The following is a 222,140-nucleotide window of genomic DNA, read 5'->3' as shown; positions in this document are numbered from 1 at the left end:
TTTGGCGGGGCTGATGAAGCCGCAAGCGGGGCACTCGACACGATCTCAGATGTCCCGATACTCGGGGACATCGCGAAGGAGGCACAAGAGCAGGGGTTATCCATTCCGCTGATCATCGTGGCCGTTCTGGCAATTGTGGCTGGAGTCTACTACTTCTTCGTCTACCGGAAAGGCAGCGGAAAAACAACGAAAAAATCCAGTGAAGGAGCGAAGGCATGAGCGGACAGGCAGCGCTTCTGAAGAGGATTGCATCCATAGCAGGGGATGCGACACTTTCGGAGGCAAAGAAACTGAAAGAGATCGCAGACGTCGCGAAGATCGAATCGGCAGTAGTTGATACCGGGGTGAACACCCGGGCGGCGATACTCAACATCGGTAAGTGGGGAGCGATCCCGGCAGTGGCAGGGGTCGGCGGTGCGGTCGGCCTGGCGGCTATGGGTGCCAGCGTTGATTCCGCAATGGGAACCACCGAGAAAAACGCTTCGAAGATCGGCGGCTGGCTCCTGCTCCTCGGGATAGTGGCAGTTGTGGTGATCGCGTTCCTCCCGCGGATCAAGGACTTCATGAGGTGAAAAGGGATGTACGAACTTTTAGGAATCTACATTGCCCTTTTTGCCGGGTTTACGGCGAACTTCGCGCTGCTCTGGCAGATGAAAACGGAGATCTCGCAGATCAAAATGGAGTTTGCACGATGCCCGGTTCATCAGAAGAGCGTGGAACCCGGAGGTCTGTAAGATGGTCGATTTCTCGGGATGTCTGGAATGTGAAAGTATCCTGAACGGTGAAGGCGGCATAAAGTGCATGCTGTACCGGTACCGAAAGTACCTGATCGGTATCCTGGTGGGTGCCGTCGTCTGCTACGTTCTGATGAGGAGGGGGAGATGATGGAACCGTATACGTTCTGTGCGGAAATGAAGGAAGTGAAAGCACTTCTGACGTATATCCTTTCAGCCCTGGGGAAAGGTAGCACGGAAGATAGAATCCTCCAGTACCCGCCTTCGACGGATGAAATCACACTGGAGGCCGGCGCGACCTACGAAAAAACGGTGACGATCAACCGGAGGTTACGCTACCTCTGTGTGTCGGTGCCGGCAGATTGTTTCCTGGAGATCCGGAACGATAACACCACCGTCATGTGGTTCACCGACGAAGCGGGAACGATCGAACTGCCGACCGGGTACACGATCAACACCATCACCCTGAAAGTCCAGAATGTCGGGTCGGCACCGTGCAGGTGGTCCTGCCGGATGGTTTTCGCGTGAGTGGTATGGCCAACCTATTGCAGTTCAATTTAGACCCCTACAGCCCTACAAGTAGCGTCAAGGCCACGCGTGCCGGGTACGTCCAACAGCCCGAACAGGAAGATATCGAGATGACCTGTGGGTATGCGTTAGCCGACCCGAACAGCGGCCAAATCCGGGACGCCCCCGCCGCAGACCTCGCCGACTGGATACCGATCCCATGCTGGATGACCCAGGGACTACCCCTTAACGAGGAGGAGAAATTTACCTACGAGGTCACGGCGACGAACTCCCAACCCTCGACCCCCGCCGATATCCTGATCGCCTGGAAACCGAGCACCGAATATCCCAACCCGAACCACATTCAATCCACCTGGCGGCTCTACCTGGATGATGAGATCGCCCTGGACCTCTCCCAGGCCCGCACGGGATCGGCTCTCCCCCACCCGGCCTATCCCCTCAACGCGGACGGCCTGATCGAACTGAAAAATCGGACGTTTACGACCCTGAAGTTAGAGGTCGCATTCTGGTATCCGCCCGGTGGGAGCACCCGGACCACGTCCCAGATCGGCGGGATCTTCGCGTCGCCTGGCACGGCCCCAACCCCCGCACCGGTCGCAAACTTCACCGCCAACCCGACAAGCGGAAAAGCCCCGCTTACTGTAACACTAACGAACAAAAGCACTGGAGAAATTTATTGAATTGATATAAGGTGAAAGAAAATGACGAATTACGCGTATACGTGGGACTTCGGCGATGGTTCGGCCGTAAGTCATGATGAGAATCCGACTCACATTTTTGAGACCCCCGGCACCTATACGGTCACCCTGACCGCCGCCGGTCCCGGAGGAAGCACCGAAAAGACGACCACGATCACCGCCACATGGCCCGCGCCGGTCGCCGGGTTCACGCCCGACAAGACAAGCGGAAACTACCCGCTGACCGTCACGTTCGCCGACGCCTCGACCGGAAACATCACGTCCCGGTCATGGGCATTTGGCGACGGCGAGACCTCGACCGAGACCAGTCCCGCGCACACCTACGCCGCCGCAGGGAACTATACCGCGAAACTGACCGTTACCGGCCCCGGCGGAAGCAACAGCAAAGAGGTAGCGATCACCGTTGGCCACCCCGCGCCGGTCGCTGGATTCACCGCAGACAAGACAAGCGGCATAGCCCCGCTCACGGTCACGTTCACCAACAACAGTACCGGCGACCTCTGGCCTTCTGCCTAAACAGGGACGGCGATAGGGCATGGCTGAGGAGCACCCATTTACGTGGAATTTCGGCGATGGAAGCCCAATTAGTCATGACAAGAACCCCGCCCACATATTCGAGAAGCCGGGAACCTATACAGTCACTCTGACTGTTTCAGGCCCCGGTGGATCAAACTCTAGTACCTCCAACATCTCCGTACGTGAACGTGCGGCACCTCCGGGAGCCGAAACAGTAGCAGAGAAGATCCGGCGATATTTCCCCTGGCGAGGGGATGGGATAGGCCTAAATTGTTTTTCCTGTTGTACCAAAGAGGGCCATCCTGAACGAGTCGGCTATATCGGGAATTTCCTAATGCTGTATCCATGCTGTAATGGCTCCGAGGATCGTATATACCCGCCCGATCACATCATCTACGGGTATCCGGTCGGGTTTTGTTATCCTCTCCTCGCCTTTTTCGGAGGGGCCACCCTCGAAACCGCAGAATACCCGGAGGTATGGACCGGGACGCTCAATATCTGTGGAGAACGGTTCAATTTGGACGATCCGAAAGAATTTTTCGTCAACAAAAACGGAGTCGGGATCGTCCCTCCACAGCAGTATGGGTGGAGAGACGAGGAAACCGGCAGATATTGGTCTCTCGCCCGGATCGCTACCAAACCGGATCGGCCAGTTGAACACCTCCCGGATGTGGTGATCTATCCTAACCGGCAGGCCGGACAGATCTCCGTACGGCACGAATCGTTCTCAGACTCGTTCACAGACCCGGGGCTATTCGCCGTCACGACAAACGGCGGCCCCGAGGGGAGCATTATTAACGCTGAAACGTGCTCCAATTATGGCATTACTCCCGAAGAACTCGCAGATCCTGAAACGATGCTTTCTCGGTGTTTTTGCTGTGGGCTGGGCTTCCCGCTTGCCTGGCTGAACGCGTCTGATGAATTCACATCGTCATCGTGGGAATTCAAGGGCGTTTTTCCGAATGCAAAACCGACGATGTTCTATGGCATCAGAGGAGTAAAGATATTCTAGAGAAGATACTATGGCAAAGATTGAGATAAAACGAGACGTGGAGAGGTATCTTGAAAAGAACCTCTCCATTGAGGAGAGTATTATTGATAAAATCAAAAAATGTCTTGGCGAATATCTGTTAGTGAATATAAATTCCTGCAATAAACACGAGTTAAAAGGAAATTGTAAGGGATTCTGGCGTTTGCATGTTCCTCATGACCATGTTGTGATTTATGTTATTGAAGGGACTGGGCCGAATCAGTACGCAGCAGTTCTAAAGATTATGACTGAAAAAAAGTATCACAATTGGCTTAAATCGTGTTAACTTCCAATCTTTTAGAAGCCAATCTTTTTTCAACAACCGATATATCAGATCCCGGCTGTCTCCTTAACCTCTCCAACTCGGCAGTTCTCGCACATTTTTTGACAGGTTTTAATTCACGTTCAAGAGTCTTACTGAGAGATTCCTTCCCTATTCTGCGCGAGACGATTTCATTATAAATCGTGTTGGACACTTCTATCGTCTGCATGTACATGGAGTCTACCCTTCGAAGGGATATACTTTTTGAAGCAGGTACAAAACCCATTTCTGAGGGAATCGGCCGGGAAACGCCCATGAGGATTGTGTATGCCGGCCGATCTCCCCGGGGTTGGGGTAATCCATCCTGGGAAAAAAAGAAGAGAGTTATTTTCTCTTCAGTTCGGGGTGTTCTTTGACATATGCTGCTATCTTCGTCTTGTTCGCTCCTGGCAACTGCTTGATGATCTCCGCATGGGACATTCCAGACCGAAGCATCCGATCCAGTTCTTTCTCATCCATCTCCTTCTTGTTCTTCCCAGCGATCAGGTTCTCCCGTCCGCCTTTCGACTTCGGTTTCCCCGCTCTTGCAGGAGCATAATCCGTCATCCAGTCAGGCACAGGTAGATCCTGCAGGAGTTTCGGCACAATCGCATTGTAACCCTCGGCGGCGATCTTATCGAGGTCGGCATAGTGTCGATCTCCTACGCTCTTGGGGCTTCTCCCCTGGATATGATCGGCGGCGGTTGCATCGATGACAGGGTCCCCGGTCCGCATCAGGTTGTAATTCCACTTCCTCAGGCTGGCAACATTCACCGGCCGGCCTTCGGTCCCGCTCGCAGCGATCAGTTTCTGGAGGTGGCTCCCGCTGTGCGAGTGTGAGTACTGAGATAGCGCCTTCTCCATCTCCGCAGGGAAGTAGAAGTAAGCCTCATTTTTGGTCCCTCCGGAAAGATCCTTGACATCGATCCGAATGGCGTTTCCCACACGTTCAATGGACCGGCTCTGCTCCAGTGCTTTGTAGAGGTGGCTGTGCCGGGCACCGGAGTACGCGAGCAGTGAGTAGTAGACCTGCACCGGTTCCGGCAAACCCTCCCGGGCTGCCTGCACTTCAGCAGAGGTGAGATCCTTCAACCTGCTGCTCATGTTGGCCTCTCCCTTTTCTGCAATCTTCAGATTCCCCCAGAACAGTGAAAGATCGTAGCCGTTCCATTCGGTTCTCAGTTCCTTGTCCCGGAGGAAATTAAAGAACTTCTGCAAACCTTTTCTCTGAGGGTCCGTTATGTTCGTCCCGTACATCTCCTTGTAATCTGACAGGTCCGTGGGGATTTTGATGGGCTGCAGAGATCTCAGGCCATTGAGATATCCCCTGCGCGTTTTGTCGTCCTTAGTGCGGGTCTTTGCGGCGTATTCCAGGAACCGTTTGCCCACATCGGCATCGGCCATGTATTCAGAGATGATTAACCCATCTTCGTTACCATTACGTGGTGTGCGCGAGGGGGTCGAAAAATTCTTCGACCCTGATTTATCGCCAGATTTGAAAAAGGGGCTGGCTATGACGTCGCCTTCACACGGCGGAGATCGGGCGTTCGAATCGCCCCGGGCCCATCTTCTTTTATTTTCGCTGCATTTTCCGGGAAATATCCACCAATACATGAAGACTGATTTTGAGATCTATCTATTCTCATCAGGAGAACCTCCCTATATTCCCCACGTTTTATAAATACTTCCGGTCCAAACTACTTCTAACTGACAATGGAACCCCGGAAGGTGACTCTTTTCAGAAGACCTGACACGGATTCCCAGGGAAGTGGAAAAGTCATATGGAAGACGCAAAAATCCATGTAGAGTCCGAATACGGAAAACTTCAGGAAGTTATCGTCGGATTATCTACCGGAATGACACCCGACCTTAAGGCACCATGGTTTGAAAACGCTCTCCGGATTCTGCCGGAGGATGAAGCCGCCTATGCCAGGGAAACGGCCGGAATGAACTTTGCAGATATGATCCACCCGGATACGGGGAAAAGCGAATCCGAAATGCTTGAAGGAGAAACTCAGGCCTTTATCACTGTTCTGAAAAAACTCGGAGTAAAGGTTCTTCGCCCAAAAGAGATAACTCAGGAATTCATCCGGGGGAACTATGGCGAAAAGATCCTGATAAACGGATACTCTCAGGATTTTCCCCGCGACAATCTGGTGATCATCGGAAATACCGTTATCGAATGCAATCTGAGAACTCCTATCAGAAAAACAGACATCTCAGGTTTCAGTGAAATTTTACGGGAAAAATGCGTTGACGGCGTCAGGTGGGTTGCCATGCCGCATACAGAACCGCTGGCAATTCCAGGTGACGAAACACCGTTGCTGGAAGGCGGCGATGTCATTGTTCTTGGCACCACGATCCTGGTGGGAAACTCGATGAATCCCGCCGTGGGTTCGAATGAAGCCGGATATCGCTGGCTGAAAAATTTCCTGGGTGACGCCTTCAATGTAATGCGTGTGCCATTGGTGCCTGAGATCCTCCATCTTGACTGTGTGCTTTCGGTTCCCAGAAGAGGTCTTGCAATTCTCTGTCCTGAAGCGTTTGCAGAAGGTATCCCGAAAGTGCTTGAAGACTTTGATACAATAACGGTTTCTCTGGAAGATGCCTCACGGCTGGCTGTCAATGGTCTGCCGGTCGATGAAAGTCATTACATCATGTCCTGGAACGATCACAACGACAATACGTTCATCAGGGAAGAACTGGAAAAACGTGGAATTTCTGTTTATCCGGTCTATTTCGGGGTTCATAACGGACAGGGCGGAAGTCTGCGGTGTGCGACTCAGGCTCTGATTCGCAGGTGCGAACAATAATCGGTGATGAGGGAAGTCTTCGCACGGCAAAGAACAGGATCCCGAAGCCATGACCGAAACCCGCTCCTCCGTGGTCTAGGAAAATTGTGCGGATCCTCGTCTCATTACCTGCTGGACGTCTTCGGTCGACCTACGACTCAATACACGATACAGGACCTCGAACCGGGGTTGTGGGAATAGGGGGTCCCGCCATCACACCACTTCGAGCACTTTCCCGACTACGGACTCGAGATCCTCACCCGAAGACGCAACGGTGAGATCGGCATACCTCTCGTAGAGCGGGACCCGCCAGTCGTACATCTCGCGGAGACTCTGGCCCGTGAGGAGGAGTATCCCCCGGGTCGTGATGTTCTTGAGCCTCTTTGCCATCTCGTCATACGAGATCTCGAGGTACACGACCACCCCTCCGGCCTTCAGGTGCGCCATCGCATCTTCGCTGCACACCACGCTGCCGCCCGTCGCGATCACCGCATGGCCGGGGTGCAGGGAGAGGACCGTCTCCTCCTCGATCTGCCCGAACATATCCGGCCCGTCCTCGTCGAGGATCTCCTGCAGCATCCTTCCGGTCCGCTCCTGGATCAGGATATCGGTATCGATGAACTGCACGCCGAGGGATTTTGCAAGGATGACGCCCACGGTGCTCTTCCCCGCACCGGGCATGCCGATGAGGACGATGTTTTTGTGGTAATGCATACGGCTCTCCCGGGACCCGGTGGACTCAAGGCCCCTCTAGTGGTACCCGGGATGGGATCCTGGGGGGGATGAAGGTTTTGTCCCGGGAACTGAGTGCGTCCTGCAGGAAAACCTGTACAGGGGGTCAGAAGAGGGAGACGGCTCTCCGTCGTGTATCACATGCAGGGGAGGGGGCGACCGGTCCCGTTTTTGCACATCTCTGGTGCATGGTCGGTGCTCGGGGATGCAGATCCGCCATCGTCGTCGGGCGGGTCGGTGGGGGTATGCCCCCGGGTATCGGGAAGAAGAACATCTATGTATGAGACATCCCTCTCCTCCTCCATGGAAAACCGGCCCCTCAAGGTCCTGGTCATCATGGGCAGCCCCCGCAGGGCAAACACCTACCACGCAGCCGAACGGATCCGCGAGATCCTCCAGGAGAACGCACCGGTGGACTGGGAGTACGTCACGCTGCAGGACGTCAACCTGGAGCAGTGCCGCGGGTGCTACACCTGCTTCGAGCGGGGAGAGGAGCACTGCCCCATCAAGGACGACTCAGCCCTTCTCGAAGAGAAGATGCATGACGCCGACGGGGTGATCTTCGCCACCCCGGTCTACGGCTTCCAGGTCTCAGGATTGATGAAGGTGTTCATCGACCGCCATTCCTATATCTTCCACCGCCCCCGCTTTTTCCGGCAGAAGGCACTCCTCCTCACCAGCGCCGGCGTGATGGGGAACAAAGACGTGCTGGAGTACCTCGACGCGGTGGCCCGCATATGGGGCTTCGAGGACGCCGCCCGGGCGGGGATCACCTCCCACGCCACCATGGGTCCTCTCCCTGCCTACCGGGTGCGGGAGAACGAAGAGAAGTTGCAGGCGGTGGCAGGGGCCTTTCTCGCCGCACTCCGGATGGGGACGCGCTCAAAACCAGGATTTTTTGACGTGATGGCGTTCCATATCGGGAGGGCCCCCTGCGATGAGTTGGGCGAACGGTCTCCTGCGGATCACGCCTACTGGACCGAGCAGGGGTGGCTCCAGAAGGGAAGACGCTACTTTGTGGATGTGCCGGTCAATCCGGTCTACCATGCCCTGGGCACGCTGGCGGAGTGGTACATGCGGCGGCAGATTCGAAAGGACCTGCGGGAGATCGGGGGATCCGATGCAGAAAGATGAGAAGGACTTGCTCTGATCACTATGGAATGAGGCGTGGTATGAGTCATGGAACTCCTCGAAGAGGCAGGTGCTGCTCCGTCGCGGACGTCAATTCGTACCGAGAGTCAAATCGGCAGTAAGACTAATTCAAAGAGCAAACCCAACAGGAATTATGGAAAAAAATACTTTCAAATTCAGGGGATCCCGGCAATTCTCTGGGGTTCCCGCTCAAATAAATTATATCTCTACATACATGGACAGGCCGGGCGTAAAGAAGAAGCAGAAGCGTTTGCTCAGATAGCGTGTCATTATGCGTGGCAAGTTTTGAGTATCGACCTGCCCGAACATGGAGAACGCAAAAGAGAAACAGATTCATTTGACCCGTGGCACGTCGTGCCAGAACTCTTGTCTGTTATGGACTATATCAAAGGCCAGTGGACACACATTTCTCTGTTTGCGAACAGCATCGGCGCATGGTTCAGTATATTGAGTTTTGAAAACGAACATCTGGAAAAAAGCCTTTTTGTTTCCCCGATTCTTGATATGAACCAGCTTATTTCCACTATGATGCTCCGGGCAAATGTATCGGAAACACAGCTTGAGCGTCAACGTAGTATCCCCACTTCCTCTGGACAAACTTTTTCGTGGGAATATTTCCTCTATGCTCAAAATCACCCTATTACACAATGGAAGGTTCCAACAGCAATACTGTATGGCGAGCACGACAAACTGACAGATCGCACTGTTGTAGAAAAATTTGTGCAGCGTTTTCATTGCAATCTAACGATTATGAAAAACGGGGAACACTGGTTTCATACCCCCGAACAATTAGGGATCTTAAATAATTGGATCAAAACGTGCCTTCGAGAGTGAACGATCAAAACCCCTCCCCCTTCTTCAATGTGACCGAGACCCCCTGCACAACGATCCTGCCCATCATCTCCTCCCGCAACCGCTCAGGGAGCCTCCCCGACTGCCACTCCCGTTCCCCGGCAACGTCGCCCCCGGCTGCCGCGACGGCTTTCAGGGCATAGTACGCCGCCCCGTAGGCGTGCTGCGGGACATGAGCAGTCGCCACCGCCTGGCCCGCGGCACGTGCGGCAAAACAGGCTGCGTCATTTTCTTTCGCTTCGCGGGCGGCGGCATGAGCGGCAAGAGAAGCGCCGCGGATCTCGGCCATCCTGAACACACCCGTACTGGCCCATCGCCGGCACGTTTCGATGGCATTGCGCGGGCGGTCGTCCTCCGGATACGCCTCCTCAAAAAACGGAAGCACCCTTTCAGCGCAGTCCGCAGCCCAGGTCGCCATCGAGATCTGATCTTCCCTGCGGTATTTTTTCACGAACAATTCTTAGGCTTTGTAAATCATTTATGGTTCTCTTCGACGGGGGGAAGACGCCCGTCCGGATCGACGACGACGGACCTGGCCCTTACACCCTCGCGCCCGGTTCGCGCCAGGGTGGTGGCAACGTGGCGACCGAGAAAAAGAGATGATCCTTACCTGGATCTGTGTACAGAGTACAGAGAGAGAAGTGTGTACAGTTACCCCTGATAATGTGCACACGATCCGGAGAACACCCGGCACCGGTGATCGTGAGGCAGGTCTCTCCGGCCGTGATCCCGGCGCGAGTGTAAACGACCGGGATCAGCCGGATGCATGTTCCGAACATCGATCGAAGGCTGCTGGCAAGATATCGCCCGGTGCAAACCAGGCGCGAAGAAAAAAAATGACTCTCCGACCCTGGAGAATTCTCCATGAACCCGAAGTTCATGCCCAATTCTCCAGAGCCAGATCGTGGTTGAAACCGGGATTGGCCCTGAAGCCTCCCGATCCCCTTCCCGTCCTACCCTGCCGGCTCGAACTTTATGGCCCTGTCGTACACGATCTCGTTGTAGGACGGGGCTGTTTTCGTAGCACTCTCCAGGTAGCTCCTCCAGAGAATGAAGATCGGCTGGTCGGGCTCGATGCCGTAACTTCCTATACCAGAGGGAAGCTCGAAGCAGTGCGGGTCACCCTCGCAGTCCCTCGCGATCTTGTAGACATACAGGTATTTCGCGTTGGGATTGTCAGGGAGATACTCCTCGGCAGTTCCGCTGAAGTCCGCGTCGGTGATCGATCCGACACCATTCCACACATCCGCTCCATTGAGAGTGAAGCTCGAGTACGTCGCCTTGCCCGTGGCTACGTGGTTGACCCCGTAGACAATGATGAATTCATTCGTATCGTTCCCGAGAGTGAGCGGCGGGTTTCGCAGGAAGTCATAGTACTGCGTGGTGTCGAAGAAGGGCGGCGTCGGCGAATTGACAGCCTGGTTTGCGCTCCATAAATATGTTGCATCGTTGCTCGGGCCTACGGCATCGATCCCCCGCTGGATAGCGTCAATCCCTTGCGGGAACCCCGGAGCCGTCGGAAGCTCCGTGGCGCTCAGGTTGCTGTACTTCTCGAGAATCGCGTTCCTGAGGTCGTTGAGATCGTCCGTAAGGTCAAGCTCCGTCTTCCCGGTTCCCTTGACCCGCATATCCGGAGACTCATACGGGTCGAGTTGGGTCGTGTTTTTCGGCGTCACGCGGAGGATGGTCGCAGACGTGTTGTCGATGTACTCGTCGCCTACCTGCTTGTCGGTGAAGAGGGACGGGCGGATAAATATGGCGAACGTATCGGAGGTGTTGTCGAGGCCCATATTCAGGATGGACGACGGAAACACCTGGGTGTTCATCATGTCGTCCGAATATCCCGCCGAACGTGCGGCAGCACGGATGCGCTCGTCGATGCCCCTGTCGGCCGTGGCGACGACTATCGTCGTCTGGTTGAACGGGTCTCCAGGCGACCCCTTCGTCTTGATGATCTGGTTGTTCAGCGAATCGCCCATGTTGGCAAAGATCCACCTGGTCTCGTTGCCATATGTCCTGCTCATGAGATAATTATCGTACCCGAAGTACCTGCACTCCGGCGGCGTTTGTCCTACGAAGATAACAGCTTCGTCGGGACCGAGATTCCAGAATGCAGATGTGTTCCCGCTCATTCCAAGCGTTTTCGTTATCTCTGCTATCTGTTCGTCGATCGTACCGCCGGGTGCCGGCGGAACGAAGTATGCCAGATACTTTGTCGCGGGATTGTTTCCATATGCAGAAGGCAACGCTCCCGCGTCATACAATTTGATGAGATCGAAATGCCCGATCCCGCCTTCCTGCACGCTGAAGTTGTCCTGTTCCAGTATCTGCCGGAAAGCATCCACGTCACCTGTTTCTCCTGTCTGCGCAAGGCCGTGCCCGGCCAGCATGAGACAGAGACATGCGAATAGAATATACCGTCTCACAGATTTCCCCCCTTTTGCGGTTGGAATACCATCCAGGTGAGAAATAGTTTTGGTTGCTTCCCTGCCCGACCGCTCGACCCCGGCAGTTTTGGCGACCGGAATGTTCATGGGCCGTCAAGCACTTTCTCTATCCGGGTGTCGTTTCAATGGACGAATTCATGCAGGCCGCCATCGAAGAGGCCAGACAGGGACGTGCCGAGGGCGGGATCCCCATCGGCTCGGTGCTGGTGATCGACGGCACAATCGTCGGCCGGGGACACAACCGCAGGGTGCAGAAGGACAGCGCCATTTTACACGCCGAGATGGACTGCCTGGAGAACGCGGGCCGGCTCAAGCCGGAGGATTACCGCCGGACGGTGCTGTACTCGACTCTTTCCCCCTGCGACATGTGCAGCGGGACGGTCCTCCTCTACAAAATACCCAGGGTCGTGATCGGCGAAAACCGGACCTTCCAGGGACCGGAGGAGTATCTCCGAACCCGGGGCGTCGACGTGGTCGTCCTGGACGACGAGGAGTGCGTGAGCCTGATGTCCGATTTCATCGCCGCGAATCCTGATCTGTGGAACGAGGATATCGGGGAGGAGTAGGGGGGTCATATCAAGAGAGAGAATGGGGGGCGTCGTCATCTCCGATAGCACCAGGTAATAGGCCACTGACGATGCGTGTCTGTAGATCATCAACAATTGGATCAGGATCTGTGCAGGGGTTCAATACACCCTAGAAGAGAATATAAAGGAAATTTTCTCCGGCGCAGTTTATAATTCACATTGCCTTAACTTCGCAATTTTTGTAGGACATCCTCTCCGGTTCAAGCAGTTAACCATCTTTTCATGCATTTTAAAACCGAAGGAGGAAGGGTACGCGTTCTAGACACTCACGATATTAGCACAAAAAATGCACTCATTTGAGTATGGCAAGAACTCGACAACTCTATTCATATGATGAGACAAAAGAGCGGCATGAAATTTAATTCGATGATATTATCTTGGCCGAAGAAATACATCGTTCTTGAAGGGGACTTTCAGTGGATTATGCAATATGGAAGAGGCATTCTGGACATGAAGAGTTAGTCTACGCCAAAAATTTTGTAAATAACCACCATTTATCCAATAGCAGGCTTTTATTTTGCCCTGCGTGTGGAGAACCAGTAATATTAGCAAGTGGAGAGGAAAGAACCTATTTTAGACACTGCCCCAATAATCCAAAAAATTACACCTGCCCCAACTATTCAGATAGCGTATATGCGGTTCAATATCAGAGGCAACAAGAGGAACGCAAATTAAGGCAACGTCCAAAACGGATCTATATTTTGAAGATGGGTGGAAACTTCGGGCTTTTTCTTGGTTTTCCTCCATTGGAAGAGAAGACTGTTTTAGCTGCCAGAAATGAAAAACTCATAGTACGAATCATTAATCCTAATAATGCAGAACTTAAAGAGAACAGAATCCTCTCTAATCAATTAATTCCAGGAGAAACAACTTACCTCCAGTTAAAGTGGATATATGATTATTACTCTCTCGAATACAGCGAATCACCAGTCGGTCACGACATAATTAAAATGTGGGGGGAGGATCTATCAGGACTTCCAGAAGAGGGGGCACTGTTTAGATACAGTAAAAATTATGCTCGTTGTATATCAAACAACGGAGAGATAAACACAGACAAATATTACTATTTTGCAACAGCCTTTGGAATACCAGATGACACTGAAGACTTTCTCGAATACGAGCCAGTAGGGGAATTAGAAGGAGATTCATATGGCTTCGAATCAAAATGGATGGTCTACCGAGTGCAGTTTACCAAAGTTACCGAAGAGGCCATAGAATTTGCAGACAACTTAGGAGTCACGCTTGTCGAGTGGCATCCCCCCCTAATCCCCCTCTGGCCTCCTCATGTGCAGGTTGGAAAGAGGCAAATTTACAGTAAACCAGCGACCGTCCTCAACCAGGCACAAACAGACACATTCTATTATCAGGATACGGATGGACAATCTCGCAGACTTAAAAAAATACCAACTAAAGCAGCAGGATTGTTGTTATGCCACTCTGTCAGGGGTCCAACACACGTCAAATCCTCTGATGGATCATATGAGGCTCACCTCACATGCGAATATCCGGAAGAAATATTTCAGTACTTCTTTCCAAAAATAACACTTGATTACGCAAAAAAAACACTTGAAAATGGAGACTCCTTCTCCCTCAAGGGTAGAGCAAACTTATCCTTCAAGTCAGACTGTAAATGTGACATTTATCATTACTCAGAAAAACAACTAAAAAGTGTTTACTGGAATGAACAGACTATTCTTGCATTTCCAAACCTCTCCGAAGGAGATAATATTTGCGTACTTCATGGACTTGACGCGATACATCAGGTAAGCATTCCCAAACACATCCAGCCAAAGGGAAGATACGCGGTAAAGAAAGACGAAGAAACGTATCAGGAACTCATTCTAATGAGAGGTACGTTTATATCGACCCCCGTGAAAGTGAAATATATTCTGGACCATCTTGAAAAGTATCCTAAAGTCAGTAGTTATCTCAGCCAGACATTACGATCTGGTAAAATACCACAGAAGGCGTACGACCATCTTATTTCTGAATTCTATCAGGAGATTGAAAAGTAATGGCAAATCCAAAAAAAGATTTCAAATTACGTTGCTGTATCGGGATTTCGGTGACATTTGACGACCATAATTTCAAAATCTTGAGGATAGCAGACATTTCCACAAATGAGTGGGGTAAAAAAGGTCGAGTAAATACCATAGGTACGATCTACACCAATCCAGACAACGGGCACATGCTCATACCGATTAAGTTAGAGGAAAATTCTAATCAATGGGGGCATGACAATGTAGGCATCTGGATGTGGAAAGAAAATGCCAACTCTGAGTTTTATGACGCAGCCCCCTATTCACATCATCCTAAACCCCCTTGCAAATATAATTATTACGAGTTAATCTTCTTGCAGAATCCTGAAACTTCGCCAGGATCCCTACGACATAGGAGACTGGTGATGGATTCTGAGGATGCACTCGCACAGATGTTGGAGAATGGTATTGTTGTCCCGGATACATTTTCAGAAAACCTCCTCGTAGTCTATGACTGCGATGAAGAACATTACTTCTGTGTTGAAATAACGAGAGCAACATCCTGTCTACGGTATAATGAGTTGCTATTTGTAACCGACAGAAGGTCATTGGATCGATATAGAATCATAAGAGCAGACGTTATTGATTCTTTTGATCCAGTATACACAAATTCAATCCCAGATAACAGTTCAGACCTGACTCGAAGGTTCATCTACAAAAAAATGAAATTCGGTCAGCAGGATAAGTTAGATCCTCTTATCCTCCATAATGATTCAACTCGTTTTGCAGGATATTTTTACCGCATCGCATCTCGCTTGAATTACTCAGAGGGTGAGAAGAAACTCGTGAACAAAATTGTCACCGAGGCCCTATCAAATCCAGAATTACAGCCACAATTTATACTGTCTCCAGAAGTAAAGCAAAGGTTAGAGTTACAAACTGACATAATAAATGCATATCTCAATACTGACGATAAAGTTGAGGAGTTTGTAAGAGGGGTTATTGAAAACGTCCCGAAGATCAACGAAGAATACGTTGATAAAATACAACGTATCGCAAATCAAGAATTATTTGAGCAGAAAGAGGCTTTAGAGAGAGAAGTTAGCGACCTAAAGAACATAATCGATGAAATCAATAGTGAAATACTTGTAATAAATGCGGAAAAAACAGCTGAAACGGATGCATTAAAATCACTCAAGAAAACAGTTGAATCAGAAGGGGAAAGACTCAGATCAGAGCAAGAATGCCACATAAAACAGGAACTCCACAGGTACAAAGAAGATCTAAAAAAGATTGCCGATGAGGGAATTGTTGCATTTAAAAAAGAACAAATGCAGGCGATCGCCAAAGAGGGCGAACAGTTTAGAGCGGATCAACAGAACACTATCCAGAAAGATCTTGAGTCACTCCGTGAGGAAACTCGCAAAATCCAGAAGGACATAGACTCATTAGAAGTATCAAAGAAACAACTTGAGAAAGATATTTCAGAAAAAAAACAGATTCAAGAAAAATTCTCGCAACTGGAACAAAAGAAGCAAGATTTAGAAAAAATAAATGACCAGTTAAAAACCTATTGTGAGCAGAAACTTAGGAGCATCCAGCATAATCCAGGGAACTTCCTCGGCGATTTGGCGCTGTTTAAAGGGGTAATTCCATCAGAGGATTACGAAAAAATAAGTGTTGCCTCCTCGCCAAATTCAGATCTTTTAGTGCAGCCGGCAAAAGATTGTCACGGATCAGAACCGATCGAGAGTGAGAATATAAAAGATCTAATCGATGATCTGAAGAACAATCTTCAGAACATTGGAACTGACAATAAATATGCTGAGATCTTAGCTAAGCTCATTGCTGGAGCATATGTGACAAGAACTCCTCTCCTCCTTACAGGATGTAAGGCAAATCTCATGGCTAATGCCATTTCAGTTACACTCCACTCACAAACACCTGAGGTTATTTCTGTTCCAACTGGTTACAACAACTATTCTTCACTGTTAAACACTGTGAAAAAGAGTAGAGGAAATATTGTTCTTCTTCAAAATGTCATCGGTTCCATTGACGAATATTGTTATACGCATCTCGCAAAGGACATTCTTGATGAAAACCCCGAAAAATACATCCTGTTTTCACTTGATTTCTCAGAAAACATGCGAATACTTCCGCCAAGTGCCCTAGGATATATGGTCCTCATCAATTCAGAAGATATGATAACCTCCATTGCAGCCAATGCCTTGTATCCTGGGATTTGTACAGTAACTATCGAAAGAAGTTCAAAGGGATTTCAGGATTTGTATCAGAGAGCAGTTAAGATTTCAAAAGGACTGAATACAACAAATGGGTACAATCTGACTAGAACTGCAATACTCTCTGATTTTATCGAAACAGATGACGAAAAAGATGAAGAAAACGTGGAGGGGGTACTTCTTCTGGAGCTTGCATCATATTGCAAATTGTTAGGGACTACAAAAGAACTAAACCAAAGACTAGAGAATCTTAGCAGAAAAGACCTCAAAGAGATCATAGTGGGACTCCTTGGAGGAGAATAACTCTATGATCCAATATCCCCATGAGATTATAGCACAGGGACTGGGGATATCTCGCTTTTCCTGTGAAGACAAAAACGCCTATATTGCCCGGGTGCTTTATTCCGCCATTTCAGAATGGATAAAAACAGCAGTTTTAGACAGATGTATTGAGGACAGAGAGGAATATCAGGACACAAAAGACACACTGTACACAAAACATCATGTGACCAGAAAATGCAATATCATCCTTTCTGCCTATTTAGATCTCTATCCAGACGTGAAGAAATGGTTTTATCCTGAGGATAAACCGGATTTTCAGCCAGCAAAAAAGATCCAAGAGAGACTGGAATACGCTGGATTTCTTGTATCTGGACCGGACAACACAATTCAATTACCCCCAGATAAATTCGCAAGAATTGCCGATGATTTGTTTTTACTCCGCGGAACATCATTCGGAAAAGATGGAGAGATACATGGGCTTGGATGGTATGTTAATAGGATTTCCGAAAAAAATGCGTACTCGCTTGAAGAACTTTTTTTGATACCACAAATTGATGCAAAAGACACCGTTCTTGAGTACAGTAGATATGCTAATGGGAAATATACACTAAACCCCATCATATCTGATGTTCGAAAATATTTTGACCCGCTTTCAAAACTAATCTTCTCTGATTCCTGGAAACAATCACTGGATCATCCGTGGGAACTAACGGTGTATCGAAATAACCTTGCTGACTATGGAATTGCTAAAAACGAAAATGACAAGATATATACCCTGGCATTTCCGGATTATATCATAAAAACACACGAAGTTCGTAGATTCATGTATGGTCTTCGACATTTGAATGATAATCAGGTACAGGCCACAATAACGACCTACAAAGACGCAATCAAAATCAAGCTGCACTCTACTCTTCCCGGGAGAGAGGAAATGTTGCTCTACATGATAGCTTGGCCGGTTCGAAACATTCTGGACAGAACAGAATTTATTACATCGCCTGTATTCCTTCCAATCGTCACAAAACTTCTGGAGAATCTAAACATTCGGGTGATACAGAATGGCTGAATATAGTGCTCAACATATACACCATGAACTTGTTGCAAAATTGAAGGACTACATCGGGGCACAATACTTTGGTGAGAACGATCTTCTTTTGAGCGCATCAAAAGATCTTTTAGATGAAAAAGACTCAATTTACAAAGATCCCTACATAGAATCAAATCAAACATACCAGATATCAAAAGATGGATTGATTAATGTCGATATCCCTCAAAATATCAAGGATTTCCTTTTTCAAATGAGTACCAAAAATTTAGGGGTTTTCAAAGATCCTTATAGTCACCAGGTTAAGGCGCTTGAAGAGTTTTACCAAGGGAGCGACATTCTGGTGACAACAGGCACAGGTTCTGGAAAGACCGAGTGTTTCATGTGGCCTCTTGTCGCAAATCTTGCGAATGAAGCAAAAACATGTCCAGATTCGTGGAATAAAAGAGGCATTAGGGCGTTGCTGCTCTACCCAATGAATGCACTGGTCGCAGATCAGATTGGTCGTTTGCGGAAAATGATCGGGGACTACGGTGGAGAATATTACACACTTTTTACGGAGTATACTGGTGGCGCACATACTCGTATTCCTCAATTCGGAATGTACACGGGTAGGACACCATATCCCGGTGAACCTGTAAAAGAAAAGAATACAGAACTGGCAAAAACACTGGAACGCGACCTGATCGACCGTAGTCCCGAGTTGATCGCGGAGCTCAAATCGCTGGGGAAGTATCCCTCAAAATATGATCTGAAAACCTATACTGCAAATCTAAAAAAGGGGATTCATCAACCTGCTCTGCGGGATGCGGAATTAATCACCCGTAAGGAAATGCAGGATTATTGCCCAGATATTCTCGTCACAAATTACTCAATGCTCCAATACATGCTGATTCGGCAGATCGAACAGCCATTCTGGTCAAACACAAAGGACTGGTTAAACGAATCTCCGGAGAACAAACTCCTGATAGTCATCGATGAAGCACATATGTACCGTGGATCGGCGGGAGGAGAGGTGGCCCTCCTCATTCGCCGGCTAATGTACAAGTTAGGAATTACGCGCGATAAAGTACGGTTTATTCTCACCAGCGCAAGTATTCCTGTTGATACCGAGGAAAAGAAAATCGAACTAAAAAAATATCTAAGGGAGATCACTTCATCGGAGAAGGATACATTCTCGATAATAATTGGAACAAATAAAAAGATCGATCTCCTAAATCCCGTTGATTTCTCTGCAAATAAGATAAGTAATTTCCCTCTAGATGATTTCCAGCTTGATGATACAACAAAAGTACTAGCAATCCACAGATTTTTCCAAGAAATTGATGGGACAAGGCCCCCATATGATACTATCAAGGAACTAGAAGTATGGTTATTTGAAACATTGCCAAAATACAGTCCCATACAACGGATAATAAATCAAACAGCAGGAAACGCTACCGGGATCACCGAACTTGCAGAGATTGCGTTCCCACATGATGATACCAAAACTGCACTTTCGGCAACACAAGTTCTTCTATCACTACTACCACTTGCTAAAAAAGACAGGCAGGTTCTCTTTCCTGCAAGACTTCACATGTTTTTTCGTGGCCTACAGGGATTGTACGCATGTACAAATCCGAACTGCCCAGAAAAGCATGCTGGCGACGGTATCACTCTCGGTAAGATTTACTCAGACAGTGAGTGGGACACCTGCCCTCACTGCGGTGGAAAAATCTATGAGTTAGTCAATGATAGAAGATGTGGAGCCCTATTCCTCAAAGGATACTTGCTCAATGGGGGGGATTCCAAGAAAAAGAACTATCTCTGGCGTACTCACGGAGAAATATTTGGGAAAGAGTTGAAGGAAGTACATCTCTACATCATCCCGCAGAATTATCATAGAAAAAAGGGAGATATCCGTTACGGGTGGCTTGATGCAAAGACTGGTTTCATCCATTTTAACAACATTCATGCCGAAGAAGATGGATTCTTAGAGGTTTGCTACTCTCTTAAGCCAGTAAAAGGAAAGCCAGAACAACTGACATTTTACTCCTGTCCCAAGTGTGAAAAACAATTGAGGAATTACGCACTTTCCGATTTTTCTACGAAGGGAAATGAACCTTTTTACAACATTGTTTCATCACAACTGTCGGTTCAACCGCCTGCACTATTTAACGAAGAAAAACTTAAACAACAACCAAATGCCGGGAGGAAAGTCCTTGTCTTCTCAGACAGTAGACAAAGAGCGGCGGTACTTGCCAAAGATATGACCCGGACAGCAGATGATCAGGCTGCAAGAGCTGTTTTAGTTCTGGCGGCCACTCGATTGCAGGAGTGGGCCAAGGATAATGATAATGTTGTCACACTTGATATGCTCTATCCCGCATTTTTGGAAATATCATACCAAAATCATTTACGTCTATTCTATGGAGGGGACAAGACCCTCTTTAACAAAGATCTAGAAAAGATCAAACGTACTATTGAAAGAGCAGAAAGACAGAAAAAACCGATAATATATGATAGAATCACTAATGATTACAGGAACAAGCCAGGACTGTTTTCTGAACAACTCCTGAAAAATCTCTGTTCACCTTTCAGGTCTTTGACAGATCTTGGATTGGGTTGGATGGAACCCAGTTACGAGGATGATATTACAGGCTGTCTTGAATCATTCAAGGAACATGACATCCAGATGTCTGAAGAGGAATTTATTGCCCTTTTTGCTGCTTGGGCCCACTATCATTGTACAAACTCATTTGCTATCGGAAACCAGATTTCAGATCAAATACGGTACAATATCTCCCTTCGTAAATATGGCAGCAGGTTTGGTGTAAAGGAAAAAGACCTAAAAAAAGTACCATCCAGATTCAAGAAAATATTGGCAAATAAATATACTTATTATCAGATTGATTGGATTGTGTCTATACTTTCCAACACCTTCCTTGATCGCGGAAGTGGAGAGGAGGAAGGCAGATATTTCCTGATTTTGGAAAAAATTGCGTTAAAATTCAAGGACACACATAAGTGGTACCGCTGCAGAACCTGTTCCAATATTTTCCCATACACTCTGTTCGGGAAATGTGCACATTGTGGTTCACCTGATATCTATGAGATGAGTGATCAGGATCTTGAACGATACAAGTTCTGGAGAGACCCTGTTCTTGATGCAATCGCTGAAGGTTCTGGGAAATTGATTCATACCATCAATACGGAAGAACATACGGCACAACTATCCTACAAAGATCAGCGGGATGACATATGGTCTACGACAGAAAATTACGAGATGCGGTTCCAGAACCTTGTCTTGGACGATGAGTTTCCAATTGATGTTCTGAGTTGTACAACAACGATGGAAGTAGGTATTGACATCGGGTCTCTGACAGCGATCAGTCTTCGGAATGTTCCACCAATGCGAGAGAACTACCAGCAGAGAGCAGGACGTGCAGGAAGACGCGGAACGTCAATATCAACAATTGTCACCTATGCTCAAAATGGCCCCCATGACGGTTGGTACTTCAATCATCCCGAGAAAATAATTTCAGGAGATGTCAGCAGCCCATGGATTGATGTAGACAATAATACACTCCTTCAGCGTCATGTGAATCTGCTTATCCTATGTGAATTTTTGAATGAAAAAGGGACGGATTTGTACGAATATCCAGTATTATCATTCTTCGATAACTACTACAATGAGTTTATAGAGTTTCTGAAAACATTCTGGTTTAAACCAGAACTAGAGGAAACAATTCTATCTATCCAAAAAACAGATGAAAGTTCTCATCAGAAATTTATATCAGAACTCATAAGAGAATTAGAGAGAATCCGAGATGATGTGTTCAAAAACCGCGACCTTTACGAGGGCAAAGCGGAAAAAGAACAAAAAACCAGTCTTCTGGATCACTTGAGTTTTGAGGGGATCTTACCAACCTACTCATTCCCCCAAAACGTTGTAGGTTTCTACATTGAAAACGGATCTGGGAATAAGATAATCCAGAGACCAGACCGTTCACTTGACATTGCAATTAGTGAATATGCCCCAGGAAAAGTAATCGTTGTAAACAAAGAAACCTACAAAGTCGGCGGCATATACAGTTTCCACTCAAAGTTCAGAAAAGGCAATAGGCGTGAAAATCAAGCACGACCGTACTTTGACGATCCTAATTATCTGTCCGATTTGTATCTATGTCCAAACCCAGAATGTGGCTGGACTGATACAAAATATCCAATAGGGGGAGTGTGCCCATTCTGTGGAGAACCAATTTCAGAAGAGAAGAAACGGAAGATGCTTCGACCATGGGGTTTTGCTCCCATAGACGGAAAGCCAATCCCAGAAGCACACGCAGAAATTGAACAGTCATATGCAGAGGAGCCATGCTATTTTGCAACACCTGACCGCAATGACATGAAAGACATTGGGTGTCAGCACATAATGGCCGCAGTCCGATCTGATAAGATCAGAATCATCAACAAGGGCGTGAAAGGACACGGATTTAATGTATGCCAGAAGTGCGGTGCTGCAGAGGTTGCAGAACAAAGTGATGAGGATCCCGAATCAAAAGTATTGAAGAATATTGGCCGACCATACTCTATCCAAGGTGCAAGGTGCATTCATGATCCGGTAAATGTGTATCTTGGTCACACATTTGCAACAGATATGATTGTCTTTGAGTTTGAACTGGATAAGTCCCTAATAAACACCGAATACTCCGGAATGTGGATATCAAGCGCTGCAACAACACTCACCGAGGCTTTCTTACTTGCTGCAAGCCGGACTCTGGATGTTGATTTCAAAGACATTAAAGGTGGTCACAGAGTTCACGAAACGGAAGATAAAACGTTTGTTGATATTTACATCTATGACAGTCTATCAAGTGGAGCGGGATACGCCACTGGCCTTTGGAGCATGATTGATCCACTACTCCAGAGTATTCAGAATGTCTTGAACTGCGACAAAAGGTGTGCTACAGCATGTCACTCTTGTCTCAAACATTACTGGAACCAGAGAGTGCATGAAAAATTGGATCGTCTTGCAGCCCTTGATCTCCTGAGCTGGGGTAGATATGGCAACCTCCCAAAACCCTTGAGCATCGATGAGCAACATGAAATTATCATCCCACTCAAACATTTGCTTGCTGATGCTCATCCTGAGATTCAATTACCCCCCGAGAAAGGGAGCATGTCAGTTATTTTACCGAACAAATCAATCCAATTCGTGGTGTATCCTGCTATGTGGCTCCTATCAGAGAAGAAAGATAGCACCATATATTTGTCAGATAAGGTAGTAAAAAATGCACTCCCAAAAGCCTTTGAAGAGGTAGATAAGATTATAAAACACTTCCTGCGAGATTAGAATCCTCCAAAAATTAATTTTCCTGCTCTGCAGGAACTATCCCTAACAATTTCTACATAGTGTGTCACTCCCAGTTCTGGATCCTATCAGAGGATTTTCAAGAAGGATAAGGCTTCATGTTAGTCCCCAGCAGACGATACATGGGGGCAGAAAACCTGCGATCCTGCGCGGGATCAGAGGGGACCTCAACAAGAGCAAGGAATTTTCTTTAGGGTCTTACCATCCTGAATCCGGGAGATGAAACCTGATCACACCACACTCTAAACGCGGTTCCAACAAGAAGCAATCCCGTTCTCCATCGACTCGCCCGAAACCTTCAACGCCGCCATCGGCACGCTCATCGCCTCCCTCGATCCGTCGGTCGAACTGCTCAGCTTCGGAGAGGCGCTCCACGGCGGCGAGGAGAGCCTCCTGCTCCGCAACAAACTCTTCCAGCGCCTGGTGGAGAGGCACGGCTACACTGCCATCGCTATCGAGAGCAGTTTCCCCTGAGGCCGCTTCATGAACGACACGTGGCCGGCCGTGGGCCACACCTCACCAAGATCTTCGGCCCGCGCTATGCCGTCATCGGCTCGGCAGTGGGTGTCTCGGAGGCTAACGGCATTGGCCAGGACACAGCGACATACGCCCGCGGCGGGCCGCCTCTGCAAGAGCAGGACGCCAGCACCGGGTAGGAGGCCAAAAGAACCGTAGCTATGCAGAAGCGACGGCAATGTGCACGCCCTGCTCAGCGTGGACGACGTATTTTTTCCGAGAAAAAGAGAGCCTCCACCCACCCCGAAAAAAGATTGTATCGGGAGGAGTATTCTGAGATCTTATGCGACGTGGATGTACGTCTCGACGAGCTCGCGGATCGCTTCCGTGTTGCCGTAGAGCTTCTCGCTGAGGCCCTTGTCGTTGAAGGCCTTCAGGGTCTGGATCCTGTTGTCGATCATGCCTGCCGGGAAGATGCCATTCTCCTCGAAGATCGCACGCCTGGCGGCGAGGACGTCGGCCGACTCAAAGCACGATGCCGGGAGCTGCCTGAAGGTGTCGAGACGATCCTTGAACTCGGGCCTGAAGATGTTGCCGATGACATAGAGATCCTCGGCCTGCTTGAGGGCGTCGGGCATATTGATGCCGTGGAGGGAGGCGATGATCAGGGAGGCGACGGTGAGATAGGGATCGCAGGAGCCATCCGCGACACGGTACTCGATCGTCTGCTTGGACGGCCTCGCGGCGGCGCAGTGGTAGCCGCAGGGGTTGGCGTCGCGGGTCATATCTGAGCCGCAGGTCCAGCCCAGGGGCACGCGGACCACGACAGAGCGGTTGCGGTCGCCCCAGCATATGTAGGTCGGGGCTTCCTGGTGGGGAACCAGGCGGAGGTACGAGGTCGGGATGCAGTTGCCGAAGGCCGTGATCGCGTCCGCGGCGTCGAGGATGCCGGCGATCATCTTCCTGGCCATGGAGCTGAGTTTGCCGTCCTCGACCATCAGGTTCCTGCCGTCCTTCTCGACGAGCATGTGGAAGTGCATGCCGCTCCCTGCCTTGCCGACAGTGATCTTCGGGGCATAGCTGATGTCGACGCCGTAGCGGTAGCCGAGCATGCGCAGGATCCACTTCGCCAGGATGATCTGCTCGACCGCCTGCTCCACCGGCACCGGGAGGAACTCGATCTCGTGCTGCTCGTAGTAAGTGTCCTCGTTGCAGAAACAGCCGACCTCGGAGTGGCCGTACTTGATCTTGCCGCCGGCGCGGGCGATCAACTTCATCGCCTCGTTCCGCAGGTCTTCGAACTTCGCGAAGGGCTCGGCCGTGTGGTAGCCCTTCTGGTCGCGGCCGGGGTAGAGGTCCTCGCGCGGGCTGATTACATAATACTCGAGTTCGCCGAGGGTCTTGAAGACGGCACCGGTCTGGCGGGTGAACTCCTCGTTCGCCTTGCGGAGCACGTACTCGGGGGAGCTCTCCAGGGGCTTGCCCTCGTTGTCATAGAAGGAGCAGAGGATCTCCAGCGTGGGCACCTCGGTGAAGGGGTTCATGAACGCGGTGCGGTAGCGGGGGATCGCATACAGGTCGCTGCTCCCGGCCTCGATGAAGGAGAAGAGGTTGCTGCCGTCGACACGCTCGCCGTCGGAGAGGATGGTGTCGAGGTGTTCCTTCGAGGAGATAATGAAGTTGAGGGTCTTGAGCTGGCCGTCCTCCGCGGCGTACCGGAAGTTCACCATCTCGATCGCATTTTCCTCGCAGAAGTGGATGATGTCTTCCTTGGTAAACTCCGCCGGATCCTTCTTGAGAAAACGAACCAGATCGTTGGGATTCATCAAGATCTCAGAGTCTTTCATAATTTCCTAACGTTGGTTCTGGCCGGATAAAAACATAATCCTCATTTAAACAGATTTGCGAGGGAATAAAAAGATTTAAACGTCATAGAAGGCAGGGACTTTCCATCGGTGAGACGCATCATAGCAGCAGGATCATGCCCAGCGCCGCATAGTCGTCGGGCCCTCTCCGGGACACCCGACAGCTGCACGCCGTGCAGAGAGGCACACCGTTCCGCCGGGGACCGTCCCCCCCGGGGAAGGAGGGCGCCCTGCTCTGCCCGGGCTCCCAGGCCCACTTGGAGTCAGGCAGGGCATTCCGGTAGATCGTCTTCCCGCAGACCGCACACCTCCCCTTTCCCGCATCCCCGAATTTTTTATTCCAGCATTCCTGACGCCCAATTGTGCCGCCTGACACCACAACCACCCTGCCCGCGAGAATATATTCTTGTGCGACACTAGAATTCACCACGATATAAAAATTCCGGAATATTTTTTTGATAATATCATCGAATGAGAAAAACAAGAAAGTATAGAGAAAGAAATCTCTTAAAAAAACGATGCCGGCGCTATGCAATGGATGAGCGAGCCAGGAGTGAAGGGGGGAGGAGCCGGGCATGCCCCCTCGCTCCGGACGTAAAAAAGAATTATTCTATACAATCCCCGATCTCGGCCATGCCCGACGGGCCGACCACCACTTCGAGGACACCATGTTTGAAGGACATCCGCGCCACCGCGAGGGCCGGGGAGGGGAGGGCGACCGTGGTGTAGTACCGCCGTTCGCCGTCCTCCGCGGCGATGTGGAGGGAGGCGTCCTCCTGCCAGACCCTGACGCCGTCGGCAGTCACGCCAGGAAGCGCTGCGGTCACGACAGTCTCGCTGCCGACCTGGTGGACCTCCACCACAGGTTCGTTCGCCCCGGCCCCCTCACCGTCGGTCAGCGCCTTCATCGGGGACCACGTGGGCGGGAGGACATGGCAGTGGCCGTCCCGGATCAGCATATAAATTCCGAACGCGACGGGCTTGTTCTCGTATTCGTCCTGTGCGCGGTTCACCATCTGCCTGATGTAATCGCTCAGTTCACTGAAGTCTTCCTCTGGTATATCCTGGCTCATGCTGATTCCTCACGTAGGGTAGCCGGTCTCCGACTGTCCCCGAAGTACATTTTTCTGACCTACAGGTATAAATTTTTTGATCCTGTCATCTTCAAGGAAAAGAGAAATCAGAGCAAAGTGTCAAATTGAGAGCGACGGTCAGGTTTTAAGGGCATTGAGATGAAAAAAGAAGTATATAACGGGACATATGCCACCCGGCCCATCGGGGAGAGAGGAACCGCGAGGAGGATCACTTGTGGTACGGTTCGCCTCGCACGATCCTGAAGGCCCGGTAGATCTGTTCGAGGAGGATCACCCTGACCATGGTGTGGAGGAAGGTCATCCGCGAGAGAGAGAGGCGGAGATCGGCACGGTTCAGCACCGCCTGCGAAAGACCGAGAGGCCCGCCGATCACAAAACACACCTCCCGCGTTCCGGAGATCTCCCAGGTACGCAGGCGGGCCGCAAGGTCCTCGCTCGACCACATCTCGCCGGCACTGTCGAGGGCGACGAGGAGGGCGCCACCACGGACCGCCGCAAGGATCCGCTCCCCTTCCTCTTCCTTCACCTTCGCCTCCTCTGCCGGCGAGGCGTTCTTCGGCACCCGCTCGTCCTTCACCTCGACGATCTCGCAGTTCGCATAGGGGCGGAGGCGTTTCTCATATTCTGCAATCCCCTCTTCGATATACCGCTCTTTCGCCTTTCCAACAGCAACGACACTCACCTGCATCTTCAGGGCCCCTGTACCCTTCGTGCCCCCTTCCAGATATATATGGTGACATTACAGGCGACCGGCCGTACACCAGATCCAGCCATCCTCGTCAGACCGGAAAAAATGGTTCTCGCCGCAACGGAGGCGCTCCATCGCGGCCATCGAGTAATGTGCCTCGACTTGCCCACCTGCGTCCCGGATCACCGACCCGATCATGCCCGGCGTGTACAGGGAGATGGCGGGCAGGCCCGACCTCTCCTTGAGGCAGGAGAGAACGGCCCGCGGGACCGCCCGCCTGCGCAGGGCGACCATCTGGCAGGGAGCGAAGTACTCCGCGATCACGTGGTTCTTCCCTGTTCCAGAGCAGAATGAACCGAGGATGCCGGCGAGGGTGGCCCGGTCAGGATAATAACTCGCCCCTTCGAGGACAAGGACCGTCGGTTCCCCGACCGCAAAGGGAAAAGAAAGCACAGAGGGGATATCAGCCTGAACACAGGAGATCCGGGCGGCGAGGTCAGGGGCGACCCTCGCGTAGAGGGCGCGTTTCTCCTCCATCCCGGCACGACCAACCTCCACGACCGAGGAGACCCGGTCGGGGTAGCGCTCCAGCACCTCGAAGGCCAGGGGGTTCATCCCTGCCGCCGGGACCACGACTCTGCAGGGTTCGCCTGCCCTCTCCAGCGCCTGCCCAAGAAGGCAGGCGATCATGTGCCGCCCGTTCAGGACGACCTCGCCGTACCACGGGCAGACCTCCTCGCACTTCTTCAGGAGGCCATAGGCGGGCGAGAGATCAAGGGCGTCGAGGAACTCTCGCACAGGCCCGCCGTCGTACAGCGCGGCCGACCAGGCCATCGCCAGCGCTGCCGCGGCGTCGAGACCCATCTAGAGCCCTCCGATATCCCGGTGCCAGGGGTCAGGGTGCCCCGCGATGAAGGGGGCGAGCATCTCCGTGCATGCAGGCAGGTCGAGGTCGGTCACCCTGCCGCAGGCGAAGAATAGCAATGGGGGCGGCCGAAGGGCAGAAAAACATAACAAAAATACCTGCCGACCGACCTCCTCCATCGTCTCCATGTATCCTGCCTCGCACACACAGGGATATATATCCTCTCAATTGCGTGTGCACGCATCAGATCGAAAGAATTCTTAAGAGTCAATGCTTTTGCATAAACATGGACAGAACGCAGATCCTGATTCTGGGCATCGCCCTTCTCGTCTGCAGCGTCCCTGCCGCCGTCAGTGCCGCGGCAGAGACGATCGGCGGCGACCAGGGATATTATGCCGTTCACTGCAACGTCGACGGCGCAAAAGTCTACTTCGACAACGACCTCAAGGGCGAGATCACGAGCGGCCGCCTCCTGGTGCCGGTCTACGTGACAGGCACGCCGTACAAGACCATCAGCATCGAGGCAGACGGCTATGAGACCTACACCACCTCGATCGTCGAGTATCCGGCCAAGGGCGAGACCGTCGACATCAACGCCAACCTCCAGCAGGCACCGATCGGCGGCGACATGGGCGCGTACCTCGTGAAGTGCAATGTCGAGGGGGCAAAGGTCTACTTCGACAACGACCTCAAGGGCGAGATCGCAAACGGCGAACTCGTCGTCCCGGTCTATGTGACCGGCACGCCGTACAAGACCATCAGCGTCGAGGCCAACGGATACGAGACCTACACCGCACCGGTCACCGACGTCCCGGCAAAGAGCGAGACCGTCACCATCACGGCGACCCTCCAGCAGGCGCCGATCGGCGGCGACATGGGCGCATTTCTCGTGAAGTCCAATGTCGAGGGGGCAAAGGTCGCCTTTGACGGCGAGGTCAAGGGCGAGATCAAAAATGGCCAGCTCCTCGTCCCGGTCTACGTGACAGGCACGCCGTACAAGACTGTCACCGTCAGCGCCGAGGGCTACGCGCCGCAGTCCGTCGGGATCAGCCAGTACCCGGCAAAAGGAGAGACTGTCGAGATCGACACCACCCTCATACCGGTGACCCCCACACAGTCCCCGCTCTCACCCTTCGCGGTGCTCGGGGCGCTCTGCATCTGCGGGGCTTTCCTCCTGCTGCGGCGGGAAAATTAAATCTTTTTTCCAGAGAGCCTTTGAAGAAGCGGGCGCTTGAGGAGCGCCACTTCATAATCGAAATACTCGACCCATTCCGAGATGAGGGAGGTCGTCCTCTTCTCGGCCGCAAGCGCCTCCTCAAGAGCGGCGATCCTGGCCTCAAGGACCTGCCTCTGGTCCTCCATCCCGGAACGGAGGGCGGCGATCTCGGCATCCTGCCGTGCCACCACGTCCTTGAGGTCACGGGCCTCGGCATAGGCCTGCACCACCGGCGAGGGCACGGGCTCCGGCCCCTCGTCGTCGACAGGTTCGACCGCCTCTTCCGGGCTCTTTCCTTCCTTCTCCGCCCGGGCAAGTTTTTTCACCGTCTCGACGGCCGCCGCAGTGTACAGGCGCACCGGCCCGATGCTCCGGGAGTGAAAGAGGTCGGGGTGAGCGGCCAGGTACTCCCGCACCTCGGCCTCGGGGAGGCCGGCGAGGTCGGCAATCTCTGCCGGCTTGAAGTATTGCATTCCCATCGTCATGGCGTCGTCCAGCAGATGATCCTTTCTTCCTCCAGCGGAAAAATGCTCCCATTTCTCACGGTACGCGCCCTCCCTCGACGAACCAGTTCATAAAATACCGGAAGGACCGGTTCCGCCGCTTCGCAAGCCCGACATCGAAACCGTCAAGGACTGCCTGCATGAACGCAATGCGAGAGACACCCCGGGGGATGAGGGCGTTGAAGGCCTCCTTCGTGATCCGCTCGGTCCTGAAGGGGAGGGCGGGGAGGCCGAGCGCGGCCGCCTCTTCCTTCCCCACGCCGGCGAGGTACCAGCTCTCGATCTCGGCGATGACGATGACGACCATCTCGGCCTCCATCGCGTGGCCGAAAGAGTACAGCGTCTCCTGCACCCGGCGACCGGCATAGGGAGTATTGTCGATGTCCCTGACAAAGACATAGGAAAAACCAGCCTTTCTCAGCGCTCTGACGAGGTTCATCGTCCGCAGCCTCTTCTCGCAGGCGTACTTCCAGACCTTCGTCTCATAGCCTCGTGCTGCAAAGAGGGGGGCGACGACGCGGTCGAAGAAACGCTCATCGTCCGGCCCTTCGAGAAAAAAATAGAGGGGTTTTTCCGCCATCGGCCCGCCTCAGAGGAGGTTCTGGACATAGAGTTCGTCGATCCCCATGCTCTCCAGGAAGACTTCGAGATCTATCCGTTCCGAGGGGCGGGAGATGGCCGAGTAACCTTCCCTGTCCCTCCTGAGGAGGAGGATGTTCTCCCTGCCGCCGTACTTCACAACCTCGGGGTGGTGAGTGGTGACGATCACCTGCCGCCCCAGGTGACAGGCGACGTCCTGCATCATCGTGACGAGTTTCGCGATCAGGTGGGGGTGGATGTTCCTCTCAGGTTCTTCGATGATGACCACCGGTTTCTCCTCGAAATAGAGGATGACAACAAGAGCGGTGAGGTTGATCGTCCCGTCCGAAAGGAGGAAAGAGGGGACTGCGGCGCCGGCGGTGTACTCCTCCTTCACCGTGGCGATGAGAGAGCGGTCGGCGATGACATCGACCCTGATCTCCTCGATGAAGGGGAGGAGGTCGCGGACGAATGACCAGGCGCGGCGTTTCTTCTCCGGGTCCGCCAGGATCGCCCTGAGCACCAGGGCGAGGTTGCGTCCGTCCTGCTCGAGTTCGGCACGGCCCGGGATCTCGGCGGCCCTCTTTGCCAGGCGGGGGTCGAGGTCATAGTGGCCGATCTCGCGGAAGAAACCTCCGACACGGGAGACCAGGGGCGAGAAGGTCGGGTAGATCGCAGGGCTCTCCAGGATCGACTCGTCTGGGGCAAGCTTCGCAGGCATCAGGGGGGTGCACTCGGGTTCAGGCGCGAGGCCTGGCGGTATCACCGTGCAGCCGACCGCACCGTCGGCCGACCTGACGAGAGTGATCTCTCCCTCGCCCGGAGACGAGGGCCGGCCGTTGCCGTCCACGACAGTATAGGTGCACGACGCCGTGATCCGCTCCTCGGCCACCGTGCAACCGCCTCCGGCGCAGGCGAGTGTGATCTCATAGGTGCCCCGCAGGGCCGACGCCTCGATCACCCGGCCCCCGTCCCGGAAAAAGCGCACCTTCGCCGGGTCTGCGGCGGCGTCGAGGGAGACCGAGATCCCGGTCGTTTCACCGGGAGGAGCGCGGAGGTTCCGGATATACTCCCCGCCCCCCTGGAGGGATACGGCATTGGCAAAGCCCTCGCGTGCGCAGTCAGAAAGGAAGGTGAAGGCGTCGACAAAGTTCGACTTGCCGGCGGCATTCGGGCCGATGATCACGGAGAAGGGGCCGAAGACGGCCGATGCGGCCCGGAAACTCTTGAAGTTCCTGAGAGAAATTCCTGAAATCTTCATCGTGCATCTCAGGATCGGGTATTGCCTCGAGGGAAATAAAGCGCTTCTCTTTTTTGAATCTGTATATTTATATACAATGGCGAGTATGCACAACTATGGGTTTCTACGGAGAAGTGCTCGACAAAATCTCCGACCTGATTACGGCCGCGTTCGGGTTGGTCGCCGCGCTGGCGTGGAATGGCGCGATCCAGGCGCTCTTCGTCGAGGTCTTCGGGACGACGGAGAGCCTCGCGGCACAGTTCAGTTATGCGATCGTTGTCACGATCCTGGCCGTGCTTGCCACGATCTGGATCGCACGGATGGCCGCACGGGCGGGAACAGAGAAAAAAGAGTGAGAACGTGATCCAGGAGAATTCCTTTTATGGAGTTCCTGCTCCGGGGGACTACGCCCCCGGTCACTTGAAAACCTTCGGTTTTCTCGAACTCGCTGCCGCTCGTTCCCCGCTCAGGATAGGGGTGGGATTGCAACCTTCCTCCTCAGGAAATCCTGTTCGCTCCCGGGGGCAGCGAGCGCCAGCGAGCTTGAGAGCCCCCGGCGAACTGTAGGGGGAAGGCGGTTGATCCGCGCATTCCCTCAAAAGGATCCGGGGGGATATATCGACCTGAGCCCGAGGGACGACCATGGAAATGATCCAGAAGATCCGTTTTCCGGGTTTGCATGAGGTTTTGACTCTCAATGAGCACCCCATGGTGGAGATGGAGAGGACAAAACCACCTTCAGAACGATCCGCCCTCTGCATTCTCGGTCCTATCGCAATCCCGGGGGCCCGGGGGAACGACCAGAGGGAGCGTGAGAAGATCTTTGATCTTCGATAGCGCCCCCGGCGCGAGCGTGCGGGAAGGCACGTCGACCAGACGAACTCCTCAGAACAATTTTCATGCGAGATGCTTGAGTCTCCCTCAGGGACTCATGCCAGATTTCACAAGACCGAGAGGACTTACTTCCAGATCCAGCCGATAACCCCGCTGTCCGCGGTCTCGTTCTCGGCGAGGGCCCGGAGGCGCTCCTGCTCCTCCTCCATCACCCTCAACTGGTCCTGGAGAAGGGTGCGGGTCTCATTGTCGCAGGTGCAGTTCTCCACCAGGCGCTGCATCTCCCGGATCTGGTCTCGGCTCTGGTTCAGGTTCTGGAAGAGGGTTTCGGCCGCGGCTTCGTCGCCGCCGGCAAGGAAACGCATCCAGCCCGGCCGCGCCTGGATCTGCTCCTCGGCCCGGACGCGGGTCTGGATCGAGTTGTTGAAGGTACGGGCGATCGCCGAGACGTTCTTCCCGATGCCGCCGTCCATCTCGCCGAGGGCGAGGAAGGTGTGGACGGCAAGGCGGACCTCGTTCTGGTTCTTCCAGACCTTCTGCTTCTCAGGGGGGAGAGTGCCGGTCTCGTTCTCCAGGTCGTCCGCGGTCTGGTTGACCCGTTCCCTCAGGCGTTCGTGGAGGGTGGCGTTCTTCTTCACCTGTCCGGGAGCGGCGCTCACCTTCGCAACGATGTGTTTGCCATTCCCCGGCGCCTTCGTCGGTTCAGGTGTCGCATTGACTGTTTGGTCCGGCTCGTCACCTGCATCCTCCTCCTGGAGGACAGGGACACCGTTTCCTGCTTTCGCCTGACCGTTCCCGTTCCCGTTGCCGGGGACCGCAAGGGCCGGCGTAACGAGGAGGAGACAGAGAATGAGCACGGCTGCTTTTCTCATCATCTGATAATCACCAGGAATGCCTCTGTCAGGGTCGGATAAGAATATGTTGAACCCGGAAGTTCAGCCTTCGCAATCGAGAGAGGAGGCATACCTCTTCCAGAGGAACCAGAGTCCCACGATCAGCAGGGCGATCAGGCCGAGAGCGCCGAGGCCGAGGGTCGGGTCCTCCCTGAAGAGACCGATGACGGCGTCTGCCCCAAGGGCGATGGCGTAACTGCTGACAAAGCTCCCGATGAGAACGCACCCGACTGCACGCTGCGCGGTGAAGCCCATGATCCTCCCGAGTATCGTGGCGTTCATCCCCCCGGACCCCTGGAAGGGAACGATCACGAAGACGACCAAACCTGCGGTTGAGAGGCGCTCAAGCCAGGGGCGGGCATCGAGAAATGCCCTACCGCCGGCCATGAACTTCCCGAGGAATGGGCCGAGCACCGGGATCTTCAGGGTGAGGTCGAGGTTGAGGGCGACGAAGAGGGAACAGCAGAGGTCCACCGTCACCGTGCAGGCGGCTATGAGCCACCAGGGTTCGCCAAGGCCGATCCCGACCGGGATCACCGTCTCCTTCCCGGCCGGGGGCACAAGGTACACGAAGAGCAACCCGGCAAGGGTCAGGAACTCCTGATAGGACCTCGTGAGGTAGAGCACAAGGAGGAGGAGGGCGCCGAGCCCGAAGGGAAGGGCGAGTTTGATCGCCCTGTCGGCCAACGGATTCGCATGAAAGGTGACATCCCTGAGGGAGAGGATCCCGGTCATCTGTCACGAGAGATTGGCGGCCCACCCATATGAAGGAGCGCCACACGACACAGGACAAGAACAGAAGCACCGGCGAGGACGAGCGCGACGACCACCGTACCCGCAGCGCAATACTCCCTGAGGAGAGACGCGGCGGCACCGGCACCGAGAGCGAGGAGAGTAGACCCGACGACCGAGCCGGCCGAGACGCAGACGACCACCGCACGCCTGCTCATCCCGAGCACTTGGCCGGCAAACGCCCCGCCGACACCGCCCGAGCCCGCAAAGGGGAGGACGGTAAAGAGGACGAGTCCCGGATAGGAGAGGCGGCGCAACGCGGGGTGGCGTTCAAAGAAGGTACCGGCGACACCGGCAGTGCGGGAGAGGGCAGGGCCGACGTACGGGAGGGCCATAAGGAGGTCGGCGTTCAGGACGATGAAGAGGCAGCCGGCGATGTCCACCCAGGCAAAGGAAGCAGCGGTGAGCCACCAGGGGTAGCCAAGGGCCGCCGCAACCGGGATGAGGGCCTCGCCCCCGACAGGTGGGACGATATATGCGACAACAAGGGCAAGGTAGACCGGGGCCAGGGCAGGGAAGGCAAGGGCGAGGGCCAGGACGTACAGGGGGTACATCAGGAGAGGGATGCCGAGCCTGAGGGCGCGGTCGAGTGCCGGATCCTCCACAAACAGCGTACCTCCTTTCAGGTCCATCGGAGAGGGGGTCGGCGGCCGGGGATAAAAGAGTGGCGGGTCAGGGATGGCCCCGCTCGGCAAGGATGCGCCCGACGATCTGGGACGAGGAGGAGAGAGGCCCCTCGTATCGGCCTATCCGCACCACGCGGGCCCGCAGGCCGTGCTCCCGCAGGGCCCGCTCAAGATCGTCCTCCTTGAAGAACTGGTTGAAGCCGAGGGTGATCACGTCGGGGTCGATCTCCCTGATAGGGGCGAACATATCGGCCTGGTCGCCGAGGCGGGCATGGTCGACCGGCTTCAGGGCCGCCACCATCGCGAGGCGCTGCTCCTCCGGGATGATGGGCTTTGGCTTGTGGCGGACATTGACGTCCCGCGCCACGATCACGTGGAGGTCGTCGCCGAGTTTCTTCGACTCCTCCAGGTAGAAGAGGTGTCCGGGGTGGAGGATGTCGAAGGTGCCGGTGGCGACGATCCGCTTCATTCCACCACCTCGAGGTCATAGGGTTGACCGTCCGCGGTGAAGCAGGCCCAGTCATCGGGGCCGTACGGCCAGCCGATGATCAGGTTGCAACGGCCTGTCCTCGGGAAGAAGGAGAGGTCGGCGTCCGAAGGATAGAGGACGCCGTTCGGGTGGGAGTGGGCGCTTCCCGTGTTGTGGGTGCCGAGGGGGAGCATGTCCAGGAAGACGCTCGCGCTCTCCTCGTTGCTTGTCGTGCCCGGCACGAGGTCGAGTTCGGTGATGATGCCGTTCTCTTCCCTGAGGATGGCGGCGAACTCGTTCGGGTGATGCTCGGCCCCCAGCCTGAGGAGGAGGTCGAGGAGGTCGGCGGAGATACCCCTGATCTTCATAGGTCTATGGAACTTGGGCGGCATGGCCAATCAATGATTGCATCGGAGGATCAGAGGGGACCGTCCTGCACATAGCTCCTGCCGAACTGAACGGCGATCTCGGCCCGCGCCAGTTCCCGGCCGAGATAGGCGGCGTGGTCGAGGCGGGTGACGCGTCCCCCCTCCAGCAGGGCGGCGGCGAGGTCGGCGGCCGTCCTGCCACGGTAGACCGTGCCCAGGTGCTCGGCAAGGATCCAGCCGTCTTCGACGACGATCCTGATATTTCCGGCGGGGTCAGGGGTGAACGCAGCAGGGGCGGGAGGGACGTCCTGAGGTTCGCCGGCAGGAAGGGGCTCGTGCCGCCGTCTCTTCTCCTTGAGGACCAGGAGGTCGATGCCAAGGTCCTTCGGGTACGGGTGGTCGCCCATCACTGCCATCATCTCGGTCGCCAGGCGCATCTCCGCGACCGATCCCCTCGTTTTGTCAGAGTGCTCTGAGGTGAAGACGACAGAGGCCCCGACCTCGAAGGCGCAGGCCGCAAGCAGGGCGTTCACGCCGACCGAGTCGGCGTCGATGAGTTCGGTGACGTTGCCGGCGCCGAAGAAGAGGGGCACGCCAAGATCGGAAAAGCCGCAGAGCGAGGTGACAAATCCTGAGCCCGCAGGCTGGAGGAGAGGGTCGGCGATGAGGGCGAAGATGCCGGCGTCCTGTGCGGCGCGGAGGTTCGCCGCAAGGCTGGCCGCGCCCGGCACGACGACCACGGCGGCACCGGCCACTGCCACCTCCTCCCCGACGAGGGGGATGTTCCCCTCGTGGAGGGAGAGGACCAGATCGGCACGGCAGAGCGCCGCCCTGATCAGGGTCGGGTCCTGTGTGTCCGCGGCAAGAGGCCCCTCGATCCCATCGAGGGCCGCAAAGCACCTCTCCACGTCGGCGGGCGTCGCGTCGAAGCCGAAGCCGAGGTCGACGATGTCGGCACCCCTCGCAAAGAAATCCTCGACGGCGTATCTCAAGGAGGGGTGGCGGTGGGCGTCCATGATCTCGGCAAGGACCTTCATCCGCGACCCGCCGCCGATCTTCGTTCCCCGCAGGACGATCTCAGGCTCCGCGGCATCTTCGAGAACGGAAAGGCGGCGGTACGCCGCGTCCCGTCTCTCCGCGGCAAAGAGTTCGTCGGCAGGGACATCCCTGGAGAGGGCGACCTTCCCGAGGAGGGGGAGAACCATGGCGAGGTCCGTGGCATGACGCGGACCGCGATAGACAGGCACGCCGGTTTCCTCCTCGACAGAGGCAAAGGAGGCCGTCGACATCCCGGAGACCAGGACGAGATCATAGTCTCCGGCTTTGACGAGATCCCGAAGACGTTCCGGGGTCAGGAACGCGGCGATCTCGCCGGTGACGATGACGTCGGCGTCAAAGCCCTCCGCGGCCTTCCGGACGACTCCGGCGGTCGCCTCGCCTGTGGGAAGGAGGATCCGCATACCATTCCTTAAGAGGGCGGAGACCTAAAATGATCTGATCCCATGCTGAGATGTGATCTGCACATCCATACCAGATATTCCCGTGACGGCGAGAGCAGCGTCGAGGATATACTGAGACAGGCCGAGGCCGTCGGGCTCGACGCGGTTGCGATCACCGACCACGACACCGTGGAGGGGGCTCTCCATGCCCTCCAGTGTCGGACGTCCGTGATCGTCATACCCGGGACGGAGATCTCGACAAAACAGGGGCACCTCCTTGCCCTCGGCGTCACAAAAGCCTTTCCGAAGGGCATGGACTTTTTTGAGGCCGTACACCGCGCCCGTGAGGCGGGCGCTGTCCTCATCCTCCCCCACCCCTACCATATGTGGCGCCACGGCGTCGGCCTGAAACTCAGGGCCGGCCCGGCCCTCGTCGACGCCATCGAGGTCTTCAACAGCAGGTACATCATGGGGACCGCGAACAGAAAGGCGGCAATGGTCGCCCGGAACCTCGGAAAACCCGCGGTCGGAGGGAGCGACGCACACCAGGCCCGCTTTGTCGGCTACGGCTACACCCTCGTCAATGCCGACCGCAACCCCGACGCCATCCTGGAGGCGATCCGCACCGGAAAAACCGCGGCAGGCGGGAAGATGACCCCGCTCCGCTCATATACCACCCAGTCCCTGAAGAGTTCCTGGAAGAAGATTCAGGCCAGGATCCCGAAATGAGGCTTGCGTTCAGGATCGGCTACTGGGGGGACGACTTCTACGGTTCCCAGGTCCAGCCCAACGTGCGCACTGTGGAGGGCGACGTGATCGCGGCGTGTAAAGAGATCGGCCTGTTCGCGAACCCGAAGGAGGCAAGGTTCGCCTTCGCCGGCAGGACCGACCGCGGCGTCCATGCCGCAGGGCAGGTCTGCGCCTTCACAACCGCCGAGCCGGAGAGGGCGGTGGCGGCCCTGCGTTTCGAACTCCCGGCCGACATCTGGACGACAGGGTGGGCAGAGGTGCATGACCATTTCAGCCCGAGAAAGGAAGCCGCCGCACGGACGTACCGCTACTATTTTGTCGAGCACCCAGGCGACACGGCTGCGATGGACGACGCGGCGCAGGAGTTCGTGGGCGAACACGACTTCTCCCTCTTCTCCCGGCAGAGCGAGCGCACCCCTGTCCGCCGCATCATGGCGGCCCATGTCGCGGATGAAGACGGCTTCTGCGTCTTTACGGTGACGGCCGAGAGTTTTCTCTGGAACATGGTGCGGTGCATGGCCTTCGCCCTCGCCGCGGTCGGCAGAGGGGAGATAGATGCCGGCGGGATCAGGGCCCTGCTGGCAGGAGAGGGAGCGGCGCGTGTGCCGGCAGCACCACCCGGCGGTCTGATCCTCATCGACGTCGCGTATCCTTTCTCCTTCACTCCCCTCCCCCCCTCGCCAAAGGCTGAGAGGGCACATGTCGAGCGGGAACAGGACTTCAGGTTAAAAAAGAGGGTGACTGCAGCCCTACGCGGGCTGAGCCTGGATCTCCTTCGGGAGGAGCAGGCCGACGACAAACTCAGGGACCTGCCGTGAGGTCTTGACAGAGAGGAAGAAGTTCTCCTTTCCCTCGACAAGCCCCCTGTACTTCATGAGCATCTTGAAGTCTGTGGACAGGAGGGTGACGCCAAAGACCTTCATGCTGGCATGGTGCTCTGCCACTTCCTTCTCGTCGCCGACGACGAGTTTCTCCCTGTTGCCATTGGCGTCGAGAATGAGTTCATTGTCATAGCTGAGGACCATCATCCTGACATTCCCGATCGTGACAGGTTCGCCGTCAGGGAACCAGGCATTGTAGGTCGTCATGTACGGGTAGGTGGCTCCCGGCGTCGGGTCCCCGATCTCGACGTCCAGGGTGAATGCCGCCGCAGCGACGAGGATCACCAGAAGTCCCAGGACGCCGAGAACGACCCTCTTCCTCCCGCCCTTTTTCACGGGTTCAGGGGCCGGGGGAGGCGCCGTCGGTTGCTCGACCGGGACTGACTGTGATGGCTGAGGGAGGTCTGCCGGAGGGACGGTGCCGTCCGCCGCGTCATCGTGGACATGTTCTTCGGTCATAATTTCCCGGGGAGAGTGCGTGTCTTCAGCATTTATGGCTGATGGATTTCGCCGGGAGATCTGGCGATCCGAACCAACAAGCCCAAGTCAGCGCGCACCCAAATTATGTACGTCCATAATAGCAACCTACAAGAGTCCCCCGACAAATGTAATGATCGATAATGAGCAACTATCACTGGTGAGGAGTTGAGCACTATTTCTGAGATTCCGAAAGAGGAGTACATCAAGACCTGCACAGCCGCATGTGCAGGGTGCAGTTCCTCCCTCTGTCTTCGCTATGTCCTGAAGGCCGCGGGGCCCGACACGGTCCTTGTCATCCCGGCCTGCTGTACATCGGTGATCCAGGGGGTGTACCCGAACACGTCCTTCAATGTCCCGGTGTACAACATCGCCTTCGCAGCGGCGGCGGCCTGCGCCTCGGGCATGAGCAAGGCGTTCAGGAGCGCGGGGAAGAAGACAAACGTCATCGCCTATGCAGGCGACGGAGGGACGGTGGACATCGGCATCCAGGCGCTGTCCGGCGCATTCGAGCGCGGCACCGACTTTCTGTACATCTGCTACGACAACGAGGCCTACGGGAACACCGGCATGCAGCGGTCGGGCGCCACCCCCCTCGGCGCCCTGACGACGACGACGCCGGGCGGCAAGGGTGAGTTCAAGAAGGACCTCGACAGGATCGTCGCCGCCCACAATCCACCCTACATGGCGACGGCGTGCAGTTCCTACCCCCTCGACCTGTACAAGAAGGTCAAGAAGGCGCTCTCCATTGAAGGGCCGAAGTTCATCCACATCCTTGCGCCCTGCCCGCCGGGCTGGCGCTACGAGTCTGACCGCACGATCGAGATGGGCAAACTCGCGGTGAAGACCGGTTCGTGGGTGCTCTGGGAACGCGAGTACGGGAAGCTGACTGTCTCCGGGCCCTCGAAGGCCGCGATGAAGAACCCGCTGCCCCTCGAAGAATACCTGAAGGGCCAGGGCCGTTTCAAGAAGGCGACCCCCGAGATCATCGCCAAACTCCAGCAGGCCCTGAACAAGAACCTGGAGAGGATCAGGAAAGAGGAGGAAGGAATATGCTGATCATCTCAACAGGGAACAAGGCCGTCGCCGCGGCGGTGAAACAGGCGCACCCGTCTGTCGTCGCCGCCTATCCGATCACGCCGCAGACCGAGATCATCGAACAGATCGCAAACTACGTCGCCAACAAGGAGATCGAGACCGAGTACATCCCGGTGGAGAGCGAGCACTCGGCGATGGCCGCGTGTATCGGCGCATCGGTGACAGGGGTGCGGACCTTTACAGCGACGAGTTCCCACGGCCTGCTGTACATGCACGAGATGCTCCACTGGGCCGCGGGGGCCCGCCTGCCCATCGTGATGGCGAACGTGAACCGCGCCCTCGGGCCTGGCTGGAACACCTGGGCCGAGCACACGGATGCCTTCTCTCAGCGCGACACAGGCTGGCTGCAGGTCTTTGTCGGGACTGTCCAGGAGGCCTACGACGCCACCCTGATGGCCTTCCGTATCGCCGAGGACGAGCGCGTCCTCCTGCCGGTAATGGTTAACCTCGACGGCTTCTCCCTCTCCCATATCATGCAGTCCCTGGACACCGTGGAACTGGGAGACTTCATCCCACCGATGAAGTTGCCCCATGCGATCGACGTGAACAACCCGATGGGCTATGGGCCGATGACCGGGCCTGCCGACTACTTCACGTTCAGGTGGGACATCGAGCGCTCGATGCGGGACGCACGGGACGTGATCCGCGAGACGGAGGAGGAGTTCGCACGTCGGTTCGGACGGAAATACGGCCCGACAGAGGACTACCTCTGCGAGGACGCGGATGTGGTGGTCGTCTCGATGGGCACCCTCGGCAAGGAGGCCGAGGTGGCCGTCGACATCCTCCGCAAGGAGGGTATCAAGGCCGGTTCGATGCGCCTGCGCTGGTTCAGGCCCTTCCCCGACCTCGACCTGAAGGGGAAGGAGGTCGTGGTCATCGACCGCGACTACTCCTTCGGCTTCGGCGGCGTGGTGGCGGCCTCGATCCGGGCGAAGACCGGCGTCGAGTGCTACAACGTGATCGCCGGCCTCGGCGGTCAGGAGGTCACCTACGACGATATCGCGGGCTTCGTGCGGGACCGGAAGATCGGTGAAGAGATGTGGTTCGGGGTGAGCGAGTAATGTACGAGATCAGGATCCATTCCCGCGGCGGGCAGGGCGGCGTGACTGCGGCCCGTCTCCTCGCCCTTGCGGCGTTCAGGGACGGGAAGCACGCCACCGCATGTCCCTTCTACGGGGCAGAGCGCCGGGGCGCACCTGTCGTCTCCTTCGTGCGGATCGACGACGCCCCGATCAAGATCTATTCCCAGATCAGGAACCCTGACATGGTCGTCGTCCTCGACGCCTCGGTGATGGAGACGGTGGACGTCCTCCAGGGACTCAAGGAGGGTGGAAGCGTGCTCGTCAACTCAGAGCACCCCCACGAGTTTCCGGGATTTGCCTCGTGCCACGTCGACCTCACCGGCATCGCCCTCTCAAAGAACCTGGCGATCGCGGGGACGCCGATCGTGAACACTCCCTTCCTGGGGGCGGCGGCAAGGCTCGGCATCGTCTCCTTCGCGTCGGCAAAACAGGCGATCAGGGAGATGTTCTCCGACGAGAGGAACGTGCAGGTGGCCGAGGCCGCCTACGAGGAGATGGTCATATGAGAGAGCGGCTTGCACTGAGCAGACCGAAGGCCGGGGCCTGCGGGCTTACCGGGTCGTGGCGGGTCTTCCGCCCGGTGGTGGACAGGGAGAAGTGCAACCAGTGCGGGATCTGCGCTATCCACTGCCCTGACGGCGTGATCGACGAGGAACTGAATATCGACCTCGATTTCTGCAAGGGCTGCGGCGTCTGCGCCAATGTCTGCCCGAAGAAAGCGATCACGATGGTCCGTGAAGAGCGGTGAAGAGTCTCGGGAAGACCGTCAACTATTCTGGGGGGAGGAGTGACATCCTCCTCCAAATCTAAGGTTGGGGATAAGGACAACATCTCGTAAGAGCGAACAGTCTCATCCTGAGGAGGGAGATTGCCATCCACCGGTTCAATCTTGAGCGGGGGGCCGGGGGCGTAGTCCCCCGGACAGGATGCTGATCCACTGCCTTCCCCTTACTGCCCGCCGGGGGACTGCCTCGAAGACTTCGTCTTCTCGTTGCCCCCGGACCCCCGACCTATGATAGGGCCAGGGAAGTGCGAACACGGGTTTCGAAGAGTGAGATGGCTATTATCCCCACCTATCATGAGCGGGGTGCGAGCGGAGCGAGCTTGAGAAAGCCAGAGGCTTTCGAGGGCGGGGGCGATAGTCCCCCGGCGCGGGACATCGAACAAACAGACTCCAGAACCACCTCTGTTCTCTAAAGTGCGCGTGGCAAAAAGTTTCCCCCCAAACCCCCACCCCGCTCGATGGAGATCCTTTTTTTCCGGCCAGAACAAAGAGTTGGTACGATGACGCCAGCAGATCCCCCGACAAAAGATGTCGCTCTCGTTCACTGCCGGACGTACGACGAAGAACAGGTCTATGCCGCGGTGGAAAGGGCGGTCGGCCTCCTCGGCGGGGTCGGGGCCTTCGTACCGCGGGGGAGTCGGGTGCTCCTCAAGCCCAACCTCCTGATGGGCGCGGAGCCCAGGCAGGCGGTCACCACCCACCCTGCGGTCGTGAAGGCGGTCGCACGCCTGCTTGCAGACCACGGCTGCACGGTCGTCATCGCCGACTCGCCAGGGGCGGGGACCCGCTATACCTCGCGGAACCTTGAAAAGGCATATGAAAGATCCGGCTTTACCGGGGCGGCCGAAATCCCGGGGGTCTCCCTCTCCACCGCGACCTCGTCGAAGGCCGTCCCCTTCCCGGAGGGGGAGGTGATGAAGCGCTTCTCCATCATTGACGCAGCACGCGATGCCGACGCGATCGTCGTCGTCTCGAAGGCGAAGACCCACCTCTTCACCGGCTACTCCGGCGCCGTCAAGAACCTCTTCGGCGTGATCCCCGGTCTTGAAAAACCGGTCTTCCACGCGAGGTTCAGGGACCCGCAGGAATTTGCGGGGATGCTCCTCGACCTCAACACCCTGGTGCGCCCGGCCCTCCAGATCATGGACGCGGTCGTCGGGATGGAGGGGGACGGCCCGATGTCGGGATCGCCGCGGCCTATCGGGGCGCTCCTCGCCGGTGCGGACGCGACGGCGGTCGACATCGTCACCGCCAGGTTGATGGGACTGGACCCGGCCGACATCTGTACGATCAGGGGTGCCGAGGAGCGCGGATGGGTCAGGAAGGACTTCAGGGAGGTCGGGGTGATCGGCGACGACCCGGCGGCAGTGACGGTCTCCGACTTCAGGAAGGCGTCCACCCACCCCGCGGCCCCGGCCATCCCCTTCCTCAACAGGCAGATCCTCTCCTTCTTTCGACGGCAGGGGACGGAGATCAGGCCGACGCCGGTGCCAGATCCCGAAAAGTGCACGGGTTGCGGGAGGTGCGTCCGCGCCTGCCCGGTCGCGGTGATCAGCATCGAGGAGGGGAGGGCCGTGATCGACGAATCCGCCTGCATCCGCTGCTACTGCTGCCACGAGATGTGTGAAAACAGGGCTATCGCGCTGCGACAGGGATTCGCGGGAAAACTCCTCTCGTCCCTCCTCAGGTGAGGCCGGCAGAATCTGCCATATATTGCCACTTTTTTGACGAAATAAACCCAAATGACATCTTTAAAAAGAAATAGAGATGTTAAAACACGTTAAAATTCTTATCTTTTTCAAAAAAGGCGTAGAAAAGACATCGGGGCACGGATATCCCCAATATACGCATTCAAAAAGATACAGAGTACGAAATAATCGAGCAGATAAAATGCGATCTATTAAATATCATACTTGGTAGATGATCAGATATCCCGGAGCGCCCCGGCCCATGCGGCCGGAGCCCGATGTCTGACCCCACGCACACACGGCACCCTCCGGTGATGGGAAGCTGAAAACGGCGACAATCGCCCTCCAGAGCAAAAATCAGACAGGAGATCATCATGCCAGAGAAAGAACCCACCATCGAAGATTGTCAGAAAAAGATCACCAGACTGGAGAAGGAGATCAGGAGAAACGAGAACCTGGCCGCGGGCATGGACCAGATCCCCCTCCCGGCCCACATCATAGACACTGACTTCAACGTCCTCTACATCAACAGGGCGGCCGCGGACCTCCTCGGGAAAAGGCAGGAGGACTGCATCGGCAAACCTTGCTATGACCTCTACAGGACAGGCCTCTGCAACTCGAAGGAATGCCCCTGTCATGTCGCGATGAAGGAGGGGCAGGTCAACACCATCACCAACGACCTCGGGGACGGACGGGTGATCAAGTGCACCGGCGTCCCGTACAGGGACGGCAGCGGCACGACCATCGGGGCCGTCGAATACTTCCCCGACGTCACCGGCGAAGTCAGAATGATCAAAGACCTCCTCGGCGTGGCCGACGGGATCAGAAACGGAAACCTCTCTGTCAGGGCGAAACTTGACGGCGAGGGCGAACTCCTCCAGATCGCGAAGGGCGTCAACGAGATCATCGATGCGGTCACCGAACCCCTTCCGCCGACCATCGCCGTGATCGACCAGATCGGGCGGGGCGAGACCCCCGAGAAGATCACGGCCGATTACAGGGGCGACTTCAAGAAGCTCAAGGAGAGCATCAACCGGTGCGTCGACGGCCTCGAGTCCCTCGGGGAATGCGATGCCGTCCTCCAGAGGATCGCCGCGAACGACTACACGAAAAAGGTCGAAGGGCAGTATACCGGTGTATATGCCGACATCGCCGACGCAGTGAACACTGTCCGCGAGCGCCTTCTCGTCGTTGTCAGGGTCGCCACCAACATCTCTCAGGGTGACCTCTCCGACCGCGATGAACTCAAGAAGGTCGGGAAGCGTTCAGAGAACGACAGGATGCTCCCTGCACTGATCGGGATGGGCGAGGGGCTTGCAGCCCTGGTCAGGGATGTCGAGATGCTCGCAAAAGCGGGCCAGGAAGGGAAACTCTCTGTCAGGGCCGACGTCTCCCGCCACCAGGGCTCCTTCGCCGAGGTGGTCTCCGGTGTCAACGGCCTCCTCGACGCCATTCATGAGCCCCTGGACGAGGGGATGCGGGTCTCGGCGGCCATCGCCGACGGCGACTACACGAAGACGTTCTCCGACGACATCGAGGTTTCCGGAGAATTCAAGCGCTTCAGGGATTCCCTGAACCAGATATCAGTCAATGGCAGCGGCGCGTTCAGGCAGGTCAAGCAGGCAGCCGAACAGGTCCAGCTCGGTACTCTCGAAGCGAGCAAGGGCGGGGACCAGATCGCCAAGGCAGCGGAGCAGGTGGCCCTCACCAGTCAGCGGTGCGCCGACCTCGGCAAGAAGACCCTCACCAAGATGGAGGAGATCACCCAGAAGTTCAGCGACCTCTCGGCCTCGAACGAGGAGGTCGCGAGCACCTCGCAGGAAGTCCTTGAGAGGGCCCAGAATGTCGCCGAAATGGGCAGGGACGCGGAGAAGCTCGGCAATGACGCCAACACGAAGATCACGGTCGTCGAAAAGATCGCCAGCGAGAGCGTGGTCAACATAACCCAGCTCAACCAGGAGATCCACGAGATCGACAAGATCGTGAAGCTCATCACCGACATCTCCAACCAGACTAACCTCCTCGCCCTCAATGCCGCGATCGAGGCGGCACGGGCGGGCGAGCACGGCCGCGGCTTCGCTGTCGTCGCGGGTGAAGTGAGGAACCTCGCGGGAGAGTCGAAGAAGGCCACAAACGACATCGAGAACCTCATCGCCTCCATTCAGTCAAAGAGCGAGAAGACGGCCACAGCGATCAACTCGGCAAACACCGAGATCGCCTCCAGTGTCGAGAGCGTGAACAAGGCGATCGTCGCCCTGAACAGGATCGTCGAGGGCGCGGTCTCGGTAACCCACGACATGGGCGAGATCGCGAAGGCCATCGAGGACCAGGCGAACACGAGCAATGCCGTCGTTCAGATCGTCGAAGACGGCAACAACCTGACGAGGTCGAGCCTCGAACAGATCGAAGATCTGGCAGCCCTTGCGGAGGAGACGAGCGCCTCCACCCAGGAGATCAACAGCGCCACCCACGAACTCCATGACCTGGCGGCCGATCTCGAAAAGCAGATGGACAGGTTCAAAGTCTGAAGGCGGGGATAGACCGTGGTAAAGACCATCGACGTCGTGGAATTCGAGATCGGGGGCACCAGATATGCCCTCGACATTCTCCTGGCACGGGAGATCGTGGAGATGATCCCGATCACCCCCGTGCCGCGGGCACCGCCCCATATTGCCGGGATCATCAACCTGAGGGGCGAGATCACGAATATCATCAACCTCACCACTCTCCTCCAGCTCCCTGACAGAGGGGACGTGATGAACAGGAAGATCATCGTCCTCGTCCCTGAGGTCGCGAGCGGGTCCAACCTCGGGATCATCGTCGACGACGTCCATTCGGTGATGCAGATTGCCGAGGATGACGTGGAGACAATGGACGCGTCGCTCTGCCATGAGGCATTCGTGAAGGGGATCATCAAGATCGGCGGGGATGACATCAAGGAAAAGGGCCTCGTGATCTGGATCGACATGACAAAGGTCCTCGGGGGCCTCGCAACCGCAGGCTGAGAGGGGATAGGATCATCCACCTTTGCCAAACCCAGATCGCAAAATAGTCATATATAGTACTTAAAAACATAAAAAACGTACAGAATGAAAAATTTAAAAAATAGGAATTAATAAATATCATCGCCGGATAGAGATATATTATCCGGAAAAAGGTGCACATCGTGCACAACGCCACCATGCCAGGAACTCGCCGTCATTCGAAACAGAGTGAGCACGAGACAAGACATAAAACAAAGATAGAGGGTAAAAATGATTGATGTCAACGAAATCGCACACATACTGGAATCCGCAGCTGCAGGGGACTTCTCCCGGCAGATCGGCGAAGAGGACATAGACCCTGCCCTGCGGCCGGTCCTGTCTCCCCTCAGGGAATGCCTGGAGAGGATGCAGAAACACGAACAACAGATCAGCGAAGCGCGGGAGCAGGCAGAATGGTACGAGGCCATCCTGGACAGGATACCCTTCCCCATCACCGTCACTGACATGAACATGAACTGGACCTTCATAAACAAGGGTTTTGAAGACCAGTGGGGCAGGGACCGCGTGAGAGACCGCGGCATCTCCTGCATGGCAACGAAGGGACCGCTCTGCAACGAGGGGGAGTGCGGCATCATCAAACTCCGCCGGAGCGGAAAGGACGAGATCACAACCCTCTTCGAGAAGGACGGCGCAAGCTTCCAGCTCGACGTCGCATACCTGAAGAACAAAGAGGGCGAGAAGATCGGCCACATCGAGATCGTCCAGGACATCACCGCCCTCAAACAGACGGAGAAGGAGGCCCAGGAAAAGGCAGAATGGTACGAGGCCATCATCGACCGACTACCCCTCCCCATCAGCGTCACCGACATGAACATGAACTGGACCTTCATAAACAAGTTCTGGGAAGACCAGTGGGGCAGGGACCGCGTGAGAGACTGCGGCACCTGCTGCATGGCAACGAAGGGACCACTCTGCAACGAGGAGGAGTGCGGTGTCATCAAACTCCGCCGGAGCGGAAAGGACGAGATCAAGACCCTCTTCGAGAAGGACGGCGCAAGCTTCCAGCTCGACGTCGCATATCTGAAGAACGAAGAGGGGGAGAAGATCGGCCATATCGAGATCATCCAGGACATCACCGCCCTCAAACAGGCAGAGAAAGAGGCACAGGAACAGGCCCGCCTCCTTGCGGAGAGCGCTGAGGAGATGCGGAAGGCGATGGACACCATGGCCGCCGGCGACCTCACCGCCCTCGTCAAGATCGAGGACGGCGACCCCCTCAAGCAACTCAAACTGAACTACCGGCAGGCCCGCGAGTCCCTGAAGGAGACACTGACAGAGATCGCCACGGTCGCCAGTCAGGTCGACGACGGGACGAAAGAGACGAGCCGGAGCGCCGAGGACATCGCGAAGGCGATCGAGCAGGTCGCAACGACAAGCCAGAAGTCCGCGGAAGGGGCGAGGAAGAGCCTGGAGAACATCGAGGAGATTGCACGGACGATGGCCGACCTCTCCGCCTCCGTGGAGGAGATCGCGAGCACCTCTCAGGACGTCCTCCAGAAGACCGGCGAAGCTGCCGAACTCGGCGACCAGGCAGAGATTCTCGGCAAGGAAGCCTCCGGGAAGATGCGGGGCGTCGAGGGGATCGCACGGAAGAGCGTCGAGGAGATCACCCGGCTCAACGACCAGATGCAGGAGATCAGCAAGATCGTGAAGCTCATCAACGACATCTCCAACCAGACCAACCTCCTCGCCCTCAATGCCGCGATCGAGGCGGCACGGGCGGGCGAGCACGGCCGGGGCTTTGCCGTCGTCGCAGGCGAGGTCAGAAACCTTGCAGGCGAATCGAAGAAGGCGACAAACGATATCGAGAACCTCATCTCCACTATCCAGACCACCACTGACAAGACCGCAGAGAACATGGAGTCGGCCTACAGTGAGATCAATTCCGGGATCTCGAGCGTGGAGAAGGCCATCGAGGCGCTGAACACCATCGCAAAGGCATCGAAAGAGGCGAACCAGAACATCGGCGAGATCGCGAAGGCCACCGAGGACCAGGCCAGCGCCACCAACCGTGCGATGGAGGCGATGGAGCGGACGAGAACAGAGGTCCAGCAGAACATCAAGGGCATCGAGAACATGGCCGCCCTCACCGAGGAGGTCAGTGCTTCGGCCCAGGAGGTCGGCGGCGGCGCCCAGGAAATGGCCGGCCTCGCCGAAAACCTGAAGAAGAGACTCGACAAATTCACCCTCTGAGGGTCAGAACATGGCAGAAACAGTAGACGTGGTGAAATTCGAACTCGGCGGCGAGTATTATGCCCTCGATATCCACCTGGCACGGGAGATCGTGGAGATGATCCCGATCACTCCCGTGCCCAGGGCGCCCTCCCACATCGCCGGCGTCATCAATCTGAGGGGCGAGATCACGAACATCATCGACCTCGCCACCCTCCTCAACGTCCAGACCAGATCCGAGACAGAGAACAGGAAGATCATCGTCCTCGTCTCGGAAGCGACCGGCGGTTCAAACCTCGGGATCATCGTCGACGACGTCAGCGCCGTGATGCAGGTCACTGAGGCCGACGTGGAGAAGATGGACGCAGGCCTCTGCCGCGAGGCCTATGTGAAAGGGATCATCAAGACACGGGAGAATAAGAGCGACGAGACCGATGCGACCGGCCTTGTGATCTGGATCGACGTGGCAAAGGTCCTTGAAGACCTCACCGGTCTGCACGGGGCCTGAAGGCGCGCGGGCAACTTCCTCCTTTTTTCCAGAGACATCTTTTTATAGCGTGTGTATCCCCTCTTGGCGGGGAAGACACGATGGACACCTTTGAGGAGAAAGTCCAGGCAATGAAAAATATGGCGCCTGAAGACGTTCAGGCGGCAGTTGAGAAGTTGAAATCGATGTGCATCTGCCCGACATGCCCGGTTGCACGGGATATGGGGCTGAAGTACACCTTCTTCTGTACTCGGGGGGCGGAAAAGGCGCAACGGTACGAACACACGGTCTGGGGGACGAAGATGGTCTGAAGGGCCATCTCTGATCCAGACCATTCAAACTATTTTCATGCGCCGTGCCGCCGGTCCGGTTCCTCTTTGCCGGAGTGACAGATCGAGGGGCAGTGCGCACACTCTGCCGGGCAGGGTTCGACCCGGATCGAGACATTAGCCCGGGGAAACTCAAGCCCGATGTCGGACTCGATATGTTTCACCAGGTCATAGGCTGTCTGAAGACTATCAGCCCGAGAGACGACGAGGTGGAGGTCGATGAAGCGCTCCGAACCGGCCCGCCTTGTCCTGAGAGCGTGGAAGTCCACCACATCCGAAGAATGGTCACAGATGATCTGCCGGATCCGCTCCTCCTCCTCGGGCGGGAGGGCATGGTCGGTGAGGTCGGAGAAGGCCCGCCGCGTCAGGTCAAAGGCCGCCTTCATGATGATCACCGCGACGCCGAGGGCGAAGACGGCGTCGAGGACGACAAGGCCGGTAAGCCTGATGGCGACAAGCCCGGCAAGCATCGCAAGGGAGGTGTACACGTCGGTCCGCAGGTGCCATGCGTCGCTTTCAAGGGCGATCGACTCGGTCTCCTTCGCCGCCCGCATCAGGCGGGCCGAGACATACCAGTTCACGCCGGCCGAGAGGAGCATCACGGCCATGCCGAATCCGAGGGCATCCATGGCAAGGCCGTGGCTTCCCGTAAGGAGGGTTCCGAGCGCTTCCCTGATGATGAGAGCGGCCGCCACGAAGATGAGGATTGCCTCGATGAGGCCGGAAAAGTCCTCGAACTTCCCGTGGCCGAAACGATGGCAGGCGTCAGCGGGCTCTGACGCCTTTCTTATGGACAGGAAGGCAATACCCGCGGCCACAAGGTCGATCCCGGAATGGATCGCCTCGGAGATAATACCGACCGATCCGATCGCACACCCTACGGCGAGTTTCGTCACCACAAGGAGTGTGTTCGAAACGACCGAGAGACGTGCGGTCTTCTGCTTCACGACATCCGCAGATTCAGGTTCTCTCCGAATGATATCACCAACAGCATGAGGGCGGATATGCCGCCCGTCGATAACTTTTACGATTTGCGCTCAATCGGGATAGGGTTTGTGATCCGTTAGCGCGGAGGGCAGGTCACCGTTTCCGGCAGAGATACTTGTAGACTTCCATAACAAAGACCAGAGAGAGGGCGATTGTAAGCAGGGAGAGCCAGAGGGGGAGAGAGACGGGGGCGACACCAAGGACGCCCTGCATCACCGGAACCTGCATCGCAATGATATGGATGCCCTGCGCCGCCATCACGCCGACGATAAGAAACGGATTCCGGCCGACAGGGATCCGAAAAATAGACCCGCACTCAGAACGGCAGTTGAAGGCATGGACGTTCTCCATCAGGACCATGAAGAGGAGGAGGACGTTTCGCGCCGCTTCCTCACCCCAACCACCCCCGATCAGCCACACCCAGAGGAGGAAGGCGGTGACGCCGATGTACGAGCCCGAGACAAGGGTTTCTTCGACCATCAGGCGGTTGAAGATCCCTTCCCTGGGGGACCGCGGCCTCCGCCCCATCACGTCGGGTTCGCCACCCTCAAAGGCGAGGGCGACGTCCTGGATGCCATTGGTCACCAGGTTCAGCCAGAGGAGTTGTACGGCAAGGAGGGGGAGGGGCAGCCCCGCAAGGAGGGCGAGGGTGAAAAGGAGGACTTCAGCGGCCCCGGTGGATATGAGGAGATAGGTGACCTTCCTGATGTTGTCATAGGTCGCCCGGCCACCCTCGATCCCGGAGACGATCGAGGAGAAGGCGTCGTCGGTGATGATGATCGAGGCAGTGTCCTTCGCGAGGTCTGTCCCTGAACCCATGGCAACACCGATGTTCGCCCGCCTGAGGGCCGGGGCGTCGTTCACCCCGTCACCGGTCACGGCGACATAGTGCCCTTCCCCCTGAAGCCCCTCCACGATCGCGGACTTCTGGAGGGGGGCGACGCGGGAGAAGACCTGCGCCTTCGCGACCAGGTCACGGAATGCAGGACTGTCCGGCGACCCGGCCCCTGCCAGGTCCTCCCCGGTGACGATGTCGCCTTCAGACGAGGCAATGCCAAGGTCACGCGCGATCGCCAGCGCCGTCGCCGGGTGGTCGCCGGTGACCATCACCACCCTGATCCCGGCCTGCCTGCAGGTCTCCACCGCTGTCGCCGCATCGTGCCTGAGGGGATCGATGAAGCAGGCGAGGCCAAGGAAAAAAAGAGGCGGGATGTCCCCCTCGTCGAAGGGGAGGTCAACGCCGCCCGCAACCTCACCGGAAGCCACGGCAATGACCCTGAAACCTCGGGCCGCAAGGAGGGCGGCCTCCTCCCCGGCACCAGGCGGGGCGGTCGGGCAGCGGGGGATCACCACCTCAGGAGCGCCTTTCATGGCGACGAGGATCCTCCCGTCCTCCCGGTAGAACGCGGCCGCATATCTCCGCTCGGGCTCGAAAGGGATGTCGGCGAGGATGGCTTCCTCCTCCCGCACTGTCTCCGGGAAAAGGCCCAGTTTGTAGGCGGCAGCAAGGAATGCCACGTCGATGGCGTCGCCATAGTGCTCCCAATCCCCGTCCCGCCGCACGAGCACCGCCTCGTTGCAGAGGACGGACGCCCGGATCATCCCCTGCAGCCTGAGATAATCCGCCTCTGCAGGAGATGAACCGTCCGCCGCAACGATCCGGCCTTCGCCGCGATAGCCCTCGCCGAGCACCGTATAGCGCCGTCTGTCAGGGAGGACGATCTGCGTCAGGGTCTGCTCGTTGACCGTGAGCGTCCCGGTCTTGTCGCTGGCGATGCAGGTGCAACTCCCCAGGCCCTCGACCGCCGCCAGGTTCCTGACGACGACGTTGCGCGTCGCAATCCTGCTGACGCCAAGAGAAAGAGCGACGGTGATCGCCACAGGCAGGCCCTCGGGGATCGCGGAGACCGCAAGGGCAACGGCCAGGAAGAAGACCTCGACGGGCTCGATGCCCCGGAGAAGAGCGGCCACGCCGAGAACCGCACTCGCCCCGACGACGAGTATCCCCACCCAGCGAGAGAACTGCTCCATCCTGATGAGGAGGGGAGGTTTCATCGTCTCCATCGCGGAGAGAGTCGTCGCGATCTTCCCGACCTCGGTCCCTGTGCCTGTGGCGACGACGACCCCGCTCCCCCGCCCGGATACGACGGTGGACCCGGCATAGGCCATGTTCGCCCGCCCCATCAGGGGGGCGTCAGGGAGCAGGGGATCCGCGACCTTGCCGGCAGGCACCGACTCACCGGTGAGGAGGGACTCGTCGACAGAGAGGACGTTCTCTCTGAGAATCCTGAGGTCGGCAGGGACACGGCTGCCCGGTTCGAGGAGGACAATATCGCCGGGCACGATCTCCTCCGCGGGGACACCGCTCTCTCTCCCCTCCCTCCGCACCCGACCCGTGATCCTGAGGAGGACCCGGAGGGCCGCCGCACTCTGTTCGGCCTTCCACTCCTGGACGACGCCGAGGGCGGCGTTGATCAGGATGACCGCAAAGATGAAGAGGGCGTCCGTATGGTCGCCAAGCAGGAATGAAACGGTTCCGGCGATGATGAGAATGAAGATGAGAGGGCTTTTGAACTGGCGGAGGAAGACAGTGAGAAAGGAGGGAGGTGCCCTCTCGGGGAGGGCGTTTCTCCCGTACAGGGCGAGACGTCTGGCCGCCTCTCCGCGGGAGAGACCCTCCGGTGACGAACCCGCTTTCAGGAGTGACTCAGACTCAGACAGGGCGTGCCAGAGGGTTTCACTCTCCGGGATATCAACCACGCGTGATCAGCTCGCACCCGATATCGACCGGGCGGTATATTCCTCTTGTGGGGGCACGAACATGGCCGCACGAAAATATGTGCAGAAATTTTCATAAAAAATGAAAAATGTTTCAGAAAAAAGCCCGTCGTCCGAACAAAGACGAAGGGCTTATGGTATCCTCTCCACCAATACGGATCGATGCTCGATCGATTCAGGGGATGCATGCTGGGGGCGGCCGTGGGGGACGCCCTCGGCATGCCTGGCGAGAGTTCGCCGATGAACCTCTCGCACCTGTACAGGGGGTACAGGAAGGCATGGCGGTGGCACCCGAATGCTCGCCTCGAACCCGGCCAGTACACCGACGACACCCAGATCATGCTCCTCGTCGCCTCCCTCCTTGCCGCGGGAGAGTACTCCGAGGAGAGGTACGCCCGCGACCTCGCCCGCCTCTGTTCGGAGAGCGACCTTCGCTTCCCCGACGGGTCGGTGATGGCCGCCTGTGAGCGTCTTGTCACACAGGGACCGGGTCAGACAGGCGTCAACTCCGACACCGCGGGCTGCATCCCCCTTGCCGTCCCCTTCGCCCTGCGGTACGATGACCCGGTCGAGCGTTCCGGCCGCCTTGCGAAGGCCTGTGCCGTCACCCACACCCATCCTGCCGCCCTTGCCGGGGCGGTCACCATCGCCTGCCTCCTCTCCGCCACCGTGTACGGCGCCCCCGACCCCGTCTCCCTCGCCCTGAAGACGGCGGCGGCCGAGGACACGGAACTCGGCATCCGTATCAAGCGAGCGGTCTCCCTCCAGGAGGAGGGGATCAGCCTTGAAGCGGCACTGCCCGTCATCGGCAGCGACGTCTCGATCTACCAGACCGTCCCGATCGCCTTCTTCCTGATGGGCCGATACGACGCCCCGGAAAACCTCCTCTATGTCGCCGCCAATGTCGGCGGGAACACCGACACCATCGCCTTCATCTGCGGGGCGTACGCGGGGGCGAGGTACGGGGCCGCCGCACTGCCCGCCGACCTCCTCGCCGGTCTGGAGAACAGAGATCTGATCGACGATCTTGCGAAGGCGCTCTTCGACGCCACGGCACACACATGATCCGTCCGTAACGGCGTTTCCTCCCCATCCCCGGAGGGGCGCGGCCCGACAATTCCAAACCATTAAGTTTTTTCTCCGGTATAATCTCCTGTATGGATGTCGCTATCGTTGGGGCGTCAGGCTACGCCGGCGGAGAACTTATCCGCCTTCTCCAGAGCCATTCTTCTGCCCGGGTGACAGTCGCCACCTCGAGGGCGCTGGAAGGGCGACCGGTCGCGGACCAGCACCCGCACCTGCGGGGCTACACCGACCTCACCTTCACCAACCCGAAGGCCGGGGATATTGATGCCGATTTTGTCTTTCTTGCCGTGCCGCACACCGCGGCGATGAACTTCGCGGGAACACTCCTTGAGCGTGGGATCAGGACAGTCGACCTCTCGGCGGACTACAGGCTGCCGAAGGACGTCTACGAGAAGGTCTACGGGGTCACTCACACCGCCTATTTCAAGGCGCCGTACGGTATCCCGGAACTCCACAGGGACGAGGTGAAAGGGGCACAGTTCGTCTCGAACCCGGGGTGCTTCCCGACGGGTGCGACCCTTGCGGCGGCGCCCCTGGCGAAATACGCAAAATACGTCATCTACGACTCGAAGACCGGCGTCTCGGGCGCCGGCGACAACCCCTCGGCGACGACCCACTACCCGAATGTGGCCGACGGCGTGAACGCGTACAAGTGGACGAGCCACCGCCACCTCGCCGAGATGAAGCAGGAACTGTCCAGACTCGGGTCGCCTGCCCACTGCTTCTTCACCCCGCACCTGGTGCCGGTGAACCGCGGGATCCTGACGACAGCGCATATCATCCTGGACGAGCCGATGGCCCAGGACGAGGTGGAGGCCCTGTACAGAAAGTTCTACGCGGGCGAGCACTTCGTCCGCCTCCAGAAGCCGACCCTGCCGGCCGTGCGCGGCAGCAACTTCTGCGACATCGGGATGGAGAGCGAGGGCGAACGCGTCGTCGTCGTCTCCGCGATCGACAACCTGGTCAAGGGTGCGGCCGGCCAGGCGATCCAGAACATGAACATCATGTGCGGCTATGTCGAGGACGACGGCCTGAAGGCTCCGGCGTGCCTGCCCTGACGGAGGAAAGAAACATGAAAGTACGCGAGATCATGACGCCCGACCCGGTGACGATCCAGGTCGGAGACACGGTCAGGCACGCCTCCTCCCTCCTGCGGAGGCACGACATCAGCGGCCTGCCTGTGCTGGACGGGAACGAACTGGTCGGGATGGTCACGGAGGCCGACATCCTCTCCCTCCTGAAGACCGGCGGGGTCTCCGAAGACCTCTGGCTCCCGTCGCCCTTCGAGTTCATCGAAGTGCCGATCAGGGAAATGATAAACATGGAAAAGACGAAGGCGGCCCTCTCGGACGTCGGGAAGACGCAGGTCCGCCAGGTGATGTCAATGCCCGCGATCGCCATCGCCCCTGAGGACGACATCGAGAAGGCGGCGGCCGTGATGCTGAAGGAGGGCATCTCCCGCCTGCCTGTCGTGGAGAAGAAGAGGCTGGTCGGGATTGTCGCACGCCGCGACATCGTGCAGGGGCTTGGCGCCTCATACGAGATGAAGGAGGAATAAGAAGCATGAAGAGTATCTGTGCGGTCCAGGGCGTGGAAGCCTGGGGGATCAAGGAGGGGAAGTACGGGCTTGCGGTGATCCGGGCGAGCGGCACCGCGGCGGCGACGTTCACCTCCAACCGGGTGTGTGCGGCCCCGGTCCAGTTAATGCGGGAGAGGGTCGCGGCCGGGAAACTCGACGCGATCGTCGTCAATTCAGGATGTGCGAATGCCTACACCGGGAAGAGGGGGTATGAGGACGCCGTGAAGATGGCCGGGACCGCGGCAGCGGCCCTCGGCCTCCCGGAGGACAGGGTCGGCGTGGCCAGCACCGGCGTGATCGGGCGTTATCTCGACCTCGAACGGATAGACAGACAGTGCCGGGAGGTCGCCCCGCATCTCGTCTCGTCGGCAGAGGCCGAAGTGGCGGCGGCGCGGGCGATCATGACGACGGACCTGGTCGAGAAGCACGCTCTCGTCGAAGGCGACGGCTTTACCGTCGCGGGCATCTGCAAGGGAAGCGGGATGATCGCCCCGAACATGGGGACGATGCTCGCCTTCATCTACACCGACGCGAAGATCGGAGCGGCAGAGTTGCAGGAGTCCCTCCGCTCCGCGGTGCGCCGGAGTTTCAACCGCGTCGTCGTGGACGGGGACGAGAGCACAAACGACTGCGCCTTCGTGACCGCAACCGGCCGTGCCGGCCCCGTGGACAGGAAGACATTCGATGCGGCTCTGGAGGCCTGCTGTGTCTCCCTCGCGAAGCAGATCGCCGCGGACGGCGAAGGGGCGACGAAGATGCTCGAAGTGCGGGTCACCGGCGCCCCTGACGAGGCGGCGGCCGAACAGGTGGCGCGGACCGTCGTCGCCTCTCCCCTCGTCAAGACCGCGGTCTACGGCGAGGACCCGAACTGGGGCCGCGTCGTCGCCGCGGCCGGCAGGGCCGGTGTCGTCTTCGACCCCGACGCCATCTCCCTCACCATAGGTGAGGGCGCGGAGGAGACACCCCTCGTGAAGGGCGGGGTGATCGTCTCCGATCTGGTCAGGGCAAAGGCGGCGATGCACGGGAAGACCGTCGTCTTCTCCCTGGACCTTGCCGCGGGCGCGGGTGCGGCCGCCGCATGGGGCTGCGACCTCACCGAGAAATACGTCGAGATCAACGGGAAGTATACGACATGAGGCGCGAAGAAGTCTTGATGGAGGCGCTGCCCTATATCCAGCACTTCCACGGCAAGACGATCGTGATCAAACTCGGCGGCCATGCGATGGTCGATCAGGAGATGCTCGAAAACGCGATCAGGGACATCGTCCTCCTCCACTATGTGGGCATGCGGGTCGTCGTCGTCCATGGCGGCGGCCCCGAGATCACCGAGAAGATGAAGGCCCTCGGCAAGGAGCCGCAGTTTGTCGGCGGCCTGCGGATCACCGACGCCGAGACCCTGGAGATCGCGCAGATGGTGCTGGTCGGCAAGATCAACGATGGCATCGTCTCGGTCCTGGCGCGGTGCGGCGCACAGGGGGTCGGCATCTCGGGGAACGACGGCAATGTCATCATCGCGAAGAAGATCGCCAACCAGAAGGTGAAGGTGGGCGAGGAGGAGCAGGAGGTCGACCTCGGATACGTGGGCGAGATCGAGAAGATCAACCCCGAACTGATCACCACCCTGCTCGCGAACGGCTATATCACGGTCATCGCCCCGATCGCGATCGACAGGGCGGGCCGGAGCCTGAACATCAACGCGGACACGGCGGCCGGCGAGATCGCCATCGCCCTCAACGCGTTCAAGCTCATCAACCTCACTGACGTCGACGGCGTGATGGACAGGGAGAGGACGCAGGTCTACCGCCATCTCAGGGCGATCGAGACCGAAGACCTGATGACAGACGGCACGATCGCGGGCGGCATGATCCCGAAGATCGACTCCTGCGTCAGGGCGGTGAAAGGGGGCGTGCCCTTCGCGCATGTGGTGAACGGCAACAAGCCCCACACCATCCTCCTCGAACTCTTCACCGATGCCGGCGTCGGCACGATGATCACCGAGTGAGAGGGGAGATACTCCTTTTTTTGAGGGGGGCCGAAGCGCTCCCTGCCTCGAAATGAGAAGAGAACCGGGGAAGATTGATCAGAGAATCATGAGGAGGGAGATTGCCGTATCCCTGCCTATCCTAACGCGGGGGGACCGGGGGGCAACAGCCCCCCGGAGGAGTGTAACCGATCCACCGCCTTCCCCATACTGCTCACCGGGGGACTACTCGAAAGCCTGATGGCTTTCTCGTTGCCCCCGGACCCCCGATCTTAGGATAGAACCGGGGAAGAAAGAATAGAGATCCTGAGAAGGGAGATTGCCATCCCATCCATATTCTAATGGCAGGGTGCGAACTTTAGCGACCTTGAGAAAATTTCTGATTCTCGAGTGGCGACCGTGGGGAGTCAAGAAGACTATCGGTCTTCACCGAAACCCCCCGGACAGGTCGCCGATCTCCTGCCTCTCCCACAGAGGTACCGGGGCTTCGTCCCCGGCACCGCCACTTCAGAACAGGAAAATCCCCCCTGAGCCAAAACAGAGACAGACCTGATCCTCACTCCCGCCCCTTCACCGCGGCCATGAAGCGGCCCCTGATCTCCGCGGGGGAGAGAGGGATATTGGGCACGTCCGCGTTGCCCGGCCTGATCAGCACCCTGACAAAGGCGGGGCCGGGGGAGGGGTCGTCCAGGGCCGCCACGATTGCCCCCTCGTCGGCGACGGTGCAGGTCCGGCGAAAGCCTGCGGCGATCGCCGCGACTTCGAGGTCGGCACCGGTGCAGGCACAGGTGGGCTGGTTGCCCGTCGAGCCGAAGGTGCCGTTGTCCAGGCAGACGACGGTGAGGTTTTTCGGGGCGCTCGCCGCGATGACCGGGAGGATGGCGCTCCCGAGGAGGCTGCCGTCGCCGTCGATGACGACGACCCGCCTGTCTGTCGAGAGAGCGAGGCCGAGGCCGATAGCCGAGGCCTGGGTGTAGGAGCCGAGCATGTAGAAGGTGAGCGGGCGGTCGCCCGCGGCGTAGAGCTCCTTGCTCGGCACCCCGATGTTGCAGACGACGGCGGCGTCTCCGAGGTGGGGGACGATCGCCCTGATCGCCCCGAACCTCTCGGTCACCGGCGAGGGGACCGGGCGCTCTCCGACGATGCAGGGACGGCAGGGCCGCGGCGGCAGGTCGCGGCAGACCTCGCACTTCCCCCCCTCCCAGACCTTCGGCGAGATGAGGGCGACATGGGGGCGGGAATGGAGGAAAGCGTCGTCGATCACCTCGCCGATCTTCCGGATCTCGCCGGCGTCCTGGACGACGGTATACGGGATGCCCGCCGCTTCGAGGATCGCGGGGAGGCGGGTGTTGAAGGGGATCTGGGCCGGGATCTTCTCCTTGTACACCCCCCGCCAGCTCGCCAGTATCGGGAGGGGCAGGGCGAAGGTGACGGTGAGAGAGAGGACCGCGTTGAGCATGTTCCCGAGACCCGAACTCTGGATGACGACCACAGGCCTCTTCCCGGCGAGCACCGCCCCGGCAGAGACGCCGACGCCGTCCTCCTCCCGCATCAGCCCGACGGTCGGGAAGCGCTCCGAGAGGAGGAAGCAGAGGTCGCCGGCGCGGTCGCAGGGGAGGGAGGCGACAAGGTCGATCCCCTTTTCGGCGAGGAGGTCGGCGACGAGGTCTTCATGCACGGTTTCTCACCTGCCCGAGCACCCTCGCCCCGAGGACGGCCGCGTCCACGTCTGGAGCGACCCTGAACGCGGGCTCGATCCTGTAGCGCTCATGCTCCTCGGCCACGCGCCGGTAGCCGCCGCCGGTGATGTTGAGGAGGACGGCATCGTTGCGCCCGATCTTCCCCGACTCCACCGCCTGCCTGAGGGCGGCCACCGCCACCGCGGCCGCCGGGTCGAGGTCGATCCCCTCGGCCTCGGCGAAGTGCCGTCCCGCATCCTCAGCCTCTCTGTTCTCCACCGAATACATCGATCCTCCTGTCGCCGTGAGGGCGTCAAAGACGCCGCCGCCGACACCATAAGGCGGACTTCTATTCGTCAGGACATCAGAATAAACCGCCGCGATCGACGCCCGTGCATCGGGCATATCCTCTTCAGGGATGATCTCGCGCCTGCCTGCCTGCCATGCCCTGACCATCGGGACAAAGGGGGCGTTCTGCGCGAGGTGCAGGCGCGGCAGACGGTCCCCGAACCTGCCGTCGCCGAGAAGCCTCATCGAAGCCTCCCAGGCAGCGATGCCCCCGGTCCCGCTCCCGACGGCCTGGACATAGTGGTCGGGGATCCGGCCCAGGGTGACAGCGGCGTCGAGCATCACCGTGCCCATGCCGTCCCTCCGGGCGACATTCTTCGCCCCGCCCTCCGGGATCAAACCCTGGACAGAGCAGAGGCCGTTCGCCACCGCGATGGCGTCGGCATAGTCGCCGTCCACCGTGACCAGGCAGACTCTGTCGGTCTCCACCGTCGTCCAGAGGCGGGCGACGGCATTCTCCGGCACGACGACGACGACCGGCATCCCGGTCAGGGCCGCGGTCTGGCAGAAGGCGCGGCCTGTGTTCCCGGCGGAGGCGACGACGAGGGTTCGGCCGCGGGCCGTCTCCCGCACCCGCACCATCGTCGGGAGGGCTTCGAGTTCCTTGAAGGAACAGGTGAGAACCCTCCCCCCCTTCTCGGGCCAGTAGCCGGAAAAGCCTATCCAGAGATTCCTGAGGCCAATATCTCGGGCAAGAGCGGTGGAGCGGAAGGTGACCGGCCCTGCTGCGGACTTGATCGTCCCCTCGACAGGGAGCCAGTCGGAGAACCTGAAGACACCGGGTTCGTCCCTGATATCAAGGGTCTTTTTTCGGTAGACGGTGCGGACGAGGGCCCTACACCCGGAGGGGCAGGAGAGGGTGTAGTGGTCCTCGACAGTTTCCCCGCAGTCGGGGCAGAGGAGGGTGTACGGTCGCATCATTGTCACCTCACCGGGAACCCCAGGTCAAGGATCCTCTGGCGCAGGTCCTCGCAGAGTGCCTCGGCACGGTTCCTGTCGGACTGGCGGAGGGTGATCGACACCCGCCTGTCGCAGACGGTAATGGTCCCGAGGGTGGCGGAGACAGCGCCGCCGCGACACGATGCCGCACACGCCCCGCAGGAGACGCAGAGGGCCGTGTCGATCCCCTTCCCGGTCGCAAAGGCGCCGGTCGGGCAGATACCCCCGGCAACGCAGGGCTCGCAGAAGAGGCAGGAAGCCGGGTCGTAGGTGACACGCCGGTCGGTGCCCTGCCAGACGTCCCCGTAGGTCGCCGCCGCAAAGGGGCGGCGGTCGCTGATGTCGGCCACGGGCAGTGCGATCGCCTCGTCGAGAACGGAGAGGGCAAAGAGCCCGGCCTCGTCCAGGACGGGGATCGCCGCGGCGATGCTCGTGATGCACTCAGGCCCTGCCGATGTGACGAAGCCGCCGCAGTAGCGGGGGTTCATCTCCCTGATGTCGGCGAAGACCATGATGTTCGGCTTTTCCGGCGTGCTCCGCGTCCCCTCACCCATCACGAAACCGGGCGCCCCGTTCACGAGCACCCGCCCACCCGCCCTGATGAACCTGAGGGAAGGGTCGTTCTCGATCGGGTTGATCTCGCCGCAGCCGCTGACCGAGGCCTCGGCACACGGCCCCCGCATACCCGCGGCCGAGAAGATCGTCCTGACCTCAGAGGGCTCGCGGTTCACGTAGGCGGTATAGTTCCTGAAGGCGCTCCTGGTCGTGACCAGGCGGGCGACGGTGCAGTCCTCGATCGTGACCGTGCGCGAGATCTCCCGTCCCCCCGCCGTGACCAGGACATCGACGTCCTTTCCTGCCGCCAGGTCGGCGATGAGGTGGCCGCCGCCGTACCTCTGCCCGCTGTGAGAGGTGCCGTAGACGACCATGTCCACCAGGCCGAGGCGCTCGTTCGGGCAGGGGCCCGGGAAGGCCGGGACACCGTTCAGGCTGACGGTGTCGGCCCGGAAGAAAGTGCCCGGTTGGGCCACCGGCATGGAGAGGACCGCCGTCGTCCCTGACATCACACCGCAGGTCCCACAGGTGACGACGTCGACGTCTTCAGGCGTCAGCCTCTCCCCTTCCCGGATCCGTTTCTTCAGTTCAACTGCGGTCAGGACAACAGCGCTGCCGTCCCGGATCCGTTCCTCGATTCCCGCGATGGTCTTCATATGATGACGTCCTCCACCCGTACGTGCAGCCCCTCTGGGCGCTCCACAATCATATTGATAACCCCGGTGTGGGCGAGGGCCATCATGCAGAAGCCCGGGAGGAAACGCTGGCGTTTCCCGAAGACCGGAGGGTGGGCGACAGGGCGGGCGAGGCCCTCGAAGCCGATCATGTGGTAGGCCCGCACGTCATGGTACTCCCGACCGCGGGAGAACTCAGGGCCGACGACATGGCCGGTGATGAGGCCGGTGATGGGGTCGGCCTCGACCACCCGGATCACGTGCTGGACCGGGCACCCCGCGCCCATCGGGCGGCCGACGACGATCTCGCCCTCCGCGATCCCCCACCTCTCCACGAGGTCGGGCCTGAAGGGGAGGACGATCTTCCGGGCCGTGGGTTCGCCGGGCAGGGGGTCGAGGACGAAGTCGTAGGCATTGCCGACGATGTCCCGCCCCGTGTAGACGGTGTCAGGCGCGGCGACGCAGGCCTCGCCCTCGGAGAAGGGGCAGTCGGAGACGGAACGCTCCCCTGCGGCAACCATCTCCATGAACGCATCGCAGGTTCGCGCCCCGCAGAGGCCGCAGTTCTTTCCGGGAGGCTGCCAGACCATCTACTCACCCCGGAAGAGCGTGCCGGCGTCCCCGAGTCTCCGGACGACGCCGAAATGGTGCTGCCACCCGATCTCTTTCTTGCCGACGCAGACAGTGCAGACACCGAGGGGCGGGACGCCGCGGAGTTCGATGGTGCCGGCGTCCGTCACCTCGTCGGCCTCTTTGATCCTCCTGAGCAGGTAGCGCATGCCCGTCCCCTGCACCGCGTTCGTCTCGACGATCTCGATCTCGGGGGCCACCTCCCTGATCCCCTCCCTGAAGACCTCCTTCTCGGCCTGGGAGACCAGGTCAATCCTGGTGACGACCGCCACGTCGGCGAGGCCGATCATCGGACCCATCTTCAGGGGGGCGTGGATACCGGAGACGGCACTGAGGACGACGACACCGAGGGCCTGGGTGACGTACGGTGAGCAGCGGAGGCAGAGACCTGCGGACTCCACGATGAGGAGAGAAGCTTTCTCGGCCTCGGCCCAGCGGAGGGCGTCGGCCATCACCATGATCCCGGCATGGTCGGGACAGAGGTCGCCCGAGTAGACCTTCCGTGCCGGGATGCCGAACTCGGCCGCGAGTTCCTCGTCCTCGAAGGCCCTGACGACGTCGATCTTGAGGTAGGCCGCCTTCTCCTCAGGCCCGAGGCTCCTGAGGACCTGGCGGACGACCGCGGTCTTGCCCGCAGACGGTGGTCCTGCAATGACAAGGAGTTTCATAGGGCATGCACCGAGTCCGAGGTGAGAGCCGCGTGCACCTCTTCGGAGGTGAAAGCGGCAGGCAGGCCGCCGACGATCGCCTCGCCGGCGCGGATCCGTTCCCTGAGGCGGCAGAGGATGTCGTCCATCGCCTTCACCGCGGAGAGGGCCTCGTCCTCGCGGCCTGTCCGCTCTATGACCCTGACGACCGTCCCGTTCCGCATCACGATCCGCCGGTCGCACATCAGGGCGACGAGGGGGTCGTGGGTGACGAAGACCACGGCTTTCCGGTAGGTGCGGAGGACCTCGATCACCCTGTCCTTGAAGATCCCGGCGTTCTCGACCTCGTCCAGGATGATCACGGGCGTGCTCCCGATGAGGATCGCGTCAGCCACCATGAGGGACCTGGTCTGCCCGCCGGAGAGAGAGGTCATCCCTGTCCCGTGCGCGATTTTCTCGCCGGTGAACTCGTTTGCAAGGGCGATCGTCTCTTCCACGACCTTTTCGTCCCCGATGCCGCGGGCCGAGAGGTGCATCCCGAGGAACTCCGCAACCCCGAGGTCGGCGAGGCAGCGGGTGTTCTGGGTGATGAGGGCGACCGGTTTTTTCGCCGGGTCACGCACATAGTCGTCGGGCGGCGCCTCCCCGTTGACCAGGACGGTCCGTCCGGTGACCGTGTCGTTCCTCGCAAAGACCTCGATGTCGTTGATGAAGGCGCTCTTTCCTGACCCGGTCGGGCCGACGATGGCGAGTGTCTCGCCCGGCCTGATGACGATCCGGTCGAAGTGCTCGGTCTCGCCGTTCTTGTCCCGTCCCGGGAGGACGGTGATCTCGGTGACCTGAGGGTCCATGCAGGGCGTCATGCAGGAGATCAGATAATGCTATCCATAGGGTACAAATTTTCTTGACAGAAGTGCAAAAAAACACAAAAAAAAGACAGGACGCGAGCAAAAGTGTGCGGACATAGAGCACGGGCCTGAAAGAGGAGGGACACAAGGAGAGAGACGACCGGGATCGGTGGACAGGTGTCGAGGGTACGGTCACTCCTCCGCCGGCCTGATGAGGGGCATCAGCCTCGCGATATGGTAGCCGCAGATGACGGATATTCTCTCTCCGAAGGCGGCGTCGAGGGCCGGGTCGCCGGTGTCGACGAAGAGGGTCGGCGTTGCGGCGAGTTTGCCGGGCGTGGCGACGACGACGAGGTTCTCGGGCCCCGCGGCCCTGAGCACCGCGGGGGTGATCGGCCCGGTGCCCCTCCCGAGGACAGCACCCTGCGCCCCGATCGGGCTGACGATGATCCGGCACCGGTCGGCACGCCCGACATGCGCGAGGAGGGTCGACTCGTCGACGTCTGAGGCGACACATGTTCCGTCCACGACCACGTCCACGCCGAGGAGGGTCGACTCGATCCCGGCCTCTCTGGCGATCGCGGCGGTGGTCCCCCCGGCCCCGAGGACCACGCACCCACCGGCCCGGATCAGGTCGGCCATGAAGCGGGCGATGCCGTCTCGGGCGGCGGCCTCGTCCCCGAAGGAGACCTCCTTTCCGCACTGCACCCGGCCGGGGAGGAAGGGCACCCTGACCGTCGCGTAGAGGCGGGCCCGGAGGTCGCCCCGCCGGTACGCCTCCTCGTCGATGTCCATCACCTCGGCCTCGCGGAGGGCGTAGTCCCCGGCAAGGACCTCGCCCACTGCAGAGGGACGGACGGCAAAGACGCCCGAGTACATCTTCACGCCCGCGGGGATGCCGAGAATGGGGGTCTTCCCCGCGGCCGCCGCGACGTCCCGCGCCGTGCCGTCACCGCCGCAGAAGAGGAGGAGGTCGGCGCCGGCATCGATACAGGCTCTGACCGCGGTGCGGGTGTCGTCGGCCGTCGTCTCCCTGCCTGTGGCACTATGGACGACCTCGTACTCCCTGATGCCCGCGGCATCCAGGGCGTCGGCGCCCATCGCACCGGCAGAGGCGAGGACGCGGAGGGGGAGGCCCCGGAGAGAGAGGAGGGCCTCGACGGCACGCTCATGCGCCCGCGGCACAGCACCCCGCCACCGTGCCTCGTCCGCCGTCCCGTCCGTCCCCTTCAGGCCGACCGTTCCACCGAGGCCGGCGAGTGGGTTGATCACAAGGCCGATCGTCGTCATGTTCCTCTTCAGGCCCCGTCCCTGACAGCCCCGCAGAGGCCGGCGACGAACTCTTTCAGTTCGGCGCACATCGCCTCTCTGTCTCCAAGATGCTTCTCGACGATTGCCACGATCGCGCTGCCGACGATCACGCCGTCGGCACCCGCGGCCGCGATCGCCCGCACCTGCTCGGGGCCCGAGATGCCGAAGCCCACGGCGATGGGGAGAGCGGTACGCGACCGCAACGCGGCGATCCTCTCCTCGATGCCGTGCGGGAGGCCGGACCTCGCACCGGTGACCCCCTGCACGGAGACGAGATAGAGGAACCCGCCTGCATGCTCCAGGATCAGGTCAAGGCGCTCTTCAGGGGTGTTCGGGGCCACGAGAAAGATCTGGTCGAGGCCGTACAGCCCGGCCGCGGCGACGGCGTCCCCAGACTCCTCCGGGGGCATGTCTGGGATGATCACCCCATCGGTTCCTGCTTCCGCCGCCTCCCGGTAGAAGCGGTCGACGCCGCGGACATAGACGATGGTGTACGCCGTCATCAGGACGATCGGGACGGAAGTCCCCGCCCTGACGGCCCGCACCAGCTCGAAGATCCGGTCCGGCGTCGTCCCGGCCGCAAGGGCACGGTTGTCCGCCCGCCTGATCGTCGGACCGTCGGCGATGGGGTCGGTGAAAGGCACGCCGATCTCGATGATGTCCGCGCCGGCGTCGACGACCGCCCGCACCGCCGCAAGGGAGGTCTCCGGGTCAGGGTCGCCGCCCGCCAGATAGGCGATGCAGGCCGGTCTTTCCAGGCCTGAGAAGAGGGCGTCGATCCTGCTCATATCGTCACCCCCATCCTCGCCGCCACCTCGACCACGTCCTTGTCCCCCCGCCCGGAGAGGGTGACGACGATGATGTCGTCCTCGTCCAGATCCTTCGCCATCTTCACGGCGTACGCCACCGCATGGGACGACTCCAGTGCCGGGATGATCCCCTCCCGCCGCGAGAGCAGGGAGAAGGCGGCGAGAGCCTCGTCGTCGGTGACCGCGACGTACTCGGCCCGCCCGATGTCCTTCAGCATGCTGTGTTCAGGCCCGACGCCGGGATAGTCGAGGCCGGCAGAGACCGAATGGGTATCAAGGATCTGTCCGTCCCGGTCCTGGAGGAGGTACGAGAGAGAGCCCTGGAGCACCCCCTTCGTCCCGGCGCAGAGGGTGGCCCCGTGCTTCCCGGTCGAGAGGCCCTCGCCTCCGGCTTCCACGCCGACAAGGCGCACATCGTCGTCGCCGAGAAGGGGATAGAAGGTTCCGATCGCATTCGACCCGCCGCCGACGCAGGCGACGACCGCCGTGGGCAGACGCCCCTCGACCTTCAGGACCTGCTCCCGCATCTCCTGTCCGATGACGCACTGGAAGTCCCTGACCATCGTCGGGTACGGGTGCGGCCCCACCGCGGAGCCGAGGAGATAGTAGGTCTCTGCGGGCCTCACGATCCAGTCGCGCAGGGCCTCGCTGACCGCGTCCTTCAGGGTGCGGCTGCCTGTCCGCACCGGGTGGACCGTCGCCCCCAGGAGTTCCATCCTGAAGACGTTCAGCCTCTGCCTGGCCATGTCCACCTCCCCCATATAGACCTCGACCGGGAGACCGAGGGCCGCACCCGCGATCGCCGTCGCCACCCCGTGCTGGCCGGCGCCGGTCTCGGCGATGATCCTGCTCTTCCCCATGTGCCGCGCCAGCAGGGCCTGGCCGAGGGTGTTGTTGATCTTGTGGGCGCCGCCGTGGAGGAGGTCCTCCCTCTTCAGATAGATCCGGCAGCCGAGGTCGCAGGAGAGGTTCCGGCAGTAGGTGAGCGGGGTCTCACGCCCGGCAAAGGTCGAGAGGTAGCCCTCAAGTTCGGCCTGGAAGGCCGGGTCGTTCTTCGCGCGTTCATAGGCGGTCTCCAGCGCCCCGAGCTCCCCCATCAGGGTCTCGGGGACGAACTGTCCGCCGAATTCACCGAAATATCCCTTTTTCATGGGGATATGCTCCTGCATGCCATGATAAACTCAGTCATTTTCTTTCTGTTCTTGATGCCCGGCCGGTCTTCGACGCCCGACGAGACGTCCACGGCGTACGGGCGCACGTCTCTCGCCGCCTCGCCGACGTTTTCCGGCGTAAGCCCGCCAGAGAGGACGACCGGGACGGGCGACCGCAGGACGAGAGACCTGGCCTCATTCAGATCGTATTGCCTCCCTGTGCCCTCGCTCCGGTCGAGGAGGACGGCGTCGCACCTGCCGGCAGGGAGTCTCCCGTCGGCGGTCGCCCTGACCGCCCGCACGCCGGGCGGCACCGAAAGGTCGTGATAAATTTGCACCGCCGTCGGGCCGAGGGCGAGGATCGCGGCGAGTTCTGCCGGGTCGGCCGTCCGAGAGACGCAGACCCTGGCCGTGAAGGGGCCGAGCGCGGCGAAGATCTCTGCCGCCTTCTCAGGGGAGATCGAGCGCGGCGAGTCTGAGAAGAGGACGACGCCGATCGCGTCGGCCCCGGCCTCTTCGGCGGCGACGGCGTCCGCGACCCGCGTGACCCCGCAGATCTTCACGCGCATACGAGCCTCTCCAGCCTCTTTCCCGGATGCGCCGAGGACATGAGGGCCGAACCGACAAGAAAGGCGTCGCAGTACGGCCGCAGGGCCCTGACATCGCAGGGCCAGACGACGCCGCTCTCAGAGACGACGAGACGACCGTCGCCGCCGACGAGAGGGGCGAGCCTCTGTGTGGTGTGCAGGTCGACGGTCATCGTGGTGAGGTCGCGGTTGTTGATCCCGACCAGTTCGGCCCCGGCGGCGCGGGCACGTCCGGCATCCTCCCTGTTCCGCACCTCCACCAGGGGCTCAAGGCCGAGGGAGAGGGCGAGGTCCACGAACCGTCCGAGGTCGCGGCCGAGCACGCCGGCGATGAGGAGGACGGCGTCGGCACCCATCGTCGCCGTCTCCCTGAGCTGGAGTTCGTCGACGATGAAGTCCTTCCGCAGGATCGGGACGGGCGCGACCTCACGGACATGCCTGAGGTTCTCGGTGCTCCCCCCGAAGAAGAAGGGCTCGGTCAGCACCGAGAGCCCGGCGCAGCCGCCGGCGACAAGGTCTGCCGCCAGCGCCTCCGGGGAGCCTGACATGCGGATGGTGCCGCGCGAGGGCGAGGCGTACTTCACCTCGGCGATGACCGCGTTCCTCCGGTCGGAGGAGCGGATCGCCTTCGTCAGGCTGAACCGCCCTGATGCCCGGCGGTCGGGGATGTGGCCGTCGGCCTCCAGTCCGGCCACGCGCTCGCGGGTGCGGGCGAGGATATCGTCCAGGATCATCGGGCGCTCCCCGTCGCCCCGACAAGGGCGTCGAGTTTCTCCCGCGCCTTTCCCGAATCGATCGACGCTTCCGCTAGGCGAAGGCCCTCAGCCAGGTCTCCGGCCCTTCCCCCGAGATAGATCCCTGCGGCGGCGTTGAGGAGGACGATGTCGCGGGCGGGCCCGTGTTCGCCGTCGAGCACACCCTCAAGGATCCGTGCGTTCTCCGCGGCGTCGCCGCCGGCAAGGTCGGAGAGGGATGCGGGGGGGATCCCGTAGTCCTCGCAGAGGAGAGTGTAGCTGCGAACCTCACCCTCGCGGAGTTCCGAGACCCTGGTCGGCCCGGCGGTGCTGATCTCGTCGATCCCGCTGCCGTTGACCACCATCGCCCGCCTGACGCCGAGGCTCTTCAGCACGCCGGCGACCGTTTCGGTGAGGGCAGGGCTGTAGACCCCGACGAGTTGCGCTTCAGCCCCGGCCGGATTTGCAAGGGGGCCGAGGAGGTTGAAGACCGTCCTGATACCAAGTTCTGATCTCGGCCCGGCCACCCGGCCGAGGGCCGGGTGGTATGCCGGTGCATAGAGGAAGACAATCCCGATCTCCTCGACGATCGTGCGGGCGCGTTCTGGTTCTATATCCCGGCACACACCGAGCGCGGCAAGGACGTCGGCCGAACCGCACCTGCTCGTCGCGCTCCGGTTGCCGTGCTTCACGACAGGCACGCCGGCGCCGGCAACGACGAAAGCCGCCGCGGTGCTGATGTTGAAAGTGCCGGCGCCGTCCCCGCCGGTGCCGCAGGTGTCGACAAGGACGCCGGTGACCTTCGGCCTGATCCTGACAGACGCCCCGCGCATCGCCCGCGCAAAGCCGGCGATCTCCGGCACAGATTCCCCTTTCATCCTGAGCGCCGTAAGGAAAGCGCCCATCTGTGCCTGGGTCGCCCCGCCGCCGAGGATCTCCTCCATGACCGCACCGGCCTCCTGGTCGGTGAGGTCGCGGCCCGTGGTCACGGTCCCGATCGCCTCCCTGATCATGCCGGCACCCCCTTTCCGGCGAGGAAGTTCTCGATGATCCGGTCCCCCTCGGGGGAGAGGATGCTCTCGGGATGGAACTGGATGCCCTCGATGGGATAATCGCGGTGCCGGACGCCCATCACATAGCCGTCGTCCAGACTCGTCGCCGTGACTTCGAGTCCAGGGGGAAGGCTGGCGCGGTCCGCAACCAGCGAGTGGTACCTGGTGGCCGAGAACGGGTCGGGGACCCCGTCGAAGATCCCGGTGCCGTCGTGGGTGATCCGGGAAGTCTTGCCGTGCATCAGGCGCCCTGCCCGGGTCACCCGCCCGCCGAAAGCGGTGCAGATCGCCTGGTGGCCGAGGCAGACCCCGAGAGTCGGGATGTCGCAGCAGATGGTCCTGAGGGCGTCGAGGCAGAGGCCCGAGTCCTCGGGCGTTCCCGGTCCGGGCGAGAGGATGATCCGGTCGCAGTCGACGTCCCTGAGCACCGAAGGTGGGGCGTCGTTCTTAACGACGACCGGTTCCCCGCCGAGTTTTCCTACCTGCTGGTAGAGGTTGTAGGTGAAGCTGTCATAGCAGTCGATGATGAGCACTCTCATAGGTCTCTCCTCCCGTATGCAATGGCGCGGAGCATGGCCGCAGCCTTGTTCTTCGTCTCCTCCCATTCGTTCTCAGGGACGGAGTCGGCGACGATGCCGGCACCGGCCTGGACCGACGCCGTCCCGTTCTCGACGACCACGGTCCTGATCGCGATGGCGACGTCCATGTCCCCGTCGAAGCCGACATGCCCGACCGCACCGGCATAGATGCCGCGGGGGCAGGGCTCCAGGTCGTCGATGATCTGCATCGCCCTGATCTTCGGTGCGCCTGAGACGGTGCCGGCCGGGAAACACGACGCGAAGGCATCGAAACAGTCGTAGCGGTCGTCGAGCGACCCCTCAACCGTGGAGACGATATGCTGGACATGGGAGAACTTCTCGACGTCCATGAACGCGGACAGGCGGACCGACCCGTAGGTGCAGACCCTGCCGAGATCGTTTCTGGCGAGGTCGACGAGCATGGTGTGCTCGGCCCGTTCTTTCTCGTCGGCGAGGAGGTCTGCTTCGAGGCGGTCGTCCTCTTCGGATGTCGCGCCCCTCGGCCGCGTCCCGGCTATCGGGACGGTCGTGACCGTCCCCTTCTCCACGCGGACGAGCATCTCGGGACTTGCGCCGGCGACCTGCTGGTTCCCGAAGTCCAGGAAGTACATGTATGGGCCCGGGTTGATCGCCCTGAGCGCCTCATAGATAGCGAAGGGGTCGCCCGGATAGTCGCAGTCGATCCGCCTGGACAGGACGCCCTGGAAGATGTCGCCTGCCACGATGTGCTCCTTCATCTTCAGGACGGCGGCCTCGAAGGCCTCCTTCGAGAAGGTCGAACGGCAGGGGAGGTCAATCCCTGCGGCTTCTGGTCGGGGTTTCCGTTCCTCCGGTTCGAGGATCCGGATCTGTGTAACCAGCGCCCTGATCCTCGCCCGGCTCTTCTTGTACGCCCTGTGAGGGTCTGTGTCTTCGGTCAGCAGGGGGCTGGAGAAGACGTACATCCTGCCAGCGAGGTGGTCGAAGACGATGCAGTCCTGTGCAAGGAGAAGTCTGGCCAGGGGCGTGTCAGGGCCGGCATGGCGGCCAGGCCCGACCTTAGGATGGAAACGGTGGACAAGGTCGTACGCGAAGTAGCCGACAAAACCCCCGAAATACCGCGGGGCGCCGACATCGGCGACGGTAAACCGGCCAAGGACCGACCTGACCATCTCGACAGGATCGGCCCCATCAGGAGAGGCGGCGATCCGGACGAAAGGGTCGACGCCGGCGATCTCCGCTGTCTCCCTGAGGGAGAGACTGAGCACGGGGTCGACCCCGATCACTGAGTAGCGGGCACTCCGGTCACTTCCCTCCATCGACTCCAGGAGGAAACCGGCGCCTGTGCAGAGCGCAGCGTAGACCTCCGGCGGCGTCGCCGGGGGGAGAGGGAGTTCCTGGCAGAGGGGGATGATGAGGGGCCGGGACCCCCCCTCCGCGGCGGCAAGGAATTCCTGATAGCCCGGCCTGAAGATCTCTGTTACGCCGTTTACGGCAGGATCCATTCCACCGGCATCACCCCACCTTCGGCAGGTGCGCAAGAGATTCGCGGATCAACTCGGCCGGGTATTCGTAGTCGGGGAGGCCGCCCGCAAGATAGGCATCGTAACTTGCGAAGTCGAAGTTGCCGTGGCCCGAGTTGTTGAAGAGGATCACCTTCTCCTCCCCGGTCTTCCGGCAGGCGAGGGCGGCGTCGATCGCCGCCTTCACGGCATGGGCTGCCTCGGGGGCGACGACGATCCCCTCCGTCCTCGCGAAGGTGATGGCCGCCTCGAAGACCTCGTTCTGGTGGTAGGCGACGGCCCGCATTGCCCCGCCTTTGGCGAGGTGGGCTACGAGGGGTGAGACGCCGTGATACCGCAGCCCGCCCGCGTGGATCGCTGGCGGTACGAAGTCGTGGCCCAGGGTGAACATCTTCAGGAGAGGTGTGAGACCCGCGATGTCGCCATAGTCATAGGCATAGAGCCCCTTCGTGAGCGTGGGGCAGGCGGCGGGTTCGACGCCGACGATGTCGGTCTCCGGGTGTTTACCGCGGAGTTTGTCCCCGGCAAAGGGGAAGGAGAGGCCAGCGAAGTTCGAACCGCCGCCGACACAACCGATGACCATGTCCGGATAGGCGTCGGCCATCGCGAGTTGCTCCCGCGCCTCGAGACCGATAACCGTCTGATGGAGGCAGACATGGTTCAGAACCGAACCGAGGGCGTAGTTCGTGTTCGCGTGGTTCACCGCGTCCTCCACCGCCTCGGAGATCGCGATGCCGAGGCTCCCCGGGGTGTCCGGGTGGTCGGAAAGAACCTTTTTGCCCGCGTCCGTCTTTTCGCTCGGGGACGGGATGCACTCGGCCCCGTAGACATGCATCATGCTCTTCCGGTATGGTTTCTGGTCATAGGACGACCTGACCATGTACACGGTGCAGTCCATCCCGAAGAGGGCGGTCGCGAAGGCGAGGGACGAACCCCACTGCCCTGCCCCGGTCTCGGTGGAGAGACGCTCGATTCCCTCTTTCATATTGTAGTAGGCCTGGGGCACCGCCGTATTCGGCTTGTGGCTGCCCGGCGGGCTGACCCCCTCCCACTTGTAGTAGATCCTCGCCGGCGTTTTCAGGTGCTGTTCGAGGCGCCGCGCCCTGTACAGGGGGCTCGGCCTCCAGAGCCTCAGGATGTCCCGCACCTCGTCGGGGATGGGGACAGAGCGCTCGGTCGTCATCTCCTGCCTGATCAGCTCGCGGGGAAAGATGGCGGCAAGGTCGTCGGGCGTCACCGGCTTTCCTGTGCCCGGGTGAAGGGGCGGGGCAAGAGGTGTCGGCAGGTCGGCCTGGATGTTATACCAGGCTTTCGGCATGGCGTCCTCGTCCAGGAGGATCTTCGTCTGCATGAGAGAGAGTACGTTATGACCATAGATATACATTGTGGAACAAAAAGATACATTACAAGGTACGGTGAGAGTTCATAGAGCAGGATGACCCATGATAATGGAGATGGACAGTATTGCAGGGGCCCTGGCCATTGGCCTCGTTATCGGTCTTTCAGGCGCCCTCGCCCCGGGACCGACGCTGGTGGCGACGATCAGGGGCGCGCTCGCGGAGGGGTGGACGGCTGGACCGAAGGTTGCGGCAGGGCACGCCGTACTGGAAGTGATGGTGTTCCTTGCCGTCGTTGCAGGCCTCGGCGTCGCCGCCGGCTCGGTCGGTCCCGCGGTCGCCCTTGTCGGCGGGGCGGCCCTGATCGTCTTCGGGGCGATGACGATCAGGGAGAGCAGGACCGCGGTGCTGGAGGCCGACCCCGGAGAGACGGCCGGGAACCCGTACGTCGCCGGGGCCATAACGAGCGCCGCAAACCCCTATTTCTGGATCTGGTGGCTCACCGTCGGCGCCGGCCTCCTCATCGACGGTCTTGCCGGGGGCCTGGCCGTAGCCGTCGCCTTCATACTTGGCCACTGGGCCGCAGACTTCGGGTGGTTCGGGCTCGTCGCCGCCGCCACGGCAGGGGGACGGAGGGTCATGAGCGTGAGGCAGTACCGCCTCGTCCTCGGCGCATGCGGTCTCTTCCTCGTCCTCTTCGGGGCGTCGTACCTCTGGAAGGCATTTTTCTGAAGAGATCATCCCAAAACCGATCATACCCTCTGTCCCGCCGATGGAATGATAGGTATTTGGTTCTGAAAAAAATCCTGATCTTGTGTCTGTTCCGGGGGGTTTCACCCCCCGGTCCCCCCACCATTACGATAGGGAGCGGATGGCAGTCTACTTCAATATGCAGGGTTTATCCTTCCCCGGTCCTATCCTATTTTCGGGGGTCCGGGGGCAACGAGAAGGTCGAAGACCTTCGAGGCAGTCCCCTGGTTCAGATTGCGGGAAAGGCGGGGATCCGCACCGCTCGTCATGGAATCTAGAGAGTCATCGACTCGAACATGAGATACATTCTCCAGAGCCCAGCATCCCGGGAAAGGGGAACGAATGAGAGTTTTGGGATATGCTCGAGGGCTACCGCTCGGCCGCGGACCGCGCCGCGGCATCGTCGTACACCCTGGCCTTCCCCCGCACCTCGCCCTTCTTTGCCCGCGGGCTGAGACGTTCGAGCACGACAGAAGACGGGTCGGCCCCTGAGACGAGGGCGAGGGCGTCGACGATCTCGGCCCGCGACGGGATGGGGCCGGTAAACCGCGCCGTAAAATCGATCTCTGTTCGCCGCCTCTCTTCGTCCCTCTCGTACCGCGAAAAGTCGATGTCCATGCATCACCATGCAGGGGAAAAAGGGTTGAAGGTTTGGGGAGGGATAGTGCCAGACCGACGCTTTCGATCACTCCGCAAGATTCTTTCCTGCCGCAAAGGCCCGTCTCATCAACTCTTCACTCTCCTGCGCCTCGCCGGCCGCGAGCAGACCAGGGGCGATGATGATCTCCGTCACCTCAATGCCGAAGAAGGTCATCGTCACCTCAAAGTGCGTCGCCATCCCCTCGTACATCGACGGGTTGGCGTCGCCCTGCGGGAAGATGAGGACGACCTTCTTCCCCGGCGGCAGCCGCGAGGTGAAGTCAGGGTTCACGAGAGCATACCAGCGGTCAATGAAACTCTTGGTGTTCCCTGTCATCTGCCCGAAATAGACCGGGCTCCCGATCACAAGTCCGTCGGCCGAGATCAGGTCCTCATAGACAGGATACATATCGTCCTTCAACCGGCAGACATTCGTCCCCTTGCAGTAGCCGCAGCCCTGACAGTCCTGGAAGACCATGTCGTTCAGGTAGATGACGGCGGCCTCTGCCCCGGCCGCATGGGCGCCGGTGAGCGCCTGCTTGACCAGGATGTCGGTGTTGCCCCCTTTGCGGGGGCTTCCCACAATACCGATGACTTTCATGCCCCTTCGATCCCCCATCAGGGGGCAGGGATATATAACGTGATCCCCGGCATCAGGGCCTGAGCAGGCGGGCGGCACGGGCAACCCCCTTCAGCCCGCACTGGAGGAAGACAATGCCGAGAACCGCCTCGACGAGGGTTCCCTTCACATGCCCGACATCCCCCTTCGGCACAGGCGGGTCGAGGTGGATGCGGTGCTCGTACAGCCCCCGACGATCTTCCCGAGGACATTCTCGATCGAGGAGAGCCAGAGCTCCATCATCCTGATCTCGTGGGTGTTCTCCGGCGGGAGACGGGCACGCCTGATGACGATACCGTCGCGCAGGGCCCGGAGGTTTGTCTCTATCCCGACTTCGCGCCAGCGGAGTGTGCGGTGCATTTCCCCTCCCGCAAAACAAAGTATCAAAAATATTATATATTATATATCGTATGGGTGTGTGCCTCAGGGGGGACGGGACGGCCTGCCGGGGTGCGGTGAGTCCACCAGCTGAAACGGCTGAAAGCTGGAGGGGCGATAGAGACACCACATCCGGGGGTCGAACAGATGCCATCGGAAGATAAGAACCAGGACGGTCATTCGCCGGCCTGTACGGCAACACGACCGGCGGGTACAGAAAGGCCGCCACTGGCGCCGGCTTATCTTCAGGGCACGATGCCGTGAAGGCCCGGTTCTGCACTCGAAACGGCTGAAGATGCAGGACAGAAAGGTGATACACGGGGCCGAACAGGGTCCTGCATATACCCTCCGGGGCACGTTTTTCAGGATATCCCATCCTTTTTCTGTCACGCACGAGGGGGAGAGACTATTTCTCTCTCCTGTCGTCGCAGCGGGAGATCTTCTCCCCTACAAAGCCATTTCTGCTGTGCCTCCGGCGGTACAGGATGAGGAGGGCGTCGGTCGCCGCTTCCTCCAGGCCCCACGGTATCCGACCCCTCTCCCCTGCCTGCCGCAGGAGTTCGGCGCGGAGCGCCGGTTCGTCCGTGATGCCGAGGGCCGCAACGCCGTCCAGCATCCCTTCGAGACCGAAGATGATGACCCGCCTGCTTCCCACCTTCACCTCGGAGATCAGCGAGGGGTCGGCGGTGCTGCAGGCAACTGGCCAGGTATCTTTTCCCGTCACAGCCCGAGTCCTCTTCTCTTCTCCTCGATATGGCCGAGGACACCGTCCGCAGCCGCCGTTGCGTCCTGTTCAAGCCTGAGGACGCCGCCAGTGATCCCCTGCAGGTCCGCGGTGAGGAGTTTCACCAGGCGCGGGGCGCCGGTCACCGTCGGCACAGGATTCACATAGGTGTACAGCCCGAAGGCGAGAGCAAAGATCGCGTCGATCGTCGCCTTCTGCTCCATGTACTCGGGGGCGACAGCCGCGACAGGGAGGTCGGCGACGGGCACGCCGCCGAGGGCTGCACCGACGGCGGCGACGAGATCGGCGAGGCGGCCGGTGTCGGTGCAGGTCCCGAAAGAGAGGACGGGCGGGACGCCAAGGGAGGTGCAGACCTTCTTGAGGCCGGGCCCGGCCTTCGCCGCGGCCTCCGGAGTGCAGAGGCCGGCGACCTGCATCGCCGCGTTCCCGCAGCCCATCGAGAGCACCAGGATGTCGCGCCTGATCAGTTCCTCCGCGACGGCGACCGAGTGGACGTCCTGGCCCGAGTCCCGCAGGGTCGTGCAGGAGACGAGACCCGCGATACCGCGGATCGACCCGTCCCTGATCGCGTCGAGGAGGGGGACGAGACTCCCGCCGAGGGCCTTCGTGATGCTCTCCGGCGAGAAGCCGACGACCGCCTGACTGACAGGGAGGCCGCGGACGGGTTCGACCTTCCCGTGCCTCTGCCGAAAGTTCTCGATCCCCATCTCAAGGAGGGCCGCCGCCTGCGCCCGCGCCTGTGCCGGGTCATAATTCACGCGGTCAGCGACGCCCTCGAAGGCGACGAGTTCCGAGACCGGGACAAGTTTGAAGCGGAACTTCTCCGCATAGACGGGATCGAGGGGCAGCGAGCAGTTCATGTCGGCCACAAAGACGTCCACCGCCCCCGTGGCAAGCACCGCCTCCTGCATGATCCAGTTCCCTGTATAGCCCCAGAAGACATCGTCCATCGGGAGGCGCTGGACCATCTCCTGCCCGGTCTCGATATTCGCGATCACCCGTATCCCCTTCGCCCCGGCCTCGTGCGCCCGCTCCTGCCAGGCGGGGTCGCGGGCGAGGTCCACCAGCGCAAAGCCCAGGAAGGGTTCGTGGCCGTTCGGGAGAATATTGACGTAGTCGGGGTCGAGGACGCCGAGGTCCACCCGCATACCGTGGGGAGTCGGCGTCCCGAAGAGTGCGTCCTGGAGGTACTCGAGGACGATCTGGCTCTGGTAGGCCATCGCCACGGAAAGACGCATCGCCTTCTTCGCAAGGCTCACATAGTCGCCGTCCACGTTCGTGAGGGAGGAACTCGTCGCGACCATCATCTCACCGTAGATCCCGCCGGGGAAGATCCCGGTCTCCTGCCAGACCCGGATGCGGTCGGCCGGTGCAAGGAGTCCGACGATCTGACTTTGTTCGTCGGATCTGCGGTGGAAGTCGTTCTCGACAAAAGTACAGAGGGCAAGGGCCAGTCTGTCGGTCGGCATGCGTGTGTCAAGGTCGAGCCGAGCCGCAAAGGCCTTCAATTTTTCCGGGTCCTTCACCGTAAAGGGAGTCGTGCCGCGGACGGTCTCCCGCAGGGTCCTCACTGTCTGCTCGCAGTGGTAGTGGTACGTCGAGGCCCCCATCACATTGCGCAGGAGCATCATGCGCATCGCCATGCCGTCCGCGGAGATCCCGCAGACGCCGCGTTTGTCCGCGGCGGCGTCGGCCCGACAGGGCCCGCTCGAGCAGAAATCACAGCGTACGCCGCCCATGCAGAAGCGGCACCTGTTGTCCGGGTCGCCCCCGATCCCCTGCGCCTCGTAGCGGTCCCAGACATTGGAAAGCCCCATATCATGGAGTTTTGTATAGACCGTCCTCACTGACGGGTGGTACGAGATTCTCTTTTCATCCAATTGCGTCCCCTCCGGAGGCGGCCGAGTCTGCCGCCGCCACCCCCCCATCTCAAGGAGAGGGAATAAACCTGTCGTCGTCGCGCCGGGTCGAGAACCTCTTCATCCGCCTGATGATCGCAGGGGGAGGGGGCGACCCAAAGGTATTCATCGAGGGAGACGGAGTATCCCCAAGGTGAAGACATTGATTGCACGAACGGTCATGGAGACCCCGGTCGAGAAGAACCCGCACGGCGTGGACGCACGAAAGATCTACGACACCGAACACGCCACCATGGTCCACATCACCCTGCAACCCGGTGAAAGCCTGAAAAAGCACATCACTCCCGTGGACGTCGCTTTCTATGTCCTGGAAGGGACCGGCGTCGTCGAGATCGGCGAGGAGAGGCAGGAGTGCGGCCCTGACACCCTGGTCCAGAGCCCGGCACGGATCCCGCACCGCTGGATCAACGAGGGCGAGCGGCCTTTCCGCGTCCTCGTCGTCAAGGTGCCTCGGCCGACCGATTCGACGCGGCTGCTGTGACGGACCCGTCGGTCGCCTCCCCCCATACCTTTATGTGGGGTTCTCTCCTCTCTGAGTGTGATAGACATGACAGGCGATGAGATGATCAGGGTAACGGCGGAGGAACTTCGTAACTTCGTAACGGCAAAGGCGATCATTGGCGATCCGCTCGATCTCGGGGACAAGGTCGTCTTCGCGATCGCCGGCTTCGGCTTCGGCTTCGGCGCCGCTGCAGGGAGGGGCAATGGTCCGGGCGGTGAGGGCGGTGGCGGCGAAGGCGGCGGGGCAGGTGCCGGTGTCGAACCGATCGCCCTCCTCGTCGTCCACAAGGACGTGAAGGGTCCTGAAGGGGTGCAGATCTACTCTCTCAAGAAGAAGGGACCGATCGCCGAGATCATCGAGAGTGTCGGGGAAGTCATCCCCTCGATGGTCGAGCGTGTCGCCGCCAAAGTCGGCAAACCGGAAAAGGGCGAGGAAAAGGAGAAGAAAACCGAACAGGGAACCGAGTAGACAGGTCGAGCATGGCCGGCGGCGACATCCTCATTCTCCTTGCATATTATGCCGGCATCGGTGTCATCCTCCTATCCGTCTTTCTCCTCCCCCTGCGAGTCGGGGCCGCGGGGGCCTACGAGGGAGGTGCGGGGACCCTTTCCCTCTCCCTCGGGTGGGCGGCCTTCGGCGTGAGCGTGAAGAAAGAGGCGGTCTGGCATGCCGACTTTCTGGTCGGCGGGACCACCCTCTTCTCGTGGGATATCCCTGAAACAGAACCTGAAGAGGGCGAGGAGAAAGAGGAAGAGAGAGAAGAGGGAGAAGAAAAAAGGGAAGAAAAAGGGCTTCCCTCGACTCTTCTGAACAGGGAGACTCTCCGTACACTTTTCCCGCACGTCACCCACCTTCTCGGCAGGGTCGTCGCCCACACCAGCCTGGAACGCCTTGCCCTCTGGATCAGGGCCGATTGCGGCGGTCCCATCGCGACAGGGAAGGCCTTTGGGGCGGTGCAGGCAGTTCGAGGCATCCTGGGGCCGACACCTGTCGATGTCGATATGGAACCGCTCTTTTCCGGCGGGGATCCGGCGGGCCGGGGCGAGGTACGACTCAGGGTCGACGGACCGATCGCCCTCCTCGGCGCCGCGGTCGGGTTCGCCCTTGCACCGCCGGTGCGCCGGATCTTCCTTGAGGGGGGAGAGGAGAAATGAAGGAAGATGTTACTATCGGCGAGGTGCGCATGGCCGGGGGACGCGCTGTCGTGCCGATCGTGCGGAGCGTGCTCTGCTCGTGGGATGGAGGGGCGTACATCGCCGCAGAACCGGTCGCGATCGTCGTCGCTGGCCCTGGCGGTGCCCTCCTCATCGGCTCCGCAGAGGGGGATATCCCCGGCGGCAGGGTCCGTGAGGCTGTGGAGCGGGCCTATGCCGCCCTCCGTGCAGGGACAGAATAACACCCCGCAGATCACTTTTCTCACCCTGTAGCAAACCTGAATTAATTTATAGCACGAATGCCGATGATCTCTCATGCACAGACATAACGGCTGCCAGTACCTCAATCTCGAAAAGAACTTCACCGTCACGGACCTCGCCGCATTCCACGGCCATCTCGGCCCATATATCGTTATCGGATACAGGATCGGAAAGTACGCGCGCGAACACATCTGCAACAACCCCTTCGAACTTCGGGCGCGGGTCTACTGCGCCGGCACGCCCCCGGAGTCCTGCCTCGCCGACGGGGTCCAGGTCGGCAGCGGGTGCACCCTCGGCAAACGGAACATCGAGATCATCGAGAGTGACCAGATCGCCGTTGAGTTCGAGACCGATGGCAGGACGGTCAGGGTCGTCCCCCGGCCCTTCGGCCTCCCGGAAGGCGACGGGGATGACTACGAAGCCCTGATCGAAGCCTTTGCCGAAGAGATGTACTATCTCGACGACGCCGAACTCTTCACGGCCGGCGAGCACTGACGATGCCCGGCGGCACTATCGACCTTGCGGGGGTCTTCACAGCCTACGAAGGGTCTGACCGACCGGTGATCAGGGGCCTCACCTTCACCGTCACCCCCGGAGAGTTTGTCGTTGTCGGCGGACCGAACGGCGCCGGAAAGACGACCCTCCTTGAGACAGTCAACGGGATGCTCCCGATCACCCGGGGGCGGGCAACGGTCTGCGATCTCGACGTCGCCTCCCGGGGCTACGAAGTCCGCAGGCGGGTCGGCTACGTCATCCAGAACTTCGCCTTCGACCCCCTCGCTCCCTTCACCGTCAAGGACGTCGTGATGATGGGGCGCTACGGCCTGCTCGGCTATGGCCGGCGGCCGGGCGAGGCGGACAGAAGGATCGCAAGGGATGTGATGGACCTCCTCGGCATCGACGACCTCGCGGCGAGGCCGATCGGCAAACTTTCCGGCGGGCAGCAGCAGAAAGTGCTCATCGCCCAGAGCCTCGTCAAAAAACCCGATATCCTCCTCCTCGACGAACCCTTCTCCAACCTCGACCTCGGCACCCGTGACTTTATCTGCGGGGTACTCGCAAGCATCGCAGACCAGGGCTGCACCGTCATGATGGTCTCTCATGCCTTCGACGCACTCCCCGAGAGGGAAGTGCGGGTGCTTGTGATGAATGACGGACAGCTCATCTTCAACAGGCCCTGCCCGGCAGATGAGGTCGAAGATCATGTCCGCACCCTCTCGGGAGGCCCGCATGCTTGAGTTCCTCATTCCGAACAACATCGTCTGCCATGCCGTCGAGGCGATGCTCTTCGCCTCGATCGCCTGCAGCGTGCTCGGCGTGATCATCACGCAGATGAACATCTCCTCCATCGGCTTTACGATGACACATGCCGCCTTTGCCGGTGCTGCCGTCGGGATCTTCTTCGGCATCGACGGGACCGTTGCGGCAGTCCTCGCAAGCCTGACGATCGCCGTCATCCTTGGCCCCCTCTCGGAGAAGGCGAGGATGCCCACAGACACGATCCTCGGGATCCTCTTCGGGATGATGATGGCCATTGCCATATTCTTCATCTCGTACATGCAGTACCTCGGGACAGGCGTCAACACGAGCGCACTTCTTTTCGGGAACGTCGTCTCCCTGTACCGTGAGGAGATCTATGCCCTCGCCCTCATCTCCATCGTCGCCGTCCTCTTTGTCCTGATCTTTTTCAAGGAGATCACGGCGGTCATCTTCAACAAAAAGATTGCCGAAGCGGCCGGGATAAGGGTGCGCCCCATCTTTTATGCCCTCCTCTTCATGATCGCCATCTCGGTCTCCCTCTCCCTCAACATCATCGGGGGCCTCCTCCTCTATGTCTGGCTCGTCACCCCGGCGGCGATCGCCTACCAGTTCTGCTCCACGGTCAGGGGCCTCTTCCTTGTCGCCCCTCTTGTCGCTGCAACGGTCAGCGTCACCGGGGCATGGGTCGGGCTCCAGCACTCCCTCCCGGTCGGCCCCCTCGTCGCCGTCGCCTTCAGCGCCCTTTTCCTCCTGGCAGTGCTCATATCCCCGAAGCGCCGGGTTCCGAAGGGGGACTGAACCTCTTCCTCCATTTTAGCAAAATATATAATATAATTAACACATTGTTAAACATATGATGATTAAAAGTAGCATTGAGAGAATACTCATTATATTATTTGTGATATGCACTCTCGGCGTGCCTGCCGTCGCGGCGATGGATATCGTCGCCACGACGAGTGTCATCGCTGATCCCGTGCAGGCGATCGGCGGCGACCATGTGAACGTGATCGCAGTCGCCGACCCGACCATCTGCCCGCATATGCAGGGCGACATCATCGATAGCCGCATCCAGATGCAGAAGGACTTTATCGCATCGGCAGACCTCTTCATGGCCCACGACTCAAGCATGGACAAACCCGTTGTCATGCCGGCAGTCGAGAAGTTCATGAAGAGCAATTACGGGAAAAACGTGACCTGGACCGTCGTCGGCGCACAGGACTGGAGCACCCCCGAGAAGGCGAAGGTCTTTGCAGAGGATGTGAAGGACATCCTCATTGCCGCAGACGGGGCGAACGCCACCGCATATGAGGCGAACTGTGAGGCGTACTGCGACGCGATCGACGCCGCCGACCTCACGGACGAGGAAAAGATCCGGGTCAAGGGGCAGGACGTCATCGTGATGGTCTGGCAGAGGGAAGCGGCGGAGAGCTGGCTCGACCTCAACGTCGTCGCCGTCTTCGGGCCCGACTTCTACATGGGCGGGCAGTTCACCCCGGCAAAGGTCGTCGACGACATCGCCTCGAACCCGGAGAAATACCGGAATGTGAAGTACGTCATCGAGAACATGCAGTCAGGGGAGATGGCGAAGGGGATCGAGGAGGCCCTCCATGACAGGGGGATCGGGGCAGACCGCGTCATCTTCACCAACTTCCCGAAGTCCCTCGCGGGCGTCGAGTCCATCCCCGACGTCCTCGTCCACAACAAAGAGACCGTGATGGCAAGCCCGGTCACGCCTGCAGCAGGCGACAGCGGTTCTGGCGGATGGGATACGGCCCTCGCCACCGGCATCGCAGCGGGTGAGACGTCGGAATTCTGTTTCCAGGGCTGCGCCGTCATGAAAGTTGTCATCGTGCCTGAAGAGGAGATGAGTTCCCTCACGATGACCGCCCGGGAACTCTCCTCTGTTCCTGCAGGTGTCGGCGAGATAGAAAACGCCACCTACCAGTACCTTGAAGTCGGGCCGGGTTTCGGGAACCTGGAAAACTGCAACGCCACCTTCGAGTTCGCCGTGGACGAGGCATGGATCGTGGGGCAGGGGATCAACACCACAGACATCGCCCTCCAGCGGTACCATGATGGGGCATGGCAGACCCTCAGGACCGAATATCTCGGCACCGAAGGAGGAGTGGCGAAGTATCGGGCATATTGCACCGGGTTCTCGTACTTTGCGATTACCGTCGTACAGGGCGGGGCTGTTGCGGCCGTGGCGGAGGAGATCCCGGCAGAGACGACGGTGACGACGGCGACCACGATCGCTCAGACAACATCTTCGGAGACGACGAAGGCCACGGCCACAGTCGGCACAACGGCGACGACCGTTCCCCCGACGACAGCGCAACAGTCGCCCCTCTCCCCCGTCTCCCTCCTGACTGCTGCCGCGCTCGCCGTCTTCCTGCTGCGCAGGACTTAATCTTCCTCTTTTTTCCACGAGATATGCGCGTACCGTGACGTCTCCCGCAGGACATAGGCCCCGCCTTCGGGGACGAGCCAGCCTGACAGGGCGCGGCGGAGGACCTCTTCCTGCTTCTTCCCGCTCACCCCGAACTTCGGCGCGCAGGTCACCAGCGCCTCGTCAAGGTCGACGAAACGCACCTCCCTCCGCATCATGCCGATATGGAGGTCAGGGTAGATTCCCATCTGCCAGAGGAGGTTGCAGACGACGTCGGCCTTCGGAGCAGGACGGTAGGCGGCGCCGTGGAGAGACGGCCAGACCTGGAGATAGCGGCGCTCCCAGGCAGGAAGGTCGGCGAACCAGAAGAGGTGCACCGACCCGGCGGTGACGTCGTCCATCTTCTGGAGGGCGGCCCTCAGGTCCTCCATACCGAGGGAGAAGGACGCGACGACGATGTCGTACGGCGGCCGCAGGTCTGCGGATGGGTCAACGTCCTCCCAGCGCTTCCTGACGACGCTGATGTTCCCGATCCCCTCCTCGTCCATATGGTCTTCAAGCACGTCGGCCATCCCGGAGGCAGGTTCCACGGCGGTGACCGTCCGCACGCGGCGGGCAAGGGGGAGGGCGAGGGTGCCGGGGCCGGCACCGATGTCGAGGGCCCGCGCCGCCCGCACGAGAGGGAGAGCGGAGAGAGTCTCCTCCACCCGGCGGCCCGAGACCTGCGTGTCATACCGGACGGCACGACCCCTGTCACCCCAGAGGGCAGGGCCGGTCCTGAAACCGACTACAGAATGGTTTTGCCGCACCTCTTCGGCCCATACCGCATTCCAGTCTATCGCCCCAATATCCATGAAGAAGGGATCGCTGCCCGGAGTCAAAAACCTTCCACAGGGGATCGATGGCGAGGGAAAACCCTCATATGCCGGATAGAACAATCATTCACTGGGAAGTGATTCCATGGACAAAACAGGTGTTGCATTGCTCGTTGTAGGGCTTATCCTCGCCGGTGCGGGCGTCTATGGCATGACGCAACTCGCACCCGAGGTGATCGCTTTCCTCATCGGTATCGTCGAACTGGTCGTCGCCGTCATCGGCCTCGGGTTCATCGTGATCGGGGCGATCATGGCAAAGGACTGAGGGAAAAAAGAAAAAACAGCAGGACAGAAGCGCCCTGCTTCAGATCTCTTTTCGGGATCGCATGATCGATTGTTCACCGGTTCACTTCAAGGAGGGCGACCCTCTCCAGGACGAGAGGGCGGATCCTCCCGCCGGCCGCATCGATCTCCTCGGGCGTGATGTCGTAACGTTCCATCAGGCGACGCTGCTTCTCTTCGTCGATCTCCTCCCAGTCCTCCTCCGTCCAGGCGAGGACTTTGCCGAGCGCGGTCGCCGCCGCCTCAGACGGCGGACAGAGGCAGACATAGCAGTGGTTCGTCCCCGCGTGGAGGCCGATGCCTGTCGCCACCCGGCACTGACGTGTCCCTGCCGCATAGAGGAGGGCCTCCATCTCCAGGGTGTTTGCGATCGCACGGCCTTCCTGCCAGGCGCGGAGGGCGTGGCGCACCGCCTTAGTGACATGGGCCCTGCCGGCGAGTTCGTCGGCGTCGAAGCAGATAATGTGCGTCCCGGCCGACTCCGAGATCCCTTTGATCGTCTCCAGAAATGCGGGAAGCGTGGGGATCTCGATGACCGCCTCCCTGATATCGCAGTTACTCTCCATCATGTCCCTCGAAATGCAGAGAGCGTGGTCTGCCGCCGCTCTCTTTTCACCTCGATCTCCTCTTCGACGGCCGGGGCATCGTCTCCGGCCTCCTTCCCCTCGATCTGGGCGAGGACCTTCGCCGCTGTCTTCTCACCGAGGATGGGAGCGATCTTCCCGATCCCGGCCGCCCTCATCTCTTGTGGCGTCGTCATGCCCAGGTCGAAGAGGCGCCGGGAGAGCACCCGACCGATGCCGCGCAGGGCGATGAGAGGCAGAAGTTCCTTCTTGATACCGTACTTCACCCGTGTCCCGAGGTCGGCGATCGGTTTTGCGAGGGGGCGGTTGAAGAGGTATGCAAGGCGCGAGGCGGCGTGGATGAGCCAGACAGCGGTCTCGACCTTGTTGTGGATGTCGCCAGGTCCCACATTGAAGTGCTCGGAGATCATCGCCTCTGTCACCTCGTCAGACCACTCGGAAAGGAGCATTGCGGTCTTCACCGAAGCGTAGAACGCCTCCATCTCGTCTGAGCCGTACGGGACGCCAGTCCAGAGTTCGGCCTCGTGGTCCTGGAGGAAGAGAGGGAGGATCTCGGCGTCGTCCTTACGCAAAAAGAGCGTGAGCATGTCGGGCGTCTCGCAGATGAGTTCGAGAAGACCGATGTCGGTATAGGTCGGGGCCCCTCTGAGGGCGGCAACGACCTTCTCCGCACTCCTCGGGTCGATGTAGAGGCGGGAGACGAGGTCGCCGTACTCTGTCGCTTCGAGGCGATCCCCGAACTCCGTCACCATCTCGGCGTCGACGAGCCAGTCGATCACACGGTCGATGGTCTCATGGATGGTGGACTGCAGCCCCTGGTGCTCGTAGGCATAGTAGGTCTCCCCCATGAAGGAGAGCACCTCGCCACGGCTCTGCACGAAGCGGGTGGCGATAAGGGAGAGGACATGGGTGCGCAGGGCATTCTCCGAGTTGCACTGGGAGGAGACTTCCTCGGGGGGTGCGTCGATGTACGCCTCGAAGAGGTCCTGGCAGCCATCCTCACTCTTTGCAATGAGGACCGCCTCGCCGTACGGGTCGAGGTGCGGCCTGCCGGCACGCCCGGCCATCTGCTTGTACTCACCCACCGGGATCGGTGCCATGCCGCCGTCGCCGAAACGGAGGTAGTCGCGGATCACCACCCGCCGCGCCGGGAGGTTGAGGCCCGCGGCAAGGGTGGGCGTCGACGAAATCACCCGGATCGCCCCTGTCCTGAAGGTGTCCTCGACGATCTTCCTCTCCGCCGATGAGAGGCCGGCGTGGTGGAAGGCCGCACCCTTCCTGACACAGAGAGCAAGTGTCTTCCCGAGGTCGGTCGCCGCTTCACGTTCGATCGCGTCGGCCGCGTCGTCGAGAGTCGTCTCAGAGAGTTTCAGCCCGCCGGCCGCCCTCTTTGCAAAGGCTTCCGCATTCCGCCTCGACGAGACAAAGACAAGGCACTGCCCGCCCTCCGCGACCGTGTCCAGGCAGAGGTTCAGGTCGTCGTTCTTCGACTTTGACGGCACCTGCCTCTCATGGTCCGCGAAGTGGATCGTGCCATTGCAGAAGACCCCTTCCCGCAGGTCGACTGGCCGCCACTCGCTTGTCACGAGTTCGGCGTCGAGCCAGCCAGCAAGGGCGCCGGGGTTGCCCACAGTCGCCGAGAGGGCGATCACCTGCATCCCCGGGTTCCTGTGCCTGAGTTTCGCGATCACCATCTCAAGGGTCGCACCCCGGTCAGGGGAGGCGATGAGGTGACACTCGTCCACGACAAGGAGGGTGATTCTGGAGAGCCAGGGTGCGGCATTCCGCAGGAGAGAATCTACCTTCTCCGACGTGGCGACGATAATATCGTTTTTGCCAAGATAGGTGTCTTTCCGGTCGAGGTCGCCAGTCGCCACCCCGACCCTGACGCCCTTGCCCGAGAAGTCCTCATACTTCTCAGTGGCGAGGGCCTTGAGGGGGACGATGTACAGGCACGTGCCGCCGTCGGCGATATGGCGGTGCATCACCATCTCGGCAACGATGGTCTTGCCGCTCGCCGTTGGGATGGCGCACAGGAGGTTTTTCCCCTCGAAGATCCCGGTCCTGACACAGGCCTCCTGGGGAGGGTAGAGCGCCTCGATCCCGCGTGCACGGTACTGCGACCTGAGGGCGTCGGGAAGAGGCAGGTCAGCAACCTTCATATGGACCCCTTTGTTTCCACTCGAAATTCAAGACCATGTCCACAGATTGTAGAAAATATAGTTGTTGGATGTATATATCTCTCCATCGGAAATAACGCCGGGCGCGCGGGGATCAGTAGTAGTAGTCCAGGATATTTTCCTTCTCCTCGCGCCGCTTCTTCTCCAGGAAGGAGTAGACGGTCTCATGGGGCACGCCGTTGATGAGCATCTCAAGGGCCGTTCGGGCATTCTTGAGGTGGTCGGGCGTCCCGATCAGGGTGACGGTCTTGCCCTGCACCGAGATGCCGACATAGGCCATGTCCTCGATTTGTTCCCGCGCCTTTCCGGCCTTGCCGATGATCCTGCCGCGGAGCCGTTCCTGCTGGCGCGGGGAGGGTTCCACCACAGAAAGATCGATGACGTCGATGGTGAGGTCCTCGTCCTCGAGGAGCCTGAAAGCCCGCTCAGGAGAGAAACCCCGGGCGATCGCAGTGACGACATCGGTCGCCCTGAGCACGCCGGCGGCGTCCTCCCCCTCGATCCGCACCTCGCCCTCGTCGCTGTCGATCTGGATCGCGGCCCCTGTCTTCTCCTCCAGCGCCTTCTTGACGGCGCCGTCCTTTCCAATGAGGGCACCAATCCTGTTTGCACCAATCCTGATTTCCTGTACTGTCATATGATTCACTGCTCCTTTTCTGGCTGCAGGGGGCGGAATGTCCCGCCCGTCACCTCGCGCACCAGCACGTCCTCGTCCTCCACCGGGCAGAAAGAGGAGAAAAACCGGTTGATATTCCTGATATCCCGGATCAGAAAAGTTCCGGCATTCGGGTGCTCGCGAGTAACCGCCTGGCCCATGTCGATGATATAGGGTTTTTCCCGCCAGAGTATATTGAATTCGCTCAGGTCGCCGTGGACAAGTCTGGCCTCCTGGAAGAGCGTCTTGATCTCTCCTACGACCGCCCTGTACACTCCTTCAGGGTCTTCAAGTTCCACGTTCCTGATCTGGGGGGCCGCCGTATCGTCTTCCCCGATGAACTCCATGATCAGGATGTTCCTGTCGAAGGCGTACGGCTCCGGCACCGGGAGGCCTGCCTCACGGGCGCGTTTGAGGTTTGCGAACTCCTTCTTTGTCCAGGTGAAGACGATGTCCTTGCGCGTCCGCCGCATTCCGGCAAAGCGGGGGTCGCCAATGATGTATTCGGCCATCGCCTTGAAGTTCGCCGTCCTCATCCGGTAGATCTTGATGGCGACCGTTTTTCCTTCCCTCTCGCCAAGGAAGACGTTCGCCTCCTTCCCGGTGGAGATGGAGCCGCCGATAGCCGAGAGTTTCTTCTTGTGGACAAGGTGGTACAGGGCAAGGAGAGTGTTCTCATCGAAGACCTCGCCCCTCACCTTCCTGGAGTCCGCGTCCTTGATCCGGATGCCCATCTCCTCGAGCTTTCGGTCGAAGTCCTTTCCTTCCCTGTCCCCACCCATAGTATTACACCACAGCATCGTGCACGCCGGCGAGCACCTCGGCGAGGTAGTCGGCGGTCATCGTCTTCAGGTCGAGGGGGTGGACCTGGCCCGCACCATAGGCGGCCTCCACCGCGGCATACGAGGAGAACTCAAGGTCGCCGCCGAACTTCGCCGGCCTGTGCATCACGACCGTCTCGAAACGGGGGAAAATGTGATGCTGGAGCACCTGGAGCACCGGGTTCTCCTCGATGCCAGGCGGGCAGAAGGCCTTCTTCATCTTCGCCCTGATATCGTCCTCGCTGTCCGCGACCGATATGAGGTTTCCGGCAGACGAGGACATCTTCTTGCCGTCCAGACCATTGATGATGGGGGTGTGGATGCAGACCGGTGCGGCGTAGCCCATGCCCGGCAGGTACTCGCGGGCAAGCATGTGGATCTTCCTCTGGTCGATCCCGCCGACCGCGGCATCGACGCCGAGGAGCGCGATGTCGGCCATCTGCATGATCGGGTAGACCATCTGGGAGACGGCCGGGTGGTCCATGCCGCGGCCGACCTCGTCCATCGAGCGGTGCGCCCGGTTGACCGTGACCTCCTGGGAGAGCTGGAGGACGAGGAGTTCGTATTCGGAGTTGAGCTGAAGGTCGGTGCCCATGACGAACTTCGCGTCTTTCAGGCCGAGGGCCTCGAAACACCGGCGGTTGTACTCGGCGGTCTCCCTGACCTCGTCGAGCGTGCCCTTGTGGTTGAGGAAGGCATGGAGGTCGGCGAGGAGGACGGTCACCTCGAACCCGGCCTTCTGAAGGTCCATCAGCTTGTTGATGGTCACCAGGTGGCCGAGGTGGATCTCGCCCGAGGGCTCGTACCCGGCGTAGACCCGCCGAACGGGCTTCTGGAGGAGGGCCCGCAGCTCCTCGTCGGTGACGATCTCCACGGTATTACGCGTGACAAGAGAGTATGGATCCATAAAAGAATATGGGATGTCCGGGGGATTAATCCTTCTTCAAATGGCAGTGAAGCCAAGTGCCCGGTTGGTCATCGCGATGGAGGTGGTGGCGTCGTCAGCCCCGTTCATCATGGCGCGGATGGCATCGACGTTCTCAACGACGACGTCGGCCTCCTGGTGGATCGCCTGGAAGAGGAAGAGTTCGCGGCCGACGAATCCGATGGACTCTGCAAAAATGCAGTTCTCGTAGAGGTCGGCGCGCCTCCTGCCCATGTCCTGCGCGAACTCCTTCAGTTCCGCGGTGCTCGTGATCCCGGTGCCCTTGCGCACAAGGCCCAGCCGCGGGTGTTTCTCGATGATCTCCAGAACCTCCTCGCGGGTCGCATCGCTCCTGAGGTCCATCTGGACGGCGTGCATGTGCATGAAGGTCGTCGGCACGATCATAGCCATCGTGGTGATGTCGATATGCGGGAGGACGGTCTGGACGTCGGGGCCGTGGTGACTCGGGATCTCGACGGGGTTGAGGACGATCGCGTCGACAGGCCCTTTCTTCACCTCGCCGGGGTCGGAACCGCGGCGGACCATCGTCGCCCGCACTCTCTCCACCCCGAACTTTTCGTCCATGGCCTGGATGATCCGGCAGAGGCCGGTGGTGTTGCAGGAGACGACCCGCACAAACTGGCGGTTCTTCGCCTCAGTATAGTTGCAGCTGGAGCAAAAGGAGAAGCCCGCGACCTCGTGGTCCTCGCCGCCCTGCCAGAGTGCCTTGACACCGTAGAGTTCGTAGAGTTTCTTGTTCTTCACGCCGACGCCGCCGGGTGTGGCGTCCACGACGATGTCCGCGTGCTTGATCATCTCGGTGACGTCGCCTGCGACCTCAATGCCAGCGTCTTCGAAGGCTTTGCGCTTGTTGATCTCCGCGATGTACAGGGGGTAGCCGCGCTGGTTCGCGATGTAGGCCTCGGCGCTGGGCCGGGTCTTGGAGACTCCCACGACCTCCATATCTGGCTGAGCGGCGACCGCATCGGCGACTCTCTTGCCGATAGTGCCGAATCCGTTGATTGCGACCTTGATCATGTAAAGCTTCAGTAAGAGCAGAAGCACATAAATGTTCCCTTCTTCCGGGCCAGGGATCAGGGGCCAGGAATGCTCGTCGTCGCATTCGCGCCTGCGCCGGTCGTTCTATACGCAGGTCTATATACGCGCCTGCCCTTTCCCATGGTGTGGAGACCTCCCGCCGGCATGCAAACAACTTCGACTTTCTCCGTCTCTCCGCGGCCCTGGTCATCATCGTCTCCCATGCCTATGCCCTCCAGATCGGATATGGGGCGATACCGGGCAACTCCCCGGCGGTGCTGGTGGGGCAGGCCGCCCTCGCGAGTCTTTTCGTGACCAGCGGGTATCTTATCCCGCAGAGCTGGATGGCACAGCCCGACGTGAAGCGGTTCTTCTGGAAGAGGTCCCTCCGGGTCTTTCCCGCGCTGGTACCGGCCCTGATCTTCACGTTTCTTCTCATCGGTCCGGTCGCAACGACCCTCCCTCTCACCGACTATGTCATGACGCTCCTCTCCCCTTTCACTCTCGCGTCTTTCGGTTCGGTCTGGAACGGATCGGCCCTCGGGCTCTTCCAGTCAAACCCTGTCACCTTCGTAAACGCATCCCTCTGGACGATCCCGGTGGAGTTCGTGATGTACATCCTCGTCGCACTCCTCGGTGTCGCCGGCCTCCTGCGGCGAAAAGATGTCCTTCTTGCCCTGATAGCCATCGACTTTGCGATCTGGATGGTGGTGTCCGGGGACCCCGGCCTTGCGAAGGTGCGGTTCACTCTCTACTTCCTCATCGGTGCTTACCTCGCTGTCCACCATCCTGACCATCGTTACGACCCCAGAACCGCCGCCGTCCTCGCTGTCGTCCTTGTCGCGGCATCGCAGACGCCCTACGTTCTTTTTCTTGCCTTCGTCGCCGTACCGTACATCGTCCTCGCTGTCGCTCATCTGGGTGTTCCGGCCATGAACCGTTTCGGGAATCGCGGCGACTTCAGTTACGGCATCTATATCTATGCCTACCCGATCCAGCAGATGATCGTCCTCTATCTCGGGACGTCAATGCCTCTCTGGCTCTTCTCGGGCCTCTCGGTCCTGCTGACCTTCCCCCTGGCCTACGCGTCCTGGCACCTCGTCGAGAAGAAGGCGCTGGCCTTAAAACAGATAGGGTTCGGGGAGGGAACTTCCCCCTTCACGACCGGGCAGAACCCCTGAGCATGCCGGCCCTCTCACTCCCACGTGTCGACGATCTCATCGAGGACGGCGACAAGGTCGTCCACCCTGAAGGGCTTGGGGAGAGCGGCGGCAAAACCGTATTCTGAGTACGACGCCATCACCGGGTCGTCCGAGTATCCGCTCGACGCGATCGCCTTCACACCGGGATCGATAGCGAGCAGGCGCTCGACCGTCTCCTTCCCCCCCATCCCGCCGGGGACTGTCAGGTCCAGGACAACGGCGTCGAAAGGTTCCCCCCGTGTCCGCGCCTCTTCGTAGCGCTCGAACGCCGCGGCGCCGTCGGCCGCGGTCTCGACGACAAAGCCCTTCCGCGCGAGCATCAGGGCCATCACCTCCCTGATCCCCTCCTCGTCGTCCATGATCAGCACCCTCCTCCGGGGCCCACCGTTTTCACGCGCCTGAGACGCCTCCTTCCTCTCCTCGCGCGGCGCGCTCTCGCTCGCCGGGAGGTAGACCGTGAAGGTCGCCCCCTCGCCGGGCGTCGAGGAGACGTCGATGGTGCCCTCGTGCCTGCGGACGATAGAGAGAGAACTCGGGAGGCCGAGGCCCCGACCGTGTACCTTCGTCGTGAAATAGGGGTCGAAGATCTGTCCCAGGTGTGCAGGGTCGATCCCCTCCCCGGTGTCGGCCACCTCGATCCTGACATACCTGCCGGGCCTGAGAGAGGGGCGGGCGTCGGTTATCTCCGTGTTTTTCGCCCGGATCGTAACCGTGCCCCCATCCGGCATCTCCTGTGTGGCATTCAGGACGAGGTTCCCGATCACCTGGGAGATCTGCCCGATATCCACGTCCACTGGCCAGAGACCGTCTTCTATCTCGAAGACAGGCCGCACCGCCGATCCCCGCAGGGTGAAGGCCGTGGTCTCCGTGATCATCGCGGTGAGGTGACGGGCCTCCCGCACCGGCGCACCGCCGCGGGCGAAGGTGAGGAGTTGCGCCGTCAGGTCACGCGCCCTGAAGAGGGCAGCCTCCGCGTCTTTGAGGTATGCGCACCGTTCGTCATCCGCGGCGAGGCCGTCCCCGGCGAACTGGATGTTCGCCAGGATCGCCATCAGGAAGTTGTTGAAGTCATGGGCGATCCCGCCGGCAAGGAGACCGACGGACTCGAGTTTCTGGGCCCGGACCAGCTCCTCCTCGGCACGCCTCTCGGCAGTGACATCGCGGACGACGATCACGGAGCCGGTGACCCGCTGCTCAGGGTCACGGATCGGGGCGGTGGAGCTCGATATGAGTCTTTCCTCCCCATCCTTTCTGAGGAGAACAGCGTCGCCCCCGGTGCCATGAACCGGGCCGGCAATCGCCTGCCTGATCTCTGGATCGATCACCCGCAGGACAACGGCGAGGTCCTTCCTTTCGGCCTCTTCCTGTGACCACCCGGTGAGGGCCTCCGCGGCGCGGTTCATCAGGACGATCCTGCCGTCGGTGCCGGTGGCGATGACGCCGTCGGCGATCGAGCGGAGGGTGACGGCAAGCCGTTCCTTCTCGGTGGCAAGGTTCGCCTCGACGGTCTTGCGTTCCTCGATCTCCGCCTTCAACTGTTCGACGGCATGGTCCAGGTCGGCGGTCCGCGCCGCCACCAGGTCGGCAAGGTGCCGTCTGTGGAGGGCGAGTTCGTCGTCGGCCATCCTGCGGGCGGTGACATCAGTGTTCAGACCGGTCATCCTGAAGGACATGCCGTCCTTCCACTCGACGACCCGGCCGCGACCGAGGATCCATTTCCACCCGCCGTCTTTTGTCTTCAGCCTGAACTCGGCCTTGAAGATCTCATTCTCACCTCGGCTGGCGGCGAGAAGCGCGGCGACCGCCATTTCCCGTTCTTCAGGATGGATAAGCCCCTCCCATGTGGAAAAGGACGGCACGAACTCGTCGGGTTCATAGCCGAGCATGCGGTACCACCCCGGACTGAAATAGGCGGTGCCTTCCGGGATGTACCAGTCCCACAGGCCGTCGTTTGTCGCCTCAAGCGCGGTGGAAAGGCGCTCTTCGCTCTTTCGCAACCGCTCCTCCGTCGTCCTCAACCGGCGGTTCGTGACCGTGAGAGTGACGAGGAGGAGGAGGAGGAGGAAACCGGCGACGGCGGCGGTCCAGAGAGTCCCGGTCTCCACCTCGACCGTGCCGGACGGGCGGTTGATCACCGTGCTCCCTGCCGGCAGGGCCGAGTCGGGGATGCCGAACCTCTGGAGTTCATTATAGTCGAACATTGCCGACTCCGGCCGCACCACCACTGGCGGGATCTCTTCGACGGGTTTCCCGTCAAGGATAGCCAACGCCATCTCCGCGGCCGTTTCCCCCTGCACAAAGCCCCGGGTCATGTAGCCGCCGACGATCCCTTTCCCGAGATAGAAGTCCCAGACGCCGTAGATTGGGACGTCTGTCGCCGCCCGCACCCTCGCCGTGATCTCGTCATAGGTGTAGCCACGGCCGGTGGCGTCGGTGTTGTAGGTGAGCAGAAGGACGACGCTTTCCGGGGGAAGGGTCTGCAGGGCCGCCTCGACGTCGGTGAAGGGGAGGCCTTCGAGGACGGTCACGTTCACCCGGTCCTCATAGGCAGGGGTGATCTCCCGGAGAAGAAGTGCGTTCTCCTTCCCTGCGGTCGAGATGTTATCGTTGACGATGACGAGGGTCTCCGTCTTCGGGTGGAGAGAGAGGGCGAGGTCGATCGTGCGCGAGATCTCGTAGTCCTCCATCACGCCGGTGACGTCAGGGCGCTCGGGTGCGGGACGGTCGGGTCGCCAGTTCAGGCCGGTAACGACAACAGGCGTCCCGGGGAAGAGGCCATCTTTGTACTCCCTGAGGAACTGGTAGGCGTCCTCCTCAGAGGCGATGATGACGTCAGGAGGGCTGTCCCGATATTTTTCCCGGTAGATGGCCGCAAGGTCGTCATAATATGCCTCGCCGGCAGCGTGCTTCGTGTCCATGTACTCGATACGCAGATCTGTCCGGGCATCGGGCGGGAGGACAGAGACGACACCGGCGACGACGTCGTCGGTCCAGGTAAAACCCTGGTTGTAGGAGAGGAGGAGCATCACAGTCCGTGTCTCGCCGGCATCCCCACCGGCGCCCGGCGTGATCAGGACAAGAAATATCAGGAGGGTGCAGATCAGCACCCGCGGCAGCGTAGGGGAGGGTCTCTCCGTGCCGGTCACCGGAGATACATCGAGGAACCATGAAATAAACATTGCGTTTCATGCAGTCCTGGGTTTTCATCCTTTGCATCATTTTATTTTAAAATAACCGTGGATAAAGCCCGTTTTCCCGGAAAAAACGAGATAATTTCTGGGTTTAAATACATATTTCGAACTGGCAGGTCTGGAGATCCCTCAGAGACGCTTCAGCGCCTCCCGCCCGCTCATGCCCTCCGCGATCCCGAGGGCCCGGGCCGGACCGTTCGCCGCAGCGATTGTCCCGGCAAGGATGTCGTCGACAGTCCTGATCGACGGCCCCGATGCCGGCCGCACCTTCGCCGCCGGATAGCCGAACGTCTCCAGGGCCTGCACGTCGACGGCTCCACAACCCACGAGGCCCTTCTCCGTCTTCACGAAGACAAGGTTTGCCGGGCCAAGGGGGATCACAAAGCCCTCGGCCTTTTTCCCACCGATGGTGAGAGGTATGCTGTCCATACATCCGATGGCACCTTCGAGGATATGAACCGCGTGGGATAATGTTTCCCTTCACAGGATCAACCACGGAAAAACAGAGAGACCGGAAGAGAGAGGGCGAACCGCAAAAAAAGAGATATGATCTCGAAAAAGCCTACTCCTTCGGGGTCTCGTCCAGCAGATCTCGCACCATCTTGATCGCGCAGAGGTCGCCGCACATCGAGCAGGTGTCGAGGTCGCCGTCCCTCTCGTGCATCTTCCGGGCGTGGTCGCCGTACATCGCCGCCTTGAACTGATCGTCCCAGTTGAGGCGCCTGCGGGCCTGGGCCATCTTCAGGTCGGCCTTGGCATGGGCACCCTCGCCGAGGCGCACGACGTCGCCGACATGCGCGGCGATCTTCGCGACCCGCGTCCCCTCGACGATGTCGTCGAGGTCAGGGAGGGCGAGGTGCTCCGCGGGCGAGACCATGCAGAGGAAGTCGAGGCCGTACATTGCCGCCACCGCCCCGCCGATCGCCCCGACCACGTGGTCGTAGCCTGTGCCGATGTCGGTCACCAGGGGGCCGAGGAGGTACAGCGGCGCCCCGTCGGTGAGTTCCTTCATCATCTGCACGTTGTAGCCGATCTGGTCGATGGGCATGTGGCCGGGCCCCTCGATAAAGCGCTGGACGCCGCGGGAGAGGGCCTGCTTTGCGAGGCGGGCCAGGGTGACGTACTCCGTCGCCTTCGCAAGTCTTTCCGCATCGTACAGGCAGCCCGGCCGCATGCCGTCGCCCAGAGAGATGACGACGTCGTTCTCCTCCAGGATCTCAAGGAGATAGCCGTATTCCTTATAGAGCGGGTTTTCCTCGCCGGTGGCCGCCATCATCGCCACATGGAAGGCACCGCCCCGCGAGACCACCCCCATGATCCTGGGGTCGGCCTTCAGGGCGGCAAGGGCGTCCTGATTCACCCCGCAGTGGAGGGTGAGGAAGTCCACGCCCTGCTTGCAGTGGTCCCTGATGACATTGAAGAGGATGTCCGAGGTGACGTCCGCGGCCGATCCGGCACGCCTGACCGCCTCGTAGATCGGGACCGTACCGACAGGAGCGTCGAGGGCGAGGATCCGTTTTCTCATTGCCGGAAGGTCGCCGCCGGTCGAGAGGTCCATCAGGGCGTCGGCACCGTTTGCGAGGGCCGCCTCGGCCTTCCTGATCTCAAGGTCAGGGTCGCACCTCTGCACCGAGGTACCCACGTTGACATTCACCTTGATCCGGCACCCTTCCCCGATGGCGACGAGGCGGTGCGGGCGGCGGGGGTTGGCGGCGACGGTGATCCGTCCCCTCGTCACCGCACGGGCGGCCTGCCGTGGTGAAAGCCCCTCGTCCCTCGCGATCGCCTCGATTTCGGGCGGAACGCCTTTGAGGGACTCCTTGATCAGGGTTTGCATAACACACATCTGTCACCGATCCTTATTATTCTGCATGCCAGTCACATGGTTGCCCGGAGAGGGGTTCTTCGCGAACAGCTATCTCTTCGGCGATATCCTCATCGACGCCGGGGTCTACCCGATGGCCGTCGCCCCGCATACGGACAGGATCAGGACGATCGTCATCACCCATACGCACTACGACCATATCGCCCACCTGAAAGAGATCACGGCGATGACCGGGGCCGAGGTCTGCGTCCATGCCCTCGACGTCCCCGGCCTCACCAATGATACGCCGAGTCTTGCACCGATGTTCTGCGAGCACCCCCCGATGGTCATCCCCGACCGCGTCCTTGCGGACGGAGAGAGGGTCGGCGGCCTTCTCGTCATCCACACGCCGGGCCACACGCCCGGCGGCATCTCGCTGTACAGCGAGGAGGAGCGTGCCCTCTTCTGCGGCGACACCGTCTTTACGGGCGGGTCCTTCGGGCGGTACGACTTTCCCGGCGGGGACGGCCGCGCCCTTGCTGCCTCAATAGAACGCCTCTGTGCCCTCGACGTCGAGGGGCTGTACCCCGGCCACGGCGAACCGGTGAAGAGCGGGGGCAGCAGGCATGTCAGGGCGGCGTCCCTCGCCCTGAAGGGCACGCGGTGATGCGGTGATGAAGGGCGTCTACTGCCTCGTCCTCCAGACACCGGCCTGCGAGGTCGAGGTCGGCCGTCTCGGAACGATCCACTTCAGGACCGGGTATCACATCTATGTCGGTTCGGCACGCGGGTCCGGCGGACTCGAGGCGCGGGTCGGCCGGCATGTCAGACTCGCGGCGACGCGGGAGGGGCGGCCGCACTGGCACATCGACCGCCTCCTCCTCGCCCCCGGCATCACTCTCGTGGGTGCGGTTCTCGGGACGACGGAGGAAGACTTCGAGTGCCGGATCGCCGCTGCGATCGGCGGTGAGGCGGTGCCGGGCTTCGGGTGCACGGACTGTTCCTGCCCCTCGCACCTCTTTTTCCGGCCGGAAGAGCCTTTTGCGGAGATCGAAGAGGCGTTCAGGAAGGTCGGCCTCGTCCCGCAGATCAGAAAGAGCAATATGGGTGAAGTCCATCTCACTGTATGAAGGTCCTCGGCATATCAGGGAGCATGAGAAAGGATGGCAACACCGCTCAGATGGTCAGGTACATCCTTGCGAAGGTGCAGACGTCAGGGATAGAGACCGAGTTCGTCTCCCTTGCCGGCCGGATCGTCCACCCCTGCACCGGGTGCGAGCGGTGCAAGGAGACGAAGTGGTGCGTCATCGAGGGGGACGGTTGGAGCGACATCGCCCAGCGGATGCTCGAGGCCGAGGTGGTCGTCATCGGGTCGCCGACCTATTACTATGACGTCAACGGGCAGATGAAGAACCTCATCGACAGAACCTACTCCCTGTACCACGACCGGAAACTCGCGGGCAGGAGCGCCGTGGCGGTGACCGTCTGCGCCGACCGCGGCTGCGAGCGCTCCCTGGAGACGATCGAGGGCTTCCTGAACACCCACCAGTTCTCGTACCTCGGCCATGTCTGCGGGAAGGCCTACCTCCCGGGCGAGATCATGACAGACGCCCGGGCGGTGAAGAAGGCCGACGAGGTCGCAAAAAAGATCGTCAACCTCCTCCAGCCGAAAGACTGAAACCTTTTTTCGGCTCCGGGAAAATCCTGTTCTATAGAAGGGAGAGGAGGACTTCATATTTCGCAGAGAACAGATGGAAGATTTACCATGAAGTCATCCCAAAACTCTCGTTCATTCCTCCTATCACTGCATGCGGGGTTCTGAAGAATATCTCCTGCTGGGGTCGATGTCTCCCCTGAATTCCATGACGAGCGGTGCGAACTCCTCGCCTTCCCCACGCTCTCCACCGGGTGACGACCTCGAAGACCTAACGGTCTTCTCGACTCCCTCCGGTCGTTCCTCCGACCCCCGATCCAGGAGAGGGCCGGGGAAGGATAGACCTTGCACTCTGAAGGGGGCTGCCACCCCCTCCCTATCATAATGGTGGGGAAACGACCGAAGGGAGTTTGAGGAGTCATGTCATTAACGTGACCGAGAGTTCTGATCTGTTTGGGGATGACATCCATGAAAACTATCAGACGCGGTTTTCAAAGAACCGCCTGAAACTCTGTTTCATGGGCTCTGTAGAAACCCCCACCTTTTCCGTGTATGAACGTGACCCAACCGCCTTCCTCCATCTTCGCACCGGGGGACTTTTGCCCCCGGACAGCGAAGACCTAACGTTCTTCTCGAACTCGCTGAAGCTCGTTCCCCGCGCGAGGATTGGACCTCAAAAGGGCAAACGTGCATCTTGAAGAGGGGACTGCCCTCCACCCCCCTATCCTCATGGCGGGGGGATCGGGGGGTGGCAGCCCCCCGGACGAGACACCCCAGAATAGGATTTCTACAGAGCCGTTTCATGAGCGATTCTCCAGAGCCTATTTTTTCTGCATGACGGATCAGAGGTCCGCCGTCTCCAGATATCTCCGGGGCCCGGTGTTCCCGGGCACCCGCGGCTCTTTTCCCTCTTCATCCCGGGAGGGGCGAAGATCCTCCTCCACCATCCCGTACTTGAGCACGTCCTCGAAGCGTCCTCTGTGAAAGAGGTGCCCCCGCCGGCATCCCTCAAGACGCAGCCCGGCCTTTTCGAGCACCCGCGCGGAGGCCGGGTTCCGCCGCAGGCATGAGGCATGGACCCGGTGGAGGCGAAGTGTCCCGAAGGCAAAGGCGACGGCCGCCACCGCCACCTCGGTCGCATAGCCCCGCCCCCACGCGTCGGTCCTGATCCAGTACCCAAGTTCGGCGTTCCTGTTCGCGGGGTCGATGGTCAGGGCGACCGACCCGATGAGGACGCCGTCGCCTGCCCGCACCACCTTCCAGACAGCGCACCGGCCGTTCGCCCACCCCGCGATGCTTGCCGCGATCCAGGCCGTGGCCATTCCCTGCGGGTACGGGTAGGGCATCCGCACCGCCGTATCTGCGATCGCGGGGTCGTCGGCAAGGTGTGCGATCTCCGGAGCGTCTGAGAATCGGAACGGCGCAAGAAGGAGATGCGCGGTCCTGAGGGTCGGCTGGACAGGCATCGTCCGGATCAGGCCACCCCGAGGATCCGCGCCGCCAGGTGTGCGGCATTTTCCCCGCCGTCGACCGCAACGCATGCGACAGGCACGCCCTTCGGCATCTGCACGACCGAGAGGAGCGCATCGAGGCCGCCGAGGAGTATTCCTGAGACCGGGACACCGATCACCGGTTTCTTCGTCTTCGAGGCGACGACACCGGGCAGGGCCGCCGACATCCCGGCGATGCAGATGAAGACCTTCGCGTCCGACGCCTGCACGTATCCGTCCAGGCGCTCCGGGTCGCGGTGGGCCGAGATCACCTGGAGGTCGTACGTGATCCCGTACTCGTCGAGCACTTTTGCGGCCTTCTCGGCGATGGCGCTGTCCGAGGCCGACCCTGTAATTACGGCAACATCAGGCATGATATCTCTCTATTCTTCTCAGAATAGTATAGCCTGAAAGGTGGTTATCCTTTGTCCTGCACGGCCGCGGGGGTAACCTACATTTCCCCCTAGCGTGCACCAGTATATACTGATCTCTTATGGAAAACGAAAGACTCCTGATGCTGCCAGGCCCGGTACCGGTGCCGGAACGGGTGCGGCAGGCAATGATGCGGCAGGCAATCAACCACCGCGGCCCCGAGTTCGGCGCCGCCTACGCCGAGAGCGTTGACGTCCTCAAGGACTGCTTCGGGACCAAGAACGAGGTGTACATCATCAGCGGTTCCGGCACCGCCGGCATGGAGGCGGCGATCGCCAACTTCGGGCAGGGCAAAAAGATCGCATCCCTTGTCAACGGTAAATTCGGCGAGCGCCTCTGGAAGATCGGGCAGCGCTGCGGCGAAGCAACCGCCATCAACTCCGAGTGGGGCACGCCCGTCGACCTCGACGCCCTTGCCGAGGCCCTCGAGAACGGCGCCGAGATGGTGACGATGATCCACAACGAGACCTCCGCCGGCATCCTCAACCCGGCGAAGGACGTCGGGAAACTCGCCCGCAAGCACGACGCCCTCTTCGTGATGGACGGCGTCACCTCCGTCGGCGGCGACGACGTCCGCATGGACGAGTGGAATGTGGACGTCGCGATCGTCGGGTCCCAGAAGTGCCTTGCCGCCCCGGCAGGCCTCGCAGCCGTCGCGGTCTCTGACCGCGCCTGGGAGAGGATCGCTGAGAAGAGGCCTTTCTACCTCGACCTTGCGGCCTATCGGAAGAACGGCAAGAACACCCCGATGGAGACCCCGTACACCCCTGCCGTCCCCCTGTTCCTCGCCCTTGCCGAGGCCCTCGCCATCATCAAGGAAGAAGGCATGCAGGCCCGCATCGCCCGGCACCACAGGATGTCGGCCTCGGTTCGCGCTGCAGTCGCCGCCTGGGGCCTTGAGATGTTCCCGACCCTCGACGCCGTCTCCGCCTACTCAAACACCGTCACGGCAGCGAAGATGCCCGAAGGCGTCACAGACAACGCTCTCCGCGGCACCGTGAAGAAGATGGGCATCGAGATCGCCGGCGGCCAGGACCACCTCAAGGGCAAGATCTTCAGGATCGGGTCGATGGGTGCGGTCAGCGCCCCCGAGATCCTCGCCACCCTCGCCACCGTCCAGTACGCGCTTCGCAAGGCAGGAGTTGCCGGCGTGGGCGACGGTGTCGAGGCCGCGGCAGAGGTGCTCGACGCATGAAGGTCGGCGTCGCTGACACCACCTTCGCACGCGTCGACATGGGCGCGATCGCCATCGACGAGCTCCGCAAACACGCGAGCGTCGGTATCGAGCGCTACACCGTCCCGGGGTTCAAGGATCTCCCGGTCGCCTGCAAGAAACTCATCGAGGAGCGGGGATGCGACATCGTCATCGCCCTCGGCATGCCGGGCGGCAAGGAAAAGGACAGGATGTGCGCCCATGAGGCCTCCCAGGGCCTCATGCTCGCCCAGCTCATGACCAACCACCACATCATCGAGGTCTTCGTCCACGAGGACGAGGCTGAAACCGACAGAGAACTTGCCTGGCTCGCGGAACAGCGGACGAGGGAGCACGCCGTCAATGCCGTGAACCTCGTTCTCAGACCGCAGGTCCTCACCAGGCAGGCCGGCACAGGCCAGAGGCAGGGCTTCGAGGACGTCGGCCCCGCACGGCAGTGAACCGGCAGAATAAAAAGAATATACAGACAGGATCGATCGAGGAGAAGATTATGACAATCAAGCTTGGCTTTGTGGTCGCGGAGTTCAACCGCGACATCACCTATATGATGGAGATCGAGGGGCGGGAGCACGCGAAGTTCCTCGGCGCAGAGGTCACCGAGTGCTTCTATGTGCCCGGCGCCTACGACATGCCTCTTGCGATCAAGAAACTCCTCTCCGAGGGAAAGGTCGACGCCGTCGTCACCATCGGCTGCGTCATCGAGGGCGCGACCCAGCACGACGAGATCGTCGTCCAGCACGCCGCCCGGAAGATCATCGATCTCTCCCTCGAGTACAACAAGCCGGTCGCCCTCGGCATCTCCGGGCCCGGCATGACCCGCATGGAAGCCAACGAGCGGATCGACTACGCGAAGCGCGCCGTTGAATCCGCCGTCAAGATGGTCCAGAGATTAGGATGAAAGCCCTCTCGGAAAAGATCGGCGCTGTCGCCCCGTCGGCGACGATCGAGATCACCGACGCCGCGAAAAAGATGAAGAGAGAGGGGATCGATGTGATCAGCCTCTCCATCGGCGAACCCGACTTCGCCACGCCTGAGCATATCGTGCAGGCCTGCTCCGACGCCCTGGCGCGCGGCGAGACCCACTACGCCCCCTCTGCAGGCATCCCCGAACTCCTCCATGCCGTGGCGGCGAAGTGCCGGACGGAGAACAGCATTCCCTGCGGTCCGGAGAATGTCATCGTCACCTGCGGCGCGAAGGACGCCATCTACGAGGCGATGCAGGCATGCCTCAACCCAGGGGACGAGGTGGTCCTCCCCGACCCGTCCTGGGTCAGTTACGAACCCTGCGTCCAGATGGCGGGCGGACGGGTCGTCCACCTCCCCCTGAAGGAACCCTCCTTCCAGATCGACGACGCCATCCTGGAAAAGGTCGGGCAGAAGACGAAGATGGTCATCGTCAACACCCCCTCGAACCCGACAGGCACGGTGCTCTCGAAGGCCTCCCTGAAACTCGTCGCGGACCTCTGCGAGGACTACGACCTCCTCGCCATCTCCGACGAGATCTACGAAAAACTCATCTACGGTAAGGAGCACATATCCCTCGCGGCCCTCGGCGACATGGCCGAGAGGACGATCACCATCAACGGTTTCTCCAAGGCATATGCCATGACCGGGTGGCGCCTCGGCTATGCCGTGGCACCCCTGCCGGTACTGCGGCAGATGATGAAGGTCCAGCAGCACTCGATCTCCTCCCCGACAACCTTCGTCATGTGGGGCGGCGTCGCGGCCCTGCAGGGCGACCAGACCTGTGTCGAGGCGATGCGGAAGGAGTTCGAGGCGCGGCGGATGTACATGCTCGACGAGTTCGCCTCGATGGGCTACACGGTCGCCCCGCCCGACGGCGCCTTCTACGCATTCGTGAAGATGGAGGGCGACGACATGGCGATCGCCCGGTCCTGGCTGAACGACGCGCATGTCGCGGCTACGCCGGGCACGGCCTTCAATGCGCCGGGCTGGATACGCGTCTCCTATGCCGCCTCCATCCCCACCCTGAAAGAGGCGACGAGGCGGATACGGGCCTGGAAGAACAGATAGTAACCACCAGAGACTGCACATGGCATGAGTGCTTCAGGACGCTGCGGGGACAGATCGCCCCCACTGCTCTTCCTTGCCATCATATTTTTCCTGATACTCCTGCTGCCGACCGCCTCTGTCGCGTCTCCCGCGGAAAAAAACGTCCTTCTTTTTCATTCCTACCACGAGGGCCTCTCCTGGACTGACGGGATCACCGAGGGTGTATGTTCCGCGCTTGAGGAGGGAAACACCGACGTCAATCTCTATATAGAGTACATGGACACGCCGCGGATCCCGAGTCCCCGCTACTCCGCAGAGATGGCCAGGATGTACAGGCTCAAGTATGCGGATGTCAGGCTTGACGCTATCATCTGCGTCGACGAATACGCCTTTCATTTCCTCCGAGAACATCATGACGACCTTTTCCCCGGCACACCTGTCATCTTCTGCGGCGTGAACTATTTTGAGGACGAGTATCTTGCCGGGTGGGAGGACTGCACCGGCATCGTCGAGGCAACCGATGTCGAAGGGACGATCGGGGCCGCACTCAGTCTCGATCCTGATGTCAGGAAGGTCTATGTTATCGACGACAACACGCTGACCGGCATCGCCAACAGAAAGGTCGTCGAAAAGGCTGCACAGGCCTTTGATGATCGTCTCGTCTTCACAATTCCTGAGAACCTGACCCTTGATGAGATAAAGGATGACGTCGGGGGCCTCCCCCCCGATACGGTCGTCCTCCTCATGACCCTCACCAGGGACGGAAACGGCACGTATTACGAGTACGAGGATGCCATCACGGAGATCTCCCGCGCCTCCAGCGTCCCGGTGTACAGTCTCACCGACCCGTATATAGGGTACGGTTTGACAGGCGGGAGACTCCTTTCCCCGAAAGAGCATGGGAGAGAGGCAGGGTTGATGGCCCTCGGGATTCTCAACGGAGAACCGGCGTCCTCCATACCGGTGAAAAAAGAACTTCAGGGGAGGTATATCTTCGACTACAATGAACTCAAGCGGTTCGGCCTCGAAAATGCCCCTCTTCCGGCCGGGAGCACGGTGATCAACGGTCCGCAGCCACCGGTCCTGATCGACAGGAGCGTGGCGGTGGCGGGCGCCTTCGCCATCGCCACTCTCGCTCTCGCCGTCCTCTTCCTGGGGTACACCATCAGGACCAGGAGGCGGTCGGAGAGCGCCCTCAGGGAAAGCGAGGAGAAGTTCCGCGCCCTTGCCGAGCGGAGTTTCGACCTGATCTTCGCCACAGATGCAGAGGGCCTTTTCACCTATGTCTCTCCTGCGGTCAGTCGCATCAGCGGATACGATCCCGCGGAGTTCACGGGCAAAAATTTCATGTTCAACAAGGAAGATGCCGATCTCTCCAGATTTGAATCCTTCTTTGCAGACCTTCGAGAGGGGAAGGCAATCGAGGGTCTGGCGATCCGTATCCGCGCGAAGGACGGGTCGACACGGTACCTCGAGATCAATGCTGCTCCGATCATGAACGAAGGTGTGGTGGTCGGCGTCCAGGGTGTGGCGCGGGATGTCACCGAGAGGATGGAGATGGAGAGGATCCGGACCGAGGCCTATGCCCGGATCGAGCAGAACATCGAGCAGTTCGCCATACTCGGCGACGAGATCAGGAACCCTCTCGCCGTGATCGTCGGCATCGCTGACCTCCACTGTGAGGAGCGCCATGCCCGGCAGATCCTGGAGCAGGCGGCGATCATCGACGGCATCATCACCGCGCTGGACCGCGGCTGGATCGAGTCGGAGAAGGTGCGGGAGTACCTCAGGAAACACTGAGGTTTTTATGGGCAGGGGACGATCCTCTTCATCCATGATCCTGGCGGTAGGGGGGAGCCTGCAGTGAGGGAGAGGTTCGTCGTCCTCTGGCGGCGGCGGACAGGCGCGACATGCCCGTACAGGACGGCCGATACAGGCCTGACTCTATCCGAACTCCTCCAGGAACTCGTCCCGGTGCTGGAGGAGAACGGCGTCACGGTGGAGGTGCACGTCGAAGAGACTGAGGGGGAGGGGGACGTCCTCTTCAACAGCGTCCCTCTCGACGACCTCCTTGCAGAGGCGGTGGGGGCCGAACGCTACTGCGCGGGCCCCTCGCGGATGGAGGAACTCGGCAACCCGGCCCTTGCTTTCGATCCGAACGCTCCTGTCGGACGGGTGCTCCCGGAGATCGTCTTCAGGAAGGCCGTGCTCCTCGCCCTGGAGGAGTGAGACCCCATCCTTAAATCGATCGGCGTACACTCTTTTTGTATGAGTCATTGGATTTTTGATGTCCTGTTGAACCCGGACGCGTTCTTCAGGGAGAGGGCGGAGAAAGCGCCGGCCCTGATGGTACCCTTCATCCTCGTGCTGATCACCGGGATCATCGGTGCCGTAACAATCTATCTCTCCATGACCGCCATGCTCCCTGTTCTCCCCGCCGATATGCAGGGACTTGTCAGCATCATCGGCATCGCCACGGCGGTCGTTACGGTGATCAGTGCCCCGATCATCTGGGCCCTCCAGGCCCTCGTCTTCTATGCCCTCTCCTCCTTCTACAACGGTTCCGGTGACCTGAAGAAGAGCCTCGAAGCGGTGGGGTACGGCTACGTCCCTCTCATCGTCTCGGCCCTGATCGCTCTCGCCCTGACGTACTCCTTCCTCTCCTCCTTCTCTTTCCCGTCGATCGACTTTACCGACCCGGCGGCCACGGCGGCCTTCCAGGAGATGATCCAGACGTCCCCGCTGATCCAGGCGGGCCAGATCCTCGGCGTCATCTTCCTTGTCTGGGCGGCTAACATCTGGATCTTCGGGATGAAGTACGCCCGCGGTCTCACCACCAGGGACGCCGCGGTTGTCGTCGGCGTGCCGGTGGTCTTATATATCGTCTCTCAGATCATCATGCTCGGTGTGCTGTAGATGAGAGAGGTGGTCTTCACCGGTGCGTTTCTCCTCCTTCTCCTCCTTCTTTGCGGGGCGGCAGACGCGGCGACGCCCGAAGAGGACGCTGCACAGGTGATGGTCACCGGCGCGGTGATCGACCCGGCGGTCCTGATGCCCGGCGATGTGGCGACGGTCACGGTCACGGTGAAGAACACGGCACAGGTGAGCGTGCCTGTCAGGAGTGCGAAGATGTACACGGAGGGGAACATCCTCGTCCTGGACAACCCCTACCAGACCTTCGGTGCGATCGGGGCGGGGAACGAGGTCTCTTTCACCTTTACTGTTCAGGCGGACGCCGGTTCAGGGACATATTACCCGCGTCTTGTCCTCGACTTCACGAATGCCGGGTCATTGCGCTACGCGGTGCCGGTGAGGATCGAGGTGGTCGAACCGCGGATCTCTGTCGCCGACGTCCCCGACGCCTTCACCGCGGGAAAGAAGGAGATTGTACGGGTGACGGTGAGCAACCCCCGCTCGGGCGAGGTCAACGGCGTCTCGGTGGTCCCGTCGGGCGAGGGAATAGTGAGCGTCCCGACAAGCACCTTCATCGGTGCGCTTGCGCCTGACGGTTCTGCAGAGGCGACATTCAACATCACGCCCGACCGTGAAACCACTCTCACGATGACGGTGACGTACAGGAACGGGAGGAACCAGAGGACGACGGAGGCATCGATACCGATCACCTTCTCCGAGGACAAGAAGGGTGCACGGATCGTCGTCTCCGGCGTGGAGGTGACCCCGGAGAACGGATCGTACCGGGTCAGCGGGGACGTGACCAATGCCGGACTTGAGGTGGCAAAGGCTGTCGTCGTCACCGTGGGGTCCCCCGGAGTCCCTGTTGACCCGGATCGCGTCTACCCGGTCGCTTCCCTGGACCCGGACGATCTCTCGAACTTCGAACTGACCTTCAGGGCCGAGAACGTCACTGAGGTTCCGCTCGTCATCGAGTACAGGGATACTGACGGGAACCTCTACACGACGAGGACGAACATCTCGGTCGAAGGGACCGTGCTGCCCGGACAGGGGGAAGAGGGCGGGCCCGTCCCCTTGACGATCGCCCTTCTCATCGTCGCTGTCGTGGCGGTCGTCGGGGTGGTGGTCTTCTTCTCCTGGAAGAAGGCGAAGGGAGGATAGCGCCGGGCATACCTCGCCTACGTCTCACCGCGTCCCGGCACACCCGGGAGGGGCACCTGCCCCTTCGTGTTTGCACGTGTGCGCAGGATTACACTGACCTGCACTCTGGCATTGTCAATAAACAGGGGATATTTTGAATCGGAATCGAACATCCCGGCCCGTTCACCCCCATCTCCATCCCCATGTGCATTCCGGCACAGATCACACACACAGTCACCCGGAGACCCTGACGGATCAGGTGGTGTGTGTGCCTCCCTTTTCGTGCAATATAGTATTATGAGAGAGAGAGATCTCTCTTCTCTCTCTAGAATATTCAATCTGGCTCCGATCCTCAGTCTTCGTTTGTGTACTTTTCCCACGCAACTTCGGTGTACACGGGGTGCAAAAGTGCCATCGTCGGGCAGGGACTCTTGCAGCAGACCCTTATTTTTTGCAGTCATTTGCAGCAGTTTGCGGAAGGCGCTGCCATTCAACAGGCGAAGAAATGCCACTTGATCGCGATTATCTCCACGAATCGGCGAGATCTCGGGATCGTTTGCAGCAGTCCGATTATCACACACGCACACACACCCGAACAGGGGGAGAGGTGTCACCGTGTGGGTGGGTGTTTTGCTGTAAGATAGTACTGAGAGAGAGACGCGTCTCTCTATATGTACAGGTACAGTCAGATTCTGGACCATTCCTCATCTTTTCTCTCTCGCGGCGGGTGCCGTAAATCTGCTGTAAACGTGCTGTAATGCTGTAAGAGTCACGGACAGAAAAAGAAGGATTTCATCCCCGCGAGTGGGAGATGATGTGCCTGAGTTCGGGGACGATGATCTTGCCGGTGGCGAGGGTCACGGCCCCGGTCGAACCAGGGAGGCAGAAGACCGCCCTCCCGCCGACGATGCCGGCGGTCGCCCGCGAGAGGAGGGCCGAGGTCCCGATCTCGTCGAAGGAGAGCATCCTGAAGAGTTCGCCGAAGCCCTCCATCCTCTTCTCGAAGAAGGGTTCGACGGCCTCGATGGTGCAGTCGTCAGGGGTGAGGCCGGTACCGCCGTTGAGGACCACGGCGTCGGCCTTCCCGAGCGCGGTGACAAGGGCGGCCCGGATCGCCTGCCTGTCGTCCTTCACGATCACCGAGAAGACGACCCTGTATCCCCCGGCGGTGAGGAGGTCGCGGATCGCCTTTCCACTGGTATCGTTCTCCTCGGTACGGGTCGAAGAGACAGTGATCACCACCGCAGTAATCTCGATCGGCTTGATGTGCTCGGTTTTCATGAGATGCCTCACCAATATGTTGATCGCTCCCTCTGATACTTCTTGTGATAGAAGGGCCGCAAACCCCGACCCCTTTGTTTCCACTGGAAGAATGGAGAGATAGGAGGGGAGAAGATATCGCGAAAAAGGTTGAAAAGAGCCTGAATTTACCTGTACTCCACTATTCTGATCATTATATCGCGCGGATCCGCCGATCAGACCCCGGGATCCGAGGAGATCACCGAAGATCATGGAAGATCATGAGACGATCCCGGGAAGATCCCCTGATCTGATCGCAAGATCGCGGGATCCCGACCCTGATCCGGGATCAGGATCGCCGGATCTGAGATCAGGATCCACAGATCAGGGATCAGATCAGGGATCAGATCAGGGATCAGATCAGGAAAAACGATCAGGAGATCAGGAGAGGTGATCTGAGATCGAGATCCTGGATCAAAGATATCGATCCAGGGATTGGAGATCTGGATCTGACCGGGAGATCTGGATCTGACCGGGAGATCTGGATCACACCCTCCAGATCGTGATCCAGATCGACAATTTTTGATCCTGGATGGGGGATCCTGATCCATGGATTGCCGGAGATCGGGATCTGTTGCCGCGCTGATCCGGGATCCGGGATCGGGATCTCTCCTGATCTCTCTGATCCTCCTTTTTGTGATCAGAAGATCCTGTTCTGAGATCAGAGATCATTTATAGTACAAGTCGCGAAGCTTACAACAAGCTGTTTTTCTCAATATAAAAGAAAACAGATACTCTGTTTTCTTGGTGTTCCAGTCGAAACAAAGGGGTGGGGGATCAGATTCTTGATCTCGATGGATTCGACGGCGATCTCCCTGACCGGTATTTTGTTTATATACTGTCTCCAATGGAAACAAAGGGGTTATATCTCCACGGCCCCCACCATCTGATGTTTTCCCCAGTACCCGCGGCTGATATCATGTCTGAAAACGATCATCAATCCTTTGGACTCTTTCAAAAGTTCCTGAGTAATAATCGGATCTTCAAAAACCGGGAGGTCCTCCGTCACTCGTACCGCCCCCAGATACTCCCGCACCGGCGCCCCCAGATTGATGCCGTCGCCTCCATCCTCGCTCCTGCCCTCAAGAACGAGACCCCTTCGAACATCCTCATCTACGGAAAGACCGGGACAGGGAAGACGGCCTGTGTCAGGTACGTCGGGGCCGAACTCGAAAAGGTCGCCGCGGGAGCCGGTACCAGGTGCCGGGTGGTCCACCTCAACTGCGAGGTGATCGACACCCAGTACCGGGTCCTCGCCCAGATCGCGAAGGGCCTTGAGGACCTCGACGCCACCCCGAGCGACAAGTCCCGCGCCCACATCCCGATGACCGGGTGGCCGACCGACCAGGTCTATGCCGAACTGAAAAACCAGCTCGAAACGACCGGCGGCGTGCTCGTCATCGTCCTGGACGAGATCGACAAACTGGTCAAGAAGAGCGGTGACGAGACCCTGTACAACCTGACCCGGATCAACTCCGACCTGCGAGGTGCGAAGGTCTCGATGATCGGGATCTCCAATGACCTGCGGTTCACCGACTTCCTCGACCCCCGTGTCCTCTCCTCACTTTCGGAGGAGGAGATCGTCTTCCCCCCGTACAATGCCCCGCAACTCTGCGACATCCTCAGCCAGCGCGCCCAGATGGCCTTTGTCGAGAAGAGCCTCGACGAGGGGGTCATCCCCCTCTGCGCCGCCTTCGCCGCCCAGGAGCATGGCGACGCTCGTCGTGCCCTCGACCTCCTGCGGGTCTCCGGCGAACTCGCGGATAGGGAGAATGCGGAGAAGGTGGGGGAGAGACATGTGCGGATGGCCCTGGAGAAGATCGAGACCGACTCGATGATCGAGTGCATCTCGACCCTGCCGACCCAGAGCAAGGTCGTCCTGTACTCGATGCTCCTCCTTGACCAGATGGACAAGAAGATCTTCACCTCAGGTGAGGTGACGCGGGTGTACCGCGAGGTCTCCCGCACCGTCAACATCGACCCCCTCACCCACCGGCGGATCACCGACCTCATCTCAGAACTGAGCATGCTCGGCGTGATCAACAGCAGGGTCGTATCGAAAGGACGATACGGAAGGACAAAAGAGATGTGGTTTGACACCAACACGAAAAAGATACAGGAAGTATTAGCGAAAGATCCCAGGCTATCCGAGGAAAGGCTTGTGCAGGTCGACCTCAACCGCCTGAAGGCATCATTCCGGTGATTGATATGGACGGAAAGGATTTACTCATCCTCCACCTCCTGGAGGAGAACAGCCGGATCCCGATCGAGGAACTGGCGACTATGGTTGAACTCCCGATCGAAGAGGCGAAACGCCGGATCAGGGCACTTGAAGAGGCCCGGATCATCAGAAAGTACGCCGCAGTCGTCGACTGGGAGAAGGCCGGCAACGAAGAGGTCACCTCGATCATCGCCCTCAAGGTCTCGCCTGAGCGCGACTTCGGCTACGACAGGATTGCGGGGCGTATCGCCCGCTTCAGGGAGGTCAAGGCCGTCCGTCTCGTCTCCGGGCGCTATGACCTGATCCTCCTTGTGAGGGGCCGGACGATGCAGGACGTCGCCCGCTTCGTCTCCGAGCACATCGCCACGATGGACCAGATCAGGGAGACAGCAACACAGTTCGTTATGAAGACATACAAGGAGAACGGAACCCCGTACGACGAGCGCGAGGCGAGCGAGCGCCTGCCGTACTCCTTCTAGGTGGCATCATGAGGGACTTTGTATCTGAAAAGGCTCGCATCATCCCCCACTCCGGGATAAGGAAGTTTTTCGACCTCTGCATGGGTATGCAGGACGTGATATCCCTTGGCGTTGGCGAACCAGACTTCTCGACCCCCTGGAACATCTGCGAGGCGAGCATCTACTCCATCGAGCAGGGCGTCACGACGTACACCTCCAACCGCGGCTACCCGCCTCTGCGCGAGGCCCTTGCCGCGGACCTTGCCCGGCGCTACGATCTCAGTTACTCCCCTGAGTCCGAGATCATCATTACGACTGGTGTCTCTGAGGCCGCCGACATCGCGATCAGGGCGGTCGTCGACCCCGGAGACGAGGTGATCGTCCAGGACCCCGCCTATGTCAGTTATGCACCCTGCGTCACCCTGACCGGCGGGAAACCGGTTCCTCTTCCCTGTCGTGAGAAGGACCTCTTCAAGGTCACTCCCGATGCCCTCATGGAGAGGATCACCGGGAAGACGAAGGCAGTCCTCCTGAACTTCCCGAGCAACCCGACGGGCGGTGTGATGACCCGCGACGACTACCGGGCGATCGCCGACATCCTCGTTGACCGCGACCTCCTCCTCATCTCCGACGAGGTCTATTCGGAACTCACCTACGAAGGCGCCCACTGTTCCCCGGCCTCCATCCCTGAACTCCGCGAGAGGACGATCACCCTCAACGGTTTCTCGAAGGCCTACGCGATGACCGGGTGGCGGGTCGGCTACCTCTGCGCCCCGCCCGCGATCTCCGACGCCGCCCTGAAGATCCACCAGTATGTGATGCTCTGCGCCCCGGTGATGGGCCAGATCGCCGCGTACGCCGCACTGCGGCAGGCCGAGCAGGACAAGAACGAGATGGTCAGGGAGTATCGCCTCCGCAGGAACCTCTTTGTCGAGGGCCTCAACAGGATCGGCCTCCGCTGCCACATGCCGGAGGGCGCTTTCTATGCCTTCCCCTCCATCGAGGCCACCGGCCTCACCGACGAGGAGTTTGCCGAGCGTCTCCTGAAGGAGCAGAAAGTCGCGGTCGTACCCGGCAGTGCCTTTGGCGAGTCGGGCCGCGGCCATATCAGGTGTTCCTATGCAACAAGCCGGGAAAACCTCTCTCTGGCTGTCGAAAGGATGGGCACCTTTGTCTCGGGTCTGATCTGATTATATTATCCTATTTTTATCTCTCAAATCTTCGAAATCGTCCGGATCCCTTCGGCAGAGGGTATGACCTTTGTCTGACAAATGGCGGGTGCAGGACCCCTTTGTTTCCACTGGAGATCCTGTGCTTTTTCAAATAATACAATCTGCCGGGATGATTTGAATCCGAGGCCGTGGCAGGCTTATCCCCAGATCCTTTCCTGTTTCCTGAGGAACACCGGACCCGGTCATCAGAGTGCGCTCTGACAGAATGGTCAGGTTTTTATAGGGCTGCCTGTATCTTCTTTTTATGCGAAAACGACAGATAAACGCAATAATTGACCTTGCATTGCTCGTATCTTTCCTTGTCGTGGGGCTCTCGTCACTAGTGCTCTTTTTCTCCCTTCCATCTGGGAGCGGGGGGTTAGGTTTTGTCCATGCCGGCACCGGAGCGACAAACCTCAGGGTATTTCTCGGGGTTACCCGCGGTGACTGGGTGGACCTCCACAACATCACCGGTCTCCTCTTCATGGTCCTGATGGCCGTCCATATCGTCCTGCACATCCCCTATTACCGGAACATCAGATCCTGCCTCTCTTCGGGCGAAAAAGAGACGTGTGACCGGGAGTGAGGGGGCGGTCGGGGCTGATGATATACTTTTATCATCATGTATCACCCCAAATTACATGATATAGCAATGTCGTGTACGATTATTGTCGGCGGATTTTTCGGGGATGAAGGAAAGGGCAAAATAGTGGCGCATATTGCCCATCAAGACCATCCCTCCATTATTTCCCGGGGCGGGGTCGGCCCCAATGCAGGCCACACCGTCACAGTCGGGGACCAGAACTACGGCGTGCGGATGATCCCGTCGGGTTTCGTCTACCCGGACGCGAAACTCTGCATCGGGAGCGGCGTCCTCGTCGATCCCCGTGTCTTCCTCCATGAGGTGGAGCTCCTTAACGTCGCGGACAGGACCTTTGTTGACGGCCGCTGTGGTATCATCGAGGAGGAGCACATCGCCAGGGACAGGGGGAGCGCCCATCTCTCGAAGAAGATCGGTTCGACTGGCACCGGCTGCGGGCCGGCAAACTCGGACCGCGTCCTGCGCATCTCCAGGCAGGCAAAGGACGTGCCCGAACTCGCTCCCTATATCATCGATGTTGCCGGGGCTGTCAACGGCGCCATCGACGCGGGCGAGAATGTCCTCCTTGAAGGGACACAGGGCTTTGGCATCTCCCTGTACTACGGGACCTATCCCTTTGTGACGAGCAAGGACACCTCGGCCTCCCAGATCGCCGCCGACAACGGTGTCGGCCCGACCAGGATCGACGATGTCATCGCCGTCTTCAAGGCCTACCCGACCCGTGTCGGTGAGGGACCCTTCCAGACCGAGATGACCGCGGAGCAGTCGAACACCCTCGGTTTCCAGGAGTTCGGCACCGTCACCCACCGTCTCCGCAGGATCGGCGGCTGGGACGGCAAGATGGCCCGGTACTCGGCGATGATCAATGGTTGCACCATCGCCGCGATCACCGGCATCGACCATGTGGACGCGGCCTGTTTCGGCGCGACCTCGTACGATCAGCTCACCGAGAAGGCGATCGCCTTCCTCGAACAGGCTGAGAAGGACATCGGCGCACCGATCGGACTCATCTCGACCGGCCCCGAGCTCTCGCAGATCGTCGACGTGAGGGATGAACTGTGAAGCGGTCCCTCCTCCCGATCCTCTGTTGCCCGGTCTGCAAGGGCGACCTCGAGCTCCGCGTGGTCGAGGAGAAGGACGACGACGTTATTGAAGGCTCCCTTGTCTGCGGGGCTTGCGGGGTCGAGTACCCCATCAGGGAGAGCATCCCCAACCTCCTCCCGAAGGTCGATCAGGACTGAATATGGACTTTTCCTGTGAGATCAGGCTCAATAACCGTGGCATAAACTCGATAGACCTCCCCGAACCCGTCCGCGCAGCGCCAGGCGATACGGTGTTTCTCAGGCTCGTGAACGAGGGTTCTCCCCTCCACCTCACCCTCTCCGCGGCCGATGCCGGGAGGTTCACCGACTTCTGCCACGAGAACCTCTTTGTCGATACGACAGCGGAGGTGCCGATCTTTATCAGGAAAGACGTCTTCCCCGGGACATTCGATATCGAGGTGATCACCGGGTACGGCACGAACCGGGCGAGGCTCGGTGTTGCCGTCAGCGAGCGTCCGAAACCTCCGGCCGAAGAACCGCCTCTCCCGGTTCCCGTGGCTGCAGAGCCCCATCTGCCGGTGATCCCCTTTGCGGTCGTCGCCGCGGCCGCGCTTCTCTTTATCATCTACGCGGCCACGAAAATGGTCGCGTTTGAGGCCGCCGCTTTTATCGTCCTCGTTGTCGGGGTGCTCGCCGCATGGTTCCTGCGGCCCTGACCCTGGGTGCGGCTCTCGCCCTCGATCGGATCGTCGGCGACCCGCACACCCCCTTCCACCCTGTTGCTCTCTTTGGGCGGTTCGTGGGCTGGTGGGGGAGACCGTCATGCTATCCTCCTGCCCTCCAGCGGGCGGCAGGGGTCGTGCTCTGGGCTGTCTCGGCTGCACTCTTTGCCCTCCCCTTCTGGTGTGTCGAGAGTTTCGCGCCGGCCCTTCTCCTCCTCGTCCTCTCCCCCTTCCTTCTCAAGGCGACCTTTGCCTGGCGCTCCCTGGAGGAGCACGTGGGGGCGGTGGAGGCGGCCCTTGCCTCGGGAAGTCTTGACGAGGGGCGCCGGGCGGCCGGGATGCTCGTCTCCCGCGACACCCGCACCCTCTCGGCCGAGGAGATCAGGTCGGCGGCGTACGAGTCGGTGGCCGAGAACCTCTCCGACTCGGTGATCGCCCCGCTCTTCTGGTTCGCCGTCTTCGCGCCCTTCGGCCTCGGCCTCACCGCGGCGGCCGTCTACAGGGCAATCAACTGCATGGACGCGATGCTCGGTTATACCGACGAGCGGGTACGCCTGGGCTGGTGCGCCGCACGGGCCGACGATCTTGCAAACCTCCTTCCCTCCAGGGTATCGGGATGTGTCGGCCTCCTGTACTTCGGGTTGAAGGGGAGGCTCATGCCCGCGTGGCGTTGTCTCCTTGAAGACAGGCATAAAAGGCCCGGTTTTAATGGCGGGTGGCCGATGTCCGTCCTCGCCGGCGGGGCCGGGGTGCGGTTCGCCAAGAGGGGTGTCTACCAGATCGGTCCGGGTGAGAAGAGTCTTGCAGCGGGTGGGGCCGATATAATCGGTTCAGTCCGTGGAATAACCCTCATATTTTCGGTTTTTGCGATCATCGCACTATTTTTATGGGCATGACTGTCCAATAGATAGGAATAATGAAACTTGAGGAACTGAGGTACGGCACCGAGCTCCTGAAGCGGGGCTTTGCGTCCATGCAGAAGGGCGGGGTGATCATGGACGTGGTGAACGCCGAGCAGGCGCGGATCGCCGAAGAGGCGGGCGCCGTCGCGGTGATGGCCCTGGAAAGGGTTCCCGCGGACATCAGAAAGGCCGGCGGGGTGGCGCGGATGGCCGACCCCGAGAAGGTCCTCGAGATCATCGACGCCGTCTCCATCCCGGTGATGGGCAAGGTGCGGATCGGCCACTTTGTCGAGGCGCAGGTCCTTGAAGCGATCGGTGTCGACATGATCGACGAGAGCGAGGTGCTGACTCCGGCCGACGAGGAGTACCACATCGACAAGGCACGGTTCACCGTGCCGTTTGTCTGCGGCGCCCGGAACCTCGGCGAGGCGATGCGCCGGATCAACGAGGGCGCGGCAATGATCCGGACGAAGGGCGAGGCCGGCACCGGCAACGTCGTCGAGGCCGTGCGGCACATGCGTGCGATCCAGGGTGAGATCAGGGAACTTGTCGGCATGGACGAGCAGGAACTCCGCGCCCGCGCCCGTGCGATCGAGGCGCCGTACGAGGTTCTTGCCGAGACGGTGAAGAGGGGCCGTCTCCCTGTGGTGAACTTCTCGGCAGGCGGGATCGCCACGCCGTCCGACGCCGCCCTGATGATGCAGATGGGCGCGGACGGCGTCTTCGTGGGGTCAGGGATCTTCAAGTCCTCGAACCCGGAGAAGATGGCGAAGGCGGTCGTCGAGGCCGTCCACCACTACACGGACGCGAAGCTCATCGCCGAAGTGAGCCGCGGCATCGGTGACCCGATGAAGGGCCTGGACGTCCACGAACTGAAAGACGAAGAGAGGCTGCAGGAGCGTGGCTGGTAAGAAGATCGGCGTCCTCGCCCTTCAGGGAGACGTCTCCGAGCATATCAGGGCCTTCGAGGAGGCCCTCGGCGGTGCGGGCAGTGTTGTCCCTGTCCGTTCTCCGGCCGACCTTGCGGCGTGCGACGCTCTTGCCCTGCCCGGCGGGGAGTCGACGACGATCGCCCGCCTGATCGACGAGAGCGGTCTTCGTGAGGCGATCCTCTCCTTCGACGGCGGGATCTTCGCGACCTGCGCCGGGATGGTTCTGGTGGCGGCGGAGATCAGCGACACCCGCTTCGCCCCCCTCGGCCTCGTCGATATCGTCGTGGACAGGAATGCCTTCGGGCGGCAGCGCGATTCTTTCGAGGCCGACCTTGCGGTGACGGGCCTCGACACCCCCTTCCACGCGGTCTTCATCAGGGCGCCCCTCGCGGTCCGCGCCGGCCCCGGCGTGGAGGTGCTCGCCACTCTCCCGCAGGGGATCGTCGCGGTGCGGCAGGGGAAGCATATGGTCCTCTCCTTCCATCCCGAACTCGGCGGCGACCTCCGGCTCCACCGGATGTTTCTTGCCGGGTTCTGAGAATATTTTTCTTTTTTTGGTTCGGAAGATACCGCGATATCCTGTTTTTCGATGAGACTGTTTTCCCTCTTCCCTGCTGCTCAGGGTACGAAAATAATGTATTCTTGAACTATAATACTCCCTGTGGGTGCGTAGAATTTATTACGGGGATGAAGGGATACCTTAATCTCTATATGCTGCCTTCTCTGATCCGTGACCCCTATGGATCCGAAGGCAGCGATAATTCCGATAACTTTTATCAAAGACATTTTCAATGCAGAGGACGCGGCGGTCCTCCCTGTTGTGGACATCATCGCGTTTGAGGCATATGGTTCTTCGATCAATCTGGGGAGAGGGTACCTCGGGGGGAGGTATTCGACTGAAAAGGTCTGCATAAAATCGGAGTTTCAGGGGAAAGTCTGGTACTCTCGCCTCGAATGGATCTGGGCCGGAGGCCTCTACGGGTCGATGTTTGCCGGGCCATCCGGGACATGGGTGGGGGAAGGCCTCATGCTGGATGGTGTCGATGTCCGTCACCCTCTTTTTTCCGATACCTCTGGAGATGTGGAGATTCGCAATCTCTTCGATGACGTTCGTTCGAAGCGGCACTGCTGTGTGCTGAACGCGGGCAAGGGAAGCGACGGCGCGACCCTCAGGTTCACCTATGGAGAACAGCAGGGCCCGGTATTACAGACCACGATACGGTGCGGGACTGGCGAACTGTCAATGATCAAGGTGGACGACCGCCGCCTGACCGTGATGCCTCCTGCTGCACCGCGGTGAAGGACGTGGAAGATCCTGCCACAGACGTGTGGGCATTTTCTGGAGACGAAATACGGGCTCTTTTCGATGGTGCGTCTTCGGGGTCGGATGCTTTCGTCTCCTCTCCCGGATGTCTCTGGTCGAGGGATCAGGGGTCTTTTTCTGCTGTGCTGTCCGTCCCCGTGCATGGGGATTGCGACGGTGTGTACGGGAAAGTGACGGAAAAACGTGTCCCGCTGTCTGATTCAAATCTGGGAGTTCCCCCGATCTGATCGGAAAGGGCCGATACCAACCGCACCCCCAGCGTCTCCTCATTGTCGATGGAGATATTGGCGGGCAGCCCTATCCCGTCGTCCTCGACCCTGAGACAGAGTCGCCCCCCGGCGTGCTGCCCCAGACTGACCAGCACCCTGCCCCGGTCCCGTCCGGTAAAGGCGTGTTTGAAGGCGTTCGTCACAAGTTCATTGATGATCAGTCCGCAGGGGATGGCCGTGTCCGTGTCCAGGACCAGGTCGTCAATGGCGGTCTCGACCCTGATCCCCGGTCCTGGTGTGTATGATGCCCTGATCTCAGAGCAGAGAGTTGTGATGTAGGCGTCGGCGCGGATGGAGGCGAGACTCTCAGACTGGTAGAGGTTCTCGTGGACGAGGGCCATTGCGGTGATCCGGTTCTCGCTTGCCTGCAGGCACCCCGCGGTCCCCCTGTCCGCGACCGTCGCTGCCTGGAGAGAGAGGAGGCTTGCGATCTGTTGCATATTGTTCTTGACCCTGTGGTGGATCTCCTTGAGAAGGGCCTCCTTTTCCAGGAGCGATCTTTGTAACTCTTTCTCGTATTCTCTCTGGACGGTGACGTCGACAAAGGAGACGATGCTCTTCTTTGTCTCCGGGATGATGGAGGCGGTCACGATGACGTCGTGAAAGTCCCCCCCACCATCGACGAAGGAGGAAAGATAGGTCTGTGGTGCTGTCGGGTCTCCATTGCACCGCTTCCTGTGGTATTCGAGCATCCTTTTCCCATCCTGTGGAGAGTAAAAAAGGCCCCAGGGGATCTTTCCCTCGATCTCATCTCCCGGAAGCCCGGAGAGGGTGAGAAAGCCCGAGTTGGCACGCGAGATCGTCAGGTCTTCCTCGACGATCACCATCGCGGCTGCCGCCGCCTCGAAGATCGTCCTGTACAGCACCTCGGACCGCCTGAGTTCCTCCTCCATCCGTTTCTGTATGGTGATGTCCCTGAGGACGAACTGAGTGGCAGGCCGTCCCTTGTAGGTGATAGGGACCATCGTCGATTCTGCATACGCGGTCTCGCCATCGACCCTGCAGAGCTTGATCTCCTGGAAGTACGAGGACCAGACCCCGGTCTGCGTCTTGGTGAGTTCCTCGCGGACAGTCGCCAGGGAATCGGGGTGGATAAACGGCCAGAAGGGCATCTGCTCGAAGTCGACGGGGCCCTTGATCCCGAGCATCCGGAGGGCGGCGGCATTCAGGTAGACGATCTGCCCGTCGCAGTAGATGCCGATCGCTTCGGGTGCGATAGCGACAAGGCTCTCGTACCTCTCTTCACTCTCCTCGAGCGCCCTGACGGTCTGCCTGTGCCGGGTGATGTCCTCGCCTGATGCGAGGATGGAGAACACCTCCCCTTTTTCATCCCTGATCGGCTGGATTGTCCATGCGATCTGCCGCTCCTCCCCGTCTCTCGTCAGCACGGGGTTTTCGAAAGGGACGACCGTGCCCCGGTCGCTCTGGAGGACCGAGGTGCATACCGAGACCACGCTATCCCTCACCCGTACGGGGAGGTAGTTCTCGGCCCAGTCCTGCCCGACGATCTCGTCCTCAGGGTACCCGAGGATGGTGCACCCCTTCCTGTTGATCGCCCTGACATGCATCCTGTCGTCGAGGATCAGGAGGATCACCCCGGCGACGTCGAGATATTCCCGTGTCCGCGCTCTCTCCTCCTCCCTCTCCCTCTCTGCCTGTTTTTGCGGGCCGATATCGACGACCGTACAGACGGTCAGGTCGTCAGGTCCGGGCGCTGTCGAGAGGAGGACCGGGATCTGCCGGTCGTCGCGGGTGATGAACTCAGTCTCGATGCCGTTGTTCGCCCCGTCGGGGAAGCGGTCGGCACCCGTCCTCAACCAGATGCGGTCCAGGTGCTCCGGCCTCTCCCCCCCGCCATAACCAAGCATCGAAAGAAACCTGTCATTCTCCTCGGTGATGCTCCCGTCCTTAGAAAGAAGGAAGATGCCCGCGGATGAGGCATCATAGATACCCCGCAGGTTGATCTTTTTCTCGCTCAGCCTGTACGAGAGGATAGCAGTGAGGGACCCGATGCCGACAAGGAGGACGGTGTTGACGAGCACTTCGGGAAAGTCCGTCCATCCGGGGATGAAGATGTGGTACAGGGCGAGATAGGCGGCGCCGGCGAGGAAGGCCGAGAGGATGCCGTAGCGCGGGTAACGGTATGCGATGAGGACGACCGGGACGTAGAGGACCACTGATGTGATCCTGGTGATGCCGATGGAGAAGGCATACGAAACGACGGAAAAACAGACCAGGGTAAAAAACGCGAGTGAGGAGGTACAGACATGAGGCCTTAGCCTGCAGAATTCCGGACCTGTCCACTCTGTTCCCCGCATTCCACCAGTATGATCCGGGCGGATGTGGGTAATATGTTTCTATTCGTGCTTTTCCGGGTTTCAGCCTGTCAGGTTGAGGAGGATCTTCTGGAGGTCTATCCAGATGATCAGGTCCTGCTTCTGGGCCTTCCCTGCCTTTTCGTCCGCCTTCATCCTGATGATACCCTTGACATATGCCTCCTTCGCGAGGGTGTCGTCCATCTGGACAATGTCGTCTTTCCCGACCCGCAGCACCGAGTGGACATCGTCGACGATGATCCCGGTGTTCGAGCCGTTTGCGGCATCAGGGACGAGGACGATGATCTTCCGTGTTGCGTTATCGTCCCTCTCTGCAAGGCCGAGGAGTCTGTTGAGGTTGAGGATGGTGGTGATCTCGCCCCTGAGATTGATGATCCCGGCGATATGGGGTGCCGCACGCGGCACCGGGGTGATCGGGATCATCTCGACGATCTCCCGTGCGAGGCTGATATCGAGGGCATAATGGGTGCCCCCGATCTCGAACTCGACGACGTCTATGATCTCCATGGTGCCTACACCCGGAACTGCTTCATCGTGTCCTTCAGGTCGCCGGCCATGGAGTCGAGCTGATGGGTGACGCTCCCGATCTCCTCTGTCGAGGCGCTTGCCTCCTCGGCGAGGGCGGCAAGGTCACTCACCTGCTTCATTGTCTCCTGGGTCAGCCTGGTACCGTTGTCGACGATCTGGACGACGGCGTTGCTCGTGTTCGCCTGGTCCTCGACCGCCTTTGCGATCTCGCTCATGTCATGAGTCACCTCGCTGGCGCCGTCGACGATCCTGTTGAGGGCGAGGATGGCGTTGTTGACGCTCTCGACACTGGAGGCGATCTCGGTGTTGGCGGAGGTGATCGCGGTGGCGGTCTTCTCGCTCTTCGCCTGGATGGATGTGATGAGGTTTTCGATGTCGTTTGTCGCCTTCTTCGACTCGCCGGCGAGGTTCCTCACCTCTCCTGCGACGACGGCGAAGCCGCGGCCGTGCTCGCCCGCCCGTGCCGCCTCGATCGCGGCGTTGAGGGCGAGGAGGTTGGTCTGGTTCGAGATGTCGGTGATGAGTTTGACGATCTTGTTGATCTCCCGCATCTCCTGGGTCAGTTCGGTGATGTCCTTCACGCTCTCCCGTGCGATCGTCTCGACGACGGTGATCTTCGTGTTGGCGTCATTGCCGAGTTTCTCCGCGTCTTTGCCCATCTTTGCGACGTTTTCCGCTCTCTCAAGGACTTCCTGCGAGGTGCTGGCCATCTCTTCGTTCGAGGCCGAGAGGTCGCTGATGCGGTGGCTGATCTCCTCCATCTGGGTGAGGAGGTCGCGGTTGAGGTCGGCGCACTTCTGGCCGGTGATCGCCACCTGTTCGGCTGCCTTCGCGATCTCGTCCGCACCTTTGCTTGCATCGGAAACCCCTGACTGCACCTGGTCCGCGGCCTGCTTGATCTGCGTGACGACGGCGGAGGTCTTCCCGGCCATCTCGTTCAGGGACTCCTTGAATTTCTGGAAGTCGCCGGCGACGGCAATTTTGTCGGAGAACCTGACCGTGTAGTCGCCCACGGCGAACTGGCCCGAGACCCGCATCGCCTCGTTGACCGGATCGACGACGGCGTCCATCAACTGGTTGACGCCCACGACGACTCTGGCGAACTCCCCTTCGTGCTTCGAGGCGTCGGCACGTGTGGCCAACCTCCCCTCCCTGCCGGCCTTTGCGAGCATGTTCGCGTCCTCGACGAGTTTCTGGATCGCCTCCATCATTGTGATGAAGGCCGGGACCATCTGGTCGTTTTCCGAACGTTTCCCTGCCGCTTTGAGATCATTCAGGTCGGATAGGTTTCCCCTGCCGATATTGATCGCGATATTCTGGATATGGAGGAGAGGGTTCTGGACCGCGTTGATATCCTCTGCGATATCGGCGTAGATGCCCTCGTAATGCCCTTCGACTTTCCTGGTGAAGTCGTTCTGTGCGGTCCTCTGGAGGACGGCTTTGCTCTCCTTCAGGCCCTGCATGCCATCGATGCAGTTGTTGAAGTTCTCCGCTAGTTTTTTGAACTCACCCCTGTACAGGGATGTGTCGACTTTCTCCGGGATCTGGCCCTTCCCGATGAGTTCGGCATCCCGTGCGGCCCCCTGGAGGGGAACGACAACGGCGTCGAGAATCCCGTTGACGCTCTTTGCGATCTCCAGGAAGTCGCCTTCGGCGTCGAGACTGGCGCGGGCGGAGAGGTTTCCGTTCCGTGCCTCCTCGCCGACATGGAGGAGGTCCTGCACGGTCTGCTTCTGGGCGGTGATGTCCGGGAAGTACTCGACCACGCCGGTGATCCGACCGTTTTCGTCACGGGATGCCACACTGGTGCAGTTCTCCCACCGGCCGTCACGATATAGAATGTCGATGCTGTTTGTCTTCCCGGTTTCCATAGCCATCCGGCCGGGGCAGTTTCTTGACTTGCACATCTCAGCATTGTAGAGGTCGTAGCAGTGTTTCCCGATGCACTCGCTCTCCTTCATCCCGAGTGGGTCTGCTGCGGCCTTGTTGATGAAGATGATCCTGAAGTCCCTGTCGATGATATGGAGAGGTGTGGGAATGAGGTCGATCCCCCGGAGGACGATCTGAGCCTGCTGCTCCATGTCGTCTGTCGCCTGCTCTGCATCCTGTGTCTGTGCCTTGTCCTGTGATTTCATGGTCTCTCTTCTCCCTGATGGGGTGCGGCGAGGTGTCGGTCTTCCCGGAGGCATATTTCTGTGCCTGCCGCCGGGGTCCGGGCCTCTGGCGCGCCTGTCTTTCACATGTGCCTATCAATACTGATAGGCAGTTCTGATGACAAACCATGGCCGTTTAATTATATAAACATTCTGCTTTTGCATGCAGTGTTGATAGGCAGTTTTCGTAATAACTATAAATCTGGAGTGCTGATGAATGAAAATCAGGAAGGATTAACCCGTGTCACGTACTCCAGAAGATCCGGCAGGAGAATGCTCGCGGATCATCGAACTCCTCCGTGAAGAGCCGCGGGGCCTCTCCACCTCCGAGATCTCGCGGCGACTCGGGATGAACCGGAACTCGGTGGCGAAGTACCTGAATATGCTCGTCGTCTCCGGCCGCCTTGAGATGCAGGAGGTCGCCGTCGCGAAGGTCTACTACCTCTCCCACCGCGTGCCCATTTCTGCCATGCTCGACTTCTCTTCAGACCTCATCCTTGTCCTCGACAGTGCGGGAAGGGTGGTGCAGGCCAATGACAACCTCCTCTCTTTCATCGGCCTCGGGCGCGGCGAGGTCGCCGGCAGGGATATCGACTCGCTGGAGGTCCCCCTCTTCGCCCCCCTCCTTGAGGCCGGGCTGATGCGAGTGGCGTTCGCCGGGAAGGAGCGGGTCGAAGAGGTCCGGTTCGAAAAAGAGGGAAAAAATCTCTATTTTGTCGTGAAATGTGTCCCGACCGTCTTTGATGACGGGAGTGCCGGCGTGACCGTCATCATGGAGGACGTCACCGCGGCGCGGCAGGTACTGCAGGAGAAGGAACGCCTGCTTGTGGAGATCCACCAGAGGGTGCGAAACAACCTCCAGTTCATCTCCAGCCTTCTCGCCCTGCAGACGGCGAGCATGGGGGAGGGTGCGGGGCGCGAGATCATCAGGAAGACCGAAGGACGTCTCGGCGTGCTGGCACGGGCCCATGACCATCTCGACCGCTCTCCCGACCACGCCCGCGTCGGCCTCGGGGCGTACCTCGCGGACCTCATGGTCGATAGTGCGGCCGCCGCTGACTACCCGTCCGACCTGGTCACCGCCCGCGTCGTGCCGTCCGACCTCTCCCTCAGGCTCGATGCTGCGATCCCTGTCGGGCTGATCGTGAACGAACTCATCTCGAACGCATGCACCCATGCCTATCCGGCAGGCGCGCCCGGCCCGGTCCTGGTCTCTTCCCTTGACGACGGCACTGCCCTCACTCTTGTCGTCGAGGACGAAGGTGCGGGGATGCCAGCAGGCTTTGACCTTGAGGCCGGCGTCTCCCTGGGTCTCACCCTGGTCAGGACTCTGGTGACCGGGCAACTCGGGGGCCGGATGGAGATCTCAGACAAAAGCCCGGGCACGCGTGTCCTCGTAATGGTCCCTCACGGGGGCGAGACGCCGTGAAGGTGCTGGTCGTGGAGGACGCCGCGATAATCGCCCTTGATGTCGCAAACCGGGTAAAGAGACTGGGACATACGGTGACCGGGGTTGCGGCGACGGCCGCTCTTGCGCTGGAAAAAGCCCGTGAGACCTCTCCCGATATCGCCCTGATGGACATCAACCTGAAAGGGGACAGGGACGGGATCGAGGCCGCCTCCCTCCTTGCCGACGAACTCGGGATCAGGTGCATCTTCGTCACCGCATACTCAGACAGGGGAATGAGAGAACGGGCTCTCTCTGTCAGGCCCCTCGGCTACATCGTCAAGCCTATCCGGGATGCTGAACTGAAAGAGGCCCTTGCGGTTGCCGATGCCGCACTCGGCGCGGTTGATTGAGCACGGCCCCTTTTATTCTTGCATCCGCAAAAAAGGTAATAGTGTCCGCGATCAGGCGCGGCTCACCTGCTCCCTGATCACTTTCTGGAGATCAATCCAGATGATCAGGTCGTTTTCCTGCTTATTTTTTGTATCCTCTCCGTCTCCGATCCGTATGATCCCCCTGACGTACGCTTCCCTCGCCATCGCCTCGTCCATCGGGGCGACGTCGCCTTCACCGACCTGCCGCACCGTGTGGACGTCGTCGACGATGATGCCGGTGTTTGATCCGTTTGTGGCATCAGGGACGAGGACGATGATCTTCTGCGTCTCGCGCCGCCCTTCTCCCGGAAGGCCGAGAAGGGTGTTGAGTTTTAAGATGGTGGTGATCTCGCCCCTGAGGTTGATGATCCCGGCAATATAGGGTGGTGCCCGTGGTACTGGCGTGATCGGCACCATCTCGACGATCTCGCGTGCCAGCAGGATGTCGAGGGCGTACCTGGTGCCCCCGATCCCGAATTCGACGACGTCGACAGTCTCTGCCACTGTCCTGCCCCCTCAGATCCTGAACTTCTTTACCGAGGTCTTCAGGTCCCCGGCCATCCCGGTCAGTTCGTGCACAGCGTTGTCGATCTCCTCTGTCGAGGCGCTTGACTCCTCTGCAAGGGCGGCAAGGGCCTCCACCTCGGACATGTTCTCTTTGGTGAGCCTGGTCCCTTCGTCGACGATCGTGACGACGGTGTTACTCGTGTTCGCCTGGTCTTCGATGGCCTTTGCCATCTCGCCCATGTCCCTGGTCACCTTGCCGGCACCATCGACGATCCTGTTGAGGGCGAGGATGGCGTTGTTGACGCTCTCGACACTGGAGGCGATCTCGGTGTTGGCCGAGGTGATCGCGGTGGCGGTCTTCTCGCTCTTCGCCTGGATGGATGTGATGAGGTTTTCGATGTCGTTTGTCGCCTTCTTCGACTCGCCAGCGAGGTTCCTCACCTCTCCTGCGACGACGGCGAAGCCGCGGCCGTGCTCGCCCGCCCGTGCCGCCTCGATCGCGGCGTTGAGGGCGAGGAGGTTGGTCTGGTTCGAGATGTCGGTGATGAGTTTGACGATCTTGTTGATCTCCCGCATCTCCTGGGTCAGTTCGGTGATGTTCTGGACGCTCTCCTGTGCGATCGTCTCGACGACGGTGATCTTCGTGTTGGCGTCCCTGCCGAGTTTTTCCGCGTCCATGCCCATCTTTGCGACGTTTTCCGCCCTCTCAAGGACATCCCGGGAGGTGCTGGCCATCTCCTCGTTCGAGGACGAAAGATCCGCGATACGCCTGCCGACCTCCTCAATCTTCTGGAGCGTCTCCCGGGAGAGGTCGGCGCAGGTCTGGCTCGTGATCGCAACCTGCTCGGCGGCTTTCGCCAGCTGGTCGACGCCCTTGCTCGACTCGGACGTGCCATAATCGACCTGTTCGGCGATATGCTGGATCTCCCTGACAGTTTCGGCGGTCCTGTCGGCCATGTTGTTGAGAGAGTCCTTGAACTTCTGGAAGTCTCCCGCGACGGCGAGGTCGTCGGAGAACTTCTTGGTGTAGTCGCCCCCAGCATAACGGCCGGTGACCCGCATCGCTTCGTTGACCGGCGCCACGACGGCGTCGACCAACTGGTTGACGCCCTCGACGACTCTGGCGAACTCCCCTGCATGCTTCGAGGCATCGGCACGGGTGGACAAACGCCCTTCCTTCCCGGCCTCTGCGAGCATCTTCGCGTCGTCCACGAGTCTCTGGATCGCCTCCATCATTGCAATGAAGGCCGGGATCAACGTATCGTTCTCCGAACGTTTTCCGATGGCCTTGAGGCTCTCCAGTTCGGAGAGGTCACCCCGGCTGATCTGAACCATGCACTCCTGGATGTGGAGGAGGCGGTCCTGGACAGCGTTGATCGCCGTCGCGATCATGGCATAGCCGCCTGGGTAGTGCCCTTCGACTCTCCGGGTGTAGTCGTTCTGTGCGGTCCTCAGGAGGACAGTATAGCCTTCCCTCAGGCCCTGCAAACCGTCGGTGCAGTTGTTGAAGTTCTCCGCAAGTTTTCTGAAATCCCCTTTGTACTGTGTTGCGTCGACCCTTTCCGGGATCTGGCCCATGCCGATGAGTTCGGCATTCTGTGTGGCACCCTGGAGCGGCACGATGACGGCGTCGAGGAGGGCGTTGATCTTCTGCACGAGGGTCCTGTACTCTCCCTTATGCCGGGCGGCATCGGCACGGGTCGAGAGTCTCCCGTCCCTCCCGGCCTCGGCGAGCATGGCGATGTCTTTCAGCATCAGGTCGAGGGACTCGAGGGTCGCTGCCGTCGCCCTGTCGATCCCGGTGATGAGGGGCGCGACACCCTCCGTGTACCGGTCGGTCGCCCCCATCGTGAGGTTGACGTCGGGGTTGCCGTCAGCGATCCTGGCGAGGTTCTCTGCAACCCGCTGTGTTTCGGCCTCCAGGAACGCGGTGACCTCTGCCATCGCGGTGATGTCCTGCAGGATCTCGACATGGCCGATCTGCGTCCCCCGGGTATCGGTCAGGTAGGCGGCATCGATCTGGATGCTCTTCCCGTGCTCTTCGAAGATCGTCCTCTTTTTCCCATCCCGCAATGCGGCGATGCCGCACTGTTCGGTGTTGCAGGCCGCACCATTGCATGAACTGCAGTGCTTTCCAAGGTCTTCCTTTCTGTCGAGGTTCAGCAGGGACTCGAGTGCCCTGTTCATGAACGACCAGGTCATGTCCATGTCGGTGACCGAGATGGGGAAGGGGATCTCGTCGAGGATGGTCTCATACCGCCCTATCTTTGCCTCTGCCTCTGCCAGTCTCTCTCTGAGACGAGCGTTTTCCTGCTCGTAGTCATCAGGTGTCATTGTCTGCTTGGTCATTGCTGGTCCTCGCTGATCCGGGCGGCATGCCAGAACAGGGCTATATTCAGGATGTGTCTGTCTATGCCTGCACGCCTGGCAACGAAATCTCTCTTCGCGCCACAAAATCGAATACATTAATTAGTTGATACTATATTTGGTGATTCCTCTTTTTTCAACATGATGGAAATTATACTCTGTAGATTTTTATTTTTAATAACCTGTGAAATGATGAATTGGCCCTTATTATGACGTTTTTAAAAATGATGAAGCCGGAACGGCCGTCAGGGCAGGCTGTCTCCGCTGTGTCCATCTATCGAGACGAGGGCATGCGATTTTTCCCGCATTCTCGCAGCAAAAAAAGAGGTGGTTCGTGAAAATTTTTGTCTATCGCAGGCCGTCGACCCCTTCGGCGATGAGCGTCACCGCAAGGGCCGCAAGGACCATCCCGAAGACGTCGGTCATCACCCCGCTGATCGTCTCGCCGAGGGCCTGCTGGATGACGTCGGCATACCTGAGGGTGAACCAGGTCAGCACCAGGCAGAGGAGGACGGCCGGGACGGTGACCAGGATGCCAAGTTTTGTCGAGAGGAGGATCGCCGTCGTGATCGAACCCGGCCCGCAGATGAGGGGAGTGCCGACGATCACGCCGATGTTCTGCTGTTGCCCTCCCTCGGGTGGCGTGTACTCGATCCCGAGCGCCTGCTGCATCCCGACGATCAGGAGGAGGACGCCACCCGCAACCTCGAAGCTCGGGAGGGTGATGCCCAGGATATCGAAGATCAGGGAACCGAAGATGAGGAAGGTGAAGAGGAGTCCGCCTGCCACGGCAGTGGCTATGGTTGCCTGCCTGGTCTTCTCCTCCGTCCGGTAGCCCCGGGTGAGCCCGAGAAAGGTCGGGACCACCAGCAGGGGGTGGAGGATGATGAAGAGGGTGACAAACGCGTACGCGAAGGCGGCGAGGGGATCGTCCATAGGTCTTCAGTATATGTCCCGTAAGAATATATCCTGTCCGCGGCCGTCACCAGCCAAGCCCTATCGCCCCTTCGGCGATAAGTTTGACCGCGATCGCCGCAAGGAACATGCCGAGGACCCTGGCCACGATGTCGGTGATCGTACTGCCGAGTACGTGGAGGATCGCGGCGGCGTACCTGAGGATGAGCCAGGTGACGCCAAGGCAGAGGAAGAGGGCGATGGCGGTGACGAACGGGCTGATCTTTGTCGAGAGGAGGATCACCGTCGTGATCGCGCCCGGGCCGCAGAGGAGGGGCGTGCCGATGATCACCCCGGCCATGTTCTGCCGGCTCTTCTCGTCATGGGCGAACTCGATGCCGAGGGCCTCCTGCATGCCCAGGATGAAGAGGAGGATACCACCGGCGACCTGGAAACTGGCGAGGGTGATGCCCAGGATGTCGAAGATCAGGGACCCGAAGATGAGGAAGACGAAGAGGAGTACGCCCGCGACGACGACAGCGATACCTGCCTGCCGTGTCTTCTCCTCGGCCGGCCTCTCTTTCGTGAGCCCCACGAAGATCGGGACAGAGAGGAGAGGATCGAGGATGATGAAGAGTGTGGCGAAGGCGTAGAGGAGGGAGGGGAAGAAATCTGCCATAACCCCCTGTATGGTCCCGAAGAGATATATCTTTCAAGGAGTGTAGAGGTTTTCATTCTGGCAGGAGCGTTTATTTCTCCGTGCCGCCTGCATAGACGGCGGGAGCGCCGCGGCCCCGTGCCGCTCTCATTTCGTGAGGTTTTTCTCTCCTGCCTTCCACATCTTTCTGATGACCGAAGGCGGCGTGATCTCTCTCCTGATCGTCGACGATGACCCGTGCGTCCGTGAGCGTGAGCAGGCATTCCTGGAAGAGACAGGCAGGTTCTCCTGCACGACCGCCGTTTCGGCCGAGGACGCTCTCATCATCTTGCCGGGACGGTTTGACGCCGTCGTCTCCGACTTCGAGATGCCCGGTCTCACCGGCATCGCCTTCCTCCGGGCCCTCAGGTTGCGGGGCATATCCCTGCCTTTCGTCCTGTATACCGGGAAAAGCCGCGACTCGGTGCTTGAAGAGGCCCTTCTGGCAGGAGCCTCCTTCTATGTCAGGAAAGGCGGCGGGACGCGGGCAGAACTTGTGGAACTCGCCCACGCCGTGCGGGCGGCCGTCACCCTCAGAGCATCTTCTTTTTGATAAGGACAAAGACGATCAGGGCCGAGATGACCATCGAGACCCCGATGATGACGGCAAAGGCGAGGGGACTCTCCTGGAGAGGGATGCCGACGTTCATCCCGAAAAAACTCGCGATCATCGTCGGCACGGCAAGGACGATCGTCACCGAGGCGAGGAACTTCATCACGATGTTGAGGTTGTTCGAGATGATCGATGCGAAGGCGTCCATCGTCCCGGAGAGGATGTTCGAGTAGATGTTCGCCATCTCGATGGCCTGTTTGTTCTCGATGATGACGTCCTCCAGGAGGTCCTCATCCTCGGGGAACATCCGCATCGGTTTGGAGCGGAGGATCTTTTCGAGCACGACCTCGTTGCTCTTCAGGGAGGTGGAGAAGTAGACCAGCGACTTTTCCAGGTTCAGGAGCTGGATCAACTCCTCGTTCCTGAGGGAGAGGTGGAGTTCCTTCTCGACCTCGTAACTCCTCTTGTCGATCTGCCTGAGGAAGTTCAGATAGTAAGAGGCGTTTCGATACAGGATCTGGAAGAGGAAACGCGTTTTTTTGAAGGTGTAGAAGGTCTTCACCTTCCCGGCGATGAAATCACGGAGGATAGGGATGTCCTGGAGACAGATGGTGAGAATATAGTCCTCGTTCATCGCGATGCCGAGAGGTATGGTCGAGTACGTCCCTGTGGGCTCGCCCTCTACCCGGAACGGGGTGTCGATCAGGATGAGGGTCTTGCCCTCTTCTGTCTCCATGCGGGGCCTCTCCTCCTCGTCGAGGGCGGCCCTGATGTCTTCCATGGCCATGCCCATGATCCCGGCGGCCCGTGCGATCTCTACCTCGTCGGGTGCCGTGCAGAAGATCCAGGAGCCCGGTTCGACTATGTCCAGTTCCTCGATGAACAATCCGTCCACGTTCTGTCTGGTCTTGAAGATCTGGAGCATGGCATCACCTGCAGAAAGGACCTTCCTGCAGGTAAGGATCTGTCCTGAAGGGAGATGAAGGTGATGACCCGGGAAAAGGCTCCGGAAAATCGCCTCTGAAAAATATCGCGGGTATTTTTTCGGGCGACCTGAAAAAAGAGAAAAATTAGAGGAACAGGGGGGCGAAGACCACTGCAACGATGCTCATGAGCTTCAGGAGAATGTTGAGGGCCGGGCCCGAGGTGTCCTTGAAGGGGTCGCCGACGGTATCTCCGGTCACACCGGCCTTGTGGGCGTCGGAGCCCTTGCCACCGAAGTGTCCCTGTTCGATGTACTTCTTGGCGTTGTCCCAGGCGCCGCCGGCGTTCGCCATCGTGATGGCGAGCATGAAGCCGGAGACCAGGGAACCGGCGAGGAGGCCGCCGAGGGCTTCCTTGCCGAGCACGACGCCGATGAGGAGCGGAGCGACGATCGCGAGGATACCGGGTGCGATCATCTCTTTCAGGGCGGAGTTGGTGGAGATGGCGATGCAGGACTCGTAGTCCGGGTCTGCCTTGCCCTCCATCAGGCCCTTGATCTCCTTGAACTGGCGGCGGACCTCGACGACGATCTGGTATGCAGCCCGTCCCACAGCCATCATGGTCATGGAGGAGAAGAGGAACGGGAGCATGGCGCCGATCAGCAGACCGATGAAGACCGGGGTGCTGAGGATGTCGATGGTGATGGTCGGCGCGTCAGCCGGGCTGACTGCGTGGGCATATGCGGAGAAGAGAGCGAGAGCGGTGAGTGCCGCGGAGCCGATGGCAAAGCCCTTGCCGATGGCGGCGGTGGTGTTGCCGACGGCGTCGAGGGTGTCGGTGATCTCACGCACCTGCGGGTCCTGGTGGGACATCTCGGCGATACCGCCGGCATTGTCGGCCACAGGCCCGTAGGCGTCGACTGCAAGGGAGATACCCAGGGTGGCGAGCATACCGACAGCCGCGATGGCGATGCCGTACAGCCCGGCGAACTGGAATGCGAAGAAGATCGCGACACCGATGATGATCACCGGGAAGAGCGTGGACTCCATGCCCTTTGCAAAGCCGGTGATGATGTTTGTCGCGGCCCCGGTCTGGCAGGACTTTGCGATCTCGAGGGTCGGCTTCCTGTCAAAGGAGGTGTAGTACTCGGTGATCTGGCCGATGAGGAAACCGGCGATAAGACCGGCGATGGTGGCGACGAAGATGCCGAAGCCGTACTCGCCGAGCATTGCGTTCGTGATGAAGTAGGTGGAGACCACGACGAGGACGAGGGCGACGAGGAGGCCCTTGTTGAAGGCCAGGTGGATCGCGCTCGACTCGGCCTTGTTCGTCGTGACGAAGAAGGAACCGATGATGGATGCGACGATACCGACCGCGGCGATGATGATCGGGAGCAGGATAACGTTCATCGGGTCGACGTTCGGGAAGGCGACCGCGGCGGTCGCGGCGCCGAGGAGCATCGTGGCGATGACGGAACCGACATAACTCTCGTACAGGTCGGCGCCCATGCCGGCGATGTCGCCGACGTTGTCACCGACGTTGTCGGCGATGACGGCGGGGTTGCGCGGGTCGTCTTCGGGGATACCGGCTTCGACCTTGCCGACGAGGTCGGCACCGACGTCTGCGGCCTTGGTGAAGATACCGCCGCCGACACGGGCGAAGAGGGCGATCGAGGAAGCGCCGAGGGAGAACCCGGCGAGGATGTTCACGACGTCAGCCTGCGGTGCGGCCGGCATGACGGCAGAGAGGCCGATGAAGGCGACCGAGAGCCCGAAGAGCCCGAGGCCGACGACCGACATGCCCATGACCGAGCCGCTGGCAAAGGAGACCTTGAAGGCCTCGGTAATGCCGCGGCGGGCGGCGTTGGTGGTCCGCACATTCGCGTGGGTGGCGGTGTACATGCCGATGTAGCCTGCAGTCGCCGAGAGGCCGGCGCCGAGGACGAAACAGGCCGCGGTGAGGGGCCCGCTCGGCAGCAGGAATGCAAGGACAACGGCAAGGACAACGACGAAGACGGCGATGGCCTTGTACTGGCGGTTCAGGTACACCATCGCGCCAGTGTGGATCGCTGCAGCGATCTTTTTCATGACCTCGGTGCCCTCTCCTTCCTTTTTGACCTTCATGTAGGAGTAACCTGCAAAAAGAAGGCCCAGGAGAGCGCACAGGGGTGCGAGATAGATGATTCCATCCATGTTTTTCTATCCTCCGAGAAGCGATTTCACATCAAAACTCGGCAATCTGTTCCTCTATCTATGAGGCACTTCAATAATAAAAAGCGAGCGATTCCCCTGATCCGTCCGGGTGTTCCAGGGGTACCTGATGCGGCGTCGGCGGTCAGGGGAGGCGTGCCGGTTCGCCGGGCTGGCTGAAGTCGAACATCTCATATTTCATTGTCGGAAGGTCCAGGACAACCGCCTGCGCCGGCGTCGGCACGGTGTTCATCTGCTTCTGGAAGGCGGTCTGGGACTGCCAGGTGCCTGCGTTGACCATGAGGACGCCCCTGTATTTTTTGATGCCGGAGATGTGGACGTGGCCGGTGAAGAGCACCTCGGGGACCGGGTCGATGACCAGGGGATCGCGTTCTGCCGGTGCGATCGGGGTCCGCAGCCCGAAAGTCGGGGCGAGGTGGCGTCTCTTCAGCATCTCTTCCATGATCTCTTCGGGGTGGCTGTACGAGGCGCCCGGGATCATTCCGATCATGTCGTCGTACGACCTGCCGTGGTACATCAGGACGCGGACCCCCTGCAGGGAGACGAGGGCGGGGTTCTCGACCCAGACGCAGTTGTCCGGGTATCCTTCCCTGAACTCCTGCGGGATCGCGGGCTGGGGCTCGGCGCCACGCACGACGTCGTGGTTGCCGGGAGAGAGGACGATCCTGAGTCGCGGGGGGAGGGCGGAGAGCATCTCCCCGAGGGCCTGGTACTGTTCGTAGATATTTTTGATCACGAGTTCCCTCTCCTGGCCGGGATAGATGCCGATCCCGTCCACGAGGTCGCCGGCGATGAGGAGGTAGCCGATCTCGGTGTGCTCCCCGAGCCATGCGACGAAGCGGTGCCAGGCGTCTTCCAGGAAGGTATCGGAACCGACATGCACGTCGGAGATGAGGACGGCACGGCCGGGCTGTTCCGCGTGGAAGGGGGCGTTCGAGACGGGGATGTCGGGCCGCACCAGGGTGTCGGCAAAGAAGAGGTTCCCGTCGCTGGAGAGTTTGCCCTTCACCCCGATCACTTCGTCGGGGAGGAGTTTCTCGGCCTCCTCGAAGCCTTCTCTGCTCTTGTTGAAGAGCACCCGCATCGTGGCGGTCGGGTCTTCGACGTTGGCCATCTTGTTCCCGTTGGCCGTGGACCGCACCTCGGAGACCATCGCGATGAAGGACGCTTCCTCCTCGCGGTACCGCCCGGTCCTCTGGAGCGCCTCGATTGGGACGGGCTGGATCCTCCCCTTGAGAAAGCCGGAGAGGTGGGTGAACCGGTTCCTGAAGTAGGTGACGTACTCCTCGAAGTCCCGTATGCAGCCGCAGCTTCCGTCCTTGCCCTGGAGAACTTCGAGGTGGGGGTCGGCGAGGAAGCGTGTCCCGTCCCGCTCTTTCTTCTGTGCCGGGATGCAGTCGGGGGAGACAACAAAGGCCCCGTCGGGGATGGCCGCGATGATACGGTCGATGAGGGCGGGGTCGTCCTGCTCCCTGATGTAACGGACCACCTCGGGGGCCACCAGCAGGTCGGTCTTCAGGAAACGGGCAACGATCTCCTCCTCGCAGAGCATCGGTATCTTGTTGGGCGTACGCCCTCATCATAGTCTCGGTGCGGGAGGGGTGGGCGGGAAAATTTGGGTAATGGGAAAACTTTATCGCCGCCGCGGGCGAGTACCGGTCATGGCGGAGATCGACGGTTTTGAGCTCCCGGCACGGAAATCTGAACTTTTAAAGGTCATTTCTCTCCGGGGCGGGGCGATGAGGACAACAGAGGTCGCCCGTGAACTTGGTGTCTCCCCTTCGACGGCGACGAAGGCGCTCGGCGACCTCGCGCGCGAGGGCTACCTGGAGCACACGCCCTATCACGGCGTCCGCCTGAGTGCGAAGGGAGAAGGATATGCCCATTTTCTCGTCCGCCGCCACCGCGTCGTCTCCCTGGCCCTGAGCCGTTTCGGGCTATCGGCCGACGAGGCGTGCCAGGAGGCGAAGAACATCGAGGGCCATGTCTCGCGGTTCCTCGTTGATCGGATCTGCGCGTCTCTCGGCCACCCGGTGATGAGCGGGTGCGGCCCTATCGAGCATGATGGTGACTGCTGCCCCCGCGAACGGTGAGGCGCGGAAGGCGTATATAGGCGCTCCCTGATATTTGGATAGATGCCAAATTTCGAGGTTCCATCATGATGCCAGCAGTGCCATACAGGGGGCTGGCGCTCTGCGGCGTTGTCTTCGTCTTCCTGTCCGTCTTTGCCTCAGGCTGCACCGCCGGGGCGCCCGACTCCGGGAAGATGCTTGTCGCAGTGACCATTCCTCCTCAGGCTGAATCGATCGAAGCGATCGGGGGCGACCGCGTCGACGTCCTCGTCCTCGTCCCGCCGGGCGCAAGCCCGCACACCTATGAATTGACGCCGGGCCAGCTCGCCGACCTCTCCCGCGCCCGCGTCTATGCGGTTGTCGGGTCGGGCGTCGAGTTCGAGACCGCGTGGATGGGGAAGATCCGGGAGGTGAACCCGGATATGGCGGTCGTGAACTGTTCCGAAGGAGTAACGCTCGTCGATGGCGACCCGCATATCTGGCTCTCGCCCGCGAACGCGAAGATCATGGCGAAGAACGTCTGCAACGGCCTGATAACGGCCGATCCTGCCGGGAAGAAGGTCTACGAGGCGAACCTCGCCGCGTACCTCGCCCGCCTCGACGCCCTCGACGCCGATATCAGGGCCGAGATTGGGGCCTCGGGATGCCATGCCCTCCTGGTCTCCCATGCTTCGTGGGGCTACTTTGCCCGTGACTACGGGCTTGTCCAGATCGCGATCGAGGAGGGCGGCAAGGAATCATCACCGCGCCAGATCGAGGAGATCGTCGCCCATGCGCAGGCTGACAACATCTCGGTCGTCTTTGCCGCGCCCGAAGCGAGCACCCGGAGCGCCCATGTCGTCGCCGACGAGATCGACGGCCGGGTCGTCCTGCTGAGTCCCCTTGCCGGGAACTACACGGAAAACCTCAGGGCGGCGGCCGCGGCGATCGCGGGGTCTGTCTGATGGAAGGGCCGGTCATCGACCTCTCCGGGGTCTCGGTCTCCCTCGGCGGCCGCCCCGTCCTCCAGGAGATCACCTGGGCGGTGATGCCCGGTGACTTCTCCGCGGTCATCGGGCCGAACGGCGGGGGGAAGACGACCCTGCTGCGGGTGATCCTGGGACTTCTCGAACCCGAAGCGGGGACGGTGCGGGTGCTCGGCGGTAGTCCTGCGGAGAGGCGCCACCTCCTCGGGTATGTCCCCCAGTACCGCACCTTCGACTTCAGCTACCCGGTGAGCGTGCTGGAGATGGTTCTCTCCGGCCGCCTCGGTCATGTGCGGGGTTTTCCGCGGCGCTATACGCGCGAAGACAGGGAGATGGCCGAATCGGCCCTCAGGACGATGGGGATCGCCGACCTTGCCGGCCGCGAGATCGGCCGTCTCTCCGGGGGGCAGCAGCAGAGGGCGATCATCGCCCGCGCCCTTGCCGCCGGTCCGGAGGTGCTCATCCTCGACGAACCGACCGTCTACGTGGACGCCCCGACGGGCGAGCACTTCATGGAGGTCCTGGACGGCCTGCGAAAGACGATGACCGTTGTCCTTGTCACCCACGATATCGGGGCTATCTCATCCCATGTGACGAAGGTCGCGTGCCTGAACAGGCGTCTCTATACGCACAACGACGCTCTGATCACCGGCGACATGATCCAGGCAACCTATGGCTGTCCCATCGACCTCATCGCCCACGGCCTGCCGCACCGCGTCTTTGCCGACCACCGGGAAGGTGAAAAGCCATGATCGAGGTCTTTGCCTATGACTTCTTCAGGAACGCCCTTGCCGCCGGACTCCTTGCGAGTGTCGCCTGCGGCATCATCGGCACCTATGTGGTCGTCAAGCGGATGGTCGCTCTTGCCGGCGGCATCTCCCATACGGCTTTCGGTGGGATCGGTCTGGGCTATTTCCTGGGGATCGACCCCATTATCGGTGCGACGGGCTTCACCGTCGCCTCGGCCCTCGGGATGGGGGAACTATCCTTTTCCCGGAAGCACAACCTCGATACCCTGATCGGGGCGTTCTGGGCGGCAGGCATGGCCCTTGGCATCCTCTTCGTCTTCCTGACGCCGGGGTTCGCCCCTGACCTCTTCGGCTATCTCTTCGGGAACATCCTTCTCGTGCCGCGGGAGGCGATCCTCTCGATGGCGGTCCTCGACCTCCTCATCGTCGGCGCCGTCCTCCTCCTGTACAACGAGTTCTTCGCGGTCACCTTCGACGAGGAGTACGCCCGGGTCATGAACCTCCCTGTGCGGGCGATCACCCTCGCCCTTCTCGTCCTGGTCGCCCTCACCGTCGTGATGCTCATCCAGGTCGTCGGGATCATCCTGGTCATCGCGCTGCTCACCCTCCCCGCGGCGATCGCCCGCGAGTTCTCCCGGAGTCTGCCGCGGATGATGGTCTTCTCCGTCCTCCTCGGGGCGGTCTTCACGACGGTCGGGATTGTCCTCTCCTATCTTCTGGACGTCCCTTCGGGCGCGACGGTCATCCTGATCTCTACTGCGGCCTATGGTGCGGCGATGGGGCTTCGCGGCCTTGCGTCGCGGGGGTAGGCCGGTCTTCAGGGGTATTATTTCCTCGATCCAGCAGTCACTGCAGGGGTACCAGGACTGTCATCTCTTCTCCCTTTTCGAGGACGACGCTGCCGGGCGGGGAGCGGACGATGGCCGCCGCTGCCCGGAGGTCGGCGACCGAACCGGCGGCATTGAGGGGGAGGAGGACGAGAGCGGCACATGCCCACGCGGGGGCAAGGGCCATGAGCACGGTCCCGACTGCCGGGATCAGGACGAACGGCGCCATCAGGATGAATATGCTCTCTTTTCGTGTGTACAGTCCGCCGGCCGAGCAGGAGCAATAGAGGAGCACTGATCTCCTGCCCCACCCGAAGACCGGGTGTCTGCGCAGGAGGCGATACGCGACGCCGTGGACCCCCTCGTGAAGGATGCCTGTGAGGAGTATGAGGATAATGAGGACGATGAGAGGCAGGAGATCGGAGGGGCTACTCATCGTGAAACTGAAGGAGTCGGCACCGGTGACCTGGATGTAGGCGAGGAGGGTCAGGGCGAAAAAAACGAAGAAGAGGATGAATGACCCGGCCGTGAGAAGGAGAGATGTCCGCCGGGAAAAATTGAGGGTGCGGAATCGGGTGTATTTTTTCAGGTCGATAGGTTTCCCCGGGAAAGTGTCCTGCAGGTCCATGATCTTCGCGGATCCCGTACGCCTTTCTGAAATATCATGCTGTGGTCGGACGGCGGGCAGACTCCTCCCGCCTCTTCTCTCCCATATTTATATCAGATCCGAGTTCCCACCATCATCCTACAGATGTCGGATAGAACGTCTCCAGAACCGAAACTCGGCCTGATAGAGCAGGTCAGGACGAGTTCGAACCCGTTCGTCTCTTTCGGTCGCGACGTTGCCTGGGCAGTGGCGGTCGTCGGCGTGATCGCCCTTGTCCTCTTCCTGGTCTCGGGCGCGTGGCCTGCGGTGGTGGCGATCGAGTCCGAGAGCATGGTGCCGAATATGAACATCGGCGACCTGGTCTTTGTGGCGGCGCCTGACCGTTTCGGCCCCCTCCAGACTCTGGAGGACGGCCAGGCGTCGGGCTATGAGAAATACAACCGGCCCGGAGACGTGATCATCTACCGGCCCAATGGCGAGGGGTCTGTCCACCCGATCATCCACCGGGCCATGATGTGGGTCGAGGGGAACGAGACCGTACAGATACCGCTCAGCGGGCGTACGGTCAGTTATACGGCGCCCCACGAAGGCTATATCACCTGGGGCGACAACAACCCCGGCCCCGATCAACTCTCTGTCTACCGCGAGATCGGTGGGCAGATCGAACCGGTGAAGACGGAGTGGGTCATCGGCAAGGCTCTCTTTGCCATTCCCTTCCTCGGGTACCTCCCCCTCCACCTGATCGAGACGGCGATCGTGCTGGTGATGTTGATGATCCTGTACGACCTGGTGACGGGGGCGCGGGAGAAGGAGACGTCGGGCAAGAAGGGGCGGTAAATGACACGCGATGAGATCAGCACTCTGCTTTCTGACACGCTCGCCGGCCACAGGATGACGGAGGAAGAGGCTCTCTCCCTCCTCATGGTGAAGGACCGGCGGATCTGGGAGATCGCCGCAGCCGCGGACGAGGCCAGACAGGAAAGGGCCGGCGATGCGGTCACCTATGTGCGGAACCAGAATGTCCATATCACGAACATCTGCAAGAACCTCTGCGGTTTCTGCGGGTTCGGGCGCAAAGAGACAGACCCCGGCGCATACCTCCACGGTGAGGAGGAGGTGCGGCGTCGCGCGGCCCTTGCCCGCGACCGCGGTGTCACCGAGATCTGCTTCCTCTCCGGCGTCCACCCGGCTTTCGACGTCACCTCGTACGAGGAGATGATCCGTTGGGTCTATGAGGTCGCCCCCGCAGTGGACATCCACACATGCAGTCCTGAGGAGGTCTCGTATGCCGCACGGCGGAGTGGGGTCTCCACGGCCGAGGCGCTCGACCGCCTGCGGGCCGCGGGGCTCGGCACCCTCCAGGGGACGGCCGCCGAGATCCTGGTGGACGAGGTGCGGGAGGTTATCTGCCCGCGGAAGGTGCCGACGGCCGAGTGGGTCAGGATCATCAGGGAGGCGCACACGATGGGGATCAGGTCGACGGCGACGATCATGTACGGCTCCTATGAGTCAGAGGCCGACCGGGTGCGCCACCTCGGCATTCTGCGGGAGGTCCAGGACGAGACGCACGGGTTCACCGAACTCGTCCCCCTCCCCTTTATCCACGCGAACACCCCCCTTTTCAAGGCCGGGATCGCCCACCCTGGCACGACGGGTCGGGAGGACGTCCTCCTCTTTGCGGTCTCCCGCCTGTTCCTGGATAACTTTGCGCATATCCAGGTCTCCTGGGGGAAGGTCGGGACGAAGATGACGCAGATCGGCCTCCTTGCAGGAGGGAACGATCTCGGCGGGACAATGTTCGACGACGAGGTCTCCTCGGATGCCGGTGCCGAGGACGCGGATTACCTTGATCCCACCGAGATGCGGCGGATCGCGGAGGACCTGGGCCGGCCCCTGCGGCAGCGGACGACGACGTACGAAATCCTGTAATCGTTGTCCAAATCCTCTCTTTTTGTTCTTTTTTTCCTGTTGGTACTATTCTGAAGTCCGCCAGAGAATTTGCAGATCTGCCATGAGATATGGAAATTATGCCAACAATATGATATTATAATGATTTTATTATTTTTACGGGCCCACGGGATCGCCGTACCTGAGATACCTATATATATTGAGATGAATATTTCCGGACATAGCCTCTGCGGGTTTCTAACCCGTCAGGGTGGACTCTTACGGGGGGGACTTATCAATGGTGTGTACAGAGAATTATCGGAGAGGGGCGGCTGGCTTTTTGTGGGCCGCATTCGCATTCGTAGTCTGTATGGCATTATTTGCCGTACCTGGTGCGGCAATGACATGGAATTTCGAGGTCGTACAGATGGGGACTCCCGGCAACTGGCCGGTCAATTATGTCGACTCGCTGGTGCTGGACTCTGCGGGGGATCCGCACATAGTGTATTATGATTCGACGGATGACAATACGGACCGTCTCATCTATGGAGAGAGGGATGGGGATGACTGGACTCTGGAGACGATCGAGACACTGGACAATATAAGTCCGTATTCTGCTCTCGCCCTTGACCTTTCAGACGCCCCGCATGTCTGTTATTTCAACGCGACGGCCCTTGTCCATGCCTGGGATGAGGGCGGCAGTGACTGGCAGCGCGAGGTTGTCGGCACCTATAAAGGGAGGTATCTCTCCGGTGCCTTCGACCCGTCGGGAGACCTGCATCTGGTCTATTATAACTCCACCCGCGGGCAGCGCGGCCTGCGGTATGTCGTCTGGGATGGGAGTGTCTGGACCGACGAGGAGGTCGTGCCCGATGCAAATCAACTCTTTAGTTCTCTTGTGGTCGGTGATGACGGTGTAGTCCATATCGCCTACATCAACGGGAAGACGGGCAACCTGATGTACCGCCTGAAGGAGGGATCTTCGTGGCTCTCTGAGACCGTGGCTGAGGGTATGGGGACGTACTATGAGGACAGTCCGGGCTACACTTCGATCGCCCTTGATCCCGACGGCGTGCCGGCAATAGCCTGTTACAACTCGGACAGCGGGACTCTCGGGTATGCGTGGCAGGAGGACGGGACATGGCAGTACGAGGACGTTGCCGGGGCGAAAGGAGATCGTGCCGCTCTTGTATTCGACGGCACCGGCCTGCCGGCGATCACCTTCACACACGAGAACGCGACGGTCATGTATGCCTTTAAGGATGATGAAAAATGGGTTTTTTCCCCGATCATTGAAGGGGGTCTTCGGGGCTCAGGGGGATATCCCGACCTTGCCATGACCGCGGACGGGTCGCCGCGCATCAGTTGCCGGACCGGGCCTCATGATTCGATCGAGTATATCTGGCCTGTGCCCAGACCATGTGCCGCCAACTTCAGTGCCAATGTCACCTCCGGGCATGCGCCCCTTGCCGTGAACTTTACCGACGAATCGACCGGCGGGCCTGACACCTGGGAATGGGACTTCGGCGACGGCGAGAGTGCGATTGATCAGCACCCCGAGTACCTCTATACCCTTGCAGGGGTCTATGACATCTCTCTCACTATCTCGGGGGCCTCCGACCTGGACACACTTGTGCGGGAAGGTTACGTGACCGTCCTTCCGCGTGCCAATTTCTCGGCGAACGTGACCTCGGGCACCGCGCCCCTTGCCGTGCTCTTCACCGACGAATCGACCGGCGGACCCGACAGCTGGGAATGGGACTTCGGCGACGGGAACACTTCCAGCGAGCCTGAATGGGTCCATGTCTATGAAGGGGCAGGGAACTATTCTGTCTCACTGACTGTTGCGAGGGGAGACCTGCAGAACACGACCGTACTCGCGGAGGAGATCGTCGTCCTGGCCGAACCGACGACCGAACCGACGACCGAACCGACGACCGAACCGACCACCGAACCGACCACCGAACCGACTGCTAAACCGCCTTCGCCGTCGTCTTCAGGCGGTGGCGGCGGCAGCGGCGCGCCCTATGCATATGATACGGCCGGCAGCCTGAAAGCGGGTGAGAATGTCACCTTCACCTTTGATAGGGGCGCCATCTCGGCGATCACCTTCACCGCCGGCGAGAGGATCGAGGGGATCATGGTGACCGTCGAGCCGGTGGACGATGGCCCCCTGGATTTCGACGGCCCGGTGTACCAGTATATCGAGGCCACGCTCTCGTACGTCGAGGAAGACGCCCTTCTGGGGACGACGTTCTTCTTCGACATACCGAAGAACTGGCTCGCGGCAGAGGGGCTCGGCCCCGGCGATATCGTCCTCTGGCACTATGATGATGAAAAATGGCAGCCTCTCCTCACCGAACTGGTGCGGGAGAGCGACGGCCGGGCGTACTACCGCGCCCACTCCCCCGGGTTCTCGCACTTCGCCATCGCCGAGGGGAAGGGGATGACACTTCTTGTGGTCGAGAGCTCGGCCTCGGCCGGAGAAGTGATCGAGGAGACCACCGAAACGCCGGTGGAGGGGGCCACGACATCGGTTTCCAGCGAAACGACGGTGCCGGAGACGAACACGACGGCCCTGCCGCCCACGACAGCACAGCCCTCTCCCGCAGGCTTTGCGGCGCTCCTTGTCTCTCTTGTCCTGGTGGTCCTGGTGCTCAGGCGCCGATAAATCCCTTTTTTTTAAAGAGGTCATCCCAAAACTGATCCTACCCTCTGTCCTGTCGATGGAATGATCGGTATGTGGTTCTGAAAAATCCTGTTTTGGCGTCTTGTCCGGGGGGTTTCACCTCCCGGTCCCCCATCATTGCGATAGGGGGTGGATGGCAATTTCCTTCATCAGGATCTCTGGTCTCTCTTCCCCGACCCTATCCTGTTTCGGGGGTCCGGGGGCGTCAGTCCCCCGGTAGAGATCTGGGGGAAGGCGGTGGTTTCGCACTATGCTTCAGGGAATTCAGGAAGATATCGACCCGATCATGATATTCTCTCCCGAGTTCAGCATGCGGGGAAAGGGGAATGAACGAGAGTTTTGGGATATGCTCAAAGTCAACCCTACCGCTCGGCCGAGGCCAGTTCAGCCTCCCGGCCGCCGGAGAGGTTTGCCGCCGTGAACCCGCCTTCATCAGGGAGAGAGAGACGGATCTCCGGGGTGATGTCCAGGGAGACGGTAGCGTGCTCCACCGTGACATTGAGGGGGTGGCCACCGCCTATCCGGTCGTCGGCAAGATAGTGGAGGTGGAAACCCGGCACGTTCACTCCCGCGAGATACCGCGGGAGCCAGAAACCGACGAGGCTCCCCTCCTCCCGGCCGAAGGTGAAGACATGCTGGGCTTTCGTTGCCTCTGCGAGGGGTGGGTAGGGCCTTTCCTGCCTGTCGACACTCCGTGCAGTCACGTTTGTGAACGTGCCCTGCACAAGGACGGCGCAGGGGAGGTTCTCCGAGGGGAGGGCGGTTTCGATCGAGGCCTCAAGGTCTCTGAGGTCGAGAGGGCCCTCGACCTCGAAGACGATATCGGGCTCGAAGGCCGTCACAGCGGCAAAGGGCGTTCTGGCACTCCCTTCTACCGGCACGACCGTCCCGTCGCCCTTCACCTGCCATGCCTCGCCGTCGATGACGATGAGTTCGCCGTCCAGTCCTTCGAGCGTCCCGATGCCGGTGTCGCCGCGGGCGAGAAGACTGTCGATATCGGCGGCGCCGTCATAGACGCCGTCGAGGAGGGCACCGATCGTCGAGACCTGATAGAGCGTATCGTCGGCGACGGCCCGGTCTCCCGACCATCTGACGGCCGTCATCGCAAAGAATGCTGTGGATATGATGAGCAGTGCAAGAAGGACGGCATACCGCCCCTTCTCCGGGATCATGCGCCGTTGCCCCCACCGATGGGGGTGACCGTCGTCTTCCTGCCGATGATAATGGAGTAGGTGTCGGCCTCCCTGTTGTACCTGACCCCGGCGTTCCTGATCGAAAGGATCTCACCGTATTTTCCTGATATCAGCGCCTCGTTATCCTCAGTCCTGGCATATACGGGGAGCACCGCATAGACCGGCGTCTTTGTCGTGCCGTCGCAGATCTTCACCACATGCCTCTTCTCGTCGCCGATGTCGGGCGACATCCGGGCGGCTCGGACGTGGATCTGCCTGCCGACATGGGAGGCGAGGGAACCGAGGCGTGCAGCCTTGTCCTGCTTTCCGATACGGTACGAGACGCGGGTCAGGTCGTCTTTTCTGAGGATGGCGTACGAATATTTTATGTCGGTGTTCATGAAGCGGTACCCCTCCTCCCCGGTGGCGAGGGCCTCCATCAGGCGCGGCGGTTTCACGTCTGGACCGGTGACGAAGGTCCAGCACCTGTCAGGTCGGCAATTTTCGCCCCATAGTGGGGTGCAGGGGGCATAGACGGAGAGGCCGCGCGAGGTAAGCGCCGCCTGGACTTCCCTGAGGGCGGTCGAGCCCTCTTTTTCCGCGGGCTCGATCAGGATGACAGAGCCTTCGGGAGAGAGGAGTGCGGCGTACCTGGCGACAAGGTCTGCCTTCCCCCCGGTATCGAGACCGGCGATCTCGTTCAGGACATTGGAGAAGACGATGAGATCGTAGGGGCCGGTGACCTCGATCGTATCCTTGAGGTCGGCGAGGATGGGGTGCGAGACGGCGACCTGCCCTTTCTTCTCCCCGTACGGGTGGACAAGAGCCGTGTAGGCTTCGGTGTTCTCATCTGAACGGTCGATCGCGGTGATGCTCGCCTGTGCGGCATCAAGTCTGCCGTAGTAATCGGCGATGGCAAGGGAGATGACGCCGGGGCCGGATCCCGCGTCGAGCACCCGCAGGTGCCGGGGTATGAGTCCGTCCTGCACCATTTCGTGGAAAAGGAGTTCGAACTGCACCAGGTAGACGGGAAAATGGTACGAGAGGTAGGCGAGGACGTCGTAGCCGCGGCCGTAGACGATCTTCCTCTTCTTCCCCTTTGCCCAGTACCGTCCTTTCTGGGTGACGACGGCCTCGCGGATTCGGCCGAGGATGACCGGGTCGTTCCAGGCCTTCCCGGTCTTCTTTGCAATATATTCCTCGATGAGTCGCTCCATCCGCCGGGGTACCCGCGGGGAGGCGAGGAACTCCTCCTCTTTTCTGGTCTCGTCAGGCGAGAGGACGAGGGGATCTGAAGGTCGCGTCATGGGAGAAGGTTTCTCCGCCTCTCCTCATAAACACCTTACCGGGAGGGGGGCAGGAGGGTCCCCGAGGAGACCATGCCGGTGATCGTCCCTGTATCATCACGCACGATGGCGTTGTGCCAGAGGATGCAGACCTCATCGCCGCCGCGCCCGAGCACCGGGCTCTCCTCCTCGTCGGGAAGGACGACCTCGCCGGCCATGATCTTTTTGAAATTCGTTTCCAGGCGGGGGCGGAGGTGTGCCGGGACGAGAGCCGCAAACCAGTTCTTCCCGGCGATCTCCTCTTCTTCGTACCCGAGGATGCGGCACCCCATCCTGTTCATCCGCTCGATCGTCCCGTCTGGCCCGATGACCGCGATCATCACCCGCGCCACGTCGAGATAGCGCTGGGCGCGGTCGCGCTCAGTCTTCACCGTCTCCTGCGCCCTGATCCTGCCGATGACATTGGCGACCTGGGCGGTGGTCGTTTCCAGGGCTCTGATGCCGTACGCCGGTATCTCCGTATGGCGCCGTGAGGCGACCAGGAAGACAGCCATCAGGCGGTCGCCGTCCATCACCGGCACCGCCGCCACGCCGGCGATCCCTTCCTCCGCGAGGGGGGCGAAGGAGGGGTCGAGGTCCGGGAGGTCGCCGGCCTTCCAGGAGGACGATGCCGGGCCTGAAAGGAGCGAGGCCGCCGGGGTGCCGGCATCAAACCGTCTCATCTTCCCGGCAAAGGCCGGGGGTACTCCGCTGGTGGCGGCAAGGACAAGGTCGCCGCTCCCGTCGTCGGTCATATAGACGGCGCCGGCATCGGTACCTGCTGCCTGCACCGCCGCACCCAGGCAGAGGGCCAGCGCCTCCCCGAGGGTGGCGGCGCTCCCGAGGGCGAGGGCGAGGTCGCGCTGGCTCCGCAGGAGGGCGTCGGCACGGACGTGGGTGGTAACATCGCAGATGATCGTGAGGATGTACTTCATCGTGCCGTCAGAACCGGCGATCGGGATCTTCTTTGCCTGGAGGTAGCGTTTCTCCCCGCACCTGAAGGAGACGGCGGTCTCCGGGCATTCGAAGGTCTTCATCTCCGCGAGCACTTCCTTCTCGCCGCAGGTCATGAAGGGGACGAGGTCGGGCGGGAAGATCTCGTCGTCCTTCTTCCCGGTGAGCTTCTCCGAGGTGCCGCCGGCAAACGCCTCTGCCGACCGGTTGAAGAAGACGTAACTGCCGCCCTCGATCTCCTTGACAAAGACCATGTCCGGGATGTTCTGGACAATGCAGTGGAGGAAGGACTTCCAGCCCCGCACCCGTCTCTCGGCCTGCTGCCTTTCGGTGACGTCACGCGCCACCATGCGGTAGCCGGCAAAGTCCCCGATCTCGTCGAAGTCCGGGGTGCCGCTCGCCTCGAAGATGAGGTGGTGGCCGTTCCGGTGCAGGATAGGGATGGAGAGGAGGGAGAAGGGTTCGCCCGAGGCGAAGGGTGCGGAAAACTTTGTCCTGATCTTTTCGCGTTCTTTTTCCGGGACGAAGTCCAGGAGGGAATGCCCTTCCATCTCTTCGGGCGCATAGCCGAGGAGGTCGAAACTTTTGGGACTGACATAGGTGAAGGCCTGGTCGCTGTCCAGGTTCCAGATGATATCGTTGATGTCTTCGACAAGGGCCCTGAACTTCGCTTCGCCGGCGCGGAGCGCTTCCTCGGACTCTTTCTGCTCGGTGATGTCTTCGAGGATGATGGTGATCCCGGGGTTGCCGTCATTGAAGGCCGTCGGCAGGATCTTCATCCTGAAAAAAAACTCTCCGTCTGCCTGGAGGAAGCGGATCTCCTCGACGACATCCTCCCCGCCGAGTGCGTCGTCGATCCTGGACCTGATCAGGGGGTGGTCGAAGGCCGAGAGGGCCGACTCTCCCATCGTCTTCCCGATCACCTCGTCGCGGCCGGCATGGGCGATGGCGAGGACGCGGTCATTCGCCTGGACGATGGTGAGGTTCCGGTCCAGGATCACGACGCCGTCCGAGGCGAAGTTGATCATGGCGGAGAGGGGGACGCGCTGGGAGGGGTAGAAGACCTTTGCCTTGCCGTAGGTCCGCATCTCCACCTCTCCGGCGATGAGGAGCATGTCAAGATAGCGCGAGACCGTGTTTCTGTTGATCCCGAGGTCCCCCGCGAGGTCGGTGACCGACATTCCCCGGGGGTTTGCCTTCAGACGCTCAAGGATCTTCGGGATCTCTTCAGGATAGGGTCTCATGCCATATCTAGTCTGCAACCGGTCAGTACTTATCGGTTTCGTCGTCGACAGGCATTGTGCGAAGCCTCATGAGTGGCACCAATGCCATGCAATACGAGAAATGTTTATATATGATTACAATCAACATATGATTGCCGACGTCCTTTCCGGGTGTGGGGAAATCCCGGACAGGGCGGCAGAATCAGGAACACCATCGACAGGCACTGCATCACCTAACTCAAGAACACCTCTAATGCACCTCAAAAGTGCCTGGCACGCGCATCATCTATCATCTATATCGGCCTGAAGGGGGAGGGCGGCCCTCCCACCTGTGCAATCAGGACACGTACACTCCTTTCCGGGGGTGGCAGGCCCCCGGAACCCTTTTACACCTCCACGGATCAATACGGGTATCACGCCGGAGTGCAAAGTGATCGTACACGAGGTACGACGAGATGGACACGACCGTTGCGCTGAACTTTTTCTGGGAACACACGTGGATCGCATGGTGGACGGGAAAAAAGGCCGACCCCGCGACCGCGGCACGTCTCCACCTCTTCCTCCTGAGGCGTGCCCGGGACATCGGTTTTGCCGCCACCACCGCTGCCAGGGCCTATGCCGACGAAGGGGCCCGTGAAGCCTTCGGGGAGGCGTTGAAAGGGGCACTTTCCGACAGCGCCCCTGAGGCCGCAGGCAGGGAAGACTATCTCTGGCACCGCTACACCGCTTTCCTCGCCGCCGGAAACAGTGAGGGAGCGGGGCTCGTCGAGACGATGCTCTCCTATCCCCGTGCCGGGACGCCCGACGCCTACCCGGCCCCGCCGGTTCAGGCCGGTGCGCCTTCCTCCCTCCGGGCCTGGGAGCAGGCGGAGAAGCGGGTTGTTATGGCGGGTATCCGATGGCCGGACCTCTATTTCGAGTCTCCTTTCACCGCGGGGTTCCCGCACACCCAGATCATCCCGGCCGAACTCGAGATCGCCTCCTTCGCCTTTGCAACTCTCAGGGACTTCATGGGCGGGAAACTGCCTGCCGGGGGTGCGGAGTCCTTCGAGCGCTTCATCAACGACGCCGTGACTGTCATCACCTTTGCCTGGTTTGCGGCGCAGAGTCCGGACGAACAGACCGCGGCCCTCAATGCCGCCTATCCTTTTACTCTCGAAGAGGAGACCCTCGACGATTTTGTCGGGCTCTTCGACGATTATGAGACTCTCCTTGAGGAGGCCGGGGGGCTCGTGAGGAGGGGCTTTTCCGGGGAGGCGAAGACGGTCTATGCCTACACGGTCCTCCACACCGACGACCCGGCCCTCCATCACGCCGCCTACGAGAACCTCGCCATCCTCTTCAGGGAGGAGAGAGAGTACGAAAAGGCCGCGGGGTGTGCGGAGAAGGCGCTCGCGATCAGGGGGGGGATGCCCGACCGCGACCCTCTCTCCATCGCCCTCGCACAGAAGAACCTTGCCGAGGTGCTGTACCTCTCCGGGGAGACCGAACGCGCCGACGCCCTCGTCTCTGCCTCTCTTGACGCAACCGGCGGCCTCGACGCCGGAAAGGCGACGTCACTCCTCTGGGCCGTGGCCTCCTCCTTCAGGAGGACCGGGCGTTTCGAGGAGGAGTACGCCCTCCTCACCCGTGTCCTCGACCTGGATGCCCGGGGCGAGGCGACGGACGCGGCGGTCGAGCGTCTCTTCTCGATGGACCAGTACGCCCGCCCTGACGGGGCCTTCGACCTGAAGGGCCTGGCCGCGATCGAGGAGAGGCGGCGGTACCTCGACCTCTTCGGCAAGGGTGCGGTCCTCCTCCAGGCCTTCCAGTTCGACCGGGCCATCGGGAGTTTCGAGGCGGCCCTTGCCATTTCTCGGGACGCCGACCTCCTGCGGAACATCGCCATCGCCCACCGCCTGTACGGTTCGCCCGACGCTGCCCGGCGGTACCTGGAGGAGGTCCTCGCCGCCCGTCCCGGCGACCTCTATGCCTTGATGCACCTCGGCCTCCTGAAGGAAGGTGAGCAGAGGGACGCCCTTATCAGGGAGGCGATCGTGCGGGCCCTCGATGGTGGGGCAGACCTCGCCCTCGTCCTGTACCCTCTCATCAGCGGCCTCGTGGCCGGGCCCGAGGAGGAGATCCTCCCCGACATCGACCGCTTCGGCGACCTTCCCTCCCATGACGGGGCCCGCGCCCTCTACTTCCTCGGTGCCGGGACGATCCTCTCCGACCTCGGTGTCGCCGACGCCGCCGCGACCTGCTATCGCCGGGCCCTGAAGGCGAACCCGCCGGCAGGGGTGCGCGGCCGCGTCCTCAGGAACATGGGTGCCCTCGCCGCCGACGGTGACGATGTCGCACGGGCGGCCGATCTTCTCGGACAGGCCCTGAGGGTCGCCCCTGCGGACCCGACGGTCTGGCACCGTCTTGCCGGGGTGCGTGCGGCCCTCGGCGATGCGCAGGGTGCGTCCGCGGCGGCCCGCGAGGCGGCGCGCCTCATGCCGACCGATGCCGCGTTCAGGAAAGATAAGGCCCTGCGAGATGCACAGGCGGCGGCAGTGCCGGCGGTGCCGGTCGACAGGACCGCAGCCGCCTTTGTCGCTGCGGCCGAACGGATGATCGAAGAGGAAGGGAGTGTCTCTGTCGCTCTCAGGGCCTATGCCGCGGCGGTCGAGGCGACCGGCGGCGAGGTGCCCGACCTCCCGCCGCCCTCCGGTTACGAGGAGGCGCTCGCCGCGAGGGAGCGCCTGATAGGTCTCCTCAACCGCGCCTGAATACCCGTTCAAGCGCCGGGACGATCTCTTCGACGGCGGTCACGACCGTCGAGGACTCTTCGAGCATCAGGTTCACGTGTTCGTTATGGCCCGCCCGCCTGAAGTCTGTCCGCAGGGCGACGACCGGGGTGCCGCGGGCATGGGCGTAGCCCATCTCCCACGCGGTCCCCGAGTCGGCGTCTGCCCCGTCGACGACGGCGACGACGGCGTCCACTTCCCCAAGGGCCGCCACGTGCCGGCGAAAGATCTCGCGCTGCGAGGTGCGTGCCCGCCCTGAGTCAGTGTCCCCGACTTCCTGCGGCAGGTAAACGTCGAAATAGGCTTTTTCCATGATATCCCGCACCTTTGTGTTGAAGTCACGCTCGGCCCCGGAGAAGAGGGGTGCGGCGAGGTAGACACGGTACCTTGCGAAGTCCAGCACGTCGACGGTCGTGATGTCGGGGAACCGCGCCAGGAAGGCGCCCCGGCCCTCTATTTTTTCGTCGTGCCAGGTCGTGTTCACCCCGCAGCACGGCGACGAGTCGACGCCGACGATGCAGAGGGGAGGCCCTCTTTTTTCGACGACGGCCAGCACCTCCTCCTCCATCCGGTCGAGGACGGCGGCGAAGGCCGGGGTGTCCAGGCGCTCGACATAGGTGCCGGGCGCCCGGCCGCGGCCGAGATAGGCGGTCTCCGGGCAGGGGAGGGGGACGACCTCGATCCCGAAGCGCCGGCAGCGTTCGAGGGCGGCTGCGAAGGCCCGGAGGTCGGACTCTTTCGTGATCCCTTCGGCCCTGAGGGTGGGGTCGAGGAGGCAGGGGGAGACAAGGACATACATTCATCTCCACTCTGCGCCAAACCGAGATAGATGATACGCCTCTTTGCCTTCAGGGACAACTCCTGCGACCCCAGGAAGTGCACGGTGAAACGCCTGGAAAAGTGGGGGATGGTGAGGGTCTTCGACTCTCTTGCCCGTATCTCGAAGTCGTCCCTCATCCTGGACCCGACGGCAGAGCAGGCCCTCTCCCCGGCAGACAGGGGCGTCCCCTCGATCACCGCCCTGGACTGCTCCTGGGAAGTCCTCAACACCGGCGAGGTGACCCGCTGGCCTGTCCGCCGGGCCCTCCCGTACCTCGTCGCCGCCAACCCGGTGAACTTCGGCCGCCCCCTCCGCCTCACCTCTGTCGAGGCCTTCGCTGCCGCCCTGTACATCGTCGGCGAGAAGGAGCAGGCGAAGGCCGTCCTCTCGAAGTTCAACTGGGGCCTCCACTTCCTCGAACTGAACGCCGATCCCCTCGCCGAGTACGCCGCCGCGAAGAACTCGACCGAGGTCGTGGCTATCCAGGCGGCGTACATGCCGGATTGAGGGGGTCGCCCCGTCTCTGACTATGGCGATGTACTGATGTCTCGCGCCGGGGGGCTGCCCCCCGCACCCCCACCCTTAGGATAGGGGGAAGATGGCAATCGCCCTCCTATGGGGTTTCCCCTCTGTCTTCCCGGGGCCAATCCCGAGCGAGGGTCCGGGGGCAAAAGTCCCCCGGTGGAGTGTGTGGGGAAGGCGAGGGGATCTGCCCTGCTCTTCATGGGATCAGGAAGAGATGTCGATCTGATTATGGGGTTTTCTATAGGCCCCATAGCACAGTATTTGCCAGAGACTCTCCTCAAAAGAGTTTTCCATCAGCCCTCCTCCCCTCACCTCTTCTTCTCCTTCTCCATGATCTCCCGGATCTTCCTCTCCTCCCACGCCCTCCCGAAGAGGCCCCCCTCGACAAAGGTGCTGTAGGCATGGACCAGCAGGCCGATGCCCCAGAAGATGGCGACCCAGTAGAACCACCACGCGCCCGGGGTCGTGAACCAGTTGATCAGGAAGAGCATCGTGTTTATGATGATATAGACGGCGAGGTGGCCGTAAAAATCCTTGATTTCCTTGACCTGCCGCAGGGCGCGGTCATAGGGGGCAGAATCTGAGTCTCCGTCCTGCATTACCCTTCCTCCCTGCTCCGGGGAATAAAATCTTCCGTTTTGCCTCCCTCAGCGGATCACCGGGATGCCGGCCGCGGCAAGGATCCGCGGGTAGTAGCGGTGCACGTACTCCTTCACCATTCTCTTCGCCGAGAAGGCCGGGGCATTGCTCCGTATCGCCTCTTTCATCGTCTTCACCCAGCCGTGCGGGACGGCGTGGAGGTCGGTCGCGTAGTAGAGGGGGATCACCTCTTTTTCCAGAATATCGTAGATAGCGTTCGCATCGGCCGCGTCCCTGTCGCCCTCGACGACCTCGCCGCCGAAAGCCCAGCCGTTCCTCCCGTTATAGCCCTCAGGCCACCAGCCGTCCAGGACCGAGAGGCTCGGGATGCCGTTCATCGCCGCCTTCATCCCCGAGGTCCCGCTCGCCTCCCAGGGCGGCAGCGGGTTGTTGAGCCAGAGGTCGACGCCGTGGACGAGGTACTGGGCGAAACGCTCGCCATAGTCCTCGACGAAGGCGATCTTCCCCCCGAACATGCCGGAACTGGCATACCCGTAGACCTTTTTGAGAAGGTGCTGCCCCTCGATGTCGTCGGGATGGGCCTTGCCGGCGAAGATGACCTGGACCGGGTACCAGGGGTTGTTCACGATCTTCTTCAGTCTCTCGATGTCGTGGAAGATCAGGTCGGCCCTCTTGTAGGTGGAGAAGCGGCGGGCAAAGCCGATGGTGAAGATCATCGGGTCGAGGAAGACGCCCTCGGCGACGATGTTCTCCGGGGTGTCCGAACCGTCGGCCCATGCCCGCCGCTTCATCTCCCTGATCCTGTTGAAGAGCTTCGTCTTGAGCCAGAGGTGAAGGTGCCAGAGTTCTCCGTCCGGGATCTCGTTGATCAGTTCCCAGACGACCGGGTTGTCATGCTCCATCTGCCAGTACGGGCAGACGGCCCCGATGTACCGGTCGAAGAGCGCCTCCATCCTGGGGTTGAGCCAGGTGGGAAGGTGGACGCCGTTCGTGATCGCGTCGATCGGCACCCTCTCAGGCGGCAGGCCGGGCCAGAGGGGCTGCCACATCTGCCGCGTCACCTCGCCGTGCTTTTTCGAGACGGCGTTGTGGTAGGCGGAGAGGCGCATCGCGCAGGCCGTCATGTTGAAACCGGCGCCGGGGTCGTCGGGCCGTGCGCCGAGGGCAAGGAAGTCTTCCCGCGAGATCCCGAGGCAGCGGTAGTAGGTCTGGAAATAACGGTCGATCATCTCGTACGGGAAGATGTCGTGGCCCGCGGCGACCGGGGTGTGGGTGGTGAAGACGCTCGTGCCGCGCACCTGTTCGAGCGCCTCCTCGAAGCCCGTCCCCTGTCCGACCCTCTCCCGCACCCTCTCGACAAGGGCGAAGGCGGGGTGACCTTCGTTGAGATGGACGCCGGTGTAATGGACGCCGAGGTACGAGAGGACTTTTCTCCCGCCGATACCGAGCACGATCTCCTGGAGGAGGCGCTGTTCCCTGTCGCCTGCATAGAGACGGTGGGAGATGGAACGGTGTTCGGGACTGTTCTCCCCGATGTCGGTGTCGAGGAGGTAGAGAGGCACCCTTCCTACCTGCACCTTCCAGACCGCGACATGGATCGGGGGCTCGATGTGCGGCACCCGCAGGGTGAGGTGCCCTCCCGAGGGGTCGAGCACCCGGGTGATCGGGGCGCTGTCCCGGTCGAGTCTCTCCTCGATATTCACCTGCGAGCCGTCGGGGGCGATGTGCTGGTGGAGATAGCCGGACGAATACATGAAGCCGACGGCGACCAGGGGGACGCCGAGGTCGGAGCACTCCTTGAGGTGGTCGCCGGCGAGGAAGCCGAGGCCTCCGGCATAGAAGGGGAGGGAGTGGTGGAGGCCGTACTCCGCGGAGAAGTAGGCGATGGTGACGGGACGCGCCGCGGGGTACTGCTCGGTGAACCAGGTGTTTTTCCGCCCCATATACTCCTGGTAGCGCTCCATGATGATGTCGTAGCGCCGCAGGTATTCCCGCTCCCGCGCCACCCGGCGGAGAAACTCTTCCGGGACCTCGCGGAGCATCCTGACCGGGTTGTGCTGGCTCTCTTTCCAGGCCTGCCCGTTCACCTGCTTGAAGAGGACACGGGCGGCAGGGTGCCAGCTCCACCAGAGGTTGTAGGCGAGGTCGACAAGTCCCGTGATTCGCTCTGGGACGCGGGTGAAGGAGACAGGGTCGGTGATGTCCATGATCCGGGCGATAGATCGGGAGAGGGGTATATAATGGTGTGGGATGGCGTTTCCCCCTGTCCTGCACGGGTGGTGAAAAACCGATAGGTGGTGGCCTGTTCACTTTTTTGAGATTCAATAATGTATAAAATGCCTGTGTTGGATCCACGATTCAGAGAAAACTATATAAGTTATAGTTGTATTTATTCACGAGGACTGCCGGTCCGGGAAACGACCCGGACCGGGAGGTGAGGATTATGCAATATGTGCTGACCACAATTATCGTACTCATTGCTGTGACCTGCACGGTCACCGGCATGGCAATCACCGCTACCTTCCCCGATTATTTTCTGGCCAGGGAGGGCGGTAGCGGTGTGGCCTTTCCTGACCCGGGTCCGAACGCCGTCTTCCAGACGGTGATGGCCTGCCACGGCATCGACTGCGGCGCGGAGGCGCTCGCCGCTGCACCAGACAACCTGACTGTACCGGAAAAAATGGCCATGGCGGCAAGGTCGTGCGGCCTTTCCGCGCGGGTGGAAGCGGGCCTCTCCCTCGCCGACCTGGGGGCGGTCGTCTCCGAGAACGGGCCTGTGGTCGCCGCTCTCGATGGGGGGAGGTACGCCGTGGTCACTGGCGTTGGCGGCGGGAATGTCACCCTTGAATCGGGGGTATCTCTCAGCGCCGCGGATTTCGAGGCCCTCTGGGCAGGCGGAGAGTGTCTTGTCATCGGCGGCCCGGCCGCCTCTTAAGTCTCTTTTTTTCCGAGCCAGGCCGTGATGTCGGCGGCAACATCGTCCCTGATCTCGTAGTTGACTGTCCGTCCTGTCTTCTCCTGCTGGACGATGTGGTCTTCTACCAGCCTCTTCATGTGCCAGCTGACGGCCGGGGCCGAGACCCCGACGGCGTCGGCGATCTCCTGCCGGGACGAGGCGTGACCCCGGAGCAGTTCGCCGAGGATCGCGCGGGTGGTCTCGTTTCTCAGGTGCCGCAGGACGGTCTGCTGGGCCGCGGTGTAGGTGCCGCTGTTTTCGTAGAAGTGGAGGTGGCCCCCGTCATTGAGGGTGGTGATCGTGTGGTTCTCCTGCAGGACGCCGAGGTGGTAACGGAGCGTGCTCATCGGTGTGTCTGTGGCCGCGGAGAGGGCGCGGAGGTGGATGCCGGGCATCTTCCTGATGCTGTCGAAGATGTCCGACCTGACGGAATTGTCCAGAAGTTCCTCGCGGTTCAGACGGCGGCACCTGAGGGATATCCATGTCCAGAACCCGGTGAATGCCTCCAGGGGGAGGGTGCAGAGTTCGATGAGGAGGATCCAGAGCGGGAGTTCGAGGAAAGAGATCTCGCGGGGTGTGATGGGGAGACCTGACGGCGGGTTTAGATAACCGGGGTCTACCGTGTACCCGGCCGAAACCGCCCTGACCAGGGCGAAAGCGAGGAGCAGGAGCAGGGTCTGGCGTCTCATCTCTCTTCACTCAAGGTAGGTCTGGATGGTGGCGTTTTCCCGTGAGGCGGCGAGGGGAGCGGTCATCTTGAAGGTCCAGGCGCCGGTCCCGACGCCGCCGTCCCGGGATAAGCGGAGGAAGATCCGGTCGTCCTCCTTCCCGTCGCTCCCGTCCCTGAAGGTGCCGAGGATGCCGCCGGGGTGATAGACGGTGAGGGCATGGTCGCCGTCGCCCTCCCATCTCATATCGACCCAGAGGGTCTTCTCCGGATCGGGGACGTCCAGACTGTAGTAACGGGAGAGGGAGAGGATGGGAATGGCGGGTTGCGTGGGTGCGGCGTTTTTCACTGCGGCAGCGCTGTAGAGTCGAGGCGCCGCGCCGCAGACCTCCTCTGTCGCGTCGACGGTGGTGGCAGAGTGGACAGTGATATAGTTGGCGGCGGGGAGAGTGTCGTTCCTGACTTTGACCACTAAAATACTCTCCTTATTCGAGTAGACGGCGGAGGCGGAATTGATGGTGATATAGTCAACGGCAGGGGATGTGCCGTTCCTGACGTCGACGGTGGCATTCACCCCGGCATCCCCGCCACCGCCCGTCCCGAATGCCGTTTCGGTGGTGATCAGGCCGGTGATGGTATACATGTTGGATTCCGGGGTGTCGTAGGTGATGGCGATCACGTCGTCGGGCGGCGCGACCGGCACGATCTCGATGTTGGCCGTTTCCATCCGTACCCCCGTCACGGTAACGGTAACGTCTTCGGCCGTCGCCCCCGCACCTGACGCAAGGAGAAGGGCAAGCAGGAGTGCGAGCGCCGCCGTCGTGATCCACCTGTCCATGGGTATGATCTGGACGTCCCTCTGTCTTAAAGGATCTGGCACAACTGTTTACGGGTTCTCCGTCTTTGATCTGACGCGTAGACGATTGTGCCATAACGACTTTTATATCCCCCGTCCCATGCATCTTCATCATCCGGAAAACGGACGGAAAAACTATGATACGATGTGAACATCTGACCAAGGTCTATAATGACGTGCCTGCCGTCGACGACCTCACCCTTGAGATCCCTGAGGGCGAGGTCTTCGGGCTCCTCGGGCCGAACGGCGCGGGGAAGAGCACGACGATCCTGATGGTGATCGGCCTGATCGAGCCGACCTCGGGGGCGTGCTATATCGACGGGACGGAGGTGGCCACCAACCCGATCGAGGTGAAGAAGAAGATCGGGTACATGCCCGAGGACGTGGGCTTCTACGCGACCCTCAGTGCGGAAGAAAACCTGGACTATTCGGCGAAGCTCTATGGCATGGATGCTGCGACGCGGCGGACGCGTATCCCCGACCTCCTCTCCCTGGTGGGCCTGGACGGCGTGACGAAGGTCGTCGGGGGGTACTCGAAGGGTATGCGGCAGCGTCTCGGTATCGCAAAGGCCCTGATCAACGAACCGAAGGCCGTGATCCTGGACGAACCGACGGCGAACCTTGACCCTCAGGGCGTCGCCGACTACCGGCGGATCATCCGTGAGACGGCCGAGAACGGGACGACGGTGCTCGTCTCCTCGCATATCCTCTCCGAGGTGAGCAAGGTCTGCACGTCCGCCGGCATCCTTGCGCACGGGAGACTCGTCGCCTCGGGTCGGTGGGAAGACCTCGCCCGCGCCGGCGGCGAGAGCGGCCACGTGATCATCCGGGTCGAGACGAAGGCGCCGATGCCCGAGTTCTCCCACCCGTCCCTCATCTCCGCGGAGTACGCGGACGGCCACCATGCGGCGCGGCTCGTTGCGGAGACCGACATCAGCGACGATATCGCCGCGGCCGTCGGTCCCGCAGGGATCCGGCGCCTTGAACGCGACGAACCAGACATCGAGGACGTCTTCCTCTCTTACTATCACGAGGAGGCGACGTCATGAGATCGGCAGGACTGAAGGTGATCGCAGGGAAGGAGTTCCGCGACCACCTGCAGAGCAGGAAGTTCCACCTCATCTTCGGGGTCTTCCTGGTCATCGCGGTCATCGGCCTCATCGGCGGGGCTGTCGAGTACCAGAAACAGCTTGACGACTACAACAAGAACCAGGCCGCGGTCTCGGACGACGAGTTCGAGTCGCATTCGTACTTCTCCTGGAAACCGACGATCCTCTCGGCCTTCAACGAGATGACCACCCTGATGACGACGATCGGCGTGATCCTCGGGATCGCGATGGGCTTTGACCTGATCACGCGGGAGAAAGAGAGCAAGTCCCTGAAGATCCTCCTCTCGCACCCGATCTACCGGGACGAGGTGATCAACGGGAAGGCCCTCGGCGGCGTGGCGGCGATTGCCCTGGCGATGGGGATCGTGCTCGTCATCTCCCTGGCGATCATGCTTCTCTTCGGGATCGTCCCGAACTTCGAGGAGACGGTGCGGATGTTCCTCTTCGGAGCGCTCTCGTTCCTGCTCGTCTTCTCGTTCTTCGCGATCGCCCTCTTCATGTCGACGGTCGCGAAGGACAGCGGGAGCGCGATCATCTACACCCTGATCATCATGATCGTGCTCTCGTCCCTCCTCCCGATCTTCACGTACGGGTCGGTATACACGGCGGTCTTCGGCCAGCCCCCCGATCCCCCGGAAACCTCCTCCATGATACGGTATGGTGGAGGAGGCGTGTACGTATCGTCGGCGGTGGCGATCGATGTTGAGGGCGTGAAGAGCGACCCGGAGGTCGACGAGGCCTGGCAGGAGTACGAGGAGAAGTCGCGGGCCTACTGGGAGCAGAGGCAGGCGGTCAACGATGCCGTCTCTCTCCTCTCGCCGACGAGCAACTACCAGAGACTGGCCCTTGCCGTGACCAACCCGCAAATGGCGCAGATGATGAAGAACAGTTACGACCCGATATCTGCCGACGATGAGATACCGCAGGACGGGTTCTCCGCGCTCTTCGCCCTCCTCGGCGACATGGCAAAGAACATCGCCGCGCTGATCATCACGCCCGCCCTCTTCTTCGGGCTTGCGTGGGTGCGGTTCATGCGGGAGGACGTGAGATGAGCGCTGGAACACGGGTTCCCGCCCTCCTCCTTGCTCTCCTGATGCTCGCCGCAACGGTTCTGCCTGTGGCGGCGGCGGACGGGGCGGCGTCCGGGACGGTCTCGGTCACCTGTGACTTCCCCGGTCAGGTTGTCGAGGCCGGGGAGACAGCGACTTTCTCCCTCACCGCGGCGAACAACGGGGCCGCGGCGACGAGCGGCGATCAGATCAAACTGTGGACCGAGAACTTTGTCGGGAGCAGGAACTGGGAGATGCGTTTTGTCGACGGCAAGACCGAGGTGAACCGTGTCTCCATCCCGCCAGGCGGGTCGAAGACCGTCACCCTTGAGGTGGAGACGGCGGCGGACACGCCTGTCGGCGACTACCCGGTAAAGGTGCATATCGGCGACGGCTCGATCTGGCTCCATGTGAGCATCTCGAAGACGCACACCGGCGAACTCGGCACTCTTAACCTCCTGGTGACGGACAAGGGCGGGGAGAAGGTGAAGGGTGCGACGATCGAGGTCTACCGCGGGAATGAACACGAGGCCTTCGACAGGGTGATGACGACGGCCGACGGCCGGATCAGTACCGGTCTCCCCCAGGACGTCTACCGCCTGGTCGTCACGAAACCGGGCTTCCTTTCTGTCGAGAAGAAGGACGTGAAGGTGAAGTGCGGGATCACGGTCGACGCCGGCACGGTAATGCTGGACAAGTCCTCGTACGCGGCCGAGGTGACGGTGAAGTCCTCCTTGATCACGACGCCGGCAGGAAGGAACCCGACCTTCGAGATGAAGCTGCGGAATGTCGGGAAGGCCGACGACACCTACCGTCTCTCGACTGACGGTCTCCCCGAGGGCTGGTATGCCAGGTACAAGGAGAGCGCCGCGGATACGAGCGACATCTCGGAGATCCTGGTCCCTGCCGGAGAGGATAAGTCCCTCTTCCTGGAGGCGATCCCGCCGTACGGCACGAAGGTCGGCGACTATTCCTTCAATGCTGTCATCGAGTCTTCGTCCGACTCCTATACCGAGGACCTGACGGCGAAGATCAGCGGGAGTTATGAGATGAGGCTCTCCGCGGACAGGTACCGCTATGAGGCGAACATGGGTGAGACCCTCGAATTCGACGCCTCGGTGCGGAACATCGGCAATGCCGGTGCCCTGACCGGGATCCACTTCGAGGTGAGCGCGCCGCAGGGCTGGAAGGCGACGGTGACGCCGACGAATATCACGAGTCTCCAGCCGGGCGAGTCGAAGAAGGTGAACGTCAAGGTGGTGCCGCCGCCGAATATCGTCGCCTCCGAGTACAAGGTGACGCTGAAGGCGGTCTCGGACCAGGGCGAGCAGAGCGACGACTTCAGGATCGTCGTGAAGGAGCAGTCCTTTGCCGCGATCCTGGGTCTTCTCATGCTCGCCGGCATCGCGGGCGGGGTCTGGTACTACTTCAGAAAGTACCAGCGCCGTTGATCTTTCTCCTCCTCTTTTTTTTGTGTCAGCCGTACCTTTCCCGACAGATAGACGTTCTGCACAGAATCGTTTTATAAAAGGGGCGCCATGGATCTCCACAATCCAAAAAAAAGGACTGGGAAGCCATGATACGATGCGAACATCTGACGAAGGTCTATAATGACGTGCCTGCCGTCGACGATCTCTGCCTCGATATCCCCGAGGGCGAGGTCTTCGGGCTCCTCGGGCCGAACGGCGCGGGGAAGAGCACGACGATCCTGATGGTGATCGGCCTGATCGAGCCGACCTCGGGGGCGTGCTATATCGACGGGACGGAGGTGGCCACCAACCCGATCGAGGTGAAGAAGAAGATCGGGTACATGCCCGAGGACGTGGGCTTCTACGCGACCCTCACCGCGGAGGAGAACCTGGACTACTCGGCGAAACTGTACGGCATGGACGCTGCAACCCGGCGGAAACGTATCCCCGACCTCCTTTCGCTCGTGGGCCTCGAGGGCGTGACGAAGGTCGTGGGGGGGTACTCGAAGGGTATGCGGCAGCGTCTCGGGATCGCGAAGGCCCTGATCAACGAACCGAAGGCCGTGATCCTGGACGAACCGACGGCGAACCTTGACCCTCAGGGCGTCGCCGACTACCGGCGGATCATCCGGGAGGTCGCCGAGAACGGGACGACGGTGCTCGTCTCCTCCCACATCCTCTCCGAGGTGAGCAAGGTCTGCACGTCCGCCGGCATCCTTGCGCACGGGAGACTCGTCGCCTCGGGTCGGTGGGAAGACCTCGCCCGCGCTGGCGGCGAGAGCGGCCACGTGATCATCCGGGTCGAGACGAAGGCGCCGATGCCCGAGTTCTCCCACCCATCTCTCATCTCCGCGGAGTATGCGGACGGCCACCATGCGGCGCGGCTCGTTGCGGAGACAGACATCTGCGACGCCATCGCCGAGGCCGCCGGTCCCGCGGGGATCCGGCGCCTTGAGCGCGACGAACCCGACATCGAGGACGTCTTCCTCTCGTACTATCACGAGGAGGCGACCTCGTGAGGGCCGGCGTCCTCGGGACGATCGCCGGGAAGGAGTTCCGTGACCATGTGAGGAGCAGGAGGTTCCACCTCTTTCTCGGCGTCATGCTCGTGATCGTCGTTGCCGGGATGGTCACGGGGGCGGCCCAGTACAGCGCGGACCTTGCGGCGTATGCAGAGACGCAGGCGGTGGTGTCGGGCGAGTCGGGCCCGTCCGCGGGTGGACCGAGTGTGCTGTCGTTTTTTTCCGGGATGTTCATGAGCACGGCGCAGGTGGGTGTTTTTCTCGGGATCGCGATGGGCTTCGACCTGATCACGCGGGAGAAGGAGAGCAAGTCCCTGAAGATCCTCCTCTCCCACCCGGTCTACCGGGACGAGGTGGTCACGGGGAAGGCCCTTGGCGGCGTGGCGGCGATCGCCCTTGCGATGGGGGTCGTGCTCCTCCTCTCCCTTGCGGTCCTGCTCGTCTTCGGGATCGTCCCCGGTCCCGACGAGGCCCTGCGTATCTGTGCCGCGGCTCTCATCTCCTTTGTCCTGGTCGTCTCTTTCTTCGTGCTCGCCCTCTTCTTCTCGACGGTGGCGGAGACGAGCGGTGGCGCTCTGGTCTCCTCTTTCCTCGTCTTCATCATCGTCGCGGAGGTCGTCCCGGTCCTTACCGTCGGTGCAGGGTCTTCCCTCCTCACCGGGCCGCCCCCCTCCCCGCCGGCAGAGTCCGGGGATCTCGTGTCCGACGAGGAGATGGTGGCGTATGAGGAGGCGTCGCGTGCCTCCACGGAACGGGTGCGTCTGGTCAGGGACGCCGGCGTCCTCCTCTCCCCGCAGACCAACTGCAAGGGGATCCTGGGGGCTGTGACCACGCCGGGCGTTCCGGTTCCTCCTGACTTCGCCCGGAACATCGTTGCCTTCGCGGTCTTCCCGGCAGCTTTCTTCGGGCTTGCATGGGTGCGTTTCCTGCGGGAGGATATCAGATGAGGACCGAAGGCATGCGGGTCATCGCCGCGAAGGAGTTCCGCGACCATATGGGGAGCAGGCGTTTTCTCGGCATCTTTGCGGTCATGCTCCTCCTCGCCGCGGTGGGGATGGTCTCGGGTGTCGGCCTGTACCAGGCAGCACTGGAAAAATACACCGCGGCGCAGACGACTGTTTCCGGGGATGTCGGCGACTCTTCCGGGCAGGGGACGTCGTCTGCCCCCGCGGTGATGTGGCTCTTCCACGCCGTCGGCTACCCTTCGGTGACGCTCTGGGCGTTCCTGGGGGTTGCGATGGGTTTCGACCTGATCACGCGGGAGAAGGAGAGTCGGTCCCTGAAGGTCCTCCTCTCGCACCCGATCTACCGGGACGAGGTGATCAGCGGGAAGGCCCTCGGCGGTGCGGCGGCGATCGCCGTCGGTGTCGTGGTCATGCTCCTCCTCTGCGTTTCTGTCCTCCTCCTCTCCGGGATCGTCCTCCGTCCCGACGAGGTGGTGAGGGTCGCTCTCTTCGGTCTCTTCTCCTATCTCCTGATCCTCTCCTTCTTCCTGATCGCCCTCTTCTTCTCGACGGTTGCGGAGACGAGCGGTGGCGCCCTTGTCTCCTCCCTCTTCGTCCTCGCCGTTCTCCTGGTCCTCCTCCCTCTTGTCGTCAACAACCCGCTGGTGATCTCCGCGGCTGTGGGTGACCCGCCCGAGAACCCCGACTGGGTGTTCGAGAGCGGGCTGTCTGACGAGGAGATCCGGGCTGTCCTCGATGAGTATGACCGGAAGAACGACGCCTATTATGACGGGCGGATGGCCTTCATGAGCACGGCGATGATCGCCTCTCCTTCCTGGAACTACCTGGAGGTGATGGCGGCGGTGACGATCCCGTCCGATATGACGGATGACCTTTCTGACGAGGAGGCGGAGGGTCTGGGTGCGGTCTTCGGCATCCTCGCCGGGTGTGCCGACCACCTCATCGCCCTGCTCGTCGTGCCCGCCCTCTTCTTCGGGCTTGCGTGGGTGCGGTTCCTGCGTGCGGATGTCAGGTGACGGCCCGGCCGCCACCTCTTTCGTGCCCGGCGGCCCACATTTCTCCTTCACTATGGCGTGGTCGAAAGAGCGGAAGTTCGCCCTCCTCGCGGGGCTTTATATCGCGGCGTTGGTCGCCGCAAATCTCGTCGGGAACAAGGTGGCGGTGATCGGGGGGGTCGTGGTCTCGGTGGCGATCTTCTCGTACCCGGTCACTTTTCTCGTGACCGATATCGTGGCGGAGGTGTACGGGAAGGAGAGGTCGGCGGATCTGGTCGCGGCGGGGGTGCTCTCCCTGCTGTTCATCCTGGCGCTGACGGCACTCTCGGTCGCCCTGCCGCCGGCGGAGAGGTTCACGTACAACGGGGCGTACACCGATGTCTTCGGGATGTCCTGGCGGATCATCCTGGCAAGTCTGATCTGTTTTGCGGCGAGCCAGACGCACGACCTCTGGGCCTTCCACTTCTGGAAGGAGAAGACGCACGGGCGGCACCTCTGGTTGCGGAACAACCTCTCGACGATGGCGAGCCAGCTCATCGACTCGGCGGCGTTCATGTTCATCGCCTTCTACGGTGCGGCGCCGGGGTACACCGTCCCGTTCATCGTCTCCCTGATCATCCCGTACTGGCTGGTGAAGGTGGCGGTGGCGGCCTGCGACACCCCCTTCTGCTATCTCGGGGTGTGGTGGCTGCAGGGCGGGAAGGAGAGCGGGGCCGGTCGGTGATCGCCCCCGGGAATCGTGGCCTCCGGTCTCGATAGCGGGGGAGGTGGCTGATCACTGTCCCGCGCCGGGGGACTACGCCCCCGATCACTCGAAAACCTACGGTTTTCTCGAACTCGCTGACGCTCGTTCCCCGCTCAGGATAGGATGGGGATGGCAATCTCTCTCCCCGTGATCTCATCCGCCCTTTCCCGGTTCTATCGTAGATCGGCGGTGTGTCCGGGTCAGATCCGCCCGGATCTGCCCCCGATCCGGGGATCGCACCCCCCATTCGGGGCCGTACCGGGGAGATCCGGCGATCCCGGCATATCGGGGCCTGTGGGAGAAATGGGGCGAAATCCGTCAGGACTCGACGCCCTCCTGCCGCCTGTATGATCGCGGGTAATGCCATCCCCTCTCCCGGTCCCCCCGGTGCCGTTGGGGTGGAGGGATAGGGGGCGGATATTGCCCTGATGCTCGTATGCCGCCCAGGATGGCCGGGGATACGGCGCTCTCCCTCCCCGCGAGACCCTGTTTTCCTCCCAATCGGGTGGTGTCCCGGCGAGGTGCTTCCGGGTCAGATCTACCCGCATCTGCCTCCGATCCGGGGATCGCACCCCCTATCCGGGGCCGTACCGGGGAGATCCGGGGATCCCGGCATACCGGGGTTTGTGGGAGAAACAGGGCAAAATCCGGCAGGACTCAACGCCCTCCTGCCGCCGGTATGAGCGCGGGTAATGCCCCCCCTCTCCCGGTCCCCCCGGTGCCGGGTATGGGGAGGGATAGGGGGCGGATATTGGCTGGATTCTGGATCTGTGGGTTTCTGGGACGGCGGTTGAACGGCACTCTTCTCCGGGGGGCTGCCGCCCCCCGGTCCCCCCACATTAGGATAAGCAGGGGATGGTTATCTCCCCCTTCGGATATCCTGTTCACACTTCCCCCGTCCTATCCTGGATCGGGGGTCCGGAGGAACGACCGGAGGGAGTCGAGAAGACGAAGTCTTCGCTGGTAGCCCCCCGGCACAGGTTGCGGGGAAGTCAATCGCGTCCGGTCTCCCCGCGTCCTCTTCACAGAACTCCATCGCGGCGCTCCCGCTCTCTCATCACACCATCTCACTCACCCGCTCCCGCAGTACCTTAACAGCTCAGGCGAAGACCTGCCAGAGCCCGATCTGCCAGAGATTATTCGCGAAGGAGAGCATGTACACCGCGGCGGCGCCGCCGATGCAGTACGTCCCGCTGCCCGCGACGAGAGTGTCGGCGCGGCGGCAGAGGAGGAGGACGAGCACGGCGAAGGAAGCTTTCAGGAGCGCGTGCAACGCGGGGCAGAAGACGATGCCGGCCATCACGGGGTTCGCCTCCTGTCCCCCGTTGTCGAGGGCGTAAGTGGTCGTCGCCACGTCGGCGGCGAGGAGAAGGACGAGGAGGAGAAAGAGAAGGCGCGAGGCGCGGGTGGAAAAAAGGGGGGACATGGGAAGTTACAGATTCTTCTGGAGGAGGACCTTCTCTTCGCCGTCGGCGAACTTGCCGGTGACGAGGAGAGTGCCTTTCGTTTTGCTTACTGTGATCACGTCGCCGACAGAGAAGGTCTTAGTGGTACCCTTGGGTTTAAGATAGTCGGTATCAATTGCATCTCCTGTTTCTTTGTTTAATTTCATATTTCCCGGGCTAATAACTTCTCCATCTACTTTGATCTTCAACTGCGTCAGTGCGGAGAGATCTTTACCACTCTGCAGTACGATCGTCGTGACCGAACTATTCGTCGTGGCGGTGAGGTAAGCCTCCTTTGACCCGCTCATGTCGTCGGTCATGCCGAAGACGAAGACTCCCACGATCGCCGCCAGGATGACCGTGATGGCGACCATCAGGATGACGCCGATGACCGGCGACACCGCTTCTTCATGCTCATATCCGAATTTCATCGATTGATACCTCCTCTTGTGAGGATGATCGCAATTTATTGTTATAGTATATATGTTTTCTTCATTTGCGCGGTATGTGTCGGTGCAAAGAGTGATATTTAAAATGTTTCATACGCCATTCGTGCGTTCTATGGCTATTGATGCATCGCGGACACATGGCGGGATGTGCCGGTCTTCCGGGGGAAAACGGCACAATTTTATAGTGGTGTGCGCTGAAGGCGGAACGCGATATAAACATTTTTCATGGGCGCGGGAAAAAAGGGATCGCCTGAAGAGAAAAATCGTGAAAAGAGCGGCGCGGGTGGGTGTATGCCGGGAGACGGTCAGGGCATTGCCCGTCTCCGGCAGAAATAGACCAGTTTCACGCAGACAAGGATCCGAAAATCCTTCCCCCGCACCCGGGTGAACACGGCCGGGCCGGGGATATCAGAATGTATAACGTGCCCTGTATTTATTATAAGCTGTTTTGTGCCGATAAAAAAAGAAAAGGGAGTTTCTTAAACCTCCTTTACCCATAAAAACCGATTAAATTCGAATAAATCGCTTTCAGGCCGCGTTTGCCGCAGTGTAGGCGTCGTACATCGAGTACAGCCAGACCAGAATGTAGAAGGGGATGCCGATCACGAAGGCCGAGAGACCGCCGAAGACGACCGCGAGCACGAAGAGCACGAGCGCCTTCATCATCTGGCCCGTGTAGAACTGGCCGAGGCCGGGGATGAAGAAGGAAAGGATCACTGCAAGAAGTGGCGATGCCATAGAGTGCGTTTCACCGCGGAGGAGAAAAAGCACCCTCCCCGGCCAAAAGTTACAACTACTCGGGCGTGAGATCGCCATACCGGGACAATGCCGCCTGTCATCGTCGCGGAAAGGCTGGAAAAAAATTTCGGGAACGTCAGGGCCGTGCGGGGGATCAGCTTCACCGTCGAAGAAGGCGAGGCCTTCGGCTTCCTCGGCCCGAACGGCGCCGGCAAGACCACCACCATGCGGATGGTCCAGTGCGTCTCGCCGCGGACAGGCGGCAAACTCCAGGTCTTCGGCATGGACCCGGCCGTCGACGCCCGCGAGATCAAAGCCCGCCTCGGCGTCGTCCCGCAGGAGAACAACCTCGACCCCGACCTCACCGGCGCCGAAAACCTCCTCGCCTACGCACGCTACTTCGGCATCCCCCGGCAGACCGCCGAGGAGAGAGTCGCCCGCCTCCTCGCCTTCGTCCAGGTGGAGGGGAAGAAAGACGTCGTCATCGAGAACCTCTCCGGCGGCATGCGCCGCCGCCTCATCCTCGCCCGCGCCCTCGTCAACGACCCCGACATCCTCATCCTGGACGAACCCACCACCGGCCTCGACCCCCAGGCCCGCCACCTCATCTGGGAAAGACTCCGCGCCCTCCAGAGAGAGGGCACGACCCTCGTCCTCACCACCCACGCCATGGACGAGGCCGAACACCTCTGCGACCGCCTGGTCATCATGGACCACGGCCAGGTCCTCGTCGAAGGCTCGCCGAAAGACCTGATCAGGACGACGATCGGCCGACACATCATCGAAGTCGGGGCCGACGAGACCGTCATCGCCTGCCTCAGGAGCCGCGGCATTCCGTACGAGACCGCCGGCAGCCTCCTCCACGTCCCCACAGACCGGCCGAACGAAGTGACCCGCGCCCTCCTCGACGCCTGCGGCGCCATCACCCTCACCACCCGGCCCGCCACCCTCGAAGACGTCTTTTTAAAACTCACCGGGAGGACACTCCGCGAATGACCCTCCCCGGCATGCGCGCCTGGACAGTCTGGCGCCGGAACCTCGACGTCTTCGTGAAGACCTGGAAGGTGAACCTCCTCGTCCCCGCCCTCGAACCCGTCCTCTACCTCCTCGCCCTCGGCTTCGGCGTCGGCTACTACATCGCCGAAGTCGACGGCGTCCCGTACATCCGCTTCATCGCCCCGGCCCTCGTCGCCGTCTCCGTCATGAACGCCTCCTTCTTCGAGTGCACCTACGGCTCGTACGTGCGCATGTACTACCAGAAAACCTTCGACGCCGTCATCGCCACCCCCGTCTCCCTCGAAGAGGTGATCGCCGGCGAGATCCTCTGGGGCGCGACGAGAAGCGTCATCTCCGCCTCCCTCATCCTCCCCGTCCTCGTCCTCTTCGGCGTCGCCGACCTCCCCTCCTCCCTCCTCCTCGTCCCCTTCGCCTTCCCCGCCGGCCTCCTCTTCGCCTCCATCGGCATGTGCTTCACCGCCGTCATCCCGAACATCGAGTCGATCAACTACCCGGCCTTCCTCTTCATCACCCCCATGTTCCTCTTCTCCGGCACCTTCTTCCCCCTCTCCCTCCTCCCCGCACCCCTCCAGGCCCTCGCCCTCGCCGCCCTCCCCCTCACCCACGTCGTCAATGTCTGCCGCGCCCTCACCCTTGCCGCGGGCCTCGACCTCCTCCTCCTCGGCCTGATCTGGATCGCCGCCGTCACCCCCGTTGCCTTCCTCCTCGCCCTCAGGATGATGAAAAAGCGGCTCGTCCGCTAACACCCGCGGCCGCACCAGCGCGGAGAGATTATCGGGAAACCCCAACAACACTCTGCAATGCAGACCGCCGAAACATCCCCCTCCGACGGCATCGGTTTCTCAAAAGCACGCTTCGAGGCGCTGACCGACGAGATCTTCGCGTTTGCCATGACCCTTCTCGTCGTCGGCATGGCCGTCCCGGCCGCGACGACGGCCACCACCTCCGCCGGCGTCACCTGGAGCACGGCGGTCTATCTCCTCATCCCGCCCCTGCTCTGGGCCCTCAGGCGGATCTGAAAAAAAGGACTCGCCCTCACCGCTCACGCGGCGGGACAAGGTTCATGCCGGCCACCGCCTTCGGCACGTCCGAAGGCCAGATAAAGACCCGGTTGTACGGCGGCACCCGGTGGTACTCCTGCGGGTAAAAGATCTCGCCGTTCGTCATGTCGGCGCAGTACCTGCTGATCCAGGCCCCCCTCTCCGACGACGAGAGGCGCTTGCCGGCAAGAACCTTCGCCGTGATATCGTAGAGGCGCACGCACATCCTGAACTCGTACCCGGTCAGGGCCATCGGGTCGGCCCACGCCCCCCTCTGCGCCCTGTACGCCTCCTCGGCCGCATCCCTGATCATCATCAGGTCGGCATGGCGCGGCAGGCTCGGGTAGATCGCGAAGATCGCCGCCCACCCCGACGCCACCATCATCAGGTTGAAGGTCGCCCTCTCGGCCCGCGTCATCGTCTCCCTCTCCTTCGCGGTGTAGTTCGGCGCCATATACGCGAGCAACCGCCCGTACTGGTCGAAAGGCCGGTCCGCAACCCGCAGGAACACGTCCCTCTTCGACCCGTTCGGCCGCGTCAACTTCTCTGCAAGGAGCTGCTTGAAATAACGGGCCGCCTCCATCCCCTGGTCCTCCTGGAGAGTCCCGGCCGAACCCGTGGCAAGCTTCGGCCTGAGATGCTCCCCCAGGCTGTGTTCGACCGCCGCCTCCCCGTCCTGGATCCAGTCGGCCAGTTGCGCCAGATCGGCGTCGTGCCGCGACGGCGGCGTATTGACAGGATAGTGCACCTCGGGCGTGTCGATGGAGAGCATCCTGATCGACATCGAGATATACGGACTGTCCCCGTCGCTTACCCGCAGGTATTTCTTTTTGCCCAGGGTATCGAGCTCGATCCCCTGGGGGTCCCAGAATATGGCAACATTCTGCATCGTCTCTCCCCCAGCCGCACCCGGCGGCGCCGGGAACGGCACCACGCCATGGGCGGGAGGGGATATATGGGTTGTTATGGGGAGGAGGGGAACACCTCCTCGTCCTCCTCCCGCCATGCAGGGTCGACGACCGCGAGGATGACAAGATCGCCCGGCCCGGTGTTCTCGATCCACTGAACCGCGCCCGGCGGGATGTAGACGGCCTGCCCCTCGCAGACCTCCGCCTTTTCATCGCCGATGTGCATCTCGCCCCTGCCCGCGAGGATATAATACGTCTCCGACGAGGTCTTCAGGCGGTGGGGAAGCGATGCCTCACCCGGACCGAGGAAGGCATGGGCGATAGAACAGCGGTTTGTGCAGGCCGGTTCGTCCTTCGGGTGCAGGAGTTCGCGGAGATGGGTTTTGTCGCCGGCCGTGAAGACAGGCGTGGTCCTGATGTCCCTGATCAGCATGGAGAAAAGATAGGCGGCCGGGAAAAAAGAACGTCATCCCCTGAGAAACCGCCCCTCCATCCAGCGGGCCAGGAAAGGGTCGGCGACCCTGTAACCCCCGCCCTCCTCCTCCGCGATCCCTCTTTCGAGAATCCTGCGGAGGGCCGACTGGACGCTCGCCGGGCTTGCAAAGCCCCGGGTGCGGGCGAACTCGCCGGAGAAGAGGTCGTCCTCGCCCTGCGCCACCGCGAGGAGGACCCTGCGCTGGTTCGCGGTGAGAGCGTCCCAGATCGCAAGGTATGACCCTTCCAGGTCCGCGATCACCTCGCGGATCGCCGCCTCCACATCCGCCGGTCCCGCCGAGCCGCGGATGCGCCCCCTGTACCACACCTCGAAGGCGAGGCGCTGGGTATAATGGGGATGGCACCCTGTCGCCGCCAGGAGCGCCTCCACCGTTCCGTCGAGGAGGGCGATGCCAGCGCCGGCAAAGGCCTCCCCGATATACGCCGCGAACGCCCCGGCCGGGATCTCGTGGAGGGTCATGTGAGCGCCGAAGTTGTAGAATGGGCTCTCCTGCGACCGGAAGATCCACTCCATCATGTGCCTCTTCGAGCCGATGAAGACATAGGCAACGTGCTGGTGGTGCTGGAAGACCGACCTGAGGGTCTTCAGGAGGTTCTCGAAACCCGCGAGTTCCTGGAACTCGTCGAAGACCACGACCACCCGGCGGCCGCGGTCGACGGCAAGCCTCTCCGGCAGGTCGTAGGCGCCGGAGAGATCCTCCTCGGGCTCGTACTCGACGCCGACCTCGACCTCCGGCGCCGTCTTCACCGTAATCTTTGGCGTGATCCCGGCGAAGAGCCGCTTTATCGCCGCCAGGATCTCCCTCTCCGGGTAATGCGCGAGCACCTTCGCCGAGAGGGCGCGGGCGAGGTCGTGCTCGCTGGTGAAGGCATAACAGTCGAGAAAGATCGGGAGGACACTCCCCCCGAAGCCGTCGATGGCCCTGAGGACGAGGGACGTCTTCCCGTATTTGCGGGGCGAGTAGATGATAAGGCTCCGCCCGTTCTTCAGGTAGTTCCTGACCCGTTCCAGCTCTGCGGTCCTGTCGATGAAGGCCGGACCCCGCACCGGCTGGCCGAAGACAAAGGGGTTCTCATCCATGGTTATTGTGATCTGAATTATTTAGATGTAAATAATCATCCCTCCTCCTCCATGTCCACCACCTCGTCGACGAAGGTGGTGAGCCGGGAGAGGAGCAGGGGGTCGAGCCCCTTCTCCACCGCAAGGAACACCCCGGCAATCCCGGAGATCTTCAGCCTGCTCGTCACGAAATGGATGAACCGCGAGATGTTCGCGGAGGAGAGATAGATGAGCATCGTCGAGACCGAGTCGAAGAGGACGAAGACCTCCTTTCCATCGACCGCCTTGAGGGTCTGGGTGACAGCGATCCCCATATCTGTGAGGTCTTCGGGACTGTTCACGAAGACGGCGTTCTCCACATCCTCGGGCGCCTTCCCGACCGCGTACTTCGTGATCGCATCAACAACGCGGACGCGTGCCAGGTCGATCCCCTCCTGGACATAGAGTTTCCTGAGGACCGGATAGGGCTGGTTGGTGGTGATGATGACCGCGGTCGCGCCCTGCTCCGTGATCTCCCTGACGATCCCGAGGTTGGTCTGCTTCATCGCCGTCGCCGGCGAGAGGACAAGGTAGAGTTTCCGGTCTTCACTCTTTTCAAGGACAAATCTCATAGGGCTTCACCGCGTCAGGAAATCTTTGTACGGTCTGGGGATATCCTGCTCCTCCTCGATCACGCCCTGGTTCAGTTCCCTGAGCGTGGCAAGGACGCTTTCCGCGTGGCTGATCTGGACCTTGAGGAGATCGAGGACGTCCTCCTTCTCCATCTCTCCCGTTTCCGCCGCCATGCAGGCATCCCGCAGATTCTCCTGGACCAGCAGGATCGGCGTCCTGATCCTGAGGGCGACCTCGGAGATGAAGGCGACCATTGTCCTGTGCTTCCTCTCTTTCTCCTCAAGGGCCCGGTCGCGGGACGCGGAGAGGGACCCGATCACGTACGCCACCGCGACGAACATCACCGCCCGCACCACCGCCGCCGGGTCCACCGCACCGACAGAGAGGGCCTCGACGGCAATATGGGTGACGCCGAGCAGGGCCGCCACCGCCACCGCCTTCCGGTGGAACCATATCCCGGCAAGGGCGATAGGCAGGTAGAAGATGTGGGTATAGGCGATCGAGACACTCATGCCCAGGTGGACCACCGCTTCGAGGGCCAGGGAGAGAAGCACGAGGGCCGCGACCATCGCCGCTCTGATATATCTCCTTCCCGAGTCGGGTGTCGCCGTCATCATATCGTCTCTCCTCTGCCTGATTTCGTTGAAATTCGGCGACATTTCATATAAACATATGCAAATAATGCACTTTATTTTCAGGCCTCAGATCTCTTTTCCCTCCGTTTCATCGGCTCTGGCCCGTGAATTCCCGCATTCCCGCGGGTAATGATCGGCCTGTCTCCTCTCTCCTCACCGTCACGGTTTTCTTTTTCCAAATGGGGCGAATGTCGTTAAAATCATCCCGATTCCTCGAAACGCATGGATTTGCCCGACCAGAAGGGAATAGTAGAAATATCACAAATTCCAATCTTTGTGTCCGATGAAAAGTAGTATCGGGAGGGTCCTCGGGGTCCTTGTATTTCTGACCCTTGTGTTCGCTCCCATCGACGACACGCTGATCCCGACAGCGGCCAGATATGTCGCCGCTGTCACCCTCCTGATGATCATCTGGTGGATCACGGAAGCGATCCCCCTGGAGGCGACGGCACTTCTGCCCGTGGTGCTCTTTCCCCTTCTCGGCGTCCTCAGCGCCAAAGAGGCGACGGCCCCGTACGCCGACAAGGTCATCTTCCTCTTTCTCGGCGGGTTCATCATCGCCATGTCCATGCAGCGCTGGGGCCTCCACCGGCGTATCGCCTTAAACATCATCAACGTCGTCGGGACAAGCCCGCGACGGCTCATCCTGGGGTTCATGATCGCCACGGCCTTCCTCTCGATGTGGATCTCCAACACCGCCACCGCGATGATGATGATCCCGATCGCGATCGCGATCATCGCCACCATCATCCCCAATGCCAGTGCCACCCTGAAGAACATGACCGAGGAGCAGCACGACTTCTGCGAGGCCCTCGTCATCTCCATCGCCTATGCCGCCAGCATCGGCGGTATCGGCACCCTCATCGGCACGCCGGCGAACGGCATCTTCGTCGCCCAGATGAAGACCCTCTTCCCTGCGGCCCCTACCATCGACTTCTTCTCCTGGATGAAGTTCGGCGTGCCCCTGGTCGCCATCTTCATCCCCATCACCTGGCTCTGGCTCAGTTACGGATCGTACCGCCACCTGCCCTCGAAGATCGCCCATGCGAGGGAGATCATCGACCACCAGATCGAGGGTATCGGGCCGATGACGAAGGGGGAGAAGTGGACGCTGGCCGTCTTCGTACTTGTCGCCCTTGCCTGGATCTTCGAGAAGACCAAGGACATCGGCGGCTTCGTGATCCCCGGCCTCGACATCATCTTCCCGGCCATCGACGACTCGACGGTCGCCATCGCCGGCGCCCTCCTCCTCTTCCTCCTCCCGGTGGACAGGAAGAAGGGGATCTTCACGATGGACTGGGAATGGGCGGTGAAGATCCCGTGGGGCATCCTCCTCCTCTTCGGCGGCGGCCTCTGTCTCTCGACCGCCTTCATCAAGAGCGGCCTTGCAAAGGTCATCGTCGACCAGATCGCGATCTTCGGCGCTCTCCCCATCGTCCTCCTCGTCCTCCTGGTGGCCATCGGCATCTCCCTCCTCACCGAGGTGACCTCGAACACGGCCGTCGCCTCTCTGATGATGCCGATCATGGCCGTCACCGCCGTCTCCATGAACATCCACCCGTACATGCTCATGCTCACCGCGGCTGTCTGCACCTCCATGGCCTTCATGCTCCCGGTGGCGACCCCGCCCAATGCCGTCGCCTACGCCTCCGGCTACATCGACATGAAAGACCTGATGCGCTCGGGCTGGGTGCTCAATTTCGCCGGGGTCACCCTCTGGACGCTCTTCCTCTTCACGGTCGTGATGTGGGCGCTTGGCTTCACCCCGGCCCTCCCCGACTGGGCGACGATGCCGGTCAGATGAGGACGACGTCCGCGGCCGCCTTCACCACCACCTCTTTTTTCCCCTGATAGGTCTGGACCGTCCCCGCGACCTGCACCCTGTCGCCCTTCGCAAGGGCGACCCCCTGTGCCGCCGACGCCGGGATGAAGACCTGCGTCCCGTTCACTTCTGCGATGAGATGGCCGCCGGAGAGCTCGCGCACATCCCCGACAGTACCGGTGAGGAGGACAAAGCTGCCATCGCCGGCGTCAGGTGTCCAGGGCGCGGCAAAGGCCGCGCCCCCCGCCGCGGCGAGGGCGGCGTGCAATCCGAGGAGGAGTGCCGATAGTCCGAAAAGAATAATGAAAGCCTTTATTTCCGGAGATACAAGCATGATGTAATATTCTCATGCTTTTTATATATGGGCCGATACGTTCATATGTTAACGGTGTTAACTATTGATCATGCACCCGACCACCCTCCCGCCTTCCTCCAGGAAGGTCCTGATCATCCTGGAGGACGGCGGTTCGATGACGCACAAGGACCTCGTCCGCTCCTCCAGCCTTGCCCCGAGGACTGTCAGGTATGCTCTGAAGCGACTGAAGGACAACAACCTCATCATCGAGAAGTTCAACTTCAAGGACGCCCGCCAGATCATCTACCAGTACAAACCCCAGCAGGCCGCGGAAGCCGTCTGAGCACAGCACGAGTCTCTCTTTTTCGCCCCGGCGAATCGCTCGCTCTCCGTTCGAGCGGAAGCCGTACTCTTCTGTCTGAACTCGCAGTTCGTTACCGAAAGCCGAAGGCTTTCTCGACTCCCTCCGGTCGTCTCGCCAATTCGGATAAGGCCGGGTAAGAGAGAACAGGAAATCATGGGGAGAGAAATTGCCGTATCCCTGCCTATCTTGACACGGGGACCGGGGGCATGCCCCCCGGAAAAGACTCTTATTCCCTGCCTTTCCCGAAAAAATGGCAGCGAACTCCGCACTCGACCCTTCCTCCCTCTGGTCTCGGGAAAACCCCGCACGCCCCCCGCCCCTCATCGCTCCCACACCCTCCGTACGACATACAGGGCGGCGAAGAGGATCACGACGCCGACGGCAGCGACGATCCGGTAGTCGAACCCTGCGTCTCCGTCGACCCTCGTCCCAGCATCCCAGTCGGCCGCGAAGACGCGGGCGAAGTACGCCGCCGCGTCGGGGTGCTCGACGATCACGCCGGCCTCGCGGTTGAAGTCCGGGGAGTTGTCATTCCAGTTGATTGAGGAGACGAGCACGCTCCTGTCGTCCACGACCACCCCCTTTGTGTGGACCTTCTCCAGGTTCGCCGCCGCAAGGTCGACGCAGCGCGCCTCGATCGGGAGGCCCTCACTCCGGGCAAACTCGTTGATCCAGGCCGCCATCTCGTCGTTGTCCGTCTCCCCTTCCACATTGAACCACGCGGAGTCCAGGAGCACCTGCACGGAGACGCCGCGGCGCGAGGCATTGATCGCCTCGGCCAGGTACCGGTTCGGCCCTCCCGCGGTGCTGTTCGTGATATAGGCCTGCTCGATGAGGACACGTATCCGGGCCCCCGCGATCATCTGCCGCACGAGGTCGCTCGTCTCCGGCGCGATCACCGGCGTCACCCTGGCGCCGTGCACGGTCTCCGGCGAGAACCGCACCTCATAGTTTCCGCCGCCCGTTGCCGTGACGCTCCCGCCCTGCGGGGCCGGCACGACGTCGCCGCCCGTGCTGTCGACGCGGTAGACCTCTGCGAAGTAGCCCGCGACCCCGGTGTCCTGCACCCACGCCCCCCAGCCGCGGTTCCCCCTCTTTCCGACCTCGGGGATGCCGCTCTCCTTGAAGTTCTCCGACATGACAAGGACATCCGTCCCGTCGACCACCATGTACTTCGCGTGGTCGAAGCGGTAGCGGGCATGGACGTCTCCCGCCGTCTCCATCATCATCACCGGAACACCATGGCCGGCGAGCATCCGGGCGACGCCCTTCCCCTCGGGGCTGATACCTCCGACAGGCCCCCCCTCGACGAGGACAGAGACATCGACCCCCCGGTCCGCGGCGTCGGCGAGCATCTCCGCAATGCCCGGGTGGGTGAACTCGTAAACATTCACATCGATGCTCTCCCGCGCCGTGGCGACCGCGTCGGAGAGCACCTCGTACGAGCAGTCGGGAGAGACGAAGAGAGTCACCGTGACATTCTCGAAAGTCTGCGGGGCGAAGTCCGACTGGCCGATGAAGAAGGGCCGGGGGTCCCATCTGCCGTCCACAAGAGTATGGACCTGCCCCTGCCGCGGCACCACGTCGCCCGGCCACGCGACTTCCTGGACCGCCGCCCCGCCGACAAGGAGGGTGAGACTGTCCTTCTGGTTCGCGAGCCTGAAGTCCCCTCTCCTGTGCATGTCGGGGACCGCCGCATCGGTGTCGACGACCTCGTAGTCGGGGAGACGGCCATGGGCCCTGACATACCCGGCCGCCTCCCGTGCGACGACGATACGGCCATCCATCGCACTCCCTTCAGGGAAACGGACACTCCCCTCGCCGTCGGTGATCTCGATGCCGTCCAGGCTCCCGGCCCCGTCGAGGACGACGTACTCGTCGGGCTCGCCGGACAGGTAGGGGTCGGGGCAGAACGCCACGATCTGGACCGCCCCCGCCGTCCCGGCGAGAAGAGCGAGGAGGAAGATGACGATGGCCGTCCGCATACTCTTCGTTCCTCCCCCCGGGTTTTTATAATCAGCCGGTCCACGCGGATCATGGACCTGCCAGTCGTCGTCAAGGTCGGGGGGAGCCTGACAGACCGCGCCGCCGCGGTGGTCGGGGAGGTGCTCGACGCCGGGGTGCCGGCCCTGATCGTGCCCGGCGGCGGGCAGTTCGCCGACGCCGTCCGGGCCCTCGCGCCGCCCGACACCCCGGCCCACTGGATGGCCGTCGCCGCCATGGAGGCCTACGGCTGGTACCTCTCCTCCTTCGGCATCCCGGTGACCGCCGACCTCGCCGTGCCCGAAGGCCCGGCGGTCTTCCTCCCCTATGCCGCCCTCAGGGCGCACGACCCCCTCCCGCACTCCTGGGCCGTCACCTCGGACACCATCGCCGCCTGGGCCGCCCGGCAGACCGGGGCCTCCCTTGTCCTGGTCAAGTCGGTGGACGCCCTGACGCGCGGCGGCGTCCCGGTCGCCGCAGTCCGCGAGCCCTTCCCCTGCGACGAGGTCGACCCCCTCCTCCTCCCGTACCTCTTCGCCCACCGTATTCCCGCACGGATCGTGAACGGCCGGGTCGAAGGGCGCCTCCTCCGACTCCTCGAAGGTGAGAGCGTGCCCTGTACCCGCGTCTATACGAGCATTTAATTGCACATAAGATGCAAAGATCACTAACTCTTAATTGGGGTTTATCTATGGCTATGGAAAAATGCACGTCATGCAACGCACCCCTCGCCGAACGTGGTGCGACCAGGTTTAACTGTCCCGGCTGTGGGAACGAGATCAGGCGCTGTGCCCAGTGCAGGGAACAGAGCATCGCCTACACCTGCGAAAAATGCGGGTACCAGGGGCCATAACCATGGGAAAAGTCGCCGTCATTCTGAAACTCATGCCTGAATCAGCCGAAATTGCGGTTGAAGACCTCAAGACGGCCATCAAGGCCACAGTTCCGGGCATTGACGACGTCAGGGAAGAACCGATCGGTTTCGGGCTCTTCGCTCTCAAGGTCGCCGCCATCATCGAGGATGAAGAAGGCGCCACCGACGCTCTGGAGTCGAAACTCGCCGCTGTCGAAGGCATTGCAAGCGCCGAGATCACCGACGTCAATCGGATGATCTGATCTCGTCCATTTTTTCCAGGACCTGTTGCGTGATCCCGCGGATCTTCTCGACCGAGGCGCGGAACGCGGCCAGTTCGTTCTCCTCGATCCGGATCGCCACAGGGAATACACCCTCGCGGTTGACCCGTGCCGGTACGCCGATGCAGGTGTTCCCGACATTGTGGACCTCGCTTTTAATGTAACAGGAGACCGTCAGGATCCTGTTCTCGTTTGCAAGGACCGTCTGGATCAGGGTTGCGATGGCGTCGCCCGGCCCATAGACCGTTGCCCCGCTGTTTTTGATGATGAAACTGCCGCTGCTCTTGACCCTGTTCACCATATCCTCCATCGGGAGACTGGAAAACGCCGGCAGGTTCGAGATCCTGATGCCGCCGATCGTCGTCGCGGACCAGAGCGGGACCATGCTCTCGCCGTGCTCGCCGATGATGCGTGTGTGGACCTCGCTCACATGGACGTGGAAGTGGTCGGCGATCAGTGCCTTCAGCCGCATCGAGTCCAGGTGAGTACCCAGGCCGAAGACCTGTCTCGGGTCCATCCTCGAGTACCGGAGAAAGACCGCGGTCATCACGTCGACCGGGTTCGTGATCATGAGGACGGTCGCTTCAGGAGCGTGGCTGCCGACCTCTTCGGCGATCGGGGCGATGATCCGGGCGTTCCCGAGGGCAAGGTCGATGCGGTCCTGTCCTTCCTGGCGCGGCACCCCTGCCGTGACCACGACGACGTCTGAGTCGGCATAGTCCTCGGGGCGTGTGCTCCAGGTAAAGGCCGTCCCTATCCCGCGTGCGGCGCACGAGTCCGTGAGATCATGACAGAGCCCTGCAAGAGACTGTTCCCTGCCAGGCCGCCCCATGAGAAGCACCTCATCGACGTGAGGGATACCTGAGATAGAATGAGAAGCAAAAGAGCCAAGCCTTCCCGTGGCTCCGACAACAGTGACTTTTGACATGGAGATCAGTCAATTGGGGACGGGTCCTCGGTCGACAATGCGTGCCTGCTCTTGTCCTGGCACTCCTTCTCCACCCCGCACCCCCATGGGCGCCGCACGTCCACGGTAAGTCTGCTCCCTTCCGGGCCTGAACCGGTCTCCGCGGTACGAGGTCTTTGCCCCCTACAGGGCATCGAGTCCTCTCCGTCGACCTCATGGGACAAGGTTTCTCAGTCGGAACACACAGGGCGCCAGCAGATCGCCAGAGCCTTCCTCGGACTTCGCCCTCCGCATACCGGCGATTTCGGATCACAGGTGACGCCGAGCCACCCAGGCTAGTCCCCATATGTACTATGGTTCACGGGATAAATGCCTTCCCTCCCCCCGCGCCGCGCCACGCGGAGAGTACTCGCCCGCAGGCGTCAGGGTCCTCCTTTCCGAAGATGTCAAGGGCTGCAAGGGTACGTTCGGGCCTCTTTAGCAGGGGAGGAAGGCGGGCGAGGTCGCCGTGGTAGACGAGGAGGTGCTGGTCGCCCCATGCCTCGGCGATGAGGACGGGTTCGTCCCTCACCTCGGGCATTTCGTCTCTCTCTGCATGAATGGCGACCTCGTCGACGAGGAGGGCGCCCCTGTTTGCCCGGATATTGACCGCGGTCCAGAAGGCGGCCGGGCCGTGGGCGTCGCAGAAGACCACCTCGGGCACGCCGGCAAGGGCCGCGGCAAGGCCGAGCGTCCCCGCGCCGGAGCAGGCATCGACGAAGGTATGGGGAGCGTGCCTGCCGACCTCCCTCTCGACCGCCCTGATCTTCGGGTTGACCGGGCGGGGGAACTCGATGTGCGTCCGGGAAAGTTCCTTGTACACGACGACCTCGCCGATGGAGGTGGGGAAGATATTCGCCTGGACGTCGCAGCCCGCGAGGATCTCGTGGGCGGCCGTTCCGCCCCTGTCGAGGCCGGGAACCGCCGCGCCTGTCCGCACCACGCCCCGCACCTCGGGCACCTCGCGGACGATCCTCTCCGCCGCCCTGCGGTCGGGATGGGGGGAGAGCAGGACAAGGGACCTGGCCGGGAGGAAGGGCGGTGCGGCGAGGGCGAAGGCCGGGTGGACGACCGGCGTCCCTGCGGCTCGCAGGGGCTCGGTGCCGGCGATCGCCCCCTCCTCCCGGAGGACGAGGTAGATGGCGGCGAAGACATCGTCGATAAAACGCCGCCCGCAGGAACAGGGCGCGGCCGGTTCATAGTTCTGCGGCAGGGGGGCCGCCTTGTCGAGCGGCGCGGCCCTGCACTCTCCGCAGGGGGAAAAAACGGCGGGCACGGTCCCGACGACCTCCGCCGCGTCCCTGACGCACTCCCCCCCGCAGACCGGACACTGCATGGACGTGCGTGGGGTGCGGCGACATATAGTGTTTTACCCGGCCCCCCGCAGAAATTATAAATGACATGAGTGGCATTCCCCCTCCTCTCTCCGGAGGGAGAACACCCGATGTTGTCACGCTATGTCATTTTTACCATATTGCTCGTGCTGGTGGCGGTGATCGTCGCCGGGTGCAGCCCGGCAGAGACCCCGCCCGCAGCAGATATCCGCGCCGCCGTCGATGCCACCCCGGGAACCCAGGCCGATGCCGATCTCTCCGGTGCAATTGTCCACACGCAGGCCTACGCCTTCTTCCGGGACATCACCCGCCTGGTCAGCGGGTGAGGCGGGGTACGCCTGCTCACTGTGCCGGAATTGCGACCTTTTTCTTCTCCTCCTTGTCCGCGGCCTCGACCGCCGCAGCAAGGTCTGCCCCGGCGAGCAGCAGGGCCTCGGGTGTCACCATCCCCTGCGCGAGCACGAAGCCGCCGGCATCGCGCAGCGCCTGCTTGAGCCCGATCGCCCAGGTGTGCTCGATAAGCATCACGGCTGCGGCGCTGTCCGCCGGAATGGCGTCGGCGATCGTGGTGAGGTCGTCCGCGGCGATGCCGAAGTCGTACTCCGCCACCCGCTCCGCACCCGCCTCCGCGCCGGCACGCGCCCCCTCTTTCCCGGCGGCCCCGAACCCGATCAGGGCTCCCACAACGGCGCCGAAGCGCAGTCTCTCCTCCTCGGTGAGATCGGTCGCCTGAAACTCGGTGACTTTGCCGCTGGCGTCCTTCCAGACAAAGAGCAGGTCGATCAGCCTCATCGTACCTTTTTCGCGCAGGGACCTCAGTTCCTTGAGGACCTTTCCGTGGAACTCAGGTTCGTCGAAGCCGATCACGACCATCTGCATCGGTCCGTACATCACGTTTGCCATCTCTCTTCCTCCATCATTCCTTCCCTGTGCCGGGAAGGGGCGACCTGTGTCATGACAGCACACTATAAAAATATGGTGATTATTGTGGTGTGGCGTCCTTACCGGATTGTGCGGCTCATGCGGCCTCAGGGCGTGCACTTCAATTCGGTAAAGAGGTTCTGCCATGCCTGCCTGAAGGCGACGCGCTGTTCCGTGACCGATGACAGACCCTCCCCCAGGGTGGCACTTTCAGGAACGCTCCTGACTGCGTTGTCCAGGTTGGTGTACGCCGTCTCGAGTTCGGTCACCCGCGCCGATTTCAGGTCTTTCGCCGATGACCTGACACTTTCCATCGCTGTTGTGACCTCGGCCTCGGCCGCTCGCAGGTCCCCGACCGTCGAGTCCCTGTTGATCGCCTCGACCTTCTTTAATGCCTGGTCCAGGTCTGCCAGACTCTGGCAGAGTTGTGCCTCGGCCTGCTGACTCGTGGGCTGCTGGGTACACCCGGCGACGGCGATGACCGCCAGCAGGGCGATGCCGATACAGATCCCGATTGTCTCTTTTTTCATCTTCTCCCTCCGGACCGGACTGAAGGCGGATGTGCCTGCCCGGTCTCTGACCGCCAAGTATACCGAATCAAATATATATCTTCGTGCATCGTCATCGCCTCTCCCCGGTGCAGTGTTCCCTCTGTTATCACCACCCTATGGAGGGATTTATCTCCTGATGGCCGCCGGGACGAGGAGATCGAGGGGTCCGGCGATGATATATATGGGGAAGATCTTCTCCGGGTACCGCCCGGGGCGGGCGGTCTGGAGATGATTGTTGTCATGGCACGAAACCGACCATTTGGTATTACTGTCCTCGCGTTCCTGGCCGTTCTTGCGGCAATCCAGGCCGTGGTCTATACCTTGCAGATGCTGCACCTTCTCCCGGTCACCCTGGGGCCGGTGCGTTTCTTCACCTTCGACCTTCTCGGGGCGATCCTCTGGGGCATGCTTGCGCTCATCTATCTCTGGGTCTTTCGGATGCTCTGGAACCTCGACCCGCAGGGATGGGTCTTTGTCGTCCTCCTCTCGATCCTGAACCTTGTCCTGGCACTCCTTTCGGTCCTTGGTGCCTCCACCTGGGAGGCGATGGCGCCTGCACTCCTGATCAACGGTATCATCCTCATCTACTGCCTGATGCCCGGCACGAAAGATGCGTTCGGAGTACCCGGATAGGGAAAAAAGGGGTGGTCTCCCCGGCCTACTGCCGGGCGAGGGCCATCCTGATCTCGACCTCGTGGTCATCGATCCTCTCCCCGCTGACCAGCACCTACCGGCCCATCGTCCCGGGCGGGTATTCGATCAGTTTCTCGTTCCTCTCCATATCCCTCCAGGATAGGGGGGATACCCGGAGCGGGGAGTACGAGATCTATATCCTCCTCTCTCACCCTGCCGCACGCAGGCGGAAGGAGAAGACCATCGCGCTCACCCCACCGATGATCGCCAGGATCCCGAGGAGCAGCACCAGGGATGCGACGGTGAAAAAGGGGTTTGCGAGCAGGACAATGCCGAGCATCATGCTGAGGACGCCGAGGAGTGCCGGCGCCCACCCGCCGCCGGTCATGCCCTGCACGAGGGCCGCCGCCCCCATGACGATCCCCAGGATACCGATGAGGATCGCCAGGAACGAAGAAACGATGGCCGTGCTGTACAGGGGATACGCCAGCACCACGATGCCGGCGATAATGCCGAGGAGGGCGAAGACGACCGTCCATATCCCGTGCTCCCCGCCGAAGAACATACCGACAAGAGCGACGATGCCCATGATCATCCAGTAGATCCCGAGGAAGGTGACCAGCACCACGAGAGTCTGCGCCGGCCATGCGAGCAGGACCAGCCCGAAGATGAGGGCGATGATGCCCTGGAGGAGGACAAGCCACCAGGGAATAGTTTCCTCCGCGACCACGATATCGGCACGGATCGTTTCACCGTTCATGATGACACCAGGGGTTAGGAAACCCTGTGCGATTATATTCCTTTCGTCCTCCCGCACCCCAACCTATATCTCCGGGCAGAGAGCCATGGGGAAACACCAGGGACCTGGAGGAGTTTCTCTCCTTCCTGTCCGGGGCCCGCGCCATGAATCCCGACCATCTCTTCACCTTGCTCAGGCAGACGTCAAAGGTCATACTGATCGTCGTTGTCTTCGCCCTGCTCCTCCCCCTCCTTCTCGGCTTCGCCCTCTCCGTCCCGCCGGGCGTGGTGCTCGGCCTGATCTCCTCCACTCTCCTCCTCCAGGCGAACGCCGTCTTCGTCGGTGTTGCGATGGGCCTCCGCCCGGCCATGATCCTTGCGGTCATGACCCTCGTCGAGGTCGGCGCCGTGCTCGCGATCTTCGAGACCTGCGACACCTTCGCGATACAGTCGGCGCGGGTCCGGGCCATGCTTGAAAAAACCGAAAAAAAGATGCAGACAATGAAATATCTCTCAAAATATGGCGTCTATACTCTCCTCTTCCTCCCGGTATTCCCCATCATCGGGCTGTACTCGAGCGTCGTCATTGCATGGATTCTCCAGTGGGACCGTCACCTCTCTCTCCTTTTCATCACCCTCGGCTGGATCGGGATCTGCCTGGTCCTCATGCTCATGAAGATCGGTGTCCTTAAAATCGTCTTTTGATGAGCGGTGGACGAAAAATAGTGGGGTTCTCGGGCCACTCTCACATCGCCGGTGCCGCGACCTTCTCCTTCTCCGCCGGAGCCTCCTCGCCGAAGGCCTCCTTCAGTTTTGCCTCGTTCTCCGCGGTCATGGACGTCCTGATAACCGTGCCCTTGAACTCCGCCATCTCCGTGAGGAACTTATCCGGCGTCACCTCCTTGATCAGCATGAAGACCGCCGAGTTGCCGGGCTTCACTGTCTCGGAAACGTCCTTGATGAATTTGTCGTCGATGCCGTAGTCTGCAAAGTGGCCGGCGATAGCCCCGGCGATCGCGCCGATCGCAAGCCCGAGGACCGGCACAAAAAAGATCAGCCCGATGAGCAGGCCCCAGAAACTCCCGCTCAGCGCACCTATCCCGGCAAGACTCGTCGACTGCTTGATGTCCGTCTTCCCGTCCTGGTGGCGGACCACCACGACCAGGTCTTCGAGCCCGACCAGATGCTCTTTGCTCATCCGTGCGAGTTTGTCCCTGACCTTAAACGCGGTTTTTTCGTCGTCAAATCCGACGACAACCAGATCACTCATGATTTGTCCCCCTCGTGTTATTTTCGTCAGCCCGGAAGATCCCGGACCGATACTCCGAATGGGACAGACGGTATAAAAACCCCGTGATCCCTCTGAAGCCCCCCTCTCTTCACCGCCTCCCGCAGGGACAGGGGTCGTTCCGCCCGGTCTTTGCCTCGCCGGTCGCCGGCAGGTTTTGCAAGCAGGTGGAAGGAGAACGGCTGCCTGGTCATTCCCGTCTCCCGCCCTCTCCTCAGGTGCGCCCGGCCCTTCTCTCTCGTGCGACCTGGCAGCGTACAAGGTCGCAGATCTCCCTGACGGCAAGGACGGAGAGGAGTATCGCGGCGATGAGCATGGCGACGACGAAGGCCCCGAGCGCCTGGTCGTCCGTGACTCCGAGCCCTGCCGCTGCCGCCTCGATCAGATACGGAAAATGGGGCACGAAGACGACGAGCGTGATCACGAGTACCAGGAGAACGGTAAAAATGGGAAATGGTTTCATATTCGGCCCTGTGCCTGATCAGGTCTTCTCCTCCTCCTCTGGTGTGGCCTCCTTTAGTTTTTCAACCCTCTTTGAAAAATCCACGGCCTTCTGCTCGATCTCGACCGAGAAGATCCGTCCTGCCTGGAAGAGGACGATGATCGCCCAGATGACCAGGAGGACCAGGACCACGCCGGCGAGCACGCCGAGTACCCCTGCGATCAGGGGCAGGAAGAAAAGGTACGCGAGGACGGCGAGGAGCACGTAGCCGATGAGCCTGAACCCTGTCTGGTATCTCTCCAGCTTTGCCTCGGAGACCTCCCCCTTCGAGAACGCGAGCGTCGCATACCCGGCGACGGCATTGGTGACGTCGATGATCTCCTTGAGGATGGCCAGGAAGACGATGATCAGGGCGACGATCACGATCGCCGATATCAGCGGCTGGAGCCCGATCAGGCCGAGAAATGTCGGGTCGCCGAGCGATCCTGCAAGAGGAATGAAGATATAGACGGCGAAAAGCCAGATCAGAAAGGCAATGACGATCTCAACGATGATCTTCGGAAGACTGTCTGCAATCTCCCGCCTGGATTCAGTATAAATTTCTTCACGGGTGACCATAGTACCACACGGCGACACATGATATATAAATCACGATTTATATCTGCCGGTCGCCGGTCGAGATCCGTGCAAATGCCTGATTTCTCCATTATTCAGGACTTTCCGTTTCCATCAGCCGTGCGAGCCAGCGTGTATCGTCCGATAATTCAAGCAGGGTTTTTGCGGCGAGGGTAAGAGGCACAGCAAGAAACATGCCCGGGATGCCGAGCACCCAGGTCCAGAAAAAGAGGGAGACGATGGTGATGGCAGGGGACAGACCCGGGACTTTTGCAGATTCGGGTGTGACGAAGCCCCTTTCTGCAAGGATAGTGATCGCGGCGATGCCGCCGACGACCGCGACCGCACCCGCCGTCCCGTACTCCAGCCATGCCATCCCGATAGGAGGGACGGCCGCGATCCAGATCCCGATGAACGGGATAAAGCAGAGGATGAAGATGAGCACGCCCCAGAGCAGGGGAAAATCGACCCCGATCAGAAGGAGGAAGAGACCTGTCCCGACCCCGGTGGCCAGGGCGGCCCGGCCCCTCGCGGTGAAGTGTCTGGCGATCACATCGGAGTACCGCCCGAACACCGACCCTTCCCCGGCCGCGGGGAGGAGGAAGGCGGTGATCACCAGGACCAGGAAAAATTCGGCGAGCAGGGTGGCGAGACCCGCAAGAACGCTCACAATAGAAGGGCGGAAGAGCGAATCTCCAGGGATGGCTGGAAAATCTCCTGCCGAGATCCCTGTCCCCGGGAAGAGTGACACGACTCGCTCGATCTGTACATCGATCATCTCCTGGTAGGCGGGCAGGGCCTCCCCCATCTGCACGAGGAAAGTGGAGAGCACCCAGAGAAGAAAAGCGCAGAAGAGGACGATCACTCCCATCACAGTGAGTATGGCTGCTCCCCGTGGCATCCCTTTTTTCATAAGCCTTATCTGGAGCGGCGCCGCGAGGACGGCGATGAGAAGTGCAAAGAGGACCGGGTTGAGCAGGTCTGCGCCGGCGTGCATGCCAGCGGCCACGATAACAAAGGCGGCCCCGCAGATGAGGACCATTCCCGCAGGGCTCCATATGACGCCGGCGCTCATCCGGTCTTCCCCCCGCGTGCCCGGTGCATGGCCGTCATGGACGTGAGCGCGATATTTATGCCTGTCGCGGATCTTCCAGCGCCCCGCCAATCTCGATGACGTCATCCGAGATGGCTGTCAGCCGTGCCAGAAGGGCAGGGTCGAGGCCTGACTCCATGGCGAGGAAGATGCCCGAGATCTCCAGGATCTTCAGCTTGCTCGCGAGATAGTGGATGAACTTCAGAAGATCCGCGGAGGAGATATAGATGAGCATCGCATTGACGGAATCGACGATGATGCATATCTTTTGCTCGCCCGGGTCTTTCAGGACTCCTGTTATGGCGATGGAGAGGCCGGTGAGGTCGTCGGGACGGTGGAGGAAGACGCTTCCGGGCATGTCCTCCGCGGCGTCGCCGCCGGCGTACTTCGTGACTGTGTCGATGAAGCGGACTGTGGTCATATCAATGCCGTTTTTCAGGTAATGTCCGGCAAGAGAGCGGGCTGGCTGGTTGACGGTGACGACGACGACGCGTACGCCTTCCCCCGTGACCTCCCTGACAACGGCCAGATTGCTCTCCCTGGCCGGGCGTGCAGGCGAGAGGACCAGGACGATCCGGGGATTGTCGGGCGTGATGTCGAGGGCGCTCACACCTCTCTCCTACCTCCGCAAGAAATGACGGAATGCGTCGGGGATCTCTCGCCGCCCCTCGGCGATGGAAGCGTTGAGCTCGCGAAGGTTCTCGGCGATCTGGTCGGCCGCCGCGATCTGGACCCTGATCTGGGTGAGGATCTCCTCCTTCGGAACGGTTTCGTCCCTGATATCGTCGTGGATCGCCTCGAAATTCTCCCTGAGGAGGATGACCGGGTTTTTGAGTCTGAGTGCCGACTCGGTGATGTAGGCGAGCATCGCCTCTTCTGTCTCCTGCCGGCGGATCGCAGACCCTATGATACCTGCCGCAGCCTCGAGTGCGTCGATCTCGACCTCGGTCCAGCGCCTCTCCTCCCGCGTCTCGTCAAAGCCTATGAACCCCCACCACCGACCCCCGACATGTATCGGGACGATGACAAACGATTGAACCCCGAGCGCCTCCATGTTCCACCTTTCATCATTTTCGGCGGTCCTGATGTCGGAAAAGACGGTCTTTCCGTTCCTGAGGTCCGTCTCCCATGCCCCGACTCCGGCCTTCTGGTAGGAGAGCCCTCGACGCCTGGTGGTGGCGATCTCGCCTCCTCTCCCCTCTCTGGTCCATTCGTACCGGCCTGTCATGAGGGTCTCGCCGGTCTCCTGGTCTGTGGTGTTCTCGAAGAGGTAGACGCGGTGGACATTGGTTGCCGTGCAGAGTCCGCGGAGGGCCCCGGGGATCTCCTCCTCCCAGGTGCGCGTCGCGAGGAAACGGCCGGCCATGGTACTGATCGCCTCAAGAATTGCGTCCCGCCTGTGGAGAGCGTGGGTCACCTGTTTTTTTCCGGTGATGTCGAGAACCGAGACAATGAAGAGGTCACGGCCGGGGATAGTCCTGACCGTGACGGCGGCGTCGATAAAAGAACCGTCTTTCCGTTGCAGACGCATTTCCCTTATGGCTGGTGCCGTTCCGGTCACGGCAAGGGCCGGGAGGTCTCCACCCTCCGCGATCTGTGACCATGACATCGCCCCCTCGATCTCTGACCGCCCGTACCTCGTCATCCTGAAAAATCTGCGGTTTGCCCTGATGATTGTGGAGGAACGGTCGGCAATGACAAGTCCGTCGCCGGTGGCGTCGAAAACGGCCTCGTAGAGGTCGGCATCGAGGCATACGTCTCTTCCGTTCACAGAAATGAATGAGGAGTCCCTGTTATATAACTCCTGCTGTTTTTCCCTTTCTTTGTGCGTGTACGGGTCAGGAAATCCCTCCCTGTCCCCGCAACACGTATCAGATCAGTTCTCGAAATTGTACGGGTATTTCATGCAGCAACGGACATACGCGTATATCGCCGCTGTTGTCAACACCTTTTTTATCGGCCTGAGTTTCCTCTTCGTCAAGGAATCTCTGGGGCTGCAGAGCCCTTCACGACTCTTGCCTTCCGCTTTGCCCTTTCTTTTGCTTTTATGCTGGTGCTGCTTGCGGCAGGCGTCATCGCGGTTCGCATCAGGGCAGATGCGATCCGGGACCTCCTGGTCCTCTCTCTCTCATCCAGCCTGTCCTCTTTTTCTCCCTTCAGGCTTTCGGGCTGCTCTCCATATCGTCGTCAGAGGCCGGGATCATCTCCGCCTTCGTACCCGTCTTCGTGGACGTCCTCGGTCTCCTGCTGCTGGGGGAACACGTGAATGCGAAACAGTTCCTCGCCTTCTTCATCTCGATCGCCGGGATCGTGTGCCTCTTCTCTATGGGCGGGAACAACGGAGGCGGCACCAGCTGGACGGGGATGGTCCTGACCCTGCTCTCTGCTCTTACGACATCCCTGTACATCGTCCTCGGGCGGAGGCTCACCCGTATACTCTCGACCCTGTCAGCCTCACCTTCAGGATGGTGCTCTGCGGGTGTGTCGCGTTTGTGGCGGCGGCCATCGTGTGCGAGGGTCTGGACGCAGGCGGAGCGGCCCTGTTGCTCGGGGACCCGGGTTTCATGATGGACCTCCTCTATCTCGGCCTCTTTACCTCTGTCGGGACGTCTTTTCTCGCAATGTACAGCCCGAAGGACCTGGAGGCGGCGAAGGTGGGGATCATCCAGAACCTCTCTGTCGTCGTCTCTATCCTTGCAGGCGTGCTGGTACTCCATGAGGCGTTCCTCTCCAACCATGCGGTCGGGAGTCTCCTGATCATTGCCGGGGTGGTGCTCGCGAACGTCTGGGCCGACCCGGAGATGAAGTCGTAATTGTCGGGGATGTCTTCATATCCTGCCGAAAATGGCTCTGTAGAAACCCTTGCGGGAAAGTACTTCCTGAAGTGATAGGGGAAAAAAATCCTGTTCAGAAGTGCCTGGTCCAGGGGGGCTGCCGCCCCCCATACCCCCTGCCATTACGATAGGGGCAGGGATGGCCTCCTCCTCCAGGACTCCGACCTTTTCTTCCCGGGACCAATCCTCGCGCGGGGGTCCGGGGGCAAAAATCCCCCGGCGAACGGGAAGGCAGAGGACCGGCACGCACTATCAACCGATGGAGGAGGATTTCTACAAAGCCCCGAAAATATTCTATTCCACTTTTTTCCCGGACCCGCCGATACTCTCATATGGGATCGGGCCCCCGGAGGGCATGACAGACCCCGGGCCGGTATGCCTGTCCCGGGGAGGATGGACCGACCATGACGACAAAAGCGGACTTCACCACTGCAGAATGGGGCCGCCTCCTGCAGGCGCCTGTCGCCGCGGGTTTCTCCGTGATGCTCGCCGATCCCGACTTCACCGGCATTCTCCGGGAGTTGAAGGCCCTGTCCCGGGCCTTCGACAGACTCGACGTCCCGCCGGAAGCGAAGGAACTGGTCGGGTCGCTGGTCGCCGACCTCAGGGAGATGTCGGAGAGGAAAGAGCACCTTCCCGGCAGCGAGGACTTTACCGAGGGGAGGCCCGAAGAGATCAGGGCGCGGATCCTGGAGGGCCTCCGCGGCATCGGCCCCATCCTGGCGGCAAGGACGACGCCCGGCGAGGCAGCGGGGTTCAGGAAGTGGCTCCTTGGCATCGGTCATGCCGTCGCCGAGGCGAGCAGGGAAGGCGGTTTCCTCGGCATTGGCGGCGCCCGCGTCAGCGAGAAGGAGAAGGCGGCCCTCCGGGAACTTGCAGAGGTGCTTGAGGTGTCGCTCCCCGCGGCAGCGTGAGAGCCGCGGCTCCTGTCATTGCTCTTTTCAGAAAATGGAATGGGCCCGGAGGGATTCGAACCCACGGCCACCCGGTTATGAGCCGGGCGCTCCACCACTAAGCTACGGGCCCGCGTGCACGGGTTCTTCTCGGGATGCCCCCTGTATCGGGGAATGCCTCCCGTGTAGTATATCAGTCACCCCCAGACCATATTAAATCTGCGTGCGTTCTCCCTGACGTTTCGATCAGGCACGATTTCTCCGTCCCCTCTCTCTTCCGGTATGCTCTGATCGCCGCACGTCCCCGATCTTGCCCCGACCACAGGTTTCATGTATTGTGCGCATATGAGTACTATTGCCTGCAAGGGTATGGTGAACGACATGCCAGGATATGATGGAACAGGGCCGCGGGGATGCGGCCAGATGACAGGGGGTCGCCGCGGTCCGTGCATGACGGCACGCCCGGCCCCGGTGGAGTCCGGAGATGCGACCGCACCGGAGCAGAACAACGTTCTTTACGGCCTTGGAAGAGGCGGCATCCCGTGCGGGTGCGGCAGAGGCCACGGCAACGGCATGAGAGGTCGCCGTCCCGGCAGGTGGTGAAAAGATGAAACTTGCGATTGCACTCGATGGAGACTTCGTGTCCGGCCATTTCGGCCACTGCGAAGCCTATGCACTTTTTGATGTAAACGAAGGGTCTGCATCCCGGCTTCCCGACCTTGCGAACCCCGGACACGAGCCCGGTTTCCTCCCCAGTTATCTTGCCGAACACGGCGTCAATACCGTGGTCGCCGGCGGGATGGGGCCACGGGCCGTCGACCTCTTCTGCCAGAACGGGATCGAGGTCTTCCTCGGGGCCTCCGGTCCGGTCGAGGAAGTCGCCGCAGCCTATGCCGCCGGAAAACTCGCACCAGGGGAAAGTTCCTGCACCCACGGCGCCGAAGAGCACGAAAACTGCGATGGGGGATGTCATTGATCGTCTGCATCACGGCAGACGGCCCTGATTCGGGCGCCCAGGTCCAGCCGCGTTTTGGCAGGGCCCCGTACTTCGTCTTTGCCGACACGGAGAAAGGAACATTTGAGGCGGTGAAAAACCCGTTCGCAGATGCGCAGGGCGGCGTCGGTCCGCGTGCGGTCCAGACCGTCCTCGACCACGGCGCCACCGCCCTCGTCACCGGGCAGGTCGGCGGCAACGCAGCGAGCGCCATTCAGGCATCAGGTATCAGGGCCTGCGCCTTCAAGGGACAGGGCACCGTCTCCGCAGCGCTCGCGGCCTTCCTCGCCGGTGAACTCCCGTCCCTCCTCTGACCCGACCGCCATGAAGATCGTCGTTGCGAGCGGAAAAGGTGGCACCGGGAAGACGATGGTAGCCGCAAACCTCGGCTATGTCCTCTCTCGCGACCGGGAGGTCGCCCTCGTCGACTGCGACGTGGAGGAACCGAACCTCCACCTCTTTTTCCCGGCGGAGACTGTCGACGAGGCGGTGACAGCCGAGAACCCGGTCTTCGACCCGGCCCTCTGCACACAGTGCGGTGCATGCGGGAAATTCTGCCGGTACGGCGCGATCACCGTCCTCCGCGACCGCGTCCTCTTCTTTGCGGAACTCTGTCACTCCTGCGGCGGGTGCCGGATCGTCTGCCCGGAAGGTGCCGTCACCGAAACCGGACGGGCGATCGGAAAAGTCAGCACGGCACACCCCCTGCCCGGCCTCACCCTCGTCTCCGGCTTCCTGAACGAAGGAGAAGTTCAGGCACCCGGTGTCGTGCGTGCGGCGCGTGCGGCCGCCGGGGAGCACCCCCTGATCATCCAGGACGCCTCCCCCGGTGTCGCCTGTGCGGTGATAGAGACGATCACAGGCTGCGATCTCTGCATCCTGGTGACGGAATCGACGCCATCAGGGCTCCATGACCTCGCCCTTGCCGTCGAGGCCGTGAGGATGCTCTCCATACCGGCCGGCGTCGTGATCAACAGGAGCGATGGTCGGGACGAGGTGGCAACCGCCTTCTGCCGTGAGCACGACCTCCCCGTTCTCATGACCATCCCCTTTGGCCGCGAGATCGCTGCGGTCCAGAACAGGGGCGGCCTCGTCGCCCGTGACCTGCCGGGTTTCACGGAAAAGTTCTCCGCCCTGTACGCCGACGCCGTGCGCCTCTGCGGGGTGAAAGAATGATCCGGATCGCGGTCGTGAGCGGGAAAGGAGGGACAGGGAAGACGATGGTCGCCGCCGCCCTCACCGACCTCCTCACGGTACCGAAGGTGCTCGCCGACTGCGACGTCGACGCGGCCAACCTCGAACTCTTCCTGGACCCGAGGCCCCTCGACGAGGAACCTTTCATGGGACTGGAGAGGGCGTCGATCGATCCCGCCGTCTGCACCGCCTGCGGCGCCTGCGCCTCTGCCTGCCGTTTCGATGCGATCACCTGTGAGGAGGACAGCTGCGCCGTCGACCCCCTGAGGTGCGAGGGGTGCGGCGTCTGCACCCTCGTCTGCCCTGCCGGTGCGGTGCAGATGACACCTTTCAGGGCCGGGACGATCTATCGCTCCGAGACCGGGGCCGGGAAACTCGCTCATGCACGTCTCTCGCCCGGCGCCGGGAACTCGGGGCTCCTCGTCCACGCAGTGCGGCAGAAGGCCGAGGAGATGGCAGGGGAGAGCCGCGTCCTCCTTGCCGACGGCCCGCCAGGCATCGGCTGCCCCCTCATCTCTACGATCAGCGGCATGAACGCCGTCCTCGCCGTTACCGAACCCGGCCTCTCGGCCCTCCATGACCTGAAGAGACTGGTCACGGTCTGCAGGGGCTTCTCTCTCCGGATATTTGTGGTAATCAACAAATTCGACCTTGAGCCCTCGGTCTGCCGGCAGGTCGAGGACTTCTGCCGCGAGGAAGGGCTGCCCGTGATCGGGCACATCCCCTTCGACCCGGCCGTCCTCGCGGCCGTGCGTGCGGGCAGGCCCGTCACTCGCACCCCGTCGCCCGCGTCGGAGGCCCTATATCAGATGGCCGAGCACCTCTCTTGCGAGCTGACGATCGATGGATGACGAGATACAGGGCAGGTGCTGCGGCCGCCGCGGACGGCCGCGGTCTCCCCGGTTGATCCCCGAGGGAACGGCCTTCCGCTGCTTCGGCCCCCTCTGTGAGAGGTCGGGGGAGATCGTTCTCCTCCTCCCCGAGGAGGTGGAGGCCCTCAGACTCACCGATCTGGAAGGGCTTGAGCAGGGGGAGGCGGCCGAAAGACTCGGCATCTCCCGGAAGACCCTCTGGCGCGACCTCCACGAGGCACGCCGGAAGGTGGCCGACGCCCTGGTCAACGGGAAAGGGATCAGGATCGCCGGATGCAGGAGAAAGGGGGCAGAATGTCCCCGCAGTTTCTGTGACAATCCTGAAGAGTGATTTTTCTTTTTTTTAGCCAGGTGGATGATGTGAGCCCATTTAGTTCTCAAAAATGTAAACAAAAAGAAGTTACGCCGCCAACAGGACTCGAACCTGTGACATGCTGGTTAACAGCCAGCCACTCTACCAACTGAGTTATGGCGGCAATGCACTATTGTGCCTTACAATCTTTCTTGCCGCTCCTATTAAACCTTACGGGAGGGGTCGTTCCGCATACCCTCCAGAAGGGCGATCATGCCGTCGATCTCCTGGTCGAGATCGGCGAGGTCCTCGCGGGCGCGCTCGGTGACAGTCGCCCCCGCGGGAGAGGCCCTGATATAGCCCATCCCCTCCAGGACGCGCAGAGAATACCGCACCCGGTGGTACGGCAGGCCGAGCACCTCGGCAAGTTTCATGATCCCGATGGGCTGGTGTGCGGCGACGACCCGCAGGACCTCGAGGTGGCGGCCGAGGAGCTCGATCTCACTCTTCAGTTTTTTGAGCATCTTTCTCCTCCTTCCTGGAGGGACCGGCATGCACGTCAAGCCAGGCCTTTGTCCTGTAGTAGTCCTTCCTGAAGTACCAGATCAGGGGGAGGTCGACGAGGATGAGCACCGCTGCAACCGCCGGGCCGGTTGGCGGGGGCAGTTTGAAGAAGAGGCCTATGGCGAGAGCGACGAGGATGATGATGATGTTCAGGACTATCGTCAGTTTCCAGAACCTCCATTTGAAGACCTGCTTATCGGCGTCCTCCATCGATCGTACTTGTGCGTGCTTGTTGAAGTAGTTTTCATGCGTCCATGGGGGAAAATTCGGTGCACCCGATATCAGGGGATGCGTTTTCGGGAGTTCCCGGATCTTTCGTGGCGATCTCCGAGAGCGCGGAGAATGAAATCCGATAAAGTGCCGTTCAATTCTTTGGTCGTGCTATTTTTTTTGTCAGCCATCCGGTCTCCAGAGTGAGGGGGACTGCAGGTTCTTTTGCCGTTCATACTCTCACCTGTCTGCCGGTGGATGGAGACACCGATGGACAAACCAGATCGGTGTGTACGCTATTCGGTCGCCATATCGCGCGTGTGGGGGGCATGAATGTCACTTATAGTTTATGTTATATATACGTTTGTCTCCGTCGAACGACTGGCAAACGAGGTGGAAATCGGCATGGATAATACCTATCTCTTGAGACAATGAAGATTGGTCATTCAATGACCACTGATCAGGCTGACTACCGCGTGGGCATCCGGATTCCCGGAGAGTTGAAGGAATGGATATCCCATGAAGCAAAAAATCGTGGTTTTTATAATGATTCGGAATTTGTACGGTCTCTGTTATACCAGGAGATGACGAGGTCTAAGGTCCTCGAAACGATTGACGATCGGATCGCAGGGTATCTCCGCGGCCCTGAAGGACAGGCGGTGATCCGGGACGCTCTGCGATCCGAGTTCAGGGGTGAGGGTCTGCGTACATTGATCCGGGCCGGTGTGGAGGATGTCCTCCAGGACTATGTCGTAGAAAATGAATAATTCACACCCTTCTCCGAAAGATGGTATGGAAATTTCACCATCCATGCTTTTTTTGTGTGCAAAGAAGCGTAATTTCTTGTAATCATCCATCCATAGATACACAGTACTGCCGGGCCGATGGCCCGGACCAGGATGATTGCATGGAAAGCCTTGACAATGCTCTCGCTGCGGCGGACTGTGCGGCCTATGTCCTCTACGCCTCCTCGGACGACGCCGACTTCCGCTACCTCACCCGTTTCCAGGTCTCCGACCCCCTCCTGTACGTGAAGCGGAAAGGTGAGCGTGGGCTCCTCGTCGTGCCCCAGATGGAGTATGAGCGGGCGGCGACCGAGTCGTCTGCCGCGCCCATTACCCGTGCCGGGGCAGGCTTCCTGAAATATCTCGACGAGGAGAAGGATGCCTGGAAAGCGCTCGCGCGCACCGCCGCATCCCTCGCCGGGGGGAAGGTCCTCGTCCCCCGCACCTTTCCGTATGGGCTTGGCCGCCTCCTGGAGGAGTACGCCGGCGTCGAAATCGACGGTGCCGGGGCCGTCAGCGCGATGCGTGCCGTCAAGACCTCGAAGGAACTCGCCGCCATCCGGGCGGCGCAGAGAGCGACCGAAGAGGCGATGGACCTCGGCATCTCGATGATCCGCCGGTCGACTGCACAGAACGGTGTCCTGCACCTCGACGGCGCCCCCCTCACGTCGGGGCGGGTCAGGACCGCGATGCACCTCTTCCTGATGGAAAGGGGCTACACCGCGAAGGAGACGATCGTCTCCTGCGGAAAGGAAACGGCCATGCCCCACAGGCAGGGCGACGGCCCCCTCATCGAGGACGAACCCGTCGTCATCGACCTCTTCCCGCGGGACGACGCCACAGGCTACTATGCCGACATGACCCGAACAGTCGTGAAGGGCGAACCCTCCCCCGAGATTGCGGAGATGTACGACACCGTCGCCGCGGCCCAGGCGCTCGGCGTCTCCCTCATCGCCGCGGGCGTGCGGGGTGCCGCCGTCCACAACGCCGTCGTCGCATTCTTCACAGAACGGGGCTATGAGAGCGATACAAAGGGCTTTGTCCACTCCCTGGGCCACGGCGTCGGACTTGAGATCCACGAGGGCCCCTCTCTCTCCCCCTCAGGCGGTCCCCTCGAAGCCGGCAATGTCGTCACCGTCGAGCCCGGCCTCTATTATCCGGGCATCGGCGGGATACGTATCGAGGACATGGGTGCCGTCACCACAGAGGGCTTTGACCGCTTCACCAACTATCCAAGGAACCTGATCGTATGACTGACGAAGAAATGGAACTCTACCTGGAAGCAGGAAAAATCGCACAGAAGATACTGAACGAAGGGGCGGGCATGGTGAAAGTCGGCGCACCCGTCCTCGACGTCGTCGAGACGGTAGAAGGAATGATCCTGGACGCGGGTGCCGAGATCGCGTTCCCCCTCAACCTCTCCCGGAACGAGGACGCCGCCCACGACACCGCCTCGGCCGGCGACGAAAGGATCTTTGCCACGGGCGACCTGGTCAAACTCGACCTCGGCGTCGCCCTCGAGGGCAGGATCGCCGACACCGCCCTCTCGGTCGACCTCGGCGGCCACGAGGCCCTGGTCGCCGCGTCGCGGGCCGCCCTCGACCGGGCGATCGCCCTGGTCCGTCCCGGCGTCACCACCGGTGAGATCGGCGCCGCAGTCCAGGCCGAGATCGAAGGTCGGGGCTTCCTGCCTGTTGCAAACCTCACCGGCCACGGCCTTGCTCCGTACTCCATTCACACCGACCCGACGATCCCGAATGTCGGCATCGTCGGCGGTGCCGTCCTCGAAGAAGGGATGGCCATAGCGATCGAGCCCTTCGCCACCACCGGCAGCGGCCGCGTCTGCGATCGGTCCAGGATCGAGATCTACCAGCAGCTTGCCGTAAAGCCGACCCGCCTCCCCTCGGCAAAGCGCATCCTCGAACAGGTCCGTGACCGCCGCGGCATGCCGTTTTCTCGCCGCTGGCTCCCCCAGGACAAAATCGAGATCGCCCTTTCGGCACTGGTCCGGAGCGGCGTGGTCTACGGCTACCCCGTCCTCCACGACGTCCCGGGCTCCTTCGTTTCGCAGGCAGAGCACACCCTCATCGTCACGGCAGACGGCTGCGTCGTGACGACCAGGTGAGATAGTATTATCGGACCACATCCACTATAGGAAATGTTACATCCATGTCGTGCGCAGAGAGCAGAGACGATGTCATCCGGCTGATGGAATATCTCCTGACGGCTGAGGTGTATAACAAGAACCCCCAGCTGGACATGGAAGACCTCCCTCCCCAGTGCCGGTCCCTCTTCCTCCCCTCCCCGGAAGCGGCTGAGATCAAGCGTCCTCTCGTCATCACAGAGGCCCTCCTCAAGAGGGCACCCGGGACGACCGATGAGGCGGTCAAAAAACTTCTCAAAAATCCCTTCGTCGATTTTGACACCCTCAACCTCCATTATCATATCACCGACCTCAAGGCCGGGGCCGAATGGTTCGCCGGTCATGGCGGAAAGGAGCAGGTGGCGAAGAACCCGGCGCTCGCCTTCTATATAGGAAACTTCGATTCCCTCAACCTCAGGTACGAGGACGTGCGGGCGAAAAACCCCCGTTTCTCCGATTCCCGCCTCTCCCTTGACCGGCGGGTTGCACAATTGACCGATAAAGACGAGCATTTCAAAGAAGCGCTGGAACTCGTCATCGTCAGCGCCCCCGAAGAGATCGAGCAGCAGATGGACGGTATCGTCTGCACCGGCGCGCAGAAGGAGGTGATCGCCAGGATAGGAACGGTGATCGAGAACCGCGACTTCCTCCGCGCCCACAACATCTCCGAGGTCGGCAAACTCCTCTTCGTCGGACCGCCCGGCACGGGCAAGACCTCCCTCGCCCTTGCCATCTGCCACGAACTCCACATGCCGGTGCTCGAAGTCCGCCTCTCCATGGTCACCTCCCAGTACCTCGGCGAGACCTCGAAGAATATCGACAGAATTTTCGAGATTGCAAAGAGTCTCTCCCCCTGCATCCTCTTCATCGACGAGTTCGACTTTGTCGCGAAGAGTCGGGTCTCCGACGACCACGGGGCGATGAAGCGGGCCGTCAACATGCTCCTGAAAAACATCGACAAGATCAGTCTGGTCAAAAATGGCGTGGTCATGATCGGGGCGACGAACCACCCGCAACTCCTTGACCAGGCGGCGTGGCGGCGTTTCGATGAGGTTGTCGAGTTCTCTCTCCCTGACCAGGCGATGCGGGCGGCGATCCTGGCGACTTTCGCCCGCTCCCTCGACTGCGACTGCGACCTTGCCGGTGTCGCGGCGCGGACAGAAGGCTTTTCCGGCGCCGACCTGAAGATGATGCTGAAGGAGGCAGTGCTGAACGCCCTGATGGATAAGCGGCGGACGATCTCCCAGAATGATCTCGAGTGCGGCCTCCTGACGGTGGAGAACCGCAACCTGATCCGGAACTGTTCGTGGGGATAGGATGAAGGTCACGCTGCTCGGGACCGGGGACGCCATCGGGACACCGAAGATCGGGTGTTCGTGCCCGGTCTGCGCCGGGGCCAGCCACACCGGCAGGCAACGCCTGAGAGCGGCCGTCCTTGTGGAGGTCGGGGAGAAGCACATTCTGGTGGACACCGGCCCCGACCTCAGGGCCCAGCTCATCGCCGCCGGTTCGCCACACATCGACGCCGTGATCTGGACCCACGGCCATTATGATCACTTCATGGGCTACGGCGAGTTCTACCGGGTGCAGAAGGTGCCGCCGGTCTATGCCGCCGCCCCTACTCTCGACTATGCGGGCTCGGTCTTCTCTTTTCTCTCTCTCGAAGAGCACGCCGTCGAACCGTACCGGCCTTTCTCCCTCTTCGGCGCGGAGGTCACCCTCCTGACGGTGGACCACCCGCCGATGCCGACCTATGGCGTCCGCATCGAGCATGACGGGGCGGTGCTCGCCCTCACCTCCGACACAAACGACCGCATGCCGGCGGCGACGAAAGAGGCTCTCGCGGGTGCCGACCTCCTGGTCCTCGACGCCATCGTCCCGCCGGGGTATACCATCACCAAGCACATGAACTATGCCGACGCCCTGAAGATGGCGGAAGAACTCAGGCCAAAGGACTTCCGTTGCACCCACGCCTCTCACCTCATCCCCTGGGACACCCCCCACCTTGCGATGGACGGCGAGACTTTCGAGTTGTGAGGGGACGGGGTTTTCGGGATTTTTGGCTCTGTAGAAATCCTCCTATATCGGTTGATAATGCGTGCTGATCCTCTGCCTTCCCGTTCGCCGGGGGACTTTTGCCCCCGGACCTCGAAGACTCCGTCTTCTCGAACTCGCTGACGCTCGTTCCCCGCGCGAGGATTGGTCCCGGGAAGAAAGGGTCGGAGTTTTGGAGGAGGAGGCCATCCCGGCCCCTATCGTAATGGCAGGGTGCGAACGAAGTGAGTATGAGAAAAACGTAGTTTTTTGAGCGGCAGCCCCCCCGGCGCAGGCACTTCTGAATGGAATTTTCCCCTATCACTTCAGGAAGTACTTTCCCGCAAGGGTTTCTACAGAGCCGATTTTTCTTTTTTGGATCGGGTGAAGTACTCATAGGTTTTGTAGAATCAGGCGTGAGTCCCGGGGACTCAAGCATACTCCATGAAAATTGTTTTGTGGGGTCTGCCGGTCAACGTGCCTTCCCGTACGCTCGCGCCGGGGGACCACAGTGAAGGTCTTCGACCTTCTTGACCTCCCTTCGTTCGGACAGCGAAGACTTCGTCTTCTCGACTCCCTTCGGTCGCACTCCGCTCAGGATTAGGGGTGGGATGGCAATTTCCCCCCCTCGTGATCACATCCGCCCTTCCCCGGGCCAATCGCAGGTGGGGGTCCGGGGGCAACGAGCGTAGCGAGTTCGAGAACACAGGAAATCGGAGATTTCCTGAGCAGGCACATCTATGATGTGCCATGAGCCGAAGGTTTTCGAGGAGCCCCCGGTGGCCTGTATGGGGAAGGCAATGGGTCGGCGCCCTCCCCTGGAGGGAGATTGCCATCACCCTCCATCCTGAGCGGGAACGACTGAAGGGAACGGAGAGATCCATCGGGTTTTCAAGGCCTCCACCGACGCGAGACATCGACCAATCACCTTTCCCCACTCACTAGATCCCCTCTTCTCTCGACTTCTATTCTTTCCCTCCCCTGTACACCCTTGACACCCCCCACCCCACCAGGAGGATGCCGAGGCCGAGAAGGACGATCTCGATCTCGATCTGGAGGAGGAGAAAGAAGGAAAAGAGGATGCCGAGGAGAGGCACAATGGGCACCCCCCGCACCGCGAGGGGGACCCGGAAGGGACGGAGGACATCGGGATCTCTCACGCGGAGGACGACCACTGTCGCGTTGATCAGGGCGAAGGTGAGGAAGAGAGCGAAATTCGTCGCGTTCGCCACATACGCGATCTCGCCGGTGAGGGTGAATGCCGCCGCGAGGGCGGCGGCGACCGCGACCGCCGCCCACGGCGTCCCGAAAGTCGGGTGCACCTGTGCAAGGAGGGTCGGCAGGGCGCCGTCGCCGGCCATCCCCCAGGCGAGGCGCGACGTGGCGACGATGAGGAGGAGAGAGGTGTTCGCCGTCGCACAGAGGGCCACAAGGGAGATGAGGAAGGAGGCGCTCCCGCCGAGGGCCGCATCCGCGATCGCGGCAAAAGGTGCGGGTGTGGCCGCAAGACCCTCCCAGCCGAGGACTGAGACCGCGCTCACCGTCACGAGCATGTACAGCACCACAGCCGCGGCAAGGGCGAGGACGAGGGCCCGCGGGATCGTCTTCTCCGGCTCCCTCGTCTCCTCGGCAAGTTTCACCATCTCCTCGAAACCCATGTACGCGAAGAAGACCAGGGCCGAGGCCTGGAACACCCCGGGTAGACCCTTCGGCATCGCGAAGTAGTCTACAGACCCGAGGTACGGGATCCCGATGACGATCACGAAGACGATCCCCCCGGCCTCGACGAGGGTCATCACAATCGCAAAGAGGGCTGTCTCCCTGATCCCGTACACCCCGATCGCCGCAAGCCCTGCGATGAGGAACAGGGCTGCCGGGACAGCCGGTATGCCGGAAAGACCAAAGACATAGCCGCCGAAACCCAATGCGACCGTCGCAGCGGAGAGGACGCCCGAGGCAAGGATGAGCCAGCCGACAAGGAAGGCGGCCGTCTGCCCGAAGGCCCGGCCCACATAGGCGTACTCTGCCGACGCCCGCGGAAACATCGAGGAGAGTTCGGCATAGGCAAGCCCGGTGCATGCCGCCATCACCGCCGATATCCCGAAGGCGACCCAGACAGCATTCCCGGCAAGCCCGGCCGCCTCCCCCATCAGGGCATAGATCCCGGCGCCGAGGATGATCCCGACCCCTGAGAGAGTGACCTCAGGGAGACCAAGGGCCCTCTTCAGCCGACCGCCTCTCTCCATGCACCCCTATCTCCCCCCTCCCGGCATAAAAACCCTCATATCGGCCGCCGGATCCCGCGCCTTTCCCGGTACCCATATCTATATACTCTCCTGCCCACCACCTACACATACATGGATGTCAAGATCCTTGAGCGTGAAGAGGACAAGGTGCGGATGGTCCTGAAGGGAGAGGGTCACACCTTCATGAACGCCCTCGTCGAGGAGATCCTCACCGACCTCTCCGTCGACGTGGCACGATACGAAATAAAGTACCAGTTCTCCGACCCCGAACTCCTCGTCACAACACGCGGGGGAAAGGATCCCATCACCGTGATCCTGGAGGCCTGCGCCCGCACGAACGCCCAGTGCGACGAACTCCTCGCCCAGATCCGGGCTCAAAAGACCGCATAAGCATGAAGAGGGACGCGGCCGGCTTCGACCGGATCGCAACCCGCATCTTTTCTCCTCTCTACCCGGTGATCGCGGAGAGGCTTCTTTCCTGGTCCGGAAAAAAAGACGGGCTCTGCGTAGACCTCGGTACAGGCCCCGGCCTCCTTGCCATCGCTCTTGCCCGCGCCTCTGCGATGGACGTCCTGGCCTTCGACTTTTCCGCCGAGATGCTCGGCTTTGCCGGGGAGCATATCAGGGATGCCGGCCTTGAAGGCCGGGTCTTCCCCCTTCTCGGCAACGTCCACGTCCTTCCCTTCAGGGACGGCACCGTCGACCTCTTCGTTTCCCGGGGTTCCATCTTTTTCTGGGAAGACCGCGTCCGGGCCTTTGCGGAGGTGCACCGTACCCTTGCGCCGGGTGGCACCGCCTATCTGGGCGGGAGTTTCGGGACACGGGCCCTGCAGGAGGAGATATTCCGAAAAATGCGGGAGATAAATCCTGACTGGGACAGGGACGTCGTCAGGAGGAGCGGCCGTGCCACCCCTGCCTCCCTTCTTTCCGACCTTTCCCGTGCCGGGCTTCATTCAGCCCGGATAAAAAAGGATGAGGCCGGGTTCTGGGTCGAGATCAGGAAACCCTGATCAGGCCCGCTCGGTGAAGATGATCGATCCCGATATTCTGGTGATCTTGACCTTGACGGTCTGGCCCGGGCGGGCGTTCGAGACATACATGATGTATTTCCCGATCCGTGCCACGCCGTCGCCGCGCCTGGAGATAGACTCGATCCTGACGTCCACGATCGCGCCCTCCTCAAGACGGCTGCCCGGTTCCTCTGTCCGTGCCTTGCGCTTCCTCACCGGTCGGTGACCGCCGCAGGCGTCGCACCTCAGGATGAGGATACGGTCGTCCTTGACAAGTCTCGTGTCAGGCCGCCCGCACTCGGAGCAGATCACGTAGTCCTCGACATAGTTCTTGATCGCCGAGGAGATCACCGACTCCTCGAATTTCCCGTTGAAGACCGCGCGGCCGCCCTCGATCTTTCCTGCCGTACCAAGCTCGCCGACGAGATATTTCATCAGGTGGTCGGGCTCTCGCCTGATATATCCGGCGATGTCCCCGAAGTTCTCGATGACGGTGGTCTTGCCCTCCATGTAGACCTTCGCCTCGGGAATATGAAACCGCTCGGCACTCGGGCCGATTTCGGTGATATTGGCGTAGGCTTTCTTCAGCAACTCTTCATAGGGATCTGCCATGGTGTTATACTATTGCCGGGATCGGTTAAAAGGGATAGCACCCCTGAGATGGATATATAGGCCCCGAAACCCACCTGTGAGTACATGCTGTCTGCCGATGACCTCGCGTTTATCACCGGAAAACTGGGCAGGGGCCTCACCGATGTGGAGGCTGCCTGTTTCGAGAACCTCTGGAGCGAGCACTGCTCGTACCGCTCCACCAAGGGGCTGTTAAAGACCCTCCCGACAGAGGGAAAAAATGTCATCCTCGGGCCGGGTGACGACGCCGCCATCGTCCGCTTCTCCGACACCTGCGCCCTTGCCGTCGGGATGGAGAGCCACAACCACCCGAGCTATGTGGACCCGTACGACGGCGCCGCCACCGGCGTCGGCGGGATCGTGCGTGACATCATATCCATGGGCGCACGGCCCATCGCCCTGATGGACCCCCTGTACTTCGGCGCCCTCTCCGAGGAGAAGACGCGGTACCTCTTCGAGCACATCGTCGCCGGCATCGGCGACTACGGGAACTGCATCGGCGTGCCCGTGGTGCGGGGAGAGACCGTCTTCGACCCGTCGTACCAGGGCAACCCTCTCGTGAACGTCGTCTGCGTCGGCGTCGTCCCGCCCGAGCGGTTCACCACCGCCAGGGTGAAGGCGCCGGGCAATCGGCTTGTCCTCTTTGGCTCATCAACCGGGCGTGACGGCCTTGGTGGCGCCTCTTTCGCCTCCCGCGACCTCTCCGAAGGTGCGGAGGCCGAGGACAGGCCGAGCGTCCAGGTCGGCGACCCCTTCACCGAGAAACTTCTCATCGAGGCGACCTGCGAGATGGCGGAGACCGGGAAAGTCCTTTCCTGCCGCGACCTCGGTGCTGCCGGTCTTGCTGGCGCCTCGTCCGAGATGGCGAGTTCCTTTGGCGCCCGCCTCCATGCCGACCGCGTCCACCTGCGGGAGACCGGGATGAACCCGGTCGAGATCATGCTCGCCGAGTCACAGGAGAGGATGCTCGTCGAGGTCGCCCCTGAGGACGTCGCTCTGATGGGTGCGATCGCCGAGAAGTACGACCTCTCCTGGAGCGAGATCGGCGAGGTGATCGCGGAGTCCAGGTACATCGTCGAGTTCGAAGGACAGGTCGTCTGCGACCTCCCGGTCGACCTCCTCGTCGGCGGGACGCCGGGCTGTGCCCTCCCGAAGGCGCCGAAGGCTGCGGGCACCCCGTACGCCGCCCCTGCCGGCGACCTGAAGGACCTCGCCCTTGCGGTGCTCGCCCACCCTGACATCGCCTCGAAGGCCTGGATATCCGGGCAGTACGACCACGACGTGCAGGTGCGCTCGGTCTCCCTCTCCCATGACGCCGCCGTGATCCGTCTGGAAGACGCCGCCCTCGCTCTTTCCTGCGGCTGCAACCCCCGCCAGATCGCCCTCTCCCCATACGCCGGTGCGGCAAACGCCGTCTACGAGAACGCGGCGAACCTTGCATGCGTCGGCGCCGAACCCCTCTGTATCGTCAACTGCCTCAACTTTGCAAGCCCCCTCCACCCCGAGGTCTTCTGGGAGATGGAGCAGGCGGTGCTCGGCCTCGGCGACATGGCCCGCGCAATGGATGTTCCGGTCGTCGGCGGGAACGTCTCCCTGTACAATGAGTCAGACGAGTACGGGACCGAGATCAAGCCGACCCCGTCCATCGGGATGGTCGGCAGGGGTCCTGTCCGCCAGTGGATGCGGCCCTCGGCAGGCGACAGGATCGCTCTTGTCGGGGAGACCGGTGCGCACTTCGGCGGCTCCATCCTCGACGCGATGACCGGCTGCGGCGGTGAGGCCCCGGAGATGGCAGACCCCGCGCTCGTCCCGGAGGTCCGCGCCCGTGTGGCGGCCGACGCTATCACCGGCGTCACCGACCTCTCGAAGGGCGGCCTCCTTGCGGCCCTTGCGAAGCTCTGCCCCGACGCAGAGGTGAAACTTGCAGGCGATCCCCTGACCGCCCTCTTCTCCGAGACCTACGGCCGCTTCCTCGTCACTTTCAGGGACGCCGCCGCCCTTGCCGGCCTGCCGTACGATATCATCGGCACCGTCGGCGGCGAAGGCCTCAGGTTCTCCGCAGGGGCGAAGAGTTTCGCCCTCACCCCCGAGGAGATCGAATTTTCTCTCTCCTCGATCACGCGCCAGATGCAGTACTGATCAGGCGGGCAAGCCCGTCCATCCCCTCCCCTTTTGTGATCTCCTTATCGGTGATGTGGAAGGTGCCGGCGACCATCATCCCCCGCTCTTCGATCTGTCGGGCAAGGATCGAAAGAATCTCGCCAGGCACGCCCCCGCTCGTTGCAAAGGCAACAGCCTTTTTTCCCTCGCAGTTTTCAAGTGCGGCGACAATGGCGTTTGCGGCCGGCGCCACCCTGAACGCCCAGACCGGCGTCCCGACGGCGATCAGATCGTAGGCTGCGACGTCGATCCTGGCCGGTTCGATCTCGGCCTTCTCTCCCCGCCTCGCCTTCGGTGCCCCTTTGATGTACATCATCACCTTCGAGTACGCCGCGAGGTCCTTCACCTCGACGAGGTCGGCGCCTGTCGCCTCTGCGGCCGCCTCTGCGATCCTCTTCGTGTTCCCGGTGGCAGAATAGTAGACGATACAGACCTTCATGGAGGACTGATGGGGGGATGGGATATCTGCGTTGTGGTACAGGAAAGAGGAGGATTTTTTTGTGTCTGTACTGCCCCGGCCATGGTGGAGCGGTCTATTCAGGAGAGCCGTCGCGGTGCGGGACGGAGATCTGATTGAGCGCAGGATGCCAGAATAGGGTGTTCTTCCTTGGAGGAAGGCAGGAGAAATGCCGATGCGGGAGATCGTATTTTTCAGGTTCGATGCATCCGTTCGGGGAGGTGAAAATCCTGCGACTGTTAGACGATTGTGCCAGAAATGATATATAATACAATATGGATATTTCGTGTTGTGGAGATCGAAAGGATCTCCCGGCAGGGTCCCGCCACGTTGTCAAGACTCTGACAGGACCCCGCACTGCCCGGAGGCATGACACTGTATTCCTTTCTGATACTTGAAGGTATGGCCCGTGCCTCCGGGGAACACTGGAGGTAGAAAACATGAAAAAAAGAATTGTAATGCAGGCATTCTCCTTGCTCCTCGCTTTTCTGCTGGTGAGCATAGCAGGAATATCGGCGGTGAATGCAATAACTGCGATGCCGGAAGCGACCGACCAGTATGAATCTCTCGATCCGGGAGTTATTCGGGAGCGCTTGCCCACAAAAGAAGAAGCAGCAAAACTCAATGAATTTGAAAGTCCTGCAAAGACACTCATCAACGAATTAAAGTCTAAAAATTACGCTAACGATGACATTACAAGAGAACTGGCAAAACAAGGGTATGGGTGGTATCCAGATACCGGAGCATGCTGGAAAGGAACTCCCCCGTCAACAGAAGAGTTGAAAATTATTCAGAAAATTCGAGGTCCCGATTACTCACCATTCAGTGCGGAAAGCAGCACAAGAGCACTTGAACAGGCACTCCAGATGATGTCTGTCACCAATAACAACGCGTACAGAGGAATCAACGTGTATATGAAGCCGAGCGAAATGCTCGTAGAACCAGATGGGACTTACCAACATGTGATTACCACACATGTTGGAAAGAAGCCGAATCCCTCGACTGAATGCTGGACAGAAGTGGGCGTTGCACGATCCGTTCCAGACAACATGAAACAATGCTTTACATACGATAATGACGAGGGCGAATGGCAGTTCCACGGGGAAACCGATTCTTCAACCTACAGGAATTATGCTATCTACGTAACTGATACATATGAGAGTGGAGGTTATCTGTACCACATCTGGATAGATGATAATTGGGTGCGGAGCGGACATCTGGCATTCAGAGAAAATGATGTTAATCACGCCAATGAGATCTGGTCAGATGAGAGTGTTCCTGTGTGGACAGATGATTCAGGAACTGCAGTCTTTCGAGATGGTTTCCTTTATCAGGGGAATAGTGGGGGGGTGAGGTGGAACTCGGATGTTCCCACAGATTGGGGCTGTTCTCCCACCCCCTGTCCAATACGGGAATCCCATAGCATAGTGGGAAATGCATGGAAATACTATACCTGGATCTGATATGACAGGACGCCTGATCGCCACAGGAGCACTCATCCTCTTTTTTGTACTCGTAGCCGGGTGCGTAGAGAATGGAGACGGGCCTGTGGCCCCCTCCGGCCTCACGGAGGACGAGAAGGCGGAGGCCGTCAGGATCGCCCTTGCGAACGCCACCGTGCAGGACTACCTCCATGGAGACTACGAGATCGCGGACGTGGACTATAACACCGTAACACACGCCTTCAGAGGGGTGGAACGATCGGAAACAGTGCCGACCGTCGCAATAAAAACAAAAGACGCACAACTCTGGGTGTTCGTGGACCTGGAGAAGGAGACCGTGGTCTCAATCACAAAGAACTACATCCGGACGCCGGTCATCATGCCTTCGGTAACGCAGCCGATATCGACGCCGCCGGGAGGCGAAACACCCACGGTGCCCCCCACGGTGCCCCTCCCCACACCCCTGGATACGCACTGATAGGAACGCAGGGCACATCAGGAGAACTTCGATCACCGAAGAGACGACGACGGGAGATTCATCTCGTCGATCATCATCCCATCAGGTGGAAGCGACAGGGAAAATTCCTGGCCCCCGAAAATAGGATAGGACAGGGGAAGGATAAACTCTGTATATTGAAGAAGGCGGCCATCCGCTCCCTATCGCAATGGTGGGGGGAACGAGCGTTAGCGAGTTCGAGAAAACCGAAGGTTTTCGAGTGTTCAGGGGCGTAGTCCCCCGACTAGATCGTGAGGAAGGCAATGGATCCGCTACCTCTTCATGGTCAGAGGATCCATTGATCCAAGTATGAGGGTTTCTACAGAGCCGATTTTTTTGTGTCTGTACGGCGGCACCGCCGCGGTCATGATCATGGTGGAGCGGTCTTTTCCAGAGGGCCGTCGCGGTGCAGGACGGAGATTCGATCGAGAGCGGTACACATAATGGGATGTTTTTCCCCGGCGGAGTGGCAGGAGAAACGCCGATGCAGGAGATCGTATTTTTAAGGTTCGATGCGTCGGCGCCAGCGGGTGAATGTCCCGCGACTGTTAGATGATCGTGCCAGAAATGATATATAATACGGCACGGATATTTCGTGTTGTGGAGATCAAAAGAATCTCCCGGCAGGGCCCCGCCACGTTGTCAAGACTCTGACGGGGCCCCGCACGTGCCCGGAGGTATGACACTGTACTCCCTTCTGTTACTTGAAGGTATGGCCCGCGCCTCCGGGATAAAGCGGAGGTAGATGGAATGAATGAACAAAGGAAAATGTGGGTTATTTCCATACCTGCGGCACTATTGCTGCTGAGCGTGGTAATCCTGAGTTCGAAGGAGAGATCCCGGAGGTCAAGTAATCATCCAACCTTTCTCCTTTTTTGAGGCGATCTGATGAAAAAAGCATATCTCTATGTCATTGCCGCCGGTATTGCGGCCGTGCTTGTCGTCGTGCTCCTGCTCGCCGTTTTTCTCCCCGCCGCAACGCCGGAAGGTCAGGAGAACATGACCGTCCTCCCGACGGTGCAGCCGACCCCGCGGAATGACACGGCCTATCTCGACATCCACCCAGCGGGGGGTCGGAGCGTCCTGCTCTACCCCGAGGACGAACGCTATCCTGCCATCGATGCGGAATGCCAGGAGTTGATCAGGTGCATCAATGCGCAGCTCAAGACTGGGTTCTCTCAGGAAGAACTGGCAGCGATGAAACGAAACAGCACCTATGTCGCCCTCCGCTTCTCTCAGCCCACGACATTCGAGACGAGGTATATCGTCGATGGTTCTCCGCGGCAGATCACCATCAGCGAAGCGGTGTTCTTCGTGGACAGTGGCGAAGAACAGAACATAATCCGCACACTGGCACCGGACGGACCGGGGGTCTGGGAGACATCACGTGATCGCGGGACGCTCAGAGACCTCATCGCCCCCGTCCTTGCAGAGGGGAAAAAGCGGTGACGACTCATTTCACGTGCCCTCCGCCGGTCAAAAAAAGGAGTTATTTTTTCTGGAACTGTGGCATCAACGCCCTGATTTCCCTGCCGACACACTCGATCTCGTGCTCCTCGTCGGCACGGGTGAGGGCGGTGAAGACGGGCCTGCCTGTCATGTTCTCCAGGATCCACTCCTTTGCGAAACGGCCGTCCTGGATCTCGTCCAGGATCTCCTGCATCGCCTCATAGGTCTCCGGGCCGACGACCCGCGGCCCCCGCGTCAGGTCTCCGTACTTTGCGGTGTTCGAGATCGAGCCCCGCATCCCTGAGAACCCGCCCTCGTAGATAAGGTCGACGATCAGTTTCAGCTCGTGGAGCACTTCGAGGTAGGCCATCTCCGGGGCATACCCGTTGGCGACCAGAGTCTCGAACCCGGCCTTGATCAGGGACGTGCACCCGCCGCAGAGGACCGCCTGCTCGCCGAAGAGGTCGGTCTCGGTCTCCTCCCTGAATGTCGTCTCAAAGACCGCGGCCCGCGTCGCGCCGATACCTTTCGCGTACGCCAGGGCGATCGCCTTCGCCTCGCCTGTTGCGTCCTGCTCGACGGCGATGAGCGCCGGGACACCCTTCCCCTCCTCGTACGTCCGCCTCACCATATGGCCGGGACCCTTCGGCGCTACCATCACGACGTTGACATCTGGCGGCGGGACGATCTGGCCGTAGTGGATGTTGAACCCGTGGGAGAACATCAAGGTCTTGCCCGCGGTGAGGCCCTGCCTGACTGCGCTCCGGTAGACTGCCGCCTGGTCCTCATCAGGGAGGAGGATCTGAATGACGTCTGCCTCACGCGCTGCGTCGGCGACCTGAAAAACCTCCAGACCATCTTTGATCGCCATTTCCCAGCTTTTCCCCGGCCTGACCCCAATGACAACATTGAGTCCGGAGTCTTTGAGGTTGAGCGCCTGTCCGCGCCCCTGAGAGCCGTACCCGATGACGGCAATCTTTTTCCCTGCCAGCACGCCCATATCGGCATCGGCATCAAAATATTTCTCGACCATACTCTATCGTTTCTTAGTGATAACGAAGTTCATAAATAACTATAGGGGGTACCTTTCACCACTACATCCTGGCGCTCGTCGATATCTTTCCTCTTGCGCCATGCTTCGTAGATCAGTTTCCAATTGAGGTTTACGAGAATGGAACTGCCAGACGTACAGTCGACCACTCCAGATGTCCGCATCAATCTGACGAGGGTCGGCGTAAAAAACGTTAAAAAACTGGTTGAAGTCTCCCGCCCAGGCAAGCGCCCTGTGATCTTCATTTCGAACTTCGACGTTTTTGTCGACCTCCCCGGCAGCCTGAAGGGGGCCAACCTCTCCAGGAACTTCGAGGTTATAGACGAAGTGCTCCAGGAGGCCATTGATGGGAAGGTTTCTGAGATCGAGGAACTCTGCAGCGTTGTTGCACGGAAACTCCTCGACCACCATGAATATGCCGAAAGGACCGAGGTCCTGATGCGCAGCGAGTTCATGGTCCGCCGTGAGACTCCGGTCTCGAAGACGAGTTGTCACGAGGTCGTGAAAGTTCACGCCCGTGCGGTCGCAAGGCGGAACGGTCACCACCCCATCATCAGGAAGAGCATCGGCGCTGAAGTCACCGGAATGACTGCCTGCCCCTGTGCCCAGGACATCATGAAGGACCATGCGGTCCATGTGATGCAGGACCTGGGTATCGAGCAGGAGAAGATCACTGCCTTCTTTGAGGAGGTGCCGATGGCCACCCATAACCAGCGCGGCCGCGGCTTCCTCTGCATCGAAACCGACGACGACCAGCATGTCTCCCTGGAGACGATCATCAAGGTCCTGAAGGACTCGATGAGCGCTTCGATCTTTGAACTTCTCAAGCGTGGCGACGAGAACTATGTCGTGATGCAGGCCCACCGCAACCCCCGCTTTGTCGAGGACTGCGTCAGGGAGATGGCACGGCATGTCGTCTCCCGTTTCAGCGACCTCCCCGGCGACTCGATGATCCTCATCCGCCAGACGAATGAGGAGAGCATCCACCAGCACGACGCCTACGCGGAGCGGAAGGCGACGCTTGCCGAGTTGATCGCAGAGCTGAACGGAGACTAAACCCCCCAAACCCCCCCCTTTTTTGAATTTTCGGCTTTGTTGAAATCCTCATGTTCTTGTTGATGTCTCTCTCCCTTCGATGAGAGCAGACGCGGATCCACTGCCTTCCCCTCCTACCTATCGGTGTCGCCAGTCCCCCGGCGAGAGTGTGCAGGAAGGCACATTTAACAGCAGATCGCCCCAGGACAATTTTCATGGGTCTGCTTGGGCCCACAGTTCATGCCAGATTCAACAGAGCCGAATTTTGGCTCTGTAGAAATCCTATTCTGGAGTGTCTCGTCCGGGGGGCTGCACCCCCCGGCCCCCCGCCATAAGGATAGGGGGTGGAGGGCAGTCCCCTCTTCAAGATGCCCGTTTGCCCTTTTGAGGCCTAATCCTCGCGCGGGGGTCCGGGGGCAAAAGTCCCCCGGTGCGAAGATGGAGGAAGGCGGTTGGGTCACGTTCATACACGGAAAAGGTGAGGGTTTCTACAGAGCCCGAATTTTCTTCTTTTGGGACGTCTTCGGTGGCGACGTCGGATCATTTCAGCAGTATTACGTGCGTCTCAGGCGGTTCGCCCATTTTCTCCGGGATATAGGTGACGAAGGCAGAATGACCGGTCGGAGACAACCTTTCCATGCGAGTGAAAAACCCTCAGCGCTGCCTTGTGCCGTTGTTCTGGACTGCCCGCACGACCATATTTTTCAGTGTGGCGAACTGTTTCTTCGGGTCGCCGCCTTTCTGGAGGTAGAAGTTCGCCCCGCCGGTGTGGGCTTCGATGACAATCTCCTCCCGTCCGTGGCCAGTGAAGATAATGAAGGGGGACGTTTCGCCGCGTTCTCTGACGATTTTTAAAAATTTGATGCCATCCATATCGGGCATCTCGTAATCAGATATAATGGCGTCGAAGAACCTGTTATCCAGGATATCGAGGGCTTCTATTGCCCCTTCACATGTCGTCACCGAAAATTCGCCCCCTCTTTCCAGATACAGGCGGATGATGTCGAGGATCATGGGGTCGTCGTCTACGAGCAGGACTGAGATCATGGTTGTCCCGTTCCTGGGGCTATCCCGGAACTGCAGTGATGGAGTATGAGAAACGGCCCCTCCTGCGGGGGGGTGGTGGGAGATTTACGGGAAGAATTCTCTATGTGGTGTGAAGGTTGGTGTATTTGCGCCCTATATTCTCCGATCCGATGGTTCGTCTGTTGCCATCCTCGATACATGTACATGATACCAAGGATATCTTTCGTTACCAATAAAGATGCCCCCGATATCTATGGTTTCAGAAATATAGATATATTGTTTTGTAAAGGGAGCAATGATATCTTGTGACTAAACAGGGTAAAAAGACTGAAATGGTGAATATTCGGTTAACTCCCGAGGATTATGCTGTCCTTAAAATTCAGGCAGAGGGAAAGGGGATTTCCATTGCGCAACACGCCCGCAATATAATTTTGAAAAATCTATCTTTGTCTCCTCTCTCTGATGAAATAATGAAACCCGATGACATTTTGAGAATTTGCAAAATAGCATTGTCCGAGTATCTGGAGTCTGAAGAGTACAAGATTCGGCAAAAGGTATTGATTAAGGAGACCCTGAAAGAGATGATAGAGTGAACTATTTCAGGTGGGCATGTCGGATTGCAACTGAACTCCCTTAATTTCAGAGAGGTATCAGTCGGCAGAGGTATTCGAAGATGCCACACCCCGACACACCACTCCCTGGTTCTTTAGATACGGGCATGAGTCCAGGGGGACTCAAGCATACCGGAATGAAGAACACCGGGCCGAGGACGTAATCTGGATTTCAAAGGGGACCGTGTACATTCCGGATCGAGTGTTTTTCATAGCATATCTTCATGATCGGATCGATCTCTCATCTTTGATCTCAGAGACTGTGGGCGAATCCTCCGCTTTTTTTATAGTATTCGCCGGGAGTTTCACCCCCTGACACCCACGCGCGATTGGTTCCGGGTGGTTCGTTTCAGTCAGAATTGTCATGCGTTACCTGACACCCACGCGCGATTGGTTCCGGGAAGAGTGAAGGTGGGAATCCCGGAGCAGGAGAGTACCATCCCCCTTTATTTCATGAGGTCTGGGGTGAAAACCCCCAAATCAGAGGGACAAGAATGTGATTTCTCCCTTGATCCTCCGTGAAATACTTTCGCGCGAGGTTTTCTAAAAAAACCAGTTGCCGGAGGGGTGATGTGGGTAGAGATCTGTCTATCTCTACTGTATCCTTGAGGTTATTTGCCCCGGTCCGATTGGCCCTCATATTTTTCTGGATTTTCGTATCCCTGAGTTAATCCTCCCTGATTGATCGGTACCGAATCGAAAGATATAACTAAAACGGCGAAGTAATTGCTTCTGACGTACTTCTGTGGTACGTGTCACACCTATTGCACAGGTTCGAAACACGGTATCGCTGTTTGAACAACTCAACTAAAATGAGGCGATATATTTGTCGAAAGTTGTAGAGATTTCCCCAACCACGAGGCACGAGGGCCACTCCAAACTCGTCCTGAAGGTAAATGACGAGGGTATCGTCGAGCGTGGTGACTGGCTTTCCATCACCCCGGTGAGGGGTGTCGAGAAGCTCGCCGTCGGCAAGACGATGGAGCAGGTGCCCAAGATTGCCTCCCGTGTGTGCGGTATCTGTCCGATCGCCCACACGCTTGCAGCGACTGAGGCCATGGAAGCATCCGTCGGGTGTTACATCCCTGAGGACGCGATGCTTCTGCGGTACATCCTCCAGTGCGCAAACAGGCTGCACAGCCATGCACTGCACAACATCCTCTCCCTGCCCGACATGTACCTGCCGGGTACGGACACGAAGATCAACCCGTTCTCCCCCGAGGAGCCGGTGCGGTCTGTCGCCCTCCGGATCCAGAGGCTCCGTGAGATCGGCCAGACCATCGGCGAGATCGTCGGCGGAGAGGCCATCCACCCGTCGAACCCGCGTGTCGGCGGTATGTACAAGAACATCTCCCCGAGGGCGAAGCAGAAGGTCTACGACCTTGCGAAGGAAGGCCGGATGCTCGCCCACGAGCAGTCCGAGTTCATGATCGCGGTCTTCAGGAACTTCCAGAAGCGCGACTGGGCAGAGGTTGCCGGCCGCCAGGTCCCGATCCCGAAGGACCTCGGCTACCACAACCAGGGCTACATGGCCGCGGCCCCGGTCTACGGCAGCAGCAGCCTTGACGACAACCCGACCTGGTTCCCCGAGCGCTGGACCGAAGTCCGGCCCTGGGACTGGTATATGGGCGAGGAAGAGATCACCCTCGAAGACAAGGACTATCCCGTAGGAGGCACCACCCCGGCAGGCGAAAAGGCCTGGCCGCAGATGCAGGCCTGCACGGGCGTGCCCCTGTACGACGGTCAGCCTGTCGAAGTCGGTCCGCGTGCCCGTCTCGTCCAGTTCAAGAACTACGACCTGAAGGGAGCCATGGGCCTGCAGATCGCTAGGCAGATGGAGTACGAGGAGTGCCTGTACGGCATCATGGAAGCCGCCGACGCCCTCAACACCTCCGGCAAGGTTCTTGCCGACGAGATCCCGCAGGGCGACGGAAGCCTTGGCTGGGCTGCCAACGAGGCCCCGCGTGGCTGCGACGTCCACCTGACAAAGGTCAAGGACGGCAAGGTCCGCTGGTTCTCCATGCTTGTCCCGACCACCTGGAACTTCCCGACCTGCAGCCGCGCCCTCGCTGGCGCACCGTGGGAACTCGCAGAAGTCATCGTTCGGGCCTATGACCCGTGCGTATCCTGCGCAACCCACATGCTGGTCGTGGATGAGAACAAGAAGATAGTGGCCCAGAAACTCCTCGAGTGATCATGTTATTCCCGGAAATCGTGATTGTGGGATGTGGTAACCCCCTCTTCGCCGACGACGGCCTCGGGCCCGAGGTGATCGAGGAACTGAACCGCATGCAACTTCCCGACAATGTCAAGGCCATCGACGCAGGGCTCGGAGCCCCGCACTTTATTTTTACGCTGATCGACCCCGAGGTCACGAAAAAGATCATCGTCGTCGATATAGCGGATTTTGGTGCGGAACCGGGCACGCTTGCGGAGTTGTCCCTTGAAGACCTGCCGCCAGGGAGCTATCGGGACGCCCATTCGTGGGACCTGACCGAGCCGCTCCAGAGGCTGAAGGACAGAGTCGAGATCACGATCCTCGGTGTCCAGCCGAAACGGGTAACATCGCCCGAGATGGAAATCGGGCTCACCGAAGAGGTTCAGAAGGCCATACCCAAGGTAGTACGTCACGTACTTGCCAGGATTGGGGTGGATTATGGGGCTACTAGCGAAGCTAAAAGGGATCATCTTTGGAAGGAAGGAGCCACCCAGACCTGAGACGGCCCCGAAGGCAGAGCCTGCGCCGGTAACGGCGATGGTCCAGCCCGAGGCGAAGCCATCTGAGGATAAGGGGACAGTAAAATGGGTGAAAAAGCCCGTGCCAACTCCGGCGCCACGGCCTGCACCCGTCAAAGAGGCCCGGCAGGCACCCGCTGCCGGAGAGCCAGCCAAAGCGGTTGTGGCCAAAAAAGAGGCCGCACAACCGGCACCCAGACCTGTAGCGAAGCCTTCTGAGATCGAAGTGGAAAAATCATCTGAGAGAATTAAGGAGGAAAAGCCTGTGGTAGAGAAGATTACCGTTGGGCACGTGCACATGAGCGGCTGTACCGGATGCCTTGTTTCCTTTGCAGACAACTACGAAGGACTCTTCAAGATTCTGGACAACTATGCAGACCTCGTCTATGCACTGACCCTTGTGGATGTCAGGCATGTCCCTGAGATGGACGTCGCCCTCGTCGAGGGCTCCGTCTGCCTCCAGGACAAGTGCTCTGTTGAAGAGATCAAGGAGACCAGGGAGAAGGCGAAGATCGTCGTCGCCCTCGGTGGTTGTGCGGCATACGGGAACATCACCCGGTTTTGCCGTGGCGGCCAGTGGAACCAGCCCCAGATGGAGTCTTACGTTCCGATCGGAGACCTGATCGACGTCGACGTCTACATCCCCGGCTGTGCGCCGACCCCGCAGCAGATCAGGAACGTCTGTCTCATGGCGTACCTGCTCCTGAAGGGTACCGACGAGCAGAAGGAGCTTGCCGGTGCATACCTCAAGCCCCTCATGGCCCTTGCAAAGCGCGGCGATGAGGCCTGCGGCTGCGACCTGATGTACGACGTGATCAATCAGGGCCTGTGCATGGGCTGCGGTTCCTGTGCCGCCGCCTGTCCGGTCCGTGCGGTCACAATAGAGGGCGGCAAGCCGCAGATCGAGCGCGACCTGTGCATCAAGTGCGGCGCCTGCTATGCCCAGTGCCCGAGGAGCTTCTTCAACTTCGATGTGATGAACGAGTTCGAGGGTATCAGCGAACTCATCAAAGAGGTCATGCAGTGAGGTGAAGAGAAATGGTACTCGGTAACTACAAGACCTGTGTCGCTGCACGCAGCACCGACAAGGAAATTCTGAAGGGAGCCCAGGACGGCGGTATCGTCACCCAGCTCTTTGCGTATGCGCTCGAAGAGGGTATCATCGACGGTGCCATCGTAGCGGGACCGTCCGACGAGCCCTGGAAGCCCGAACCGATGGTTGCAACCACGAGGGCGGAGCTTCTCGCGGCCCGCGGCACGAAGTACAACCTTTCCCCGAACATCTCCCTCCTCAAGGAGGCGACCCGGAGCTACGGCCTTGACAGGATCGGCATCGTCGGCACCCCGTGCCAGATGCAGGCTGTCAGGAAGGCCCAGCTCTATCCGATCGGGATGCGCGACGTCCCCGACAAGATCGCCCTCGCCATCGGGATCTTCTGCATGGAGAACTTCCCGTACCAGTCGATCGAGGCGATCGTCGAGGACCACTGCAACCAGAAGCTTGAGTCCGTCACCAAGATGGACATCGGCAAGGGCAAGTTCTGGGCCTACACCGAGCGCGGTGCGGTCTCCCAGATCCCGCTGAAGGTCACTCACAAGTACGAGCAGCCCGGCTGCCACGTCTGCCTGGACTATGTCTCCAACCTCGCCGATGTCTCGACCGGATCGGTCGGCACCCCTGACGGCTGGAGCACGGTCTTTGTCAGGACAAAGAATGGAGAAAACGCCTGGAACAAGGCCATCACCGCCGGTTGCTTCGAGACCCAGGACATCGCCGGTGTCAAGCCCGGCCTTGACCTCGTGACCAAGCTCGCCACCGACAAGATCACGAAGAACCAGAAGACGCTCGAAGCCCGTGCGTCCTTTGGCGTCGGCAAGGGTCTGCGTAACCCTTACCTCTAAATATTTTTTGCACGTTTCTCTCGGGCCGGAAGACTGCACTCCTGCACTCTTCCGATTTCCGGGTATTCTGTTCTGTGAAGATCCTTCTCTGGAGTGCCTGCCTTGATCTCGTTCTCGTCATCGCTCGCACTGTGAAGTCCTGCTCGTCTTCCTGGACTCTCTCCGGCTGTCTCCAGATATTGGATTGGGGTAGGAATGGCATACATCTCCAGGAACCCGGCCCTGCCTTCTCGGGGCCAATCCTGAGCAGGGGTCAGGGGGCAAAAGTCCTCCGGCGAACGGGAAAGAGAAGGCAAAGGATCAACACGCACTATCAGCCCCTGGAGGAGGTTTTCTACACAGTCGATTTTTGAGGTCCGCGGGTGAAACCCCATGTCTAAATGGTGGGGAAGGCATGGGATCCGCACTTCTCCCATGGGTCTGGGAGTATCCATTAATCCGGGCATGAAAGTTACTTCCGAACCCTGCGTTCAATCCATTTATTCCTCAAAATCCATGGTTCGCCACCGTGTGATACCGGAAATATTTATATCCTGAAGGCCGGTATGGGGAGTGGGGGGACCATGAAAACAAAGATCACCTTTGAGGAGCTGGCGCAGTTGCCTTTTTTCGAGGGAGTTGCGACGCTCTCGCTTGTGAGGCGGGGCGAGATAGAACTTTTCCTTGGCGAGGTGCCACTGACCGTGTGGCAGGTCGAAAAAATTGTGGGGGAAGTGGTCAGGGCCCTGCAGGGGGCACCGCATCTCGCGGAGATCTACCGGTAGATGGTGACCGGGTCGAGAGTGGCATCGATCAGGAGGTCGAAGGGAACCTGATCGAGCCAGCCCGCCTTCTCGAACATGCTCATAAAACAGACGCCGACTCTCTTTGCCTGCGGGTGGCGCACGAGAAGTGCCGCCGCATCTTTTGCTTCTACCGGGACATTCGGCATCGCCAGCCCGCCCATCAGGACGATAACCGCGGGTTCATGGCTGGATGGCGAACCGCCGACCTGCATGCCGACACCGGGGACGGCATGGATCGCCCGTGCCTTCTCCTCGTCGAGGTACGGCACGAAAACATGCTCGAAGGGGAGGTCGCGGACGGCGAAGGCGAGCAGTTCGATGAAAGGCGTGCAGGTTCCGGGAACGCCGCAGTACATGATGCGGGCGCCGTCAGGCAGGCCGGCGCCGGCAAGGTACTGCTTGAAGGGCCTGAGCATGCCGGGGACACCGGAGAGAGTGTCGATCTTTTCCATACTTTCCGATGGGTTAGATCCTATAAATGTGTGGCGGCGCATTCTCCCGGCCCCTGGCCCTCCTATGCCGGAACAGTCCCGCCGAGCATACCAACGGTGAAAATGATGAGGACTAGCAGCATGGCGGCACCGACGGCGAACAATGCACGGTCGAGATTACGCGTATCCATATTCTCATAGTCCTGTCATGGATAGATAACCCTTCCCATTTTTTGTCCGCAAGGTCTATCCCGAAAAGCGTCTAGATATGATCGATGGCAGAGAAGAGACTTGTCCGTCCGAAGAAGGACCGCATGATTGCCGGGGTCTGCAGCGGGATAGCCCGGTATCTGGGCGTCGACCCGGCGATCGTACGCATTGCATGGGTGATCCTCTCCTTCTTCGGCTATATCGTCTTCGGGGTCCTTGCCTATATCCTCGCCGCGATCATCATCCCCGAGGAAGAGGAAGGTGTTCTCGACGCGGAGTTCACGGTGAAAGAGGAAGGGAAGGCCTGATCCCCCCCAAAAAATATGTGTGCGGCATTCGCATAATCTGCATATGACTCTTCGATATGCCGCTCGCATGGGGAAGACGCCCCGTTCCTTCATCAGAGAGATCCTGAAGGTCACCGAAAGCCCCGAGGTCATCTCTTTTGCGGGAGGTCTCCCGAGCCCTGCCCTGATCAAGGTGGAGGGGATTGCAGAGGCGGCTCGTTCTGTTTTTGAGACCGGGGGCGCTGCTGCTCTCCAATATGCCACGACCGAGGGGTATCTGCCTCTCCGGGAATTCATCGCCGATCGCTACAGGCGGAGACTCGGTCTCGACGTGGGCCCCGACGAGATCCTCATCACCAACGGTTCACAGCAGGCCCTCGACCTCATCGGCAAAGTCTTCCTTGACGCCGGTGATGCCGTGGCGATCGAGCGCCCGGGGTATCTTGGTGCGATCCAGGCCTTCTCCCTGTATGAACCCCGGTTCTGTCCTGTCCCTCTCGAAGAGGATGGGCCTGATTGTGCAGCCCTGGAGAGGACGCTCGGAGAGCAGGATGTCAGGCTCTTCTACGGTGTCCCGAACTCGCAGAACCCCTCGGGGATCACCTGGTCGCGGGAAAAAAGAGAAGATGTGGCGTCTCTTCTCGACGGGACAGGCACGGTCTTTGTCGAAGACGATGCTTATGGAGAACTACGGTTTTCTGGCCGCTCTCTGCCCCCGGTGAAAAAATATCTCCCCGACTCGACGGTCCTGACCGGGTCCTTCTCGAAGATCGCAGCACCAGGACTGCGCATGGGCTGGATCTGTGCGAACCCCGAGGTTCTCGACCGCCTCGTCGTTGCGAAGCAGGCGTCCGACCTCCATTCCAATACTCTTTCCCAGCGGATTCTCGCGCAGTATCTCACGCACAATGATATCGATGCGCATGTCAGGGAGATCTGCCGGGTGTACGGCCGGCACTGCACACTGATGTCCTCCCTGATAGACGACCTCTTCCCTGACGGCGTCAG

The 222,140-nt window shown here is 60.6% G+C and carries 233 protein-coding genes, 2 tRNA genes, 1 other RNA gene and 1 pseudogene (2 of these 237 only partly in view); 129 read left to right on the top strand and 108 right to left on the bottom strand.

Features of this window, described 5'->3' with window-relative positions:
- The 8 genes from MEFOE_RS02010 to MEFOE_RS01980 all read left to right on the top strand — a co-directional run.
- Nucleotides 1–219, top strand: partial view of a hypothetical protein gene (locus MEFOE_RS02010; protein WP_067047577.1) — the end only. 516 nt of this gene lie to the left of the window's left edge; only the last 219 of its 735 coding nucleotides appear in the window; its start codon lies off the left edge, out of view; it ends in the stop codon at nt 217–219.
- Nucleotides 216–572, top strand: coding sequence for a hypothetical protein (locus MEFOE_RS02005; protein ID WP_067047574.1), 357 nt, complete (start codon nt 216–218; stop codon nt 570–572). Before MEFOE_RS02010 ends, MEFOE_RS02005 begins: the two co-directional genes overlap by 4 nt.
- A 163-nt stretch (nt 573–735) precedes the next feature.
- Complete coding sequence (locus MEFOE_RS13915) at nt 736–885, top strand: hypothetical protein (RefSeq protein WP_160329469.1); 150 nt, start codon at nt 736–738, stop codon at nt 883–885.
- The gene (locus MEFOE_RS02000) at nt 882–1,262 is read left to right on the top strand and encodes a hypothetical protein (RefSeq protein ID WP_067047572.1); all 381 of its coding nucleotides are present in this window, start codon (nt 882–884) and stop codon (nt 1,260–1,262) included. Before MEFOE_RS13915 ends, MEFOE_RS02000 begins: the two co-directional genes overlap by 4 nt.
- Nucleotides 1,259–1,942 carry a hypothetical protein gene (locus MEFOE_RS01995; RefSeq protein WP_153015835.1) on the top strand — a complete coding sequence of 228 codons (684 nt, stop codon included), beginning with the start codon at nt 1,259–1,261 and terminating at the stop codon, nt 1,940–1,942. The genes MEFOE_RS02000 and MEFOE_RS01995 overlap by 4 nt, the downstream gene beginning before the upstream one ends.
- Before the next feature lie 21 nt (nt 1,943–1,963).
- Entirely contained in the window at nt 1,964–2,476 is a 513-nt protein-coding gene (locus MEFOE_RS01990; RefSeq protein ID WP_067047566.1) for a PKD domain-containing protein, read from the top strand.
- 19 nt (nt 2,477–2,495) lie between these two features.
- Nucleotides 2,496–3,488, top strand: coding sequence for a PKD domain-containing protein (locus MEFOE_RS01985; RefSeq protein WP_083523285.1), 993 nt, complete (start codon nt 2,496–2,498; stop codon nt 3,486–3,488).
- A 10-nt stretch (nt 3,489–3,498) separates the two neighbouring features.
- Nucleotides 3,499–3,792 (top strand): type II toxin-antitoxin system mRNA interferase toxin, RelE/StbE family, encoded by a 294-nt coding sequence (locus MEFOE_RS01980; RefSeq protein WP_067047561.1) that lies wholly within the window; start codon nt 3,499–3,501, stop codon nt 3,790–3,792.
- On the opposite strand, the gene MEFOE_RS13215 is transcribed toward MEFOE_RS01980, so the two are convergent.
- The gene (locus MEFOE_RS13215) at nt 3,779–3,997 is read right to left on the bottom strand and encodes a hypothetical protein (RefSeq protein WP_083523484.1); all 219 of its coding nucleotides are present in this window, start codon (nt 3,995–3,997) and stop codon (nt 3,779–3,781) included. The two genes, MEFOE_RS01980 and MEFOE_RS13215, sit on opposite strands and share 14 nt — an antisense overlap.
- A gap of 155 nt (nt 3,998–4,152) precedes the next feature.
- Nucleotides 4,153–5,211: an integrase gene (locus tag MEFOE_RS01975; protein WP_067047558.1), complete on the bottom strand. Its 1,059-nt coding sequence runs from the start codon at nt 5,209–5,211 to the stop codon at nt 4,153–4,155.
- A 377-nt stretch (nt 5,212–5,588) separates the two neighbouring features.
- Between MEFOE_RS01975 and MEFOE_RS01965 the strand changes: the two genes are divergently transcribed.
- Complete coding sequence (locus tag MEFOE_RS01965) at nt 5,589–6,620, top strand: dimethylarginine dimethylaminohydrolase family protein (RefSeq protein WP_083523284.1); 1,032 nt, start codon at nt 5,589–5,591, stop codon at nt 6,618–6,620.
- A 192-nt stretch (nt 6,621–6,812) separates the two neighbouring features.
- On the opposite strand, the gene MEFOE_RS01960 is transcribed toward MEFOE_RS01965, so the two are convergent.
- Entirely contained in the window at nt 6,813–7,313 is a 501-nt protein-coding gene (locus tag MEFOE_RS01960) for a shikimate kinase (RefSeq protein WP_067047553.1), read from the bottom strand.
- 155 nt (nt 7,314–7,468) lie between these two features.
- On the bottom strand, nt 7,469–7,636 hold the full coding sequence (locus tag MEFOE_RS13910; RefSeq protein ID WP_160329468.1) for a hypothetical protein: 168 nt from the start codon (nt 7,634–7,636) through the stop codon (nt 7,469–7,471).
- Here MEFOE_RS13910 and MEFOE_RS01955 point away from each other — a divergent pair.
- A complete protein-coding gene (locus MEFOE_RS01955; protein WP_067052835.1) occupies nt 7,635–8,465 on the top strand; it encodes a flavodoxin family protein in 831 nt (276 codons plus the stop codon). The two genes, MEFOE_RS13910 and MEFOE_RS01955, sit on opposite strands and share 2 nt — an antisense overlap.
- A gap of 45 nt (nt 8,466–8,510) precedes the next feature.
- Nucleotides 8,511–9,317 (top strand): alpha/beta hydrolase, encoded by an 807-nt coding sequence (locus MEFOE_RS01950; RefSeq protein WP_235809537.1) that lies wholly within the window; start codon nt 8,511–8,513, stop codon nt 9,315–9,317.
- Between the two features lie 4 nt (nt 9,318–9,321).
- Here MEFOE_RS01950 and MEFOE_RS01945 read toward each other — a convergent pair whose 3' ends face one another.
- Together MEFOE_RS01945 and MEFOE_RS01940 are read right to left on the bottom strand one after the other, a co-directional pair.
- A complete protein-coding gene (locus MEFOE_RS01945) occupies nt 9,322–9,786 on the bottom strand; it encodes a putative immunity protein (protein ID WP_067052832.1) in 465 nt (154 codons plus the stop codon).
- A 502-nt stretch (nt 9,787–10,288) separates the two neighbouring features.
- Nucleotides 10,289–11,869 carry a hypothetical protein gene (locus tag MEFOE_RS01940; RefSeq protein ID WP_235809535.1) on the bottom strand — a complete coding sequence of 527 codons (1,581 nt, stop codon included), beginning with the start codon at nt 11,867–11,869 and terminating at the stop codon, nt 10,289–10,291.
- A gap of 38 nt (nt 11,870–11,907) precedes the next feature.
- Between MEFOE_RS01940 and MEFOE_RS01935 the strand changes: the two genes are divergently transcribed.
- From MEFOE_RS01935 to MEFOE_RS01915, 5 genes are all read left to right on the top strand, one after another.
- Nucleotides 11,908–12,348: a nucleoside deaminase gene (locus MEFOE_RS01935; protein ID WP_067047550.1), complete on the top strand. Its 441-nt coding sequence runs from the start codon at nt 11,908–11,910 to the stop codon at nt 12,346–12,348.
- A 437-nt stretch (nt 12,349–12,785) separates the two neighbouring features.
- Complete coding sequence (locus tag MEFOE_RS01930; protein ID WP_153015833.1) at nt 12,786–14,384, top strand: competence protein CoiA family protein; 1,599 nt, start codon at nt 12,786–12,788, stop codon at nt 14,382–14,384.
- Nucleotides 14,384–16,891 (top strand): coiled-coil domain-containing protein, encoded by a 2,508-nt coding sequence (locus MEFOE_RS01925; RefSeq protein ID WP_153015832.1) that lies wholly within the window; start codon nt 14,384–14,386, stop codon nt 16,889–16,891. Before MEFOE_RS01930 ends, MEFOE_RS01925 begins: the two co-directional genes overlap by 1 nt.
- A 4-nt stretch (nt 16,892–16,895) precedes the next feature.
- Nucleotides 16,896–17,936 carry a hypothetical protein gene (locus MEFOE_RS01920; protein ID WP_067047541.1) on the top strand — a complete coding sequence of 347 codons (1,041 nt, stop codon included), beginning with the start codon at nt 16,896–16,898 and terminating at the stop codon, nt 17,934–17,936.
- On the top strand, nt 17,929–23,247 hold the full coding sequence (locus MEFOE_RS01915; protein WP_067047538.1) for a DEAD/DEAH box helicase: 5,319 nt from the start codon (nt 17,929–17,931) through the stop codon (nt 23,245–23,247). The genes MEFOE_RS01920 and MEFOE_RS01915 overlap by 8 nt, the downstream gene beginning before the upstream one ends.
- A gap of 815 nt (nt 23,248–24,062) precedes the next feature.
- On the opposite strand, the gene MEFOE_RS01905 is transcribed toward MEFOE_RS01915, so the two are convergent.
- From MEFOE_RS01905 to MEFOE_RS01880, 6 genes are all read right to left on the bottom strand, one after another.
- A complete protein-coding gene (locus MEFOE_RS01905) occupies nt 24,063–25,547 on the bottom strand; it encodes a glutamine synthetase family protein (RefSeq protein ID WP_235809534.1) in 1,485 nt (494 codons plus the stop codon).
- Nucleotides 25,548–25,686: 139 nt separating this feature from the next.
- Entirely contained in the window at nt 25,687–25,962 is a 276-nt protein-coding gene (locus tag MEFOE_RS13580) for a hypothetical protein (RefSeq protein ID WP_153015831.1), read from the bottom strand.
- Nucleotides 25,963–26,191: 229 nt separating this feature from the next.
- The gene (locus MEFOE_RS01895) at nt 26,192–26,659 is read right to left on the bottom strand and encodes an Hsp20/alpha crystallin family protein (RefSeq protein WP_153015830.1); all 468 of its coding nucleotides are present in this window, start codon (nt 26,657–26,659) and stop codon (nt 26,192–26,194) included.
- 229 nt (nt 26,660–26,888) lie between these two features.
- Nucleotides 26,889–27,368, bottom strand: coding sequence for a 23S rRNA (pseudouridine(1915)-N(3))-methyltransferase RlmH (gene rlmH / locus MEFOE_RS01890; protein WP_067047525.1), 480 nt, complete (start codon nt 27,366–27,368; stop codon nt 26,889–26,891).
- A 51-nt stretch (nt 27,369–27,419) separates the two neighbouring features.
- Nucleotides 27,420–28,232 (bottom strand): hypothetical protein, encoded by an 813-nt coding sequence (locus MEFOE_RS01885; protein WP_067047522.1) that lies wholly within the window; start codon nt 28,230–28,232, stop codon nt 27,420–27,422.
- Nucleotides 28,233–28,421 carry a hypothetical protein gene (locus tag MEFOE_RS01880; protein ID WP_067047518.1) on the bottom strand — a complete coding sequence of 63 codons (189 nt, stop codon included), beginning with the start codon at nt 28,419–28,421 and terminating at the stop codon, nt 28,233–28,235.
- A 98-nt stretch (nt 28,422–28,519) separates the two neighbouring features.
- Between MEFOE_RS01880 and MEFOE_RS01875 the strand changes: the two genes are divergently transcribed.
- Entirely contained in the window at nt 28,520–29,428 is a 909-nt protein-coding gene (locus MEFOE_RS01875) for a peptidase associated/transthyretin-like domain-containing protein (RefSeq protein WP_067047515.1), read from the top strand.
- Here MEFOE_RS01875 and MEFOE_RS01870 read toward each other — a convergent pair.
- Genes MEFOE_RS01870 through MEFOE_RS01860 form a run of 3 tightly spaced genes read right to left on the bottom strand, consistent with a single transcriptional unit; the run spans nt 29,425 to nt 31,792 of the window.
- A complete protein-coding gene (locus MEFOE_RS01870; protein WP_153015829.1) occupies nt 29,425–29,934 on the bottom strand; it encodes a hypothetical protein in 510 nt (169 codons plus the stop codon). The two genes, MEFOE_RS01875 and MEFOE_RS01870, sit on opposite strands and share 4 nt — an antisense overlap.
- Nucleotides 29,935–29,989: 55 nt before the next feature.
- Complete coding sequence (locus MEFOE_RS01865; RefSeq protein ID WP_067047509.1) at nt 29,990–30,532, bottom strand: hypothetical protein; 543 nt, start codon at nt 30,530–30,532, stop codon at nt 29,990–29,992.
- A gap of 9 nt (nt 30,533–30,541) precedes the next feature.
- Nucleotides 30,542–31,792 carry an AAA family ATPase gene (locus tag MEFOE_RS01860; RefSeq protein ID WP_067047506.1) on the bottom strand — a complete coding sequence of 417 codons (1,251 nt, stop codon included), beginning with the start codon at nt 31,790–31,792 and terminating at the stop codon, nt 30,542–30,544.
- Between the two features lie 95 nt (nt 31,793–31,887).
- On the opposite strand from MEFOE_RS01860, the gene MEFOE_RS01855 reads away from it, so the two are divergent.
- Both MEFOE_RS01855 and MEFOE_RS01850 read left to right on the top strand, forming a co-directional pair.
- Nucleotides 31,888–32,127, top strand: a complete 240-nt coding sequence (locus tag MEFOE_RS01855; protein WP_067047503.1) for a DUF5654 family protein — start codon at nt 31,888–31,890, stop codon at nt 32,125–32,127.
- Nucleotides 32,128–32,413: 286 nt separating this feature from the next.
- Nucleotides 32,414–32,608 carry a hypothetical protein gene (locus tag MEFOE_RS01850; protein ID WP_067047500.1) on the top strand — a complete coding sequence of 65 codons (195 nt, stop codon included), beginning with the start codon at nt 32,414–32,416 and terminating at the stop codon, nt 32,606–32,608.
- Between the two features lie 122 nt (nt 32,609–32,730).
- Here MEFOE_RS01850 and MEFOE_RS01845 read toward each other — a convergent pair whose 3' ends face one another.
- Genes MEFOE_RS01845 through MEFOE_RS01820 form a run of 6 tightly spaced genes read right to left on the bottom strand, consistent with a single transcriptional unit; the run spans nt 32,731 to nt 37,213 of the window.
- On the bottom strand, nt 32,731–33,480 hold the full coding sequence (locus tag MEFOE_RS01845) for a hypothetical protein (protein ID WP_067047496.1): 750 nt from the start codon (nt 33,478–33,480) through the stop codon (nt 32,731–32,733).
- A gap of 60 nt (nt 33,481–33,540) precedes the next feature.
- Nucleotides 33,541–34,233 (bottom strand): small multi-drug export protein, encoded by a 693-nt coding sequence (locus tag MEFOE_RS01840; RefSeq protein ID WP_067047493.1) that lies wholly within the window; start codon nt 34,231–34,233, stop codon nt 33,541–33,543.
- Nucleotides 34,230–34,922 (bottom strand): small multi-drug export protein, encoded by a 693-nt coding sequence (locus tag MEFOE_RS01835; RefSeq protein WP_067047490.1) that lies wholly within the window; start codon nt 34,920–34,922, stop codon nt 34,230–34,232. The genes MEFOE_RS01840 and MEFOE_RS01835 overlap by 4 nt, the downstream gene beginning before the upstream one ends.
- 40 nt (nt 34,923–34,962) lie before the next feature.
- Complete coding sequence (locus tag MEFOE_RS01830; protein ID WP_067047487.1) at nt 34,963–35,385, bottom strand: adenylyltransferase/cytidyltransferase family protein; 423 nt, start codon at nt 35,383–35,385, stop codon at nt 34,963–34,965.
- Entirely contained in the window at nt 35,382–35,753 is a 372-nt protein-coding gene (locus MEFOE_RS01825) for a Mov34/MPN/PAD-1 family protein (RefSeq protein WP_067047485.1), read from the bottom strand. Before MEFOE_RS01825 ends, MEFOE_RS01830 begins: the two co-directional genes overlap by 4 nt.
- 50 nt (nt 35,754–35,803) lie before the next feature.
- On the bottom strand, nt 35,804–37,213 hold the full coding sequence (locus MEFOE_RS01820) for a dihydropteroate synthase-like protein (RefSeq protein WP_067047482.1): 1,410 nt from the start codon (nt 37,211–37,213) through the stop codon (nt 35,804–35,806).
- A gap of 42 nt (nt 37,214–37,255) precedes the next feature.
- Between MEFOE_RS01820 and MEFOE_RS01815 the strand changes: the two genes are divergently transcribed.
- Nucleotides 37,256–37,921, top strand: coding sequence for a PHP domain-containing protein (locus MEFOE_RS01815; protein WP_067047479.1), 666 nt, complete (start codon nt 37,256–37,258; stop codon nt 37,919–37,921).
- Complete coding sequence (truA, locus tag MEFOE_RS01810; protein WP_067047475.1) at nt 37,918–38,760, top strand: tRNA pseudouridine(38-40) synthase TruA; 843 nt, start codon at nt 37,918–37,920, stop codon at nt 38,758–38,760. Before MEFOE_RS01815 ends, truA begins: the two co-directional genes overlap by 4 nt.
- Here truA and MEFOE_RS01805 read toward each other — a convergent pair.
- Complete coding sequence (locus tag MEFOE_RS01805; RefSeq protein WP_067047471.1) at nt 38,692–39,282, bottom strand: hypothetical protein; 591 nt, start codon at nt 39,280–39,282, stop codon at nt 38,692–38,694. The genes truA and MEFOE_RS01805 overlap by 69 nt on opposite strands.
- Before the next feature lie 195 nt (nt 39,283–39,477).
- Between MEFOE_RS01805 and MEFOE_RS01800 the strand changes: the two genes are divergently transcribed.
- The 10 genes from MEFOE_RS01800 to MEFOE_RS01755 all read left to right on the top strand — a co-directional run bounded on the left by MEFOE_RS01800 (nt 39,478) and on the right by MEFOE_RS01755 (nt 49,966).
- The gene (locus MEFOE_RS01800) at nt 39,478–40,359 is read left to right on the top strand and encodes a thiamine pyrophosphate-dependent enzyme (RefSeq protein WP_067052828.1); all 882 of its coding nucleotides are present in this window, start codon (nt 39,478–39,480) and stop codon (nt 40,357–40,359) included.
- Nucleotides 40,353–41,459, top strand: coding sequence for a transketolase C-terminal domain-containing protein (locus MEFOE_RS01795; RefSeq protein ID WP_067047466.1), 1,107 nt, complete (start codon nt 40,353–40,355; stop codon nt 41,457–41,459). The genes MEFOE_RS01800 and MEFOE_RS01795 overlap by 7 nt, the downstream gene beginning before the upstream one ends.
- Nucleotides 41,459–41,986 carry a 2-oxoacid:acceptor oxidoreductase family protein gene (locus tag MEFOE_RS01790; RefSeq protein WP_067047463.1) on the top strand — a complete coding sequence of 176 codons (528 nt, stop codon included), beginning with the start codon at nt 41,459–41,461 and terminating at the stop codon, nt 41,984–41,986. Before MEFOE_RS01795 ends, MEFOE_RS01790 begins: the two co-directional genes overlap by 1 nt.
- Entirely contained in the window at nt 41,983–42,228 is a 246-nt protein-coding gene (locus tag MEFOE_RS01785; protein WP_067047460.1) for a 4Fe-4S binding protein, read from the top strand. The genes MEFOE_RS01790 and MEFOE_RS01785 overlap by 4 nt, the downstream gene beginning before the upstream one ends.
- Nucleotides 42,229–42,764: 536 nt before the next feature.
- Nucleotides 42,765–43,955 (top strand): DUF362 domain-containing protein, encoded by a 1,191-nt coding sequence (locus MEFOE_RS01780; protein ID WP_067047457.1) that lies wholly within the window; start codon nt 42,765–42,767, stop codon nt 43,953–43,955.
- Between the two features lie 371 nt (nt 43,956–44,326).
- The gene (locus tag MEFOE_RS01775) at nt 44,327–46,480 is read left to right on the top strand and encodes a methyl-accepting chemotaxis protein (protein WP_067047454.1); all 2,154 of its coding nucleotides are present in this window, start codon (nt 44,327–44,329) and stop codon (nt 46,478–46,480) included.
- Nucleotides 46,481–46,495: 15 nt separating this feature from the next.
- Nucleotides 46,496–46,957: a chemotaxis protein CheW gene (locus MEFOE_RS01770; RefSeq protein WP_067047451.1), complete on the top strand. Its 462-nt coding sequence runs from the start codon at nt 46,496–46,498 to the stop codon at nt 46,955–46,957.
- 249 nt (nt 46,958–47,206) lie between these two features.
- Complete coding sequence (locus tag MEFOE_RS01765; protein WP_067047448.1) at nt 47,207–49,189, top strand: methyl-accepting chemotaxis protein; 1,983 nt, start codon at nt 47,207–47,209, stop codon at nt 49,187–49,189.
- A 10-nt stretch (nt 49,190–49,199) separates the two neighbouring features.
- On the top strand, nt 49,200–49,676 hold the full coding sequence (locus MEFOE_RS01760; protein WP_067047445.1) for a chemotaxis protein CheW: 477 nt from the start codon (nt 49,200–49,202) through the stop codon (nt 49,674–49,676).
- 80 nt (nt 49,677–49,756) lie between these two features.
- Nucleotides 49,757–49,966, top strand: coding sequence for a DUF2769 domain-containing protein (locus MEFOE_RS01755; RefSeq protein WP_067047442.1), 210 nt, complete (start codon nt 49,757–49,759; stop codon nt 49,964–49,966).
- Nucleotides 49,967–50,001: 35 nt separating this feature from the next.
- On the opposite strand, the gene MEFOE_RS01750 is transcribed toward MEFOE_RS01755, so the two are convergent.
- Complete coding sequence (locus tag MEFOE_RS01750) at nt 50,002–50,931, bottom strand: cation diffusion facilitator family transporter (RefSeq protein ID WP_235809533.1); 930 nt, start codon at nt 50,929–50,931, stop codon at nt 50,002–50,004.
- A gap of 133 nt (nt 50,932–51,064) precedes the next feature.
- Nucleotides 51,065–53,731: a cation-translocating P-type ATPase gene (locus MEFOE_RS01745; protein ID WP_067047437.1), complete on the bottom strand. Its 2,667-nt coding sequence runs from the start codon at nt 53,729–53,731 to the stop codon at nt 51,065–51,067.
- A gap of 204 nt (nt 53,732–53,935) precedes the next feature.
- Between MEFOE_RS01745 and MEFOE_RS01740 the strand changes: the two genes are divergently transcribed.
- The 5 genes from MEFOE_RS01740 (at nt 53,936) to argB (ending at nt 58,416) form a co-directional block, all read left to right on the top strand.
- Nucleotides 53,936–54,814, top strand: a complete 879-nt coding sequence (locus tag MEFOE_RS01740; protein WP_235809532.1) for an ADP-ribosylglycohydrolase family protein — start codon at nt 53,936–53,938, stop codon at nt 54,812–54,814.
- A 92-nt stretch (nt 54,815–54,906) separates the two neighbouring features.
- Nucleotides 54,907–55,893, top strand: coding sequence for an N-acetyl-gamma-glutamyl-phosphate reductase (gene argC / locus MEFOE_RS01735; protein ID WP_067047430.1), 987 nt, complete (start codon nt 54,907–54,909; stop codon nt 55,891–55,893).
- A 14-nt stretch (nt 55,894–55,907) separates the two neighbouring features.
- The gene (locus MEFOE_RS01730; RefSeq protein ID WP_067052826.1) at nt 55,908–56,393 is read left to right on the top strand and encodes a CBS domain-containing protein; all 486 of its coding nucleotides are present in this window, start codon (nt 55,908–55,910) and stop codon (nt 56,391–56,393) included.
- 5 nt (nt 56,394–56,398) lie between these two features.
- A complete protein-coding gene (argJ, locus tag MEFOE_RS01725) occupies nt 56,399–57,550 on the top strand; it encodes a bifunctional glutamate N-acetyltransferase/amino-acid acetyltransferase ArgJ (RefSeq protein ID WP_067047427.1) in 1,152 nt (383 codons plus the stop codon).
- Nucleotides 57,547–58,416: an acetylglutamate kinase gene (gene argB / locus MEFOE_RS01720; RefSeq protein ID WP_067047424.1), complete on the top strand. Its 870-nt coding sequence runs from the start codon at nt 57,547–57,549 to the stop codon at nt 58,414–58,416. The genes argJ and argB overlap by 4 nt, the downstream gene beginning before the upstream one ends.
- Before the next feature lie 535 nt (nt 58,417–58,951).
- Here argB and comE read toward each other — a convergent pair.
- From comE to MEFOE_RS01645, 15 genes are all read right to left on the bottom strand, one after another.
- Nucleotides 58,952–60,073 (bottom strand): sulfopyruvate decarboxylase subunit beta, encoded by a 1,122-nt coding sequence (gene comE / locus MEFOE_RS01715; RefSeq protein ID WP_067047421.1) that lies wholly within the window; start codon nt 60,071–60,073, stop codon nt 58,952–58,954.
- Nucleotides 60,066–61,343, bottom strand: coding sequence for a cysteate synthase (locus MEFOE_RS01710; RefSeq protein ID WP_201785164.1), 1,278 nt, complete (start codon nt 61,341–61,343; stop codon nt 60,066–60,068). Before MEFOE_RS01710 ends, comE begins: the two co-directional genes overlap by 8 nt.
- Before the next feature lie 2 nt (nt 61,344–61,345).
- Nucleotides 61,346–62,572 (bottom strand): methanogenesis marker 16 metalloprotein, encoded by a 1,227-nt coding sequence (locus MEFOE_RS01705; protein WP_067047418.1) that lies wholly within the window; start codon nt 62,570–62,572, stop codon nt 61,346–61,348.
- Nucleotides 62,569–63,180: a (Fe-S)-binding protein gene (locus MEFOE_RS01700; RefSeq protein WP_067047415.1), complete on the bottom strand. Its 612-nt coding sequence runs from the start codon at nt 63,178–63,180 to the stop codon at nt 62,569–62,571. Before MEFOE_RS01700 ends, MEFOE_RS01705 begins: the two co-directional genes overlap by 4 nt.
- Nucleotides 63,181–63,888, bottom strand: coding sequence for a GTP-binding protein (locus tag MEFOE_RS01695; RefSeq protein ID WP_067047413.1), 708 nt, complete (start codon nt 63,886–63,888; stop codon nt 63,181–63,183). It abuts the gene before it with no gap.
- Nucleotides 63,885–64,718: an ATP-binding cassette domain-containing protein gene (locus MEFOE_RS01690; protein WP_067047410.1), complete on the bottom strand. Its 834-nt coding sequence runs from the start codon at nt 64,716–64,718 to the stop codon at nt 63,885–63,887. Before MEFOE_RS01690 ends, MEFOE_RS01695 begins: the two co-directional genes overlap by 4 nt.
- A 189-nt stretch (nt 64,719–64,907) precedes the next feature.
- Nucleotides 64,908–66,005 carry an ATP-NAD kinase family protein gene (locus MEFOE_RS01685; protein ID WP_067047407.1) on the bottom strand — a complete coding sequence of 366 codons (1,098 nt, stop codon included), beginning with the start codon at nt 66,003–66,005 and terminating at the stop codon, nt 64,908–64,910.
- Nucleotides 66,006–66,013: 8 nt separating this feature from the next.
- A complete protein-coding gene (gene trpA / locus MEFOE_RS01680) occupies nt 66,014–66,814 on the bottom strand; it encodes a tryptophan synthase subunit alpha (protein WP_067047405.1) in 801 nt (266 codons plus the stop codon).
- A complete protein-coding gene (trpB, locus tag MEFOE_RS01675; RefSeq protein WP_067047402.1) occupies nt 66,811–67,986 on the bottom strand; it encodes a tryptophan synthase subunit beta in 1,176 nt (391 codons plus the stop codon). Before trpB ends, trpA begins: the two co-directional genes overlap by 4 nt.
- Nucleotides 67,983–68,555: a phosphoribosylanthranilate isomerase gene (locus MEFOE_RS01670; protein WP_067047398.1), complete on the bottom strand. Its 573-nt coding sequence runs from the start codon at nt 68,553–68,555 to the stop codon at nt 67,983–67,985. The genes trpB and MEFOE_RS01670 overlap by 4 nt, the downstream gene beginning before the upstream one ends.
- Nucleotides 68,546–69,307 carry an indole-3-glycerol phosphate synthase TrpC gene (locus tag MEFOE_RS01665; RefSeq protein ID WP_067047395.1) on the bottom strand — a complete coding sequence of 254 codons (762 nt, stop codon included), beginning with the start codon at nt 69,305–69,307 and terminating at the stop codon, nt 68,546–68,548. Before MEFOE_RS01665 ends, MEFOE_RS01670 begins: the two co-directional genes overlap by 10 nt.
- A complete protein-coding gene (gene trpD / locus MEFOE_RS01660; protein ID WP_067047392.1) occupies nt 69,304–70,320 on the bottom strand; it encodes an anthranilate phosphoribosyltransferase in 1,017 nt (338 codons plus the stop codon). Before trpD ends, MEFOE_RS01665 begins: the two co-directional genes overlap by 4 nt.
- The gene (locus MEFOE_RS01655; protein WP_067047389.1) at nt 70,317–70,898 is read right to left on the bottom strand and encodes an anthranilate synthase component II; all 582 of its coding nucleotides are present in this window, start codon (nt 70,896–70,898) and stop codon (nt 70,317–70,319) included. The genes trpD and MEFOE_RS01655 overlap by 4 nt, the downstream gene beginning before the upstream one ends.
- Nucleotides 70,895–72,421 (bottom strand): anthranilate synthase component I family protein, encoded by a 1,527-nt coding sequence (locus tag MEFOE_RS01650; RefSeq protein WP_067047386.1) that lies wholly within the window; start codon nt 72,419–72,421, stop codon nt 70,895–70,897. Before MEFOE_RS01650 ends, MEFOE_RS01655 begins: the two co-directional genes overlap by 4 nt.
- Before the next feature lie 10 nt (nt 72,422–72,431).
- Nucleotides 72,432–73,790, bottom strand: coding sequence for a TrpB-like pyridoxal phosphate-dependent enzyme (locus MEFOE_RS01645; protein WP_067047383.1), 1,359 nt, complete (start codon nt 73,788–73,790; stop codon nt 72,432–72,434).
- Nucleotides 73,791–73,881: 91 nt separating this feature from the next.
- Between MEFOE_RS01645 and MEFOE_RS01640 the strand changes: the two genes are divergently transcribed.
- Entirely contained in the window at nt 73,882–74,508 is a 627-nt protein-coding gene (locus MEFOE_RS01640) for a LysE family transporter (RefSeq protein WP_235809531.1), read from the top strand.
- A gap of 387 nt (nt 74,509–74,895) precedes the next feature.
- On the opposite strand, the gene MEFOE_RS01635 is transcribed toward MEFOE_RS01640, so the two are convergent.
- The 5 genes from MEFOE_RS01635 to cooS form a co-directional block, all read right to left on the bottom strand.
- The gene (locus MEFOE_RS01635) at nt 74,896–75,144 is read right to left on the bottom strand and encodes an eS24 family ribosomal protein (protein ID WP_067047380.1); all 249 of its coding nucleotides are present in this window, start codon (nt 75,142–75,144) and stop codon (nt 74,896–74,898) included.
- A 67-nt stretch (nt 75,145–75,211) separates the two neighbouring features.
- Nucleotides 75,212–75,766: a flavodoxin family protein gene (locus tag MEFOE_RS01630; protein ID WP_067047377.1), complete on the bottom strand. Its 555-nt coding sequence runs from the start codon at nt 75,764–75,766 to the stop codon at nt 75,212–75,214.
- A 144-nt stretch (nt 75,767–75,910) separates the two neighbouring features.
- Entirely contained in the window at nt 75,911–76,144 is a 234-nt protein-coding gene (locus tag MEFOE_RS01625) for a hypothetical protein (protein ID WP_067047374.1), read from the bottom strand.
- 424 nt (nt 76,145–76,568) lie between these two features.
- Entirely contained in the window at nt 76,569–76,886 is a 318-nt protein-coding gene (locus MEFOE_RS01620; RefSeq protein WP_067047371.1) for a hypothetical protein, read from the bottom strand.
- Nucleotides 76,883–78,787 carry an anaerobic carbon-monoxide dehydrogenase catalytic subunit gene (cooS, locus tag MEFOE_RS01615; protein WP_067052819.1) on the bottom strand — a complete coding sequence of 635 codons (1,905 nt, stop codon included), beginning with the start codon at nt 78,785–78,787 and terminating at the stop codon, nt 76,883–76,885. The genes MEFOE_RS01620 and cooS overlap by 4 nt, the downstream gene beginning before the upstream one ends.
- Nucleotides 78,788–78,986: 199 nt before the next feature.
- On the opposite strand from cooS, the gene MEFOE_RS01610 reads away from it, so the two are divergent.
- From MEFOE_RS01610 to MEFOE_RS13205, 8 genes are all read left to right on the top strand, one after another.
- Nucleotides 78,987–79,307 (top strand): cupin domain-containing protein, encoded by a 321-nt coding sequence (locus MEFOE_RS01610; protein ID WP_067047368.1) that lies wholly within the window; start codon nt 78,987–78,989, stop codon nt 79,305–79,307.
- 66 nt (nt 79,308–79,373) lie between these two features.
- A complete protein-coding gene (locus MEFOE_RS01605; protein ID WP_067047365.1) occupies nt 79,374–79,796 on the top strand; it encodes a spore germination protein GerW family protein in 423 nt (140 codons plus the stop codon).
- 11 nt (nt 79,797–79,807) lie between these two features.
- Nucleotides 79,808–80,482 carry a hypothetical protein gene (locus tag MEFOE_RS01600; RefSeq protein ID WP_067047362.1) on the top strand — a complete coding sequence of 225 codons (675 nt, stop codon included), beginning with the start codon at nt 79,808–79,810 and terminating at the stop codon, nt 80,480–80,482.
- Nucleotides 80,479–80,724 (top strand): hypothetical protein, encoded by a 246-nt coding sequence (locus MEFOE_RS01595; protein ID WP_067047359.1) that lies wholly within the window; start codon nt 80,479–80,481, stop codon nt 80,722–80,724. The genes MEFOE_RS01600 and MEFOE_RS01595 overlap by 4 nt, the downstream gene beginning before the upstream one ends.
- 73 nt (nt 80,725–80,797) lie before the next feature.
- On the top strand, nt 80,798–81,238 hold the full coding sequence (locus tag MEFOE_RS01590; RefSeq protein ID WP_067047356.1) for a formylmethanofuran dehydrogenase subunit E family protein: 441 nt from the start codon (nt 80,798–80,800) through the stop codon (nt 81,236–81,238).
- Nucleotides 81,239–81,240: 2 nt separating this feature from the next.
- On the top strand, nt 81,241–81,981 hold the full coding sequence (locus tag MEFOE_RS01585; RefSeq protein ID WP_067047353.1) for a metal ABC transporter ATP-binding protein: 741 nt from the start codon (nt 81,241–81,243) through the stop codon (nt 81,979–81,981).
- Nucleotides 81,947–82,801: a metal ABC transporter permease gene (locus MEFOE_RS01580; protein ID WP_235809530.1), complete on the top strand. Its 855-nt coding sequence runs from the start codon at nt 81,947–81,949 to the stop codon at nt 82,799–82,801. The genes MEFOE_RS01585 and MEFOE_RS01580 overlap by 35 nt, the downstream gene beginning before the upstream one ends.
- Nucleotides 82,802–82,901: 100 nt before the next feature.
- Nucleotides 82,902–84,413, top strand: a complete 1,512-nt coding sequence (locus MEFOE_RS13205; protein WP_160329467.1) for a metal ABC transporter solute-binding protein, Zn/Mn family — start codon at nt 82,902–82,904, stop codon at nt 84,411–84,413.
- Here the strand turns inward: MEFOE_RS13205 and MEFOE_RS01570 are convergent.
- A complete protein-coding gene (locus MEFOE_RS01570) occupies nt 84,410–85,246 on the bottom strand; it encodes a class I SAM-dependent methyltransferase (RefSeq protein WP_067047347.1) in 837 nt (278 codons plus the stop codon). The genes MEFOE_RS13205 and MEFOE_RS01570 overlap by 4 nt on opposite strands.
- Before the next feature lie 106 nt (nt 85,247–85,352).
- Between MEFOE_RS01570 and MEFOE_RS13575 the strand changes: the two genes are divergently transcribed.
- Nucleotides 85,353–85,532, top strand: coding sequence for a hypothetical protein (locus MEFOE_RS13575; RefSeq protein WP_153015827.1), 180 nt, complete (start codon nt 85,353–85,355; stop codon nt 85,530–85,532).
- Between the two features lie 73 nt (nt 85,533–85,605).
- Here the strand turns inward: MEFOE_RS13575 and cgi121 are convergent, their stop codons facing one another.
- The 6 genes from cgi121 to MEFOE_RS01540 all read right to left on the bottom strand — a co-directional run bounded on the left by cgi121 (nt 85,606) and on the right by MEFOE_RS01540 (nt 91,752).
- Nucleotides 85,606–86,118 carry a KEOPS complex subunit Cgi121 gene (gene cgi121, locus MEFOE_RS01565; protein WP_067047344.1) on the bottom strand — a complete coding sequence of 171 codons (513 nt, stop codon included), beginning with the start codon at nt 86,116–86,118 and terminating at the stop codon, nt 85,606–85,608.
- Nucleotides 86,115–88,295 (bottom strand): ATP-dependent DNA helicase, encoded by a 2,181-nt coding sequence (locus MEFOE_RS01560; protein WP_067047342.1) that lies wholly within the window; start codon nt 88,293–88,295, stop codon nt 86,115–86,117. Before MEFOE_RS01560 ends, cgi121 begins: the two co-directional genes overlap by 4 nt.
- Nucleotides 88,296–88,407: 112 nt before the next feature.
- On the bottom strand, nt 88,408–88,950 hold the full coding sequence (locus MEFOE_RS01555; protein WP_067052817.1) for a KH domain-containing protein: 543 nt from the start codon (nt 88,948–88,950) through the stop codon (nt 88,408–88,410).
- A gap of 5 nt (nt 88,951–88,955) precedes the next feature.
- Nucleotides 88,956–89,750 carry a serine protein kinase RIO gene (locus MEFOE_RS01550; RefSeq protein WP_067047339.1) on the bottom strand — a complete coding sequence of 265 codons (795 nt, stop codon included), beginning with the start codon at nt 89,748–89,750 and terminating at the stop codon, nt 88,956–88,958.
- A 4-nt stretch (nt 89,751–89,754) separates the two neighbouring features.
- The gene (locus MEFOE_RS01545) at nt 89,755–90,696 is read right to left on the bottom strand and encodes a tyrosine--tRNA ligase (protein ID WP_067047336.1); all 942 of its coding nucleotides are present in this window, start codon (nt 90,694–90,696) and stop codon (nt 89,755–89,757) included.
- 36 nt (nt 90,697–90,732) lie between these two features.
- Nucleotides 90,733–91,752 (bottom strand): type II glyceraldehyde-3-phosphate dehydrogenase, encoded by a 1,020-nt coding sequence (locus MEFOE_RS01540; protein ID WP_067047333.1) that lies wholly within the window; start codon nt 91,750–91,752, stop codon nt 90,733–90,735.
- A 146-nt stretch (nt 91,753–91,898) separates the two neighbouring features.
- On the opposite strand from MEFOE_RS01540, the gene MEFOE_RS01535 reads away from it, so the two are divergent.
- Nucleotides 91,899–92,933: an acyltransferase family protein gene (locus tag MEFOE_RS01535; RefSeq protein WP_067047330.1), complete on the top strand. Its 1,035-nt coding sequence runs from the start codon at nt 91,899–91,901 to the stop codon at nt 92,931–92,933.
- Between the two features lie 14 nt (nt 92,934–92,947).
- Here the strand turns inward: MEFOE_RS01535 and MEFOE_RS01530 are convergent, their stop codons facing one another.
- From MEFOE_RS01530 to thiC, 3 genes are all read right to left on the bottom strand, one after another.
- Complete coding sequence (locus MEFOE_RS01530; protein WP_067047327.1) at nt 92,948–96,100, bottom strand: ABC transporter substrate binding protein; 3,153 nt, start codon at nt 96,098–96,100, stop codon at nt 92,948–92,950.
- 174 nt (nt 96,101–96,274) lie between these two features.
- Complete coding sequence (locus tag MEFOE_RS01525) at nt 96,275–96,574, bottom strand: YunC family protein (protein WP_067047324.1); 300 nt, start codon at nt 96,572–96,574, stop codon at nt 96,275–96,277.
- 133 nt (nt 96,575–96,707) lie between these two features.
- Complete coding sequence (thiC, locus tag MEFOE_RS01520; protein WP_083523279.1) at nt 96,708–97,991, bottom strand: phosphomethylpyrimidine synthase ThiC; 1,284 nt, start codon at nt 97,989–97,991, stop codon at nt 96,708–96,710.
- A 25-nt stretch (nt 97,992–98,016) separates the two neighbouring features.
- Here thiC and MEFOE_RS01515 point away from each other — a divergent pair, with 25 nt between their 5' ends.
- From MEFOE_RS01515 to MEFOE_RS01505, 3 genes are read left to right on the top strand one after another with little or no spacing between them, the layout of a single operon-like run.
- Complete coding sequence (locus tag MEFOE_RS01515; RefSeq protein ID WP_067047318.1) at nt 98,017–98,616, top strand: MBL fold metallo-hydrolase; 600 nt, start codon at nt 98,017–98,019, stop codon at nt 98,614–98,616.
- Between the two features lie 7 nt (nt 98,617–98,623).
- A complete protein-coding gene (locus MEFOE_RS01510) occupies nt 98,624–99,079 on the top strand; it encodes a GIY-YIG nuclease family protein (protein ID WP_067047315.1) in 456 nt (151 codons plus the stop codon).
- Nucleotides 99,076–99,627 (top strand): flavodoxin family protein, encoded by a 552-nt coding sequence (locus tag MEFOE_RS01505; protein ID WP_067047313.1) that lies wholly within the window; start codon nt 99,076–99,078, stop codon nt 99,625–99,627. The genes MEFOE_RS01510 and MEFOE_RS01505 overlap by 4 nt, the downstream gene beginning before the upstream one ends.
- Nucleotides 99,628–100,445: 818 nt before the next feature.
- On the opposite strand, the gene MEFOE_RS01500 is transcribed toward MEFOE_RS01505, so the two are convergent.
- Both MEFOE_RS01500 and purE read right to left on the bottom strand, forming a co-directional pair.
- On the bottom strand, nt 100,446–101,069 hold the full coding sequence (locus MEFOE_RS01500) for a GNAT family N-acetyltransferase (protein WP_067047310.1): 624 nt from the start codon (nt 101,067–101,069) through the stop codon (nt 100,446–100,448).
- 8 nt (nt 101,070–101,077) lie between these two features.
- Complete coding sequence (purE, locus tag MEFOE_RS01495) at nt 101,078–101,467, bottom strand: 5-(carboxyamino)imidazole ribonucleotide mutase (RefSeq protein WP_067047307.1); 390 nt, start codon at nt 101,465–101,467, stop codon at nt 101,078–101,080.
- A gap of 119 nt (nt 101,468–101,586) precedes the next feature.
- Here purE and MEFOE_RS01490 point away from each other — a divergent pair, with 119 nt between their 5' ends.
- The 8 genes from MEFOE_RS01490 (at nt 101,587) to MEFOE_RS01455 (ending at nt 108,825) form a co-directional block, all read left to right on the top strand.
- Nucleotides 101,587–102,720: a pyridoxal-phosphate-dependent aminotransferase family protein gene (locus MEFOE_RS01490; protein ID WP_067047305.1), complete on the top strand. Its 1,134-nt coding sequence runs from the start codon at nt 101,587–101,589 to the stop codon at nt 102,718–102,720.
- Nucleotides 102,717–103,178 carry a riboflavin synthase gene (gene ribC / locus MEFOE_RS01485; RefSeq protein WP_067047302.1) on the top strand — a complete coding sequence of 154 codons (462 nt, stop codon included), beginning with the start codon at nt 102,717–102,719 and terminating at the stop codon, nt 103,176–103,178. Before MEFOE_RS01490 ends, ribC begins: the two co-directional genes overlap by 4 nt.
- 50 nt (nt 103,179–103,228) lie before the next feature.
- Complete coding sequence (ribH, locus tag MEFOE_RS01480) at nt 103,229–103,636, top strand: 6,7-dimethyl-8-ribityllumazine synthase (protein WP_067047298.1); 408 nt, start codon at nt 103,229–103,231, stop codon at nt 103,634–103,636.
- Nucleotides 103,633–104,772, top strand: a complete 1,140-nt coding sequence (locus MEFOE_RS01475; RefSeq protein WP_067047295.1) for a pyridoxal phosphate-dependent aminotransferase — start codon at nt 103,633–103,635, stop codon at nt 104,770–104,772. The genes ribH and MEFOE_RS01475 overlap by 4 nt, the downstream gene beginning before the upstream one ends.
- Nucleotides 104,773–104,796: 24 nt before the next feature.
- Complete coding sequence (locus tag MEFOE_RS01470) at nt 104,797–106,551, top strand: PAS domain S-box protein (RefSeq protein ID WP_067047292.1); 1,755 nt, start codon at nt 104,797–104,799, stop codon at nt 106,549–106,551.
- A gap of 63 nt (nt 106,552–106,614) precedes the next feature.
- Nucleotides 106,615–106,980 (top strand): DUF2703 domain-containing protein, encoded by a 366-nt coding sequence (locus MEFOE_RS01465; RefSeq protein ID WP_067047289.1) that lies wholly within the window; start codon nt 106,615–106,617, stop codon nt 106,978–106,980.
- 39 nt (nt 106,981–107,019) lie between these two features.
- The gene (locus tag MEFOE_RS01460; protein ID WP_083523276.1) at nt 107,020–107,667 is read left to right on the top strand and encodes a Yip1 family protein; all 648 of its coding nucleotides are present in this window, start codon (nt 107,020–107,022) and stop codon (nt 107,665–107,667) included.
- Nucleotides 107,668–108,825 (top strand): COG1361 S-layer family protein, encoded by a 1,158-nt coding sequence (locus MEFOE_RS01455; RefSeq protein WP_067047284.1) that lies wholly within the window; start codon nt 107,668–107,670, stop codon nt 108,823–108,825.
- A 771-nt stretch (nt 108,826–109,596) separates the two neighbouring features.
- Here MEFOE_RS01455 and MEFOE_RS01450 read toward each other — a convergent pair.
- A complete protein-coding gene (locus MEFOE_RS01450; protein ID WP_067047281.1) occupies nt 109,597–110,085 on the bottom strand; it encodes a MogA/MoaB family molybdenum cofactor biosynthesis protein in 489 nt (162 codons plus the stop codon).
- 937 nt (nt 110,086–111,022) lie between these two features.
- Between MEFOE_RS01450 and MEFOE_RS01445 the strand changes: the two genes are divergently transcribed.
- The 11 genes from MEFOE_RS01445 to MEFOE_RS01395 all read left to right on the top strand — a co-directional run bounded on the left by MEFOE_RS01445 (nt 111,023) and on the right by MEFOE_RS01395 (nt 119,493).
- Nucleotides 111,023–112,306 (top strand): ORC1-type DNA replication protein, encoded by a 1,284-nt coding sequence (locus MEFOE_RS01445; RefSeq protein ID WP_067047278.1) that lies wholly within the window; start codon nt 111,023–111,025, stop codon nt 112,304–112,306.
- A gap of 5 nt (nt 112,307–112,311) precedes the next feature.
- Nucleotides 112,312–112,803 carry an Lrp/AsnC family transcriptional regulator gene (locus MEFOE_RS01440; protein WP_067047275.1) on the top strand — a complete coding sequence of 164 codons (492 nt, stop codon included), beginning with the start codon at nt 112,312–112,314 and terminating at the stop codon, nt 112,801–112,803.
- An 8-nt stretch (nt 112,804–112,811) separates the two neighbouring features.
- Nucleotides 112,812–113,972, top strand: a complete 1,161-nt coding sequence (locus MEFOE_RS01435; protein ID WP_067047271.1) for an aminotransferase class I/II-fold pyridoxal phosphate-dependent enzyme — start codon at nt 112,812–112,814, stop codon at nt 113,970–113,972.
- 286 nt (nt 113,973–114,258) lie between these two features.
- Nucleotides 114,259–114,579, top strand: coding sequence for a DUF4405 domain-containing protein (locus MEFOE_RS01430; protein WP_083523275.1), 321 nt, complete (start codon nt 114,259–114,261; stop codon nt 114,577–114,579).
- 66 nt (nt 114,580–114,645) lie between these two features.
- Nucleotides 114,646–115,656 carry an adenylosuccinate synthetase gene (locus MEFOE_RS01425; protein ID WP_201785163.1) on the top strand — a complete coding sequence of 337 codons (1,011 nt, stop codon included), beginning with the start codon at nt 114,646–114,648 and terminating at the stop codon, nt 115,654–115,656.
- A complete protein-coding gene (locus MEFOE_RS01420; protein WP_067047262.1) occupies nt 115,653–115,835 on the top strand; it encodes a methytransferase partner Trm112 in 183 nt (60 codons plus the stop codon). Before MEFOE_RS01425 ends, MEFOE_RS01420 begins: the two co-directional genes overlap by 4 nt.
- 2 nt (nt 115,836–115,837) lie before the next feature.
- Nucleotides 115,838–116,353 carry a DUF7524 family protein gene (locus tag MEFOE_RS01415; RefSeq protein ID WP_067047259.1) on the top strand — a complete coding sequence of 172 codons (516 nt, stop codon included), beginning with the start codon at nt 115,838–115,840 and terminating at the stop codon, nt 116,351–116,353.
- Nucleotides 116,335–117,255, top strand: a complete 921-nt coding sequence (gene cbiB / locus MEFOE_RS01410) for an adenosylcobinamide-phosphate synthase CbiB (RefSeq protein ID WP_067047257.1) — start codon at nt 116,335–116,337, stop codon at nt 117,253–117,255. Before MEFOE_RS01415 ends, cbiB begins: the two co-directional genes overlap by 19 nt.
- A 20-nt stretch (nt 117,256–117,275) precedes the next feature.
- Nucleotides 117,276–118,172 carry a pyridoxal 5'-phosphate synthase lyase subunit PdxS gene (gene pdxS / locus MEFOE_RS01405; RefSeq protein WP_067047254.1) on the top strand — a complete coding sequence of 299 codons (897 nt, stop codon included), beginning with the start codon at nt 117,276–117,278 and terminating at the stop codon, nt 118,170–118,172.
- Complete coding sequence (pdxT, locus tag MEFOE_RS01400; protein WP_067047251.1) at nt 118,162–118,731, top strand: pyridoxal 5'-phosphate synthase glutaminase subunit PdxT; 570 nt, start codon at nt 118,162–118,164, stop codon at nt 118,729–118,731. The genes pdxS and pdxT overlap by 11 nt, the downstream gene beginning before the upstream one ends.
- A gap of 201 nt (nt 118,732–118,932) precedes the next feature.
- Nucleotides 118,933–119,493: a hypothetical protein gene (locus tag MEFOE_RS01395; protein ID WP_067047248.1), complete on the top strand. Its 561-nt coding sequence runs from the start codon at nt 118,933–118,935 to the stop codon at nt 119,491–119,493.
- A 127-nt stretch (nt 119,494–119,620) separates the two neighbouring features.
- Here the strand turns inward: MEFOE_RS01395 and MEFOE_RS01390 are convergent, their stop codons facing one another.
- The 3 genes from MEFOE_RS01390 to MEFOE_RS01380 form a co-directional block, all read right to left on the bottom strand.
- Entirely contained in the window at nt 119,621–121,963 is a 2,343-nt protein-coding gene (locus MEFOE_RS01390) for a PAS domain-containing sensor histidine kinase (RefSeq protein WP_160329466.1), read from the bottom strand.
- Nucleotides 121,964–122,164: 201 nt separating this feature from the next.
- Nucleotides 122,165–122,629: a chemotaxis protein CheW gene (locus MEFOE_RS01385; RefSeq protein WP_067047243.1), complete on the bottom strand. Its 465-nt coding sequence runs from the start codon at nt 122,627–122,629 to the stop codon at nt 122,165–122,167.
- 5 nt (nt 122,630–122,634) lie between these two features.
- Nucleotides 122,635–124,785, bottom strand: a complete 2,151-nt coding sequence (locus tag MEFOE_RS01380; protein ID WP_067047240.1) for a methyl-accepting chemotaxis protein — start codon at nt 124,783–124,785, stop codon at nt 122,635–122,637.
- A gap of 259 nt (nt 124,786–125,044) precedes the next feature.
- Here MEFOE_RS01380 and MEFOE_RS01375 point away from each other — a divergent pair, with 259 nt between their 5' ends.
- Together MEFOE_RS01375 and MEFOE_RS01370 are read left to right on the top strand one after the other, a co-directional pair.
- Nucleotides 125,045–126,232 carry a sensor histidine kinase gene (locus tag MEFOE_RS01375; protein WP_067047237.1) on the top strand — a complete coding sequence of 396 codons (1,188 nt, stop codon included), beginning with the start codon at nt 125,045–125,047 and terminating at the stop codon, nt 126,230–126,232.
- Complete coding sequence (locus MEFOE_RS01370) at nt 126,229–126,603, top strand: response regulator (protein ID WP_067047235.1); 375 nt, start codon at nt 126,229–126,231, stop codon at nt 126,601–126,603. Before MEFOE_RS01375 ends, MEFOE_RS01370 begins: the two co-directional genes overlap by 4 nt.
- 51 nt (nt 126,604–126,654) lie before the next feature.
- Here the strand turns inward: MEFOE_RS01370 and MEFOE_RS01365 are convergent, their stop codons facing one another.
- From MEFOE_RS01365 to MEFOE_RS01350, 4 genes are all read right to left on the bottom strand, one after another.
- Nucleotides 126,655–127,128 carry a chemotaxis protein CheW gene (locus tag MEFOE_RS01365; protein ID WP_067047232.1) on the bottom strand — a complete coding sequence of 158 codons (474 nt, stop codon included), beginning with the start codon at nt 127,126–127,128 and terminating at the stop codon, nt 126,655–126,657.
- Nucleotides 127,129–127,140: 12 nt separating this feature from the next.
- Complete coding sequence (locus MEFOE_RS01360) at nt 127,141–129,480, bottom strand: methyl-accepting chemotaxis protein (protein ID WP_067047229.1); 2,340 nt, start codon at nt 129,478–129,480, stop codon at nt 127,141–127,143.
- A gap of 366 nt (nt 129,481–129,846) precedes the next feature.
- Nucleotides 129,847–130,434: a MarC family protein gene (locus MEFOE_RS01355; RefSeq protein WP_067047226.1), complete on the bottom strand. Its 588-nt coding sequence runs from the start codon at nt 130,432–130,434 to the stop codon at nt 129,847–129,849.
- A 46-nt stretch (nt 130,435–130,480) separates the two neighbouring features.
- On the bottom strand, nt 130,481–131,071 hold the full coding sequence (locus tag MEFOE_RS01350) for a MarC family protein (protein WP_067047223.1): 591 nt from the start codon (nt 131,069–131,071) through the stop codon (nt 130,481–130,483).
- A 169-nt stretch (nt 131,072–131,240) separates the two neighbouring features.
- Here MEFOE_RS01350 and MEFOE_RS01345 point away from each other — a divergent pair, with 169 nt between their 5' ends.
- Nucleotides 131,241–131,642, top strand: a complete 402-nt coding sequence (locus MEFOE_RS01345; protein ID WP_153015825.1) for a response regulator — start codon at nt 131,241–131,243, stop codon at nt 131,640–131,642.
- Here the strand turns inward: MEFOE_RS01345 and MEFOE_RS01340 are convergent.
- The 3 genes from MEFOE_RS01340 to MEFOE_RS01330 form a co-directional block, all read right to left on the bottom strand.
- Entirely contained in the window at nt 131,623–132,567 is a 945-nt protein-coding gene (locus MEFOE_RS01340; RefSeq protein WP_067047215.1) for a magnesium transporter CorA family protein, read from the bottom strand. The two genes, MEFOE_RS01345 and MEFOE_RS01340, sit on opposite strands and share 20 nt — an antisense overlap.
- 145 nt (nt 132,568–132,712) lie before the next feature.
- Nucleotides 132,713–134,758 carry a sodium-translocating pyrophosphatase gene (locus tag MEFOE_RS01335; RefSeq protein ID WP_067047211.1) on the bottom strand — a complete coding sequence of 682 codons (2,046 nt, stop codon included), beginning with the start codon at nt 134,756–134,758 and terminating at the stop codon, nt 132,713–132,715.
- 142 nt (nt 134,759–134,900) lie between these two features.
- Nucleotides 134,901–136,328 (bottom strand): DNA-directed DNA polymerase II small subunit, encoded by a 1,428-nt coding sequence (locus tag MEFOE_RS01330; protein ID WP_067047208.1) that lies wholly within the window; start codon nt 136,326–136,328, stop codon nt 134,901–134,903.
- Nucleotides 136,329–136,437: 109 nt separating this feature from the next.
- Here MEFOE_RS01330 and MEFOE_RS01325 point away from each other — a divergent pair, with 109 nt between their 5' ends.
- The 4 genes from MEFOE_RS01325 (at nt 136,438) to MEFOE_RS01310 (ending at nt 139,371) form a co-directional block, all read left to right on the top strand.
- On the top strand, nt 136,438–136,869 hold the full coding sequence (locus MEFOE_RS01325; protein WP_067047205.1) for a metal-dependent transcriptional regulator: 432 nt from the start codon (nt 136,438–136,440) through the stop codon (nt 136,867–136,869).
- Between the two features lie 65 nt (nt 136,870–136,934).
- A complete protein-coding gene (locus MEFOE_RS01320; RefSeq protein ID WP_067047202.1) occupies nt 136,935–137,792 on the top strand; it encodes a metal ABC transporter solute-binding protein, Zn/Mn family in 858 nt (285 codons plus the stop codon).
- On the top strand, nt 137,792–138,565 hold the full coding sequence (locus MEFOE_RS01315; RefSeq protein ID WP_067047199.1) for a metal ABC transporter ATP-binding protein: 774 nt from the start codon (nt 137,792–137,794) through the stop codon (nt 138,563–138,565). The genes MEFOE_RS01320 and MEFOE_RS01315 overlap by 1 nt, the downstream gene beginning before the upstream one ends.
- Nucleotides 138,562–139,371 carry a metal ABC transporter permease gene (locus MEFOE_RS01310; protein WP_067047197.1) on the top strand — a complete coding sequence of 270 codons (810 nt, stop codon included), beginning with the start codon at nt 138,562–138,564 and terminating at the stop codon, nt 139,369–139,371. Before MEFOE_RS01315 ends, MEFOE_RS01310 begins: the two co-directional genes overlap by 4 nt.
- Nucleotides 139,372–139,408: 37 nt before the next feature.
- Here MEFOE_RS01310 and MEFOE_RS01305 read toward each other — a convergent pair whose 3' ends face one another.
- Entirely contained in the window at nt 139,409–140,017 is a 609-nt protein-coding gene (locus MEFOE_RS01305) for a DUF3267 domain-containing protein (protein WP_067047194.1), read from the bottom strand.
- Nucleotides 140,018–140,140: 123 nt separating this feature from the next.
- On the opposite strand from MEFOE_RS01305, the gene MEFOE_RS01300 reads away from it, so the two are divergent.
- From MEFOE_RS01300 to MEFOE_RS14665, 3 genes are all read left to right on the top strand, one after another.
- The gene (locus tag MEFOE_RS01300) at nt 140,141–140,833 is read left to right on the top strand and encodes a S24/S26 family peptidase (RefSeq protein WP_067047191.1); all 693 of its coding nucleotides are present in this window, start codon (nt 140,141–140,143) and stop codon (nt 140,831–140,833) included.
- Nucleotides 140,834–141,925: a 5-amino-6-(D-ribitylamino)uracil--L-tyrosine 4-hydroxyphenyl transferase CofH gene (cofH, locus tag MEFOE_RS01295; RefSeq protein WP_067047186.1), complete on the top strand. Its 1,092-nt coding sequence runs from the start codon at nt 140,834–140,836 to the stop codon at nt 141,923–141,925.
- A 328-nt stretch (nt 141,926–142,253) separates the two neighbouring features.
- Nucleotides 142,254–144,554: a PKD domain-containing protein gene (locus MEFOE_RS14665; protein ID WP_160329465.1), complete on the top strand. Its 2,301-nt coding sequence runs from the start codon at nt 142,254–142,256 to the stop codon at nt 144,552–144,554.
- A gap of 380 nt (nt 144,555–144,934) precedes the next feature.
- Here MEFOE_RS14665 and budA read toward each other — a convergent pair whose 3' ends face one another.
- The 3 genes from budA to MEFOE_RS01275 are packed head-to-tail and all read right to left on the bottom strand — an operon-like array spanning nt 144,935 to nt 149,267.
- Nucleotides 144,935–145,744: an acetolactate decarboxylase gene (gene budA / locus MEFOE_RS01285; RefSeq protein ID WP_067047182.1), complete on the bottom strand. Its 810-nt coding sequence runs from the start codon at nt 145,742–145,744 to the stop codon at nt 144,935–144,937.
- Entirely contained in the window at nt 145,741–147,051 is a 1,311-nt protein-coding gene (locus MEFOE_RS01280) for a small ribosomal subunit Rsm22 family protein (protein ID WP_067047179.1), read from the bottom strand. Before MEFOE_RS01280 ends, budA begins: the two co-directional genes overlap by 4 nt.
- Nucleotides 147,052–147,086: 35 nt before the next feature.
- A complete protein-coding gene (locus MEFOE_RS01275; protein WP_067047176.1) occupies nt 147,087–149,267 on the bottom strand; it encodes a PAS domain S-box protein in 2,181 nt (726 codons plus the stop codon).
- A 434-nt stretch (nt 149,268–149,701) separates the two neighbouring features.
- Between MEFOE_RS01275 and MEFOE_RS01270 the strand changes: the two genes are divergently transcribed.
- Nucleotides 149,702–151,999, top strand: a complete 2,298-nt coding sequence (locus tag MEFOE_RS01270) for a tetratricopeptide repeat protein (RefSeq protein ID WP_067047171.1) — start codon at nt 149,702–149,704, stop codon at nt 151,997–151,999.
- Here the strand turns inward: MEFOE_RS01270 and MEFOE_RS01265 are convergent.
- On the bottom strand, nt 151,986–152,816 hold the full coding sequence (locus MEFOE_RS01265; protein WP_067047168.1) for a nucleoside 2-deoxyribosyltransferase: 831 nt from the start codon (nt 152,814–152,816) through the stop codon (nt 151,986–151,988). The two genes, MEFOE_RS01270 and MEFOE_RS01265, sit on opposite strands and share 14 nt — an antisense overlap.
- Before the next feature lie 30 nt (nt 152,817–152,846).
- On the opposite strand from MEFOE_RS01265, the gene MEFOE_RS01260 reads away from it, so the two are divergent.
- A complete protein-coding gene (locus MEFOE_RS01260) occupies nt 152,847–153,344 on the top strand; it encodes a DUF367 family protein (RefSeq protein WP_067047165.1) in 498 nt (165 codons plus the stop codon).
- Nucleotides 153,345–153,670: 326 nt separating this feature from the next.
- Here the strand turns inward: MEFOE_RS01260 and MEFOE_RS01255 are convergent, their stop codons facing one another.
- Nucleotides 153,671–153,961: a 2TM domain-containing protein gene (locus MEFOE_RS01255; RefSeq protein ID WP_067047162.1), complete on the bottom strand. Its 291-nt coding sequence runs from the start codon at nt 153,959–153,961 to the stop codon at nt 153,671–153,673.
- Nucleotides 153,962–154,009: 48 nt separating this feature from the next.
- Nucleotides 154,010–156,169 carry an alpha-glucan family phosphorylase gene (gene glgP, locus MEFOE_RS01250; protein ID WP_067047159.1) on the bottom strand — a complete coding sequence of 720 codons (2,160 nt, stop codon included), beginning with the start codon at nt 156,167–156,169 and terminating at the stop codon, nt 154,010–154,012.
- A 236-nt stretch (nt 156,170–156,405) separates the two neighbouring features.
- Between glgP and MEFOE_RS01245 the strand changes: the two genes are divergently transcribed.
- Nucleotides 156,406–156,897 carry a hypothetical protein gene (locus tag MEFOE_RS01245; protein ID WP_153015824.1) on the top strand — a complete coding sequence of 164 codons (492 nt, stop codon included), beginning with the start codon at nt 156,406–156,408 and terminating at the stop codon, nt 156,895–156,897.
- Here MEFOE_RS01245 and MEFOE_RS01240 read toward each other — a convergent pair.
- On the bottom strand, nt 156,894–157,607 hold the full coding sequence (locus MEFOE_RS01240) for a winged helix-turn-helix transcriptional regulator (protein WP_067047152.1): 714 nt from the start codon (nt 157,605–157,607) through the stop codon (nt 156,894–156,896). The two genes, MEFOE_RS01245 and MEFOE_RS01240, sit on opposite strands and share 4 nt — an antisense overlap.
- A gap of 6 nt (nt 157,608–157,613) precedes the next feature.
- Nucleotides 157,614–158,423, bottom strand: coding sequence for a hypothetical protein (locus tag MEFOE_RS01235; protein ID WP_067047149.1), 810 nt, complete (start codon nt 158,421–158,423; stop codon nt 157,614–157,616).
- 155 nt (nt 158,424–158,578) lie between these two features.
- Here MEFOE_RS01235 and MEFOE_RS01230 point away from each other — a divergent pair, with 155 nt between their 5' ends.
- From MEFOE_RS01230 to MEFOE_RS01200, 7 genes are all read left to right on the top strand, one after another.
- Nucleotides 158,579–159,490, top strand: coding sequence for an ABC transporter ATP-binding protein (locus tag MEFOE_RS01230; RefSeq protein WP_067047146.1), 912 nt, complete (start codon nt 158,579–158,581; stop codon nt 159,488–159,490).
- Entirely contained in the window at nt 159,487–160,602 is a 1,116-nt protein-coding gene (locus MEFOE_RS01225) for an ABC transporter permease (protein WP_067047143.1), read from the top strand. The genes MEFOE_RS01230 and MEFOE_RS01225 overlap by 4 nt, the downstream gene beginning before the upstream one ends.
- On the top strand, nt 160,599–162,050 hold the full coding sequence (locus MEFOE_RS01220) for an NEW3 domain-containing protein (RefSeq protein WP_067047140.1): 1,452 nt from the start codon (nt 160,599–160,601) through the stop codon (nt 162,048–162,050). The genes MEFOE_RS01225 and MEFOE_RS01220 overlap by 4 nt, the downstream gene beginning before the upstream one ends.
- Before the next feature lie 125 nt (nt 162,051–162,175).
- Nucleotides 162,176–163,087, top strand: coding sequence for an ABC transporter ATP-binding protein (locus MEFOE_RS01215; protein WP_067047137.1), 912 nt, complete (start codon nt 162,176–162,178; stop codon nt 163,085–163,087).
- On the top strand, nt 163,084–164,037 hold the full coding sequence (locus MEFOE_RS01210; protein WP_067047134.1) for an ABC transporter permease: 954 nt from the start codon (nt 163,084–163,086) through the stop codon (nt 164,035–164,037). Before MEFOE_RS01215 ends, MEFOE_RS01210 begins: the two co-directional genes overlap by 4 nt.
- On the top strand, nt 164,034–165,071 hold the full coding sequence (locus MEFOE_RS01205; protein ID WP_067047131.1) for an ABC transporter permease: 1,038 nt from the start codon (nt 164,034–164,036) through the stop codon (nt 165,069–165,071). The genes MEFOE_RS01210 and MEFOE_RS01205 overlap by 4 nt, the downstream gene beginning before the upstream one ends.
- A gap of 52 nt (nt 165,072–165,123) precedes the next feature.
- Nucleotides 165,124–165,774, top strand: coding sequence for a queuosine precursor transporter (locus tag MEFOE_RS01200; RefSeq protein ID WP_201785162.1), 651 nt, complete (start codon nt 165,124–165,126; stop codon nt 165,772–165,774).
- A 1,120-nt stretch (nt 165,775–166,894) separates the two neighbouring features.
- Here MEFOE_RS01200 and MEFOE_RS01195 read toward each other — a convergent pair.
- The 3 genes from MEFOE_RS01195 to MEFOE_RS01185 all read right to left on the bottom strand — a co-directional run bounded on the left by MEFOE_RS01195 (nt 166,895) and on the right by MEFOE_RS01185 (nt 168,427).
- Nucleotides 166,895–167,221, bottom strand: coding sequence for a DUF5658 family protein (locus MEFOE_RS01195; RefSeq protein ID WP_067047128.1), 327 nt, complete (start codon nt 167,219–167,221; stop codon nt 166,895–166,897).
- 6 nt (nt 167,222–167,227) lie between these two features.
- A complete protein-coding gene (locus MEFOE_RS01190) occupies nt 167,228–167,671 on the bottom strand; it encodes a type IV pilin (protein WP_067047125.1) in 444 nt (147 codons plus the stop codon).
- Nucleotides 167,672–168,217: 546 nt separating this feature from the next.
- Nucleotides 168,218–168,427: a DUF5683 domain-containing protein gene (locus MEFOE_RS01185; protein ID WP_067047122.1), complete on the bottom strand. Its 210-nt coding sequence runs from the start codon at nt 168,425–168,427 to the stop codon at nt 168,218–168,220.
- Between the two features lie 87 nt (nt 168,428–168,514).
- Between MEFOE_RS01185 and MEFOE_RS01180 the strand changes: the two genes are divergently transcribed.
- The 3 genes from MEFOE_RS01180 to MEFOE_RS01170 are packed head-to-tail and all read left to right on the top strand — an operon-like array spanning nt 168,515 to nt 170,463.
- A complete protein-coding gene (locus MEFOE_RS01180) occupies nt 168,515–169,423 on the top strand; it encodes an ABC transporter ATP-binding protein (RefSeq protein ID WP_067047119.1) in 909 nt (302 codons plus the stop codon).
- Nucleotides 169,420–170,187, top strand: a complete 768-nt coding sequence (locus tag MEFOE_RS01175) for an ABC transporter permease (RefSeq protein WP_067047117.1) — start codon at nt 169,420–169,422, stop codon at nt 170,185–170,187. The genes MEFOE_RS01180 and MEFOE_RS01175 overlap by 4 nt, the downstream gene beginning before the upstream one ends.
- Before the next feature lie 57 nt (nt 170,188–170,244).
- Nucleotides 170,245–170,463 (top strand): TMEM175 family protein, encoded by a 219-nt coding sequence (locus tag MEFOE_RS01170; RefSeq protein WP_067047113.1) that lies wholly within the window; start codon nt 170,245–170,247, stop codon nt 170,461–170,463.
- 16 nt (nt 170,464–170,479) lie between these two features.
- Here MEFOE_RS01170 and MEFOE_RS01165 read toward each other — a convergent pair whose 3' ends face one another.
- From MEFOE_RS01165 to MEFOE_RS01145, 5 genes are read right to left on the bottom strand one after another with little or no spacing between them, the layout of a single operon-like run.
- A complete protein-coding gene (locus MEFOE_RS01165) occupies nt 170,480–171,418 on the bottom strand; it encodes a thermonuclease family protein (protein WP_067047111.1) in 939 nt (312 codons plus the stop codon).
- A 29-nt stretch (nt 171,419–171,447) separates the two neighbouring features.
- Nucleotides 171,448–171,825: a cupin domain-containing protein gene (locus tag MEFOE_RS01160; protein ID WP_067047108.1), complete on the bottom strand. Its 378-nt coding sequence runs from the start codon at nt 171,823–171,825 to the stop codon at nt 171,448–171,450.
- Between the two features lie 33 nt (nt 171,826–171,858).
- Complete coding sequence (locus MEFOE_RS01155) at nt 171,859–172,968, bottom strand: AAA family ATPase (protein WP_067047105.1); 1,110 nt, start codon at nt 172,966–172,968, stop codon at nt 171,859–171,861.
- A gap of 35 nt (nt 172,969–173,003) precedes the next feature.
- Nucleotides 173,004–173,558: a DUF7504 family protein gene (locus MEFOE_RS01150; protein WP_067047103.1), complete on the bottom strand. Its 555-nt coding sequence runs from the start codon at nt 173,556–173,558 to the stop codon at nt 173,004–173,006.
- 6 nt (nt 173,559–173,564) lie between these two features.
- Nucleotides 173,565–174,176 (bottom strand): hypothetical protein, encoded by a 612-nt coding sequence (locus MEFOE_RS01145; protein ID WP_153015823.1) that lies wholly within the window; start codon nt 174,174–174,176, stop codon nt 173,565–173,567.
- Between the two features lie 301 nt (nt 174,177–174,477).
- On the opposite strand from MEFOE_RS01145, the gene MEFOE_RS01140 reads away from it, so the two are divergent.
- The gene (locus MEFOE_RS01140; RefSeq protein WP_067047100.1) at nt 174,478–175,998 is read left to right on the top strand and encodes an SLC13 family permease; all 1,521 of its coding nucleotides are present in this window, start codon (nt 174,478–174,480) and stop codon (nt 175,996–175,998) included.
- Here the strand turns inward: MEFOE_RS01140 and MEFOE_RS01135 are convergent.
- Complete coding sequence (locus MEFOE_RS01135) at nt 175,991–176,350, bottom strand: hypothetical protein (RefSeq protein WP_067047097.1); 360 nt, start codon at nt 176,348–176,350, stop codon at nt 175,991–175,993. The two genes, MEFOE_RS01140 and MEFOE_RS01135, sit on opposite strands and share 8 nt — an antisense overlap.
- Nucleotides 176,351–176,420: 70 nt before the next feature.
- On the opposite strand from MEFOE_RS01135, the gene MEFOE_RS01130 reads away from it, so the two are divergent.
- On the top strand, nt 176,421–176,654 hold the full coding sequence (locus tag MEFOE_RS01130) for a winged helix-turn-helix domain-containing protein (protein ID WP_067047094.1): 234 nt from the start codon (nt 176,421–176,423) through the stop codon (nt 176,652–176,654).
- Nucleotides 176,655–176,995: 341 nt separating this feature from the next.
- On the opposite strand, the gene MEFOE_RS01125 is transcribed toward MEFOE_RS01130, so the two are convergent.
- Nucleotides 176,996–178,660: a phospholipase D-like domain-containing protein gene (locus tag MEFOE_RS01125; RefSeq protein ID WP_067047090.1), complete on the bottom strand. Its 1,665-nt coding sequence runs from the start codon at nt 178,658–178,660 to the stop codon at nt 176,996–176,998.
- Nucleotides 178,661–178,711: 51 nt separating this feature from the next.
- On the opposite strand from MEFOE_RS01125, the gene MEFOE_RS01120 reads away from it, so the two are divergent.
- From MEFOE_RS01120 to MEFOE_RS01110, 3 genes are read left to right on the top strand one after another with little or no spacing between them, the layout of a single operon-like run.
- On the top strand, nt 178,712–179,302 hold the full coding sequence (locus MEFOE_RS01120) for an amino acid kinase family protein (protein ID WP_067047087.1): 591 nt from the start codon (nt 178,712–178,714) through the stop codon (nt 179,300–179,302).
- An 11-nt stretch (nt 179,303–179,313) separates the two neighbouring features.
- The gene (locus tag MEFOE_RS01115; RefSeq protein WP_394326505.1) at nt 179,314–179,511 is read left to right on the top strand and encodes a zinc finger domain-containing protein; all 198 of its coding nucleotides are present in this window, start codon (nt 179,314–179,316) and stop codon (nt 179,509–179,511) included.
- Between the two features lie 2 nt (nt 179,512–179,513).
- Entirely contained in the window at nt 179,514–179,774 is a 261-nt protein-coding gene (locus MEFOE_RS01110) for an elongation factor 1-beta (RefSeq protein WP_067047080.1), read from the top strand.
- On the opposite strand, the gene MEFOE_RS01105 is transcribed toward MEFOE_RS01110, so the two are convergent.
- The 3 genes from MEFOE_RS01105 to MEFOE_RS01095 form a co-directional block, all read right to left on the bottom strand.
- Nucleotides 179,758–180,720 carry a malate dehydrogenase gene (locus MEFOE_RS01105; protein ID WP_067047077.1) on the bottom strand — a complete coding sequence of 321 codons (963 nt, stop codon included), beginning with the start codon at nt 180,718–180,720 and terminating at the stop codon, nt 179,758–179,760. The genes MEFOE_RS01110 and MEFOE_RS01105 overlap by 17 nt on opposite strands.
- Before the next feature lie 13 nt (nt 180,721–180,733).
- Nucleotides 180,734–181,045: signal recognition particle sRNA (gene ffs, locus MEFOE_RS01100), an RNA gene on the bottom strand.
- A 12-nt stretch (nt 181,046–181,057) separates the two neighbouring features.
- Nucleotides 181,058–182,074, bottom strand: a complete 1,017-nt coding sequence (locus MEFOE_RS01095; RefSeq protein ID WP_067047074.1) for a hypothetical protein — start codon at nt 182,072–182,074, stop codon at nt 181,058–181,060.
- A 108-nt stretch (nt 182,075–182,182) separates the two neighbouring features.
- Between MEFOE_RS01095 and MEFOE_RS01090 the strand changes: the two genes are divergently transcribed.
- Entirely contained in the window at nt 182,183–182,398 is a 216-nt protein-coding gene (locus tag MEFOE_RS01090) for a hypothetical protein (RefSeq protein ID WP_153015822.1), read from the top strand.
- 16 nt (nt 182,399–182,414) lie between these two features.
- On the opposite strand, the gene MEFOE_RS01085 is transcribed toward MEFOE_RS01090, so the two are convergent.
- A complete protein-coding gene (locus MEFOE_RS01085; protein WP_067047068.1) occupies nt 182,415–182,975 on the bottom strand; it encodes a DUF1269 domain-containing protein in 561 nt (186 codons plus the stop codon).
- Between the two features lie 125 nt (nt 182,976–183,100).
- Complete coding sequence (locus MEFOE_RS01080; protein WP_153015821.1) at nt 183,101–183,523, bottom strand: hypothetical protein; 423 nt, start codon at nt 183,521–183,523, stop codon at nt 183,101–183,103.
- A 249-nt stretch (nt 183,524–183,772) separates the two neighbouring features.
- On the opposite strand from MEFOE_RS01080, the gene MEFOE_RS01075 reads away from it, so the two are divergent.
- Complete coding sequence (locus tag MEFOE_RS01075; RefSeq protein WP_067047061.1) at nt 183,773–184,177, top strand: hypothetical protein; 405 nt, start codon at nt 183,773–183,775, stop codon at nt 184,175–184,177.
- Between the two features lie 208 nt (nt 184,178–184,385).
- Here the strand turns inward: MEFOE_RS01075 and MEFOE_RS01070 are convergent, their stop codons facing one another.
- Complete coding sequence (locus MEFOE_RS01070) at nt 184,386–184,937, bottom strand: HdeD family acid-resistance protein (RefSeq protein ID WP_067047058.1); 552 nt, start codon at nt 184,935–184,937, stop codon at nt 184,386–184,388.
- 143 nt (nt 184,938–185,080) lie between these two features.
- Here MEFOE_RS01070 and MEFOE_RS01065 point away from each other — a divergent pair, with 143 nt between their 5' ends.
- Entirely contained in the window at nt 185,081–185,620 is a 540-nt protein-coding gene (locus MEFOE_RS01065) for a small multi-drug export protein (protein ID WP_067047054.1), read from the top strand.
- A 40-nt stretch (nt 185,621–185,660) separates the two neighbouring features.
- Here MEFOE_RS01065 and MEFOE_RS01060 read toward each other — a convergent pair whose 3' ends face one another.
- The 6 genes from MEFOE_RS01060 to MEFOE_RS01035 all read right to left on the bottom strand — a co-directional run bounded on the left by MEFOE_RS01060 (nt 185,661) and on the right by MEFOE_RS01035 (nt 190,124).
- Nucleotides 185,661–186,185: a DUF1269 domain-containing protein gene (locus MEFOE_RS01060; protein ID WP_067047051.1), complete on the bottom strand. Its 525-nt coding sequence runs from the start codon at nt 186,183–186,185 to the stop codon at nt 185,661–185,663.
- Nucleotides 186,186–186,417: 232 nt separating this feature from the next.
- Complete coding sequence (locus tag MEFOE_RS01055) at nt 186,418–186,666, bottom strand: hypothetical protein (protein ID WP_153015820.1); 249 nt, start codon at nt 186,664–186,666, stop codon at nt 186,418–186,420.
- Nucleotides 186,667–186,684: 18 nt separating this feature from the next.
- Complete coding sequence (locus MEFOE_RS01050; protein ID WP_067047045.1) at nt 186,685–187,263, bottom strand: hypothetical protein; 579 nt, start codon at nt 187,261–187,263, stop codon at nt 186,685–186,687.
- An 88-nt stretch (nt 187,264–187,351) separates the two neighbouring features.
- On the bottom strand, nt 187,352–188,335 hold the full coding sequence (locus MEFOE_RS01045; RefSeq protein WP_160329463.1) for an AI-2E family transporter: 984 nt from the start codon (nt 188,333–188,335) through the stop codon (nt 187,352–187,354).
- Nucleotides 188,336–188,390: 55 nt separating this feature from the next.
- A complete protein-coding gene (locus MEFOE_RS01040; RefSeq protein ID WP_067047040.1) occupies nt 188,391–188,963 on the bottom strand; it encodes a DUF7504 family protein in 573 nt (190 codons plus the stop codon).
- A gap of 9 nt (nt 188,964–188,972) precedes the next feature.
- The gene (locus tag MEFOE_RS01035) at nt 188,973–190,124 is read right to left on the bottom strand and encodes a GAF domain-containing protein (RefSeq protein ID WP_067047037.1); all 1,152 of its coding nucleotides are present in this window, start codon (nt 190,122–190,124) and stop codon (nt 188,973–188,975) included.
- 359 nt (nt 190,125–190,483) lie between these two features.
- Here MEFOE_RS01035 and MEFOE_RS14730 point away from each other — a divergent pair.
- From MEFOE_RS14730 to MEFOE_RS01020, 3 genes and pseudogenes are all read left to right on the top strand, one after another.
- Nucleotides 190,484–190,615, top strand: a pseudogene (locus MEFOE_RS14730) (hypothetical protein); the annotation flags it as partial.
- 50 nt (nt 190,616–190,665) lie between these two features.
- Nucleotides 190,666–191,166 (top strand): EamA family transporter, encoded by a 501-nt coding sequence (locus MEFOE_RS01025; protein WP_394326504.1) that lies wholly within the window; start codon nt 190,666–190,668, stop codon nt 191,164–191,166.
- A gap of 425 nt (nt 191,167–191,591) precedes the next feature.
- Nucleotides 191,592–192,101, top strand: coding sequence for a hypothetical protein (locus MEFOE_RS01020; RefSeq protein ID WP_067047028.1), 510 nt, complete (start codon nt 191,592–191,594; stop codon nt 192,099–192,101).
- 40 nt (nt 192,102–192,141) lie between these two features.
- On the opposite strand, the gene MEFOE_RS01015 is transcribed toward MEFOE_RS01020, so the two are convergent.
- Nucleotides 192,142–192,213: transfer RNA gene (locus MEFOE_RS01015), tRNA-Ile, on the bottom strand.
- A gap of 212 nt (nt 192,214–192,425) precedes the next feature.
- On the opposite strand from MEFOE_RS01015, the gene MEFOE_RS13195 reads away from it, so the two are divergent.
- From MEFOE_RS13195 to MEFOE_RS00990, 6 genes are read left to right on the top strand one after another with little or no spacing between them, the layout of a single operon-like run.
- The gene (locus MEFOE_RS13195) at nt 192,426–192,683 is read left to right on the top strand and encodes a DUF5320 domain-containing protein (protein ID WP_235809528.1); all 258 of its coding nucleotides are present in this window, start codon (nt 192,426–192,428) and stop codon (nt 192,681–192,683) included.
- A 4-nt stretch (nt 192,684–192,687) separates the two neighbouring features.
- Nucleotides 192,688–193,056 (top strand): NifB/NifX family molybdenum-iron cluster-binding protein, encoded by a 369-nt coding sequence (locus tag MEFOE_RS01010; protein WP_067047025.1) that lies wholly within the window; start codon nt 192,688–192,690, stop codon nt 193,054–193,056.
- Nucleotides 193,047–193,388: a NifB/NifX family molybdenum-iron cluster-binding protein gene (locus MEFOE_RS01005; RefSeq protein WP_235809527.1), complete on the top strand. Its 342-nt coding sequence runs from the start codon at nt 193,047–193,049 to the stop codon at nt 193,386–193,388. Before MEFOE_RS01010 ends, MEFOE_RS01005 begins: the two co-directional genes overlap by 10 nt.
- A gap of 10 nt (nt 193,389–193,398) precedes the next feature.
- Nucleotides 193,399–194,250 carry a nucleotide-binding protein gene (locus tag MEFOE_RS01000; RefSeq protein WP_067047020.1) on the top strand — a complete coding sequence of 284 codons (852 nt, stop codon included), beginning with the start codon at nt 193,399–193,401 and terminating at the stop codon, nt 194,248–194,250.
- Nucleotides 194,247–195,119, top strand: coding sequence for a nucleotide-binding protein (locus MEFOE_RS00995; protein ID WP_067047018.1), 873 nt, complete (start codon nt 194,247–194,249; stop codon nt 195,117–195,119). The genes MEFOE_RS01000 and MEFOE_RS00995 overlap by 4 nt, the downstream gene beginning before the upstream one ends.
- Nucleotides 195,112–195,471: a DUF134 domain-containing protein gene (locus MEFOE_RS00990; RefSeq protein ID WP_067047015.1), complete on the top strand. Its 360-nt coding sequence runs from the start codon at nt 195,112–195,114 to the stop codon at nt 195,469–195,471. The genes MEFOE_RS00995 and MEFOE_RS00990 overlap by 8 nt, the downstream gene beginning before the upstream one ends.
- Before the next feature lie 72 nt (nt 195,472–195,543).
- Here the strand turns inward: MEFOE_RS00990 and MEFOE_RS00985 are convergent.
- The 3 genes from MEFOE_RS00985 to MEFOE_RS00975 form a co-directional block, all read right to left on the bottom strand.
- A tRNA-Asn gene (locus MEFOE_RS00985) sits at nt 195,544–195,616 on the bottom strand.
- 40 nt (nt 195,617–195,656) lie between these two features.
- Entirely contained in the window at nt 195,657–195,956 is a 300-nt protein-coding gene (locus tag MEFOE_RS00980; protein ID WP_067047012.1) for a hypothetical protein, read from the bottom strand.
- Nucleotides 195,934–196,206: a hypothetical protein gene (locus tag MEFOE_RS00975; protein ID WP_067047009.1), complete on the bottom strand. Its 273-nt coding sequence runs from the start codon at nt 196,204–196,206 to the stop codon at nt 195,934–195,936. The genes MEFOE_RS00980 and MEFOE_RS00975 overlap by 23 nt, the downstream gene beginning before the upstream one ends.
- Before the next feature lie 584 nt (nt 196,207–196,790).
- Between MEFOE_RS00975 and MEFOE_RS13565 the strand changes: the two genes are divergently transcribed.
- From MEFOE_RS13565 to MEFOE_RS00950, 5 genes are all read left to right on the top strand, one after another.
- Nucleotides 196,791–196,973, top strand: a complete 183-nt coding sequence (locus MEFOE_RS13565) for a hypothetical protein (protein WP_153015819.1) — start codon at nt 196,791–196,793, stop codon at nt 196,971–196,973.
- A gap of 140 nt (nt 196,974–197,113) precedes the next feature.
- Nucleotides 197,114–198,244 carry a M24 family metallopeptidase gene (locus tag MEFOE_RS00965; protein ID WP_067047003.1) on the top strand — a complete coding sequence of 377 codons (1,131 nt, stop codon included), beginning with the start codon at nt 197,114–197,116 and terminating at the stop codon, nt 198,242–198,244.
- On the top strand, nt 198,241–199,116 hold the full coding sequence (gene map, locus MEFOE_RS00960; protein ID WP_067047000.1) for a type II methionyl aminopeptidase: 876 nt from the start codon (nt 198,241–198,243) through the stop codon (nt 199,114–199,116). The genes MEFOE_RS00965 and map overlap by 4 nt, the downstream gene beginning before the upstream one ends.
- A gap of 44 nt (nt 199,117–199,160) precedes the next feature.
- Nucleotides 199,161–200,450, top strand: a complete 1,290-nt coding sequence (locus MEFOE_RS00955; protein WP_067046996.1) for an ATP-binding protein — start codon at nt 199,161–199,163, stop codon at nt 200,448–200,450.
- Nucleotide 200,451: 1 nt separating this feature from the next.
- Entirely contained in the window at nt 200,452–201,171 is a 720-nt protein-coding gene (locus tag MEFOE_RS00950) for an MBL fold metallo-hydrolase (protein ID WP_067046994.1), read from the top strand.
- Nucleotides 201,172–202,133: 962 nt separating this feature from the next.
- Here the strand turns inward: MEFOE_RS00950 and MEFOE_RS00945 are convergent.
- The gene (locus MEFOE_RS00945; RefSeq protein WP_067046991.1) at nt 202,134–203,414 is read right to left on the bottom strand and encodes an APC family permease; all 1,281 of its coding nucleotides are present in this window, start codon (nt 203,412–203,414) and stop codon (nt 202,134–202,136) included.
- 111 nt (nt 203,415–203,525) lie between these two features.
- On the opposite strand from MEFOE_RS00945, the gene MEFOE_RS00940 reads away from it, so the two are divergent.
- Nucleotides 203,526–203,804, top strand: coding sequence for a DNA-directed RNA polymerase subunit L (locus tag MEFOE_RS00940; RefSeq protein WP_067046988.1), 279 nt, complete (start codon nt 203,526–203,528; stop codon nt 203,802–203,804).
- Between the two features lie 2 nt (nt 203,805–203,806).
- Nucleotides 203,807–204,424 carry a class I SAM-dependent methyltransferase gene (locus tag MEFOE_RS00935; protein WP_067046985.1) on the top strand — a complete coding sequence of 206 codons (618 nt, stop codon included), beginning with the start codon at nt 203,807–203,809 and terminating at the stop codon, nt 204,422–204,424.
- Here MEFOE_RS00935 and MEFOE_RS00930 read toward each other — a convergent pair whose 3' ends face one another.
- A complete protein-coding gene (locus MEFOE_RS00930) occupies nt 204,425–205,036 on the bottom strand; it encodes a translation initiation factor IF-2 subunit beta (RefSeq protein WP_067046982.1) in 612 nt (203 codons plus the stop codon).
- Between the two features lie 84 nt (nt 205,037–205,120).
- On the opposite strand from MEFOE_RS00930, the gene purL reads away from it, so the two are divergent.
- Nucleotides 205,121–207,193: a phosphoribosylformylglycinamidine synthase subunit PurL gene (gene purL, locus MEFOE_RS00925; protein WP_067046979.1), complete on the top strand. Its 2,073-nt coding sequence runs from the start codon at nt 205,121–205,123 to the stop codon at nt 207,191–207,193.
- Here the strand turns inward: purL and MEFOE_RS00920 are convergent.
- On the bottom strand, nt 207,171–207,653 hold the full coding sequence (locus MEFOE_RS00920) for a flavodoxin family protein (RefSeq protein WP_067046976.1): 483 nt from the start codon (nt 207,651–207,653) through the stop codon (nt 207,171–207,173). The two genes, purL and MEFOE_RS00920, sit on opposite strands and share 23 nt — an antisense overlap.
- A gap of 458 nt (nt 207,654–208,111) precedes the next feature.
- On the opposite strand from MEFOE_RS00920, the gene MEFOE_RS13560 reads away from it, so the two are divergent.
- From MEFOE_RS13560 to MEFOE_RS00910, 3 genes are all read left to right on the top strand, one after another.
- Complete coding sequence (locus tag MEFOE_RS13560; RefSeq protein WP_153015818.1) at nt 208,112–209,134, top strand: hypothetical protein; 1,023 nt, start codon at nt 208,112–208,114, stop codon at nt 209,132–209,134.
- A 1-nt stretch (nt 209,135) separates the two neighbouring features.
- Complete coding sequence (locus MEFOE_RS00915) at nt 209,136–209,591, top strand: hypothetical protein (protein ID WP_067046973.1); 456 nt, start codon at nt 209,136–209,138, stop codon at nt 209,589–209,591.
- A 906-nt stretch (nt 209,592–210,497) separates the two neighbouring features.
- A complete protein-coding gene (locus tag MEFOE_RS00910) occupies nt 210,498–211,058 on the top strand; it encodes a hypothetical protein (RefSeq protein WP_067046970.1) in 561 nt (186 codons plus the stop codon).
- Nucleotides 211,059–211,098: 40 nt separating this feature from the next.
- Here MEFOE_RS00910 and ilvC read toward each other — a convergent pair whose 3' ends face one another.
- A complete protein-coding gene (ilvC, locus tag MEFOE_RS00905; protein ID WP_067046967.1) occupies nt 211,099–212,091 on the bottom strand; it encodes a ketol-acid reductoisomerase in 993 nt (330 codons plus the stop codon).
- Nucleotides 212,092–212,229: 138 nt separating this feature from the next.
- Here ilvC and mptA point away from each other — a divergent pair, with 138 nt between their 5' ends.
- The gene (mptA, locus tag MEFOE_RS00900; RefSeq protein ID WP_067046964.1) at nt 212,230–213,165 is read left to right on the top strand and encodes a GTP cyclohydrolase MptA; all 936 of its coding nucleotides are present in this window, start codon (nt 212,230–212,232) and stop codon (nt 213,163–213,165) included.
- Nucleotides 213,166–213,798: 633 nt separating this feature from the next.
- On the opposite strand, the gene MEFOE_RS00895 is transcribed toward mptA, so the two are convergent.
- Nucleotides 213,799–214,191 (bottom strand): response regulator, encoded by a 393-nt coding sequence (locus MEFOE_RS00895; RefSeq protein WP_067046962.1) that lies wholly within the window; start codon nt 214,189–214,191, stop codon nt 213,799–213,801.
- Between the two features lie 284 nt (nt 214,192–214,475).
- Between MEFOE_RS00895 and MEFOE_RS00890 the strand changes: the two genes are divergently transcribed.
- The 6 genes from MEFOE_RS00890 to MEFOE_RS00860 all read left to right on the top strand — a co-directional run bounded on the left by MEFOE_RS00890 (nt 214,476) and on the right by MEFOE_RS00860 (nt 220,183).
- Nucleotides 214,476–214,763 carry a plasmid mobilization protein gene (locus MEFOE_RS00890; protein WP_067046959.1) on the top strand — a complete coding sequence of 96 codons (288 nt, stop codon included), beginning with the start codon at nt 214,476–214,478 and terminating at the stop codon, nt 214,761–214,763.
- An 844-nt stretch (nt 214,764–215,607) separates the two neighbouring features.
- Nucleotides 215,608–216,975 carry a coenzyme F420 hydrogenase subunit alpha gene (gene frhA, locus MEFOE_RS00885; protein WP_067046957.1) on the top strand — a complete coding sequence of 456 codons (1,368 nt, stop codon included), beginning with the start codon at nt 215,608–215,610 and terminating at the stop codon, nt 216,973–216,975.
- Between the two features lie 2 nt (nt 216,976–216,977).
- Nucleotides 216,978–217,499 (top strand): coenzyme F420-reducing hydrogenase, FrhD protein, encoded by a 522-nt coding sequence (gene frhD, locus MEFOE_RS00880; protein ID WP_067046955.1) that lies wholly within the window; start codon nt 216,978–216,980, stop codon nt 217,497–217,499.
- A gap of 283 nt (nt 217,500–217,782) precedes the next feature.
- Nucleotides 217,783–218,544 carry a coenzyme F420 hydrogenase subunit gamma gene (frhG, locus tag MEFOE_RS00875; protein ID WP_201785161.1) on the top strand — a complete coding sequence of 254 codons (762 nt, stop codon included), beginning with the start codon at nt 217,783–217,785 and terminating at the stop codon, nt 218,542–218,544.
- A gap of 11 nt (nt 218,545–218,555) precedes the next feature.
- Nucleotides 218,556–219,419: a coenzyme F420 hydrogenase subunit beta gene (frhB, locus tag MEFOE_RS00870; protein ID WP_067046949.1), complete on the top strand. Its 864-nt coding sequence runs from the start codon at nt 218,556–218,558 to the stop codon at nt 219,417–219,419.
- A 563-nt stretch (nt 219,420–219,982) separates the two neighbouring features.
- A complete protein-coding gene (locus MEFOE_RS00860) occupies nt 219,983–220,183 on the top strand; it encodes a hypothetical protein (protein WP_153015817.1) in 201 nt (66 codons plus the stop codon).
- Here MEFOE_RS00860 and MEFOE_RS00855 read toward each other — a convergent pair.
- Nucleotides 220,174–220,656 (bottom strand): DUF2124 domain-containing protein, encoded by a 483-nt coding sequence (locus MEFOE_RS00855; protein ID WP_067046939.1) that lies wholly within the window; start codon nt 220,654–220,656, stop codon nt 220,174–220,176. The genes MEFOE_RS00860 and MEFOE_RS00855 overlap by 10 nt on opposite strands.
- A gap of 254 nt (nt 220,657–220,910) precedes the next feature.
- Between MEFOE_RS00855 and MEFOE_RS00850 the strand changes: the two genes are divergently transcribed.
- Nucleotides 220,911–221,153: a PspC domain-containing protein gene (locus MEFOE_RS00850; RefSeq protein ID WP_067046937.1), complete on the top strand. Its 243-nt coding sequence runs from the start codon at nt 220,911–220,913 to the stop codon at nt 221,151–221,153.
- A 43-nt stretch (nt 221,154–221,196) separates the two neighbouring features.
- Nucleotides 221,197–222,140 carry the 5' portion of an aminotransferase-like domain-containing protein gene (locus tag MEFOE_RS00845; protein WP_067046934.1) on the top strand. Its footprint extends 229 nt past the window's final position, so 944 of the gene's 1,173 nt are visible here — the first part of the coding sequence; the start codon lies at nt 221,197–221,199; its stop codon lies off the right edge, out of view.

This window comes from Methanofollis ethanolicus (assembly GCF_001571385.1).
Taxonomy (GTDB): Archaea; Halobacteriota; Methanomicrobia; order Methanomicrobiales; family Methanofollaceae; genus Methanofollis; species Methanofollis ethanolicus.
Note: the sequence above shows the minus strand (reverse complement) of the source record. Positions and strands in the feature narration are given on the sequence as shown.

Excerpts from the sequence above, each read along its gene's own strand:
- MEFOE_RS02005 (WP_067047574.1), top strand. The coding sequence starts at position 216 with ATGAGCGGACAGGCAGCGCTTCTGAAGAGGATTGCATCCATAGCAGGG.
- MEFOE_RS13915 (WP_160329469.1), top strand. The coding sequence starts at position 736 with ATGGTCGATTTCTCGGGATGTCTGGAATGTGAAAGTATCCTGAACGGT.
- MEFOE_RS02000 (WP_067047572.1), top strand. The coding sequence starts at position 882 with ATGATGGAACCGTATACGTTCTGTGCGGAAATGAAGGAAGTGAAAGCA.
- MEFOE_RS01990 (WP_067047566.1), top strand. The coding sequence starts at position 1,964 with ATGACGAATTACGCGTATACGTGGGACTTCGGCGATGGTTCGGCCGTA.
- MEFOE_RS01985 (WP_083523285.1), top strand. The coding sequence starts at position 2,496 with ATGGCTGAGGAGCACCCATTTACGTGGAATTTCGGCGATGGAAGCCCA.
- MEFOE_RS01980 (WP_067047561.1), top strand. The coding sequence starts at position 3,499 with ATGGCAAAGATTGAGATAAAACGAGACGTGGAGAGGTATCTTGAAAAG.
- MEFOE_RS13215 (WP_083523484.1), bottom strand. The coding sequence starts at position 3,997 with ATGCAGACGATAGAAGTGTCCAACACGATTTATAATGAAATCGTCTCG.
- MEFOE_RS01975 (WP_067047558.1), bottom strand. The coding sequence starts at position 5,211 with ATGGCCGATGCCGATGTGGGCAAACGGTTCCTGGAATACGCCGCAAAG.
- MEFOE_RS01965 (WP_083523284.1), top strand. The coding sequence starts at position 5,589 with ATGGAAGACGCAAAAATCCATGTAGAGTCCGAATACGGAAAACTTCAG.
- MEFOE_RS01960 (WP_067047553.1), bottom strand. The coding sequence starts at position 7,313 with ATGCATTACCACAAAAACATCGTCCTCATCGGCATGCCCGGTGCGGGG.
- MEFOE_RS01955 (WP_067052835.1), top strand. The coding sequence starts at position 7,635 with ATGGAAAACCGGCCCCTCAAGGTCCTGGTCATCATGGGCAGCCCCCGC.
- MEFOE_RS13910 (WP_160329468.1), bottom strand. The coding sequence starts at position 7,636 with ATGGAGGAGGAGAGGGATGTCTCATACATAGATGTTCTTCTTCCCGAT.
- MEFOE_RS01950 (WP_235809537.1), top strand. The coding sequence starts at position 8,511 with ATGGAACTCCTCGAAGAGGCAGGTGCTGCTCCGTCGCGGACGTCAATT.
- MEFOE_RS01940 (WP_235809535.1), bottom strand. The coding sequence starts at position 11,869 with ATGAACATTCCGGTCGCCAAAACTGCCGGGGTCGAGCGGTCGGGCAGG.
- MEFOE_RS01935 (WP_067047550.1), top strand. The coding sequence starts at position 11,908 with ATGGACGAATTCATGCAGGCCGCCATCGAAGAGGCCAGACAGGGACGT.
- MEFOE_RS01925 (WP_153015832.1), top strand. The coding sequence starts at position 14,384 with ATGGCAAATCCAAAAAAAGATTTCAAATTACGTTGCTGTATCGGGATT.
- MEFOE_RS01920 (WP_067047541.1), top strand. The coding sequence starts at position 16,896 with ATGATCCAATATCCCCATGAGATTATAGCACAGGGACTGGGGATATCT.
- MEFOE_RS01915 (WP_067047538.1), top strand. The coding sequence starts at position 17,929 with ATGGCTGAATATAGTGCTCAACATATACACCATGAACTTGTTGCAAAA.
- MEFOE_RS01905 (WP_235809534.1), bottom strand. The coding sequence starts at position 25,547 with ATGAATCCCAACGATCTGGTTCGTTTTCTCAAGAAGGATCCGGCGGAG.
- MEFOE_RS01895 (WP_153015830.1), bottom strand. The coding sequence starts at position 26,659 with ATGAGCCAGGATATACCAGAGGAAGACTTCAGTGAACTGAGCGATTAC.
- rlmH (WP_067047525.1), bottom strand. The coding sequence starts at position 27,368 with ATGCAGGTGAGTGTCGTTGCTGTTGGAAAGGCGAAAGAGCGGTATATC.
- MEFOE_RS01885 (WP_067047522.1), bottom strand. The coding sequence starts at position 28,232 with ATGGGTCTCGACGCCGCGGCAGCGCTGGCGATGGCCTGGTCGGCCGCG.
- MEFOE_RS01880 (WP_067047518.1), bottom strand. The coding sequence starts at position 28,421 with ATGGAGACGATGGAGGAGGTCGGTCGGCAGGTATTTTTGTTATGTTTT.
- MEFOE_RS01875 (WP_067047515.1), top strand. The coding sequence starts at position 28,520 with ATGGACAGAACGCAGATCCTGATTCTGGGCATCGCCCTTCTCGTCTGC.
- MEFOE_RS01870 (WP_153015829.1), bottom strand. The coding sequence starts at position 29,934 with ATGACGATGGGAATGCAATACTTCAAGCCGGCAGAGATTGCCGACCTC.
- MEFOE_RS01865 (WP_067047509.1), bottom strand. The coding sequence starts at position 30,532 with ATGGCGGAAAAACCCCTCTATTTTTTTCTCGAAGGGCCGGACGATGAG.
- MEFOE_RS01860 (WP_067047506.1), bottom strand. The coding sequence starts at position 31,792 with ATGAAGATTTCAGGAATTTCTCTCAGGAACTTCAAGAGTTTCCGGGCC.
- MEFOE_RS01855 (WP_067047503.1), top strand. The coding sequence starts at position 31,888 with ATGGGTTTCTACGGAGAAGTGCTCGACAAAATCTCCGACCTGATTACG.
- MEFOE_RS01850 (WP_067047500.1), top strand. The coding sequence starts at position 32,414 with ATGGAAATGATCCAGAAGATCCGTTTTCCGGGTTTGCATGAGGTTTTG.
- MEFOE_RS01845 (WP_067047496.1), bottom strand. The coding sequence starts at position 33,480 with ATGATGAGAAAAGCAGCCGTGCTCATTCTCTGTCTCCTCCTCGTTACG.
- MEFOE_RS01840 (WP_067047493.1), bottom strand. The coding sequence starts at position 34,233 with ATGACCGGGATCCTCTCCCTCAGGGATGTCACCTTTCATGCGAATCCG.
- MEFOE_RS01835 (WP_067047490.1), bottom strand. The coding sequence starts at position 34,922 with ATGGACCTGAAAGGAGGTACGCTGTTTGTGGAGGATCCGGCACTCGAC.
- MEFOE_RS01830 (WP_067047487.1), bottom strand. The coding sequence starts at position 35,385 with ATGAAGCGGATCGTCGCCACCGGCACCTTCGACATCCTCCACCCCGGA.
- MEFOE_RS01825 (WP_067047485.1), bottom strand. The coding sequence starts at position 35,753 with ATGAAGATCAGGGGTATCTCCGCCGACCTCCTCGACCTCCTCCTCAGG.
- MEFOE_RS01820 (WP_067047482.1), bottom strand. The coding sequence starts at position 37,213 with ATGCGGATCCTCCTTCCCACAGGCGAGGCGACCGCCGGAGTCGTCCGG.
- MEFOE_RS01815 (WP_067047479.1), top strand. The coding sequence starts at position 37,256 with ATGCTGAGATGTGATCTGCACATCCATACCAGATATTCCCGTGACGGC.
- truA (WP_067047475.1), top strand. The coding sequence starts at position 37,918 with ATGAGGCTTGCGTTCAGGATCGGCTACTGGGGGGACGACTTCTACGGT.
- MEFOE_RS01805 (WP_067047471.1), bottom strand. The coding sequence starts at position 39,282 with ATGACCGAAGAACATGTCCACGATGACGCGGCGGACGGCACCGTCCCT.
- MEFOE_RS01795 (WP_067047466.1), top strand. The coding sequence starts at position 40,353 with ATGCTGATCATCTCAACAGGGAACAAGGCCGTCGCCGCGGCGGTGAAA.
- MEFOE_RS01790 (WP_067047463.1), top strand. The coding sequence starts at position 41,459 with ATGTACGAGATCAGGATCCATTCCCGCGGCGGGCAGGGCGGCGTGACT.
- MEFOE_RS01785 (WP_067047460.1), top strand. The coding sequence starts at position 41,983 with ATGAGAGAGCGGCTTGCACTGAGCAGACCGAAGGCCGGGGCCTGCGGG.
- MEFOE_RS01780 (WP_067047457.1), top strand. The coding sequence starts at position 42,765 with ATGACGCCAGCAGATCCCCCGACAAAAGATGTCGCTCTCGTTCACTGC.
- MEFOE_RS01775 (WP_067047454.1), top strand. The coding sequence starts at position 44,327 with ATGCCAGAGAAAGAACCCACCATCGAAGATTGTCAGAAAAAGATCACC.
- MEFOE_RS01765 (WP_067047448.1), top strand. The coding sequence starts at position 47,207 with ATGATTGATGTCAACGAAATCGCACACATACTGGAATCCGCAGCTGCA.
- MEFOE_RS01760 (WP_067047445.1), top strand. The coding sequence starts at position 49,200 with ATGGCAGAAACAGTAGACGTGGTGAAATTCGAACTCGGCGGCGAGTAT.
- MEFOE_RS01755 (WP_067047442.1), top strand. The coding sequence starts at position 49,757 with ATGGACACCTTTGAGGAGAAAGTCCAGGCAATGAAAAATATGGCGCCT.
- MEFOE_RS01740 (WP_235809532.1), top strand. The coding sequence starts at position 53,936 with ATGCTGGGGGCGGCCGTGGGGGACGCCCTCGGCATGCCTGGCGAGAGT.
- argC (WP_067047430.1), top strand. The coding sequence starts at position 54,907 with ATGGATGTCGCTATCGTTGGGGCGTCAGGCTACGCCGGCGGAGAACTT.
- MEFOE_RS01730 (WP_067052826.1), top strand. The coding sequence starts at position 55,908 with ATGAAAGTACGCGAGATCATGACGCCCGACCCGGTGACGATCCAGGTC.
- argJ (WP_067047427.1), top strand. The coding sequence starts at position 56,399 with ATGAAGAGTATCTGTGCGGTCCAGGGCGTGGAAGCCTGGGGGATCAAG.
- argB (WP_067047424.1), top strand. The coding sequence starts at position 57,547 with ATGAGGCGCGAAGAAGTCTTGATGGAGGCGCTGCCCTATATCCAGCAC.
- MEFOE_RS01710 (WP_201785164.1), bottom strand. The coding sequence starts at position 61,343 with ATGATGCGACCGTACACCCTCCTCTGCCCCGACTGCGGGGAAACTGTC.
- MEFOE_RS01705 (WP_067047418.1), bottom strand. The coding sequence starts at position 62,572 with ATGAAGACCATCGCGGGAATCGAGGAACGGATCCGGGACGGCAGCGCT.
- MEFOE_RS01700 (WP_067047415.1), bottom strand. The coding sequence starts at position 63,180 with ATGGTCTGGCAGCCTCCCGGAAAGAACTGCGGCCTCTGCGGGGCGCGA.
- MEFOE_RS01695 (WP_067047413.1), bottom strand. The coding sequence starts at position 63,888 with ATGAAACTCCTTGTCATTGCAGGACCACCGTCTGCGGGCAAGACCGCG.
- MEFOE_RS01690 (WP_067047410.1), bottom strand. The coding sequence starts at position 64,718 with ATGGACCCTCAGGTCACCGAGATCACCGTCCTCCCGGGACGGGACAAG.
- MEFOE_RS01685 (WP_067047407.1), bottom strand. The coding sequence starts at position 66,005 with ATGACGACGATCGGCCTTGTGATCAACCCACTCGCCGGCCTCGGTGGA.
- trpA (WP_067047405.1), bottom strand. The coding sequence starts at position 66,814 with ATGAGCAGGATCGACGCCCTCTTCTCAGGCCTGGAAAGACCGGCCTGC.
- trpB (WP_067047402.1), bottom strand. The coding sequence starts at position 67,986 with ATGAAAAAGGGATATTTCGGTGAATTCGGCGGACAGTTCGTCCCCGAG.
- MEFOE_RS01670 (WP_067047398.1), bottom strand. The coding sequence starts at position 68,555 with ATGCGCGTGAAGATCTGCGGGGTCACGCGGGTCGCGGACGCCGTCGCC.
- MEFOE_RS01665 (WP_067047395.1), bottom strand. The coding sequence starts at position 69,307 with ATGATCCTGGACGATATCCTCGCCCGCACCCGCGAGCGCGTGGCCGGA.
- trpD (WP_067047392.1), bottom strand. The coding sequence starts at position 70,320 with ATGATCAGGGAGGCGATCGGGACCGTGACCACGGGCCGCGACCTCACC.
- MEFOE_RS01655 (WP_067047389.1), bottom strand. The coding sequence starts at position 70,898 with ATGAGAGTGCTCATCATCGACTGCTATGACAGCTTCACCTACAACCTC.
- MEFOE_RS01650 (WP_067047386.1), bottom strand. The coding sequence starts at position 72,421 with ATGGATCCTGCCGTAAACGGCGTAACAGAGATCTTCAGGCCGGGCTAT.
- MEFOE_RS01645 (WP_067047383.1), bottom strand. The coding sequence starts at position 73,790 with ATGCAGACGAAGATCCTCCTGGACGAGGACGCCATGCCGAAAGCCTGG.
- MEFOE_RS01640 (WP_235809531.1), top strand. The coding sequence starts at position 73,882 with ATGATAATGGAGATGGACAGTATTGCAGGGGCCCTGGCCATTGGCCTC.
- MEFOE_RS01635 (WP_067047380.1), bottom strand. The coding sequence starts at position 75,144 with ATGGACATCGACTTTTCGCGGTACGAGAGGGACGAAGAGAGGCGGCGA.
- MEFOE_RS01630 (WP_067047377.1), bottom strand. The coding sequence starts at position 75,766 with ATGAAAGTCATCGGTATTGTGGGAAGCCCCCGCAAAGGGGGCAACACC.
- MEFOE_RS01625 (WP_067047374.1), bottom strand. The coding sequence starts at position 76,144 with ATGCACCGCACACTCCGCTGGCGCGAAGTCGGGATAGAGACAAACCTC.
- MEFOE_RS01610 (WP_067047368.1), top strand. The coding sequence starts at position 78,987 with ATGGAGACCCCGGTCGAGAAGAACCCGCACGGCGTGGACGCACGAAAG.
- MEFOE_RS01605 (WP_067047365.1), top strand. The coding sequence starts at position 79,374 with ATGACAGGCGATGAGATGATCAGGGTAACGGCGGAGGAACTTCGTAAC.
- MEFOE_RS01600 (WP_067047362.1), top strand. The coding sequence starts at position 79,808 with ATGGCCGGCGGCGACATCCTCATTCTCCTTGCATATTATGCCGGCATC.
- MEFOE_RS01595 (WP_067047359.1), top strand. The coding sequence starts at position 80,479 with ATGAAGGAAGATGTTACTATCGGCGAGGTGCGCATGGCCGGGGGACGC.
- MEFOE_RS01590 (WP_067047356.1), top strand. The coding sequence starts at position 80,798 with ATGCACAGACATAACGGCTGCCAGTACCTCAATCTCGAAAAGAACTTC.
- MEFOE_RS01585 (WP_067047353.1), top strand. The coding sequence starts at position 81,241 with ATGCCCGGCGGCACTATCGACCTTGCGGGGGTCTTCACAGCCTACGAA.
- MEFOE_RS01580 (WP_235809530.1), top strand. The coding sequence starts at position 81,947 with ATGTCCGCACCCTCTCGGGAGGCCCGCATGCTTGAGTTCCTCATTCCG.
- MEFOE_RS01570 (WP_067047347.1), bottom strand. The coding sequence starts at position 85,246 with ATGGATATTGGGGCGATAGACTGGAATGCGGTATGGGCCGAAGAGGTG.
- MEFOE_RS13575 (WP_153015827.1), top strand. The coding sequence starts at position 85,353 with ATGGACAAAACAGGTGTTGCATTGCTCGTTGTAGGGCTTATCCTCGCC.
- cgi121 (WP_067047344.1), bottom strand. The coding sequence starts at position 86,118 with ATGATGGAGAGTAACTGCGATATCAGGGAGGCGGTCATCGAGATCCCC.
- MEFOE_RS01560 (WP_067047342.1), bottom strand. The coding sequence starts at position 88,295 with ATGAAGGTTGCTGACCTGCCTCTTCCCGACGCCCTCAGGTCGCAGTAC.
- MEFOE_RS01555 (WP_067052817.1), bottom strand. The coding sequence starts at position 88,950 with ATGACAGTACAGGAAATCAGGATTGGTGCAAACAGGATTGGTGCCCTC.
- MEFOE_RS01550 (WP_067047339.1), bottom strand. The coding sequence starts at position 89,750 with ATGGGTGGGGACAGGGAAGGAAAGGACTTCGACCGAAAGCTCGAGGAG.
- MEFOE_RS01545 (WP_067047336.1), bottom strand. The coding sequence starts at position 90,696 with ATGGATCCATACTCTCTTGTCACGCGTAATACCGTGGAGATCGTCACC.
- MEFOE_RS01540 (WP_067047333.1), bottom strand. The coding sequence starts at position 91,752 with ATGATCAAGGTCGCAATCAACGGATTCGGCACTATCGGCAAGAGAGTC.
- MEFOE_RS01525 (WP_067047324.1), bottom strand. The coding sequence starts at position 96,574 with ATGGACAGCATACCTCTCACCATCGGTGGGAAAAAGGCCGAGGGCTTT.
- thiC (WP_083523279.1), bottom strand. The coding sequence starts at position 97,991 with ATGTGTGTTATGCAAACCCTGATCAAGGAGTCCCTCAAAGGCGTTCCG.
- MEFOE_RS01515 (WP_067047318.1), top strand. The coding sequence starts at position 98,017 with ATGCCAGTCACATGGTTGCCCGGAGAGGGGTTCTTCGCGAACAGCTAT.
- MEFOE_RS01510 (WP_067047315.1), top strand. The coding sequence starts at position 98,624 with ATGAAGGGCGTCTACTGCCTCGTCCTCCAGACACCGGCCTGCGAGGTC.
- MEFOE_RS01505 (WP_067047313.1), top strand. The coding sequence starts at position 99,076 with ATGAAGGTCCTCGGCATATCAGGGAGCATGAGAAAGGATGGCAACACC.
- MEFOE_RS01500 (WP_067047310.1), bottom strand. The coding sequence starts at position 101,069 with ATGCCTGTCCAGCCGACCCTCAGGACCGCGCATCTCCTTCTTGCGCCG.
- purE (WP_067047307.1), bottom strand. The coding sequence starts at position 101,467 with ATGCCTGATGTTGCCGTAATTACAGGGTCGGCCTCGGACAGCGCCATC.
- MEFOE_RS01490 (WP_067047305.1), top strand. The coding sequence starts at position 101,587 with ATGGAAAACGAAAGACTCCTGATGCTGCCAGGCCCGGTACCGGTGCCG.
- ribC (WP_067047302.1), top strand. The coding sequence starts at position 102,717 with ATGAAGGTCGGCGTCGCTGACACCACCTTCGCACGCGTCGACATGGGC.
- ribH (WP_067047298.1), top strand. The coding sequence starts at position 103,229 with ATGACAATCAAGCTTGGCTTTGTGGTCGCGGAGTTCAACCGCGACATC.
- MEFOE_RS01475 (WP_067047295.1), top strand. The coding sequence starts at position 103,633 with ATGAAAGCCCTCTCGGAAAAGATCGGCGCTGTCGCCCCGTCGGCGACG.
- MEFOE_RS01470 (WP_067047292.1), top strand. The coding sequence starts at position 104,797 with ATGAGTGCTTCAGGACGCTGCGGGGACAGATCGCCCCCACTGCTCTTC.
- MEFOE_RS01460 (WP_083523276.1), top strand. The coding sequence starts at position 107,020 with ATGAGTCATTGGATTTTTGATGTCCTGTTGAACCCGGACGCGTTCTTC.
- MEFOE_RS01455 (WP_067047284.1), top strand. The coding sequence starts at position 107,668 with ATGAGAGAGGTGGTCTTCACCGGTGCGTTTCTCCTCCTTCTCCTCCTT.
- MEFOE_RS01450 (WP_067047281.1), bottom strand. The coding sequence starts at position 110,085 with ATGAAAACCGAGCACATCAAGCCGATCGAGATTACTGCGGTGGTGATC.
- MEFOE_RS01445 (WP_067047278.1), top strand. The coding sequence starts at position 111,023 with ATGTCTGAAAACGATCATCAATCCTTTGGACTCTTTCAAAAGTTCCTG.
- MEFOE_RS01440 (WP_067047275.1), top strand. The coding sequence starts at position 112,312 with ATGGACGGAAAGGATTTACTCATCCTCCACCTCCTGGAGGAGAACAGC.
- MEFOE_RS01435 (WP_067047271.1), top strand. The coding sequence starts at position 112,812 with ATGAGGGACTTTGTATCTGAAAAGGCTCGCATCATCCCCCACTCCGGG.
- MEFOE_RS01430 (WP_083523275.1), top strand. The coding sequence starts at position 114,259 with ATGCGAAAACGACAGATAAACGCAATAATTGACCTTGCATTGCTCGTA.
- MEFOE_RS01425 (WP_201785163.1), top strand. The coding sequence starts at position 114,646 with ATGTCGTGTACGATTATTGTCGGCGGATTTTTCGGGGATGAAGGAAAG.
- MEFOE_RS01415 (WP_067047259.1), top strand. The coding sequence starts at position 115,838 with ATGGACTTTTCCTGTGAGATCAGGCTCAATAACCGTGGCATAAACTCG.
- cbiB (WP_067047257.1), top strand. The coding sequence starts at position 116,335 with ATGGTTCCTGCGGCCCTGACCCTGGGTGCGGCTCTCGCCCTCGATCGG.
- pdxS (WP_067047254.1), top strand. The coding sequence starts at position 117,276 with ATGAAACTTGAGGAACTGAGGTACGGCACCGAGCTCCTGAAGCGGGGC.
- MEFOE_RS01395 (WP_067047248.1), top strand. The coding sequence starts at position 118,933 with ATGGATCCGAAGGCAGCGATAATTCCGATAACTTTTATCAAAGACATT.
- MEFOE_RS01385 (WP_067047243.1), bottom strand. The coding sequence starts at position 122,629 with ATGGAGATCATAGACGTCGTCGAGTTCGAGATCGGGGGCACCCATTAT.
- MEFOE_RS01380 (WP_067047240.1), bottom strand. The coding sequence starts at position 124,785 with ATGAAATCACAGGACAAGGCACAGACACAGGATGCAGAGCAGGCGACA.
- MEFOE_RS01360 (WP_067047229.1), bottom strand. The coding sequence starts at position 129,480 with ATGACCAAGCAGACAATGACACCTGATGACTACGAGCAGGAAAACGCT.
- MEFOE_RS01355 (WP_067047226.1), bottom strand. The coding sequence starts at position 130,434 with ATGGACGATCCCCTCGCCGCCTTCGCGTACGCGTTTGTCACCCTCTTC.
- MEFOE_RS01350 (WP_067047223.1), bottom strand. The coding sequence starts at position 131,071 with ATGGCAGATTTCTTCCCCTCCCTCCTCTACGCCTTCGCCACACTCTTC.
- MEFOE_RS01345 (WP_153015825.1), top strand. The coding sequence starts at position 131,241 with ATGACCGAAGGCGGCGTGATCTCTCTCCTGATCGTCGACGATGACCCG.
- MEFOE_RS01340 (WP_067047215.1), bottom strand. The coding sequence starts at position 132,567 with ATGCTCCAGATCTTCAAGACCAGACAGAACGTGGACGGATTGTTCATC.
- MEFOE_RS01335 (WP_067047211.1), bottom strand. The coding sequence starts at position 134,758 with ATGGATGGAATCATCTATCTCGCACCCCTGTGCGCTCTCCTGGGCCTT.
- MEFOE_RS01330 (WP_067047208.1), bottom strand. The coding sequence starts at position 136,328 with ATGCTCTGCGAGGAGGAGATCGTTGCCCGTTTCCTGAAGACCGACCTG.
- MEFOE_RS01325 (WP_067047205.1), top strand. The coding sequence starts at position 136,438 with ATGGCGGAGATCGACGGTTTTGAGCTCCCGGCACGGAAATCTGAACTT.
- MEFOE_RS01320 (WP_067047202.1), top strand. The coding sequence starts at position 136,935 with ATGATGCCAGCAGTGCCATACAGGGGGCTGGCGCTCTGCGGCGTTGTC.
- MEFOE_RS01315 (WP_067047199.1), top strand. The coding sequence starts at position 137,792 with ATGGAAGGGCCGGTCATCGACCTCTCCGGGGTCTCGGTCTCCCTCGGC.
- MEFOE_RS01310 (WP_067047197.1), top strand. The coding sequence starts at position 138,562 with ATGATCGAGGTCTTTGCCTATGACTTCTTCAGGAACGCCCTTGCCGCC.
- MEFOE_RS01305 (WP_067047194.1), bottom strand. The coding sequence starts at position 140,017 with ATGGACCTGCAGGACACTTTCCCGGGGAAACCTATCGACCTGAAAAAA.
- MEFOE_RS01300 (WP_067047191.1), top strand. The coding sequence starts at position 140,141 with ATGTCGGATAGAACGTCTCCAGAACCGAAACTCGGCCTGATAGAGCAG.
- cofH (WP_067047186.1), top strand. The coding sequence starts at position 140,834 with ATGACACGCGATGAGATCAGCACTCTGCTTTCTGACACGCTCGCCGGC.
- MEFOE_RS14665 (WP_160329465.1), top strand. The coding sequence starts at position 142,254 with ATGGCATTATTTGCCGTACCTGGTGCGGCAATGACATGGAATTTCGAG.
- budA (WP_067047182.1), bottom strand. The coding sequence starts at position 145,744 with ATGATCCCGGAGAAGGGGCGGTATGCCGTCCTTCTTGCACTGCTCATC.
- MEFOE_RS01280 (WP_067047179.1), bottom strand. The coding sequence starts at position 147,051 with ATGACGCGACCTTCAGATCCCCTCGTCCTCTCGCCTGACGAGACCAGA.
- MEFOE_RS01275 (WP_067047176.1), bottom strand. The coding sequence starts at position 149,267 with ATGAGACCCTATCCTGAAGAGATCCCGAAGATCCTTGAGCGTCTGAAG.
- MEFOE_RS01270 (WP_067047171.1), top strand. The coding sequence starts at position 149,702 with ATGGACACGACCGTTGCGCTGAACTTTTTCTGGGAACACACGTGGATC.
- MEFOE_RS01265 (WP_067047168.1), bottom strand. The coding sequence starts at position 152,816 with ATGTATGTCCTTGTCTCCCCCTGCCTCCTCGACCCCACCCTCAGGGCC.
- MEFOE_RS01260 (WP_067047165.1), top strand. The coding sequence starts at position 152,847 with ATGATACGCCTCTTTGCCTTCAGGGACAACTCCTGCGACCCCAGGAAG.
- MEFOE_RS01255 (WP_067047162.1), bottom strand. The coding sequence starts at position 153,961 with ATGCAGGACGGAGACTCAGATTCTGCCCCCTATGACCGCGCCCTGCGG.
- glgP (WP_067047159.1), bottom strand. The coding sequence starts at position 156,169 with ATGGACATCACCGACCCTGTCTCCTTCACCCGCGTCCCAGAGCGAATC.
- MEFOE_RS01245 (WP_153015824.1), top strand. The coding sequence starts at position 156,406 with ATGCAATATGTGCTGACCACAATTATCGTACTCATTGCTGTGACCTGC.
- MEFOE_RS01240 (WP_067047152.1), bottom strand. The coding sequence starts at position 157,607 with ATGAGACGCCAGACCCTGCTCCTGCTCCTCGCTTTCGCCCTGGTCAGG.
- MEFOE_RS01235 (WP_067047149.1), bottom strand. The coding sequence starts at position 158,423 with ATGGACAGGTGGATCACGACGGCGGCGCTCGCACTCCTGCTTGCCCTT.
- MEFOE_RS01230 (WP_067047146.1), top strand. The coding sequence starts at position 158,579 with ATGATACGATGTGAACATCTGACCAAGGTCTATAATGACGTGCCTGCC.
- MEFOE_RS01225 (WP_067047143.1), top strand. The coding sequence starts at position 159,487 with ATGAGATCGGCAGGACTGAAGGTGATCGCAGGGAAGGAGTTCCGCGAC.
- MEFOE_RS01220 (WP_067047140.1), top strand. The coding sequence starts at position 160,599 with ATGAGCGCTGGAACACGGGTTCCCGCCCTCCTCCTTGCTCTCCTGATG.
- MEFOE_RS01215 (WP_067047137.1), top strand. The coding sequence starts at position 162,176 with ATGATACGATGCGAACATCTGACGAAGGTCTATAATGACGTGCCTGCC.
- MEFOE_RS01205 (WP_067047131.1), top strand. The coding sequence starts at position 164,034 with ATGAGGACCGAAGGCATGCGGGTCATCGCCGCGAAGGAGTTCCGCGAC.
- MEFOE_RS01200 (WP_201785162.1), top strand. The coding sequence starts at position 165,124 with ATGGCGTGGTCGAAAGAGCGGAAGTTCGCCCTCCTCGCGGGGCTTTAT.
- MEFOE_RS01195 (WP_067047128.1), bottom strand. The coding sequence starts at position 167,221 with ATGTCCCCCCTTTTTTCCACCCGCGCCTCGCGCCTTCTCTTTCTCCTC.
- MEFOE_RS01190 (WP_067047125.1), bottom strand. The coding sequence starts at position 167,671 with ATGAAATTCGGATATGAGCATGAAGAAGCGGTGTCGCCGGTCATCGGC.
- MEFOE_RS01185 (WP_067047122.1), bottom strand. The coding sequence starts at position 168,427 with ATGGCATCGCCACTTCTTGCAGTGATCCTTTCCTTCTTCATCCCCGGC.
- MEFOE_RS01180 (WP_067047119.1), top strand. The coding sequence starts at position 168,515 with ATGCCGCCTGTCATCGTCGCGGAAAGGCTGGAAAAAAATTTCGGGAAC.
- MEFOE_RS01175 (WP_067047117.1), top strand. The coding sequence starts at position 169,420 with ATGACCCTCCCCGGCATGCGCGCCTGGACAGTCTGGCGCCGGAACCTC.
- MEFOE_RS01170 (WP_067047113.1), top strand. The coding sequence starts at position 170,245 with ATGCAGACCGCCGAAACATCCCCCTCCGACGGCATCGGTTTCTCAAAA.
- MEFOE_RS01160 (WP_067047108.1), bottom strand. The coding sequence starts at position 171,825 with ATGCTGATCAGGGACATCAGGACCACGCCTGTCTTCACGGCCGGCGAC.
- MEFOE_RS01155 (WP_067047105.1), bottom strand. The coding sequence starts at position 172,968 with ATGGATGAGAACCCCTTTGTCTTCGGCCAGCCGGTGCGGGGTCCGGCC.
- MEFOE_RS01150 (WP_067047103.1), bottom strand. The coding sequence starts at position 173,558 with ATGAGATTTGTCCTTGAAAAGAGTGAAGACCGGAAACTCTACCTTGTC.
- MEFOE_RS01145 (WP_153015823.1), bottom strand. The coding sequence starts at position 174,176 with ATGATGACGGCGACACCCGACTCGGGAAGGAGATATATCAGAGCGGCG.
- MEFOE_RS01140 (WP_067047100.1), top strand. The coding sequence starts at position 174,478 with ATGAAAAGTAGTATCGGGAGGGTCCTCGGGGTCCTTGTATTTCTGACC.
- MEFOE_RS01135 (WP_067047097.1), bottom strand. The coding sequence starts at position 176,350 with ATGCTTGTATCTCCGGAAATAAAGGCTTTCATTATTCTTTTCGGACTA.
- MEFOE_RS01130 (WP_067047094.1), top strand. The coding sequence starts at position 176,421 with ATGCACCCGACCACCCTCCCGCCTTCCTCCAGGAAGGTCCTGATCATC.
- MEFOE_RS01125 (WP_067047090.1), bottom strand. The coding sequence starts at position 178,660 with ATGCGGACGGCCATCGTCATCTTCCTCCTCGCTCTTCTCGCCGGGACG.
- MEFOE_RS01120 (WP_067047087.1), top strand. The coding sequence starts at position 178,712 with ATGGACCTGCCAGTCGTCGTCAAGGTCGGGGGGAGCCTGACAGACCGC.
- MEFOE_RS01115 (WP_394326505.1), top strand. The coding sequence starts at position 179,314 with ATGCAAAGATCACTAACTCTTAATTGGGGTTTATCTATGGCTATGGAA.
- MEFOE_RS01110 (WP_067047080.1), top strand. The coding sequence starts at position 179,514 with ATGGGAAAAGTCGCCGTCATTCTGAAACTCATGCCTGAATCAGCCGAA.
- MEFOE_RS01105 (WP_067047077.1), bottom strand. The coding sequence starts at position 180,720 with ATGTCAAAAGTCACTGTTGTCGGAGCCACGGGAAGGCTTGGCTCTTTT.
- MEFOE_RS01095 (WP_067047074.1), bottom strand. The coding sequence starts at position 182,074 with ATGCAGTGTCCGGTCTGCGGGGGGGAGTGCGTCAGGGACGCGGCGGAG.
- MEFOE_RS01090 (WP_153015822.1), top strand. The coding sequence starts at position 182,183 with ATGTTGTCACGCTATGTCATTTTTACCATATTGCTCGTGCTGGTGGCG.
- MEFOE_RS01085 (WP_067047068.1), bottom strand. The coding sequence starts at position 182,975 with ATGGCAAACGTGATGTACGGACCGATGCAGATGGTCGTGATCGGCTTC.
- MEFOE_RS01080 (WP_153015821.1), bottom strand. The coding sequence starts at position 183,523 with ATGAAAAAAGAGACAATCGGGATCTGTATCGGCATCGCCCTGCTGGCG.
- MEFOE_RS01075 (WP_067047061.1), top strand. The coding sequence starts at position 183,773 with ATGATTGTTGTCATGGCACGAAACCGACCATTTGGTATTACTGTCCTC.
- MEFOE_RS01070 (WP_067047058.1), bottom strand. The coding sequence starts at position 184,937 with ATGAACGGTGAAACGATCCGTGCCGATATCGTGGTCGCGGAGGAAACT.
- MEFOE_RS01065 (WP_067047054.1), top strand. The coding sequence starts at position 185,081 with ATGAATCCCGACCATCTCTTCACCTTGCTCAGGCAGACGTCAAAGGTC.
- MEFOE_RS01060 (WP_067047051.1), bottom strand. The coding sequence starts at position 186,185 with ATGAGTGATCTGGTTGTCGTCGGATTTGACGACGAAAAAACCGCGTTT.
- MEFOE_RS01055 (WP_153015820.1), bottom strand. The coding sequence starts at position 186,666 with ATGAAACCATTTCCCATTTTTACCGTTCTCCTGGTACTCGTGATCACG.
- MEFOE_RS01050 (WP_067047045.1), bottom strand. The coding sequence starts at position 187,263 with ATGGTCACCCGTGAAGAAATTTATACTGAATCCAGGCGGGAGATTGCA.
- MEFOE_RS01045 (WP_160329463.1), bottom strand. The coding sequence starts at position 188,335 with ATGAGCGCCGGCGTCATATGGAGCCCTGCGGGAATGGTCCTCATCTGC.
- MEFOE_RS01020 (WP_067047028.1), top strand. The coding sequence starts at position 191,592 with ATGACGACAAAAGCGGACTTCACCACTGCAGAATGGGGCCGCCTCCTG.
- MEFOE_RS13195 (WP_235809528.1), top strand. The coding sequence starts at position 192,426 with ATGAGTACTATTGCCTGCAAGGGTATGGTGAACGACATGCCAGGATAT.
- MEFOE_RS01010 (WP_067047025.1), top strand. The coding sequence starts at position 192,688 with ATGAAACTTGCGATTGCACTCGATGGAGACTTCGTGTCCGGCCATTTC.
- MEFOE_RS01005 (WP_235809527.1), top strand. The coding sequence starts at position 193,047 with ATGTCATTGATCGTCTGCATCACGGCAGACGGCCCTGATTCGGGCGCC.
- MEFOE_RS01000 (WP_067047020.1), top strand. The coding sequence starts at position 193,399 with ATGAAGATCGTCGTTGCGAGCGGAAAAGGTGGCACCGGGAAGACGATG.
- MEFOE_RS00995 (WP_067047018.1), top strand. The coding sequence starts at position 194,247 with ATGATCCGGATCGCGGTCGTGAGCGGGAAAGGAGGGACAGGGAAGACG.
- MEFOE_RS00990 (WP_067047015.1), top strand. The coding sequence starts at position 195,112 with ATGGATGACGAGATACAGGGCAGGTGCTGCGGCCGCCGCGGACGGCCG.
- MEFOE_RS00980 (WP_067047012.1), bottom strand. The coding sequence starts at position 195,956 with ATGCTCAAAAAACTGAAGAGTGAGATCGAGCTCCTCGGCCGCCACCTC.
- MEFOE_RS00975 (WP_067047009.1), bottom strand. The coding sequence starts at position 196,206 with ATGGAGGACGCCGATAAGCAGGTCTTCAAATGGAGGTTCTGGAAACTG.
- MEFOE_RS13565 (WP_153015819.1), top strand. The coding sequence starts at position 196,791 with ATGACGAGGTCTAAGGTCCTCGAAACGATTGACGATCGGATCGCAGGG.
- MEFOE_RS00965 (WP_067047003.1), top strand. The coding sequence starts at position 197,114 with ATGGAAAGCCTTGACAATGCTCTCGCTGCGGCGGACTGTGCGGCCTAT.
- map (WP_067047000.1), top strand. The coding sequence starts at position 198,241 with ATGACTGACGAAGAAATGGAACTCTACCTGGAAGCAGGAAAAATCGCA.
- MEFOE_RS00955 (WP_067046996.1), top strand. The coding sequence starts at position 199,161 with ATGTCGTGCGCAGAGAGCAGAGACGATGTCATCCGGCTGATGGAATAT.
- MEFOE_RS00950 (WP_067046994.1), top strand. The coding sequence starts at position 200,452 with ATGAAGGTCACGCTGCTCGGGACCGGGGACGCCATCGGGACACCGAAG.
- MEFOE_RS00945 (WP_067046991.1), bottom strand. The coding sequence starts at position 203,414 with ATGGAGAGAGGCGGTCGGCTGAAGAGGGCCCTTGGTCTCCCTGAGGTC.
- MEFOE_RS00940 (WP_067046988.1), top strand. The coding sequence starts at position 203,526 with ATGGATGTCAAGATCCTTGAGCGTGAAGAGGACAAGGTGCGGATGGTC.
- MEFOE_RS00935 (WP_067046985.1), top strand. The coding sequence starts at position 203,807 with ATGAAGAGGGACGCGGCCGGCTTCGACCGGATCGCAACCCGCATCTTT.
- MEFOE_RS00930 (WP_067046982.1), bottom strand. The coding sequence starts at position 205,036 with ATGGCAGATCCCTATGAAGAGTTGCTGAAGAAAGCCTACGCCAATATC.
- purL (WP_067046979.1), top strand. The coding sequence starts at position 205,121 with ATGCTGTCTGCCGATGACCTCGCGTTTATCACCGGAAAACTGGGCAGG.
- MEFOE_RS00920 (WP_067046976.1), bottom strand. The coding sequence starts at position 207,653 with ATGAAGGTCTGTATCGTCTACTATTCTGCCACCGGGAACACGAAGAGG.
- MEFOE_RS13560 (WP_153015818.1), top strand. The coding sequence starts at position 208,112 with ATGAAAAAAAGAATTGTAATGCAGGCATTCTCCTTGCTCCTCGCTTTT.
- MEFOE_RS00915 (WP_067046973.1), top strand. The coding sequence starts at position 209,136 with ATGACAGGACGCCTGATCGCCACAGGAGCACTCATCCTCTTTTTTGTA.
- MEFOE_RS00910 (WP_067046970.1), top strand. The coding sequence starts at position 210,498 with ATGAAAAAAGCATATCTCTATGTCATTGCCGCCGGTATTGCGGCCGTG.
- ilvC (WP_067046967.1), bottom strand. The coding sequence starts at position 212,091 with ATGGTCGAGAAATATTTTGATGCCGATGCCGATATGGGCGTGCTGGCA.
- mptA (WP_067046964.1), top strand. The coding sequence starts at position 212,230 with ATGGAACTGCCAGACGTACAGTCGACCACTCCAGATGTCCGCATCAAT.
- MEFOE_RS00895 (WP_067046962.1), bottom strand. The coding sequence starts at position 214,191 with ATGATCTCAGTCCTGCTCGTAGACGACGACCCCATGATCCTCGACATC.
- frhD (WP_067046955.1), top strand. The coding sequence starts at position 216,978 with ATGTTATTCCCGGAAATCGTGATTGTGGGATGTGGTAACCCCCTCTTC.
- frhB (WP_067046949.1), top strand. The coding sequence starts at position 218,556 with ATGGTACTCGGTAACTACAAGACCTGTGTCGCTGCACGCAGCACCGAC.
- MEFOE_RS00860 (WP_153015817.1), top strand. The coding sequence starts at position 219,983 with ATGAAAACAAAGATCACCTTTGAGGAGCTGGCGCAGTTGCCTTTTTTC.
- MEFOE_RS00855 (WP_067046939.1), bottom strand. The coding sequence starts at position 220,656 with ATGGAAAAGATCGACACTCTCTCCGGTGTCCCCGGCATGCTCAGGCCC.
- MEFOE_RS00850 (WP_067046937.1), top strand. The coding sequence starts at position 220,911 with ATGGCAGAGAAGAGACTTGTCCGTCCGAAGAAGGACCGCATGATTGCC.